Origin of the sequence: Flavobacterium cutihirudinis (assembly GCF_003385895.1) — a bacterium.
Lineage (GTDB): Bacteria > Bacteroidota > Bacteroidia > Flavobacteriales > Flavobacteriaceae > Flavobacterium > Flavobacterium cutihirudinis.
On sequence record NZ_QRDQ01000011.1, the window covers coordinates 115,343 to 346,028 of the forward strand.

195 protein-coding genes, 9 tRNA genes and 1 pseudogene (2 of these 205 cut by a window edge) are annotated in these 230,686 nt (G+C 33.6%); 108 read left to right on the forward strand and 97 right to left on the reverse strand.

Going from position 1 to position 230,686, the window contains the following annotated elements; all coding sequences use genetic code 11:
- The 4 genes from BD847_RS17020 to BD847_RS17035 all read right to left on the reverse strand — a co-directional run.
- On the reverse strand, positions 1-41 hold the start of the coding sequence (locus tag BD847_RS17020) for a hypothetical protein (RefSeq protein ID WP_115889477.1). The gene continues 553 nt to the left of window position 1, outside the view; 41 of the gene's 594 nt are visible here — the first part of the coding sequence; it begins with the start codon at positions 39-41; the stop codon falls past the left edge of the window.
- 131 nt (positions 42-172) lie between these two features.
- Positions 173-628 carry a ferritin-like domain-containing protein gene (locus BD847_RS17025; protein ID WP_115889478.1) on the reverse strand — a complete coding sequence of 152 codons (456 nt, stop codon included), beginning with the start codon at positions 626-628 and terminating at the stop codon, positions 173-175.
- 364 nt (positions 629-992) lie between these two features.
- Positions 993-2,183, reverse strand: a complete 1,191-nt coding sequence (locus BD847_RS17030; protein ID WP_115889479.1) for a pyridoxal phosphate-dependent aminotransferase — start codon at positions 2,181-2,183, stop codon at positions 993-995.
- 69 nt (positions 2,184-2,252) lie between these two features.
- Positions 2,253-3,350 (reverse strand): fatty acid desaturase family protein, encoded by a 1,098-nt coding sequence (locus BD847_RS17035; protein WP_115889480.1) that lies wholly within the window; start codon positions 3,348-3,350, stop codon positions 2,253-2,255.
- Positions 3,351-3,457: 107 nt separating this feature from the next.
- On the opposite strand from BD847_RS17035, the gene rsmG reads away from it, so the two are divergent.
- Positions 3,458-4,087 carry a 16S rRNA (guanine(527)-N(7))-methyltransferase RsmG gene (gene rsmG, locus BD847_RS17040; protein ID WP_115889481.1) on the forward strand — a complete coding sequence of 210 codons (630 nt, stop codon included), beginning with the start codon at positions 3,458-3,460 and terminating at the stop codon, positions 4,085-4,087.
- Between the two features lie 56 nt (positions 4,088-4,143).
- On the opposite strand, the gene BD847_RS17045 is transcribed toward rsmG, so the two are convergent.
- From BD847_RS17045 to map, 8 genes are all read right to left on the reverse strand, one after another.
- Complete coding sequence (locus tag BD847_RS17045; protein ID WP_115889482.1) at positions 4,144-4,875, reverse strand: hypothetical protein; 732 nt, start codon at positions 4,873-4,875, stop codon at positions 4,144-4,146.
- A 411-nt stretch (positions 4,876-5,286) separates the two neighbouring features.
- Positions 5,287-6,912, reverse strand: coding sequence for an L-glutamate gamma-semialdehyde dehydrogenase (gene pruA, locus BD847_RS17050; protein ID WP_115889483.1), 1,626 nt, complete (start codon positions 6,910-6,912; stop codon positions 5,287-5,289).
- Between the two features lie 155 nt (positions 6,913-7,067).
- Complete coding sequence (apaG, locus tag BD847_RS17055) at positions 7,068-7,454, reverse strand: Co2+/Mg2+ efflux protein ApaG (RefSeq protein ID WP_012023834.1); 387 nt, start codon at positions 7,452-7,454, stop codon at positions 7,068-7,070.
- A gap of 79 nt (positions 7,455-7,533) precedes the next feature.
- The gene (locus BD847_RS17060) at positions 7,534-8,790 is read right to left on the reverse strand and encodes a type IX secretion system plug protein (RefSeq protein ID WP_115889668.1); all 1,257 of its coding nucleotides are present in this window, start codon (positions 8,788-8,790) and stop codon (positions 7,534-7,536) included.
- Positions 8,791-8,864: 74 nt separating this feature from the next.
- A complete protein-coding gene (locus BD847_RS17065) occupies positions 8,865-11,771 on the reverse strand; it encodes a DEAD/DEAH box helicase (RefSeq protein ID WP_115889484.1) in 2,907 nt (968 codons plus the stop codon).
- Between the two features lie 123 nt (positions 11,772-11,894).
- Complete coding sequence (locus tag BD847_RS17070; protein WP_115889485.1) at positions 11,895-12,668, reverse strand: class I SAM-dependent methyltransferase; 774 nt, start codon at positions 12,666-12,668, stop codon at positions 11,895-11,897.
- Between the two features lie 80 nt (positions 12,669-12,748).
- Entirely contained in the window at positions 12,749-13,123 is a 375-nt protein-coding gene (locus BD847_RS17075) for a GxxExxY protein (protein ID WP_115889486.1), read from the reverse strand.
- A gap of 67 nt (positions 13,124-13,190) precedes the next feature.
- Positions 13,191-14,009 (reverse strand): type I methionyl aminopeptidase, encoded by an 819-nt coding sequence (gene map / locus BD847_RS17080; protein WP_115889487.1) that lies wholly within the window; start codon positions 14,007-14,009, stop codon positions 13,191-13,193.
- 198 nt (positions 14,010-14,207) lie between these two features.
- On the opposite strand from map, the gene BD847_RS17085 reads away from it, so the two are divergent.
- Positions 14,208-15,461: a DUF445 domain-containing protein gene (locus tag BD847_RS17085; protein WP_115889488.1), complete on the forward strand. Its 1,254-nt coding sequence runs from the start codon at positions 14,208-14,210 to the stop codon at positions 15,459-15,461.
- Positions 15,462-15,652: 191 nt separating this feature from the next.
- Here BD847_RS17085 and gpmI read toward each other — a convergent pair whose 3' ends face one another.
- Together gpmI and BD847_RS17095 are read right to left on the reverse strand one after the other, a co-directional pair.
- Entirely contained in the window at positions 15,653-17,170 is a 1,518-nt protein-coding gene (gene gpmI, locus BD847_RS17090; protein WP_115889489.1) for a 2,3-bisphosphoglycerate-independent phosphoglycerate mutase, read from the reverse strand.
- A 140-nt stretch (positions 17,171-17,310) separates the two neighbouring features.
- On the reverse strand, positions 17,311-19,740 hold the full coding sequence (locus BD847_RS17095; RefSeq protein ID WP_115889490.1) for a DUF5916 domain-containing protein: 2,430 nt from the start codon (positions 19,738-19,740) through the stop codon (positions 17,311-17,313).
- Positions 19,741-20,052: 312 nt separating this feature from the next.
- On the opposite strand from BD847_RS17095, the gene BD847_RS17100 reads away from it, so the two are divergent.
- Positions 20,053-20,775, forward strand: coding sequence for a murein L,D-transpeptidase catalytic domain family protein (locus BD847_RS17100; protein WP_115889491.1), 723 nt, complete (start codon positions 20,053-20,055; stop codon positions 20,773-20,775).
- On the opposite strand, the gene BD847_RS17105 is transcribed toward BD847_RS17100, so the two are convergent.
- Positions 20,764-22,356 carry a L,D-transpeptidase family protein gene (locus BD847_RS17105; protein ID WP_115889492.1) on the reverse strand — a complete coding sequence of 531 codons (1,593 nt, stop codon included), beginning with the start codon at positions 22,354-22,356 and terminating at the stop codon, positions 20,764-20,766. The genes BD847_RS17100 and BD847_RS17105 overlap by 12 nt on opposite strands.
- Before the next feature lies 1 nt (position 22,357).
- Positions 22,358-22,795 (reverse strand): GNAT family N-acetyltransferase, encoded by a 438-nt coding sequence (locus tag BD847_RS17110; protein ID WP_115889669.1) that lies wholly within the window; start codon positions 22,793-22,795, stop codon positions 22,358-22,360.
- A 134-nt stretch (positions 22,796-22,929) separates the two neighbouring features.
- Between BD847_RS17110 and BD847_RS17115 the strand changes: the two genes are divergently transcribed.
- Positions 22,930-23,002, forward strand: a tRNA-Gly gene (locus tag BD847_RS17115).
- 71 nt (positions 23,003-23,073) lie between these two features.
- Positions 23,074-23,146 (forward strand) — tRNA-Gly (locus BD847_RS17120).
- A 132-nt stretch (positions 23,147-23,278) separates the two neighbouring features.
- On the opposite strand, the gene pepE is transcribed toward BD847_RS17120, so the two are convergent.
- Positions 23,279-23,986, reverse strand: coding sequence for a dipeptidase PepE (gene pepE, locus BD847_RS17125; RefSeq protein ID WP_115889493.1), 708 nt, complete (start codon positions 23,984-23,986; stop codon positions 23,279-23,281).
- Positions 23,987-24,175: 189 nt separating this feature from the next.
- On the opposite strand from pepE, the gene BD847_RS17130 reads away from it, so the two are divergent.
- The 8 genes from BD847_RS17130 (at position 24,176) to BD847_RS17165 (ending at position 30,974) form a co-directional block, all read left to right on the forward strand.
- Positions 24,176-24,931, forward strand: coding sequence for a hypothetical protein (locus BD847_RS17130; protein WP_244201630.1), 756 nt, complete (start codon positions 24,176-24,178; stop codon positions 24,929-24,931).
- Complete coding sequence (locus tag BD847_RS17135) at positions 24,918-25,682, forward strand: carboxypeptidase-like regulatory domain-containing protein (RefSeq protein WP_167443879.1); 765 nt, start codon at positions 24,918-24,920, stop codon at positions 25,680-25,682. The genes BD847_RS17130 and BD847_RS17135 overlap by 14 nt, the downstream gene beginning before the upstream one ends.
- Positions 25,683-25,737: 55 nt before the next feature.
- Positions 25,738-26,397 carry a carboxypeptidase-like regulatory domain-containing protein gene (locus tag BD847_RS17140; protein ID WP_244201631.1) on the forward strand — a complete coding sequence of 220 codons (660 nt, stop codon included), beginning with the start codon at positions 25,738-25,740 and terminating at the stop codon, positions 26,395-26,397.
- On the forward strand, positions 26,387-27,142 hold the full coding sequence (locus BD847_RS17145; protein ID WP_115889497.1) for a hypothetical protein: 756 nt from the start codon (positions 26,387-26,389) through the stop codon (positions 27,140-27,142). Before BD847_RS17140 ends, BD847_RS17145 begins: the two co-directional genes overlap by 11 nt.
- Positions 27,139-27,645, forward strand: coding sequence for a DUF6702 family protein (locus BD847_RS17150; RefSeq protein ID WP_115889498.1), 507 nt, complete (start codon positions 27,139-27,141; stop codon positions 27,643-27,645). Before BD847_RS17145 ends, BD847_RS17150 begins: the two co-directional genes overlap by 4 nt.
- A gap of 66 nt (positions 27,646-27,711) precedes the next feature.
- Complete coding sequence (locus tag BD847_RS17155; protein WP_115889499.1) at positions 27,712-29,958, forward strand: M1 family metallopeptidase; 2,247 nt, start codon at positions 27,712-27,714, stop codon at positions 29,956-29,958.
- 103 nt (positions 29,959-30,061) lie between these two features.
- Positions 30,062-30,409 (forward strand): Sec-independent protein translocase subunit TatA/TatB, encoded by a 348-nt coding sequence (locus tag BD847_RS17160; RefSeq protein WP_115889500.1) that lies wholly within the window; start codon positions 30,062-30,064, stop codon positions 30,407-30,409.
- Between the two features lies 1 nt (position 30,410).
- Complete coding sequence (locus tag BD847_RS17165) at positions 30,411-30,974, forward strand: phosphatase PAP2 family protein (RefSeq protein ID WP_115889501.1); 564 nt, start codon at positions 30,411-30,413, stop codon at positions 30,972-30,974.
- 76 nt (positions 30,975-31,050) lie between these two features.
- On the opposite strand, the gene BD847_RS17170 is transcribed toward BD847_RS17165, so the two are convergent.
- From BD847_RS17170 to BD847_RS17200, 7 genes are all read right to left on the reverse strand, one after another.
- Positions 31,051-31,770 carry a phytanoyl-CoA dioxygenase family protein gene (locus tag BD847_RS17170; protein WP_115889502.1) on the reverse strand — a complete coding sequence of 240 codons (720 nt, stop codon included), beginning with the start codon at positions 31,768-31,770 and terminating at the stop codon, positions 31,051-31,053.
- 61 nt (positions 31,771-31,831) lie between these two features.
- Positions 31,832-32,473 carry an O-methyltransferase gene (locus BD847_RS17175; protein ID WP_115889503.1) on the reverse strand — a complete coding sequence of 214 codons (642 nt, stop codon included), beginning with the start codon at positions 32,471-32,473 and terminating at the stop codon, positions 31,832-31,834.
- Between the two features lie 116 nt (positions 32,474-32,589).
- Positions 32,590-32,955: a hypothetical protein gene (locus BD847_RS17180; protein WP_115889504.1), complete on the reverse strand. Its 366-nt coding sequence runs from the start codon at positions 32,953-32,955 to the stop codon at positions 32,590-32,592.
- 184 nt (positions 32,956-33,139) lie between these two features.
- Positions 33,140-33,733 (reverse strand): YceI family protein, encoded by a 594-nt coding sequence (locus BD847_RS17185; RefSeq protein WP_115889670.1) that lies wholly within the window; start codon positions 33,731-33,733, stop codon positions 33,140-33,142.
- 205 nt (positions 33,734-33,938) lie between these two features.
- Positions 33,939-34,490 carry a hypothetical protein gene (locus BD847_RS17190; protein WP_115889505.1) on the reverse strand — a complete coding sequence of 184 codons (552 nt, stop codon included), beginning with the start codon at positions 34,488-34,490 and terminating at the stop codon, positions 33,939-33,941.
- A gap of 10 nt (positions 34,491-34,500) precedes the next feature.
- On the reverse strand, positions 34,501-35,949 hold the full coding sequence (locus BD847_RS17195) for a hypothetical protein (protein ID WP_115889506.1): 1,449 nt from the start codon (positions 35,947-35,949) through the stop codon (positions 34,501-34,503).
- A 5-nt stretch (positions 35,950-35,954) separates the two neighbouring features.
- On the reverse strand, positions 35,955-36,524 hold the full coding sequence (locus tag BD847_RS17200) for a YceI family protein (RefSeq protein ID WP_115889507.1): 570 nt from the start codon (positions 36,522-36,524) through the stop codon (positions 35,955-35,957).
- Between the two features lie 314 nt (positions 36,525-36,838).
- On the opposite strand from BD847_RS17200, the gene rlmN reads away from it, so the two are divergent.
- Positions 36,839-37,888: a 23S rRNA (adenine(2503)-C(2))-methyltransferase RlmN gene (rlmN, locus tag BD847_RS17205; RefSeq protein WP_115889508.1), complete on the forward strand. Its 1,050-nt coding sequence runs from the start codon at positions 36,839-36,841 to the stop codon at positions 37,886-37,888.
- Positions 37,889-38,113: 225 nt separating this feature from the next.
- Here the strand turns inward: rlmN and BD847_RS17210 are convergent, their stop codons facing one another.
- Entirely contained in the window at positions 38,114-38,974 is an 861-nt protein-coding gene (locus tag BD847_RS17210) for a hypothetical protein (RefSeq protein WP_115889509.1), read from the reverse strand.
- Between the two features lie 160 nt (positions 38,975-39,134).
- On the opposite strand from BD847_RS17210, the gene BD847_RS17215 reads away from it, so the two are divergent.
- The 5 genes from BD847_RS17215 to dnaG all read left to right on the forward strand — a co-directional run bounded on the left by BD847_RS17215 (position 39,135) and on the right by dnaG (position 45,041).
- The gene (locus BD847_RS17215; protein WP_115889510.1) at positions 39,135-40,112 is read left to right on the forward strand and encodes a polyprenyl synthetase family protein; all 978 of its coding nucleotides are present in this window, start codon (positions 39,135-39,137) and stop codon (positions 40,110-40,112) included.
- Between the two features lie 197 nt (positions 40,113-40,309).
- Entirely contained in the window at positions 40,310-40,870 is a 561-nt protein-coding gene (locus tag BD847_RS17220; protein ID WP_115889511.1) for an RNA polymerase sigma factor, read from the forward strand.
- A complete protein-coding gene (locus BD847_RS17225) occupies positions 40,857-41,573 on the forward strand; it encodes a hypothetical protein (RefSeq protein WP_115889512.1) in 717 nt (238 codons plus the stop codon). The genes BD847_RS17220 and BD847_RS17225 overlap by 14 nt, the downstream gene beginning before the upstream one ends.
- A 218-nt stretch (positions 41,574-41,791) precedes the next feature.
- The gene (locus tag BD847_RS17235) at positions 41,792-42,841 is read left to right on the forward strand and encodes a hypothetical protein (RefSeq protein WP_115889513.1); all 1,050 of its coding nucleotides are present in this window, start codon (positions 41,792-41,794) and stop codon (positions 42,839-42,841) included.
- Between the two features lie 130 nt (positions 42,842-42,971).
- The gene (gene dnaG, locus BD847_RS17240) at positions 42,972-45,041 is read left to right on the forward strand and encodes a DNA primase (RefSeq protein WP_115889514.1); all 2,070 of its coding nucleotides are present in this window, start codon (positions 42,972-42,974) and stop codon (positions 45,039-45,041) included.
- Between the two features lie 101 nt (positions 45,042-45,142).
- Here the strand turns inward: dnaG and BD847_RS17245 are convergent, their stop codons facing one another.
- Positions 45,143-45,772, reverse strand: coding sequence for a response regulator transcription factor (locus BD847_RS17245; RefSeq protein WP_026730588.1), 630 nt, complete (start codon positions 45,770-45,772; stop codon positions 45,143-45,145).
- 94 nt (positions 45,773-45,866) lie between these two features.
- Positions 45,867-46,673: an NAD(+) synthase gene (gene nadE, locus BD847_RS17250; RefSeq protein WP_115889515.1), complete on the reverse strand. Its 807-nt coding sequence runs from the start codon at positions 46,671-46,673 to the stop codon at positions 45,867-45,869.
- A 99-nt stretch (positions 46,674-46,772) separates the two neighbouring features.
- On the opposite strand from nadE, the gene gldB reads away from it, so the two are divergent.
- The 3 genes from gldB to BD847_RS20905 all read left to right on the forward strand — a co-directional run bounded on the left by gldB (position 46,773) and on the right by BD847_RS20905 (position 48,824).
- A complete protein-coding gene (gene gldB, locus BD847_RS17255; RefSeq protein WP_115889516.1) occupies positions 46,773-47,729 on the forward strand; it encodes a gliding motility lipoprotein GldB in 957 nt (318 codons plus the stop codon).
- The gene (gene gldC, locus BD847_RS17260; protein ID WP_208641811.1) at positions 47,729-48,061 is read left to right on the forward strand and encodes a gliding motility protein GldC; all 333 of its coding nucleotides are present in this window, start codon (positions 47,729-47,731) and stop codon (positions 48,059-48,061) included. The genes gldB and gldC overlap by 1 nt, the downstream gene beginning before the upstream one ends.
- A gap of 376 nt (positions 48,062-48,437) precedes the next feature.
- Entirely contained in the window at positions 48,438-48,824 is a 387-nt protein-coding gene (locus BD847_RS20905) for a hypothetical protein (protein ID WP_208641812.1), read from the forward strand.
- Positions 48,825-48,832: 8 nt separating this feature from the next.
- On the opposite strand, the gene BD847_RS17270 is transcribed toward BD847_RS20905, so the two are convergent.
- From BD847_RS17270 to BD847_RS17280, 3 genes are all read right to left on the reverse strand, one after another.
- Positions 48,833-49,459: a hypothetical protein gene (locus BD847_RS17270; protein ID WP_115889518.1), complete on the reverse strand. Its 627-nt coding sequence runs from the start codon at positions 49,457-49,459 to the stop codon at positions 48,833-48,835.
- A 176-nt stretch (positions 49,460-49,635) separates the two neighbouring features.
- Entirely contained in the window at positions 49,636-50,256 is a 621-nt protein-coding gene (gene yihA / locus BD847_RS17275) for a ribosome biogenesis GTP-binding protein YihA/YsxC (RefSeq protein ID WP_115889519.1), read from the reverse strand.
- A 43-nt stretch (positions 50,257-50,299) separates the two neighbouring features.
- Positions 50,300-51,064: an alpha/beta fold hydrolase gene (locus BD847_RS17280; RefSeq protein WP_115889520.1), complete on the reverse strand. Its 765-nt coding sequence runs from the start codon at positions 51,062-51,064 to the stop codon at positions 50,300-50,302.
- A 378-nt stretch (positions 51,065-51,442) separates the two neighbouring features.
- On the opposite strand from BD847_RS17280, the gene BD847_RS17285 reads away from it, so the two are divergent.
- The 16 genes from BD847_RS17285 to BD847_RS17360 all read left to right on the forward strand — a co-directional run bounded on the left by BD847_RS17285 (position 51,443) and on the right by BD847_RS17360 (position 69,539).
- The gene (locus BD847_RS17285) at positions 51,443-51,916 is read left to right on the forward strand and encodes a division/cell wall cluster transcriptional repressor MraZ (protein ID WP_115889521.1); all 474 of its coding nucleotides are present in this window, start codon (positions 51,443-51,445) and stop codon (positions 51,914-51,916) included.
- Positions 51,891-52,799 carry a 16S rRNA (cytosine(1402)-N(4))-methyltransferase RsmH gene (gene rsmH, locus BD847_RS17290; RefSeq protein ID WP_208641813.1) on the forward strand — a complete coding sequence of 303 codons (909 nt, stop codon included), beginning with the start codon at positions 51,891-51,893 and terminating at the stop codon, positions 52,797-52,799. Before BD847_RS17285 ends, rsmH begins: the two co-directional genes overlap by 26 nt.
- Positions 52,800-52,815: 16 nt before the next feature.
- Positions 52,816-53,163 carry an FtsL-like putative cell division protein gene (locus BD847_RS17295; RefSeq protein WP_115889522.1) on the forward strand — a complete coding sequence of 116 codons (348 nt, stop codon included), beginning with the start codon at positions 52,816-52,818 and terminating at the stop codon, positions 53,161-53,163.
- Entirely contained in the window at positions 53,154-55,160 is a 2,007-nt protein-coding gene (locus tag BD847_RS17300) for a penicillin-binding protein (protein ID WP_115889523.1), read from the forward strand. The genes BD847_RS17295 and BD847_RS17300 overlap by 10 nt, the downstream gene beginning before the upstream one ends.
- A complete protein-coding gene (locus BD847_RS17305; protein ID WP_115889524.1) occupies positions 55,157-56,620 on the forward strand; it encodes a UDP-N-acetylmuramoyl-L-alanyl-D-glutamate--2,6-diaminopimelate ligase in 1,464 nt (487 codons plus the stop codon). Before BD847_RS17300 ends, BD847_RS17305 begins: the two co-directional genes overlap by 4 nt.
- An 80-nt stretch (positions 56,621-56,700) precedes the next feature.
- On the forward strand, positions 56,701-57,930 hold the full coding sequence (gene mraY, locus BD847_RS17310; protein ID WP_115889525.1) for a phospho-N-acetylmuramoyl-pentapeptide-transferase: 1,230 nt from the start codon (positions 56,701-56,703) through the stop codon (positions 57,928-57,930).
- Positions 57,931-59,262, forward strand: a complete 1,332-nt coding sequence (murD, locus tag BD847_RS17315) for a UDP-N-acetylmuramoyl-L-alanine--D-glutamate ligase (protein ID WP_115889526.1) — start codon at positions 57,931-57,933, stop codon at positions 59,260-59,262. It abuts the gene before it with no gap.
- A gap of 77 nt (positions 59,263-59,339) precedes the next feature.
- Positions 59,340-60,650, forward strand: a complete 1,311-nt coding sequence (locus tag BD847_RS17320) for an FtsW/RodA/SpoVE family cell cycle protein (protein ID WP_115889527.1) — start codon at positions 59,340-59,342, stop codon at positions 60,648-60,650.
- A gap of 45 nt (positions 60,651-60,695) precedes the next feature.
- Positions 60,696-61,784, forward strand: a complete 1,089-nt coding sequence (gene murG, locus BD847_RS17325) for an undecaprenyldiphospho-muramoylpentapeptide beta-N-acetylglucosaminyltransferase (protein ID WP_115889528.1) — start codon at positions 60,696-60,698, stop codon at positions 61,782-61,784.
- Positions 61,785-61,919: 135 nt separating this feature from the next.
- Positions 61,920-63,269, forward strand: coding sequence for a UDP-N-acetylmuramate--L-alanine ligase (gene murC / locus BD847_RS17330; RefSeq protein ID WP_115889529.1), 1,350 nt, complete (start codon positions 61,920-61,922; stop codon positions 63,267-63,269).
- Positions 63,256-63,978 (forward strand): cell division protein FtsQ/DivIB, encoded by a 723-nt coding sequence (locus BD847_RS17335; protein ID WP_115889530.1) that lies wholly within the window; start codon positions 63,256-63,258, stop codon positions 63,976-63,978. The genes murC and BD847_RS17335 overlap by 14 nt, the downstream gene beginning before the upstream one ends.
- A 6-nt stretch (positions 63,979-63,984) precedes the next feature.
- Positions 63,985-65,397, forward strand: a complete 1,413-nt coding sequence (gene ftsA / locus BD847_RS17340; protein WP_115889531.1) for a cell division protein FtsA — start codon at positions 63,985-63,987, stop codon at positions 65,395-65,397.
- 97 nt (positions 65,398-65,494) lie between these two features.
- Positions 65,495-67,480, forward strand: a complete 1,986-nt coding sequence (ftsZ, locus tag BD847_RS17345) for a cell division protein FtsZ (protein ID WP_115889532.1) — start codon at positions 65,495-65,497, stop codon at positions 67,478-67,480.
- A 227-nt stretch (positions 67,481-67,707) separates the two neighbouring features.
- Complete coding sequence (locus BD847_RS17350) at positions 67,708-68,157, forward strand: GatB/YqeY domain-containing protein (protein WP_008467137.1); 450 nt, start codon at positions 67,708-67,710, stop codon at positions 68,155-68,157.
- 92 nt (positions 68,158-68,249) lie between these two features.
- Positions 68,250-68,323, forward strand: a tRNA-Arg gene (locus BD847_RS17355).
- A 292-nt stretch (positions 68,324-68,615) separates the two neighbouring features.
- Positions 68,616-69,539 (forward strand): WD40 repeat domain-containing protein, encoded by a 924-nt coding sequence (locus BD847_RS17360; protein ID WP_167443880.1) that lies wholly within the window; start codon positions 68,616-68,618, stop codon positions 69,537-69,539.
- A gap of 26 nt (positions 69,540-69,565) precedes the next feature.
- On the opposite strand, the gene BD847_RS17365 is transcribed toward BD847_RS17360, so the two are convergent.
- Genes BD847_RS17365 through BD847_RS17375 form a run of 3 tightly spaced genes read right to left on the reverse strand, consistent with a single transcriptional unit; the run spans position 69,566 to position 72,535 of the window.
- Complete coding sequence (locus BD847_RS17365; RefSeq protein WP_115889534.1) at positions 69,566-70,270, reverse strand: LytR/AlgR family response regulator transcription factor; 705 nt, start codon at positions 70,268-70,270, stop codon at positions 69,566-69,568.
- Between the two features lie 35 nt (positions 70,271-70,305).
- Positions 70,306-71,478 carry an alpha/beta fold hydrolase gene (locus tag BD847_RS17370; protein ID WP_167443881.1) on the reverse strand — a complete coding sequence of 391 codons (1,173 nt, stop codon included), beginning with the start codon at positions 71,476-71,478 and terminating at the stop codon, positions 70,306-70,308.
- Between the two features lie 4 nt (positions 71,479-71,482).
- Positions 71,483-72,535 carry a sensor histidine kinase gene (locus tag BD847_RS17375; RefSeq protein WP_115889536.1) on the reverse strand — a complete coding sequence of 351 codons (1,053 nt, stop codon included), beginning with the start codon at positions 72,533-72,535 and terminating at the stop codon, positions 71,483-71,485.
- A 289-nt stretch (positions 72,536-72,824) separates the two neighbouring features.
- Here BD847_RS17375 and BD847_RS17380 point away from each other — a divergent pair, with 289 nt between their 5' ends.
- Complete coding sequence (locus BD847_RS17380) at positions 72,825-73,907, forward strand: SMP-30/gluconolactonase/LRE family protein (protein ID WP_147298519.1); 1,083 nt, start codon at positions 72,825-72,827, stop codon at positions 73,905-73,907.
- Between the two features lie 92 nt (positions 73,908-73,999).
- Here BD847_RS17380 and BD847_RS17385 read toward each other — a convergent pair whose 3' ends face one another.
- The 6 genes from BD847_RS17385 to BD847_RS17410 all read right to left on the reverse strand — a co-directional run bounded on the left by BD847_RS17385 (position 74,000) and on the right by BD847_RS17410 (position 78,829).
- The gene (locus tag BD847_RS17385) at positions 74,000-74,344 is read right to left on the reverse strand and encodes a hypothetical protein (RefSeq protein WP_115889538.1); all 345 of its coding nucleotides are present in this window, start codon (positions 74,342-74,344) and stop codon (positions 74,000-74,002) included.
- Positions 74,345-74,378: 34 nt separating this feature from the next.
- The gene (locus tag BD847_RS17390) at positions 74,379-75,116 is read right to left on the reverse strand and encodes a DUF998 domain-containing protein (RefSeq protein ID WP_115889539.1); all 738 of its coding nucleotides are present in this window, start codon (positions 75,114-75,116) and stop codon (positions 74,379-74,381) included.
- Positions 75,117-75,201: 85 nt separating this feature from the next.
- Positions 75,202-75,666: an Mpo1 family 2-hydroxy fatty acid dioxygenase gene (locus tag BD847_RS17395; RefSeq protein WP_115889540.1), complete on the reverse strand. Its 465-nt coding sequence runs from the start codon at positions 75,664-75,666 to the stop codon at positions 75,202-75,204.
- Positions 75,667-75,830: 164 nt separating this feature from the next.
- A complete protein-coding gene (locus BD847_RS17400; protein WP_115889541.1) occupies positions 75,831-77,069 on the reverse strand; it encodes a TMEM143 family protein in 1,239 nt (412 codons plus the stop codon).
- Between the two features lie 165 nt (positions 77,070-77,234).
- Positions 77,235-77,612 carry a nuclear transport factor 2 family protein gene (locus tag BD847_RS17405; protein WP_115889542.1) on the reverse strand — a complete coding sequence of 126 codons (378 nt, stop codon included), beginning with the start codon at positions 77,610-77,612 and terminating at the stop codon, positions 77,235-77,237.
- Between the two features lie 722 nt (positions 77,613-78,334).
- The gene (locus BD847_RS17410) at positions 78,335-78,829 is read right to left on the reverse strand and encodes a hypothetical protein (RefSeq protein ID WP_115889543.1); all 495 of its coding nucleotides are present in this window, start codon (positions 78,827-78,829) and stop codon (positions 78,335-78,337) included.
- Between the two features lie 531 nt (positions 78,830-79,360).
- Here BD847_RS17410 and BD847_RS17420 point away from each other — a divergent pair.
- Positions 79,361-80,890, forward strand: a complete 1,530-nt coding sequence (locus BD847_RS17420) for a SulP family inorganic anion transporter (protein ID WP_115889545.1) — start codon at positions 79,361-79,363, stop codon at positions 80,888-80,890.
- A 300-nt stretch (positions 80,891-81,190) separates the two neighbouring features.
- Here the strand turns inward: BD847_RS17420 and BD847_RS17425 are convergent, their stop codons facing one another.
- The 10 genes from BD847_RS17425 to miaB all read right to left on the reverse strand — a co-directional run bounded on the left by BD847_RS17425 (position 81,191) and on the right by miaB (position 91,100).
- Positions 81,191-82,390, reverse strand: a complete 1,200-nt coding sequence (locus BD847_RS17425) for an alkaline phosphatase family protein (protein WP_115889546.1) — start codon at positions 82,388-82,390, stop codon at positions 81,191-81,193.
- Between the two features lie 288 nt (positions 82,391-82,678).
- Positions 82,679-84,307 (reverse strand): chaperonin GroEL, encoded by a 1,629-nt coding sequence (groL, locus tag BD847_RS17430; protein ID WP_115889547.1) that lies wholly within the window; start codon positions 84,305-84,307, stop codon positions 82,679-82,681.
- Positions 84,308-84,434: 127 nt separating this feature from the next.
- Positions 84,435-84,791 carry a four helix bundle protein gene (locus BD847_RS17435; protein ID WP_115889548.1) on the reverse strand — a complete coding sequence of 119 codons (357 nt, stop codon included), beginning with the start codon at positions 84,789-84,791 and terminating at the stop codon, positions 84,435-84,437.
- Positions 84,792-84,875: 84 nt separating this feature from the next.
- Positions 84,876-85,151, reverse strand: coding sequence for a co-chaperone GroES (locus BD847_RS17440; protein ID WP_012023920.1), 276 nt, complete (start codon positions 85,149-85,151; stop codon positions 84,876-84,878).
- Between the two features lie 140 nt (positions 85,152-85,291).
- Entirely contained in the window at positions 85,292-85,633 is a 342-nt protein-coding gene (gene secG, locus BD847_RS17445; RefSeq protein ID WP_115889549.1) for a preprotein translocase subunit SecG, read from the reverse strand.
- 3 nt (positions 85,634-85,636) lie between these two features.
- Positions 85,637-87,109 carry a tetratricopeptide repeat protein gene (locus tag BD847_RS17450; protein ID WP_115889550.1) on the reverse strand — a complete coding sequence of 491 codons (1,473 nt, stop codon included), beginning with the start codon at positions 87,107-87,109 and terminating at the stop codon, positions 85,637-85,639.
- A gap of 94 nt (positions 87,110-87,203) precedes the next feature.
- Positions 87,204-87,722: an LptE family protein gene (locus BD847_RS17455; protein ID WP_115889674.1), complete on the reverse strand. Its 519-nt coding sequence runs from the start codon at positions 87,720-87,722 to the stop codon at positions 87,204-87,206.
- Positions 87,723-87,826: 104 nt separating this feature from the next.
- Positions 87,827-89,083, reverse strand: coding sequence for a sigma-54 interaction domain-containing protein (locus BD847_RS17460; RefSeq protein WP_115889551.1), 1,257 nt, complete (start codon positions 89,081-89,083; stop codon positions 87,827-87,829).
- 109 nt (positions 89,084-89,192) lie between these two features.
- Positions 89,193-89,564, reverse strand: coding sequence for a GxxExxY protein (locus tag BD847_RS17465; RefSeq protein WP_115889552.1), 372 nt, complete (start codon positions 89,562-89,564; stop codon positions 89,193-89,195).
- A gap of 90 nt (positions 89,565-89,654) precedes the next feature.
- The gene (gene miaB / locus BD847_RS17470; RefSeq protein ID WP_115889553.1) at positions 89,655-91,100 is read right to left on the reverse strand and encodes a tRNA (N6-isopentenyl adenosine(37)-C2)-methylthiotransferase MiaB; all 1,446 of its coding nucleotides are present in this window, start codon (positions 91,098-91,100) and stop codon (positions 89,655-89,657) included.
- Positions 91,101-91,613: 513 nt separating this feature from the next.
- On the opposite strand from miaB, the gene topA reads away from it, so the two are divergent.
- The 8 genes from topA to BD847_RS17515 all read left to right on the forward strand — a co-directional run bounded on the left by topA (position 91,614) and on the right by BD847_RS17515 (position 102,643).
- Complete coding sequence (topA, locus tag BD847_RS17480) at positions 91,614-94,130, forward strand: type I DNA topoisomerase (protein WP_115889555.1); 2,517 nt, start codon at positions 91,614-91,616, stop codon at positions 94,128-94,130.
- A gap of 14 nt (positions 94,131-94,144) precedes the next feature.
- Positions 94,145-95,296, forward strand: a complete 1,152-nt coding sequence (locus BD847_RS17485; RefSeq protein WP_115889556.1) for a formimidoylglutamase — start codon at positions 94,145-94,147, stop codon at positions 95,294-95,296.
- 261 nt (positions 95,297-95,557) lie between these two features.
- Positions 95,558-96,955: a T9SS ring complex lipoprotein PorK/GldK gene (gene porK / locus BD847_RS17490; RefSeq protein ID WP_115889557.1), complete on the forward strand. Its 1,398-nt coding sequence runs from the start codon at positions 95,558-95,560 to the stop codon at positions 96,953-96,955.
- Between the two features lie 71 nt (positions 96,956-97,026).
- A complete protein-coding gene (gene porL / locus BD847_RS17495) occupies positions 97,027-97,674 on the forward strand; it encodes a type IX secretion system motor protein PorL/GldL (RefSeq protein WP_115889558.1) in 648 nt (215 codons plus the stop codon).
- A gap of 52 nt (positions 97,675-97,726) precedes the next feature.
- Positions 97,727-99,265, forward strand: a complete 1,539-nt coding sequence (gene porM, locus BD847_RS17500; protein WP_115889559.1) for a type IX secretion system motor protein PorM/GldM — start codon at positions 97,727-97,729, stop codon at positions 99,263-99,265.
- Between the two features lie 45 nt (positions 99,266-99,310).
- Entirely contained in the window at positions 99,311-100,300 is a 990-nt protein-coding gene (gene porN, locus BD847_RS17505; protein WP_115889560.1) for a type IX secretion system ring subunit PorN/GldN, read from the forward strand.
- Between the two features lie 190 nt (positions 100,301-100,490).
- Positions 100,491-101,480, forward strand: coding sequence for a type IX secretion system ring subunit PorN/GldN (porN, locus tag BD847_RS17510; RefSeq protein ID WP_115889561.1), 990 nt, complete (start codon positions 100,491-100,493; stop codon positions 101,478-101,480).
- Positions 101,481-101,554: 74 nt separating this feature from the next.
- Positions 101,555-102,643, forward strand: coding sequence for an NAD(P)/FAD-dependent oxidoreductase (locus tag BD847_RS17515; protein ID WP_115889562.1), 1,089 nt, complete (start codon positions 101,555-101,557; stop codon positions 102,641-102,643).
- Here BD847_RS17515 and BD847_RS17520 read toward each other — a convergent pair.
- A complete protein-coding gene (locus BD847_RS17520) occupies positions 102,609-102,992 on the reverse strand; it encodes a DUF983 domain-containing protein (RefSeq protein ID WP_115889563.1) in 384 nt (127 codons plus the stop codon). The two genes, BD847_RS17515 and BD847_RS17520, sit on opposite strands and share 35 nt — an antisense overlap.
- Positions 102,993-103,305: 313 nt before the next feature.
- On the opposite strand from BD847_RS17520, the gene BD847_RS17525 reads away from it, so the two are divergent.
- A complete protein-coding gene (locus tag BD847_RS17525) occupies positions 103,306-105,219 on the forward strand; it encodes an ABC-F family ATP-binding cassette domain-containing protein (RefSeq protein WP_115889564.1) in 1,914 nt (637 codons plus the stop codon).
- Between the two features lie 467 nt (positions 105,220-105,686).
- Here BD847_RS17525 and BD847_RS17530 read toward each other — a convergent pair whose 3' ends face one another.
- Positions 105,687-106,649 (reverse strand): App1 family protein, encoded by a 963-nt coding sequence (locus tag BD847_RS17530; protein ID WP_115889565.1) that lies wholly within the window; start codon positions 106,647-106,649, stop codon positions 105,687-105,689.
- 61 nt (positions 106,650-106,710) lie between these two features.
- Here BD847_RS17530 and BD847_RS17535 point away from each other — a divergent pair, with 61 nt between their 5' ends.
- Positions 106,711-107,580 (forward strand): diacylglycerol/lipid kinase family protein, encoded by an 870-nt coding sequence (locus tag BD847_RS17535; protein WP_115889675.1) that lies wholly within the window; start codon positions 106,711-106,713, stop codon positions 107,578-107,580.
- Between the two features lie 14 nt (positions 107,581-107,594).
- Here BD847_RS17535 and BD847_RS17540 read toward each other — a convergent pair whose 3' ends face one another.
- Together BD847_RS17540 and BD847_RS17545 are read right to left on the reverse strand one after the other, a co-directional pair.
- The gene (locus BD847_RS17540) at positions 107,595-108,740 is read right to left on the reverse strand and encodes a peptidogalycan biosysnthesis protein (protein ID WP_115889566.1); all 1,146 of its coding nucleotides are present in this window, start codon (positions 108,738-108,740) and stop codon (positions 107,595-107,597) included.
- Between the two features lie 117 nt (positions 108,741-108,857).
- A complete protein-coding gene (locus BD847_RS17545; protein WP_115889567.1) occupies positions 108,858-109,346 on the reverse strand; it encodes a DUF1761 domain-containing protein in 489 nt (162 codons plus the stop codon).
- Between the two features lie 179 nt (positions 109,347-109,525).
- Between BD847_RS17545 and BD847_RS17550 the strand changes: the two genes are divergently transcribed.
- From BD847_RS17550 to BD847_RS17560, 3 genes are all read left to right on the forward strand, one after another.
- The gene (locus BD847_RS17550; protein WP_115889568.1) at positions 109,526-110,383 is read left to right on the forward strand and encodes a leucine-rich repeat domain-containing protein; all 858 of its coding nucleotides are present in this window, start codon (positions 109,526-109,528) and stop codon (positions 110,381-110,383) included.
- 241 nt (positions 110,384-110,624) lie between these two features.
- Positions 110,625-110,930 (forward strand): hypothetical protein, encoded by a 306-nt coding sequence (locus BD847_RS17555; RefSeq protein ID WP_115889569.1) that lies wholly within the window; start codon positions 110,625-110,627, stop codon positions 110,928-110,930.
- Between the two features lie 99 nt (positions 110,931-111,029).
- Positions 111,030-111,524 (forward strand): hypothetical protein, encoded by a 495-nt coding sequence (locus tag BD847_RS17560; RefSeq protein ID WP_244201632.1) that lies wholly within the window; start codon positions 111,030-111,032, stop codon positions 111,522-111,524.
- Positions 111,525-111,601: 77 nt separating this feature from the next.
- On the opposite strand, the gene BD847_RS17565 is transcribed toward BD847_RS17560, so the two are convergent.
- Positions 111,602-112,696 (reverse strand): Ppx/GppA phosphatase family protein, encoded by a 1,095-nt coding sequence (locus BD847_RS17565; protein WP_115889570.1) that lies wholly within the window; start codon positions 112,694-112,696, stop codon positions 111,602-111,604.
- Positions 112,697-112,983: 287 nt separating this feature from the next.
- Positions 112,984-113,055: transfer RNA gene (locus BD847_RS17570), tRNA-Glu, on the reverse strand.
- Positions 113,056-113,682: 627 nt separating this feature from the next.
- Here BD847_RS17570 and BD847_RS17575 point away from each other — a divergent pair.
- Both BD847_RS17575 and BD847_RS17580 read left to right on the forward strand, forming a co-directional pair.
- Entirely contained in the window at positions 113,683-114,054 is a 372-nt protein-coding gene (locus BD847_RS17575) for a hypothetical protein (RefSeq protein WP_115889571.1), read from the forward strand.
- Between the two features lie 154 nt (positions 114,055-114,208).
- Complete coding sequence (locus BD847_RS17580) at positions 114,209-114,856, forward strand: hypothetical protein (protein ID WP_208641814.1); 648 nt, start codon at positions 114,209-114,211, stop codon at positions 114,854-114,856.
- Between the two features lie 287 nt (positions 114,857-115,143).
- Here the strand turns inward: BD847_RS17580 and BD847_RS17585 are convergent, their stop codons facing one another.
- The 3 genes from BD847_RS17585 to BD847_RS17595 all read right to left on the reverse strand — a co-directional run bounded on the left by BD847_RS17585 (position 115,144) and on the right by BD847_RS17595 (position 118,374).
- Entirely contained in the window at positions 115,144-116,496 is a 1,353-nt protein-coding gene (locus BD847_RS17585; RefSeq protein WP_115889572.1) for a TlpA family protein disulfide reductase, read from the reverse strand.
- A 224-nt stretch (positions 116,497-116,720) separates the two neighbouring features.
- Positions 116,721-117,260 (reverse strand): DUF3575 domain-containing protein, encoded by a 540-nt coding sequence (locus BD847_RS17590; RefSeq protein WP_115889573.1) that lies wholly within the window; start codon positions 117,258-117,260, stop codon positions 116,721-116,723.
- An 88-nt stretch (positions 117,261-117,348) separates the two neighbouring features.
- The gene (locus tag BD847_RS17595; protein WP_244201633.1) at positions 117,349-118,374 is read right to left on the reverse strand and encodes a helix-turn-helix domain-containing protein; all 1,026 of its coding nucleotides are present in this window, start codon (positions 118,372-118,374) and stop codon (positions 117,349-117,351) included.
- 529 nt (positions 118,375-118,903) lie between these two features.
- Between BD847_RS17595 and BD847_RS17600 the strand changes: the two genes are divergently transcribed.
- From BD847_RS17600 to BD847_RS17610, 3 genes are all read left to right on the forward strand, one after another.
- Positions 118,904-120,916 (forward strand): M13 family metallopeptidase, encoded by a 2,013-nt coding sequence (locus BD847_RS17600; RefSeq protein ID WP_115889575.1) that lies wholly within the window; start codon positions 118,904-118,906, stop codon positions 120,914-120,916.
- An 86-nt stretch (positions 120,917-121,002) separates the two neighbouring features.
- Entirely contained in the window at positions 121,003-121,488 is a 486-nt protein-coding gene (locus BD847_RS17605; RefSeq protein WP_115889576.1) for a hypothetical protein, read from the forward strand.
- Positions 121,489-121,669: 181 nt separating this feature from the next.
- Positions 121,670-122,425 (forward strand): alpha/beta hydrolase family protein, encoded by a 756-nt coding sequence (locus tag BD847_RS17610; protein ID WP_115889577.1) that lies wholly within the window; start codon positions 121,670-121,672, stop codon positions 122,423-122,425.
- Positions 122,426-122,585: 160 nt separating this feature from the next.
- Here BD847_RS17610 and BD847_RS17615 read toward each other — a convergent pair.
- Positions 122,586-122,658: transfer RNA gene (locus tag BD847_RS17615), tRNA-Met, on the reverse strand.
- Positions 122,659-122,774: 116 nt separating this feature from the next.
- Between BD847_RS17615 and era the strand changes: the two genes are divergently transcribed.
- From era to BD847_RS17630, 3 genes are all read left to right on the forward strand, one after another.
- On the forward strand, positions 122,775-123,656 hold the full coding sequence (gene era / locus BD847_RS17620; RefSeq protein ID WP_115889578.1) for a GTPase Era: 882 nt from the start codon (positions 122,775-122,777) through the stop codon (positions 123,654-123,656).
- 345 nt (positions 123,657-124,001) lie between these two features.
- On the forward strand, positions 124,002-125,312 hold the full coding sequence (gene der, locus BD847_RS17625) for a ribosome biogenesis GTPase Der (RefSeq protein ID WP_115889579.1): 1,311 nt from the start codon (positions 124,002-124,004) through the stop codon (positions 125,310-125,312).
- Positions 125,313-125,426: 114 nt separating this feature from the next.
- Positions 125,427-128,183 (forward strand): outer membrane beta-barrel protein, encoded by a 2,757-nt coding sequence (locus tag BD847_RS17630; RefSeq protein WP_115889580.1) that lies wholly within the window; start codon positions 125,427-125,429, stop codon positions 128,181-128,183.
- A gap of 151 nt (positions 128,184-128,334) precedes the next feature.
- Here BD847_RS17630 and BD847_RS17635 read toward each other — a convergent pair whose 3' ends face one another.
- The 8 genes from BD847_RS17635 to BD847_RS17670 all read right to left on the reverse strand — a co-directional run bounded on the left by BD847_RS17635 (position 128,335) and on the right by BD847_RS17670 (position 135,873).
- On the reverse strand, positions 128,335-129,072 hold the full coding sequence (locus BD847_RS17635) for a DUF2490 domain-containing protein (RefSeq protein ID WP_115889581.1): 738 nt from the start codon (positions 129,070-129,072) through the stop codon (positions 128,335-128,337).
- A gap of 164 nt (positions 129,073-129,236) precedes the next feature.
- Positions 129,237-131,798 carry a TonB-dependent receptor gene (locus BD847_RS17640; protein WP_115889582.1) on the reverse strand — a complete coding sequence of 854 codons (2,562 nt, stop codon included), beginning with the start codon at positions 131,796-131,798 and terminating at the stop codon, positions 129,237-129,239.
- A 254-nt stretch (positions 131,799-132,052) separates the two neighbouring features.
- Entirely contained in the window at positions 132,053-132,466 is a 414-nt protein-coding gene (locus BD847_RS17645; protein WP_115889583.1) for an RrF2 family transcriptional regulator, read from the reverse strand.
- An 80-nt stretch (positions 132,467-132,546) separates the two neighbouring features.
- Complete coding sequence (locus tag BD847_RS17650) at positions 132,547-133,386, reverse strand: TPM domain-containing protein (protein ID WP_115889584.1); 840 nt, start codon at positions 133,384-133,386, stop codon at positions 132,547-132,549.
- Positions 133,387-133,389: 3 nt separating this feature from the next.
- On the reverse strand, positions 133,390-133,827 hold the full coding sequence (locus tag BD847_RS17655; RefSeq protein WP_115889585.1) for a TPM domain-containing protein: 438 nt from the start codon (positions 133,825-133,827) through the stop codon (positions 133,390-133,392).
- Between the two features lie 64 nt (positions 133,828-133,891).
- Positions 133,892-134,482, reverse strand: a complete 591-nt coding sequence (locus tag BD847_RS17660) for a LemA family protein (RefSeq protein ID WP_115889586.1) — start codon at positions 134,480-134,482, stop codon at positions 133,892-133,894.
- 34 nt (positions 134,483-134,516) lie between these two features.
- Positions 134,517-134,849 carry a MerR family transcriptional regulator gene (locus BD847_RS17665; protein WP_115889587.1) on the reverse strand — a complete coding sequence of 111 codons (333 nt, stop codon included), beginning with the start codon at positions 134,847-134,849 and terminating at the stop codon, positions 134,517-134,519.
- 46 nt (positions 134,850-134,895) lie between these two features.
- A complete protein-coding gene (locus BD847_RS17670; protein ID WP_115889588.1) occupies positions 134,896-135,873 on the reverse strand; it encodes a peptidoglycan DD-metalloendopeptidase family protein in 978 nt (325 codons plus the stop codon).
- Positions 135,874-136,130: 257 nt separating this feature from the next.
- Here BD847_RS17670 and alaS point away from each other — a divergent pair, with 257 nt between their 5' ends.
- Together alaS and BD847_RS17680 are read left to right on the forward strand one after the other, a co-directional pair.
- Entirely contained in the window at positions 136,131-138,761 is a 2,631-nt protein-coding gene (alaS, locus tag BD847_RS17675) for an alanine--tRNA ligase (protein ID WP_115889589.1), read from the forward strand.
- Between the two features lie 187 nt (positions 138,762-138,948).
- Entirely contained in the window at positions 138,949-139,326 is a 378-nt protein-coding gene (locus BD847_RS17680) for a GxxExxY protein (protein WP_115889590.1), read from the forward strand.
- 93 nt (positions 139,327-139,419) lie between these two features.
- On the opposite strand, the gene BD847_RS17685 is transcribed toward BD847_RS17680, so the two are convergent.
- Positions 139,420-141,165 carry an ABC transporter ATP-binding protein gene (locus BD847_RS17685; RefSeq protein ID WP_115889591.1) on the reverse strand — a complete coding sequence of 582 codons (1,746 nt, stop codon included), beginning with the start codon at positions 141,163-141,165 and terminating at the stop codon, positions 139,420-139,422.
- Between the two features lie 209 nt (positions 141,166-141,374).
- On the opposite strand from BD847_RS17685, the gene BD847_RS17690 reads away from it, so the two are divergent.
- From BD847_RS17690 to BD847_RS17705, 4 genes are all read left to right on the forward strand, one after another.
- A complete protein-coding gene (locus tag BD847_RS17690; protein WP_115889592.1) occupies positions 141,375-142,331 on the forward strand; it encodes a GSCFA domain-containing protein in 957 nt (318 codons plus the stop codon).
- 235 nt (positions 142,332-142,566) lie between these two features.
- On the forward strand, positions 142,567-147,669 hold the full coding sequence (locus BD847_RS17695; RefSeq protein WP_115889593.1) for a translocation/assembly module TamB domain-containing protein: 5,103 nt from the start codon (positions 142,567-142,569) through the stop codon (positions 147,667-147,669).
- A gap of 4 nt (positions 147,670-147,673) precedes the next feature.
- Positions 147,674-149,968, forward strand: coding sequence for a translocation and assembly module lipoprotein TamL (gene tamL, locus BD847_RS17700; RefSeq protein ID WP_115889594.1), 2,295 nt, complete (start codon positions 147,674-147,676; stop codon positions 149,966-149,968).
- Positions 149,969-150,151: 183 nt separating this feature from the next.
- The gene (locus BD847_RS17705) at positions 150,152-150,781 is read left to right on the forward strand and encodes a DUF4230 domain-containing protein (RefSeq protein ID WP_115889595.1); all 630 of its coding nucleotides are present in this window, start codon (positions 150,152-150,154) and stop codon (positions 150,779-150,781) included.
- Between the two features lie 107 nt (positions 150,782-150,888).
- Here the strand turns inward: BD847_RS17705 and BD847_RS17710 are convergent, their stop codons facing one another.
- From BD847_RS17710 to BD847_RS20865, 7 genes are all read right to left on the reverse strand, one after another.
- Positions 150,889-152,664 carry an aromatic amino acid hydroxylase gene (locus BD847_RS17710; protein ID WP_115889596.1) on the reverse strand — a complete coding sequence of 592 codons (1,776 nt, stop codon included), beginning with the start codon at positions 152,662-152,664 and terminating at the stop codon, positions 150,889-150,891.
- Between the two features lie 138 nt (positions 152,665-152,802).
- Positions 152,803-153,246 (reverse strand): hypothetical protein, encoded by a 444-nt coding sequence (locus tag BD847_RS17715; protein WP_115889597.1) that lies wholly within the window; start codon positions 153,244-153,246, stop codon positions 152,803-152,805.
- A 101-nt stretch (positions 153,247-153,347) separates the two neighbouring features.
- Positions 153,348-153,758, reverse strand: a complete 411-nt coding sequence (locus BD847_RS17720; protein WP_115889598.1) for a group III truncated hemoglobin — start codon at positions 153,756-153,758, stop codon at positions 153,348-153,350.
- 80 nt (positions 153,759-153,838) lie between these two features.
- The gene (gene ilvA / locus BD847_RS17725; RefSeq protein ID WP_115889599.1) at positions 153,839-155,083 is read right to left on the reverse strand and encodes a threonine ammonia-lyase IlvA; all 1,245 of its coding nucleotides are present in this window, start codon (positions 155,081-155,083) and stop codon (positions 153,839-153,841) included.
- A 276-nt stretch (positions 155,084-155,359) separates the two neighbouring features.
- Complete coding sequence (locus BD847_RS17730; RefSeq protein WP_115889678.1) at positions 155,360-155,899, reverse strand: DUF4136 domain-containing protein; 540 nt, start codon at positions 155,897-155,899, stop codon at positions 155,360-155,362.
- A gap of 45 nt (positions 155,900-155,944) precedes the next feature.
- A complete protein-coding gene (locus BD847_RS17735) occupies positions 155,945-157,921 on the reverse strand; it encodes a urocanate hydratase (protein ID WP_115889600.1) in 1,977 nt (658 codons plus the stop codon).
- A gap of 535 nt (positions 157,922-158,456) precedes the next feature.
- Positions 158,457-158,633 (reverse strand): DUF5522 domain-containing protein, encoded by a 177-nt coding sequence (locus BD847_RS20865; protein WP_165830187.1) that lies wholly within the window; start codon positions 158,631-158,633, stop codon positions 158,457-158,459.
- 116 nt (positions 158,634-158,749) lie between these two features.
- Between BD847_RS20865 and BD847_RS17740 the strand changes: the two genes are divergently transcribed.
- From BD847_RS17740 to BD847_RS17760, 5 genes are all read left to right on the forward strand, one after another.
- Entirely contained in the window at positions 158,750-159,085 is a 336-nt protein-coding gene (locus BD847_RS17740; protein WP_115889601.1) for a hypothetical protein, read from the forward strand.
- The gene (locus BD847_RS17745) at positions 159,082-159,990 is read left to right on the forward strand and encodes a 1-aminocyclopropane-1-carboxylate deaminase/D-cysteine desulfhydrase (protein WP_115889602.1); all 909 of its coding nucleotides are present in this window, start codon (positions 159,082-159,084) and stop codon (positions 159,988-159,990) included. Before BD847_RS17740 ends, BD847_RS17745 begins: the two co-directional genes overlap by 4 nt.
- The gene (locus BD847_RS17750; protein WP_115889603.1) at positions 159,983-160,882 is read left to right on the forward strand and encodes a glucosaminidase domain-containing protein; all 900 of its coding nucleotides are present in this window, start codon (positions 159,983-159,985) and stop codon (positions 160,880-160,882) included. Before BD847_RS17745 ends, BD847_RS17750 begins: the two co-directional genes overlap by 8 nt.
- A gap of 126 nt (positions 160,883-161,008) precedes the next feature.
- A complete protein-coding gene (gene hemL / locus BD847_RS17755; protein ID WP_115889604.1) occupies positions 161,009-162,295 on the forward strand; it encodes a glutamate-1-semialdehyde 2,1-aminomutase in 1,287 nt (428 codons plus the stop codon).
- Between the two features lie 156 nt (positions 162,296-162,451).
- The gene (locus BD847_RS17760; RefSeq protein ID WP_115889605.1) at positions 162,452-164,926 is read left to right on the forward strand and encodes a zinc-dependent metalloprotease; all 2,475 of its coding nucleotides are present in this window, start codon (positions 162,452-162,454) and stop codon (positions 164,924-164,926) included.
- Between the two features lie 53 nt (positions 164,927-164,979).
- Here the strand turns inward: BD847_RS17760 and BD847_RS17765 are convergent, their stop codons facing one another.
- Positions 164,980-165,420 (reverse strand): hypothetical protein, encoded by a 441-nt coding sequence (locus BD847_RS17765; protein ID WP_115889606.1) that lies wholly within the window; start codon positions 165,418-165,420, stop codon positions 164,980-164,982.
- Between the two features lie 187 nt (positions 165,421-165,607).
- Here BD847_RS17765 and BD847_RS17770 point away from each other — a divergent pair, with 187 nt between their 5' ends.
- Both BD847_RS17770 and BD847_RS17775 read left to right on the forward strand, forming a co-directional pair.
- Complete coding sequence (locus BD847_RS17770) at positions 165,608-166,633, forward strand: 2-hydroxyacid dehydrogenase (protein WP_115889607.1); 1,026 nt, start codon at positions 165,608-165,610, stop codon at positions 166,631-166,633.
- Between the two features lie 26 nt (positions 166,634-166,659).
- Entirely contained in the window at positions 166,660-167,256 is a 597-nt protein-coding gene (locus BD847_RS17775; protein ID WP_115889608.1) for a hypothetical protein, read from the forward strand.
- A 57-nt stretch (positions 167,257-167,313) separates the two neighbouring features.
- Here the strand turns inward: BD847_RS17775 and BD847_RS20870 are convergent, their stop codons facing one another.
- The 3 genes from BD847_RS20870 to lysS form a co-directional block, all read right to left on the reverse strand.
- Positions 167,314-167,454: a hypothetical protein gene (locus tag BD847_RS20870; protein ID WP_167443882.1), complete on the reverse strand. Its 141-nt coding sequence runs from the start codon at positions 167,452-167,454 to the stop codon at positions 167,314-167,316.
- A gap of 2 nt (positions 167,455-167,456) precedes the next feature.
- Positions 167,457-167,858: a hypothetical protein gene (locus tag BD847_RS17780; RefSeq protein WP_115889609.1), complete on the reverse strand. Its 402-nt coding sequence runs from the start codon at positions 167,856-167,858 to the stop codon at positions 167,457-167,459.
- A gap of 231 nt (positions 167,859-168,089) precedes the next feature.
- The gene (gene lysS / locus BD847_RS17785) at positions 168,090-169,790 is read right to left on the reverse strand and encodes a lysine--tRNA ligase (protein ID WP_115889610.1); all 1,701 of its coding nucleotides are present in this window, start codon (positions 169,788-169,790) and stop codon (positions 168,090-168,092) included.
- A 339-nt stretch (positions 169,791-170,129) separates the two neighbouring features.
- Between lysS and BD847_RS17790 the strand changes: the two genes are divergently transcribed.
- From BD847_RS17790 to BD847_RS17805, 4 genes are all read left to right on the forward strand, one after another.
- A complete protein-coding gene (locus BD847_RS17790; protein WP_115889611.1) occupies positions 170,130-170,843 on the forward strand; it encodes a hypothetical protein in 714 nt (237 codons plus the stop codon).
- A 121-nt stretch (positions 170,844-170,964) separates the two neighbouring features.
- On the forward strand, positions 170,965-171,717 hold the full coding sequence (locus BD847_RS17795) for a hypothetical protein (RefSeq protein ID WP_115889612.1): 753 nt from the start codon (positions 170,965-170,967) through the stop codon (positions 171,715-171,717).
- Between the two features lie 5 nt (positions 171,718-171,722).
- Positions 171,723-172,421: a lipoyl(octanoyl) transferase LipB gene (gene lipB / locus BD847_RS17800; protein ID WP_115889613.1), complete on the forward strand. Its 699-nt coding sequence runs from the start codon at positions 171,723-171,725 to the stop codon at positions 172,419-172,421.
- Positions 172,422-172,721: 300 nt separating this feature from the next.
- Positions 172,722-173,573 (forward strand): nuclear transport factor 2 family protein, encoded by an 852-nt coding sequence (locus BD847_RS17805; protein WP_167443883.1) that lies wholly within the window; start codon positions 172,722-172,724, stop codon positions 173,571-173,573.
- A gap of 56 nt (positions 173,574-173,629) precedes the next feature.
- Here the strand turns inward: BD847_RS17805 and BD847_RS17810 are convergent, their stop codons facing one another.
- Entirely contained in the window at positions 173,630-174,295 is a 666-nt protein-coding gene (locus BD847_RS17810) for a ribonuclease HII (protein WP_115889679.1), read from the reverse strand.
- A 169-nt stretch (positions 174,296-174,464) separates the two neighbouring features.
- Between BD847_RS17810 and BD847_RS17815 the strand changes: the two genes are divergently transcribed.
- The 5 genes and pseudogenes from BD847_RS17815 (at position 174,465) to BD847_RS17835 (ending at position 180,014) form a co-directional block, all read left to right on the forward strand.
- Positions 174,465-176,432, forward strand: a complete 1,968-nt coding sequence (locus tag BD847_RS17815) for a putative porin (protein ID WP_115889615.1) — start codon at positions 174,465-174,467, stop codon at positions 176,430-176,432.
- 46 nt (positions 176,433-176,478) lie between these two features.
- On the forward strand, positions 176,479-177,840 hold the full coding sequence (locus BD847_RS17820) for a pyridoxal-phosphate dependent enzyme (RefSeq protein WP_115889616.1): 1,362 nt from the start codon (positions 176,479-176,481) through the stop codon (positions 177,838-177,840).
- 77 nt (positions 177,841-177,917) lie between these two features.
- Complete coding sequence (locus BD847_RS17825) at positions 177,918-178,400, forward strand: 3'-5' exonuclease (RefSeq protein ID WP_115889617.1); 483 nt, start codon at positions 177,918-177,920, stop codon at positions 178,398-178,400.
- A gap of 79 nt (positions 178,401-178,479) precedes the next feature.
- Positions 178,480-179,753 (forward strand): annotated as a pseudogene (locus tag BD847_RS17830) (DUF2851 family protein).
- A gap of 33 nt (positions 179,754-179,786) precedes the next feature.
- On the forward strand, positions 179,787-180,014 hold the full coding sequence (locus BD847_RS17835; protein WP_115889618.1) for a PspC domain-containing protein: 228 nt from the start codon (positions 179,787-179,789) through the stop codon (positions 180,012-180,014).
- 74 nt (positions 180,015-180,088) lie between these two features.
- Here BD847_RS17835 and BD847_RS17840 read toward each other — a convergent pair whose 3' ends face one another.
- Positions 180,089-181,540, reverse strand: a complete 1,452-nt coding sequence (locus tag BD847_RS17840) for an amino acid permease (RefSeq protein WP_115889619.1) — start codon at positions 181,538-181,540, stop codon at positions 180,089-180,091.
- A gap of 277 nt (positions 181,541-181,817) precedes the next feature.
- Between BD847_RS17840 and BD847_RS17845 the strand changes: the two genes are divergently transcribed.
- The 19 genes from BD847_RS17845 (at position 181,818) to BD847_RS17935 (ending at position 199,277) form a co-directional block, all read left to right on the forward strand.
- Entirely contained in the window at positions 181,818-182,705 is an 888-nt protein-coding gene (locus BD847_RS17845; protein WP_115889680.1) for a ComEA family DNA-binding protein, read from the forward strand.
- Between the two features lie 11 nt (positions 182,706-182,716).
- Complete coding sequence (locus BD847_RS17850) at positions 182,717-183,859, forward strand: acyl-CoA dehydrogenase family protein (RefSeq protein ID WP_115889620.1); 1,143 nt, start codon at positions 182,717-182,719, stop codon at positions 183,857-183,859.
- A 149-nt stretch (positions 183,860-184,008) separates the two neighbouring features.
- Complete coding sequence (gene rpsU, locus BD847_RS17855; RefSeq protein ID WP_115889621.1) at positions 184,009-184,203, forward strand: 30S ribosomal protein S21; 195 nt, start codon at positions 184,009-184,011, stop codon at positions 184,201-184,203.
- A gap of 106 nt (positions 184,204-184,309) precedes the next feature.
- On the forward strand, positions 184,310-185,203 hold the full coding sequence (locus BD847_RS17860; RefSeq protein ID WP_115889622.1) for a tyrosine-type recombinase/integrase: 894 nt from the start codon (positions 184,310-184,312) through the stop codon (positions 185,201-185,203).
- 34 nt (positions 185,204-185,237) lie between these two features.
- On the forward strand, positions 185,238-185,540 hold the full coding sequence (gene hpf, locus BD847_RS17865) for a ribosome hibernation-promoting factor, HPF/YfiA family (protein WP_057117059.1): 303 nt from the start codon (positions 185,238-185,240) through the stop codon (positions 185,538-185,540).
- A 90-nt stretch (positions 185,541-185,630) separates the two neighbouring features.
- Positions 185,631-185,704 (forward strand) — tRNA-Thr (locus tag BD847_RS17870).
- Between the two features lie 63 nt (positions 185,705-185,767).
- Positions 185,768-185,848, forward strand: a tRNA-Tyr gene (locus BD847_RS17875).
- Between the two features lie 47 nt (positions 185,849-185,895).
- Positions 185,896-185,967 (forward strand) — tRNA-Thr (locus BD847_RS17880).
- Between the two features lie 55 nt (positions 185,968-186,022).
- Positions 186,023-187,210 carry an elongation factor Tu gene (tuf, locus tag BD847_RS17885; protein WP_115889623.1) on the forward strand — a complete coding sequence of 396 codons (1,188 nt, stop codon included), beginning with the start codon at positions 186,023-186,025 and terminating at the stop codon, positions 187,208-187,210.
- 56 nt (positions 187,211-187,266) lie between these two features.
- A tRNA-Trp gene (locus BD847_RS17890) sits at positions 187,267-187,337 on the forward strand.
- Positions 187,338-187,355: 18 nt separating this feature from the next.
- The gene (secE, locus tag BD847_RS17895) at positions 187,356-187,553 is read left to right on the forward strand and encodes a preprotein translocase subunit SecE (RefSeq protein ID WP_008466927.1); all 198 of its coding nucleotides are present in this window, start codon (positions 187,356-187,358) and stop codon (positions 187,551-187,553) included.
- 10 nt (positions 187,554-187,563) lie between these two features.
- On the forward strand, positions 187,564-188,115 hold the full coding sequence (nusG, locus tag BD847_RS17900) for a transcription termination/antitermination protein NusG (RefSeq protein WP_089053852.1): 552 nt from the start codon (positions 187,564-187,566) through the stop codon (positions 188,113-188,115).
- A gap of 67 nt (positions 188,116-188,182) precedes the next feature.
- On the forward strand, positions 188,183-188,620 hold the full coding sequence (gene rplK, locus BD847_RS17905; RefSeq protein WP_008466923.1) for a 50S ribosomal protein L11: 438 nt from the start codon (positions 188,183-188,185) through the stop codon (positions 188,618-188,620).
- A gap of 13 nt (positions 188,621-188,633) precedes the next feature.
- Complete coding sequence (rplA, locus tag BD847_RS17910; RefSeq protein ID WP_035619180.1) at positions 188,634-189,323, forward strand: 50S ribosomal protein L1; 690 nt, start codon at positions 188,634-188,636, stop codon at positions 189,321-189,323.
- Between the two features lie 22 nt (positions 189,324-189,345).
- Positions 189,346-189,849, forward strand: coding sequence for a 50S ribosomal protein L10 (gene rplJ, locus BD847_RS17915; RefSeq protein ID WP_115889624.1), 504 nt, complete (start codon positions 189,346-189,348; stop codon positions 189,847-189,849).
- A 93-nt stretch (positions 189,850-189,942) separates the two neighbouring features.
- Positions 189,943-190,314: a 50S ribosomal protein L7/L12 gene (rplL, locus tag BD847_RS17920; RefSeq protein ID WP_026730429.1), complete on the forward strand. Its 372-nt coding sequence runs from the start codon at positions 189,943-189,945 to the stop codon at positions 190,312-190,314.
- A 265-nt stretch (positions 190,315-190,579) separates the two neighbouring features.
- Complete coding sequence (gene rpoB / locus BD847_RS17925) at positions 190,580-194,392, forward strand: DNA-directed RNA polymerase subunit beta (RefSeq protein WP_115889625.1); 3,813 nt, start codon at positions 190,580-190,582, stop codon at positions 194,390-194,392.
- 255 nt (positions 194,393-194,647) lie between these two features.
- A complete protein-coding gene (gene rpoC / locus BD847_RS17930; RefSeq protein WP_115889626.1) occupies positions 194,648-198,955 on the forward strand; it encodes a DNA-directed RNA polymerase subunit beta' in 4,308 nt (1,435 codons plus the stop codon).
- 10 nt (positions 198,956-198,965) lie between these two features.
- Complete coding sequence (locus tag BD847_RS17935) at positions 198,966-199,277, forward strand: DUF3467 domain-containing protein (protein ID WP_012024017.1); 312 nt, start codon at positions 198,966-198,968, stop codon at positions 199,275-199,277.
- A gap of 247 nt (positions 199,278-199,524) precedes the next feature.
- Here the strand turns inward: BD847_RS17935 and BD847_RS17940 are convergent, their stop codons facing one another.
- Both BD847_RS17940 and BD847_RS17945 read right to left on the reverse strand, forming a co-directional pair.
- Positions 199,525-201,117, reverse strand: a complete 1,593-nt coding sequence (locus BD847_RS17940) for a peptide chain release factor 3 (RefSeq protein WP_115889627.1) — start codon at positions 201,115-201,117, stop codon at positions 199,525-199,527.
- 147 nt (positions 201,118-201,264) lie between these two features.
- The gene (locus BD847_RS17945; RefSeq protein ID WP_115889628.1) at positions 201,265-202,707 is read right to left on the reverse strand and encodes an alpha-amylase; all 1,443 of its coding nucleotides are present in this window, start codon (positions 202,705-202,707) and stop codon (positions 201,265-201,267) included.
- Between the two features lie 517 nt (positions 202,708-203,224).
- On the opposite strand from BD847_RS17945, the gene BD847_RS17950 reads away from it, so the two are divergent.
- Together BD847_RS17950 and BD847_RS17955 are read left to right on the forward strand one after the other, a co-directional pair.
- Positions 203,225-204,655 carry a peptidylprolyl isomerase gene (locus BD847_RS17950; protein WP_115889629.1) on the forward strand — a complete coding sequence of 477 codons (1,431 nt, stop codon included), beginning with the start codon at positions 203,225-203,227 and terminating at the stop codon, positions 204,653-204,655.
- Between the two features lie 78 nt (positions 204,656-204,733).
- Positions 204,734-205,687 carry an AAA family ATPase gene (locus BD847_RS17955; protein ID WP_115889630.1) on the forward strand — a complete coding sequence of 318 codons (954 nt, stop codon included), beginning with the start codon at positions 204,734-204,736 and terminating at the stop codon, positions 205,685-205,687.
- A gap of 59 nt (positions 205,688-205,746) precedes the next feature.
- Here the strand turns inward: BD847_RS17955 and xrtN are convergent, their stop codons facing one another.
- Positions 205,747-206,976, reverse strand: coding sequence for an exosortase N (gene xrtN, locus BD847_RS17960; RefSeq protein ID WP_115889631.1), 1,230 nt, complete (start codon positions 206,974-206,976; stop codon positions 205,747-205,749).
- The gene (locus BD847_RS17965) at positions 206,977-209,472 is read right to left on the reverse strand and encodes an XrtN system VIT domain-containing protein (RefSeq protein WP_115889632.1); all 2,496 of its coding nucleotides are present in this window, start codon (positions 209,470-209,472) and stop codon (positions 206,977-206,979) included.
- 425 nt (positions 209,473-209,897) lie between these two features.
- Between BD847_RS17965 and BD847_RS17970 the strand changes: the two genes are divergently transcribed.
- Together BD847_RS17970 and BD847_RS17975 are read left to right on the forward strand one after the other, a co-directional pair.
- On the forward strand, positions 209,898-212,669 hold the full coding sequence (locus BD847_RS17970; RefSeq protein ID WP_115889633.1) for a bifunctional aconitate hydratase 2/2-methylisocitrate dehydratase: 2,772 nt from the start codon (positions 209,898-209,900) through the stop codon (positions 212,667-212,669).
- A 128-nt stretch (positions 212,670-212,797) separates the two neighbouring features.
- Positions 212,798-215,062 carry an aconitate hydratase gene (locus BD847_RS17975; protein ID WP_115889634.1) on the forward strand — a complete coding sequence of 755 codons (2,265 nt, stop codon included), beginning with the start codon at positions 212,798-212,800 and terminating at the stop codon, positions 215,060-215,062.
- A gap of 96 nt (positions 215,063-215,158) precedes the next feature.
- Here the strand turns inward: BD847_RS17975 and BD847_RS17980 are convergent, their stop codons facing one another.
- Positions 215,159-216,547: a Kelch repeat-containing protein gene (locus BD847_RS17980; RefSeq protein WP_115889635.1), complete on the reverse strand. Its 1,389-nt coding sequence runs from the start codon at positions 216,545-216,547 to the stop codon at positions 215,159-215,161.
- Positions 216,548-216,782: 235 nt separating this feature from the next.
- Here BD847_RS17980 and BD847_RS17985 point away from each other — a divergent pair, with 235 nt between their 5' ends.
- Positions 216,783-217,952 carry a C40 family peptidase gene (locus BD847_RS17985; protein ID WP_115889636.1) on the forward strand — a complete coding sequence of 390 codons (1,170 nt, stop codon included), beginning with the start codon at positions 216,783-216,785 and terminating at the stop codon, positions 217,950-217,952.
- Here the strand turns inward: BD847_RS17985 and BD847_RS17990 are convergent.
- From BD847_RS17990 to BD847_RS18015, 6 genes are all read right to left on the reverse strand, one after another.
- Positions 217,939-218,349 (reverse strand): response regulator, encoded by a 411-nt coding sequence (locus BD847_RS17990; protein ID WP_115889637.1) that lies wholly within the window; start codon positions 218,347-218,349, stop codon positions 217,939-217,941. The genes BD847_RS17985 and BD847_RS17990 overlap by 14 nt on opposite strands.
- Complete coding sequence (locus BD847_RS17995) at positions 218,339-219,763, reverse strand: sensor histidine kinase (RefSeq protein WP_115889638.1); 1,425 nt, start codon at positions 219,761-219,763, stop codon at positions 218,339-218,341. Before BD847_RS17995 ends, BD847_RS17990 begins: the two co-directional genes overlap by 11 nt.
- A 551-nt stretch (positions 219,764-220,314) precedes the next feature.
- Positions 220,315-221,709 carry an alpha/beta hydrolase family protein gene (locus BD847_RS18000; RefSeq protein WP_115889639.1) on the reverse strand — a complete coding sequence of 465 codons (1,395 nt, stop codon included), beginning with the start codon at positions 221,707-221,709 and terminating at the stop codon, positions 220,315-220,317.
- Positions 221,710-221,727: 18 nt separating this feature from the next.
- Positions 221,728-222,330, reverse strand: coding sequence for a DUF4240 domain-containing protein (locus BD847_RS18005; protein WP_115889640.1), 603 nt, complete (start codon positions 222,328-222,330; stop codon positions 221,728-221,730).
- 67 nt (positions 222,331-222,397) lie between these two features.
- A complete protein-coding gene (locus tag BD847_RS18010; protein WP_115889641.1) occupies positions 222,398-222,736 on the reverse strand; it encodes a hypothetical protein in 339 nt (112 codons plus the stop codon).
- Positions 222,737-222,916: 180 nt separating this feature from the next.
- Positions 222,917-223,675 (reverse strand): methyltransferase domain-containing protein, encoded by a 759-nt coding sequence (locus tag BD847_RS18015; protein WP_115889642.1) that lies wholly within the window; start codon positions 223,673-223,675, stop codon positions 222,917-222,919.
- 196 nt (positions 223,676-223,871) lie between these two features.
- Here BD847_RS18015 and BD847_RS18020 point away from each other — a divergent pair, with 196 nt between their 5' ends.
- Complete coding sequence (locus BD847_RS18020; RefSeq protein WP_115889643.1) at positions 223,872-225,284, forward strand: APC family permease; 1,413 nt, start codon at positions 223,872-223,874, stop codon at positions 225,282-225,284.
- A gap of 141 nt (positions 225,285-225,425) precedes the next feature.
- Here the strand turns inward: BD847_RS18020 and BD847_RS18025 are convergent, their stop codons facing one another.
- The 5 genes from BD847_RS18025 to BD847_RS18045 form a co-directional block, all read right to left on the reverse strand.
- Positions 225,426-225,827: an MFS transporter gene (locus BD847_RS18025; protein WP_115889644.1), complete on the reverse strand. Its 402-nt coding sequence runs from the start codon at positions 225,825-225,827 to the stop codon at positions 225,426-225,428.
- A gap of 147 nt (positions 225,828-225,974) precedes the next feature.
- On the reverse strand, positions 225,975-226,436 hold the full coding sequence (locus BD847_RS18030) for a DUF1810 domain-containing protein (protein ID WP_115889645.1): 462 nt from the start codon (positions 226,434-226,436) through the stop codon (positions 225,975-225,977).
- 160 nt (positions 226,437-226,596) lie between these two features.
- Positions 226,597-227,223 (reverse strand): alpha-ketoglutarate-dependent dioxygenase AlkB family protein, encoded by a 627-nt coding sequence (locus BD847_RS18035; protein WP_115889646.1) that lies wholly within the window; start codon positions 227,221-227,223, stop codon positions 226,597-226,599.
- Positions 227,224-227,247: 24 nt separating this feature from the next.
- Positions 227,248-228,627, reverse strand: a complete 1,380-nt coding sequence (locus tag BD847_RS18040) for an exonuclease domain-containing protein (RefSeq protein ID WP_115889647.1) — start codon at positions 228,625-228,627, stop codon at positions 227,248-227,250.
- 107 nt (positions 228,628-228,734) lie between these two features.
- On the reverse strand, positions 228,735-230,686 hold the 3' portion of the coding sequence (locus BD847_RS18045; RefSeq protein ID WP_115889648.1) for a DNA polymerase III subunit alpha. The gene runs 1,102 nt beyond the window's last position; 1,952 of the gene's 3,054 nt are visible here — the last part of the coding sequence; its start codon lies beyond the right edge, outside the window — the gene reads right to left on this strand; it ends in the stop codon at positions 228,735-228,737.

Sequence of the window (230,686 nt, forward strand, 5' to 3'; positions counted from 1 at the left end):
AGAACGATAGAAATAAAAAAACTGCGTAAAGTTAATGACATAAAAAGTAAGTTTTGGTTTAGAAATTGGTTGCGACGAAAGTAAGATTTTTTTTGGTTTTTCCAAAAAGCAAAAAAACTACCTGATTATTTAAACCAGGTAGTTTTTCTTAAAATAAAAAGCTTCAATGATATTAATTCGCTCTCATTTTAATTTGTGATAAAGTGTTTTGAATACTGTTTAATTGTTTTGAAACAATGTAAACCTGACTGTGCTCAAGATGATTTTCTTCAAGTGCCATTTTGTATTTCTCAACTGCGGCTTCTTCACCAGTAATGCAGGCGTTGATGATTGCTTTAGTGTCACCGCCGGTGAATGATGATTTAATATCAATCCAAGTTCTATGTAAAGCGCCTAATGGACCTCCGCCTGAAGTGTCTGTTGATTTACCAAGTTTGTTGATTTCGTCTTGTAGTTCTACAATAAATAAAGCTCTTTCGCGTGCGTAATCAAGGAAATCGGCTTTCATAGCTAGATTTTCTACATGTTCTGCGGCGTTTGTATATCCTAGTTTTCCGTCTTCAAGAATTGAAATTAATCCGTTCAATGTTTTTACGGTTTCGTCTGTGTTTACATCTGTATGTGTCATGATGAATAGTTTTTTAATTAATACATTACAAAGTTGACGATTTATAAAACGTTATGTTTTACAGGATTACAGCTGAGGTTTTACAATATTGTGGAATGGGAATTTTGAAAGTGTTGATTTGAGTTTCACACACATCTAGTAGATTTAAGCAGATTTTTTTCTCTTGAAAATGAATTTTCTCGTTTACCATTTGCGTGAGGGATTGAGGCGGTATCCTTTTATGGAGCGGAGCGGAATAAAAGATATAGCCGAAAGCCCGACCCGGAGGGACACGCCCAAACTAACTTCATAAAAAAACAGCTTAAAGTATAAAAGTGATGAAACTTTTGAACCTTAAGCCGTTTTAATAAAACTTAGAATATTTTTATGCAGTCAAAGCTTCTTTGATTCTGCGTAATGCTTCTTTTAAAATATCGTTGCTTGTAGCGTAAGAGAAACGAATACAGTTTGGATTTCCGAAAGCGTCTCCTGTTACTGTTGCAACATTAGCTTCAGCTAAAAGATACATTGAAACGTCGTTTGCATCTTTAATTTCGTGTCCTTTTAATGTTTTTCCGAAGAAAGAAGAAACGTCTGGGAATACATAAAATGCACCTTCTGGAACGTTGATTTTTACTCCTGGAATTTCTTTTAATAATCCAACAACTAAATCTCTACGTCCGTGGAAAGCCTGAACCATGTGGTTTAATACACTTGGATCAGCATCTACAGCTGTAATCGTAGCGCGTTGCGCTACAGAATTTGCTCCAGATGTTACTTGTCCTTGAATTTTTGTACACGCTTTTGCGATAAATTCCGGAGCTCCAATGTATCCAATTCTGTATCCTGTCATTGCAAATGCTTTTGCAACTCCGTTTACAGTGATTGTTCTTTCTAACATTCCTGGGATTGAACCAATACTGCAGAAAGTTCCTGAGAAATTGATGTGTTCATAAATTTCGTCAGCAACTACATAAATATTTGGGTGTTTTTCTAACACTTTTGCAAGTGCTGTTAATTCTTCTCTACTGTAAACAGACCCAGATGGGTTACATGGAGAAGAAAACCACATCATTTTTGTTTTTGGAGTGATTGCAGCTTCTAATTGCTCTGGAGTGATTTTGAAATCTGTTTCCACAGAAGTTGGAACTTCAACAGGAACTCCGCCAGAAAGTTTTACGATTTCGAAGTAAGAAACCCAGTATGGAGCTGGTAAAATTACTTCGTCACCATCGTTTAACATTACTTGTGCAATGTTGTATAAAGATTGCTTTGCTCCAGTAGAAACTACAATTTGAGATGGTTTGTACTCTAAATCATTGTCTCTTTTAAATTTTCTGCAGATTGCTTCTCTCAGTTCAAGATAACCTTCTACTGGAGAATAAGTGCTATAATTTTCGTTTACTGCTTTTATTACTGCTTCTTTAATGAAGTCTGGTGTATTGAAATCAGGCTCACCTAAACTTAAACTGATAATGTCTTTTCCTTGTGCTTTTAATTCTCTTGCCAAAGCGGCCATTGCTAATGTTTGCGAAGTTGCAAGGTTGTTGATTCTGTCCGAAAGAATATGGTTCATTATAAAATTTTTGAATGTCCTTAATTTTCTACGCTTATTAAGGAGGGTTAATTATTAATAGATTTTTTTTTAAACTGATAATTCAGGTTTCATTCCTAAGTCACGTAAATGCTTGAAGTGTGCAACTATTGCACTTCTCATTGTTTTATATTCGTAATATGGCAAGTTACATTCTTTTGCAGTTTCCTTTACGATTTTTGCAATTTTACCATAATGAATGTGACTAATATTTGGAAAAATGTGATGTTCGATTTGGTGGTTTAATCCGCCTGTATACCAATTTACAATTGCATTTTTTGGTGCAAAGTTAGTTGTAGTATACAATTGGTGAACGGCCCAAGTATTATCCATTTCGCCTAATTCATTTGGTTGCGGATTAGTAGTATGATCAACCACGTGTGCTAATTGAAATACTATACTTAAGATTAAACCTGTTGTATAATGCATGACGAAAAATCCAAGAAGAACTTTCCACCATGTAATCCCAATAACGATTGGTAAAACAATCCAGATTGATGCATAGATAATTTTTGTGATAATAAGAGTTGTCCAAAGAATTTTAGGACTTTTTGGTTCGCCGTATGATAATTTTCTTTTCAAATAATTACGCATTTGCTTAAAATCGGTTGTGATTGCCCAATTGAAAGTCAGTAATCCGTATAAGAAAACAGAATAATAATGCTGAAAACGATGAAAGCTATGCCATTCTGCATGTTCTGTAAAACGGATAATTCTTCCTGCGTCAAGATCTTCATCATGTCCAGGAATATTGGTATACGTATGGTGCAATACATTGTGCTGTACTTGCCAGTTATAAACATTTCCGGCCAAAACATAAATTGTTCCGCCCATTAATTTATTGATCCAGCTTTTGTTCGAGTAAGAACCGTGGTTTCCATCGTGCATTACATTCATTCCAACGCCGGCCATTCCAATTCCCATTACGATTGATAACAGTAACATTACCCAAAAAGGCATATTAAGCGTAAGGATCAAAAAATAAGGTGTTAAAAATACTGCGAAAAGAATAACGGCTTTTAAATGCAGTTTCCAGTTCCCAGTTTTCTGGATATTATTTTCTTTGAAATAATTGTTTACCCGAGAGTTAAGTGTTCTGAAAAACTTCAGATTGTCTTGCCTTGCAAATGTAGGAGCAGTGTTATTCATAATTATTTTAAATAGGTTTCAAAGGTAATTATTATAAATTTTCAATTTGCAAAATTGAGTTAAATATTTCAATCGTAAAGTAGTACTTTTGTTAAAAATTTAGAGCAATGGATGAGATATTGAAATATTTTCCTGATTTGACCGAAGTTCAAATTGAACAATTTCAAAAATTAGACTTTTTATACCACGATTGGAATGAAAAAATCAATGTTATTTCGAGAAAAGACATTGATTCATTATATACTAAACACATTTTGCATTCTTTGGGAATTGCCAAAGTGATGAAGTTTGAACCTGGAACAACCGTTTTGGATGTTGGTACAGGCGGAGGTTTTCCGGGAATCCCGTTAGCGATTCTTTTTCCTGAAACTCGTTTTTATTTGATTGACGTGATTGCCAAGAAAATAAAAGTGGTGCAAGGTGTTGCCGATGCTTTAGAATTAAAAAATGTTAAAGCGGAACAAAAACGTGCCGAATTGGTCAAAGCAGACTTTGATTTTATTGTGAGCCGTGCAGTAACAAATATGCCTGATTTTGTTTCCTGGGTTAAAGATAAAATTAAGAAACAGCACAAACACACTTTGAAAAACGGAATTCTTTACCTAAAAGGCGGAGATTTGGCAGAGGAATTAAAAGATTTTCCAAGTGCAACTTTATATAATCTTTCGGATTATTTTGAAGATGAATTTTTTGAAACCAAAAAAGTAGTTCATCTTCCATTAAAATTTAAAGTTTAAAAAGAAGCCCGGTTAGAATTAATAAAATTCTGCCGGGTTCTTTTTTGAATTAAAAATTAAGATGCTTTTTTTGATAAATGCAAAAACGGATTTGCTTTATGATTTAAATTATTGATGAAATTACTCAATGCTATTTCGCAGGCCGCTGGCGTGTAATGAAATTTTGAATCAAAGAAAAATTCGCGGCAAATTACGGTTTCATTGGATGAATTATAGACATCTTCGTCACTTTGATCTGCATCTTTGTAGTTGTACGCACACGGATATGAGTTTAGCAAAGCTGCAATAGTATCATTAAACCATTTATCGAAAAACTTTTTCTTTGGAGTGATGTAACGTGCTAAAAGCACTAATCCAATAAGTTCACTTTGAAGAAAGTAAGAGCCTTTTCTATATCTTACATCGACCATTCGCACATTCATAAGCGCAACCCATAAAGGTCCGTTTACCGAACCAGAATCTGAAATGTTCAAATCGGTATCAAAAATTAAGGGATCTGTTTCATGCAAATCATGTATAGAACACCAAAGTGCTTCTATGCGTTTTTGAATATCATTTGTTGTTGTTGAATATCCGGTAAAACGCCATGAAACCCATTCTAATAAAGCTGCTGTTAATCCCATACAGGCTTTATGTCCAATTTGCAATAGTACATTTTCTAATTCTTCATTTCCTTCTAATGGATCTAAAAATAACTCCATTTTTTTATTATTCCATTTAAAATCGATTGGATGTCCAACACTTTTCGATTTCAGAATTATTTCTGGTACGTTGTTTAAGTTTCTCATATTTTGCTGATTATTTTGTATTAGAATGTTTTCAGGCAAATTTATTGGGAGATCATTTTTTTAGGTGGAATAAGAGGTTTAAAAAATGATAGAATAAGCTTTTTTAATTTTTTAACTAGTTGGCTTTTAGTTAAATAAGAAAATTATTACAAATTTTGCATTTGAAATATTATAGAAAATACAATTATTGCGGAATGTTTGAATTAATTTTTATTTATTAAGTAGTTGTTTTTGAGTTGTTTATTTGGCTTAGTGGTGTTGTTTCTAGCTGTATATTCTAATCTTTACCCTCAAGAAGTATTTTTCTATAATCTCTAAGCAGTAAAAACAAAAAGCCGAATCTGTTAAAAGATTCGGCTTTTTTATAGGAATAGGTCACAAAACTTGAAACCTGAAATTTGAAACAAAATATTAACCTAAGAAAGGATATCTGTAATCTTCTGGAGTTACAAAAGTTTCTTTGATAGTTCTTGGAGAAGCCCAACGCAATAAGTTCAATGCAGAACCTGCCTTATCGTTAGTTCCTGAAGCTCTTGCTCCACCAAATGGCTGCATTCCAACAACTGCTCCGGTTGGTTTGTCATTGATGTAGAAGTTACCAGCAGCATTTTGCAATTTCGTAGTAGCTACTTCAATAGCATAACGATCTTGGCTGAAAACTGCTCCGGTCAAAGCATACTCAGAAGTAGTATCAACTAATTCTAAAGTCTCTTCCCATTTAGCATCTTCGTAAACGTAGATTGTGATAACTGGTCCAAACAACTCAGTTTCCATTGTAGTGTATTTTGGGTTTGTAGTTACAATAACCGTTGGCTCAATAAAGTATCCAACAGATTTATCGTAGTTACCACCAACAATAATTTCAGCATCAGCATCTTTTTTAGCTTGATCAATATAACTAGCTAATTTATCAAAAGAACCTTCATGGATAACAGCAGTAATAAAGTTTCCGAAATCTTCCGGAGAACCCATTTTCATAGATTTTACATCAGCAATTAACTGTTCTTTTACAGCTGGCCATAAACTTTGTGGAATATAAGCTCTAGATGCAGCAGAACATTTTTGTCCTTGGAATTCAAAAGCTCCACGAGTAATACCTGTAACTACTTGTTTTACGTTTGCGCTCGGGTGTGCAATGATAAAATCTTTACCACCTGTTTCTCCAACGATTCTTGGATATGTTTTGTAATTGTGAATGTTTGCACCAATTTTAGCCCATATATCTTTAAATACATGAGTTGAACCTGTAAAGTGAACACCAGCAAAATCACGGCTAGCTAAAATAGTATCTGTAATCATTAAAGCATCTCCAAAAACTACGTTGATAACTCCGTCAGGAACTCCAGCTTCTTTGAAAACATCAAGAATAATTTTTGTAGAAAATACTTGACTATCGCTTGGTTTCCAAACTACAACGTTACCCATCATAGCAGCACTCGCAGGCAAGTTTGCAGCAATAGCAGTAAAGTTAAAAGGAGTAATAGCGTAAACAAAACCTTCAAGAGGTCTGTATTCTAAACGGTTCCAAACAGTAGAATCTGATTTTGGCTGATCGTTGTAGATTTGAGTCATAAACTCAACATTGTAACGTAAAAAGTCAATTAATTCACAAGAAGCATCAATTTCTGCCTGGTGAATATTTTTAGATTGACCAATCATAGTTGCAGCATTAATGCGTGCTCTGTACGGACCAGCGATTAATTCAGCAGCTTTTAAGAAAATAGCAGCACGTTGTTCCCATGCCATATTTGCCCACGCTTTTCTTGATTCAAGAGCATTTGCAATTGCTTTTTCAATATGTTGTTTTTCAGCTAAATGATATTTTCCAACAACGTGTTTGTGATCATGAGGAGCTGTAATGTTTCTTGTGTTTCCAGTTCTGATTTCTTCACTTCCAATGTGTAAAGGAACATCAATTTGAGAGTTCCACATTGTAGTGTAAGCTGCCTGAACAGCTGCTTTTTCTGGTGAATTTGGTGCGTAACCTTTTACAGGCTCGTTTACCGCTTTTGGTACATGAAAGAATCCTTTTAGCATGTTATTTAAAATTAGATAATTAGACAATTTATCGTGTTAGAAAATTTGATTTGTTACGAATAATCTAACGCTGCACAAAAGTACAAAGGATAAATTAAAAAATTTACAATTTTATGATTAAGATAACGATAAAAACGATAGTTGTAAGCTATGTCTTAATTTAATGCAAAAGGAGCACACATTCTAAAAGTAGGAACAATTACTTTGAATGTCTTAGTTGTAGTGAAATTAATCATATTAAAATGACCTTTCATAGCACCATAAGGAGATGATAGTAAACAGCCAGAGCTGTAAGTATGGTTTTCGCCTGGTTTTAAAACGGGTTTTTTGCCAATAACGCCTTCACCGTCTACAATGTCAAGATCATTTAGAGAATCAAAAATCTCCCAGTGACGTGAAGTTAATTGTACTGAATCTTTGCTATGATTTTCGATTGTAACTACATAACTAAAAGCAAAGTGAATCTTATAGTTTTTGAAGTAAGTGCCTTCAAAACTAGTTAAAACGGATATTTTTATGCCTCTTGTAATCTGAGAAACCATACTAAAGTAGTATATATGTGAGCGTTATAGTTGCAAATCTACGAAAAAAAATGATTGAAGTGAAAACCTTAACAATGTTTTAATTTACGATGTTTATTGAGTTTCCGTTTCCTTTTCCGATCACTCTTTGATAACGATCAGAACTTTCTTTGTAATAAACTAAAATGGTGTATTCATTTTCAGTTTGATAAAAATTTCCATCCACTGCATTTTCATAATCAATAACTCCTTTTTTATCCACAGTTCTGTATTGAAAATTGGTAAAACCCTGTTTGATCATTATAGCTTTTTCGAAGACGCCTTTGTCCGAGTTGTAATCCATTTTATATTCTGGCGAAAGACTGTAATTATTGAACATTCCGGCAATGTAAATATCTTTGTTTAATTGAAATGCTGGAGCCGAAAGGCTAAAATAAACCCAGGCATAATCCGCTTCAATATTTTGATTGAAACCATTAATGTTTTTTACCACAAAGTTTCCATTTACATCTTCATAAAGTGTATAAATTTGGTTGCCTCTTGCGTGATTGGTGTACAAATAAGAGCTATAAACATCATTGTTTGTACCAATTTTTGCAACATTATTACTTGCCGCGCGAATATCTTTATTTTCAAAATATAAAAATTCATTCCCGCCCCAAAACTGGGTTTCTTTATCGTATTTATATACCATTTGATTTCCAATTGTATATTGTGGCGGAACATTTTTAATACTGGTTTTAAAATCTCCATTTTGCAATAAAAGCACTTTTATACTTTGCAAAGGCGTTTGAAAAACAATATCATTTGATAATATTGTAAATTCAAGATTTTGCTTAAAATCAATATTGCTGAGGTTTCTTGTTCGTTTTACCAAACAGGCAACGGTTGAATGATTTTCATATAAAACAAATTTTCTGGAGAAAACCACTTCTCGGTCCTCATTGAGAATTTTTAGAATATAATTTCCTGAGATTCGAAGCTGAGTGGTAAATTGATTCGGAAAAGTTAATCTATAATGCGAGTAACCCTGAAGCGTATTGAATGAATTTGAATAATCGGTGATTCGTTGATTGTCAAAACCTCGAAGGTAATCTGTTTTCGGAATATCAGTAGGAATCCAGTTGTAATCACAATGTATTACTTCAAAATAGTAATTGGCTTCATTGCCAAATAAATCATCAAATTGGAATGAAAATACCGATCCTAATTCAAAGATTGGAACAACATTATTGTCGTTTTGAACAAATGAAACCGTTTTGATATTATATGGAGGATCTATTTCGTTTTGTACTTGGGCTTTCGCCGAAGTAAAAAGAAGAAACAGAAAAAGACTTTGAAATAAAAATTTTGGCATTTGATACATTGTAAGATTTGTAAATATAGCAATTTTATAGAACGAAAAATAAGCTCATCTATTGGATTTAAGGATTAAACGCCTAAAATATATTCCAGATTGCCTTGAATTTCATCATTGATATAACTTTCTTCTAAAAGCGAATCCGATAACAATTTTTTATTTTCCTGTAGTTTGATGATTTTTTCCTCAACTGTATTTTTCGAAATAAAACGAATCACGTTTACTTTATTCATTTGTCCAATTCGGTGCGCTCGTCCAACGCCTTGTTTTTCTGCAAAAGGATTCCACCAAGGATCTAAGAATAAAACATAAGAAGCTTTGGTAATATTTAAACCAACGCCGCCCGCTTTCAATGAAATGAAAAACAACAACGGATTTTCTTTCTCCTGAAAACGCTTTACTTCTTGTTCTCTTTTACTGGCCGGGGTTTCTCCGGTAATTTCGCAAAACTCGATTTTATTTTCTTTACACCAATCGGTATAGAAATTTAAATTGGTAACAAACGAACTGAAAATAATGACTTTCTGTTTTCCTTTCACTAAACTTTCCAGATAATTGGTAACCGCAATGTATTTTCCCGAATCAATTTCTGAATCTGCATCGACCATTTTTGGGTGATTACTCAATTGTCGCAACTTCATCAAAGTATTGATAATACTGATTTTATCCGGACTAGATCCATCGGTTTTGAGTAAGAAATTACGAGCTTTAGATTTTTCTTTCTCGTATAGTTTTTCCTGTTCAGGATCCATGTCACAGTAGTAGATTTGCTCTGTCAATTCAGGTAAATCTTTTAAAACCTGTTCTTTGGTTCGTCTTAAAATATAAGGCTGAATAAGGTTTTTTAATTCATTTAAAACCTCTTCATTTTGTTTTTTCTCAATCGGATTTTTGAAATTCTCCACAAAGAAATTATAGCTTCCCAAAATATCAGGATTTATAAACTGCATTTGTGACCATAAATCGTCAAGCGAATTTTCGATTGGCGTACCACTAAGTGCGATTTTATGTCCCGTGCTAATTTTATTGATGGCTTTAAAAATCTTGGAGTTTTTGTTTTTGATGTATTGACTTTCGTCCAAAATCAAATAACGGAAATCGTATTTTTCTAAAATGGAAATATCACGATGAACGATACTGTAACTCGTAAAAATCAAATCGGTCGAATCTAATCTTACTGCTAATTGTTTTCTGTCATTACCTACATATTGCATTCTTGAAAAATGTGGCGTGAATTTTCCAGCTTCGTTAAACCAGTTGAAAACCAGTGAAGAAGGTAAGACGATTAAGGCTTTAAGCGGTTCTCTTTCTACTGTCGTTTCGTTTGCAAACAAATCAAAATTGGTAGTTTTGGTTGTGAAACCTAATTGCTCTTGTACCGCAAGTAAAACGGCTAAAGTCTGCAAGGTTTTTCCAAGTCCCATATCATCGGCAAGACAAGCACCAAGATTCGAATTGAAATGTCCTAAAAGCCATTTTACACCATCAATCTGATACGGTCTTAAAGTTGCTTTTAGTAATTCTGATGCTGTAAATTCGGCTTTATGAATTTGATCCAGATCATTATCAATTTCTGAAATTCCGTCTAAAGCGGTGAAATTGCTTTTGCGCAAAAGCAACGCTCCGTTTTCTGTTTTAGCCAATTTTGCCAAAGAACCATATTTGCTAAACCATTCGAGCGGAATCAAAAAGTAATTTCCGTCAGGCAACATAAAAAGCCTTTCCTTGCTTTTTATATTGGGGATGATGTCGGTGAAATTAATTTTATAATTTCCAATTGTAATAACTATTTTAATATCAAACCAATCTGCTTTCGTTTCTTTTGCAATTGAAATCGTATTGCTTTCTGTGATGATTTCTTTACTTTCAAGTTTTAGGTTTTGAATGGAAAAACCTAAATTTTCCAGTTTTTCTTTATTGTCAATAATCAATTGAATATTGATATAAGGATCTGAATTTTCAGCATCATTGTTTAATCCAAATAATTCATTTTTGATTTTTTCGAAACTAATTTCGATTAATCGATCTGTATATAATTTTTCAGCAGCGCTTCTTTTAAATTGAATGATTTTCGGTTCGTTAACGACACTAAAATCAACATAAGAATGTGTTTTTTTAGCTTTACTGGCATCAAAAACATATCCATTATAATCAAAATTTAGATTGAGATAATAGCAGTTTTTAAAGAAATCAAAAACAGGCTGAATTGTACAGGAAACTATTTGATCACGAAGCTCCATTTCGAAACCAGTGGCTTCAATATCAATTTTTTTAGCTATTTCGGGAATAAAATTTTTAAAATAATCATCGACTAACTTTGAAGGAATTTCAATGGATTCCTTTTTTAAAAATGGAGTCAGTTTTTTAGCATTAAGTTCTTTTAATCGACCTAATTTTTTGTCGATTATCAACCAGCCCGGTTCATCCAGAAGAATGTCGACATTCTTATTCATTGGTTGAAAAGCAATATTGTTTTCTTTTAAAGAAAGGGTATAAGTAATTCCTTCAGCATGTTTGTCAAACTGAATTTGAGGTTCAAAATCAAGCGGATCGATACTCACTCTTGAACGATAAAAATCCTTTTCAGGTCCCAAATTGATCGACAAGGGAAATTGTTCCTTTGCAATTAAATCGTAAAAAGGAGTTAGATTAATTTTTAAATGTTGGCGAATGGCGAATTCAATTTTAGAATCTTTCTGTAGATCGGCAATTGTTTTGGCTGATTTAATTTTTGCACCGAATTTTTTGAATATAAATTCAGGTTTTAAAGCATCGCAAATGGTGAGTATTTTTTTTGAATTGACGTCTAAATTTTCAAAATCTATTCCGAAACTTTCAAGAACGTTTTTTGTTGCTTTTTTGTCCAGATATTTGATTTCGCTTGTATTTTCAACAATATATGCGGTTGGGATATAGGCATTCAGATTTTTTTCAAAACTGATGTCAAAACAGAACTGAAATGATTTTGTAGGCTGCAAAATTTAAGAATTTGGTTAGGCTTGTAATTTGAAATTGGGCTAAAAAAATAAAGAGTTTTCAAAATATTAATAATTTGAAAACTCTTTAAATGAACTTATATCACTTATATGGTGAGAAAAAAATTAGTTTTCAGGTTTAAAGCAAAGCGGAATAATTTCTCCTTTTGCTAAACAATATTTTTCAACTAATTCTGGTGCAATTTTATTGGTATAATCTTCTTCGATTACAATAAAGCCGATGCTTCTTAATTTATCGAAATAATCGCGTCCGTAGATACGAACGTGGTCGTATTGTCCGAAAATTTTAGCACGTTCTTTTTGATCTGTAATAGAATCATCTGCAAAAGTAACTTCACGATTTAAATCTTGCGGAATTTGAAGAATTGCCATTCCGCCCGGTTTTAAAACTCTGAATAATTCCTGCATAGCTTTTGTATCATCCGGAATATGCTCTAAAACGTGATTGCATAAAAGTACGTCGTATTCGTTGTCTTTGAAAGGAAGATTACAAATATCTGCTTTTACATCAGCCAAAGGCGAAAATAAATCGGTTGTTGTGTAATCTAAATTTTTCTGCTTGCGGAAAAGTTTGTAAAAAGCTTGTTCCGGCGCAAAGTGTAAAACCTTTTTTGGAGCTGTAAAAAAATCAGTTTGATCGTTTAAATACAACCAAAGTAAACGGTGTCTTTCTAAAGAAAGTGTACTTGGAGAAAGCACATTATTACGTTGTTTTCCGTATCCGTAAGGCAAGAATGATTTAAAACTTCTTCCGTCGATAGGATCAGTAAATTTATCTCCTCTTAAAGAGAAAGCTAAAATTGGACGCGCCACATAACTCAAACGAATTAATAATGGGCGCGGGATTGTATTAAGTACTAATTTAAATAGTTTTTTCACAGTTAAATAATTTGAACACGAATTTCACAAATTTACACGGATTAACGTTATGCTGAAATTTCACGAACTTTTGATTTGGGTTAAAGTATTATTCTTTTGTATTTAAGGCTGTCTTCTCCAAAGTTGACTAATAAACCAAGTTTATTTTTTGAGGCAGCTAAATAATTTAATGTCTGCTTAATTTCACTTGTTGTTAGTATTGCAATTGCTTTGAGTTCTAAGATGATTTCATCGAAAACAACAAAATCTGCAAAATAGTAACTCGGTAAAACAATTTCTTTGTAAACGATATTATATCTTAATTCTCGATTATAAGGAATTTCGTTTCGTTGAAATTCATATTCTAATGCATCGCCATAAACTTTTTCACTATGTCCTTTTCCTAATATTTTATGGACTTCCATACAAATCCCAATAATTTTATAGGATTCTTCTCTTAAATACAATTCACTCATTATTTTTATTTCGTTTTAGTGTAATTTATGCCATAACACTAATCCGTGATAATTCGTGAAATTAGTGTTATAAAATTAGTGGTACTTGTCTGAATTCATCTTCTTCATTGCTTTCGATTCCTAGAGCTTTGTAGATGTATTGGAAAGTTGATAATAATTCTGGTTTTCCATCAATTAAAGCCACATCGTGTTCGAAATGCGCACTAGGTTTTCCGTCAGCAGTTAAAATTGTCCAGCCGTCTTTTAGTTGTTTGATGTTTCTTGTTCCCATGTTAATCATCGGTTCAATAGCTACAACCATTCCTTCAACGAAAAGTTTTCCGCGTCCGCGTTTTCCGTAGTTTGGCATTTCTGGTTCTTCGTGCATTTTTTGTCCAACACCGTGTCCAACTAATTCACGAACAACTCCGTAACCGTGAGCTTCAGTATATTTTTGAATCGCATTTCCAACATCTTCCACGCGATTTCCAGCTTTAAATTCTCTGATTCCAACGTACAATGATTCTTTAGTAACTCTCAAAAGTTTTTTCACTTCCGGAGCAACTTCGCCAATTTCAAAACTGTAAGCGTGATCACCGTGATATCCATTTTTGAAAGCACCGCAATCTACCGAAATAACATCACCACTTTTTAAAGGCGTATTATTCGGAATTCCGTGTACAACCTGAGCATTTGGACTCATACAAAGTGAATTCGGGAAATCATACAATCCTAAAAAGCTTGGAACTGCGCCATGATCACGGATGAATTCCTCGGCTAATTTGTCAAGATATAATGTTGTAACTCCTTCTTTAATTTCAGAAGCAATCATTCCTAATGTTTTAGATACGATCAAAGCACTTTCGCGCATTAACTCGATTTCCTCTCTAGTTTTTTGGATAATCATATTTTTCAGATTTTCAGTCCGCAAAAGTACAATTTTATATTATTTTTTTAGCCACGAATTTCACGAATTATCACTAATTGAATTCTGTGAATAATTCCATTAAATTGTAATTCGTGATAATTCGTGAAATTCGTGGCAAACTTTTTTAATTTAATATCTCAGAAAAAAGCCATAAATTAGTAGTAAAATGTCATTATCATGGAAATTTCTACAGATCAGGATATAGCTAAATTGAAAGCTTTGAAGAAAATGAAAGCGAGTGCTTTATCACTTTTGGGTTTTGCGGTGCTTCTTTTTATAATTGCGATTTATTTTAAAATTCCGATGCTGCAGGCTTTCAGTGAAGCAGCAATGGTGGGTGGAATTGCTGATTGGTTTGCGGTTGTAGCTTTGTTTCGTCATCCGCTTGGAATTCCAATTTGGCACACTGCTATTATTCCGACCAAGAAAAATGAGATTGGAGAAAATTTGGGGAATTTTGTTTCCGAGGAATTTCTAGATAAGGAAAAATTAGAGATTAAATTAGATGAGTTGAACTTTGCCACAAAAGCTTCAGATTGGCTTTCAGAAGAAGAAAACGCCAATAAAATTGCAAATGTTGTTTCAGTAAATATTATTCCCGGAATTTTAAAAGCAATTAAAGATGAAGATATAAAGCGATTTATTCAGGTTCAGTTTAAGGAAAAACTCGAAGGAATAAATTTTGGAGATTGGGTTGCGTTGGCTTTAGAACCTTTGCAGAAAGGGAATATGAAAGATCAATTATTGACGAATCTTTTGGAAGTTATGAGTTCAGAATTGACAAATAATAAAGATTTGATTCGGAAAAAGGTTAAAGCTTCAACGCCACTTTTGAGTTTTGGCTTGGCCGATAAAAGTATTACTGAAGGTGTTTTTAATGGTTTGCAAGACTTTCTTAATGAAGCCAAAAATCCAGGCAGTGCCGTAAGAGTTAAAATAGATGAGTATGTTTATGATTTTCTGGAAAAAATAAAAAACTCCGAAGAAATGCGAGTTAAAATCAATAACATGATTTTAAGTTTTGTGGGAAGAAAAGAAGTTCAGGATTATATCAATGGAATTTGGGATGAAATAAAACTTTCTATTACAAACGATTTAGAAAAAGGAGATGATTCATCAATTAAAAACAGTATCTCGAGTTTAATTCAAACTTTCGGAAACGGAATTAAAGAAGACTCTGTTATGATTGACAAAATCAATAATTTCATTAAAAATGATATGCTTTCGGTTCTTTTAAACAATAAAAAAGTAATTGGAGATTTGATTTCTTCAACCGTAAAAAGTTGGGATGGGAAAGAGGTTTCTGAAAAATTAGAATTAGAAATAGGTAAGGATCTTCAATACATCAGAATCAACGGAACTTTGGTTGGTGGAATTATTGGCCTTGTGATTTATGGAGTTGAACAGCTATATCATTACTTTATAATTTAAGATTCCTTAGAATTGCACACAGTTTTGTCATTTCGACTGAAAGGAGAAATCACACTAGAAATTACGCAAAGTATATCCGCCAATCTTTGTCGAGCTACTTTTGTGATTTCTCCTTTCAGTCGAAATGACAAAAAACAAAAAAGAGGCTAATTTTTAAATTAGCCTCTTTTTATGTGTAAGAAAATGGTTTTCTATAATAACGAATGACAAGTCATTGCATTTGGCTGCTGCACACCCATCAATTCTAAAATCGTTGGAGCGATATCACCTAAAACACCATTTTGAATATTTTTCAATTCTTTGTCCACTAAAATAATCGGCACTGGGTTTGTTGTGTGTGCTGTATTTGGGCTTCCGTCAGGATTGATCATTGTTTCGCAGTTTCCGTGATCTGCAATTACAATTGTTGTGTAATCATTGGCAAGAGCAGCATCAATTACTTTTTTCGCGCAGGCATCAACCGCTTCACAAGCTTTAATCGCTGCTTCCATAATTCCGGTGTGACCAACCATGTCTCCGTTTGCGAAATTTAAACAAACGAAATCAACTTCGCCTTTATTCAATTCTGGAACAAGGGCGTCCGCAAGTTCGTAAGCGCTCATTTCTGGCTGCAAATCATACGTTGCTACTTTTGGAGAATTTCTTAGAATTCTTGACTCACCTTCAAAAGGAGTTTCTCTACCACCAGAGAAGAAAAATGTCACGTGCGGATATTTCTCAGTTTCAGCAATTCTGATTTGTTTTTTGCCTGCTTTTTCTAAAACCTCACCAAGAGTTTCGGTAATATTATCTTTATTGTAAACCACTTTTACGTTTTGGTACGTTTCGTCGTAGTTTGTCAATGTTACATAATATAAGTTTAGTTTGTGCATATTTTGCTCATGGAAATCCTGTTGCGAAAGCGCCTCAGTAAGTTCACGGCCTCTGTCTGTTCTAAAGTTAAAGAAGATAACAACATCGCCTTCAACAATAGTTGCAAGCGGTTTCGCATTTTCATCAACAATAACAACAGGCTCGATAAATTCGTCTGTAACGTCTTTTTCATAACTAGCAAGAACACTTGCAACAGCATTTGTTGATGGTGTTCCAACTCCGTTTACAACTAAATCGTAAGCCAGTTTTACACGTTCCCAACGTTTGTCACGATCCATTGCATAATAACGACCAACAATAGAAGCTATTTTTACGGGAGTATCTTTAATGTAATCCTCTAAATCGTGAATGTATTTTGCTCCTGATTTTGGGTCAACGTCACGTCCGTCTGTAAAAGCATGAACATAAACCTGATCTAAACCATATTCTTGAGAAGCATCGATTAATCCACGCAAGTGTGAAGTATGAGAATGCACACCTCCATCAGAAACTAATCCTAAAAAGTGTACTTTTTTATTGTTTTCTTTTGCGTAAGTAAAGGCGTCAATTAAAACTTGTTCTTTGGCTAAGGTTTTATGCGCTACAGCTAAATTAATTTTTGCCAAATCCTGATATACAATTCTTCCGGCACCAAGATTCATGTGACCAACTTCGCTATTTCCCATTTGTCCTTCAGGCAAACCAACGTTTAATCCGTCAGTTCTCAATTGTGCGCTTGGGTAATTTTTGTAAAGACTGTTTATAAAAGGAACATTTGCATTGTCTATTGCAGATACTTTAGGGTCAGGAGATTTTCCCCAACCGTCTAAAATCATAAGGATAACTTTTTTGTTCATTACTTTTTGTTTTCTACAAAGATAAGTCATTTCTAAAATAGGCAAGAAAAGCAATGTTACATTTATGTTTAATAAAATGAAGCGTATTAAAAAATAATAATTTAATTATAGAAGTCTTTATTTTTTAAAATTAATTCACGCTAAGCTCTTTTTCTGAACTTATTTTTGACAGCATTGTAGTCAATAAAGTATTTGACACTGATAGAAAAAACGTGTTTTAGTGCATCGTTGTTGAGTAATGCTTTTACGTTGTCTTTAAATTGTTTGTCAATAATACGCTCAAAATTATCAGCATTATTTCGATATAATATTGATACCTGACTTCCGGGAGCAAACCACCATGAATATGATAAATCGGCATTCCAGGAATAGAAACTTGAATTTTTGTTGTCTGTGTATTCCGGATATGGCGTTAGTGTTCCGTTTTGTTCCAGTTGCAAAATGTCTTTATTTTCGGCGTAAGACCAATATTGACGTACGGATAAATTTAAGGTCATTGTGCTGTTTAAAGCATATTTTCCGCCCAAAGTATTGGAGTAGGTAATTACGTTTCGGTTTGCAAAAACAATATTGTCCGGAGTACTTTCATTATTATCTCCGTCTACATTGTCAATATAACCTTTGTTGTTGTTTTTTCTAAAAAAAGTAAAATAATAGGTTAGCAAAAACTTATCACTAAAGCGATATCTTGGACCAACTTCAACTGCGTAAGACATTCTGCCGGGTTCATCTAAAATCGCAATGGACGGATTTAAATCTATAGCAAATTTCTTATTGTAATTGGTTGATATACTTGCCCATGATTCGAATTTTCTCGGAATAATGACATAACGATTGTCTGCTCTTGGCTCATAATAATCATTAATTTCTACAGGATAGAAGGTTATTCCCATGCCAAAATAATTATTTTTTACTGTGGTCAGATTTATATTTGCATTGAAACTGTTATCCTGTACTTTTCCTGATTCTTTATTGAATTCGGCATACATATTATAATTAACCCTTAAAGTATTGAAGAGCTTCGTTGGGTTTAGGATTCTATAATTGGCATTTCCATAAAAATTATAATAATTAGTATAAAAATTGATTCCAAGATCATTAGGATCGTAGTCTTTTGTTACAAAATCAGAACCAATACTGTAACGGTATTTTCCACTGGTTTCGGCAAAACCGATGGTTGTAAAAAGGCCATTTTTATCTTCTTCGCTATTGATATGACTGTATTTTGCATTTCCAAATAAGCTATAAGTATTTGCTTTTGTGTTTAAATCCCAGGCTAAACCGGTTACGTTAGCATCTCTGTAATTGCCATTTCTGGTAACATTTGTATTAATAAAGGTAACCGACGAATTTTTGCGAAAGCGCTGATCTAAAACCAATACGTTATAATTGGTTAAAGGTTCAACAACCACACGACGGGTTTCGTTTGAAATGGTATCCTTAATTGTGGCAAAGGTTTTCTCTGTAACGGCATTTAAAACGCCAATTCCGAGTCCGTTTTTGGTTCTTCCTGATATTTTTAATGCATTAATAAGACTTACATTTTGTACATTTTCAATGATTTCTTCATTGTCATTTAAATCAGGATCTATAGACGGACTTCCTCCAATTCGTCTTGAATAAAACATTTTTCCTTTGTTGAACAAATCGGTTCCTTCTGTAAAAAACGCTCTATTTTCATTAAACTGCTGTTCAAACGGACTAAGATTTAAAATTTGATCATCATATTTCGTTTGACCAAAATCCGGAATCAAGATGGCATCTAGCGTAAAAGCGTCATTAATTCCGTACTTTATATCCATTCCGCCTTTCATTGTGCCATATGTTTTTTGACCGTCGGCAGCATTTAAGTAATAAGAAGCGTATGGTAAAAAGAACAAACGGGTAGGAGGTTTTATGTTTTCAATTCCGGCCAATTCACCGTTTTGCTGCGTGAATGTTCCAATCTTGGTATCGATTAAAGTCCAAGTGTATTTTTTTCGCTCTCGTTTCACTTCACGGAAAAAATTGATTCCCCAAGTTTGTTTGTTTTCTGAAGAAAATCGCAAAGCAGCATAAGGAAGTTTGATTTCGACAACCCAGCCTTTGTCTATAATTTTTGCTTTACTTAGCCAGACTGCATCCCAAGAGTAATCCTCTCCAACGGCATCTGTCATAATGCAATCTCCCTGAACATCAGCGGCGGAAACAAAAAACTCAAAATTTTGCTGTCCATCATTAAAACCATTTACAAAAACACCAAAAATATCAGCAGTCCCAAAATTGTCCCGTTGCGATATTTCCTTTAAAATTTTGTTTGGTTCATCATCATACATCATTGCGCCTATATAAATAGCGTCATTATTATAAAGTACTTTTATTTCTGTTTTTTTGTTTTCAGTAATCGGTTTTCCGTTATCTGGTTCAAACATGACAAAATTAGTCGCAATCGGTGCGTTGTTCCAAGCTGCCTCATCCAGATTCCCATCAATAGTGATGGGCTCGGCAGTAGACTGTGCTTGCAGTATTTTTTTCTGACTAAAACTCCAAAAAGAGCTGAGAAGAATACTTAAGAAAACTAATTTTTTCATTGAAATTTTTAAAAATGAATAAGCTCAAAGATTAACTAATAAAAATAATAGACAGTCATTTATTATAAATGTTACACTTTTAAAAGCCAAAATTATATTTTCATTAAGAATATTTGCTAAAACGTTTAGATTTTTATCATAAGTAAATATCTTACAAAATAATCATTATTTCTGTCAAAATGCAGTTTTTTTACTATTATTCTGTTAAAATTTAGGCAAAAAAGCACTCATTCAGTGTGTTGAGTTTCAAACGCTACATAATTTTTATATTTTTGCCCTACCCAAATTTTATTATTAACCTAAAGAAATTCAATGATTTACAAAATTTATCCCCTGTTTGTGTTTTTGCTGTTGTCTTTTGGTAAAGATTCGAAAAGCACACCTAATGTTAAAAGTGAAACAACTAAAACTATTGCTAAAGTTGAGAAACTTACAGTTGAAGCTAAAATTGAAAGTGTTTACAGCGCTTTAAATCCAAACAATTATCAGCTTCCTGAACTTAAAACTTTTTCTGAAGCTTTAAAAGGGTTTTATATTTTAAAAGAAAAAGGAATTATCCATAAAGACATTTTAACGCTGATTGATTTTAGCTTGTCATCGAACTCTAAACGTTTGTGGGTTATTGATTTAGCAACAAATACTATTTTGTTTCAGTCGTTAGTTGCTCATGGAAGAAACACGGGAGAAGAATTTGCTTCGTCGTTTTCAAATAATAATTCATCTTTTAAAAGCAGTCTTGGTTTTTATACCACTGGCGAAATTTATCAAGGAAAACATGGACCTTCTTTGCGTCTTGACGGTTTAGAAAGAGGTTTTAATGACAATGCCCGCGAAAGAGGAGTAGTGATGCACGCAGCAGATTATGTGTCTGAATCTTTTATAAGAAATAATAAGAGATTAGGAAGAAGTCAAGGCTGCCCTGCAATCCCTTTTGAATTAAGAGATAAAATAATTGAAGCAATAAAAGGCAAATCGTGTTTGTATATCTATCATCCGTCAAGAGATTTTGCGATGGAAGAAAAGCTAATTTCTTAATTTAGCATACAAATCCGAATCCAGATTATAAATATCAGCTCTGAAAATGAGCTGATTTTTTTTGCTCCATGCGGTCCAATACCACTGATACAAAGCATATTTTTTTGTGATTCTAATACTTGTCGTTTTTTTTGATGCAATAATAGTGTCAATTTTTTCTCTTGAGAAGTTTATGGAATCAGCAAGAATATGCTCTGCCAATTCCAACGGATTTTCAACACGGACACAGCCTGAACTAAGCGAGCGGTTGTTTCTCCCAAAGTAATTGCGATGATTGGTATCATGCAGATAAACACTGTGGTGATTTGGAAATAAAATTTTCATTACGCCAAGTGAATTGTTTTGTCCAGGACTTTGTATGTAGCGGTATCTATTTGGTTTGTTTTCGTTCCATTTATTTGGTTCAACAACATTTCCTGAAGTATCATAAATAGTTATATTTTTATTTGCCAGGTAATTTCGATTTAGCTTCATTGCCGGCACGACATCTTCCTTTAGAATAGTTGGAGGAACGGTCCATGTCGGATTAAAAACAACGGTTTTAAGTGTTGAGGTTATAATAGGTGTTTTTCTTTTGTTTGTTCCAACGACAATATTTCGTGTAAGTGTAGTGTCTTGTTCTTCAACTACATTTAAGCAGTAATCCGGAATATTTATAATGAAATAATTTTCTGCAAAATCAGATGCAAACCATCTCCAGCGTTCCAAATTAGCTATGATTTGTTGCTTTCTTTTTTCTTTAGAGTAATTAAGAGCACTGATTGTCCCTTGACCAATAACTCCGTCAGCAGCTAAACCGTGTCGTTCCTGGAATTTCTTGATTGACTCAAATGTTTTTCTGTTGTAAATTGTAGTTAAACTGTCTTTTCCAGTCATGTCTCCCCAAAACAATAGTCTTTTTTTGATGTTGATTAGCGCAGCATTGCTCTCGTTTAAACTTATTTTTTTTGTCAAAGAATCAGTAGTTATTTTTTCGATATTGTCATCAGGAAAAGTATTAATGATTTCCAGTGCTTTGAGTAACTCTTTATAGGTTTCAGATTTTGGCTGAATATTGTCAACAATACTATCTAGTTTGTTTTTGTTGAAGCCTTTTATAAGAACATTATTTACGTCAAATGTTTTTTCGTCTAAATCCCAGTCCGTGTATATTTTTTTGGGATCTAATTTTCCTTTATAAAGATGGTTTAAGTATTTTTCAAAATTATATGTAAGCAGAATATCATAGGTTGCCAAATCAATATCAGTAAGCGAATTGATTTTGCTTTCAAATTTTTTCAGTTGTGAAATTTTATAATCAGTTGGATCTAAGCCAAGTTCTTCTGATTTTTCTAATTGAGACAAAACAAATGTTCTCTTTTTTAGATTTCCCCAAACAGTTTTATTTTCTGATGCTGCATAAAACTGTTTCAGGGTTTCGCTCTTAAAAGTGTTTATTGTTGCGGTGTCAATCTGAACTTTTCTCTCGTCAGAAAGAATAATTAAAGGAGCCTTTTTTTTGACAATAGGAATTATTTTGGGTGTGTCTTTTTTACAACCAATGAATAAACAAATTGCCAATAAAAAGTAGAGCTTCCTCATTTTATAATTTTTTAAACATCAAATAATGTTCGCCTACGTCTTTAATCTCAAATGCTTCTCCCAGAGTTTGGTAATTCATTTTTTTATAAAATCCAACGGCAGCTGTTCTGGCATTAAACCATATTAAATCGACATTATTATCTTTGCAATAATTTTCACATTCTTGAACCAAAGCTTCTCCAAATCCTTTTTTCTGATGCGTTTCTAAAACAGCCATTCCGCGAATTTGAGCCTGATTTTTTTCGGCAAATATAGAGTTCGTTTGCGAAAATAATGAAATAATTCCTGTTAAATTTTCATTATCGTAAAGACCAAAATGATGAGTTGTCTCTAAATCGTCTCCCTCAAAGATACAACTTTCGATAGGTTTTCCTTTTCTTAATACAGGTTGACGGACAATATAAGTTTCTTGCGATGCGATTTCTTTAATAGTAGTCATGATTTTTGAAAAATAATTGACTTTATAACTTTTTAATTTTAAATGTGTTATAAAATATTGTTGATTTTTATTGATTTTTTTTGCCAAAAAGCTTGTTTTGAACTTAACTTTCTTTTTATATTTGCACCACCAATGCGAAAGTAGCTCAGTTGGTAGAGCTCCAGCCTTCCAAGCTGGTTGTCGCGAGTTCGAGCCTCGTCTTTCGCTCTAAAAATAAATAATTTTTAGATTTTTATTTTTTTAGAAATTAAAATTGTTTATATTTGCACCCTGTTAATGCGAAAGTAGCTCAGTTGGTAGAGCTCCAGCCTTCCAAGCTGGTTGTCGCGAGTTCGAGCCTCGTCTTTCGCTCTTCAAAAGCCTCAAACATTGTTTGAGGCTTTTTTGTTTCTTTTCTAAACCATATAAGTTATATAAGTAAATTAAGTTTTTAGCTAAAGCTTTAATTAAATGAACTTATATAACTTCTATGGTTTTAAAATTTTAGTTCAGGTTGCTTAAATCACTTTCGGTTTCCAATTCTATCGGCGTTTCGTTTTGTTTAAATAAACGAGCTGTCAGATTTCCTTTTAAAGTGATTTTATCACCTTTTACTTCCAGCCAGCTTCCTTCTCTTAAACCTAAAACAGGAACCGAATTGAAAGCATGAAATTCTTTAATTCGTGTTTCTCGAGTTTCTCCCATATGTTTTGTTTGTAAGTCCGGATCTAAATAATGTGGATTTAAATTAAACGGAATTAATCCTAATGTTTGAAAACTTGGCGGATAAATAATAGGCATATCATTTGTCGTCTGCATAGAAAGACCGCAAATATTACTTCCGGCACTTGTCCCTAAATAAGGTGTACCATTTTTTACAGTTTCGGCAAGAAGCTGCATAATGTTTTGTTTGTATAATTGAGTTACAAGTAAAAACGTATTTCCTCCGCCTGTAAAAATGGCTTCCGCATTTTTAATAGCGTCCTGCGCATTTTCAAATTCGTGAATTCCTTTTACAGAAATGTTGATGGTAGCAAAAGCCTCTGAAACTTTTTGAGTATAGTCGTCATGCGAAATACCGCTCGGGCGCGCATATGGTATAAACAAAAGTTCTTTGCAATTTTTAAAATGCGATTGTAATGCAGGTAATAAATATTCTAAATAACTGCTTTCGTGGAGTGTAGAGGTACTGGCGATAATAACACTTTTCATAATTTCTTTAAGTCAGATTGATGGTGTTAAAGGTATTAAAAACTCCGTTTTTGACTGTATTAATCAAATTTTAATTAACATATTTTTACCAAGTCCTTAATACTAATTTTGGAACACATTAAGATATTTTTACCGTTTTAAGGATAATTTTAATTTTTTGTCATTTTGATTACTAAAATTGCTTGTTGTTTGCTTGTTGTATTAGGGCAAAGCGTGAAATCTCAAACTAAGGAACGAACTGTTATAAATGGAAAAATCAGTTCTGTTAATTCTGATTTGGAAGGAGTTTATGTGATAAATGCCGAGACTGAAGCTATTACGTCGACAGATGTTTCCGGTGGTTTTTCGATTTTGGCTGCGCCTGGAGACGTGCTTGTTTTTTCGTCTATACAATTCAAAGAAACACGGGTTTTGTTGAAGTGTGAGGATTTTACGGATCTTGCTTTTACGGTCAAGTTAAGTATGGTAATGAATCAGTTACAAGAAGTTATCGTTAAAAGATATGATAATATAAATGCAGAAGCTTTAGGAATTGTTCCGTACGGACAAAAAACATATACGCAAGCCGAACGTAAATTACGGACTGCTACTGCTTTAAATCCTGAAGGAACCTCGCCAACTGACGGGAGACTTGAGGCTGGAGGATCAGTATCTGCAGATCCTTTATTTAATTTTATATCTGGACGTACTGCAATGTTGAAAAAGGAATTGGCAGTCGAGAAAAAAGAAGCGTTTATGAAGCTTTTAGAAAAAATGTTTACTCTGGAGCACTTTGTTGATCGCTTAAAAATTCCACTTGAATATGTGAAGGGATTTGAGTATTATGCAGTCGAAAATGATAGATTTACTGTTATTTTGGGTTCGAAAAACAAGACTTCTACGGAATTTTTATTGGCGGAATTAGCGACTAAATATAAAGAGATGATTGCAAGTGAAATCAAATAGTACTTTTAATATAATTCTTTTTTTGGTTCTAACTGAGTTCGGTTATGGGCAAGATGTGGATAGAAAAGAAATCTTAGGCGAGATTTTTGAAGGTTCTATTTCTATTGAAGGCGTAAATATTATTAATACTACTTCTCAAATTGCTAAAGTTTCAGATGTAAACGGTGTGTTTTCTATTCCTGCCAAAAAAGGTGATGTTTTAGTTTTTTCTGCGGTTAGTCTCGATTCGATTAAGCGTGAAATTACAGCGGAAGATTTGAAAGTAGGGAAGCTATTTATTAAAATGGTAGCGAATAAAATTGAGTTGAAAGAAGTAGTTATAAATACACAAATTACAGCCGAAAACCTCGGAATTGTACCTCATGGCCAGAAAACATATACACCGGCGGAAAGAAAACTTAAAACAGCAGGTGATTTTAAACCGGTTATGTTGTTGGGTTTGTTGGGAGGATCAATGCCGGTAGATCCTTTAATTAATAAAATTAGCGGAAGAACAAAGCAATTAAAAGAGCTGGTTGCACTTGAAAGAAAAGAGTTAAATATAGAACAATTAGGTAATTTATTTGAAGATGCCTACTTTATTGATTATTTGAAAATACCTTCGGAATATGTTTCTGGTTTTAAATTCTATTTTGTCGAAACTCAGGATATAACAGTTCTTTTGACAGAGAAAAATAAATCAAAATTAACGCCTTTGCTGGCGGAATCAGCTTTAAAATACAATGAAATAATTTCAGGTGAAACTAAATAAGATATTACATATAATCCTTTTTTTGTTTTTTGCGCAGTTTGTCTCTGGGCAAAATTTGACAAGGAAAGAAATTTTAGGACAGATTTTTGAAAAATCAACTTCGGTTAATGGTGTTAGTATTGTTAATAATACTACGCAATTAACAACTATTTCAGATGAAAACGGTATGTTTTCTATTGTAGTAAGAGAAGGTGATGTTTTGGTTTTTTCGGCAGTAAATTTGGAGCCGCTCAAGCATAGGGTTACTATGGAGGATTTCGAAAGTGGAAAACTTCAGGTGAAAATGTCGGCCAAAGAAATCGAGCTAAAAGAAGTTGTTGTAAATGAAAATGCAAATATTACAACTGAAAATCTAGGTATTGTGCCTTACGGGCAAAAGACATATACGCCAGCCGAAAGAAAATTATTTACGGCTTCTTCGGGTCCTGTAGATAAATTGGTTAACGCGATTACAGGTCGGACGGCAATGCTGAAAAAGGAAGTGAATGTTGAGAAAAAAGAGATGCTTTTTAAGAAAATAGAGTATCTTTTTGATGAGAATTATTATACGGAACGATTAAAAATTCCGGTAGATGATATTAAAGGATTTCAATTATTTTGTGTGGATGATGCCCAATTTGCCGTATCTTTGAATACAAAGAACAAAACAATGAGTATGTTTTTAATCACAGATTTAGCCAGAAAGTATTTAATTATTCTCGAAAATGAAAAATAAACTAGGAGTATTCGTTGTTTGCTTGTTTTGTCAAATTGCATTAGGACAAAATGGTACAAGGAGATCACTGCACGGACAAGTGGTCAATTCATCACTTGCAATTGAAAGTGGTTATGTTATGAATATTAATGCAAAAAGCAGAACTTTTATTGGGGCTGGTGGTCTATTTGATATTTTGGCACAACCAAAAGATACTTTGCTTTTTACAGGAATGGCATTTCAATCAAAAAAAATAGTCTTGACTGAGAAAGATTGTAATGAAATTCTTCTTGTAGTGCCATTAGATTTGGTAAATAATCAATTGAAAGAGGTTGTTGTTCAGAAGGAATTAAAAGTAAAATCTCTTGGAGTTGGATCTCAGGCAATAGTTGATATGCAGTTTGAAGACGATCAGCAATCTACCGCAAAAAACATTGCAATGTATTCGGATCAGACCATCAAATACGGAACTGATTTTGTCCGAATCTTTAAAGATGTAAAGAAACTTTTGAAGAAAAAAGAAGACGTGAAAGAAGAGGAAATCTCAGATATTGCTTTTGTAGCTTATAGTAAGAGTAATTTTAAGCCGGATTTTTTTACTAAAACCTTGGGTTTAAAAGAAGATGAAATAGATTTGTTTTTGATGTATTGTTCAAACGATCCTGAATCGAAAAGGCACTTAAATCCAGATCAAAAATTTGAGCTTATCGATTTTTTAATCAATAAAAATAAAGAGTTCCAAAAAGCGAATGTTGTTGAAAAATGAAAAATAGATTAATTTACCCCTTCTTAGGGGTATTATTTTTGTTGTTATCGGCTTTTACCTTTCATAAATTTTATGTGGGAGTTTTTCAGGTCAATTATGCAGCAGAGAAAAAAATGATTCAGATTACTTCCCGTATATTTATCGATGATCTGAATAGTGGTTTAGAAAAGAAATTCCACAAAAAAACTTTTGTAGGCACTGACAAGGAGACTCCTGAAGATGTCGAGTTGTTAAAGAAATATCTTGCTGAAAATTTTGCAATCAAAGTAAATGGCCAATCAAAAACAATTACATTTTTGTCTAAAGAAGTAGAATCAAATGATGTTTTGGTTTGTTATTCCCGAATAAAAGACGTTGAGAAATTTAAAACACTAGAGATTTTAAATTCAATTTTAACTGACTGGAATTCAGAGCAGCAAAATATTACACATATTTCAGCATTCAATACTAAAAAGAGTGTGCTTTTTACGGAATCTTCAAGGAAAGAATTGTTAAAGTATTAATGAATTGGTAAAATTATTAATTTAATTGCTACTTTCACAGCCTGACAAAATTACCATCAAATTTTTATGAAAAAACTTTCATTATTATTACTTTTTCCTGCAATGCTAATGGCTCAGGAGAAAACATCCACTACCGTTGCCCCAAAACAACAAGGAAAGTATGATACCAACAAATTCAGTCAAATGTATGATTTGCTGGCGACTCCAAACATGTTTAGAACAGCATCAGGAGCACCGGGACCTGCTTACTATCAACAACAGGCAGATTATAAAATTGACATTGAATTAGATGATAAGAATTCAAAAATAACCGGTTCTGAGGTTATTACCTATTCAAACAATTCACCGGATAGCTTAGAATACTTATGGATTCAGTTGGACCAAAATCAGGCGCGCGCCAATACGCAAAGTACTTTAGCGGAAAGCGAAAAAATCAATCAGGTTTTACCTTTGGATGGTTTTTCAAGCAAGTATTTGAAAAAGGATTTGGAGCGTGGTTTCAATATTGAGCAGGTTAAAGATGCTAAAGGAAATCCAATGTCGTATACTATCAATGAAACGATGATGCGTATTAATTTAGCAACTCCTTTAAAGCCTGGCGAAAAAATTTCTTTGGCTATTAAATGGTGGTACAACATCAATAATTATAGAAAAGAAGGCGGTCGTTCGGGTTATGAATTATTCGAAAAAGATGGAAATAAATTATATGTAATTGCTCAATTCTATCCTAGAATGGCGGTTTACAATGATGTTGAAGGCTGGCAAAATATGCAGTTCTGGGGAAGCGGTGAGTTTGCTCTTCCTTTCGGAAATTTCGACGTAAATATTACAGTTCCTGCTGATCACGTAATTGATGCAACAGGTGAATTGATGAACAGAAGTGAAGTTTTTACAGCAGAACAGGTTAAGCGTTACGAACAGGCTCAAAAATCTTTTGACAAACCAGTTGTAATTGTAACTCAGGCTGAAGCCGAAGCTGCTGAAAAGGGGTTTTCTGAAAAGAAAAAAACGTGGAAATTCAGTGCAAAAAATGTACGTGATTTCGGTATCGCTTCTTCAAGAAAATTTATTTATGATGCAATGGCTGTAAAATTAGGAGGTAAAGTTGTTATGGCTGAATCTGTTTATCCTAAAGAAGCAAATCCGCTTTGGGGAGAAACTTCTACAATAACTGTTGCACATACATTAAAAAGCTATTCATCTCATACTTTTGATTATCCTTATCCAAAAGCAGTTTCTGTTTCGGCTGAAGATCAAGGTATGGAATATCCAATGATTTGCTGGAATTTTGGTCGTCCTGACGAAAATGGAGTAACCAGTAAAGAAGTTAAAAACGGAATGATTGGTGTAATTATACACGAAGTGGGACATACATTCTTCCCGATGATTGTAAACTCTGATGAACGTCAATGGACTTGGATGGATGAAGGTTTAAATTCATTTTTAGAATATTTGGCTGAACAAGAATTAGATCCAAATTTCCCGTCAAGACGCGGACCTGCAAAAAATATTGTGCCTTATATGAGTGGTGACCAAAAGTTCTTGGAACCAATTATGTCAAACTCTGAAACGATTCACCAATTTGGTAACAACGCTTACGGAAAGCCAGCTACAGGACTTAATATTTTAAGAGAAGTAGTTATGGGAAGAGAGTTGTTTGATTATGCATTTAAAACTTACGCAAACAGATGGAAATTCAAGCATCCAACTCCTGAAGATTTCTTTAGAACGATGGAAGATGCTTCTGCAGTAGATTTAGATTGGTTTTTCAGAGGTTGGTTTTATTCAACAGATTTCGTAGATATCGGAATAAAAGAAGTGAAACAATATTATGTTTCTGAAACCCCAACAACTGATATAAAAGATGTAAAAGTTAGAAAAGGACGTTTTGGTTTCGACAAAGGGCCATTTGTGTATTTGGTAGCTGGTGATAACGCAGAAGTTAGCCAATCAAGCAAAAAAGCGTTAAAAGTTGATGACGTAAAAACTTTAGCGGATTACGTAGAACAAACTTTTACTAGTGAAGAAAAAGCAAGTTTAAAATCTCCTAAATATTTCTATGAAGTTGAATTTAACAAGCCAGGCGGAATGATTATGCCAATTTTGGTTGAGATCACTTACGAAGACGGATCAAAAGATAATTATCAATATCCGGCGCAAATATGGAGAAAAAGTAATGATACTGCCAAAAAGGTTTATGCAACGACAAAAGCAATCAAAAGCATTCAGATCGATCCTAATTTGATGACTGCTGACATTGATGTAACAAATAATTCTTGGCCAAAAGTTGAACAAAAGTCAAAATTTGATTAAGGATAAAACTTAAAAGACCCTGAAAAGGGTCTTTTTTTTAAGTAAATTTTAAAACTGTAAGCATCAAAATTTAATATCTTTGCTGCACACAAAAATAAAAGATATGTTCGGTATAGGAGGAGGAGAATTAGTTTTCATACTGTTTATAGTACTAATGCTTTTTGGTTCAGATAAAGTGCCGGAAATCGCTCGTACAATGGGAAAGGCTATGGCGCAATTAAAAAATGCAACCAATGATATTAAAAGTGAAATTCAAAAAGGAGCTGAGGCAAATGGTCTTGATGCGAAATCTTTGACTGATATAACTGGTAATATCAATGCGCAGATTAATGATGCAAAATCAAACCTTTTAGGCGATTCGACTAATTTATTGGGAGATACAGCCACAGAAATTGATAAAGTAAAAGAAGATATAGATTCAATCTCAGGACCAGTAAAACGTCAAATGTAATATGCTTGAAAAAATACAAGAATTAGATACAGATCTATTAGTGTATCTAAATGGTTTAGGTTCTGAAACATATGACAAACTTTGGCTAATTATTACCAATCAGCTTTATTGGACACCTTTTTTCCTTTTATTGTTTTTTCTTATTTATAAAAAAATAGGAGGAAAACAAACCTTGTATTTATTACTTTTTATAGCAGTTCTGATTGCTTTTACAGATCAGACCTGTAATTTATTCAAACACACTTTTCAGCGCTTACGCCCTTGTAATAATCCAGATCTAGCTTCGATTATTCGTATCGTTCAGGTTAGAAAATCATTCAGTTTTTTCTCCGGACATGCTGCTAATACAATGGCTGTTGCGACTTTTTTATTTTTGGTGCTAAAACGTCACTTCAAGTATTTCGGATTCTTGTTTTTATGGCCTTTAATTTTTGCTTATAGCCGAATTTATTTAGGATTACATTATCCTGGCGATATTCTTGCTGGATATTTCTTTGGAGCTCTTTTCGGGTCTTTGATTTATTTGGTTTACAGAAAACTAAAGCCACAATATTTTCCGGGATAGTTTTTTTCTTAAGATTCTAAGTTGCTAAGAGACTAAGATTCTAAGTTTTTTTTATAGAAAAATTGAAACATAAACTTTAATTAAGAATTGTTTTCTCACTCCATTCTAATCCGTTTGGAAGTTGTTGTTTACTGAATTCAATATGAATAACTCTTCTTCTTTCGTTGTTGGTGGTTTTGTTTGAAGCATGAAATAATAAAGGTTTCATAATCATTATACCGCCTTTTTCGATTTCGCAAATAGTTTCTACTTCATTTTCGAAATCCAAATTTTCGATCCTCAAAATTCCTTTTGAATGAGAGTTATTGATAACTTTTAGAGCACCATTGTCTTTTGTAGTTTTGTCTATATGGATTCTGATAGTAAAATTGTTTTCTAAAATTTCTTTTGGAGGTTGAACAGCATATTGATTTTGTTTTACAGTCCAATTTTCAAAATTCTCAATATCGATTTTCTTGTCAACAGAAATCGTCAAATCCTGATGATAAGCCACAAACCAGTTTGATTTTTCAGGTTTATCAAAATAAATTGATTTGGTTATAAAAAATCCTTTTCCAAAATTAGAATCAATAATTTGCTTTAAATTTTCATTAAAAATAAAGTTTAAAGTTTCTGGTATTTCTTTATGAAATTGTCTGATAGCAAATAAATCCTGAGATTTTCTAAAAGTAGAGTTCTCAGAATTATTTTCGGTTTTATTTTCAATTAATGAAATCAATTTTTCGATTTCATTTTCAGTATAAAAATTGTTGATAATTGCAAAACCTTCAGAATTTATTTTGGTACTGTAATTCATGATTAAAATGCTTGTTTAATAGCCTCCAGCTTTAGCTAGCGGCTATTGATTTTTACTAATTTTACAATACTCTTGAAACCGTCAACCCATCACGAATAGGCAATAAAACAGTTTCAACACGAGGATCGTCTTTTAAAAGCTGATTATATTCTAAAAGCACTTTTGTACTGACATCGTTTGGATGAACTGGTTCTAAAATTTTTCCGCTCCACAAAACATTATCAGATAAAATAATTCCGCCTTTGTTCATCTTCGGAACAATCATTTCCCAGTAGTTTAGATAGTTTTCTTTATCAGCATCAATAAAAACCAAATCAAATTTCACATCCAAATTCGGAATAATATCCACAGCTTCACCCAAATGCTGAAAAATCTGATTTCCCCAAGGCGAGGCATCAAAATATTTTCTTTGAAAATCAATCAATTCTTCTTTAATGTCAATAGTGTGTAATTGACCCGTTTCCTGCATTCCTTCACATAAACATAAAGCAGCATAACCAGTATAAGTTCCTATTTCGAGAATATTTACCGGACGAATTAATTTAGACAGCATACTTAAAACACGGCCTTGAAAATGACCGCTCAACATTCTCGGTAAAAGAATTTTTTGATAGGTTTCTTTATTGAGTTTTGCTAATAAAGCTGGTTCGTTTTCAGAATGTTGTTCGATGTAATCTTCAAGTTCTTGTGAAATAAAATGCATTTGCAGAGTCTTATAAATTTGAAGCAAAAATACAAAAATATAAGCTCAATTTTTGGAGCATAAAAAAACCATTCGTTTTAAGCGAATGGTTTATAAATTGGATTTTGTAAATGAAATTATTTTTTCAAAGCTTCATTTACTTCTTTTGCTGTTTTTACAGTGCCATCTTTAGCTGCTTTAGCTGCGTTTTCTACTTTTTCAGCTCCTTTTTTGGTAGCGTCTTTTACGTCAGTAGCTGTTTTTTTAGCGGCAGCTTCAACATCATCTGCTGCTTTTTTAGTTGCATCTTTTACATCTTGTGCTGCTTTTTCTGTTTTACTTACAGCAGTGTCTTTAACCTCTTCCATATCTGTGGTAAGGGAATCAACTTTGTTTCCAAGGGTTAATTCTTCATCAGCAGGTTTAGTTTCTTTTTTATCGCATGATTGTACTGCGAATGCTAATAAAGCGATAACTGCTAAGCTTAAAATTTGTTTTTTCATAATGAATTGTCTTTTTAGGTTTATTAAAAAAATAAAGGTTTTATCGTTGAACAATAAAAATACAAATTTTAAAATTATTGCGCGCTTTGTAAGATTATTTTTCTTTTGAGAGCAAGACAATTCTCGTGCCAAATTTTTCTTTTCTGAACTGATTTGGAAAATATTTTTTGAAATAAATACGCTTCTATTTAATTACTAAATTACTATCACTTTTTGCAAAATCGACTAAAGTTATATTGAAAAGTACAGTTAGTTCTTTGCCTGCTTTAACAACCCCAAGAGCCGCGGAAGGTGGTGTCATTTCAAAATCTGAAAAAGTCATTCGGTTAGAACCCTGAAGTACAAAAGTACTGTTGTCGTATGTTGCTACTCTCACCTGAGTTTTGTACTCTTTGCTTACGCCGGCGATGGTGTAAGTCCCGGTTAGCACCCAAGTTGTTTCGTTTACTTTATCAGCGGATTTTAGAACGTATCTGATGTTTTTGTGTGATTTGGTTTCCAAAGTTTCATAGGCAACATCATCCATACTGGTTTTGCTGCTTTTAATACTTTCTGCAGGTAATGTTATTGATAAGTTTTTAATATCAGTCAGTTTTGAATCTGTAATGGTTAAAAAAGCACTTCCGGTTCCTTCTGAAGATTTCATAACCCAATCGTGTATATTAGATGTTCCTGCAACTTCAAAATTTGATTTTGCTAAACTGAATCTTTTTTGTGCGTTTACTTGTAGTGAAAATGTAATTACTGCGGCTAATAAAATTAATTTGATAGGTCTCATTTGTTTGTGGTATTTGGTTAAACCTGGATAGCTTTTAATTTCAGTATTCAAAAACTATCTTTTTCTTGAGTCAAATGTATTGTGAACAAATTGTATAGGAGCTGATAAAAATCATGGTTAAGATTTTATTAAAAACCTATACTAAGAGATGCAACATTTGTCTCCTGGTATAGGTTTTTTGAAAGGAATATAGTATTTGTGTTTTTTAATTTTTGTAAAGACTGAAATTTATTATGATATCATCTTTTACTTTTATTAATCCAGCCATTTTTACTGGCGGTTCTAATTCAATATCCGAAAACTTTAAACTAAGTGTGCCTTGGATTTTATCGTCTGTATTGTATAAAATAAAGTCTTTGTATTTTAATGTTTTATCGGTAATGTAAAAGTTTAATCTGCATTTAAAGTTTTTTCCGCATGGTTTTACATCAGAGATTGTAACAGTGCTGTTTGGAAATTGCTTTACTTTTACGGTTCCTTGCAGATCTTTAGTCATTATTTTATTACCACAATCAAAGTTTGACATTTTTATTTCGGTATTGAAAGCATTCTTTTTAAATGAATTTATGTAGACAGTATCCTTAATAGAAAAAGTGTTTGAGCAATTGTATTTGCCAACAGTTGATACTCCTGTAATTTCTATTTTTATTTTGTTTATTACTACGGTTGTATCTTCTGAAAAAAAAGTGGGTTTAGCACTTCCTAAGAAAAAGAAAACTGCTAAACCCGTAATTAAAATAAAAAATCTAGTTTTCATTTTTTTTATATTAGAATGCAATTACTGCTTCGAATACTAAACCATTAAATTTACCACCATAAAAGTTGTTTGGATTTCCAGTAGCAGGATCCCCTACAAATTGTGAATAATCTTTATAGGTTTGGTTAACGTAGTTTAATTTAGCTAAAATGTTTTTAGTCATAAACCAACCAGCACTTGCTTCAAATTTATCTACGGTAACCTTTTTAGCATCCGCATTAGATAATTTTCCAGATACAGTATTGTATTTTCCTCCAAGATAGAATTGTTCTGTTTTTCCAAATCTGTAAATAAGCTCTGAAGCATATTGATTAGCAGTACGTTTATCATCAGTACCAGCTTTATCTCCCCCTGAAGCTAATTCGATTGTACCGAAGAATTCAAGTCCTTTATATTTTACAAAAGGGTTAATCATGTATGTAGTAGCCCAATTTTTGAAATTAGGGTTGAACGTTGCCTCTGGAGTAGATGTTTTGCTAAAACTAGTAGGTACATCAACAGTATTTGTAGTAACATTACCATTAGCATCGGTCTTAGTAATAGTATTTTTATAAGTGTTATTGTTTAATATACCCCAATAACCAAATCCTGATCTATTAGCAGAATATATGTTTGCATTACCAAGATTTGCATTATGATAATAAGAACCTGTTAATCTTACTCTTAAATCTTTATCAAGCTGTTTGTCATAACCAAGTTTAGCTAATATTGAAGGACTATGTGTTGTATTTGCGTTTGGACCATTAGGATAAAAAACTTCTTCATTACTTTGATTTAAATTACCGTTTGTAACACCTAACATGCTTACTAATCCACTTCGGTTGTAGTAAACTTCCATACCCATTTCTGTAGTGAAAGAATACATAATATTGTTTCCAACAAATGCATTTTTGATTGTGTTACCATTATCAGAACCTCTAAAGTGAGCGTCACCAAAATTGTTCTCCATTTGCCCAATTTTAATCGTAGCATATTTCATTACGTCAGCCAAGAAGTCTTTTTTGATGAAGTCTAACTTGTCAATTTGTAAGTATCCACCTTTTACATAAGAATCATTGTGGTGTCTTGAAGCTAAGTAAACATCTAAATTCACTCTTACACCATCAAATAATTGAGCACCAATATACATATCAGCAGCAGGAAGAGTAAAGTTGTTTTCGGTATTCATTAAACGATATCCAGTAATTGATCTGGTAGTAGTACCGGTAGCTGTAGTTGTTGTCGTAGTAGAATTGGCAGGTTGATCGTTGAATGAATTTGTTGCTTGGAAATCCATGTTGAAAGCACCACCAAGATCAATACTAAGACCTTTAAATTCTCTAGTGTCTTTTTGTACATCGAAAACGTTGATACCGTCTTTTCCTCTAGAGATTTGGTTTTGCATGTTTCCAAAACTAACCTGTGCGTTCATAGCAAATGTACTTGCTAGTGTAATAAATAGAGCATAAATCTTCTTCATGGCGTTTATAAATTAAAGTTTAAATTAAATTTTACAGTTAAATCTTGTCCGGTTTTAATAGTTCCAAGCATTGCAGTTGGAGCTTTCATTCCAAATTCAGCAAAAGTGATTTTGTTTGACCCCTGAAGATTTAATCCTTCTTTTGTAACAGTTGTTTTTGCGGTGGTTTTATAGACTTTGCTGACTCCGGCTATAGTGTACGTTCCGGTTAGCTCCCAAGTCGTTTCGTTTACTTTTTCGGCAGATTTTAAAACATATTTGATGTTTTTGTTTTTATCTGTTTTTAAAGCTTCGTACGCAACTTTATCCATACTTTTTTTCTCGCTTTTAATGCTTTCAGCCAAAAGAGTAACAGACAAAGATTCAATATCAGTAAGTTTGGAATTGGCAATAGTTAAATTTGCAGATCCGGTTCCAGATGCTGATTTCATTTCCCAATCATGAAGTGTTGAAGTCCCCGCTACTGAAAAAGCAGATTTAGAATCTAAAGTGTATGATTTTTGCGCTGTAGCAAATGATGTAATTCCGAAAATGGTAATTACAGTTGCTATAAATTTGATTTTATTTATCTTCATTTTTATAAGATTTACAGTATTAAAAATAAGTTAATAACAGGCCGATTTAAATTTAGTACTAATGTTTGTTTTTTAACTTGAATCAAAGATCTCCTTATAAATCGGGCTTGTTCATGATAAAAATCATTGTTAAAATTTTATTAAATTGATATTTAGTAACTACAACGTTTTCATTTTTTGGAAAGCAGTTTGTTTGTCCAAAAAAGGTGCATTTGTTTAGTGAATTTTAGATTTTAATTTTTTTTGTTATTTGATTTTAAAGATTGAAGGGCGGTTTTTAACATTAGAAATGAACAAATACTTAACTTTGCACCATGCAAATGGAGAAAAAAGATATAAGAGCCTTATCAAAAGAGCAATTGCGAGATTTTTTTGTCGCAAATAATGACAAAGCTTTTCGTGGAAATCAAGTTTATGAATGGCTATGGAGCAAGGGAGCACACAGTTTTGACGATATGACCAATGTTGCCAAAACAACACGTTCAATGCTCGAAGAAAATTTTGTAATCAATCATATTAAGGTTGATACGATGCAGCGCAGTAGTGACGGTACAGTAAAAAATGCTGTTCGTCTGCACGATGGTTTAGTGGTAGAATCAGTTTTGATTCCGACCGAAACCAGAACCACTGCTTGTGTTTCAAGTCAGGTAGGCTGCAGTTTAGATTGTAATTTTTGTGCGACAGCAAGATTAAAGCGTATGCGTAATCTAGAACCTGGCGAAATTTACGACCAGATTTTGGCAATAGACAAAGAAAGCCGTTTGTATTACAATCATCCGCTTTCGAATATTGTTTTTATGGGAATGGGCGAGCCTTTAATGAATTATAACAATGTCATTAAAGCAATTGATATGGTTACGTCGCCAGAAGGTTTAGGAATGTCGCCAAAACGTATTATGGTTTCGACCTCGGGAATCCCGAAAATGATCAAAAAAATGGCCGATGACGATGTGAAATTCAAATTGGCAGTTTCACTGCATTCTGCAATTGACGAAACACGCGCGAAGATTATGCCTTTCAGTAAAAATTTCCCTTTGAAAGATTTGCGTGAAGCATTAGAATATTGGTACAGAAAAACAAAAAGTAAAATTTCTTACGAATATGTAGTTTGGAAAGGAATCAATGATGATAAAGCTTCTGTTGATGCCTTGGTTAAATTCTGCAAATACGTGCCTTGTAAGGTTAATTTAATTGAATATAACCCAATTGATGACGGAGAATTCCAACAAGCTTCAGAAGAGTCTATTTTGGCTTATATTAAAGCTCTAGAGAATATTGGAGTAGTAGTCAAAGTAAGACGCAGCCGTGGAAAAGATATTGATGCTGCTTGTGGGCAATTGGCAAATAAAGAAGCCGAAGCATAGTTCCTACGGAATAAAAGCAAGATGCGAGGTTATTTTTACCAATATACAATCTCTACGAGATATTTTAAAACTATTCTGAGATATTCCGGTAGGAATTAAATATCGGTAGATAAATATTCCAAAATCATAACAATAATGTCCCGTGGGGACTTGATGATAAAACAAAAAAGCATTAAGAATGAGGAATATACTCAAGCTTAATGCTTTTTTTGGGCAAAAAGGATATTAATTTTTCAAATCAACTTCTTCTGTTACGCCGTCTTTTGTAATTGTTGCAAGTGTATCGCAATCTCCGTTGCCATAATCGATAACGGCGGTAGCTCCATTTTTAGTTATAGATACAACTCCTTTTACAGCAACTGATTTTTTGCATGATGCTTTAAATTGTAAAGGTGTAGTAATTTCAGCAGAGAAAGTATCTCCGTTAGGGAAAGTTGTTGTGCCACTTCCTGTTACCAGATACGCATTATCTTCCCAGTTAAACCAAGTGTCAAAACCTTCAACCTGTTCTTTTACTAAATTACCTTTTCTTGTGTAAACACCTCCGTCATCAAAAGTAATCGTCAAGTCGATTGCCGCAGTAAAAACTGGATGTGCAGTTGCAAGCAAATCGGTAGTTTTTACAGTTCGTTCGATAGTTTTGCTTCCCTGAAGTTTTTTGCCATTGTGATAAAATCCGTCAAAAGTATAACTGATAGTTTGTGTAGAAGTTTCAAAATCATTAGAGAAAGAAATAACCATTTTTCCTTTTACAGTATTTCCATTTTCAAGTGTACAGCCTTCAACTCCAAAATCGACAGTTCTTGTCCAGGTGTTGTTCGTTAATACTGTAGTAACCGTAGCACAACTCGGAAGAAAATTTTTAACTACACCGCTTGGCTTTGCAGTTACATTTTGTTGTGCGCTAAATTGATCTTCAGCAATATTTGTTACATCATCAATTGAAGCATCAATTTTTGAATTTTTGATGACTTCATCTTTTGTAATTGCTGCAGATGATCCGTCGTTTGTTTTTTCATCAGAATTACAGCTGACAAAAAAAGATAAAGCGGCTAATGTTCCAATAAAGAAAATTTTTGTTTTCATAATAAATTAGTTTTTACGTGATTTTAATTAATGAACTCAAATTAGGCTTTAACTAGATTCTGTTTTTGGTGGTGAATTTTAAAAAAGTAATCAAATTGTTGATATACTAACATAAAATACACAACGTTTTTTTATTTAAAATAGTATATTTGAAATCGAAATGAATATTACTTCCCAAATAAAACAGCCCATTTTTAACGAAATGGAACTTTTTGAAAAAAAGTTTCATGAATCGATGACTTCAAAGGTCGCGTTGCTGAACCGAATTACATATTACATTGTAAATCGAAAAGGAAAGCAAATGCGTCCAATGTTCGTTTTTTTGACAGCAAAAATGGTTTCCGGAGGTATTGTAAACGAAAGAACCTATCGTGGCGCTTCGGTAATCGAACTAATTCATACCGCTACTTTGGTTCATGATGATGTGGTAGACGATAGTAATCGTCGTCGCGGATTTTTCTCTATCAATGCGCTTTGGAAAAATAAAATTGCCGTTTTGGTTGGAGATTATTTACTTTCAAAAGGATTGTTGTTGTCAATCGATAACGGTGATTTTGATTTACTCCGAATTATTTCTGTAGCCGTTCGCGAAATGAGCGAAGGTGAATTACTTCAAATAGAAAAAGCCCGTAGACTTGATATTACCGAAGATGTTTATTACGAAATCATCCGCAAGAAAACGGCAACGCTAATTGCTGCTTGTTGTGCGCTTGGCGCGAAAGCTGTAATCGAAGACGATGCTCAGGTAGAAAATATGCGTAAGTTTGGTGAACTTATCGGAATGGCATTTCAAATAAAAGATGACTTGTTCGATTATAGCGAAGAAGCCATCGGTAAGCCAACTGGAATCGATATTAAAGAGCAAAAAATGACTTTGCCTCTAATTCACGTTTTAAATACTTGTACTCCGCAAGAAAAAAAGTGGTTGATAAACTCCATCAAAAACCACAACAAAGACAAAAAACGTGTAAAAGAAGTTATTGCTTTTGTAAAAAATAATAATGGTTTGGCTTACGCCGAAAACAAAATGGTCGAATTCCAGCAAGAAGCACTTTCTCTACTTCAAAACTTCGAAGATTCTGAGTATAAAGACGCACTGACTTTGATGGTGAACTACGTTATTGAGAGAAAAAAATAATTTTTTAATTACATAATTAGAAAATTTATCAAATAGATAATTGGTTTACTTTGTTGTAAATCAGTTGTGTATTTCTGTGTATTGGAATTTGGAATTTTTTTTATTGAAATTTTTCATAGTTGATGCAACCATTTTAAATCGACAATCGTCTATGCTAATAGAAGTCTGTTTCTAAAACCAAAACCGAAAGCTTATTAATGAAAATTATTCCGTTACATCAAGAAGAAACCAAAATCATAAAGTTGGCTGTCGAAAACAATCGTCAGGCACAACAGCAGATTTACGGTAAATATTCTTCGAAAATGTTAAGCGTATGTCGTCAATATATAAAGGACATTCAATTGGCAGAAGATGTAATGATAACGGCATTCATGAAAGTATTCACCAATTTAAACAAATTTGAACACAAAGGAAGTTTTGAAGGCTGGATCCGCCGAATTATGGTTAACGAATGTATATCCTATTTAAGAGTTCAGAAAAAGGTAAAATTTGCCGAAGATGAATTTTTTGTTGAAGAAAGTTTCAATGAAATTGACAGTCAGTTTACCGTAGATCAGATTCAGTTTTTAATAGATGCTTTGCCCGATGGTTATAAAATGGTTTTCAATTTATACGCAATCGAAGGTTACAAACACAATGAAATTGCCAAGATGTTAGGAATTAATGAAGGAACATCGAAATCGCAATTATCGCACGCCAGAAAAATGCTGCAAACACAAATTACTATTTTAAAAAAACAAGATAATGGAACCGAATAATTTTGAAAAGGATTTCCGTGAAAAACTAAACAAACGTGAAATTGAACCAAGCAATAATGCTTGGGATCGATTAGACGCAATGTTAAGTGTTGCCGAAGAAAAAAAACAGCCTAAAACGAAAAGCAAAAAATGGTTGTATATCGCAGCAAGCGTTATAGGATTTTTATTGGTCGGAACTTTCTTTTTCAATCAAAAAGAAAAATCAATTGAAACTCCAATAAATAATGTTGTAGAAAAAGGAACTGAAAAAGATTCAGTTGAAAAACCGATTCTAAATAACACTAAAACAGTTGAAACTGAAATTGCAGTTTTAGAAAATCCTTCAAAAGAAACTATAAAAAAAGAAGAAAAAAATCATAATCAAGAACCAAATAAAATTGGTAAAAATGAGCCAAATCAAATAGCGGAGTCTTCAATCATCATCAAAAACAATCAAGAAAAGCAATCGGTAAATAATCAAACAACAATTGCTGAAACACCAAAAAAGGAAAACGTAGATCAATTACTTAATTCGGCCGAGAAAACGGTTGTGGCAGAAAATTCGGCTAAGCCAAAATCAAAAATTAAAGTCAATGCCAATGATTTGCTGAATCAGGTCGACGGCGAGTTAGAAGAATCGTTCAGAGAAAAAGTAATCACAAAAGTCAATAGAAACTATCAGACTGTAAAAGTGGCTTTGGCAAATAGGAATCAGCAGGAGTAAAGAGTAAAGAGTAAAGAGTAAAGAGTAAAGAGTAAAGAGTAAAGAGTAAAGAGTAAAGAGTAAAGAGTAAAGAAGCAAGAATTAAGAAACAAGAAAATAGGTTTTCAGTTCCGGAGGAACGATTTATGTTGTAGCGTCGGGTTTTAACCCGATGAGACAAAGAATTTACAATTCACAATTAAAAAATCATCAATCACAATCAATCTAAAAAATCAATCATGAAAAATTTTACCATTCATCTAGTAATTCTAATTTTCTTATTTGTCAGCAAGGTTTTCGGGCAGGAAACATTTGAATCAAAAGCGAAGGAAATCGCAAATAAAATTGAAAAAGTAACGAAAGAGGAAAAAGAAAAACTGAAAGAAGAAGTCGAAGCTGTAAATGTGCAATTGTCTGAAGGGAAAATAACACAAGAACAAGCCGATAAACGCAAAAAAGAATTGGCAGAAGCCAGAGCAGTTATAATTGAGGAAAAAGTGACTTTGGCGCAAAATGAACTCAATGACCTGGTTCAGCAAAAAGTAGACGGAAAACTGAAAGAACAAGATTCGACAAGGAAAAGCAAAATTGTTATTTACTGGGATAAAAACGACTGGAATCATAATAAATGCAAAGATTCAATTCGTGGCGAAAAAAGAACAACTTCGCAGTTTGTTTTTGCAATGGGTTTAAACAATATGATGGTTGACGGAAAATATCAAGATTCGAATTACAGTTTTATAGGTTCACATTTTTACGAATGGGGCTTCACATATAATTCAAGATTAATGAAAAATGACAATCTGCTTCACGCTAAATATGGACTTTCATTGATGTACAATAATATTCGCCCAACAGATAATCGCAGTTTCGTAGTAAATGGTAATCAGACTAATTTGGAGACAAATGCGGTACATTTAACCGAATCACGTTTTAGAAATGTCTATTTAGTTGCACCAGTACATTTGGAGTTTGACTTTTCCAAACCAACTGTGAAAGACGGTAAAACCTACTTCAAAACACATAAAAGTTTCCGTTTTGGCGTTGGAGGTTATGCCGGGATTAACGTAAAATCAAAGCAGATTTTAAAATTTGAAGAAGAAGATCTGAAATATAAAAGCACCATAAAAGGCGAGTATAATGTCAATAATTTCATTTACGGAGTAAGTTCGTATATTGGTTACAAAGAAATGAGTTTGTATGTGAAATATGATTTGAATCCGTTGTTTCAGGATAATTTAGTAAAGGAAAATAATATTTCAATGGGACTTCGATTTGATCTTAATTAATTATATAGTTTAAGTTTAGTTACGGAAAAAAGTACTTCGAGAGAGGTGCTTTTTTTTGCTTTAAAAAATAAATTTCAGGATGGATTTATGTACTTTTACAGGCTTTCAACTTTAAAAATAAATTTACGTTTTGATTTCACAAAATACAATTGATACTGTTTTTGAAACTGCTCGAGTAGAGGAGGTTATAGGCGATTTTGTCAATTTAAAACGTGCAGGGAGTAATTTCAAAGGATTAAGTCCGTTTTCGGATGAACGCTCTCCTTCGTTCATGGTTTCGCCTGCAAAAGGGATTTGGAAAGATTTCAGTACCGGAAAAGGCGGGAACTCTGTTAAATTTTTAATGGAGCATTCGCAATTTACTTATCCGGAAGCCATTCGATATTTAGCCAGAAAATATAACATTGAAATCGAAGAAACCGAACAGACAGATGCAGAAAAAGCTATGACTGATGTTCGCGAAAGTATGTATTTGGTTTCTGAATTTGCGGCTAAATATTTTCAGGATGTTTTAATAAATTCTGAAGAAGGAAAAGCAATTGGACTTTCGTATTTTAAAGAAAGAGGATTTACGAATGAAACCATTAAAAAATTCGATTTAGGATATTCTCCCGAAACTTGGGATGCCTTGACAAAAGAAGCATTAGGGAAAGGATACAAGTTGGAATTTCTTGAAAGCACAGGTTTGACCATTGCAAGAGAAGACCGTCCGTTTGACCGTTTTAAAGGTCGTGTGATGTTTCCGATTCAAAGTATGTCGGGACGTGTATTAGGTTTTGGTGGACGTATTTTGACGAATGATAAAAAAGCGGCGAAATATCTAAATTCACCGGAAAGTGATATCTACCATAAAAGTAAAGTGCTGTACGGAATTTATCACGCCAAACAATCTATAGCCAAGCAAAATAATTGTTATTTGGTAGAAGGTTACACCGATGTGATTCAGTTTAGCCAAGCTGGAATTGAAAATGTTGTGGCTTCATCCGGAACTGCTTTAACGCCAGATCAGATTCGTTTGATTAACCGTCTGACTCGAAATATTACCGTACTTTTTGATGGAGATGCAGCTGGTTTGCGAGCGTCTATTCGAGGAATCGATTTGATTCTGGAAGAAGGTATGAATGTGAGAGTTTGCTCTTTTCCTGACGGAGAAGATCCGGACAGTTTTGCCCGAAAAAATTCTCATGATGAGTTAGTTTCCTATTTAGAAAACAATAGTAAAGATTTCATACAGTTTAAGGCTTCGATATTAATGAACGAAGCTAAAAATGATCCAATAAAAAAAGCCGATCTGATTCGCGATATGGTTACCAGTATTTCAAAAATACCGGATCGTATTCAGCGTGAAGTTTATATTCAGGAATGTGCAAGAATAATGGATATTTCGGAGCAGGTTTTGGTGAGTACTTTGGCGCAGCTGATTCAAAAAGATATTGCTGAAGCTAATAAAAAGCAAAAGCAAGAACATAAACCTTTTGATGTTGTAAGAAATCAAAACCCAAAAAACACCGGTTATTCAGGTGGAGATCCGGAAGATCCAAGAACAGGTCCGCCGGAAGGTTATTATGATCCGGGAGACATGGGATATCCTGCTGAACAAGCAGAAAAAGTTGATATTTTATATGGTTTTGAAAGAAAAATTATTGAAATATTACTTCTTTACGGAAGTGTTTTAGAAGATTTTGAAGATGTATTTCTAAAAACAGATGAAGAAGGGAATGTAAAAGAGGTTTCAGAAAAAAGAAAATATAAGGTTTACGAAAAAGTTTATTTAAGTCTTCAGGAAGATGAGGTAGAGCTTTCAAATACTTTATTTCAAAATATTTTTAATGGCTTAATTGATTTTTACAATCAAAATGAAACTTTCAGTTTAGATAAATATTTAATGCATCTTCCGCCGGATTTTGCGCAAGAAGTGACCAATATTCTAATGGAAGATGAAAAATTGGTTATTCACAATTGGGAAGGACAAAATATTTTTCCAAAACATAAAAATGTAACCATTGAACAAAATGTTTCAGATACTATATTTTCACTGAGATGGTTTTTGGTTTCAAAAATCATTCATGATTTAAAAAACTCACTGATCTCTGATCCGCAAGATGATAATTCAGAATTACTTTCTATGGTTATTGACTATTCAAAACTGCTGAATAATTTTTCAAGAAAGTTAGGACGCGTTGTAGTTCCGTATCATTAAACATTTAGATAGCATTTATAAATCAAAAAGCTCTATATTAAAAAATATAGAGCTTTTTTTATGGGTTGACAATTTGCGTACAAATGTCAATATACCATGATTTAAATAATTTCTAACGTCTTCGCTTTGTTTACTAAATCAACTAAATTAGTAACGTTCAATTTCGTCAATAATCTTAATTTGTAAGTACTGATCGTTTTTTCGTTCAGGTTTAAGATTTTAGAGATTTCATTGTTTTTCTTACCATCGCTTAAATAACGTAAAACTTCAATCTCGCGATTAGAAAGTTTTCTGTACAAACGCTCGCTTTTGCTTTGTTTAGCAATTAAAGCCATGTTTTTACGTACTGTTTCATTGATGATAATTTTTCCTTCGTGTACTTTAATGATAGAAAGACCTAAAGTTTCAAGTTTTTCTGTTTTGTGTACATAGCCGGAAACTCCTGCTTTGATTGCATTTGGAGCATACATTTGCTCAGCGAGGTCACTAAAAATTACAATTTTTGTTTTAGGAAAGTTTTTCAGGATTGATTTCACTTCAAAAATACTTGAAAGACCTTCTAATTCTAAATCAAGAATTAGAATATCGATCTCCTTAGTTTGAAGGATATCTCTTACCATTGAAAAATTGCCTACGTTGGCAACAATTGAAATTTGATCGTGGTCTTTGAAATAAGACTTAACGCCAAAGTGAGTCACAGGATGATTGTCTGCAAGACATACTTTAATCATAATTTTTACCTTTTTAGAATTGTTATCATGTTTTTGGAACGGTAAAATTAATAAATAAATTCTGTAATTAATTGCAGACAAATGTTAAAATAATTTATTTTAACGTTTTGGGTATTAAACAAACAGGAATAGCCTCCATTTTGTGCTTGTTGCTGGTGTTTAATCTTTTATAAATTTCAAAGACAGATTTTTCTCGCCCCTCAAAGTCATCCGCCGATTTTCCTGACTCCGCTGCTAACATTGCCCATTCAAGCTCATCGTAACTTGCTCCCAATTGGTCTTCGTCGGTTCTGTTATCGCCAAATAATCCGTCTGTAGGAGCAGCTTTTAAAATTGATTCAGGAATAGACAAAAATGCGCCCAAAGCATAAACATCAGATTTCATTAAATCTGCAATCGGACTCAAATCGACACCTCCGTCACCATATTTTGTGTAAAATCCAACTCCAAAATCCTCTACTTTATTGCCTGTGCCTGCGACTAATAGACTATGAATTCCTGCCAAATAATACAATGACGTCATTCGGATTCGGGCGCGGGTGTTGGCCAATGATAAATTAACTTTTGTTTCATCTTTTGTGTCTGGAACTGCGCTCTTAAATGCTTCAAAAGTAGCAGTAAGATCGGTCTCAACACTTGACACATTTGGAAAACGTTTTTTTAATTGTTCAATATGTTCTCGACCTCTTGAAACTTGTGTTTCGGCTTGATGAATTGGCATTTCTACACATAAAACCTGTAAACCTGTCTGGGCACATAATGTAGAAGTTACGGCAGAATCTACTCCGCCTGAAATTCCAATCACAAAACCACTTACTTTAGCATTGGTAGCATAGTTTTTTAGCCAATCTACAATGTGAGTATTTACTTTTTCTGTTTGAATAGTGCTTTTTTTAGCCATAATAGTTCAAGTTTTAAGATGCAGGGATGTATATTTGCACAAATATTTTTAAGTATGTACATATTTAAATTTATGCAACACAAATCTAATTAAAATAAAATGAAAATATATCGCTTTGCAGTGGTTCTGTGCTTGTTTTTTTTGTCTTGTGATAAAAAAAGTAAGGTCGAAAAAGAAGTTGAGGAAATTCCGGTTGATATTAAAGTAGAACGCTTTGATAAGGTTTTTTTTGAAACAAAACCTGAAGATCTGGCCAAAGTAAAAAAACAATATCCTTTCTTTTTCCCTGCAGGTAACGATGATTCTGTATGGTTGCAAAAAATGCAGGAACCAATCTGGCGCGAGGTATATACAGAAGTGCAAAAAAAATATTCGAATTTTGAGCCTGTACGTCAGCAGTTTAATTCTCTTTTTCAGCATGTGAAATATTATTTTCCTAAAACCAAAACGCCGAAAGTAATAACGGTAATTGGAGAAATGGATTATAATGCGAAAGCTATTTATGCAGACAGTCTCGTAATTGTGGCGTTGGAATTATATTTAGGAAAAGAGCATAAATTCTATGAATTTCCAAATTACCTGAAACGTAATTTCGAGGAAAAACAAATAATGCCAGATGTGGTTTCGAGTTTTGTTTACAGAAATATTCCTGCTTTTCAGGAAAAAAATCTGGTTTCTCAGATGATTTTTGAAGGGAAACAATTGTATGCAAAAGATTTGCTTTTGCCAGAATACACAGATGCAGAAAAAATGGGATATACGCCTGAAGAAATAAAATGGTGCGAGGAAAATGAAGCCTACATGTGGCGTTATTTTATGGAAAAGGAAATGTTGTATAGTGTAGATCCAAAACTTACGACCCGATTTATAGCTCCGGCTCCATTTTCTAAATTTTATTTAGAAATCGATAACGATTCGCCGGGAAGAGTGGGTGCCTGGATAGGATGGCAGATTGTACGTTCGTATATGAAAAATAACAACGTAACTTTGCAGGAATTATTAAAAGTTAATGCGAAAGAAATTTTCGAAAAGTCAAAATATAAACCTAAGAAATAATGTCAACAATAAATTCAGAAATTAAATTCAATATAGAATTAGACGAAAACCGTGTACCTGAGAAATTAACATGGAGTGCACAGGACGGCGGAGTTCAAGCCGAAGAAGCAAAAGCAATCATGTTGTCAATTTGGGACAGTAAAGCTAAAGAAACGATGCGTATCGATCTTTGGACAAAAGATATGCCGGTTGATGAAATGAAAATTTTCTTTCACCAGACTTTGGTGGCAATGGCGGATACTTTTAAACGTGCAACTGATGACGAAAAAATGTCGGATACAATGAAAGATTTCTGCGATTATTTTGCTGAAAAACTAGAATTGACGAAATAATTAAATTTCAAATAATAAAAATTCCAAATTCCAATCTCAGATTGGGTTTGGGATTTTTTGTTTTTATTTTGTAAATTGTTATCTGCAAAAAACAAATAATATGCTGTTTCCTTTTATTGTAAGCCTTGTCGGATTATTTTTCTTACTTGCAAATGCAATTCGATTTTGTATTACCTGTAAAAGCAGAGATGTTTTGTACCGCATTTTGACACTTTATTTGGTTCTCTTATTTTGCGTAGAGTTACTTTGTAATATTATCGGATTTCTTTATCCTAATTCTAATTTTTTCCTTTCGCATTATTATTTTATTTTTCAGTTTATTGCCCTGAGCCTGTTCTTTTATAAAAGTTTTGCAGATAAAATATTAAAACGAATTGTGGTTATAGTTTTTGTTGCGGTTTCACTTTTTTTAAGTATTCAATATTATAGAACACCATCGCTTTATTGGGAGTTTAATTTGATTGAAATTGCAATAACTTCGATTCCGTTGCTATTTTATGGATTGTATTTTATTATATCCAATTTGAAAAGTGTTAAGCATGATTATTCTTATTTCTGTAACGGATTAGTTATTTATCTGGCAAGTAGTGCAAGTATTTTTTTATCCGGAAATAGTGATTCGGTAATTTTTACCGAACCCTTTATTCTTGATTTTTGGTTCTTTAATTCCCTTTTTTATATCCTTTATCAGTTTTTGATTTATAAGGAATGGAAGGTTTTAAATGCCAAAAGATCCATCAAGGCTCTTAAAGAAAATTACTAAATCTAGTTTTATTTAACTGATTTTTTGTCTATATCTTTTAAAATTTTCTTTAAAGCTCCGTTCATTAATTGATTGGAGTTTTTGTAAAACGTTACATTGTCAATCAGTTTATTTGATTTTTCGGTTTGCCAAACTGATTCTGAAGATTTTTTTCTGGCTACACCCACGACATTTTGTGAATAAATGATTTGTTGAAGGTTTAAGTCGTAAATTTCTACAATAACCGAAGCTTCGTTTTTTCCGCCTTCGCTTTCGCTCTGATAAAGTTCAATTGAAGAGAAATCACTTTGATTTTTTTTGGTCGAAATATTGATAAAAAAATCAAATCCGGTTCCGTCCTTAAGCTCTTTCAATTTTGTTTTACTTGGATTTAAAGGAATTTTTCTCGGAACGAGTAATCCGTTTACGTCGTGAATGTAAAAGAAACGGTCGTTGAGGTTTTTCTTAAAGAAATTTGACACGGTTTCGGTTAATTCATCTTTAGAGTTTTTTGGAGCGTCCAGCTCATTTAAAATCCACTTTCCTGAAGTAAAGTCAACGCCAGTTTGCTTAGGTGTTGTGAACAAATAGGTTGGTGCATTGCATGATGAAAGGATAGTGAAAAGGAAAATAGAACAAAGTAGTTTTGCTTTCATAGTGGTTTGTTGTTCGATTCAAAAGTAATTTAAAAACGACAATTTTCACACAGTTGTAAGTGAAAAATTAAGAATTTACTGTAAAGTTGATTTCAAATAAAAAAATCCCAAATTCCTCCTGAAGCCTCGGGATGAAATTGGGATTTGGGATCTGAGCTTTTATTTGGATTTTAAATTTAAAACCCTGAATTGTTTTTAAAAACCTCTTGATTTACTTCGTCTATATAAGTTAAAAGTTCTTCTTTTCCGATTGATTCTGTAGATGAGGTTACGAAATAATGTGGCATTTCGGCCCAGTTGTTTGCGTACATCTGTTTTTTGTAAGCCGCGATATGAGAATCAATTTTTACTTTACTGATTTTATCGGCTTTAGTAAAAATAATGCAAAACGGAATTTCGCTTTCGCCCATATAAGACATAAATTCAATGTCTATATTTTGTGCTTCGTGACGAATATCAATCAAAACAAAGGCGCAAACAAGTTGCTCTCTGTTCTCAAAATAGTCAGTTATAAATTGCTGAAAAACCGATTTTGTTTTTTTTGAAACTTTAGCATATCCATAACCTGGTAAATCGACTAAAAACCAATTATTATTGATTTTAAAGTGATTTATTAATTGTGTTTTTCCTGGTCTTCCAGATGTTTTTGCTAAATTTTTATGATTGGTAATCATGTTGATTAACGATGATTTTCCAACGTTTGATCTGCCTATAAAAGCGTATTCAGGCAAAAATTCAGCCGGGCATTTTGATGCGTCAGAATTACTGACAATGAATTCGGCAGAAGTAATTTTCATGTTTTTTTGTTTTTAAAACCTTCTTAAAATCGAAAGTTAGATGCTATAATTTCTGCTCTGTAAGCCATTTTTCAAGAATCTGGTTGAATTCATCCGGATGTTCCATCATAGCAGCGTGTCCACATTTGTCAATCCAATACAAAGTTGAATTTGGCAATAATTTATCAAACTCTTCAGCAACATTTGGAGGTGTTACTGAGTCGTTTTTACCCCAAATAATACAGGTTTCAACTGTCATTTTAGGTAAATCTTTGGCCATATTATGACGAATTGCACTTTTGGCAATTGTTAATGTTTTAATCAGTTTTATACGGTCATTTGCTGTTGCGTATACTTCATCAATAAGTTCCGGAGTGGCAATTTTTGGGTCATAAAATACATCTTCAGCTTTCTTTTTGATGTATTCGTAATCGCCTCTTCTTGGGTAACTATCGCCCATTGCGCTTTCATAAAGTCCAGAACTTCCTGTTATTACAAGTCCTGCAACTTTTTCAGGATACAGCTTTGTGTGATATAATGCAATATGGCCTCCTAATGAGTTTCCTAACAAAATTACCTTGTCAAAACCTTTAAAAGTGATAAAGTCTTTTACGTATTTGGCAAAGCTTTTCACATTCGTTTTTAAAATGCTTTGTGTGTAGATTGGCAAATCCGGGATAACTACTTTGTATCCTTTGTTTGGGAAATATTGCGCTACACCATCAAAGTTACTAAGGCCTCCCATTAAACCGTGTAAAATGACGATAGGAGTTCCTTCTCCAGCTTCATAATAGCTGTATTTGCCTTCTTTTTTGTAGTTTTTGTCCATCTAGTTTAATGCCAATTTCAATTTCGACAAATATAGGGTTTAATAAACAAAAATGAATTTTTGCTGTGATTTTTTAACTAGATAATTTGAGTAGAATTTATAAGTAATTAAAAATCAGGTTTTAGGGGTTGTAATGTGTTAATTTTAATATGTTAAAATCCTTGCGTAATAATTACTTTTTTAAGAGAAAGATTATTTATTATTTATAATTGTTAAAATAACTGATTTCTAAATTATCGAATGTCTAAACAATTGATTGTCTAAAGATTAAGTAGAGTGGTAGTAAAGTGGTTAAACTTATTAACAAAGTGGTATATAGTGGTAATATGTGGTAAAATTTTTTATATTTTTGCTGTATAACATGTTAATAGATTTTTCTTGAACACAATTGTAGGAACATACGAGTGTAAAGTTGATGCTAAAGGGAGGCTGATGTTGCCTGCGCCTTTAAAAAAGCAACTTGCTGCCTCTCTTCAGGACGGTTTCGTTTTGAAGCGTTCCGTTTTTCAGCAATGTCTGGAATTGTATCCGATGGAAGAATGGAATTTGATGATGAAGAAGATTAACAAGTTGAATCGTTTTGTAAAAAAGAATAATGATTTTATCCGAAGATTTACAGCTGGAGTAAAAGTGGTTGAAATTGATGCATTGGGAAGATTACTGGTGCCAAAAGATTTAGTGACTTTTTCTGGTATTGCTAAAGATGTTGTTTTCTCATCTGCGGTTAATATTGTGGAAATTTGGGATAAAGATTTATATGAAAAATCAATAAGCGGCGAAGATATGGATTTTGCTGATTTAGCCGAGGAAGTTATGGGAAATATTAATGACGACGACAATGGAATATCATAATCCGGTTTTGCTTCATCCGACAGTTGATGGCTTAGATATTAAGCCCGATGGAATATATGTAGATGTTACGTTTGGCGGCGGTGGACACTCAAAAGAGATTTTAAGACGATTAGGTCCAAACGGAAGATTGTTTGCTTTTGATCAAGATGAAGATGCGCTTGCAAATGCACTGCCAGACGAAAGGTTTACCTTAATTAATGAGAACTTCAGATTCATAAAAAGATTTCTTCGTTTTCATGGTGTAAAAGCAGTTGACGGAATTTTGGCAGATTTAGGTGTTTCATCGCATCAGTTTGATGTTCCTGAAAGAGGTTTTTCAACCAGATTTGATGCCGAATTGGATATGCGGATGAGTCAGAAAAATGATTTAAATGCTTATCGGGTGGTTAACGAATATGAAGAACAGGATTTACGTCGTGTTTTTTTTGATTATGGGGAGTTGAAAAACGCGCCAGCTTTAGCGAGAACAATTGTAGAAGCTAGAAGAGATTACCCAATCAGTACTACTGATGAACTGAAAGAAGTTTTGAAGAAGTATTTGCCTGAAAAGGTTCGAAATAAAATATTGGCTCAGATTTATCAGGCTATTCGAATTGAGGTAAATCAGGAAATGGATGTTTTAAAAGAGTTTATTGAGCAGTCTTTGGAGATTTTAAAACCAGGCGGGAGATTTTCAGTAATCTCATACCATTCTTTAGAAGATCGTTTGGTTAAGAGATTTATAAAAAACGGAATGTTTGAGGGAGAGCCTGAACGTGATTTTTATGGGAATTTTTCAGTTCCTTTTAAAACAATCGGAAAACTGATTGTTCCTGATGCAGAAGAAATCAAAATCAACAATAGAGCACGAAGCGCAAAATTGAGAATTGCTGAAAAGATATAATATATATAGGTAGAAGATGAAAAGTGGTGTATTTGGGATATTAAAAGCAAGATTTCTGATTAATGATGATGCAGTAAAAAACTGGAGATTCATTGTTTTTATAATTCTGCTGGCAATTTTGATGATTGCAAATACTCAAAGATATGAGCAAAAGGTTTTTGAAATTGCGAAATTAAATAATGAAGTAAAGGAGTTGAGATCGGAATTTGTAGATCGACGTTCAGAACTAATGAAGTTAAAAATGGAATCTACGATATCGGATAAAATGCTTGAAAAGCAAATTTTTCCATCGACAGTTCCTCCAATAAAAATAGAAGTTAAAAAAGAAGAAGAAAAAAGTTTCTTTAAAAGAATATGGCAGTAGACGATAAAAATATATCCTACAGAATTTACCTCGTAGCAGTTTTCATCTTCGTGATGGCAATTGCTATTGTCGTTAAATTAACCAATATTCAATGGGTTGAGGGAGATTATTACAGAAAACTGGCGAAACAGCGTACAGTTCGAAATTTTGTAATTCCGGCAAACAAAGGAAATATTTATTCTGCTGACGGAAGTTTACTGGCGACTTCAATTCCGAATTATGAAATTCGCTTTGATGCGAAAGCACCAAAAACAGAAACTTTCGAAAAATACGTAAAACAATTATCAGATTCATTAGCTACGGTTTTAGACAGACCATCAGGTTATTACGAACAGGAATTAAGAAAGGCGAGAGCAAATAAAAATCGTTATTATTTGATTGCCCGTGATTTAAGTTATACGGAATATGTGAAAATTAAAGGTTTTCCATTATTTAAGCTAGGAGCTTTCAAAGGTGGAATTATAATTGAGCAAGAAACGGTTAGAAAACACCCAATTGGAAAAATTGCTGAAAGAACGATTGGTTATGATAGAATAGATCCGGCGACAGGAATTGAAGTAGGAAAAGGAATTGAATGGGCTTTTAAAAGTTATCTTAATGGGAAAGATGGTAAAATCTTAAAACAAAAAATAGCAAAAGGGCAATGGAAACCAATTCGCGACGTAAACGAAGTAGATCCAATTGATGGTTACGATGTGATTTCGACTATCGATGTATTTATTCAGGATATTGCACATCACGCTTTATTGAAACAACTTCAAGATTACGAAGCTGACCATGGTTGTGTTGTTGTAATGGAAACAGAAACGGGTTATATAAAGGCCATTTCGAATTTAGGGAGAAGTGAAGATGGATCGTATACAGAAACTGTAAATTATGCAGTAGCAGAATCTCACGAGCCGGGATCGACTTTTAAGCTGGTTGATTTAATGGCGATATTAGAAGACAAAGTAGCAGACACTAGTACGGTTTTTGACAGTCACAATGGTGTTGTTAAATATTACGGAAGATCTGTACGTGATTCACATCATGGAGGTTATGGAAAGATTTCGTTGGCGCGTGGATTTGAGCTTTCGTCTAATACAGTAATGGTTCAGGCAGTTTATGATAATTATAAAAGTAATCCATCAAAATTTGTAAATCATATTAAAAGTTTTGGTTTAGATAAACCTCTAGGGTTGCATTTTAAAGGAGAAGGAAGACCAATTATTCCTCATCCTGGAGATAAGATCTGGTCGGGAATTTCACTTCCGTGGATGGCTTTCGGGTATTCGGTTTCGGTTACTCCAATGCAGACATTGGCATTTTATAATTCGGTTGCAAATAATGGTGTAATGGTAAGACCACAATTTGTTTCAGAAATTAAGGAATGGAATAAAACGATTAAAAAGTTCGATACAGAGGTAATTAATCCAAAGATTTGTTCAGACGAAACGCTTAAAAAAGTAAGAGCAGTTTTAGGAAACGTGGTAAAAAAAGGAACAGCTTCTAAGCTTTATTCCAAAGATTTTCCGATGGCAGGAAAAACGGGAACGGCCATGGTTAATTATAATAAAGCAGGAAGAGAAGGAATGTATTATGCATCGTCTTTCGTAGGGTATTTTCCGGCTGATCATCCAAAATATTCTTGTATTGTGGTAGTTCATAAGCCGAATACATCAAAAAATAATTATTATGGAGCAGATGTTGCTGGGCCAGTTTTTAAAAGAATTGCTCAAAAAATATTTACAGATGCACCTTCAACAAATAAAATAAAACAGTTGGATTCTAAAATTGCAAAACAGGAAATTAGTTACGCTAAGTTTGAAAAAGAATCCAATACAAAAACAAATGTGATTCCGAATTTAAAAGGAATGCCGGGAATGGACGCAATTGCTTTACTTGAAAATTTAGGTTTAAAAGTAAAAGTAAACGGAGTAGGAAAAGTTAAGAATCAATCGATTCAGGCTGGTCAGAATATTAGTAGAAACGCAATTATAGTATTAGAATTATCGTGAAAATACTGAAAGACATATTATATAAAGTAGCAATTGAGTCAGTAGCTGGTTCGACTGACGTGGACATTCAAAAAATTGAATTTGATTCTCGTAAAGTGGAAGCGGGTGATATTTTTGTTGCCATTCGCGGTTCACTTTCAGATGGACACGATTACATTCAAAAAGCAATTGAACTTGGTGCTATTGCTGTTATCTGTGACACTTTACCTTCAACTATTGAAAAAGGAATCACTTATATCCAAGTAAAAGATACGAATGCAGCTTTGGCTTTTATGGCTGCGAATTATTTTGAAAATCCATCTGAAAAATTAAAATTAGTTGGAGTAACGGGAACAAACGGGAAAACAACTATTGCGTCATTGTTGTTTCAATTGTTTAAAAAAGCAGGTTTTAAAGTAGGATTATTATCAACTGTAAAAATTATGGTTGATGATACAGAATATAAAGCAACTCATACAACTCCGGACTCTATTACAATCAATCATTATTTAAATGAAATGATTGAATCTGGCGTTACACATTGTTTTATGGAAGTAAGCTCGCATGGAATTCATCAAAAACGTACAGAAGCTTTGCATTTTGTTGGCGGAATTTTCACGAATCTTTCTCACGATCATTTAGATTATCATCCAACTTTTGCAGAATACAGAGATGTAAAAAAGTCATTTTTTGATTCATTGCCAAAAACAGCTTTTGCTTTATCAAACATTGATGATAAAAACGGAACTGTAATGTTGCAAAATACTGTAGCGAGAAAGTTTACTTATGCATTGAAATCGTATGCTGATTTTAAAGCAACAATTTTAGAAAGCCAATTATCAGGTTTATTGTTAAAAGTAAATGATAATGAAGTTTGGGTAAAGTTAATCGGAACTTTTAATGCTTATAACGTTCTGGCGATTTACGGAACTGCAATAGAACTCGGAATGGATAGTCTTGAAGCGTTGCGCTTACTGTCTGATTTAGAAAGTGTTTCAGGTCGTTTTCAATATATAGTGACCGATTCTAAAATCACTGCGATAGTAGATTATGCACATACGCCAGATGCTTTGGAGAATGTTTTGAAAACAATTGCCGACATCCGAACAAAAAACGAACAGTTGATTACAATTGTTGGTTGTGGTGGAAACAGAGATAAAACAAAAAGACCAATTATGGCTAAAATTGCTGCAGATCTAAGTGATAAAGCAATTTTGACGTCTGATAATCCAAGAAATGAAGATCCGGAAGTGATTTTGGATGAAATGGAAAAAGGTGTTGATGCTCATAATTATAAAAAAACACTAAGAATAACTGATCGTAAGCAAGCTATTAAAACAGCATGTCAGTTGGCTGAATCTAACGATATCATTTTAATTGCTGGAAAAGGTCATGAAACGTATCAGGAAATTAATGGTGTTCGTCATCATTTTGACGACATGGAAACGGTAAAAGAAATCTTAGAACAACTAAATAAATAATAATAAATTTTTAAGTTCAAATACCACAAGAAGATTGGAGTTTGAAATTTCAAAATTGGAATTTAAAAAAATAGAAAAACATGCTATACTATTTATTTGAATATTTAGACAAAACATTAGATGTTCCGGGAACAGGGGTTTTTCAGTACATCACTTTTAGATCGGCTTTAGCATTGATGCTTTCTTTGCTTTTGTCTACAATTTACGGAAAACGAATTATTAACTTTTTGCGCAATCAGCAAGTTGGTGAAACGGTTCGTGAACTTGGTCTTCAAGGGCAAAATGAAAAAGCAGGAACTCCAACTATGGGAGGTTTGATTATCATTTTTGCAACATTAGTTCCGGTTTTGTTATTTGCGCGTTTGCACAACATTTATATCGTATTACTTATTGTGACTACTTTATGGATGGGGACTATTGGTTTTGTTGACGATTATATTAAAATATTTAAAAAAGATAAAGCAGGATTAAAAGGAATTTTTAAAGTTATTGGTCAGGTTGGTTTAGGAATTATCGTTGGAGCAGTTCTTTATTTCAACCCTGCCGTAACGGTAAGAACAGATACTGGAAGAACAGATATTTATAAAAACGTAAGTTCAACGGTAGTTTTGCCAGCACCAATCGAAGAGAAATCTACAGCAACTACAATTCCTTTTGTAAAAAATAACGAATTTGATTATGCAGAATTATTAGCATGGACTGGAGAGGGATATGAAAAATGGGCTTGGTTGATTTTTATTCCGGTTGTTATTTTTATTATCACTGCGGTTTCTAACGGAGCTAATTTAACTGATGGAATTGATGGTTTAGCTGCAGGAACCTCCGCTGTTTCGGTTTTAGCGCTCGGGATATTTACATTCGTTTCGGGAAATATTATTTTCTCTAATTATCTGAATATTATGTACATCCCTAATTCGGGTGAAATGACAGTTTTTATATCAGCATTTGTTGGAGCGCTAATCGGATTTCTTTGGTACAATTCCTATCCCGCATCTGTTTTTATGGGAGATACAGGAAGTTTGACAATTGGAGGGATTATTGCTGTTTTGGCAATTGCGGTTCGTAAAGAGTTGTTGATTCCGTTATTGTGTGGAATCTTTTTAGTGGAAAATTTCTCAGTGGTTTTGCAAGTGAGTTATTTCAAGTTCACTAAAAAAAGATATGGTGAAGGACGCAGAATTTTCCTGATGTCGCCTTTGCATCACCACTATCAGAAAAAAGGATATCATGAGAGTAAAATTGTTACCCGTTTCTGGATTGTTGCGATTATGTTAGCCATTTTATCAATCGTTACTTTAAAATTAAGATAGATGAGGCTGGTAATTTTAGGAGGAGGAGAAAGTGGTGTTGGAACTGCTATCCTAGGGAAGAAAAAAGGATACGAGGTTTTTGTATCGGATTTTGGAAAAATAAAAGAAAGCTATAAAGAAGTTCTTATAATTAATAAAATTCCGTGGGAAGAAGAGCAGCACACGGAGGATCTTATTCTGAATGCCGATGTGGTGATGAAAAGTCCCGGTATTCCTGAAAAATCTCCAATCGTGAAAAAGCTGATTGCAGCCGGCGTAAAAGTGATTTCGGAAATCGAATTTGCAAAGCCTTTTACAGAAGCGCTGACCATTGGGATAACAGGAAGTAATGGTAAAACGACCACGACAATGTTAACCTATCATTTGCTAAAATCGGCAGGTTTGAATGTTGGATTGGGAGGTAATATCGGAAAAAGCTTTGCCTGGCAGGTAGCAGAAAATAAGTTTGATGCATACGTTCTTGAGTTAAGCAGTTTTCAATTGGACGGGATCATAGATTACAGGCCGGATATTGCGATTATTACAAACATAAGTCCGGATCACTTAGACAGGTATGAATATAAGTATCAAAATTATATAGATTCAAAGTTTAGAATAACAATGAATCAAACCGAAAGTGATTACCTGATTTATGATGCTGATGATGAAGCGAGTTCAGAATGGTTAAAAAATAATACGACAAAAGCAAAATTAATTCCTTTCTCACTAACGAAAAGTTTTGAAGAAGGAGCTTCTATAAATAACAACAAAATGGAAATAAAGATCAACCAAGAAGAGTTTACAATGGACACGGAACACATTGCGTTAGAAGGAAAACATAATATGAAAAACGCAATGGCAGCAAGCTCTGTAGCGAAATTGATGCAAATTAGAAATGCAACAATTCGCGAAAGTTTATCTAATTTTCAAGGTGTTGAACACCGTTTAGAGAAAGTATTAAAAATACAAAACGTTCAATATATCAACGATTCAAAAGCAACAAATGTAAATGCAACTTTCTTCGCTTTAGACAGCATGAATGTGCCAACTGTTTGGATTGTGGGTGGTGTTGATAAAGGAAATGATTATAATGAATTGATGTCCTTGGTTCGTGAGAAAGTAAAAGCAATTATCTGTTTAGGAATTGATAACCGTAAAATTATCGATGCTTTCGGAAACGTTGTTGACATTATGGTTGAAGTTAATAATATGAATGATGCAGTAAAAACTGCTCAAAGATTAACGGAAAAAGGTGATGCAGTTTTATTGTCTCCAGCTTGCGCAAGTTTCGATTTATTCGAAAACTACGAAGACAGAGGAAAGCAATTTAAACAAGCAGTACATAATCTGTAAAAATAGTTTCAGGTTTCAAGTTTCACGTTAGTAGGAACTTGAAACCTGAAACAGGAAAAACCTGAAACAAAATTAAAATGAAAGAACTGGTAAATAAACTTAAAGGAGATAGGGTAATATGGTCATTCGTGGCTTTATTAGCGCTGTTTTCGTTTATGCCTGTTTTTAGTGCGAGTAGTAATTTGGCATACATTGGCCATGGAACCGGAAACACATTAGGGTATTTGGTAAAACATTTGGCTCACATTTGTATCGGTTTCCTGATTATTTATTGGGTTCATAGAGTACCGTATCATTATTTTAGAGCGATTTCAAAAATTGCTTTGCCAATAGTTTGGTTCTTATTGCTTTATACATTGTTGAAAGGGACTGTTATTGCTGGGGCAAACGCGAGTCGCTGGATTCAGGTACCGTTTATCGGAATCACATTTCAGACTTCCACTTTGGCTTCTATCGTTCTCTTTATTTTTGTAGCGCGTTATTTGTCGAAAAAGAAAGAAGAAAATGAGCCTTTTCAGGTATCATTTGTACAGCTTTGGATTCCGGTTTTTATTACGTTGGCATTGATTTTGCCTGCGAACTTTTCTACCACTGCATTGATTTTTGCAATGGTTTTAATGCTTACGTTCATTGGAAAATATCCATTAAAACATATCGGAATTATTATAGGTTCAGGAATTGCCATGCTGATGTTCTTCCTTTTGGTAGCAAAGGCGTTTCCGGATTCACGATTCTTTAGCAGGGTTTCAACTTGGGAAAGCCGTATAATGAACTTTACCACTGACAAACCTGATGAAGATGATTATCAGATTGAGAAAGCAAAAATCGCAATTGCATCTGGAAGATTTGGAGGGCTTGGACCAGGAAAAAGTGTTCAGAAAAACTTTTTGCCACAATCTTCTTCGGATTTCATTTATGCGATAGTTGTCGAAGAATATGGTTTGGTGGGTGGTGTAGCGATCTTGGTTTTGTATTTATTGCTGCTATTTCGATTTGTTGTTGCTTCGCATAAAGCAAATACGTTATTCGGGAAATTACTAGTTGTTGGACTCGGATTTCCGATGATATTTCAAGCGATGATTAATATGGCAGTTGCCGTCGAATTATTGCCGGTAACGGGGCAGACGCTTCCGCTGATAAGTTCTGGAGGAAGTTCAATCTGGATGACTTGTTTAGGTCTTGGAATTATCATCAGTGTGACGAAAAAAGAAGAAGAAATCGCTGAAGAAAAAGAAGAAAAAGAGAGACGAAAAGAAGCGCTTCAAAGATTAATTGATAAAGAATTAGCTGAAGAAGATTTGCCAGCTGATGAAGTTTATGAAGAAGAGGCAATGTATTCAATCGAAGACAATTCAAAAAATCCGATGAATGCAGTTTTGAACAGATAAGATTAAAGTATAAAGATTTTTTAAAAAGTTGTAATTTTTAGAAAGATGACAAAGTATAAATTCATACTTAGCGGAGGAGGAACGGGAGGCCACATTTATCCTGCAATTGCGATTGCAAATGAATTAAAATTACAATTCCCTGATGCTGAATTTCTTTTTGTTGGTGCCAAAGATAAAATGGAAATGCAAAAAGTACCTCAGGCAGGTTACGAAATACAAGGTCTTTGGATTGCCGGTTTACAGCGAAAATTGACTTTGCAAAATATGATGTTTCCGCTTAAACTCGCAAGTAGTTTATTAGAGTCAAGAAGAATCATTAAAAAATTTAAACCAAATGTAGTAATTGGAACGGGAGGTTTTGCCAGCGGACCATTATTGCAGGCGGCAGGCGGAGCAGGAATTCCAACTGTTATTCAGGAGCAGAATTCTTTTCCTGGAATAACAAATAAATTATTGAGTAAAAAAGCAAATGCAATTTGTGTTGCTTATCAAAATTTAGAACGGTTTTTTCCTAAAGAGAAAATTGTGTTGACAGGAAATCCGGTTCGTCAGGATTTGATTGATATTGAAAGCAAGCGCGATGAAGCAATTGCGTTTTACGGTTTAGATCCGAATAAAAAAACATTGCTGGTTTTAGGAGGAAGTTTAGGCGCAAGAAGAATCAATCAATTAATTGAAAAAGAATTGCAAAATTTTCTTTCGCAAGATGTTCAGGTAATCTGGCAATGTGGAAAATTATATTTTGAAGATTACAAAAAACACAATCAGCAAAATGTACGCGTAGTTGATTTTATTGAAAGAATGGATTTTGTGTACGCTGCAGCTGATGTGATTATTTCGAGAGCTGGAGCATCTTCGGTTTCAGAATTATGTATTGTTGGGAAACCTGTAATTTTTATTCCGTCGCCAAATGTTGCTGAAGATCATCAAACTAAAAACGCACAGGCAATTGTTGATGCGAAAGGTGCTATTTTATTGAAAGAATCCGAATTGGAAAATGAATTTAGTATTGTTTTTGAAGCACTTCTGAAAGATGAAGGAAAACAGAAACAATTAAGTGAAAATATTAAAAAACTGGCAATGCCAAAAGCAACACAAGATATCGTTGCGCAGATTGTCAAGTTAATTCGTTAAGTTATAAGCAGTAAGCTATAGGCTGTAAGCTTTAAACTTGTTGCTTAAAGAAAAAGAATAAAATAATAAAGACAAAGGTAGAAAAGGCCTAAAGCTTAAAGCCTATTGCTTAAAGCGAAAAAAAGCAAAAAAGAAATGAATTTAAATCAAATACAAAACGTTTATTTTATTGGTATTGGAGGCATCGGAATGAGTGCTCTGGCCCGCTATTTCAAATATATAGGGAAACAGGTTTCAGGTTACGATAAAACGCCGTCAATGCTGACAAGTGAATTAATTGAAAGTGGTATTGATATTCATTTTGAAGATAATATCAGTTTGATTCCGGGTGATTATAATGTTGAGAATACACTAGTGATTTTTACGCCTGCGGTTCCAGCATCACATTCTGAGTGGAATTATTTTATTGAAAGAAATTACGAAATTAAAAAGCGCGCCGAGGTTTTGGGAATTATTACCAAAGACACTTTTAGTTTTGCAGTTGCGGGAACTCACGGTAAGACAACTACCTCAAGTATTTTAGGTCACATTTTATTTGAAAGTGGTGCAGATGTTACGGCTTTCGTTGGCGGAATTGTAGAAAACTATAATTCAAATTTAATTGGAACTGGAAAAACAGTAACAGTTGTAGAAGCTGATGAGTTTGATAGATCGTTCTTGCATTTACATCCAGATATTGCCTGTGTAACCTCTATGGACGCGGATCATTTGGATATTTATGGTACTAGTGATGCAATTGAAGATTCTTTTAGAGAATTTGCTTCAAAAGTAGAAGATAAAAACAATCTTTTTATAACGAAAGAATTGCCTTTAGAAGGCGTTCAATGCGCTATAAATGAAGATGCTGTATATAAGGCTTATAATGTTAGAATTGAAGACGGAAGTTATGTTTTTGATGTGCAGACACCATCAGAAATCATTAAAGATCTTCATTTTGGATTACCTGGAAAACACAATTTAATGAATGGATTAATGGCTATTGCGATGGCAAAAACTTACGGCACCCCGACCGAGTCAATTGCAAAAGCCATTGCTTCATTCAGAGGAATCAGAAGACGTTTTTCTTATCAGATAAAGTCAGATAAGTTAGTTTATATAGATGATTATGCACATCATCCGACAGAAATAAATGCTGTTCATCAGGCAGTTAGAGAATTGTATCCAGGAAAGAAAGTGTTGGCGATTTTTCAGCCACATTTATTCAGTAGAACAAAAGATTTTGTGGATGGATTTGCTGAAAGCTTGTCAAAATTTGATGAAGTGTTTTTAATGGATATTTATCCGGCCAGAGAACTTCCTATGGAAGGCGTTACATCAGAATGGCTTTTGGGTAAGATGACAAATTCGAACAAAAAAATTGTTGCAAAAAATGATTTATTAGCGCAAATCAAAGCCAATGATGCTCCAATAATTGTTACAATAGGAGCAGGTGATATTGGAGAAATGGTACCGTCAATTAAACAAATGCTAAATGAAAATATTTAATTGGACAAATATTAGATTAGTACTTATTTTCGGACTAGTTCTTTTTCTATATTCCTTCGCACAACATCGAAATGGAGATAGAAAATTGAAGAAATCTATGGTCGTTTTTGTAGGAGAAAATGCTCTTTTTGTGAAAGCAGAAACGGTTAATAAATTGTTGATAGAAAATAAAAGAGACGCTTCCAGTATTAGAAAAGATGAAGTAGATTTGAATAAGATAGAAAAATCCCTTGATACGCAAGACATGATTGAGAAGTCAGATGTTTTTGTAAGTATTGATGGAGTTCTAAAAGCGGTAGTAAAACAGAAGACACCAATAGCGCGAGTTTATGATGGTGATCAATCTTTTTATATTGACTATGAGGGTAATAAAATGCCTTTGTCAGACAATTTTACAGCGCGAGTTCCTCTTGTTTCAGGGGCAATAAATGAAAAAAATAACGAAGATTTAGCTGCTTTATTTCGCACAATTTATGACGATGCGTTTTTGAAAAAAAACATCATTGCAATACAAATTATGCCTAATGGCAGCCTAAAAATGTTTAATCGAAACTATGATTACTTCATAGATTTTGGAAGAACGATGAATGTTGATAAAAAATTTAGAAACTATAAAGCGTTTTTTCAAAAAGCAGTTTTAGATAGTTCGTTATACAAATACAATAAAATTGACCTTAGGTTTACGGAACAAGTAGTTTGCACAAAATAATAGAAAATGGAAAAAGATAACATTGCAGTAGGTCTAGATATTGGAACGACAAAGATAGTTGCCATGATAGGCAAGAAGAATGAGTATGGCAAATTGGAAATTTTGGGTATCGGAAAATCCAAAAGTCTGGGAGTTGCGAGAGGAGTTGTAAACAACATCACGCAAACAATTCAGTCAATCCAGCAAGCAATACTTGAAGCAGAAAACAATTCAGGTTATAAAATTAAAGATGTTGTTGTGGGTATCGCCGGACAACATATCAGAAGTATACAGCATACAGATTACATTAGCCGTAATAATCCAGAAGAAGTTATTGGCGAAAAAGATATTCAGCTTTTGATTGATCAGGTAAACAAATTGGCAATGTTGCCAGGTGAAGAAATTATTCACGTTTTACCACAGGAATTTAAAATTGATGGGCAATCTGAGATTAAAGAGCCAATCGGAATGTACGGTGGAAGATTAGAGTCTAGTTTTCACGTTGTAGTGGGGCAGGCTTCTTCAATCAGAAATGTTGGAAGATGTATTCAGAGTTCAGGAATCGAGCTTTCAGGATTGACATTAGAGCCATTAGCTTCGGCAGATGCAGTTTTGAGTCAGGAAGAAAAAGAAGCTGGAGTTGCGCTTATCGATATCGGAGGCGGAACAACAGATTTAGCCATTTTTAAAGATGGAATCATTCGTCATACTGCTGTAATTCCTTTTGGAGGAAATGTAATTACAGATGATATTAAAGAAGGCTGTTCAATTATTGAAAAACAAGCAGAGCTTTTAAAGATAAAATTTGGATCAGCTTGGCCGGGAGAAAATAAAGACAACGAAATTGTTTCTATCCCTGGTTTAAGAGGAAGAGAACCAAAAGAGATTTCGCTTAAAAATTTATCAAAAATCATCCATGCGCGTGTTGTGGAAATTATTGAACAGGTTTTTGCTGAAATTAAAGCTTACGGACATGAAGATCCTCGTAAAAAATTAATTGCCGGAATCGTTCTTACAGGTGGTGGAGCTCAACTAAAACATATTAAACAATTAGTTGAATATATTACTGGTATGGACACAAGAATTGGATATCCAAATGAGCATTTAGCTGGAAATTCAAGCGAAGAAATTTCGAGTCCATTGTTTGCAACTGCTGTAGGTTTAGTAATGAACAGTATCGAAAACAGTACACAGAGTGCTGTGAGAATGGAGATCGTAAATGAACAGCCGAAAATTGTATATAGAAATGCACCGCCGCCAGTTCAACAGCGATACGAAGTAGAAGAAAACTACGTTGAAAGAGTAGAAGCTATTGAAGAATATAGAGAGCAACCTAGAGTTAGTAAGGTGGAAGCAGAATCTACAGAAACAAAGATTAGAAGATCATTTTTTGATAGATATGTCGATAAAATCAAAGATTTTTTAGACAACGCAGAATAGATATAAGCCGAATAGAATAATAAAAGAAAAGGATTACTTTCTGGCCCCAAGTCAAGAAGTAAAAAATGTACTAAATAAGAATTAAAAAACCAAAAAGATGATGAGCAACTCAGAATTTGGAAGCATTTCATTTGATTTACCAAAAAACCAATCAAATGTAATCAAAGTAATAGGTGTAGGTGGAGGAGGTAGTAATGCTATCAACCATATGTTTAAACAAGGTATTAAAGGCGTTGATTTCATCGTTTGTAATACCGATTCGCAAGCGCTGCAAAATAGTTCAGTGCCTAACAAGATTCAGTTAGGTATGAATTTGACAGAAGGTCTTGGAGCAGGAGCAAATCCTGATGTAGGACAGCAGTCTGCGATTGAGAGTATTGCCGATATCGAAAAAATGTTGGACCGTGGTACTAAGATGGTATTTATTACCGCTGGTATGGGTGGTGGTACTGGTACAGGTGCTGCTCCGGTTATCGCGCAATTAGCAAAAGAAAGAGAAATCCTTACAGTGGGTATCGTGACTATTCCGTTTCAGTTTGAAGGGAAAGTACGTCAGGAGCAAGCGCTTTTAGGAATCGAAAAATTACGTAAACAAGTTGACTCGTTGATCGTAATTAATAATAATAAATTAAGAGAAGTATACGGAAATCTTGGTTTCAAAGCAGGATTCTCTAAAGCAGATGAAGTTTTGGCAACAGCCTCAAGAGGTATTGCTGAAGTAATTACGCACCACTATACTCAAAATATCGATTTACGTGATGCTAAAACAGTTTTAGCAAATAGTGGAACGGCTATAATGGGATCTTCGGTTTCAGAAGGAGAAAACAGAGCAAAAGATGCAATTGTATCGGCATTGGATTCTCCACTGTTAAATGACAATAAAATTACAGGTGCCAAAAACGTATTGTTGCTTATCGTTTCTGGATCTAATGAAATAACGCTTGACGAAATCGGAGAGATCAACGATCATATTCAGGCTGAGGCTGGTTACAATGCTAATATCATCATGGGAGTTGGTGAAGACGAAACTCTTGGTGAGGCTATTGCTGTAACTATTATTGCGACTGGTTTTGATGTTGAACAGCAAAACGAAATCGTAAATACAGAGCCAAAGAAAATTATTCACACCTTAGAAGATGAGCAAAGAAGTGTTCATAATCTAACTAATAGACCTTTGACTTCTTTTGATTTAAATGCTGAAACACCTACAACAAAATCTGAAGATAAAGTTGTTTTTGACTTAATGGAGGATACGGTTGCTCCCGTAGCTCAAACTCCGGTTGCTCCTGTAACAACGCCTACAATTAATCAGGAAGAATTGGTAGTAATGTCAGAGTTTATTAAAAACCTTGATGTGACATTTGAAATTGTTTCTCCAATTACCGATATCGATTTTAAAATTTCGACTCCGGCAGCAGAGACATTCCAACAAGAAGTTAAGCCAGTACAGCAAAGAACTTTTGAAAGAGAAGAACAAACTACTTTTTCATTTGATTTACCACTTTTCAGGTCAGAGCCTGAAGTGAAAAAAGAACCGGTTATTGAGCAGGAATCTAAAATTTTGTTTGAGTTAACAAACGAAACACGTAATATTAAAGTAAATGATCCGGTTTCATTTGTACCAGTAACAGAACTTTCTGATAAAGGAATTATCAAATATTCTTTAGAGGAATATATGGAAGTAGAGAATGATTTAATGGCTTCAAAACCAGTTGAAAAAGTGGTTGAGGATGTTGTTCCTGAAGAATTAAATATTCAGTTGAAACCAAGAGTTGATTTTGCAAGTCAGCCTGATTTTTCAACAACTGCGGAAGTTTCTCCAATGGAATTGACTATCGAAGAAACTTTACGTTTACGCGCTGAAGAAAGAAGAAAGAAACTAAAAGAATTTAATTATAAATTCCATAATAATGTTTCAAGAATTGATGAGTTGGAAAAAGAACCTGCTTACAAAAGATTAGGAATCGATTTGTCGAATTCTCAGTCAAATAATACCAATTCAAGAATTTCTGTTGGTACTGATAGTAATAATGATTTGCAATTGCGTTCAAATAATTCATTTTTGCACGACAACGTAGATTAATTTTATATTCATAATATTAGGATAGCCCGAAAATTGGATTTAATTTTCGGGTTATTTTTTTTATCTTCGCACAGAATTTAGAAATTTGACTTCCTAAATAGGTTTTTAAAGTGAATCTTATTGTCTGTTTAAACCCTTCGGCTTCGCTCAGGATAAACTAGTCGAGAACAGATTCCGAATTAATATATCAAATAATAGGCTTTGCTTATTTTAAATAAAACATAAACATGAGTTTACAAACACAAATCATGGACGAGATCAAAACGGCCATGAAAGCAAAAGACACGGTAGCATTAGAAGCATTAAGAGCAGTTAAATCTGAATTATTATTAGCTTCAACAGCTTCAGGATCTAAAGAAGATTTATCAGAAGACGAAGAAATTAAATTGCTTCAGAGATTAGTTAAAACTCGTAAAGAGAGTGCTAGAATTTTTACAGAACAAAACCGCCCAGACTTAGCTGAACCAGAATTGGCTCAGGTTGCTGTAATCGAGAAGTTCTTACCAGCACAATTAAGCGAAGAAGAAGTAGAAGCTGTAGTTGCAAAAATCATTGCAGAAACAGGAGCTTCAGGAATTGCTTCAATGGGTAAAGTAATGGGATTAGCATCTGCTCAATTAGGCGGAACTGCTGAAGGAAAAACTATTTCTACAATTGTGAAGAAATTACTTTCGTAAATAATTTTAGTCCCGAAGTTTCGGGATTAGACTGTAGATTTTAGATTGCCAATTGAAATCTAAAATCTACAATCTGAAATCATTAATAAACTGACCTCGTAGTTCAACTGGATAGAATATCAGATTTCGGCTCTGAGGGTTGGGGGTTCGAACCCCTCCGGGGTCACAATAATAAAACGCATTTCTTTGATATCAAGGATTTGCGTTTTTTTATTTTATAACTTCCTTGGTTATTCCTGATCCGAATGATTTAGTGGTTAAATGAAATATCCTCTTCTTTTTCAAATATTCAAAAAGCTGTCAATTAAATGATTTAGTGTTTCTTACTTAGTCGTTTACAAATTTTTACAATTCTTTTTACATTGTAAATGGGTGTTTATGCATAAAACGAAAGTAGGTTTGCAGGAATAAAATGCATATTTATGAAAATAAAAAGTAAGTTGTTTCGATGTATAATTTTGATAACAATATTTAGCAATCATTCTTTTGCACAAGATACTATTGAAAAACAAATTCTGTGGACTACTGATTGGAGTCCTGACGGAAAATTTATTGCTATCGGTGGGAACTTAGACACTCTGAAAATTTATGATGGAAAAAAATTAAAATTGCACCAATCAATACCAATAAAAAGTACAGTAACTCGTGTAAAATGGCATCCATCAAAAAATAGTATTGCAGTTGCAACACAACTCTCGGAAGATAAATCCAGCATTATTAATTTAGATACCAATGAAAAAATTGAGTTGAGCGGAATTTCACCCGATGGAGCAAGAGCACTAGATTGGAATTATACAGGCGAATATTTAGTTGTTGCTGACAATGACGGAAAAATTTTAATTTACGATATTAAAGGCAAGTTAATAAGGAGTTTTAAAAACGAAAATAGTATAAGTATTACAGCTGTAGATTGGCATCCGAAGAAAAATATATTAATAACGGTTGCTGACAAAATACGGTTATTTGATATTCAGGGTAATTTGATAAAATCAATTAAACATAGAGCAGAAGAAGTGATGTTGTTGAGTGTTGCGTGGCATAAATCGGGGACTTTTTTTGTTACGGGTGACTACGGTGACAGAAAGGATAGATCATTACTTCAATATTGGAATGAGCAAGGTGAACTTATAAAATCAAGTGATATAAGTGAAGCTGAATACAGAAATTTAGCTTGGAATTCTAGAGGAAACAGATTGGCAACCGCTAGTGACACATTACGAATTTTCGACACCAAAGGCAAACTTATTTCAGAAGGCAACTCTGAAGATTATTTATGGGGTGTTTCCTGGAGTAAAGAAGGTAACAGAATTATTACGTCAAGTATACAACAAAACATAATTCTTTGGAATAATAGAGCCGAAAAAATACTATCAGTAGAATAACAAACACAACGAACATATATACTTTTCTATTTCAAAATAGCACTATTCAAATAATTCAACCAATTTTCTTTATAACTATTTCCAATCGGAATTTCTACATTGTTTATTTCAATTTCATTTTTTGAGTAAGCGTTTAGCTTCTTGGTATTGATGATGAAAGAACGATGAATTCGAATAAAATCTGGGTTCAGCAGTTTTTCAAAAACGGAAATATTTTGTTTAATATGATGCGATTTTTCGTTTTCAAGATGAATTGTAATATAGTCTTTCAGACTTTCGATGTACAGAATTTCATCAAAGACAATTTTAATGTTTTTATTGCCGCTAGTAACAAAAATATGATTGTCGGTTACTGGATTAATCTCTTTTTTAGATGTCTGTAATTGCTTGAATTTTTCAATCGACACAAAAAAACGATCAAAGGTAATGGGCTTCAAAAGATAATCAATCACATTGAGTTCATATCCTTCAAGAGCATATTCTCTATATGCAGTTGTAAAGATAACTTTTGGAGGATTTTTGAGCTTTTTTAGAAAATCATTTCCTTTAAGCAAAGGCATTTCGATATCTAAAAAAATTAAATCGACGGAATTTGTCTCTAGATAAGAATAAGCTTTTAAAGCATTCTCAAAAGAATCGGCCAGTTCAAAACTTTCAAAATTGGCTAAATGTGAAGCAATTAATTCTCTCGCTAAAGGTTCGTCGTCAACAATGATGCATTTGTGTTTCATTCAAAAAAGAATAAATATTTACGAATTCTAAAAATCTAATTTAGCAGTTTTGGATTATCTTTTGTAATTCTTTCCAGAACTTCTTTTCCGTTATTATTTTCAGGATTCAATTCAATCGATTTTTTGTACATTTTTACAGCTTCTTCAGTCTGATTTATTTTCAATAAAGCTTCGCCATAACTATCGTAAGCATTTGCACTTCCTGCATTTAATGTCAAATTCAATTTAAAAACTTCTGCTGCTTTTTTGTTTTCATTTTTTGCCAATAATTGATATCCCCAAGTATTTAAATCTTCTTCAGAATTATTAAAAACCAAATCGGCGGCCTTTTCTTCGTTATTGGCTGTAATGGCATATGCTAAAGCACGTTCTTGAATTTCTGCCTTTTGTTTTGAGGCATTCGCATATATTTTTGCAATTGTGGTTATTACCAAAGATGGATTCCCGATCCAAATTCCGTGACCGCAATCATTTGCTGTAATCCCGGTTACATTCGGATTATTGGCTACATATTTTTTATGACATTCTTTCCAACGTTCGATATCTTCGGGTGCTTTTAAGAAAGGAATTCCGTTTACAAAATCCACAACAGGAATGTGTTGCGGAATCGAAATCGTACTCATTATCTTAACCGTTTCACGAATAGTAGCCGACATAAAGTAGGTTCCTCTATTGTTTTTCTTCCATTGCGGAATAAGCTTTTCCTGTTTTAATAATTCTTTTTCGATTACACCGTCTTCAAAATAATTGTGATTCACGTCAATTAAAACAATTCCTTTCACTAGTTTAGGATGTCTTGAAGCATAAAGCGCCGAAAGATAACCTCCATAAGAATGAGAAACTAAGATGATTTCTTTATTGTATCCTAACTTTTTTAGCCCAATTTCCAAATCTTCGATACTGCTTATAATACCATGTTTCGATTCGTCAGTTTGTAAAGTATCAATAGTACTTTGTCCAAAACCTGCACGGTCGTAAGTAATAAGCGGAGCATTTGTAATCTCAGAAGTTTTATCTAAAATAGAATTCCAAACCGATCCGTCATTTCCTCCGCCAGAATCAAAAAGAATAGGGGTACCTTTTCCTTTTACGATCTTAAAATGTAATTTATGATTTCCGACATCAACAAGAGTGTCTATAGTTTTAGATTGGCCGTTTGCCGCTATAAAAGTGCATAGTAAAGAGAGATTCAATAAAAATTTCTTCATAGAATTAAAGCGTAAGATAAAGTTTAACGGAATATTTAGTTTGAGTTTCTTCAATTTCCAGTTGATGTTTTTTCGGATACAATAAATCGAGTTGTTTTTTAACATTTATCAACCCAATTTTTGATTTGCCGGAAATTTTCGAAAACTCATTTTTAGGTTTTGTGTTTTCAATACTAAAAATGATTTGTTGTTTCTTGCTTTCCAGATTCAATCGAATTGTTGCTTTTTCAGTTTCATTGATCACGCCATGTTTAAAAGCATTTTCGATAAACGTCAGTACAATTAGAGGCGAAATTTTGTTGTTCTCCTGAATGTCTTTGGCAAATAAAATATCCAGTCTGTTTTCGCTATAGCGGAGTTTTTCCAGTGCAATATAATTTTCGATTAGAGTAATTTCCTTTTCAATCGAAACATAATCTTCATTACATCGATATAAAACAAAATCCAGAATTTCAGATAATTTAGCAATAACTTCGGGCGCTTTATTATCTTTTTTTAAGGTTAAAGTGTAAAGATTATTTAAAGTGTTAAATAGAAAATGAGGATTTAACTGATTTTTCAAAACCTTAAGTTCCATTGATTTTTTCTCTTCTTCTAATTTTAATAAACGTTGTTGCTTGCGGTTAAAACTTATAAAACCTAAAATAATAACCGGATAAGTAATAAAAGAAAACTCCCTCAAAATCAGTTTTCCTGATGTTAGTCTTTCGGGAACTGTCATTTTATGACCAAGCCAGTCCGCAAAAAAATCAGGAAACTTTGGTTCCAGATAATAAAATTTTATGAGCATCAAAAGAGCAAAAACAATATAAATCCAGCCAATTGCTGAGGCGATGAAAAGCAAATATCTTTTTTTATTTAATGTCTCAGGAATAATCCAATAAATCAGACCATAGCCAACAGACGCCTGCGCTATAATTTTAATAGAATAAACAAAAAGAAACGTATAAGTATCTTCGTTGTCAGACTTGTTTGAAAAATAAAAAAGTAAAAAGAAAACCCAGTAGAAAAAATGAAGCGCGATTCTTTTTAAATCTAGTTTTTTGAAAAAATTCATGGTGTATTTTAATTACGGGCAAGGTAATAAAATATAGAGGCAAGATTTAGTAATAGCTATAAATAATGGGTTTTTGGCATTAAAAACGAAGTCTTAGCATACGAATTCATTTTTTATTTGCTTTTTATTATTTGAATGCGAAAACGGCCTTTTTATCGGCGGTCGCGATTGCGAGGTTGTTATAAAATTAGATTTGCTTAAAAATAATTATGATCAAATTTATTCTTTTGTTAGTGACTTTACTCTGTAATGCACTAAAATGAAAACCTTTAAAATAAGCAAAAACCGAATGAAAAGTAGAATTAAAAACACCCTTGGAATACTGATTTTAATGAGCACAATAAATTTATTTTCGCAAGAAAGTAAACAAGAAATTAAATACGACTCAACTTCTAAATTAATCAAACCCACACTGTTTGCAGATTTGGGCGAATCTTGCCAAACGCCCGACGGAATGGCATTAGATAAAAAAGGAAATTTATTTCTCTCCATTACCAATCCAATTACATTTGACAAACACGGAAGTAAAATTCTAACTTTTGATAAAAACAACAAACCGATTACCTGGTTTGATAAATTGCCATTGCATCCTATTACAAAAAAGGTGCATCCGATGGGAATGGAATTTGGACCCGATGGGAATTTATACGTTATGGACAACCAAATGTTTGCCGGAAAAGAGAATTTCTCAAGATTAATCCGAATCAATGTAAAAGACGGAAAACCTGTAAATGCAGAAGTCTTAGTAGAAGGTTTTAATTTTGGTGAAGCCGTTAGATGGTCCAAAAATCGAGTTTACATCACAGACGCTTTATTTGAAAACCGTAGAGAAAGCGGAATTTATAGTTTCTCAATGGAAGAATTGAACCAAAAAAATATTGTTTTAGATCCGTCTAATAAAGAAAAATTTCTAATTGCTACTTTTTTACTTAAGCCATCCGTAACAAAAAGAACGATAGGAATTGACGGAATTGCTTTCGATAAAAAAGGCGATTTGTACGCAGGAAATTTTGGAGACGGCGTAATTACTAAAATTGAGTTTTTTAAAGATGGAAAAGTAAAATCCAAAAAAGTTGTTTTTGATTCGGAACTACTAAAATGTTGTGATGGCTTTTATTATGATCAAAAGCGTAACTCTATCTTTATCGCCAATTACGAAAATAATAGTGTGCACCAATTAAACTTAGACACCAATACGATTTCATTAATTTGGGAAAATGGAAACGAGAATGGAGCAGACGGACAATTGGATAATCCTTGTGAGACTATTATTTACAAAGGAAAATTGTTGGTTGTGAATTATGATACTTTTGAAGGAGAGAAGAATACTGAAATTGATAGTTTTCATACCATTTCAAGTTTTGAATTGTAAATTCGAGAAATAAATCGAGCATAAAAAAGCCAGCAAAATCATATAATTTTGCTGGCTTTTTTGATATAAGATTGAAGCAGAAAATTGTTTATTTACTCAATTTCAATGTATTCAGATTGTCCTTTTTCGTTTCCGTTTGTTAGCCATTCCCAGTTTAAAGACAATTTTATTTTCCCTTTTTCTGTCCTTGTAATTTGGGCTATTGCCTTACCGGCTTTTAATTGATTGTCTGTTGTTAAACATTGATAAAGCATATTTAATTGATCGCCTTTTAAGTCGGCAATAATTTTTCCGTACTTTATTGTACCTCCAAAATAGTCGGCCGTAATAAGGTTTTCTTCTTGTTTATAATTAAATGTTGTTTCTGAATTTACCTGACCATTTTCTGAGTTTTCAATCAGTGCAAATCGTTTATTATTAAAATCGAATGGATTCATTTCGTTTGTTTTTTTATTGATTTAAATTCTCAATTTATTCTTCCAGTATCTTTTCGGTGTCAACCGGATTATTTTCCTGATATATTTTTTCTCCTATTTTTCCTTGATCTCCGAGTGCGCGACCTTTTATGAGCCAGGCAATTCCAAAAGCAAAAAGAGCAATGGCTTCAAAAACCAAAGTAGAATAGGAAAAGAGTTTGAATTTTCCTGAAATGGGAACTAATACTAATGAAACCAAAATCGTATACCCGCAAAATCTATAAATGTTATTTTCGTTTAAAATGCTTTTAGGCGCTATTATCTCGTTTGCCTGACCAAGTGTAAAAACATTTAGAGCTAACAAAGCAAGAATGAGAAAAAATACACCTGCAAATCCATAATGAAGCCAACCTAGCCAATTGGCATCAGACGGAATGAAGGAATAAACCTTTTTTGAAAAATCGGCAGGATTTGTGGGAATGAGCGCAACGCCAATTGCCATAATTCCGGCAACGTTCGTTAGTAAGTTATCATTTTTCCAAATCGATGTATTTCCATGTCCTTTATAACGAATCAAAAACAAACCAACCGCACATAAAGTTCCGGTAAAGATTTCCCTTAAGTTAGTATAATAATAGTCACTAATCGAAGGTTGAATCTGTGTCTCGAAAAATGAAATCAGAGAAAGTCCAACCAAAAGAATAGGCAGGCTTAAACCCAGATACCCAATGGCGCGCCTAATGCGTCTATAGGTGAAAACATCATAACTTTCAATTTTGATTTCTTTTCCCATAACTTTTCTGTTTATCAACGGATAAAGTTAATAGATTTACTTTTAAGTAACTGATAATTAGTGTTTTTAAATGCTTCTGTAGCTTTTATTTTTTAGAAAATACATTCTCTACAACCCACGCCGGACCAATTAATAAAAACTGAAGATCTTTTAAGAAGGAAGGTTTTTTGCCCTCGATATTGTGTCCGTAGAATTGACCAATCCAAGCGATTACAAAAACACCGATAGAAAAAATCCATAACGGAAAAACCTGTCCGATATAATAATTTACCACCAGACAAATAGCAGAAAAAATGGCAATTTTAATAGCCATCGCAACCGATAATCTAATGTAGAAAATAAGAACAAAAAGCAAAACTACAAAAGCCCAGTTTTCGATAATTGGTGCGTGCAAATTCAAAGTATTGGCAATAATTCCGCTCGGAATACTCATTAATAATCCAACGATCGAAAAGTAAATTGCCGGCACACAAATGTAGTGTATGGCTTTGTTTTTTGGGTTCTGATGACTTACGGCATATTCGGCAAACCATTGATCTAATGTTCTCATTTTTTGTGGTTTTATAGGTTAGTTGTCGTAAATCTAATGAAAAATCTTTTTGCTATTGCAGAATAAAATTTCTCTCGCAGTCCCGATAGCTATCGGGAGCAGATCAAGCTGATTTTTTTTTAGATTAAAATCTGTTTAATCTGCCAAATCTGCGAGAGTCGAAATTAGATTTTTTGAGCAACATTATATTCAAAAACATTATCCCACAATTCATCAATAGTAACAAGTGCTTTGTCTAGATCAATAACGCTCCATTTACCATCGTTTTCTATGCCGAGGCCAATACTTTTCAGCTTAGATAATGCATTTTTTACGTTAAAATCTAAATCGGTATTTAGTTCTTCGTTAAACCAGGTTTCAATTTGAGAATCCAATTCTTCAGCAGTCAGTGGGCTTTCACTTTTATACAAAAAGCTATAGGCTAAAATGGTTTCTTTAAGCACTTCTTCTTCAGAAGAATTTAAAAGGGAATAAAAAGCGCCGCTGTTGTTTCCGATATTTTTAAAATACAAACTATCCGAAAGCAATTTAGAATAGCGGATTTTCTTGTTCACAAAATTATTGTATTGTCGAAAGCAATAGGCAGATAAGATTCCCAAAGCGATTAAACCTTGATTCAAAGAGGTTTTGCTGTTTAATAAATCTATTGCTTCGCCGGTTTCATACGCATCATACATATTGATTAGAGCCGGAATTACCTTAGCGCTCAGTAATGAAATTCCACCAAAAATTCCCGGAACCCAAAGTAGCATTTTATCTTTCAAAGACATTCTCGGAATGGCATTTGGGAAAATAGTTTCCAAGTCATTTTTTGGAACTCGCTTAAAGATTTTCAGAACAACAGATCCCGGTTCAAAAGGCATTTTCCCTACTTTCACTTTCTTTTCTTTAAGAAAATTAGTGTCATTATAATGAAGGTAAATCAGTACGCGATCGTAGTATTCGATTTCGATTTCTTTCTTCCAAAAGAAATATTTTTTGACTTTTTCTTTTGACTTATGATGTCCGCGCACATACAATTCGTAGTCTTTGAAAGCATTAAGATCAATAGAAAGATTTAGCCCAATTAGATCTGAATCTTTAAAAGCTTCGTTTAAAGTTTGCTGATCAATTTTTCTGTAATTTCCCTGTTCCAAAACAGTTAGTAAAGTTTCTTTAAAAAGAGAAAAATCACTTTTGCCAATAAAGCTTTTTCGTTCTTTTTTACTCAAATCAGGATCAAACAAAGCATAGTTTTGTTTTAGATTTTTGTTTAAGTTAAAAGCTTCGTAATGAAAATAATGTTCGATAATATCAAATAACTTTTTGAAATCATCTATCTCATTTTGATTTTTTGTGAAAGAGGCAATCTGGCGCTCGAGTAAAAATTCCTTGTTAAAGGGAATATAGTGTTCTCGTGTCATGTTTTGTAGGTTCTTAGGGTACTAAGCTTCAAAGATACATCATTTAAGGCTTATGGGCTTATAGTGGCAAAGGTGCAAAGAAAAAGATACACGAATGTATCTTAATCTTAAGCCCTTAGCGGATATATATTTGAGTAAAAATTACTGATTAAATTTGGTTGCAATTTAGTGCTGCGATAATTCTGTTTCGGTGTGCATGGCACAAACCCAATTATCATTTTCCTTAATCCAGGTCGAAGTACAGGCACATTTTACGGGGCTATTTTGTTTCTCGTCTGCAACTTTTATTTCTATTAGATAGGCAGTTATCGCAGTGCTTTCATTAAGTAGTTGTAATTCTACATCAGAGAAGCTTAAAAGTTTTATATGATTGCCGTCTACTGATTCAAACATACTTTTAAACGTGGCTTCATCTACACTTTGTAAGCCACTTTTGCCTGCTATAATACAAGGAAAATGAGTCAGATTTTTTACTGTTTCATAATCGTGATTTTCCATTCCCTGCCAATATCTTTTTTCAAGTTCAATAATTTGCATTTCCATAATAATCTTTGTTTGGGTTAAACAGTATTGCAAAGTTTGCAATAATATTAAAAAGGATGCCCACTTTTAACATAGATTTAATTGCCTTCAGAAATTATAAGCAATTCTAAAACAGAATTATCACGCTCTTGCAACAGTGCTTTTTTGTTTATATGGTATGAAGTATTTCGGGTTTATTTATAAATAAAAAAGTGAGATTCTAAATCGGTTCCAGCGATTCAAAATCCCACTTATAATTCCAAAAAAAAGTGACAAAATTTATCGTTTCTCTACAGAAACTGTATGCTAAAAATTAAACTATTAATCTGCAATATTACTATAAAAGAAAATTGTGGTTATACGTATTTATACCTGTTTTTTGCTTTGGCGGATAAAGATTTTGGGTCTTGTTTTTTTTTTGATGAAGGATATAAGGTTCAATTTGTAAATCAACACTATTGGTTTTACATCACACCCCATCGATGAATCAAAACCATCCATTTTTGACGTCATCAACCTCAAATTTGAAGCCTTCGACGCCAAAAATGACCCTACTAGCCGTCAAATTTGGGGTTCCCAACGTCAAAAATGACGTCAAGAACCCCAAATTTGACGTATGCCTACCTCATTTATGAAGCTCGGAACCGCATAGATGGATGATAGAACGTCAAACTTTGGTATATTCATAAAAAAACTCCCGAAAGTTTAATTTCGGGAGTTTTTTATTTTTAGAAATTTAAAAATTACTGATTAAGGTGGTCTTCAATTTTCTTCTCGGCAGTGGCACCGGTTCTATTAAAAAACTGCGCCAACTCCTTCACTTTAACCTCAAAACCTGCAGTCTTGCTACCTGCTTTGTATTTACTATAATCGTAATCCGTCAAGGCGACGTGATAACAATCGTAATCGTGAAGGGTTTTGTTGTTTTTTAGATTGTTTAGGATAGCTTCTAAACGCATAATCGTGTTTTGCAGAAACTCTCTCGAGTCGCAATCATTTTGAAACTCCAGCCAGTCAACATCAGGGCTGCTCATAGCAGGCTGACTGTTTCTAAAATCTCTGACTTTGTTAATTAAAAGTTTGTTTTGCTCGTTTACGCTTCCATACCTGCTGCGCTCCTCCGGGCTAAGGTTTTTAAATTTGGGAGTTAGAGAATTTTCCATGCTCGCCATCGAAGCATTTACATTTGTTTTTTCTGCTGCAGTGTAATGAAGTCCGTTTAGGTTTTCTAAAGGCATACTCTTTTTGATTTAAGTTAATAAATAAATTATATCCGTAAACTTAAAAGACGACAATAGTAAGTAATGTTCTTAATGCGGTTTAGTTGTGATAGTTTAGGTTAATCAATTTTGAATTATGAGTCATGAATTATGAGTTATGAATTATGAGATGGATAATATTGTTATATATTATCAAATTGCCGCATTTTCTCATTGCCGCATTTTCTCATTGTTTAAATGAAAGTTTTTTCTTAACTTTAAAATACTCAAATCTAAGAGGTTATGGTAGTGGAAGTTTTTAAAACGAATGTGCAGAAAGAGTCAGACAAAAATTATGTCATCGCTATTATTCAGAGCCAGTTTCCTAATTATAAGGTTAATTTCGATCTGGAAGACTGTGATAAAATATTGAGGGTTGAAGGAATTGACCTTGAATGTGATAATATAATTGACTATGTGCATTGTCTCGGATATACTTGTGTTCGATTAGAATAAGCGGTGAGTAAAGCTTAATTCTCATTTGGGGATTATTTTCTACATTTGCGGTCTATGAAAAAAGCGTTCCAACTCTTCGATTTTACCCAGAAAGTTAATTATAAAAACGAAATTTTAGCCGGTTTAACCGTTGCCATGACGATGATTCCGGAATCCTTATCGTTTGCTATTTTGGCCGGATTTCCACCTTTAGTTGGTTTGTATGCCGCTTTTATTGCCGGGTTGGTAACAGCTATTTTTGGCGGAAGACCAGGAATGATTTCAGGTGGGGCAGGAGCGACAGTAATTGTTTTGATTGCTCTGATGAAATCGCACGGAATAGAATATGTTTTTGCAGCCGTCGCACTTGGCGGTGTTGTTCAAATCTGTATCGGACTTTTTAAACTCGGAAAATTTATTCGCTTAGTTCCACAGCCTGTGATGTTTGGTTTTGTAAACGGTTTGGCAGTTGTGATTTTTATGTCGCAGTTGGAGCAGTTTAAAACTGTTATTAATGGTCAGGTTTCCTGGCTTCAGGGAACTCCTCTGTATATTATGCTTGGTTTGGTAGCTTTGACTATTGCGATTGTTTTGGTTTTTCCGAAGATTACAAAAGCAGTTCCGGCATCTTTAGTAGCTATTATGGTCGTTTTTGCTTTGGTAATTGTTTTTAATATAGAAACCAAAACAGTAGAAGATATTGCCTCAGTTCAAGGCGGATTTCCTCCTTTTCATATCCCGAATATTCCGCTTTCTTTCGAGACTTTTAAAATCATATTTCCGTACTCGGTAATTGTTGCTGCAGTTGGTCTTACTGAAGGTTTGCTTACGCTGAATCTGGTCGATGAAATTACAGGAACAAGAGGAAACAGTAACAGAGAGTGTATCGCACAAGGAAGTTCGAACATCTTAAACGGCTTTTTTTACGGAATGGGCGGTTGTCCTATGATTGCGCAGACTTTAGTGAATCTTGGAGCCGGTTCGAGAGCCAGACTTTCAGGAATTATTGCGGCACTGACGATTTTAATAATAATACTTTTTGGAGCACCAGTTATTGGGAAATTGCCAATGGCAGCTTTGGTCGGGGTAATGATGATGGTAGCCATCACGACTTTTGAATGGGCAAGTTTCAGGATTATAAATAAAATGCCGAAGCATGATATTTTCGTCGGAATTTTAGTTGCTGTAATTACAATTGTATTGCATAATTTGGCTTTAGCGGTTTTAATTGGTGTAATTATTTCAGCTTTGGTTTTTGCTTGGGAAAGTGCCAAAAGAATCCGTGCAAGGCATTTTATTGATGAAAATGGAGTGAAACATTACGAGATTTATGGACCATTATTCTTTGGGTCGGTAGCTGCTTTCATGGAGAAATTTGACATTCAAAATGATCCAAATCACGTGATAATTGATTTTAAAGAAAGCCGCGTTTCTGATATGTCGGCAATTGAAGCACTAAACAATCTGACCAAAAAATACAATCAGCTAAATAAAACAATAGAGCTACAGCATTTAAGCGAAGACTGCAGGCAATTACTAAAAAATGCCGATGCGGTTATTAAGGTAAATGTCATCGACGATCCAACATACAAGGTAGTGAGTTAATTAGGTAATTATATCAACACAACGTATATGTAGAGACGCATTTTAATGCATCTTATGCGCAATGTAACCACAATTTATACACGTGATATAAATCCACGACCTAAACGCAACAAACCCGACAGTTTTTTTAAAAACCTGTCGGGTTTGTTTTTTGTCAGGCTGAGCGGAGTCGAAGCCCACGTGCCAATTGGAGTGCCCTTCGACTCCGCTCAGGGTGACATTCAGTTCGTTATCAAATTATCAAATTATCAAATTATCAAATTATCAAATTGACACATTATCAAATTGCCCATTATCTAATTAGCGAAGCATCGCCTCAACATCGCTCAATTTCCCGTCAATTTCGCCAATTTGCAAACCTAAAATATGCGCTATTAAAGGATAAACCGAAACATTCTGGAATGTTTTAACTGTTTTATCGACTTTAAAATTTGGGCCTTTAGCATAAAAAATAGCATGCATATCTTTTTCATTGTTATCATAACCATGAGTTCCGCCTTTAATATGCGTGCTTTCTTTGCTAACCAAACTCCATCCTTTATCAGCTTCAATCACAAAATCATGCACACGTGGATTAGTTCCGAAATGCAGTCTTTTTGGAACTTCGGTCGATTTCCAAAAATGAATGTGAGGTACTTTTTTCAAAGCATTAGCAATAGAATCGTGATACCCTGCTTTTGCCTGAAGGCTCATAATTGGGTTAATTACATCTTTATAACCTAGCCATTCTGGTTTTAAATAATCTAAAACGGCTACTTTTTTATCATTGCTGATAGCGGCCATTCCGTGATCAGAAACAATAATCAAATTGATTTGTTTTCCAATAGAAAGCTCATCTAATCTTCTGGATAATTCACCCATAATAGAATCCATTTTGATGACCATTTTTTTATTTTCTGGCGAAAGCGGACCAAAATTATGACCCGTATGATCTGGTTCGTCAAAATATAAAGTAACAAAATGCGGACGCTGTTTTTCTGGAAGCTGCAACCATTTTAAAACCGTATCAATTCGAGCGCCATACGGAATTTTGCTATCATATTTTTTGTAAATACTTGGATTTCTGTTGTCAATATCAGAACCCGGCCAGAAGAAAGAAGCTGTTTTTACACCTTGCTGTTCGGCTAAATTCCAAATCGGATTTCCACCATAAAATCTCGAATCATTTTTTGCTTTGCTTGATAATGAGAAAGATTCATTTAAAGCCGAATCATAAAAAACGTTATTAATAATTCCGTGATGATCCGGATAAAGTCCCGTAACGATTGAATAATGATTTGGAAAAGTTTTGCTTGGATAAGACGGTTTCATTGACTTTGCATGAACGCCTTTTTTCTCAATCTGTTTCAAATTTGGAAGATTGAATTGTTTCTGATAATCCCAGCGAAATCCATCCATAGAAACTAAAACGACATAAGCATCTTTATTGGTTTGGGCTTGTAAAAAAGTAGTAAGAAGTAAGAGTGTAAAAGATAAAAGGTGAGTTGTAAATTTTCTCATTTTGCAATTTTAAATAGAAACGCAAAGGTAGAGATAAGAGATTTTTTAAAGAAAAAGAGAATGTTAAATAAAAGGGTTGCCACTAATTGCACGAATTATTTTTTCTAATCTTTACGAATATTTTTTTGCCACAGATTAAAGGATTAAAAAGATTATAATCTGTGGGAATCTTTTAATCTGTGGCAAACCTTTTTTTACACAAAACAATTCGTTCAAATTCGTGTAATTAGTGGCAAAAAAAAACGCCAGATAAATATCTGGCGTTTTAAATTTTAAGAAGAGAATGAATTACATCATTCCTGGCATTCCGCCACCCATTGGCATTCCGCCAGCGCTTTCTTCTTTAATATCAATTAATGCACATTCTGTAGTAAGGATCATTCCAGAAACAGATGCAGCGTTTTCAAGAGCCACACGAGTTACTTTTTTAGGATCGATAATTCCAGCTTTAAGCATGTCTACGTATTCGTCAGTTTTAGCATTGTATCCAAAATCGCCAGAACCTTCAGCAACTTTAGCCACAACAACAGAACCTTCAAGACCAGCATTTTCAACGATAGTTCTTAATGGAGATTCAACTGCGCGAGAAACAATTTGGATTCCAGTTGCTTCGTCAGCGTTGTCTGCTTTTAAGTCAGCTAAAGCAAGTTTAGCTCTTAATAAAGCAACACCACCACCAGCAACGATTCCTTCTTCAACAGCAGCACGAGTTGCGTGTAAAGCGTCATCAACTCTGTCTTTTTTCTCTTTCATTTCAACTTCAGAAGCAGCACCAACGTAAAGAACAGCAACACCACCAGCTAATTTAGCCAAACGCTCTTGCAACTTTTCTTTATCGTAATCAGATGTAGTAGTTTCCATCTGACCTTTAATTTGGTTTACACGGTTTTTAATGATATCCGCTTCACCAGCACCACTTACGATAGTTGTATTGTCTTTATCGATAGAAACTCTTTTTGCGTTTCCTAACATTTCGATAGTTGTATTTTCTAATGTATAACCTCTTTCTTCAGAAATTACAGTTCCACCAGTTAAGATTGCGATATCTTCTAACATTGCTTTTCTTCTGTCACCAAAACCTGGCGCTTTTACAGCAGCAATTTTAAGAGCACCTCTTAATTTGTTTACTACTAATGTAGAAAGAGCTTCTCCGTCAACATCTTCAGCAATAATCAATAATGGTTTTCCTGATTGAGCAACTGGCTCTAAAACTGGAAGTAATTCTTTTAAAGAAGATACTTTTTTGTCGTATAATAAGATGTATGGAGAGTCTAATTCAACTTCCATTTTCTCTGGATTTGTAACGAAGTAAGGAGAAAGATATCCTCTGTCAAACTGCATTCCTTCAACCACGTCAACGAAAGTATCAGTTCCTTTAGCTTCTTCAACAGTGATAACACCTTCTTTTCCAACTTTAGCGAAAGCAGTAGCGATTAATTCACCAATAACTTCGTCATTGTTAGCCGAGATAGAAGCAATTTGTTTGATTTTGTCTGAATCGCTTCCAACCACTTTAGCTTGTTTTGCTAAGTCAGCAACGATAGTTTCAACCGCTTTGTCGATACCACGTTTCAAGTCCATTGGATTTGCACCTGCAGCAACGTTTTTAAGACCTTCTTTTACGATAGCCTGAGCTAAAACTGTAGCAGTTGTAGTTCCGTCACCCGCTAAATCATTGGTTTTAGAAGCAACTTCTTTCACCATTTGTGCGCCCATATTTTCTAATGGGTCTTTTAATTCGATTTCTTTTGCAACAGAAACACCATCTTTAGTAACAGTTGGTCCACCAAATGATTTTCCGATAATTACGTTACGACCTTTTGGTCCAAGAGTTACTTTTACAGCATTTGCCAATGCATCAACACCACGCTTTAATCCGTCACGTGCTTCAATATCAAATTTTATATCTTTTGCCATTTTTTATTTGCTTTAGGCAGTAGGCTTTAGGCTTTAAGCCTTTCTACTGCTGGGTTAATATTTTTTGTTTGCTTTAGGCTTTAGGCTTTAGGCTTTTTGGGAAAGCTTACGGCTTATAGCATATGGCTTAAAGCTTAATTAATACTTGTTTTAGTTTGTAAATTTTGCTTTTTATGCTGTTGATTTTTTCTATTTGATTTTCTGCAATTTCATTATTTAGATATTGCAAATCTTTAGCTAAAATCAATAGATATTCTGTTTCATTGGCAGAACCTAAAGCTATGTTGAGAAATTGATTGAACTCTTTGTCGCTATTTCTTCCGCATCCTTCACTGATATTAGTTGGGATTGATGAAGATGCTCTTCTAATCTGACTTGTTAATCCGTATAATTCTTCTTTAGGAAAAAGAGAAGTTATTTTATAGATTTCTAAAGTGAAAGAATGACTTAGCTGCCAAATATCGTATTTTTTAAAATCTCTCATTTTTTGTTTGCTTTAGGCTTTAGACAGTAGGCTTTACGCTTTTTTGGAAGCTTATAGCCTATAGCTTACAGCTTATAGCAATCTTTAGATAATTGCTAGGATATCATCCTCACGCATAATTAAATAATCAGTACCTTCTAGTTTTAGTTCAGTACCTGCGTATTTTCCGTAAAGAACAGTATCTCCAACTTTTACAGTCATTGTATGATCTTTAGATCCGTTTCCTACTGCAACTACAGTTCCTTTTTGTGGTTTTTCTTTGGCAGTATCTGGAATAAAAATACCTGAGGCAGTTTTAGTTTCAGCTGCAACAGGCTCAATAAGTACGCGGTCTGAAAGTGGTTTAATGTTTAATGCCATGATTTTATATTATTATTAGTTATACGTTTTTTAATGTTCTGTAAACTTTCAGAAATTATGCCATGCTGCTAAAACTGACATTATTTCCTAAAAAAAATGCCAGCTTTGACAGGCTGGCATTTTAATTTATATCAAAATTATTATTTTGCTGCAGGTGCTGCTGGAGCAGGAGTTTGTTGTGCTGGTGCAGCTGGTGTAGTTGCAGCTGGTGCATCAGTTTTCTCAATGATTTTAGATCCTGTATCGTTTAATGATCCTGTAAAGCTTAAGCTAGAAAGTAAAACTAAAACGATCAAAATAGTAGCTAGTGTCCAAGTACTTTTATCTAAAAAGTCAGTTGTTTTTTGTACACCACCTAACATTTGAGTTCCGCTGATAGTAGAAGATAATCCTCCTCCTTTTGGGTTCTGTACCATAATTACTACGATCAATAGAAAACAAACTATTGTGATTAAAACTAAAAAAATTGAAAATGTGCTCATTACTTAATTATTGTTATTGTTATTTTGTTGTAAAATCTTTATATCCGATATGCGGTCTGCAAAGAAAGTAATTTTTTCTGGATATTTCAAAATTAATATTTCATATGCCTGAATTGCTTTTGTATATTTTTTTTGTTCTAAATATACTCGTGCTAAAGTCTCTGTCATTAAATAAGAACTCTCGTCTTTATTGATGTCAAGCTGAATTGACGCTGTTATCGCCGTTTGCTTTATAGGAGAAATTTTTGGATTTGCTTCAATAAATCGATCAATTATTTCAGCTTTTTTCTTTTTTTCTTCTTCTGTTTTTTCTTCTTCAGCGACCGTTCCTAATGTTTGTTCTGCTTTTTCAATTGTATTTTCTGGCAGATTTTGTTCTATCGGGGCCTCTTTAGTTCTGTCAATTGGTTCTGTTCTGGCTAATTGCAGCCATTCTTGGAACGAATGCTTCTCTTTCGCAGAAAAATCTAATGGTTTTCCAATTTCCAGATTTTCTTCAGCAATTTTTATTGCCTTCGAAATTTCAATTTTTTCAGGCTCCGGAAGTGTTTCAGTTTCTGGAAGCGTGATTATAGCTTCAGGAATTTCAATTTCCTCAGGTTTTGAAATAGTTATAGTTTCTTCAACAGTTTCTGTTTTCGGAATTTCGATCTCTACAAATTCTTCCAGTGTTGGAATTTTTTCAGAAGTATTTACTGTTTCTTGAGCTTCAACAACGATTGGTTCTTCAAGAGTTTTAGATTCTTCAAAAACTACAGTTTCTGCTTCTTTAATAGCATCGAATACTGATTTTTCAATTGGATCTATTCTGATATCCGGAATTTCATCGTCTAATCTGTCTTCTAGAAAAGTACGGCTTGGTTCCTTAATAATTGGTGTTTCTTCTGTAATAGAAAGTACAGTAGGTTCTTCAATTATTGGTTCAATTTGTTCATCTTTTACAACGGAAAGTATAACTGGTTCTTCAATCGCAGATTCAATTGGTGTTTCTTCTAGAACAGAAAGAGTAATTGGTTCTTCGATTACTTCTTCAATCGGATTTTCTTCAATTTTTGCGGGCTCTTCAAAAGTTGCAGATGTTGCTTCTTTTATAGAATCTAAAATAGATTTTTCGATAGGATCAATTCGAATTTCTTCAAGTTTCTTTTTCTCTTCAGCTAATACAATTTCGCTATCAAAAACGGTAATATTTAAAAGATCTCTCAGTTTTCGCTCATAGAACTGGCTTTGAATAGCCGTGAAAGATTCTGCAGTAATAAAATCAAATAAAACCGATCTATCAGTAGTGTGCGCCGCGGTAACTTTTAAAGCATAATTATACTTAAAACTGTTTTGATTGTATAGCCCTTTTAGTCGCAATGCACGTGCACTTTGAAAATACGGAAATTCATTCAAAACACCTCCTAACGCTTCTGCCTGTTTTTCTGTAACAGTATCAGGCTTATTTATTAGGTATGTATAATCGGTTACGTTCATTATTTATTTTTTTGTTTAATCGGTTAACTGTTTACTCGTTGATTTTTTTTAGTTGTTTAATCGATTTAACGGTTTTACGATTAAACAAAGGAAACTACCATTTAGCCAGTGACTCATTAAAGATATCCTGAGTAATTCGTTCAAAAATAGTTTGAATTGCAGTATTCAAAACGGCTCCTGTTGGTAAATCTGCTCCTGGGAAGTCATAATAAAATTCGAACGGTTTCTCGAAATCATCTTTTTCTTTTTTCCTGTTTGAGAATCGTACATTTACACGAATTGTCAGACGGTTTTGAGATGCTCCCAAATTACCATTTGCGTCCGCAGCTGTTGCTGTCATTGGAGTAATTCTGTAATCTACAATTTCTCCCTCGTAAACTAAATCACCACTATTTGAAACTAAATTCAAATTGGTCTGGTTCATTATCAAATCCTGTAACGCTAACGTAAATTGTCTGTCAATTCCAGGTTCAACCAAATCAGCATTATTCTGGAAAAAGTTTACCTGAAATGTTTTGGCATCAATTGCTCCTGTTCCTGTAAAGTTATAAACGCTACAACCACTGAAGGTTGTTGCAATTACCAGAATTAAAATATATTTTAAGTTTTTCATTTCTAATTTTAAGAGTTGCGTTGCCAGTTTGTTCACGCTTGGTTCAAAGATATTCATTTTCGTTTAAAAAACATTTTGCGCCTTTGTGTCTTTTTGGCAAAAAATTACAAATCGAATTGTTTGATTTTTCGATATAAAGTTCTTTCCGATATCCCTAGTTCGTCTGCTGCCGCTTTACGTTTTCCTTTGTTTTTTTCTAATGATTTTTTGATCATTTCGATTTCTTTCTGTTCTAAACGTAAAATTTCTTCTTCTTCGATGGTTTCGGCAAACAAATAATTATCATCCTGAATTTGGTAATTATCCTCGCGTGTTGCAGGCGTCATTACAGCGGTTCTTGGTTCTTCTTCAAAATCAATTTCGCTGTCGTTTTGTTGATTTCCGTAGATTTTCTGAATTAAATTAGGATTGATGTCCTGTACTTTTGAAGAACCATTTTTCATCAGTTCCAAAGTCAGTTTTTTCAAATCGTTCAAATCGCTTTTCATATCAAAAAGCACCTTATATAATATGTCTCTTTCCGTACTAAAATCGCTTTCCTTTTTCTTATCGCTAATTACTGAAGGTAAATTACTTCCTTCAGCAGGCAAATAAGATTGAAGTGTTGCCAATGTAATATCTCGGTTTGTTTCTAAAACAGAAATCTGCTCCGCCACATTTCGAAGCTGACGAATATTTCCGCTCCATCTAAACTTTTGTAAAAGTTGTACAGCATCATCGTCCAGTCTTAAAGGCGGCATTTTGTATTTATGAGCAAAATCGGCTACAAACTTTCTAAATAATAAATGAATGTCTTCATTTCTTTCGCGCAAAGGCGGTAGAGTGATTTCGACAGTGCTTAAACGATAGTATAAATCCTCGCGGAATTTTCCTTTTTCGATGGCATTGAATAGATTCACATTGGTTGCCGCTACAATTCTCACATTCGTTTTTTGAACCTGAGACGAACCTACTTTTATGAATTCGCCATTTTCTAAAACACGAAGCAAACGAACTTGAGTTGTTAAAGGCAGTTCTCCAACTTCATCAAGGAAAATTGTTCCGCCGTCTGCAACTTCAAAATATCCTTCACGCGTACTTGTAGCTCCTGTAAAAGCGCCTTTCTCGTGACCGAAAAGTTCACTGTCAATTGTCCCTTCTGGAATCGCTCCGCAGTTTACGGCAATATATTTTCCGTGCTTTCTATGTGAAAGTGAATGTATAATTCTAGGAATATTTTCTTTACCGACACCACTTTCCCCAGTCACCATAACCGAAATATCAGTTGGAGCAACCTGAATGGCTTTTTCGATGGCGCGATTTAATTTTGGATCATTTCCAATAATCTCAAATCGCTGTTTTATTGCTTGAACTGTTTCCATATGTTTTGTTTCAAGTTTTTTGTTTCAGGTTTCAGCTTTTCTCTAAAACTTAAAACTTTGGCTTATGTTTTTTGCCACAGATTAAAATGATTAACACAGATTACCTAAATTATAAAATATATCTTTTATATTGAAGGGATTTTGTTTGAAAATTTACAAGTAATCCTACTTCAGAATCTGATAGTTTAATGTAATTTAAGATCTGAGCAATATGTTCATTTGAAAATTCTTTTATTGCTTTTACCTCTAAAACAATATCTTCATTGATTATAAAATCTGCATAAAATTTATGAGGTAAAATAGTTCCTTTATACTCAATTGAATATTCTTTTTCTCTTTCGAAAGGAATTTGATTTTCTTTAAATTCTAGTTCTAAAGCGTCTTTGTAAACTATTTCTAATAGACCTGGCCCAAGATTTCGGTGTACTTCCATACAAATTCCAATAATCTTATAAGTGTCTTTTTCTCTATAATGTTGCATAAAAATTTATTTTACCACAAATCTAAAATAAAGAAAGAAAAATAATACAAAAAAATCATTTTAATCCTTTTAATCTGTGGCAAAAAAAACTTAATTCATGCTACTAAGCCCAACAGCTTCACCTTTTAAAGTTCCACTAGTACAGCTTGTGATTTTTACATTTACGAAATCTCCAATTTTATAATTTTCTTTTGGGAAAACAACTGTTATACTCTGAGAATTTCTTCCGGAGAATTCGTCTTTTGATTTTTTAGAAACTTTTTCGACTAAAACTTCAACGGTTTTTCCAACAAATTCCTCACTTCTAAACCAAGCATGTTTTTGTTGTAAATCGACAATTTCTTGAAGTCTTCGGGCTTTTGTTTCTTCCTCAACATCGTCTTTCATTTTTCTTCCGGCCAAAGTTCCAGGACGTTCCGAATACGAATACATATAACCGAAATTATATTTTACATATTCCATCAAGCTCATAGTGTCTTGGTGATCTTCTTCAGTTTCAGTTGGGAAACCGGCAATCATATCTTGCGAAATCGAAGCATCTGGAACAATTGCTCTAATTTTGTCAATCAAAGCCATATATTCTTCACGAGAATGCAGACGATTCATTTCTTTTAAAATTCTGTTACTTCCAGACTGAACCGGCAAGTGAATGTGTTTGCAAATATTTGGATATTTTGCTATAACATGTAGAATGCTTTCATGCATATCCTGTGGATTCGAAGTCGAAAATCGAATACGCATTTTAGGAAAACCAACCGCAACCATTTCAAGCAATTGATCAAAATCTACCGCAGTTGCTTTTTGCATTTCAGAAGCGTTTACGAAATCTTTCTTCAAACCGCCACCGTACCAAAGGTAACTGTCAACATTTTGTCCTAGAAGCGTAATTTCCTTAAAACCTTTATTCCATAAATCCTGAATTTCGGTCATAATACTTTGTGGTTCACGACTGCGCTCACGCCCGCGTGTAAAAGGTACAACGCAGAAGGTACACATATTATCGCAACCACGAGTTATAGAAACCAAAGCTGTGATTCCGTTGCTCATCAAACGAACTGGCGAAATATCTCCGTAAGTTTCTTCTTTTGATAAAATTACATTGATCGCGTCACGTCCTTCTTCAACTTCTGCCAATAAATTTGGAAGATCTTTATAAGCATCAGGCCCAACAACAAGGTCGACTATTTTTTCTTCTTCAAGAAACTGACTTTTCAAACGTTCTGCCATACAGCCTAAAACGCCTACTTTCATTTTCGGATTAGTGCGTTTTACTGCGTTGTATTTTTCAAGACGTTTACGAATAGTTTGTTCGGCTTTATCTCTAATTGAGCAAGTGTTCACCAAAACCAAATCGGCTTCTTCTAGAACAGAAGTAGTGTTGTATCCTCCGTCAGACAAAATCGAAGCAACAACTTCACTGTCTGAAAAATTCATCGCACAGCCGTAACTTTCTATGAATAGTTTTTTAGTATTCTCGGGTTTATTTTCTAAAACAAGACTTTCACCTTGTTTGCTTTCTTCAATAATCTTTTCCATTGTAAAATTTCAAAGTGCAAAGATAGCGTAAAAGGTGTAAAGATGACAAGATGTCAGATAAAGAATTAACAATGTTTTGAGAATTATTGACAGATCCTTCAATTGCAGACTTTAATCTAGAAAATAGTTAAGTGAAAATTTACAACTCACAATTTACAATTAATAATTATAAGAAGCTATTCCAGCTTTCCGCTACATCCCGATAGCTATCGGGACATAAAAAAAGCAAAGTTTCTAATGTTTTAAAAAGAGCTTCCGTTGGTCGCTTTTTTAAAACAAGAAACTTTGCTTTTTTTACTCCGGGCTTTTCGCTGCAATCTGGGCTAGGGCAATCGGTTTCAAAAGAACAATTCTCTGTCATAATCAACTAAAAATTACACCTATATATATAATGGATAGGATTACAGATAAATCTTCAATTTTGAGAAACATAATATTAAAATAACTCAAAAATTCGCCGACAAGGTTAATATTTAAAAAAAATAGATACTTTTGTTGCAGAAAATAAGAGCAATGGCAAAGAATTTAGTAATAGTGGAGTCACCTGCAAAGGCGAAAACGATCGAGAAATTTCTTGGAAACGATTTTCAGGTGGAGTCAAGTTATGGTCACATAGCCGACTTACCATCAAAGGAAATAGGAGTAGATGTAGAAAATGGTTTTAAACCGAAATATGAAGTTTCTCCGGATAAAAAAGCCTTGGTAAGCAAACTGAAAACACTATCTAAAAATGCCGAAACGGTTTGGTTAGCATCCGATGAGGACCGCGAGGGAGAGGCTATTTCTTGGCACTTGGCGGAAGAATTAAAACTGGATACAAAAAAAACCAAACGAATTGTTTTTCATGAGATTACAAAATCTGCGATTCTTAAAGCGATCGATAATCCAAGAGAAATTGATTATAATTTAGTAAACGCACAACAGGCACGTCGTGTTCTGGATCGTTTAGTGGGTTATGAATTATCTCCGGTTTTATGGAGAAAAATCAAAGGTGGACTTTCAGCTGGTCGTGTACAATCAGTTTCGGTACGTTTGATTGTTGAAAGAGAACGCGAAATTCAGAATTTTAATGCAGTTGCAACGTACTCAATAGTTGCTGAATTTGTAAACGAAGCCGGAAAAGCTTTCAAAGCTAAACTTCCAAAAAATTTCAATACGAAAAAAGAAGCCGAAGATTTTTTAAACAAAAATATCGGTTCTAAATATAAGGTAGCAGATTTAGAAACTAAACCTACCAAAAAATCACCAACAGCACCTTTTACAACTTCGACGCTTCAACAGGAAGCAGCTAGAAAATTGTACTTGCCGGTTGGAATCACAATGCAGTTAGCACAGCGTTTATACGAGGCCGGACTTATTACTTATATGAGAACAGATTCGGTAAATCTTTCAAAAGAAGCAATGGCTGCTGCTGAAGCTGAAATCATAAAATCATACGGAAAAGAATTCTCGAAACCGAGAACTTTTGCAAATAAAAGCAAAGGAGCACAAGAGGCACACGAAGCAATTCGTCCAACTGATATGTCACTTCATACAGTTAATATTGATCGTGATCAGGCTCGTTTATATGATTTGATCTGGAAAAGAACTTTAGCATCTCAAATGAGTGATGCACAGTTAGAGCGAACAAACGTAAAAATTGAAGCAGATAATCACGATGAAATTTTTACAGCTTCAGGTGAGGTATTGCTTTTCGAAGGTTTTCTTAAAGTTTATTTAGAAGGTCACGATGATGATGAAGAAGAGCAGGAAGGAATGCTTCCGGCTTTAAAAGTAAACGAAAAACTAGCAAATAACTATATTACAGCCACAGAACGATATTCAAGACCACCGGCACGTTACACGGAAGCATCTTTGGTTAAAAAACTGGAAGAACTTGGAATTGGGCGTCCATCTACTTATGCGCCGACTATTTCAACAATTATCAATAGAAATTATGTTGAAAAAGGGACTCTCGAAGGTGTAGAACGTAATTATACGCAGCTTACTTTGCAAAATAGTAAAGTTGGTGAAAAAGTGTTAAAGGAAAATACAGGTTCTGATAAAGGAAAATTGGTTCCTACAGATATCGGAACTATTGTTACTGATTTCTTAGTAAAGAATTTTGGAAATATATTAGATTATAATTTTACTGCTAAAGTCGAACAAGATTTTGACGAAATTGCCGAAGGAAATATCGATTGGGCAAAAATGATGCAGGATTTCTATAATAAATTTCACCCTAATGTAAAAGAAGTTGAGGCAAATGCTGAACGTGAAAGTGGTGAAAGAATTCTTGGTAAAGATGCTGAAGGAAGACAAGTTTCTGTTCGTTTAGGGAAATTTGGGCCAATGGCTCAAATAGGAGAAGCAGACGATGAAGATAAAAAGTTTGCCAGCTTAATGGCTGATCAAAATATTGGAAATATTACACTTGAAGAAGCTTTGAATTTATTCTTGCTTCCTAAAAGTTTAGGTGAATATAAAGGAGAAGAAGTGGAAGTGAATAATGGACGTTATGGTCCTTATGTACGTCATGGAAGCGTCTTTATTTCATTGCCGAGAGGAGAAGATCCTTTAGGTGTTTCAAAAGAAAGAGCTCAGGAATTAATTGACGAAAAAGCACTTGCCGATGCGCCAATTGCTATTTATAAAGGAGAAGCTGTTCAAAAAGGTGTGGGGCGTTTTGGTCCTTTTATCAAGTGGAATGGTCTTTTTGTTAATGTAAGCAAAAAATACAATTTTGATAATTTATCTCAGGCTGATGTTGAGGAATTAATTGAAGATAAATTACAGAAGAATATTGATAAAGTGCTTCATAATTGGGAAGAAGAAGGAATTTTGGTTGAAAAAGCACGCTGGGGACGATCAGTAATTACAAAGGGCAAAATCAAAATTGAATTAAGTAAAGATGTTGATGCAACTAAATTAACATTAGCTCAGGTTCAGGAAATGATTGCGGCTAAAACACCAGCTAAAAAAACTCCGGCTAAAAAGACAACAACAGCAAAAAAAGCTCCAGCAAAAAAAGCAGCAGCAAAAAAGAAATAATTTAAGTACAATAAATGGAATTTGATTTTCTAGAACCAGTTAACGACGGAATTGTAAATTTTATTAATTCGTTGTCTTCTCAAGAATTGGGCAGTAAAATTGTCTTGCATACCCAAGATCAATTTCCTGATATAAGTAAAATAAATATTGCCATTATTGGTGTTTTAGAGGACAGGCGAAACATCAATATGGTCAATGAAGTTAATCTGACTTCTATTCGTAAGAAGTTATATAATATGTTTCCTGGTAACTGGGATGCATCAATTGCAGACCTTGGAGATATTTTGGCGGGAGACTCTGTAGATGATACCTACTTTGCACTTAAAAAAGTAGTAGCCTCTTTAATTAAGAATAAAGTCATTCCTATAGTCCTGGGAGGTTCTCAGGATTTGACTTATGCTTTGTATCGTGCTTACGACGATTTGGAGCAAATGGTAAACTTGGTTTCTGTCGATAACCGATTTGATTTCGGTAAAGAAAATGAATCAGTTTCGGCCAACTCTTATCTGACCAAAATCATTATCGATGAGCCAAATAACCTTTTTAACTACTGTAATATAGGTTATCAGACGTATTATAATTCACAAGAAGAAATCGATTTAATCGAAAAATTGTTTTTTGATGCTTATAGATTAGGCGAAATTTCGAACAATATTGCATTGGCTGAACCTGTATTTAGAGATGCTGATTTAGTTAGTATTGATTTGAATTCTGTAAAATCTTCTGCTTCAGGAAATTTGGTTTCTTTTGAGCCGAATGGGTTTAATGGAAAAGAAATATGTTCACTGGCTAGATATTCTGGAATAAGTGATAAGGTTTCAGCATTTGGTATCTTTAATCATAATAGTTCAATACATGAAGCGGTATTGATTGCGCAGATTGTTTGGTATTTCATAGAAGGATATCACTACCGTTCAAAAGAATATCCTTTTGGAAGCAGAGCCAACTATTTAAAGTACATTGTTCCTTTGGAAGATGAAGAGCTGATTTTTTACAAAAGTGACAAAACAGATCGCTGGTGGATTGAAATTCCATTCGTTTCCAATGGTCACAATAAATTGAAAAGAAATACGTTATTACCGTGTTCTTACGACGAATATTTGAGTGCTTGCAATCAGGAATTGCCTGAAAGATGGTGGAAAGCGCAAAGAAAAAATGCTTTGTAAATCAATTTTTTAATTAAAATCTTAAATTTTTAAAATTTGAGAAAATTAATTAATAAAATTTAGTAAGAAATAAGTTATGTATTATAAAAAACAATGCTTTACGTCGATTTTTTACGCTAGTTTGTCGATAAAATATTTTTTTTTTATTTTATTTAACATTATTTTTGAACGGTAAAATAAAATTCGCAACTAGTATTGTTTTTTATTAAAATAATAAATACGTTTACGAACTATAATAATGAATAGATAATCCAAATTTATATGAAGAAGTTTATTGCATTTGCGGCAATGTTAACACTGGTAATTGGCTGTGGTAAATCAGGTGACAAAGGTGAGTTAGTTGGTGTTACAGGAGGGAAATGGCATCCTGAAAAGCCATATGGAATGACTCTGGTTCCAGGTGGTTCATTTATTATGGGTAAATCAGACGCTGACTTAGCTAATGTTGAAGATGCTCCTACTAAAACTGTGACAGTTCGTTCGTTTTATATGGATGAAACTGAGATTACAAATAGTGAGTATCGTCAGTTTGTAGAGTGGGTAAAAGACTCTACAATGAGAGTTCGTCTTGCTATTTTAGCTGATGAAACTGGACAAAAAGCTACTGGTGATGGTAAAGGTAAAAAAGGCGGTAGTATTGCTGATTATGCATTTAACGACTCAGAACCGGATAAAATGACGGCTTATGATAAATATATGTATGATAACTACTATAGTGTTGGTACTAAAGATGATCCATATGCAGGTAGAAAACTAAACAAAAAAGTTAAGCTTATTAAAGATACAAAAGCGTATCCGGATGAGTATTATGCTGAGGTAATGGACTCTATGTATTTGCCAATTGAAGAATCATACAATGGTTTAAGAACAATTGACGTGAATAAATTGAAATTCCGTTATTCTTGGATGGATATCCAAGCTGCTGCAAAAGCTAAAGTTGGAAAAAGAAAAGACTTCGTTAAAACGGAACAAGTAAGCGTTTATCCTGATACTACAGTTTGGATTAAAGATTTCGCTTATTCATATAATGAGCCAATGCACAATGATTATTTCTGGCATAAAGCTTATGGTGATTATCCAGTAGTTGGTGTTACCTGGAAACAAGCAAAAGCATTCTGTGCTTGGAGAACGTTAAATAAAAACAGCTATATTAAATCTAAGAAAAAAGGACGTGACTTAGTAAATGCTTTCAGATTGCCAACAGAGGCGGAATGGGAGTATGCTGCAAGAGGAGGTCTGGAGTCTGCAACTTATCCTTGGGGAGGTCCTTACACAAAAAGCGACAGAGGATGTTTCTTAGCTAACTTTAAACCAAGTAGAGGTGATTATGCTGCTGACGAAGCTTTGTATACAGTTGAAGCAAAGTCGTATGAAGTAAACGGTTATGGTTTATACAATATGGCAGGAAACGTTTCAGAGTGGACAGACTCAGCTTACAATCCAAATGCATATGAATATGTTTCAACAATGAACCCTAACGTAATTGATGGAAACAACCAAAGAAAAGTGGTTCGTGGTGGATCTTGGAAAGACGTTGCTTACTTCCTACAGGTAAGTACTCGTGACCACGAATATGCTGACTCTGCTAGAAGTTATATTGGTTTCAGAACTGTACAAGATTACATGGGAACTCAAGTGACTGGCGGAAAAAAGAAATAAGAATATTAAATTGAAGTTAATATAAAAACCAAATCGAATCTATTTAAAATTAAAACCTAAAAAAAAGTATTATGGCATTATTAAGTAAAAAAGCAATGAATTTCGCTTATGGTATGGGAGCGGCAGTAGTAATTATTGGAGCTTTATTCAAAATTACTCACTTTGAAATTGGACCATTAACAGGAACATTGATGCTTTCAATTGGATTGGTAACTGAGGCATTAATTTTCGCACTTTCTGCTTTTGAACCAGTTGAAGATGAATTGGATTGGACTCTTGTTTACCCAGAATTAGCAAACGGACAGGCTAGAAAAAAAGCGGATAAAGTTGAAACTCCATCTGATGCTCAAGGATTATTGTCTCAAAAATTAGACGCAATGTTGAAAGAGGCTAAAATTGATGGTGAATTAATGTCAAGCTTAGGAAACTCAATCAAAAACTTCGAAGGAGCTGCAAAAGCAATTTCTCCAACAGTAGATTCTATCGCTGGACAAAAGAAATATGCTGAAGAAATGTCTATGGCAGCTGCACAAATGGAATCATTAAACAGTTTATATAAAGTTCAATTAGAAAGTGCTTCAAGAAATGCACAAGCTAATAGCGAAATCGCTGACAATGCTGCTAAATTAAAAGAGCAAATGCAATCTATGACTGCTAATATTGCATCTTTAAACAGCGTTTACGGTGGTATGCTTTCTGCAATGAGTAACAAAGGATAATTAGTTTTTAACTATTATATTAAAATTATTAATAAGAACTAATTAGAAAAAAATGGCAGGAGGAAAATTAACCCCTAGACAGAAGATGATTAACCTGATGTATCTGGTTTTCATCGCAATGTTAGCAATGAATATGTCCAAAGAAGTTTTATCTGCTTTTGGATTAATGAATGAAAAATTTGAAAGCGCTAACACGTCTTCAGAACAATCAAATGCAGGATTGTTAACATCTTTAGATCAAAAAGCTTCTGAAGCAAAAGGAGAATTCGCTACTGCAGCAGTTACTGCTCATAAAGTTGAATCAGCTTCAAAAGAATTCTACGCATATATTGGTTCTTTGAAAGGCGATGTTTTAAAAGGTTTCGAAACAGATAAAGAAACTGGAAAATTGCCATATGAGGCAATGGATAAAGGAGATAATATTGACAACTGGTTTACAGGAGAAGGATATACTGCTAAAGGAAAAGAGATCATAGCTAACATTGAAAAGTATAAAGCAGCTATGAAATCGGCTTTGTCTGATAAAAAATACGCTGCAATCTTAGCTGAGATCGAAAAGAAATTTGATGTTTCTGATGTAGCTAATAAAGAGGGTTTAAAAGATAAATATTTAGCTTACCACTTTAAAGGTTTTCCTGCGGTAGCATCATTAGCTAAACTTTCAGCTTGGCAAAATGACGTTCAAAAAGCAGAATCTGATGTTTACAGTGCTGCTTTAGGAAAAGCTGCTGTTGCTGCTGCTTCATACAGCAATTACCAAGCAATTGTGGTTTTAGATAAAAATGCTTATTTCCAAGGAGAAAAAGTTACTGGTAAGGTAGTTTTAGGTCGTTATGACGAAAATACTAAACCAACTTCTTTCCAAGGTCCTGGACAAATTGTAAATGGACAAGCTGTTATCTCATTAACTGCTGGTGGTGTTGGAGAGCAAAGTATTAATGGACAATTTTCTTTCTTAGAAGACGGAAAAAATATTCCTTTAAAATTCGCTGGAAAATATGTTGTAGTTCCAAGACCAAACTCTGCTACAATTTCTGCAGACAAAATGAATGTAGTATATAGAGGAGTTGTTAACCCAATTTCTGTATCATTCGCTGGTGTTGCTGATAATAAAGTAGTAGCTAGTGCTCCTGGATTAAGTTCAGCTGGTAAACCTGGTAAATATAACATGAGCCCAGGTTCTGGTACTGAGACAACAATTTCAGTTACTGGTACATTACCAAATGGAGATAAAGTTTCTGATAAGAAAACATTTAGAATTAAAGGTATTCCTGGACCAAATGGTACAATTAGAGGAGAGCAAGGAGTTGTAAAAGGTCCTAAATCTAACTTAGAAATTGCTACTATTGGTGCTAAATTAAATGACTTTGATTTCGAAGTTGGTTTAGATGTTGTTGGATTTAACTTTAAAATTGCTGGACAGCCTACAGTTGTTGTTACTGGTAACAAATTAAATGCACAATGTAAATCAGTTCTTTCAAGAGCAGGTAGAGGAGATCAGGTTACTATTTCTGAAATTAAAACTAAACTTGTTGGAGCAGGAAGCTATTTATTACCTAGAACTGCTGCGGTAATTTACGAAATACAATAATAAATGTAGATAAAACTACGTTCAATATCTTATAATGATATCATGATGAAAGTAAGAAATTTTTTAATAGCTATTGTTTCTATCGCTGGAGGTTTTTCTTCTAATGCGCAATCTAATTTGCTTAATGCGAAAACACCTGCTCAAATTGGACTTAAAACACCTGCACAACTTATCTCAGACAATGATAAGCCTCTAGCTTATGGTTATGTAGATGATAGAGATGTTTTGATGGGGAAAACAACTTGGGAGATTATTGATTTGAATGAAAAAATCAATTTTCCTTTGTACTTTCCTGTAGATACAGCTAATATTGGTGCTGATAGACGTTCACTTTATGACGTTTTAACAAAAGCTATCAAAAAGGGTAAAATAACTGAAGTGTATACTGATAGTTATTTTAATACTAAAAAATCTATGAAAGACATCGAAGGATCATTATCTCGTATTGATACTACTGATGCTGGTAGAGAACTTTTTAATCAAAATCCGGACGATTATAGAACTCGTGTTGTGAAGAAAAAAGTGGTAACTGGTACTGGTAAAAAGAAATCTGTTTCTTATGTTGACGAGACTGTTGGTCCAACAAGAACTATTCCTTCAGAATATATCTTAAAGCAGGATTTAACAGCTCAGGATGTTACTCAGTATAAATTAAAAGGATACTGGTATTTTGACAAACGTCAAAGTGAATTGAAATATCGTTTACTTGGAATTTGTCCTGTAACTCCGGATGTTTATACTATGAACAGTGATGAAAAGGATTATATCGAGTTGTTTTGGGTTTTCTTCCCAAATGCCAGAGAAGCATTGCATGAAGCAAAAGCATTTAATGACAGCAATTCGGCTTTGCCAATTTCATTTGATCAGATTTTAAATTCAAGAAGATTTAATGCAGTAGTCTATAAAGAAGAAAACTTGTACGGAGATCGTGAGATTAAAGAATACATGAAAGATAATGCACAGAATCAATTATTGGAGTCTGAAAGAGTGAAAGAGAAGATCCGTAATTTCGAACAAGATATGTGGAACTATTAAATAGTACTATATAATATTATAATAAAAACTCTTACTACCTTTGTAGTAAGAGTTTTTTTATTTTACAAGATTTCTAAATGGATGATACTTGAGGTTTTATATTCCAAATTTTATTGCATTTAGTTAATTGTAAGAAAAATAACAATAAATAATTTGATATTGCGTTTGATTTATTATAATATTTATCAAGATGAAAGTGAGAAATTTTTTAATCGTTATTTTTTCTATTGCCGGAAGTATTTCTTCTATTGCACAATCTAATTTGCTTAATGCTAAAACAGTAAGTGAAATTGGGAAAAAAACTGCAGCGCAGAAGATTTCTGATAATGATAAGCCTTTAGCTTATGGTTATATTGATGATAGAGATGTTTTGATGGGAAAAACTACTTGGGAAATTATTGATTTGAATGAAAAAATTAATTTTCCGTTTTATTTCCCTGTTGATACTGCTAATATTGGAGCAGAACGACGTTCGCTTTATGATGTTTTAACAAAAGCAATACGAAATGGTAGAATAACTGAGGTCTATACAGATAGTTATTTTAATACTAAAAAAACAATCAAAGATATTGAAGGTTCTTTATCTCGTGTGGATACTACTGATGCTGGACGAGAGCTTATAAATCAATATCCAGATGATTTTAGAACTCGTGTTGTCAAGAAAAAAGTAGTAACTGGATCTGGAAAAAAGAAAGCGGTTACTTATGTAGATGAAACTATTGGCCCTAAAAGAACAGTCCCGGCAGAATATATTTTGAAGCAAGATCTTACAGCCGCTGATGTGACTCAATATAAAATTAAAGGGTATTGGTACTTCGATAAACGTCAGGGTGAGTTGAAATATAGACTCCTTGGGATCTGTCCGGTAACTCCGGATGTTTACACGATGAATAGTGATGAGAAAGATTATATTGAATTGTTTTGGGTATTTTTTCCTGATGCCCGTACAGTTCTCCATGAGGCAAAAGCCTTTAATGATGTAAATTCTGCTGCCTCAATTTCGTTTGATCAACTTTTGAATTCCAGAAGGTTTAATTCGGTTATTTATAAAGAAGAGAATGTATATGGTGATCGTGAGATCAAAGATTACATTACAAAGGATGCGCAATATCAATTATTCGAATCAGAACGAATAAAAGAGAAGATTCGTAATTTTGAAGAGAATATGTGGAATTACTAAGTTTCCAAATTAAGTTATAAGATAAACTCTTACTATCTTTGTAAGAGTTTTTTATTTTACCTATACACTGCACAATGCTTGACTATTTAATTGTCGGATCTGGATTGGCCGGAATTTCTTTCGCCGAAGTTGCCCTTAAGAATAATAAATCTATTTTGTTAATCGATAATAAATCGCAGCATTCGTCCAGGGTGGCTGGTGGGTTGTATAATCCTGTGATTTTAAAGCGCTTCAGCGAAGTTTGGAATGCTAAGGAGCAATTGGTATTGATGAATGAATTTTATAATCTGGTAGAAGAAAAACTGCAGGCGAAATTCAATTTTAAAATGCCAATTTTGAGAAAGTTTTTTTCAATTGAAGAGCAGAATAATTGGTTTGCGGCTTCGGATAAGATAAACCTAGCTCCATTTTTGTCGACTAAATTAATAACGAAGAAATATTCAAGTATTGATTCACCACATGATTATGGAGAAGTATTGCATACCGGATATGTTAATACAGCATTATTATTAGAAAAATATCAGCAATATTTGCTTGAGAATAATTTACTTCTTGAAGAATCGTTTAACAGCGATGACATTGAGTTTTTAGATTCGGGTGTTCGATATAAAAATATTCAGGCCCGTCATATCATTTTTGCCGAAGGTTTTGGAATGCATAAAAATCCCTTTTTTAATTATTTGCCTTTAGATGGAACGAAGGGTGAATTGTTTATAATAAAAGCTCCCAATTTAAATCTTGATTTGATTGTAAATACGAGCGTTTTCATTTTACCAATGGGTGATAATCTATTCAAAGTTGGAGCCACCTATAATTGGTATGACAAGACCGACGCACCAACTGAAGAGGGGAAACAAGAGCTTTTAGATCGTATAAAAGAAATTATTACCTGCGATTTTGATATTGTAAAGCATTTTGGCGGAGTCCGACCAACTGTTGCGGACAGAAGGCCATTGCTGGGAACTCATGAAGTTCATAAATCACTACATATTCTTAATGGACTTGGGACACGCGGGGTTATGTTGGGACCAGCTTTAGCAAAGGCTTTGTATGATCATATAGAAAATCAAATTCCGATACCTGAGGAAGCTGACATTAAGCGATTCCATAAAAGATATCTGAAGAGTCTTATTTCTGACCGGCCTTCGGATCGTAAGAAATAAACATATTGATATACAAATTTCTCGAAAGCCTTAAAACAAAAGGGAATAAAACAATTAGTGTAATTACAATTGCAATAAATGATTGCTCAATACTGGCTCCAAAAAAGACAAAGGAAACGATAAAAGCAGCAATTCCGACAGCTACATTTAATCCGTAACTAACATACATTGCGCCATAAAAAAAAGATGGTTCAATTTGGTATTTTAAACCGCAATGACTACAGTTTTCATTCATTTTTAAAACTTTTGTCAAATGAAGTGGGTTCTTGTCCTCGTACATACTTTCATTTTGACATCTTGGACAGCTTCCAGTAAAAATACTATTTATTTTAGATCCTTTTTTAAACATTTTAATGTGTAGTTTTTTGATTCCGAAATCAAAGAAATTGATTGATATGAACTGTCGGAGATGCGAAGTTCTTTTGCAAATATAAGATTTTACTGTTGAAAAGACAGCGGTTAAAGGTTTATATAACCTCTTTTTTTAAATCTGTTTTTTCAGCAAGAGAAGCGAAAATAGCTCAAATTCAGAAATATTGATTAAGCAAACCTTTTCAGTTCCAAAACTTTCAATTAAAAGTTATACTTTTGCACTTTCAAAATTGTAAGCGGTAATAGTCTGTTTGCAGTGTTTTTAATTTCTAGATTTTCAGCAATACATTATGCTTAATATACACAATCTTTCGGTTTCTTTTGGAGGAACATATTTATTTGAAGAAGTTACTTTTCGTTTAGGTGCAGGCGACCGCGTAGGGCTTGTTGGTAAAAACGGAGCCGGTAAATCGACAATGCTTAAAATGTTAGCCAGAGATTTTGCTCCGGATTCGGGAGTTATTTCTCAGGAGAAAGATATCAAAATGGGATTTTTACGTCAGGATATTGATTTTGAACGAGGAAGAACTGTTTTGGAAGAGGCATATGAAGCTTTTACAGAAATTAAGATTGTAGAAAAAAAGCTGGAAGAAATCAATCATCAATTGGTTACCAGAACTGATTACGAAAGTGAAGAATACGGTCAGATCATTGAAGACTTATCAGATTACACGCATCGTTTTGATCTTCTTGGAGGTTACAATTATGTTGGAGATACTGAGAAAATTCTTTTAGGTCTTGGTTTCAAAAGAGAAGTTTTTAATAATCAGACCGAGACATTTTCAGGAGGTTGGAGAATGCGTATTGAATTAGCAAAATTATTATTGCAGTCAAATGATGTATTGCTTCTGGATGAGCCAACGAATCACTTAGATATCGAAAGTATCATTTGGTTAGAAAGTTTTCTACGAAATTATCCAGGCGTTGTGGTAATCGTATCGCACGATAAAATGTTTTTGGATAATGTTACAAACCGTACCATCGAGATTTCATTAGGAAAAGCATACGATTTCAATAAACCTTATTCTCAATATTTAGAATTGCGTCATGAAATTCGCGAAAAGCAATTGGCAACGCAAAAGAATCAGGCAAAGAAAATTGAAGAAACTGAAAAATTAATCGAGAAATTCCGTGCGAAAGCTTCAAAAGCTTCAATGGCGCAATCGTTGATTAAAAAATTAGATAAAGTAGAAAGAATTGAAGTTGATGAAGATGATAATTCTGTGATGAATATTTCTTTTCCTGTTTCAAAAGAACCTGGAAAAGTTGTTATTGAAGCAGAAAATGTAACAAAAGCGTATGGCGATAAAACGATTCTGAAAGATATAAGTTTATTAGTAGAGCGCGGAAGTAAAATTGCTTTTGTTGGACAAAACGGACAAGGTAAATCAACTTTCATTAAAGCACTTGTAAATGAGTTTGAATATCAGGGAAATATCAAATTAGGACATAATGTTCAATTAGGGTATTTTGCACAAAATCAGGCTGAATATCTTGATGGTGAAATCACGTTGCTTCAAACTATGGAAGACGCAGCAACAGACACCAATCGTATGAAAGTACGTGATATGTTAGGTTCGTTTTTATTTCGTGGCGATGATGTAGAGAAAAAAGTGAAAGTACTTTCAGGTGGTGAACGTAACCGTTTGGCGCTTTGTAAGTTATTGTTGCAACCAATCAACGTTTTATTAATGGATGAGCCTACGAACCACTTGGATATTAAATCTAAAAACGTATTAAAAGCGGCACTTCAAAAATTTGGCGGAACTTTATTACTGGTTTCTCACGACAGGGATTTCCTTCAGGGAATGTCGAATATTGTTTACGAATTTAAAGATCAAAAAATAAAGGAATATTTAGGAGACATCAACTACTTCTTAGAACAACGCAATCTTGAAAATATGCGTGAAGTTGAGAAAAAAGATGTTGCAAAAGCAGTTGCTCCAAAAGAAAATAACAAAACGTCATACGAAGATCAGAAGAAAGGAAAGGCGCTTCAAAACCGATTGAGTAAAGTCGAAAGTCAGATTAAACAATTAGAAAAAGATATTCAGCACGATGATAAAATGTTGGCTTCTAATTATGATAAACATATCGAAGATGCTTCTTTTTTCACCGCATATAACAAAAAGAAAGAAGATCTGGAACAGCTTTTATTAGATTGGGAAATTGTTCAAGAAGAGATTGACAATTTTAATGCTTAAGATTTTTTTTAGGAGCTAATCCAGCTTTCCGTTTCATCCCGATAGCTATCGGGACACTAAAAAAAACCTTATTTTCTAAACCATAAAACGAGCTTCCGTTGGTCGCTGTTTTCCGGCAAGAAAATAAGGTTTTTTAGTTCCGGGCTTTTCACTTCAATCTGGGCTAAAAGAGTTTCATGTTTTATTTTGTTTCAGGTTTTTGAAGTTTTCCATAAAGTTTGTTATTCCTCGTTCCTCGGAATGTCATATAGCACAATTATATCTCTATGGTTAATTTATAATCTTAAATTTTCTTTTGAAAACAATTCCCCGCGAGAGGGATGGGAGCAAGCTACCGAAGTAGCGCGGACAGCCCGACAGCATTAGAGAAAGTGGGCAAATAAAGAAAAAGTAAGATCGCCCACTTTTTCTAGTGCTGTCTCGCCCAAATAATTTAGATTTTCACAACTTACATTTCACAAGAAAAACTATTTAATAATTCCAATAGACTTAGAATGCTGAATCGCTTCGCTGCTTTCTTTAAAATAACAGACAGCAACATCCAGACTTTCTAAGTTTTTCATAATTGTAGTTACTTCCGATTTTTTAGTTTTACCGGTTTGTCTGATGTAAACCGCACTTACCGTTACCGGAAATATTTTGCAGATTCGTTCATACAAAATCGGATCTTGTTGAGAGTCATCTCCCAACAAAACATATTTCAAATTGGGATAAAACTCAAGAACATGTTTTACTTTATCAAATTTATGATCGTGATTTCCGCGTCCGCTCATGAAAAAATCGGTGACGCCTCTTTTAATATCTTTCAGTAAAATTACGGCTCTTGGTAAATGATGAATCTTGGTGAATTTTACAATAAATCGATACAAATTCCATTCACTGCTTGAAACATAAAAAAAAGCATTTTCTTCTTCTCTGTTGCTTCTTCCGGCGGCACTCAATGCCTGATAATGTGATACAACATCCTTAAAGACCTTTCGATCATTTACATTTTTGAAAAGCAGAATATAGATTTTCTTGAAAATATTAGGCGTATGTGAAATCAGAAAAGTGTCGTCGATATCAGAAATAATGCCCAGTTTTCCTTTGTGTGGTCTGATAAAGCTTCCTTTTGATGTAATGATTTTACTTTCGTACTTAATGAAAACCTCATACTCAATCCAGCCAAAATGGGTTTCTTCGTCAAGCGGAATGCAGAATTTGAAATATCCATCGTCAAGTGTTTTTGTGTGGATTTCTTTATCCCGGAATTTCAAATAAACATCAAAATTTTCAAGGGTTTTTATTCTGAACTGATTGATTATTGAGCTTGCATTTTTGAAGTTTTTTTTCTGAAAATCATAATCGTAAGTTCTTTTAAAGACGTGACCCATTACAATTAATTCCTCTTCATTGGCATAACCGCGATATAATTGTAAAATAGGGTTCATTATTTACGTATATTTATGGAACTGTAAATTACTTATTTTAATTGGTATTAAAAATAAAATGTTGAAAAAGAATATCCTATTTGTTGTAAATCCGATCTCCGGAGATTTGGATAAAAGTGATTTAATCGATGCTGTAGAAGAGTTTGCGATGACGAATCATTTTGATTTGCAGGTTTTTGAAACGACTGGAAATGGCGATTTATCTAAAATACAATCATTATATAATCAATATTTGCCGGAACGTATTGTTGTAGCCGGAGGAGACGGAACTATTAAAATGGTTGCCGAAGCAATGGAACAATATGATGTAATTATTGGAATTTTGCCTGCCGGATCTGCAAATGGATTATCAGTCGATCTGAATTTACCCGATGGAATAGAGGAAAACCTGAAAATTGCTTTTTTGCATCATTATATAGAAATGGATATGATTTGTATCAATGGAAAAAAAAGTATTCATTTAAGCGATCTTGGCTTGAATGCAAATCTGGTTAAAAATTATGAGCAAAGTGATGTGAGAGGTTTTTGGGGTTATGCTTTGCAAGCTTTTACGACTTTAAAAGAATCTGAAGATCCATTTGTTGCGACAATTTCGGCGAACAATAAAACAGTTGAACATACGGCAAGAATGATTGTGATTGCAAATTCCCAAAAATACGGGACAGGAGTAATTATTAATCCGAATGGCACAATGAACGACGGAAAGTTTGAGCTTGTGATTTTAAAAAGCTTGGATTTGTTATTAATTGGGAAAATAATTACCGGAAATATGCCAATTGACTCTGATGATATTGTAATTATTTCGACGGACAAAGCCACAATAAAAACAGATTATCCTGTCAATTTTCAAATAGACGGTGAATACTGTGGGGCACAAACGACTTTGGATATTTATATTCTACACAAACAAATGAGGATAGCGGTTCCTTAATTGTCGGTTGAAATTTATTTAAACGGATTTCTTTCCTGCCATTCTGTTTTTGGTTCCAAATAATTGAATAGTTTGGCTATATTGTGATTAATAAGCGTATTGCTGTGGGTGATTAATCCATACATTTTTAGAGGCTTTGCACCAACAGAACTTTTAATTTCGAGTGCCGTTCTGGCAAAAACAACTTCTTTAAAAGAATGCTTTATCGAGTAAGCGATCATATCGTATAACATATTTAAATACAGCATTTTTTCACGTTGAATAGTTTCATCATAACCCAAAAAATAAGTATCCATAATACTTCCGTTTTTTATCAGGGTGTTGAAGCCTATTAGTTTTCCGTCTAAAAAATAACCATAAAACAAAAATTTGTCTTTCATGGTTTCTTTAAAAGTGCTAAAGTGATTTCGCGCAAGGAAAAACGTGTTGAAGGGAGCATTTTTGGCAACATGAAAATACAAGTCATAAATAACATCTTCATATTTCAAAATGTCAGATAAAGACATTTTTTGTTTTTCGATTCCATCAGCTTTTTTGCGGGCACGTTTGTATTGATCGCGATATTTTTTGGAAAGCGCATCAATATAATCTTGTTCGTTTTTCCAGCTTTCATCGATTTTAAAAATCATATTTGGCTGTGTCGAAAAAGTATAATTGTTTTTAAATTCGGTTTGTAAAGGCTTAATTTCAGAAGCTGTGAAATCTTTAATACTGGTAATATGCACTTTTTTTCCACTTGCATTCAAATTCTTTTTGAGCTGAGTTATCGCTTTGTGAAGTGTTTTAATTGCTTTGGACTGATCAGCGTTTTTATCAATAATAAAAGCATTTTGACCGGTAAGCATATTATTTCCCACAAATAATACGTGAGAAGCAAAATTTTTAAAAGCAAAATTGCGTACAGAAGTTTTTAAGCATTTATCGCGCTCGCCAAAAGATTCCAGTTTTTCAGCAAATAAAAATTGGGTTACAACAATACCTATCAGTTTTTCAGTTTCATATAAACCTATAAAATGGCAAACCATATTTACGGGACAGGAATTTTCTAGGATTTGAAGGTATTCTTTAGTTAAAAAAATATTTTCTGAACTAAGTAAATCCCAGTCGGAAGGAAGTGAAGCTGCGCGATTGTATATTTCGAAAGAAAATGTTGTATTCAAGTGTCTGAGCTAATTTTTTCAAAATTAGATAATATTTATAACAACTGAGTTTCTTTAAGTTATTATTAGTAAAAACCCGTTTGATTTTTAGTTTTCAAACGGGTTTTGTTTTGTTAATTATGCAAAAGCGCAAATAATTCCGCCCATTAACATAAGCGTCAGCATCCAGTAGCCTGCGTGTATAAAGATGTATTTCCAGGATTTTCTTTCAAATAAACCATTTATTCCAACAATTGGAAAAGCAAAAAACAATCCCGACATGAAACCATGCAAAGCGCCATGTTTGAAAGTGCGATAAGCTGTGCCATAATCGGCCATAAATGCGGCAAATGAAGGTTTAGCGTTTGCCAACATTGGAGGGCCGCCAACCATTCCGACAGCTCCAGATTGGTGTATAGTGAGCGCCATTAAGATCATTGTAATCATTAAGGAGAAAATATAAGTAAATCCAAATATTTTGAGCATGTTGCCTTTTCGGAGTTCTTCTTGTGTAAAATTATTTTCTCGCATCCAAATTGTTCCAAACACTTTTGGATGATACCAGATAAAACCAGTCGCCAATGTGACAGCGGCAGCTAAAAGTAGCGCAACGAAGTTAATTTCCATGTTATGAGGTTTTTATAATTAGTTAATCAAATTTAGTTAAAATACTCTCAACTTAAATATTTATTTTAAGTAAGTAAAATAATGTTAAATAATTATTTATCAACACTTTGTCGACAATATATGCATTATAACCATGAATTGATTACTTTTGATAGTAACAGCAAATCCCCCAATCTGCTATGAAAAACTTCGCCACATTTTTTATATTAATTGCATTTTCGTGCAATTGTTTTGCCGATGTAGTTTCAGACAAAGAGAAAGATGCTCTTCTGAAGATTTATTACGCTACAAACGGTGCAAAATGGAAAATAAAATGGGATATATCCCAGTCTGTATCGAGTTGGTACGGTGTACTTACTGAGAATGGAAGAGTGATAGGTTTAAATTTGGCAGAAAATAATCTTGAAGGTGAATTGCCAACTGCGTTTTGCGATCTTATTTATTTGATGACAGTTGATTTACATCAAAATAAACTACAAGGATCGTTGCCCGAAACGATTCAAAATTTGAAGGATCTTGAAATTTTGGACATTTCGGACAATAAATTATCCGGAACACTTCCAACAGGAATTTGCGAGTTGCAAAAATTGAAAAACCTCGAACTTTTTAGAAATAAAATTGCTGGTACATTACCATTAGGAATTGGGAATTTAAAGCAATTGGAAGTTCTGACGTTATTTAATAATGAATTTGAAGGCGCATTGCCAGTTTCATTTTATCAAATTTCAACATTAAAAGTAGTGCTTTTAAACAGCAATAAATTCAGTGGAAATTTGAGCAGTGAAATTGGGAATTTTCAAGCTTTGAAAAACTTCAGTTTGTTTGATAATAGTTTTGAAGGAGAAATCCCTTTGGGAATTGAAAAACTGCCTAATTTGTCTGAAATGAATTTGTCATATAATAAGTTCAAAGGTGCTGCTTCGAAAGAGCTTATACTTATGGATTCACTAAACCTGACAATGTTTGATGAAAACGGAAATCCTTTTTTATTGGAAATGAATGAGAATAAACAACCTGAGAATATTACCGTAAATTAATCGTGCTTATGAATGAATTGTACTCGTTGAAAAAAGTTGATTAAATATATTTAGTTAATTGTAAAAACCGTAATTCGTTACGGTTTTTTTATTGCCATTTTTTAAGGCAAGGTTTAACTTTATAAAATATTTTAACCTAACTTTTTAGGATTTTAGTTTTTTTTCATAACTTTAATTTACCTTTCAATTTGGCAATTGAAGTGACAAAAAATAATTTAACCTTTTTAATAAAAATAAGATCATGATAATACAATATCAAGGTGAACAATACGGAAAAGCTACAACATTTACAATTAGAATAATAGGTAATAATTTATCAAAAAGTAGTTCTAACTATCAAATCGATCTTTTGGTTGGAGATAAAAAAGTTCCAACTTTCACAAGTGAAATACACCAAAGTCTTTCTAATTGTTTAAAAGAAATTTATTTATTCAGAAAGTATAACGGAATAAAATTTGAAGAATCTTCAGAGAAAATAACCTCTCTTTATGTTCCTTATGACAGGGTTTTATTTAATCATAATAAATATGCTTTATTTAGAGCTTAATCTGAATTCAACTAAATATAAGACCGTCTTTTCAGGCGGTTTTTTTATATAGTTTGAAGAAAGAAGAAAGGTAAGTTTTAAAAAATAAAAAGAAACGAAATGAATATAATATTTACAGAAAAACAAAGATTTGCACAATGGTGGTTGTGGGTTCTGTTATTGGGAATAGCTTCTATTTTTGTCTGCGGAATTTACACACAACTTATTATGGGAATTACTTTTGGTGATAAGCCAATGTCAGATTCGGGACTTCTTGTGGTATCAATCGCCTATTTTATTTTTGTGTATTGCTTTTTGTCGCTAAGTCTGGAAACTACAATTACTAATGAAGGTATTAGATATCAATATTTTCCATTTGTAAACGAACAACTAAAATGGACTGAAATTAAAAGATTAGAACTTTTGAATTATGGTTTTGTTGGCTGGGGAATTAGATATAAGCCTGAATACGGAACAATTTATAACGTTTCGGGCAATAAAGGTTTGGCAATTGAATTGAATAACGGTAAAAAAGTTCTTATTGGAACACAAAAAGAAGAAGAGTTAAGTCTTCTTTTAAATTCCGAAGTTTTAAAGCAAACTTTTTTGAAGTAATTTTTTATGGAATTTTTAAAAACTAAAAAAGCTCCAGATTTCGCTGAAGCTTTTTTAAGTTGATAAAAGATCGACTATTAAAAATTAGTATTTACTTTCTTAGATCGATCAGCGATATAAGAGATTAGCCAGATTACTTGTCCTTCTTTTACAAAAAGTACTTTTTTCGATTGTAAATTAGGAATACTTTCCAGGCAAGTTTGTAATATATTATTCGCTGAAATAAGATATTGCTGGTCATAAGTGCTTAAAACTCTCGCAACTTCCTTGTTAGTTTTGGCAAGGTTGGTAAATTTCCCAAAATTATTTTTCAAAATAGCATCATAATTGATGACATCTTCCAAGGTTAAAGAAACATAATGATCTTTTACGTTTTCGTTGTAGTATAACGTTGAAAAAGCCCACACAGCGCCACCTGACAAATAGATTTTATCTTTTTTAGCCAAAGGAGGATTTGCATCCAGCATTGCTTTTACTTTTTTTCGTAAAACTGGATTAAAGTCAAATGATTTTTCCTGATAAGTCGACATATCATTGGCTTGACTTTGATTTACAACGGTCTTTTTTACTGCGTCAGTAAGTGTCATTGTTCCGAAATCAAGCTCCAAAGGAACGAACTCTAATTTGTCATCTTCAAGCTCATCAATATAACCTCCTTTAGTCGTTTGAGCACCAATATCAAGTAAAAAAGCATTAGCGAAATCAACTGGAGGCATTGCGCCTTTAACTAGTGTTTTGGCTTCTTCATTAACATTTAATACATCAAGATTTTTGTTTGTCAGTGTATTGATTTTTGCTTTTAAAACTTCAATATTGCGGGCCTGAGCAAAAACAGGTGCAGCAACTATAAATATGTTTTCTTCAAGAAGTTTGAATTCTGTTTTTATTTTTTTTAATTGATCAATAACTGTAACGCTGATTTTGTTGATGTCTTCTTGAGGAAGTTCACCTTTTTGATCAATGTGTTCAGCAAAATTAAGTCGGTCAGTAGAAAAGTAAAGGATTTTATAGTCAGCTTTTCTGATGTTGTTTACATCGACAACAGAAACTTTTATTGCTCTTCGTCCGATTTCAATTCCAGCGTAAACGCTTTTTTGAGAAAATGAATTGACAGAAAAAAATAGAGTTAAAAGGATAAAAATTAGAATTTGGGGTTTGTTTTTTGTAAGCATTGTGGATTTTAATTGTGTTGTACAGTAGTTTTAATAAAGGCTTTTACGATTTAATGCAAAAGTCGCAATTTTGGCTTAAAAATAACGGCTTTCGCTATAAGATTGCAAATTTATAAAAACATTTAGTAAAATAAACTCAGTTAAAGAGAAAACATCCTACAAAATTATTAAGGCCTAGTTCTTAGGTTAATACCAATATTCAGACGTTGTGGATGTATTGAAAAAGAGATTTAGTAATATGCGAAAACAAAAAAAGCTCCAGATCTCTCTGAAGCTTTTTTATTAAGTAGTCCGTGGGGGAATCGAACCCCCCTTACCAGGATGAAAACCTGGCGTCCTAACCGATAGACGAACGGACCTGCTTTTCTAATGCGGTGCAAAATAATGCAATTAATTTTAGAATAACAAAAAAATAAAAAACTTTTTTGCTCTAAGTTATACTGTGAAATATCATACTTGCAAATATTTTACAAGAGAGGGATTTTGTAGCGGTTTTGTACTTGTTTGATTAATAATTGGTTGTTTTTACTGTAGCAAAATGATGTGAAGATTTTTTTTACTTTTTAACTAAATAAAAAATTTTGAAAAAAAATCAAGTCGATTTCATTTTAAAGGAATTTTCTTGCGTGGTTGTAGCTGTTTTTTGATGTGCATGGTTGGATTTGATCCTAAAATATTGATTGAAAATGACGAAATAATTCTGAAATGAATCTATGATCTAAAAATTTTTGAACAAAATGAATTTTAAGTAACCAATACTTTTTAGTAAGATTTTTGATAGAAATTTAAGGCGGTTTTTTTCAGTACTAATTTGTTTTAGTAATGCCATTTTTGTTTAAATGAGGCTTTGAGTATATCTCTATTTAAATGTATTATTTGTTTGTTTTTGTTTGTTTTTTATGTTTTTTATTGCGAAAAAAATATCTTTTAGTTTTTTATGTCTAAATTTTCTTATATTTGAGAAACTTAATTTAACAAAATAACAAATGAAAAAAACAGCTTTAATTATCGCATTATTTGCTTTTGGAATTTCTTTTGGTAAAACATCTAATTTTGAGTCTTTACCAAAAAAATCGTTATTTTCCTTTTCGGAGGGTTTTTATTTTACAACTTATCCTTTTGCGTTGTATGATAAAGGAGGGAGCGATACTTGTAATCTAGGTGTGAACCTTGGAAGAACTTTATACGCAGATACCTCTACTATTACAGAAGGTACACAATTGTATACGGATTCATCTGGAACTTCAAAATGGACAGGAGGTCCTTCAACTTACTATAAGCTAGTTTCCGGGACTTCAATAGCGGTTTTTATGGTTAATTCTTCAGGAGTTGTTACCTATATGGCTTGTTGGAACTAAAAAGTCAAGTCATATTTCAAGATTAGTTTTGTTATGTAATTATAAAGCAACTGTTTGAAATATAGCTTTTAAAAATAATTTAAATAGAGGCGGGCAATGGGTCGTCTCTATTTTTGTTTTGGGTGAAATGGTGAACACATCAATTAATTAGTAAATGGAAAGTGTAACAATAAAGCAAATAATTCGGAAGTATTCGGTTTTGATATGTTTGGTCATTTCTGTGATTTTGATAATAATTGCTGCATTACTTTATCCGGGTGGCTCATTGCTTGATAAAGATTCTGTAGGGTTCGATTGGTCAAAAAATTTCATAAGCAATTTGTTTGCAGCAAAAGCGATAAACGGTTCAGAAAACCCTGGCCGTATTTGGGCAATAATTGGAATGGCATTTCAATCGGTTGGTTATGGAGTTTTTTTTATCAATATGTCAAAAAAAATAGCTTTAAGACATTGGACTACTATTTTAAAATTTATTGGTGTTGCCAACATATTATTCATTTTCTTAATTGCAACACCCTTACACGATTTAGGAACAATATCGATTGTTTTAACGTTGTTTGGTTTGTTTGTTATTACTGTATTTGTCATAAAGTCAAAACTTCATTTGTTTAAGTTTTTCTGTATTATTTGCTTATTGACTTTTTACAGTTTCTTTATCCTGTTTGGTTTTGGATATTTAGGTTTAGCAGTTATAATGCAGAAAGTCTATAACGCTAGTTCAATACTATTAATTTTAGGACTAGAGTATTTTACCAAATATGAAGACTTTATACAGATTAAATCGGGAGAACAAAAACTGTAAGTAACGAACTTGCTAAGATGTAATACAACTGATTTGAGCAATAAGCAAAATGGAAATTAGTTTCATATTTGAGATCTTATGAAAGTCCAAATAATGAGCTTAATTTTGTTGTAAGCGTATAGGTTGGTACAATTGTTCTGCTCTTGAATAAAAAAAGTTGTTTAAAATGGTATAAACAAAAAAGCCTCAGATTTCTCTGGAGCTTTTCGTAGATAGCGGGAAGTATTCAAATAGCTGACAGCCTATAAGTCATTTTGATGTAGTTACTTGTGTATCTAAATGCAGGATTATATTTTTAAGCTATTCAATAGATCAATAAGTTTAGCATCAGATGGTTTTGGCGCGCGTGCATTAACAATATTCCCATTAGGATCAAGAAGAATAAATGTTGGAACTCCCCAAACACCATAATCTTTTACGAATTTTGATTCCCATTCATTTTCTGCCAATAATTGAATCCCGCCCAATTGTTTTTCGATAACAAATTTGCTCCATTTCGGCTGATCTTTTAATGCATCAATCGAAATACTGACAAACTCAATATTTTTGCCTTTATATTGCTCTTCCACTTTTTGCAGAAATGGAATTTCTTCACGGCAAGGGCCGCACCATGTTGCCCAAAGATCAATGTAAATATATTTTCCTTTTAGGTTTTCTAAACTAGTTTTTCCTCCTTTTTGATTTTCATAATCAAATTTTGGAGACGGATTTCCGGGTTGTAATGCGTTTGTTGCATTGTAATTGTCAGTAAGTGTTTGTTTTACAACTGGATTGTTTATAATCGATAAAAATTCCCAATAGGTTTTATCATAATTCGGATTTCCTATGTTAATATCGTTTGTTGAATTTTCAATTAAACGATTTTTTATGCTTTGACTTTTTAGAGCTTTAATTTTTGGAATTGCATCTTTAGCTGAAATCATACCGGTAATACCATCTCCTTTGACACCCTCATAAAACTTGTTTAACACAATTTCTTGATATTCATTCGAAAACAAAAAATATGAATTGTTATCTAAATCTATTGTTTCGTCAATCTTTGGGTAATTTTCAGAAACTTTAAAATTATTTACTCCTCCAAATACATAATGATATTTTTTATAAAAAAGTAAATGTTTTTGCTCCAGATAATTGATGTTTATAGCTTCTTTTGTTTTGAAATTAGCATCAGTAAATTTTGTTTTGAGGTACAAATTATTAACGGAATTTTTTATTTCCTGGAGTTTTTTCAGGAATTCATTTTCGTTAAGTGTATAAAGTTCCTCATCTGGAATTACCGAAGTTATAAGCTGTTTTTTAGCAAGATATTGATTTTCTACACTTCCTTTTCCTGTAAATTTTAAAGTTGTAATTAAGTTTGTATCGTCAGCAGATAGTGTCAATTTAGAATCTTTAGATAAATATATAGAGAAACTATTTTTAGTAGTTTCAATTTTATAAATGCCATCAGATTCCAATGTTAGATTTTCAGAAAAACTGCCATCAGGTTTTAGCTTGATTTCTTTGTCTAGTAATTCTCCTTTGATTCTAATTATTCCATTTTCCGTATTCGTGATTTTACCTGAAATAGTTGTTTTCTCTTCAGAAGTTGTGAAAGAGTACAAAACTACAATAAGTAATAAAAAGAAGATTTTTTTCATTTTTTACAGCTTAAAAGGTTTAATGATAAACAAAATCTTGTTAAAAATAAGAATTATTTTCCAGCAATTAATTTCTAATATCGCATTTATTTCCTCTTCAAAAATTTTCTATTAAAAACTATTCTTTCTTTATATTTCCAGACTTAGAATAATAAACCTAATTAGTTTTTTAGAAGATTTAAAACAATAAAGCTCCAGATTTCTCTGAAGCTTTATCCTGTTTATTAAAATCTATACCCGGCACTAAGTCCAAATTTTGCAACAATAGTGTGATCTATTTTATCTGCATTGATTAATATACCGCCATAACCAACATTTGCTTCAAAAAGAAAGCCGCTTTTACTTACCCATTTCCACCCTCCTCCGGCACCGAGAGCAAAATTAATAACGTCGGGATTTTCGGTATATATGGAATGATCTTCTGAAGTGTATATTTTTTTTCCATCTGTTGAAGCTAACATTCCAAATCCTTCAACAAACCAGCCGGATGAATATTTTTTGCCAAAATATCTTCTGTAATACGGAGAGAAATAATAATTTAAATCTTTTTCATTTTTTGTGTTGTCAAAAACATTATAAAAAGAAAGTCCTAATGATGAATTATGATTTAAATGTCTTTCGTAACTCACCTGAAAAGATTGCCATAAAGGAGCAAGAGCATTCAATTTAATTTCGTTGTTTTTCTGATAAGAATCAGTTTCATTTTGAGCATTTACGGAATAAGAGGCGAACAAAATAATAAGCAATAAATAGTTTTTTTTCATAAAAAGGGATTTGAATTATTTAAGGGCAAAATTCACTCAAGAAAAATTAAAAAAGGTTTCAAAAGCTTAAAAATGTACAAATCCGTACTTATTTGTTGGTGTTTTTATATTCATTTGGTGTCTGGCCGGTCACTTTTTTAAAGGCTTTATAAAAAGTTGTTTTTGAAGTAAATCCAGATTCTAATCCCATCGTTAGTAAATTGTAGTTTTCATATTCAGAATTTGAAATCATTTCTTTGACAGCTTCAACCCGATAGTTATTAATATAATTGGCAAAGTTGTCTCCCGTTATTGTGTTTACAATTTGTGAAACATATCCAGGACTTATGCCTAGCTTTTCAGCGACTTTTTCTCGGTCTAATGTGCTATCCGTATAAATGTGCTGCTCTTTGCAAAGAAGTTCTAATTTCTGAAAATAAATATTATCTGCCGTGATGGATTCCTTAATTTCTTCGGATTTGTTATTTTCTAAAATAGGCAAATTGCTATACGAAAAAGCTAAATCTTTATTTAGAAAATCGTCAATAGCATCTTTGTGTTTGGACAATTTGTATTTGTAAATGCCAATATAAGCTGTCCAATGTGTTATAATTGTTGTAGACAAAGCCAGAATATTCATAGTAGGAGAAGTCTCGTATTGAAAAAATAAGCCAGCTAGAGCAGTAATAAGAAAAGCGAACAGCAATGTGGTAATGATGGTTAAAAAAATAATAATCCATTTTCTTTCTTCTGAATTTTTTAAATGTCTTATCATGAAATAACAGTAAATCGACAGAAACGGGATGAATGTAACAGCTAAAACAAGATGTATTAGACCCAATACATTAATTAAGCCGATGGCTGAATCAGGAATAGTATAAAATCCTGCAATACGATCAAGATCTTGTGCAATAGTAAGCGCAGCGGAATAGAAAAACGGAATGAAACACAAATAGGATCTTTGTTTCCTTTTTACATTTTCATCAATACGATTTATAATAAACAGAAATAAGAAAGCAGGTAGGAGAAAGGTCCATTCGATATGGCTGATAATGCGCAGAAAAGGATAAGCTGTAAAGGCATCTTCAACCTCAAAAACATGATTAAGTAAAATAATTGAAAGTGTAAATAGCAAATAAGCTAAAAATTTATTCGAGTTGCTATTGAAAAAGGAAGACTTTAAAAAAATGAAGCCTAAAACTATGCCCTGAAAAACAGCAATATTTAAAAGTGTTGTATAAATCAATTTTTTAGTATAAAAGTTGTTTTTAAAGTTTGTTTGTGGAATTGTGGTAATTTCTCTTTAAAACATAGTCTATTTCATACGAATTAACAGGACGAATTTATAGTAATGCAAATGATTTTCTTAGGAGATTATGAAATGATTAACTAAAAAGATTAAGAATTGTAAGGTATTCGTATTAAGAAAAAGAATAAGTCTAAAGTTATTGCAATAAGAGCAGAAGTAGATAAAGGGGGATTTTTTTGAAGATTATTATAGTAGTGATTATGCATCTTATAAGTGGTAATTCTCACAAAAACTTTAGAATTAAAAACGGAATTCTTATATTGTTCTGCTAAAATTAACGATACCAAGTGTATAAGTTTAAAAATAGCTACTTTCAAACGTTTTTCAGTTCATTTTAATAGAAATCATCTAGATTATGAAAAAACCATTAATGCTCTTTATTGTATTCTTAGCTTTTGCAGCGTGTTCAAAACATCAAGACAAAAAAAATGTTGCTATCACTGGGATAGATTCTACATTGGTTGCTGGTAATGACTTTTTTAAATATGTAAATGGCAAATGGTACGATTCTGTATCAATACCACCATCTCAAGCCGGAGTGGGTGCCTACATGTTTATGAATTTTCCGCAACGAATGCGCCTGCAAGGAATATTAGACAGTATTTCGAAAAGTGAGAATCCAGCAGGAAGTATAGCGCAAAAGGTTGGAGATTTTTATGCGTCAGGTATGGATACTGTAACTATTGATAAACGCGGTTTTACGCCTATTAAACCTTTATTGGCCAAAATTGAAGCAATTAATGATTTACCTTCCTTAATGAACTTTGTAGTTAATGAAGAAAAAGTAGGCAATTCTTCTATTATCGCTTTTGGAGTGTCACCGGATCAAAAAAACAGCAGTATGAATATTGCCGAAATCTATCAAACGGGTATTGGTTTGCCTGACAGAGACTATTATTTCAAATCAGATTCATCAACTGTTGCGATACAAAAAGCATACAAAAAATATCTTGCTGCGTTATTTCAACAAACAGGAAGTAATGCTGAAGAAGCAAAAAAGAATGCTGATTTGGTTTATGATATTGACAAACAAATGGCTGTGTCGCATAAAACAAAAGTTGAACTTCGAGATGTACAGGCAAATTACAATAAAATAGCAGTTGCGGATCTTGTAAAAAGACATCCTAATATAGACTGGACTACTTTTTTAAATAATTTAGGTGCTAAAACTGATTTTATCAATGTTGGTCAACTGGCTTATTACGATGCCCTTAATAAGCTTTTAAAAACCATTCCTATTAACAATTGGAAAATTTACCTGAAAGCAAATTCTATAGAAAGATATGCAGATGATTTAAGTAAACCTTTTGTGGACGCTTCCTTTGAATATACTAAAGTGCTTTCTGGTCAGGCTGTTCAAAAAACACGTGGCGAAAAAATGGCAAATGCCGTTGATACTTACTTAGGCGAAGCATTGGGTGAGTTGTATGTAAAGAAATATTTTTCGGAAGATGCCAAAAAACGAATGTTGGTTCTGGTGAATAATCTGCAAAAAGCATATGGCAAAAGAATTGATAATTTAGAATGGATGAGTCCTATTACGAAACAAAAAGCTAAAGAAAAATTGTTCGCCATTACTAAGAAAATAGGATATCCGGATAAATGGAGAGATTATAGCAATGTACATGTAGAAAGAAATACTTATTTTGAGAACATGGTTTCGGCTTCTGCAGCTGCATATCAATTTCAATTGGCAAAATTGGGCAAACCCGTCGATAAATCAGAATGGTATACCACGCCTCCAACCGTTACGGCATATAATAATCCTACGGCAAATGAAATTGTTTTTCCGGCTGGTATTTTGCAACCTCCATATTTTGATAATAATGCAGATGATGCGCTTAACTATGGAGGTATCGGAATGGTTATTGGTCACGAAATAACCCATACGTTTGATGATCAAGGCGCGCAATATGACAAAGATGGAAACCTGAAAAACTGGTGGACAAAAGAAGATTATGCACAGTTTAAATCAAGAATTCAACAGGTTATCAATTTGTACAGTACCTATACTGTTTTAGGTGATTTACACATTAATGGCGCAATGACAGTTGGCGAAAATACGGCAGATATTGCTGGAATAGCTGTTGCTTATGATGCTTTTAAAATGACCGAACAAGGAAAAGCAAACACAAAAATCGACGGCTTTACTCCAGACCAACGCTTCTTTATTTCTATAGCTAAAATATGGAGAGTAAAAATGAAAGACGAGTTCCTGCGTTTGTGGATTAACAATAATCCGCATTCTCCACCAAATTGGCGTGTTAATGGTCCTTTAATGAATACGACGCCTTTTTATAATGCATTTAATGTAAAACCGGGCGATAAAATGTTTTTACAGGAGAAAGATAGAATAACGATTTGGTAAACCCTAATAATGGCTTGATTTAATCCCAAACCTTTTGTAGCGACAGAACATTAGCCGTCAGTTTACAGTATTTCAATATTAAAAACATGAGAGTCAAATATTTGCCAAATTTAGGAATCGAAATTCATTCTGAAAAAATTCTTTGGAACGAATCTCGTCAAAATGTAAGAGTTAAACTTAAACAAATTCATAAAGATGATGACAAAGAATTTGATAACTCTGAATTTTTTGACGGAGATAAATCTTTCAATATAATTCAAAAGAGAGATATTTATAAAGACTTTGAAAATGAGAAAAATTTGTTTTTTTTCAATTATAATGTCGAAAACGAGCTTAGCGAAATAGAATTTCACACGGGAATTGAATTAACTATTGAAAATACAAAAATTGAGATAGGAGAAGATATAAATAGAGCAATTGAAAAATTAGAATATCTATACTTTGAAAATGATGAGGGAAATTATTTTTTCAATGAACTAAAGTTAAATATTGCGAATGATGAATATATGGGTGGCGATGGAAACAGCTTGTCTTACATCTATATAACAAAGGATGAATTAGAAAGTGAATAAATAAAAACCTAAGAGCTAACAGCTAATACAACGGATTTGGGCAATCGGCTTAATGGAAAGTTGGTTTTGTATTTGGGATGATTTAGCAAATCCGAAAATAAGGCTTAATTTAACCCCAAACCCGCTGTAGTATCAGAACGTTAGCGAGCATGCTAAAAGACACACCCCAAAAGACAATAAAATGAATAGAATAATTTACGTTTTGGCATTCGCATTTCTGATAAGTTGCTCAACACGAACAAAATCAGTTGAAAATAAATTGGTGTCCAGCGTTGCTTTGGACACGTTGACTTTATTAGACCAATCACGAAACAGGGAAATTCCAATTGCGATTTATAAGTCAAAAACTAAGCATCCGCAAATTGTACTCATTAGTCATGGCTATGGTCAAAACGAAGGCAAACCCTATTTAGCCTATTCAGACCTCGCCAACTTTATGGCATCAAAAGGGTACTTTGTTGTAAGTATTCAGCACGAACGTCCTACAGATAGTTTAATTCCTGAAAAAGGAATTCCGCAAATTGTAAGGCGACCATTTTGGGAACGAGGAGCAGACAATATTATGTTCGTAATAAACGAATTAAAAAAATCAAATCCTGAAATAGACTTTAAACATATCACACTCTTAGGACACTCAATTGGTGGAGATATGACCGCATTATTCCCTCAAAAATATCCAGGCATTGTTTGGAAAATTATTACGTTTGATAATAGGCGTATGGCTTTGCCGAGAACAACTAACCCAAAAGTATATTCATTGCGTTCAAGCGACCAACCTGCCGACCCAGGTGTTTTACCTACAGAAGCAGAACAGAAAAAATATGGAATAATGATTATAAAGCTGCCTAACACTGTTCACAGTGACATGTGTGATAATGCAACTGATAAGCAGCGTGAAGAAATAAGAGATTATGTATTGACGTTTCTGAATGACTGAAAATAAGAATAAAAAACTGAAAATTTAAGCAATGCTTAAACCTCGCTCCTTGAAGAGTTCCAGACTATGCGAATGTCTCCTGACTTCGACCGACAATCTAAATAAAATTTTAGTATATAAACAAAAAAAAGCTCCAGATTTCTCTGAAGCTTTTTTTTAGTAGCGGGAACAGGACTCGAACCTGTGACCTTCGGGTTATGAGCCCGACGAGCTGCCTACTGCTCTATCCCGCGATGTTTCGGGTGCAAAGATACGCCGATTTTTTAGAAATCCAACGAAAACTTAAAAAAATGTTTTATTTTCTGTATTGACTTGATATGACTACCTTTGCAAAATAAATAAAACAAAAATGTCACATAAAGCAGGTTTCGTAAACATTATCGGAAATCCAAATGTTGGAAAATCAACATTGATGAACGCTTTCGTTGGAGAACGATTATCGATCATTACATCAAAAGCACAAACTACACGTCATAGAATTCTTGGAATTGTAAATGGTGAAGACTTTCAGGTAGTTTTATCAGATACTCCGGGAATTATAAAACCGGCTTATGAAATGCAGGAGTCGATGATGAACTTCGTAAAATCGGCTTTTGAAGATGCTGATATTTTGGTTTATATGGTCGAAATTGGAGAGCAGGACTTAAAAGACGAAGATTTCTTTAAAAAAATCATTCATGCTAAGATTCCGGTTTTATTACTTTTAAATAAAATTGACAACTCTAATCAGGAACAGTTAGAAGCGCAAGTCGCTTTTTGGAAAGAAAAAGTGCCAAACGCAGAAATTTTCCCAATTTCGGCTCTACAGAATTTCAATGTACCCGAAGTTTTCGGAAGGATTATCGAATTACTTCCAGAAGCTCCAGCTTATTATCCTAAAGATCAGTTAACAGACAAGCCGGAACGTTTCTTTGTGAACGAAACGATTCGTGAAAAAATCTTATTGAATTACGCTAAGGAAATTCCATACGCAGTAGAAATTGTAACAGAAGAATTTCATGAAACAGATACTATTATCAGAATTCGTTCTGTAATTATGGTAGAACGCGATACGCAAAAAGGGATTATTATTGGTCATAAAGGAGCAGCTCTTAAAAAAGTAGGAACCGATGCCCGAGCCGATTTGGAGAAATTCTTCGGAAAACAAATTCACATTGAACTGTATGTAAAAGTGAACAAAAACTGGAGAAGCAATGCCAATATGCTGAAACGATTTGGGTATAATCAGTAGTTTTTGTTTAATCGGTTAATTGTTTATTTGTTTAATCGTTAAACGAAAAATTGTTGAAACCGAGATGCCTAGCCCCGATGGGAGGGAAAATCCTTTTGTGCCGGTCCCGAGGCATAAAAGATTGGAAGGAACAGCGGGAAATAGCTCCATAAAAAAGTAGTCAGTATTCAGTTTATAGTCACAGTTTTATCAGTTTTTTTACTGAATACTTAAAACTGATAACTGCAAACTAAAAAAGACTACCTTTGCAAAAAAATTAAATAAAGCATTTTTGGTTTATAATTTATTGTGATTTAGTCAAAAACGAATCTAAAATTGTAAATCTGAAATCTAAAATTCAAAAAAATGAGTAATAACATTGTTGCGATAGTAGGAAGACCTAATGTGGGGAAATCGACCCTTTTTAATAGGCTGATACAAAGAAGAGAAGCTATTGTAGATTCAGTATCTGGGGTTACCCGTGATAGAAACTATGGTAAAAGCGAGTGGAACGGAAAAGAGTTTTCTGTCATTGATACCGGTGGATACGTACGCGGAAGCGATGATGTATTTGAAGGCGAAATCCGTAAACAAGTAGAACTTGCTATCGACGAAGCCGATGTTATTATTTTTGTTGTTGATGTAGAAGAAGGAATTACACCAATGGACGAAACGGTTGCTAAATTGTTGCGTAAGGTAACAAAACCGGTTTTATTGGCTGTAAATAAGGTAGATAACGCAATGCGTGAAAAAGATGCGATTGAGTTTTATAATCTTGGATTAGGAGATTATTTTACTTTCGCAAGTATTTCAGGAAGTGGAACTGGAGATTTATTAGATGCTTTAATCGATGCATTTCCGGAGAAACCAGAAGTTGAGGTTAAAGAAGATTTACCTCGTTTTGCAGTTGTTGGACGTCCAAATGCAGGAAAATCTAGTTTTATCAATGCTTTAATTGGTAAAGATCGTTATATCGTAACGGATATTGCAGGTACAACACGTGATGCAATTGATACGAAGTTTGATCGTTTTGGTTTTGAATTTAACTTAGTGGATACTGCCGGAATTCGTCGTAAGGCTAAAGTAAAAGAAGATCTAGAATTTTATTCTGTAATGCGTTCTGTAAGAGCAATTGAGCATGCAGATATTTGCATATTGGTTATCGATGCAACTCGCGGATTTGAAGGTCAGGATCAGAGTATTTTCTGGTTGGCTGAGAAAAACCGTAAAGGTGTTGTAATCTTGGTGAACAAATGGGATTTGGTTGAAAAAGATACCATGTCTACGCGTGATTACGAAGAGAAAATCAAAAAAGAATTAATGCCTTTTACAGATGTGCCAATTTTGTTCGTTTCGGCGTTAACGAAACAACGTTTGTTAAAAGCGCTTGAAGCGACAGTTCAGGTTTTTGAAAACAGAAAACAAAGAATTTCGACTTCAAAATTCAACGAATATATGTTGAAAGTAATCGAAGCTTATCCGCCGCCAGCGACAAAAGGTAAATATGTGAAAATTAAATATTGTATGCAGTTGCCAACACCAACACCTCAGTTTGTATTTTTTGCAAATATGCCACAATACGTTAAGGAACCATATAAGAGATATCTTGAAAATAAGATTAGAGAAAATTGGGACTTCGCCGGAGTGCCGATTGATATTTATATCAGAGAAAAATAAAATTCAAATCCCCTGTAAAAAGGGGATTTTTTTTTGGTTTAAGTGAAAACATTCATAAGCTATTAAACCATTATGGTATTTTGTAGTCTTATTAGTTCTAAACTGACCCTTTTCATGACCAAATATTTTTCTTTTTTGCTGTTTTTTCTTTTTTGTTTTGCTGCCAACGCGCAAAATGATATTGTACTAAAAGGAACTGTTGTTGATCTTAACACGCAGGTTCCGCTTGAAATGGCAACCGTATATTTTACAACCGTAAAAGATTCTGCCGTTATCGAATATGCTACAACCGATAAAAATGGCGTTTTTAGAATCAACACTAAAAAAATCAATAAGCCTGTTTTTTTGAAAGTCAATTATATGGGTTACCAAACTTTTGTTGAGGAACAGAAAGAACTTATTGAAAGCAAAGATTTCGGGAAATTGTATTTAGCCGAAAATATAAATGCTCTAGAAAATGTTATTATTAAAACGGAAGCTCCGCCAGTTGCGGTTAAAAAAGATACGTTAGAATTTAATGCTTCCGCCTTTAAAGTGAGACCAGATGCCAACGTCGAAAATTTATTAAAGCAATTGCCCGGCGTTGATGTTGATAATGATGGAAAAGTGACCGTAAACGGGAGGGAAGTCACTCAGTTTTTAGTCAACGGAAAAGCTTTTTTTGACAAAGATGGAGCTCTTCTTCTAAAAAATATGCCTGCCGATATTATCAAGAAAGTTCAGGTTTCAGATTTTAAAACCAAGAAAGAAGAATTGGCGAAACAAGAATCGAGCTCTGATAATTCATCTATAAATTTCACTATTGACGAGAAGAAAAACAAAGGTTTCTTTGGGAAAGTTTTGGGTGGTTATGGCTCTGATGATCGATATGAAAGCAGTCTGATTATGAATTTCTTCAATAATAATCAGAAAATTAGTGTTTTGGCTTCTTCCAATAATATCAATTCGACCGGTTTTTCGATGGATGATGTTTTTGATAATATGGGAGGCGGGAGAAATAATAATGTTAATCGTGATAATACTACTAGTGGAAAGGGAATTACGCAGTCTAATTTGGCCGGAATCAATTATTCGGATGACTGGTTTAAAGATTTTGCGGCTTCCGGAAGCTATAATTTTTCGAACACCATTACGAACAATGACAGCAAAGCCAATCAGTTAAGTTTCTTACCTACAGGAAATATATTGACAGCTTCAGATTCTAAAACTAGAAATGAAAACACAGGAAATAAGGCTAATTTCGAATTCGAATACAAATTGGATCCTAAAACACGAATTGTTTTTACGCCAAAATTCAATCAAACGCGAGTTGACAGTAATTCGGCTTCATCTAGTTTTTCTGAAGATGAAAATGGTCAGTCTTTAAACGAAAGTACAGCCGCTTCACGTCGCGAAAACACAAGTACAAATTTTGCGAATACGCTTAATTTTAATAAGGTTTTTGAAAAGAAGAATCGTAACCTGAGTTTTGTTTTTGACAATAATAACACAAATGCAATTACAGATGCTTTAAATGTTTCTGAAACTATTTTTTATCAGGACAATCAGCCAAACGATGAGCGAAATCAAAAAAGCAGAAACGATAATGTTAATGATACTTATTCTTTAGATATTGAATATACGGAGCCTATTACAGATTCACTGCGTATTCGATTTGGCTCTGATTTCGACTGGAAAAACGAGATAAAAGATCAAAAAACCTTCGATTTTGATGCGACTACACAATCGTATTCGTCTATTAATGAATCTTTGACTACTTATACAACTTCCAAACAAAATTCAGTAACTCCAAAAGTAGGGATTACGTTGCAGAAGAATAAATTTACGGTGAATCTGGATACTAAAACATCAATTGTCGATTATTATAATCATGCCTTCTATTTGGGCAAAGCGACAGATTTGAATCAGAAATATGTATTGCCTTTCGCCGCAGCGCAGTTTCGATATAAGTTTAGTCGTTCGAAGAATTTGACTTTTAAATATGATTATTCGAATGCGCTTCCTGCTTCAAGTTTTTTACTTCCGGTTGCTAATTTGAGTAATCCTTTGAATACCATTATTGGAAATCCAAACTTGACTCCAATCGAGAAAAATACGGCTAATTTTAGTTTCAGAAATTTCGATTTCCGTACGCGCTCCGGTTATAGTGTTTATGCACGAGGCGATTATTATACGAGTGATATTTATTCGACTTCATTTTATGATGACAACGGAAAAAGAACGACAACCTATATAAATTTATCAGATACTTATACGTTTACTGTTGGTGGAAACTGGAATCAGTCGATTAAAAAAGATGCAAATACATTCCGATATGGTTTACAGTTAAACGGAACATATAATTTTGATAAAGGATATACAAATGCGGTTTTGTACAATGCAAAAGGTACTTCAGTAACACCAAAAGTCTATTTGTCGTATGAATATGGAGAACTGTTGGTTGTTGCACCATCGTACAGTTTAACATACAATGAAACAAAATATGAAAACTATACTCGTGATGCAACTTCAAACGTCGTGCACCGAATTAATTTGCAAACTACAAGTTACTGGCCGGATAAATTAATTTTCGGAAATGATTTTGGTTATACCTACAATTCAAACATTTCAGGTGATTTCAAAAAGGATTTTTTCTTATGGAATACCAGTTTGTCGTATGGATTTTTGGATAAAAAGCTATACGCAAAAGTGAAAGTCTATGATGTTCTAAATCAGAACCAAAGTGCCACCAGAACCATTTCGGCAACATCAATCCGTGATGAAGAAAATACAGTTTTAAAGCGTTACATAATGTTTTCGTTAGCCTATAAAATTGGAAATTTTGCAGGAAATGAAAAAGGGAAAAAAAGAGGTCGGGAGAGAGAAGAATAGTTTTTTTGCAGGTTCAAAGAGACATAGGTTCAAAGACTCTGAGATTCTGAGATTAAAAAAGGGTATAAATCAAATTTTTAATTTGATTTATATCCTTTTAAACTTTAAACCTTTGTCACTTTGTAACTCTGTCTCTTTGAACCTCTTTTTTTCAAAACTTCCTATCTATTCTGTGATAAACAGTAAAACGAATAATATCCCGATCATAAAAATCTACACCGCTGGCACGTCTTTGAAAGTTTTTTATATAACCGAGTTCTAAGCCTAAGTTGGGATTAAAATGATATCGGAGCGCTATGTAAAAGCGGTTTTGATCAAAAGTATTTCGTTTGTTGTCATTTCCGAAATTGAACATTACTTCATCTGAAATAGTGCCTTTTAAACTCCTGCTTTCTTTTTTCCAAAGATCAAAAGTGGACTGTAATCTATAGCGGAACCGAAGTGCAAATGAAAATGTATCAAGTAATTCAGTTCTTGACGCTTTTTCAATAAAGCGTTCTTCGAGTTGAAAACGATTGTGGAAAGTGATTTTTGCAATGTCATTTATTAAAGTAACATCTTGCTGTATTCGATATTCAGGAATAGAGAAATCCGGATCAATATCCGGGTTTTGCGTATTGACATTAAAAAAGGCAAAACCAGCTCCTAAATCAACCAATTTGGAAGCGCGATATCTTCCTTGTGCCCGTATTACAAATAAATTTTCATGAATTGGATTTAAAAAACTCCTATTATCAAATTCAGAATGAAGTGCCCATTTTTCTGTCAAAGGAAAAATGTTATAATAACGAATCCAGGCTAATGTTTGATTGTCTGTTTTCTTTATGTTTTGTGCCGATAAATAGGGACTTAGCAAGCCTAATAAAAGTAGTAATTTGAGAAATTTCATTTAATCTCTATAAATTCAGGCTGCGAATATATAGAAATCAGAATTGATTTAAAGCAGATTAAAATTTGCTTTAGCTATTATTTTGTGATTTCAGAAAATAGAAAAACGAGACAGGTTTAAAACTTGCCTCGTTTTATTTTATTCAAACTAACTAACTTAACCGCTTATAGAGAATACTTCAAGGTAACTCCATAAGTTCTTTGATCACCAATAACTCCTGCATATTGTCCTGCGTTACCACCTGCAGGCAATAATTGCTCATAATAATCTTTATTTAATAAGTTTCTTCCCCAGAAGTGAACTGATAATCCTTGTGATGCACGGAAACCTAAACGAGCATTAAAAATTGCATATCCCGGAACAACTAAATATTTTGAAGCCGATGGACTTGAAGAGAATTCTGAACGAGCATAAGAATCAATCGCTAAGAAAATTTTTCCTCTATTTCCAAAGAACGTTGCATTATCAGAAAGTTCACCTCCTAATGATCCAGCCCATCTTGATACACCAGGTAAATCTGTACCAGAAACATCTTTATAAGCCACCTGAACTCCTCCAGAAGTAGCTCCGGTTTCTTCTAACGGAAGTGGTGCATTTGTAAATTTAACATATGTACCTTCTGTGTAAGTTGCAGCAGCATTTACAGTTAAATGTTGGCTAAAAACAAAACTTGCATCTAATTCTGCACCTCTTACTCGTACTTTATCTGCATTAGCAAGATAACCACGGTTTACACCTAATTCAGCTGCCTGAACGTTTGTTTGGTAATCTTTAATTTCTGTATTAAAGAAAGCCAGATTAAATATTGAATTTTTGAAAGGAGAGGTTTTTACTCCAAATTCATAATGATTTACTTTTTCAGGTTTGATAACCGCAAGATCAAGCATAGGCTGCCCTTTTGAATCGGTTGGAAGCCCGGCAACGTTTACACCAACTGGCTTATAGCTTTTTGCATAAGTTGCATACGCATTTATTTTATCTGAAGCTTTATAAGTTAAAGTTAAGTTTCCAGAAAAATCGGTATTGTCTGTACTTGAGTCAAATGCCTGATCAGAATATACCAGTTTTTTCAAAGCCAATAAAGCTGGATCATTTGTTTGAAGACCTCCGTAAGTTGTACGGGCATAATGAGCATCTTTCTTATCAAAGTTATATCTTAAACCTGGTAAAATATGGAAACGTTCTGTAATAGCCCAATCTAATTGTCCAAATACTGCAGCACTTGAAGCGCGTATTCTGGCATCTGTTTTAATTCCGTATCCTTCAAAAAGACCTGGAGTTTTCCATAATGGGCTTGTAGTACTTTGTGAAAATCTCCATTGTGCATTTCCAGATTCTTCTGTACCATCTGTTTGTGAGGTTTGATCAATAAAGAATACACCTGCAACTCCGCTTAATTTTGATGTTAACTGACCAGCATAACGAACCTCTTGTGTAAGCTGAGTTTGTCTCGTTGGATTTTGAGATTTAGCTAAAACCTGCAATCCTGTAAAATCTCTGTCATTTGACGGATCCCAGTTCCAAAAACGCCACGCAGTTGTAGAAGTTAAGGTACCGCCTCCAATTTTGGTATCAATATTAAGAGAAACACCTCCCATATCCTGACCTGAACGCCAAGGCGTATCATGATCAATTTTACGGTCAAAAGCATTTAAGCTTGGTAATTGATAATTTAGATCTTTGATAATAGCATCAAACTGACGGTAAGCAGCTCTTTGAGTAGGAGCAACACCAGCAACAACTTGTGCGTATCCGTCAGGACGCTGTGTTGTGATATCTGCAGCCAAAATAATATTTGTGTTTACGGATGGAGTCCACAATAATTGTCCTCTAATACCTTGATTGTTCAAAGTATTTGTTGGTCTTCCTGTAACAATATTGTCAATCAAACCGTCTCTTTGTGTTCCTGAAAAAGAGATTCTTCCGGCTACTTTTTTGCCTAAAGCTCCTGTAACCGATGCTTTTGCTTGTAAAAAAGCATAGTTTCCATAGCTCACTTCAAAATCGGCTCCTGTAGAAAAACTTGGTTTTCTTGTAGTAATATTAAAAGCACCTGAAGTAGTGTTTTTTCCAAATAAAGAACCTTGTGGTCCACGTAAAACCTCAATTTGTTCTACGTCGATAAAGTCTAAAGTTGTAGCAGCAGGACGCGCATAGTAAACTCCGTCTACATAAAAACCAACACCTGGATCGATTCCGTCATTTGTTAATCCGAATGGTGATCCCAAACTACGAATATTGATTCCTGTATTTCTTGGATTTGATGAGTAAAGCTGAACAGAAGGAACCAATTCTTTAATACGGTTTACGTTGAAAGCTCCCGTTTGTTCTGCTTGTTTTCCTGTAATTACAGAAATTGCAATAGGCACATCCTGTACTTTTTCGATTCTGCGTCGTGAAGAAACAACAACTTCTACAAGTTCATTTTCTTCTTTAAGCACAACTTGTAATGGTGTAGCTGGCAAATCATCAATTTCGATTTCGGTTGTTTTATAGCCAACGTACTGAACCAGTATTGTAAACGGAAGTTTTCCTTTAGTATCTATTACAAATTTTCCTGAAGAATCTGTAATAGTATTTGATGTTGTTCCTTTGATTACAACATTTGCTGCTTCTAATGGAGTATTTTCAGTTGTTTTAACTACACCTTCGATGTTTTGTCCAAACGAGATTGAAAAAGTTAAAACTGATAGTATTGTAAGTATATTTTTAATCGAATTTTTCATTTTTATATTAAGTATATATGATTAGTAGAGTTTTAAAATAAATTTTTTTTATCAACACATACACATCATACAGGAAATGCTTTTTGCAGTTTTGAACTGACTATTAGAATTTGTTTGCAAAAGACTTTTGGTTACGCCTAATAAACTGAAATGTTCTTTCATGAGTTAAAAATTTGTAATTGGTTTGTTAATTATTTTTTGGCAAATATATATAATTAATTCTATCGATTTACTAGACTTTAAAAAATATTTTTTTATTTTTTTACTAATGAGGCGATTGTGATGCCTTCCATGGCCTTCAAAGTTTTGTCTCTGATAAGCATTAAACCGTGACGCAGACTGCATTCAGACTCGGTTTTACAATCAGAGCAAGGCTCATAAAAATTTAAGGAAGCGCATGGCAAAAGTGCAATTGCACCGTCAAATAATCGGTGAACTTCTGCTAAAGTGATGTCGTTTTTTGATTTTATCAGATAATAACCGCCAAATTTTCCTTGTTTACTGCTCACAAAACGTCCTCGTTTTAGATCTAATAAGATTTGCTCTAAAAACTTTTTAGGAATGTTAGCTCCATCAGCAATTTCTATAGTTCTAGAAATGTGATTTTCGTCTTGTTCTGCTAAATAAAGTAAGGCTTTGAGGGCGTATTTTGCTTTATGTGATAACATCTATATAATTAATTGTAAAATGTAAATGTATGAATTTAAACTTGAAACTGAAAACTGCCACTAAAAACTGTTTTTCTTTTCTACCAGCCTCCGCTAGAACCTCCACCAGAGAAACCTCCTCCGCCAAATCCTCCACCGAAGCCACCGCCTCCGCCGCCAAAACCACCTCCCGATGATCCGCCGCCGAAACCTCCAAAACCGCCTCCGCTGCTTCTTCCAAGACTGCTTAAAAGAATTATATCCATAAGGCTAGGACCGCCACCTCCATTATTGCCTGAATTTCCTCCGCCGCCTCCTTTATTTCGAGAAAGCAGAATTAATACAATAACAACAATTACTATAAAGGGTAAAATAGGAAAATCTTTTCCTTTTGTTTGTTTTCTTTCGCCTTTAAATTTCCCTTTAAAAACATCAATTATAGCATCAGTTCCTTTATCAAGACCATTATAAAAACTTCCTGCTTTAAATTCCGGAATAATAATGTTTCTAATAATCGTTCCACCAATTCCTGCTGTTAAACGATCTTCAAGCCCGTAACCAGGATTAATAGCAATCTTCTTTTCGGCTTTCGCCAATAAAATTATTACACCGTTATCATCTTTAGCAGTTCCGCCAATTCCCCAGGTTTGGCCCCATTTTGTTGCTAACTGACTAACATCTTCACCTTTTAAACTTTCAATTGTAATAATCACAATTTGTGTTGTAGTTGAATCTGAATAACGAATTAGTTTTTCTTCTAATTGTGCTTTCTCAGTTGAGCTTAAAATATTTGCATAATCATAAACCGAAGTTTGAAAACTTGGTTTTTCCGGAATAGTAAATTGTGCAAAAAGGCAATTGGTAGTAAAAAAGGCAATTAATAGAAAGGATAATTGAAAGATTCCTTTTGAATTTGAGGTTTTGTTTTTGGAAATTTTCATTATTTATCCTTTTGAGATTTCGTTAGATAATTCGTTGGTGTCTCCTTCAGACCATGGAAAGTATTTTTTTAATTGTTCACCGGCATTCAAAATACCATCAACAATACCTTTTTTAAAATTTCCTGTCTTAAATTGTTCTACCATTTTGTCTTTGGTACAATCCCAAAAATCATCAGCTACAAGATCATTTATACCTTTATCTCCGCAGATTGCAAAGCTTTTATCTGCTACAGCAAAATAAAATAAAACACCATTTTTTTGTTGGGTTTCATTCATTTTTAAATCATGAAAAACTTCTAAAGCCCTGTCAAAAGGAACTTTAGAAGTTGTCTGTTCTATATGAACTCTAATTTCGCCAGAAGTGTTTTTTTCAGCCACGCGAATAGCTTCAACAATTTCTTGTTCATCTTCTCTGGATAAAAAATCTTCTACTTGTGACATTGAAATGATTTTAGAGTTAAGTCCCGAAGCCTCGGGATAGATTTTAGATTGAAATAGTTCTTCCTTAGAATTTTACTTCAACTGGTTTGTCAGCTCCGGTAGAAGCCTCAAAGTATGGTTTTTCTTTAAGCCCATACATTCCTGCTAATATATTCCTTGGAAAAGTGTTGATATTATTGTTGTAAGGCTTAACTGCTTCATTAAAACGAGTTCTTGCTGTTAAGATTTGGTTTTCCGTACTAGCCAATTCGTCTTGTAACTTCATGAAACTTGCATCAGCTTTAAGATTTGGATACTGTTCAACACTTACCAATAGTTTTGATAGAGATGATGAAACTCCTGATTGTGCCGAATTGAATGCCGCTAATTGTTCTGGAGTTACATTTGAAGGATCAATTGTAATTCCTGTTGCTTTTGCACGAGCTTCGATTACAGCTGTTAAAGTACTTTGTTCATGTTGAGCATATCCCTTTACGGTACTTACTAAATTAGGAATAAGATCATTTCTTCTTTGATATGCAGTATTAACATTTCCCCAACTTTCTTTAACGTCTTGGTCAAGTGTTACTGCTGTGTTATAAATGCCACTTGCCCAGCTATATAATCCAATAACTATTACAGCTACAACTCCAAGAATTATTAAACCTTTTTTCATATTTGTTTTAATTTAAGTTTATTTATATTTTTAATTACAATTCGTTTTTTATATCTATTAATTGTGTTTTTATGGACTCTAATTTACGTATTATTTCGAATTTATCTAATGTTTTCTTCTGTCCTTCTTTTAAATGCGTTTTAGCGCCCTCAAGGGTAAAACCTCTTTCTTTTACCAAATGATAGATCAACTGAAGATTAGTAACATCTTCCGGTGTAAACATTCGATTGCCTTTGGCGTTCTTTTTTGGTTTCAGGATATCAAATTCACTGTCCCAAAATCGTATCAAGGATGCATTGACATTAAAAGCTTTGGCAACTTCGCCAATGCTGTAATATCTTTTATCTTTTGAAAGCTCGATATGCATGTTTTTGTATTTCTAATTTATTTCAAAAATAACACTTTTTATAGTATTAATCTAACGATTGGTTTTCTTGATTTGCCATATGTGAAATTGCGACATATTCGGCAGCAGAAATATTTCCGTAATAAAAATTCAGCGGATTTACGACTTTTCCGTCTTTATGTACTTCATAATGGCAATGCGGCCCTTCAGATCTTCCTGTACTTCCAACATAACCAATAACATCACCTCTTTTAACACGTTGCCCGGGCCTGCAATTGTATTTACTTAAATGAGCGTACAAACTTTCATATCCAAAACCGTGTCGGATTACCACATGGTTTCCAAATCCTGAAGCCGAATTATCTGCACGATCGACAACACCATCTCCAGTGGCAAAAACAGGAGCACCAGTGTTTGCCGTAAAATCCATTCCGTTGTGCATTTTGCGTACTTTCGTGAAAGGATCAAGACGATAACCAAAACCAGAAGCAACACGTTTTAAATTTTCATTTTGAACTGGCTGTATTGCCGGAATTGCCAATAGTAAATTTCCTTTTGCACTGGCTAACTTCAATATTTCATCTAAAGATTTGGATTGAATGGCCAATTCTTTTGAAAGTTTGTCAATTCGTTTGGTTGTGTTCATAACCAATTGCGAATTATTATATCCTTCTAATTTTTTATATCTTTTTGGATCTCTGAAGCCTTCTTTACGAATAGAATCCGGGATTTCGGTTTTATTAAAATAAACGCGATAAATATTATTGTCTCTCTCTTCTAATGCTTCGGTAACATCATCAATTTCGTCCATTTTTTTATTCAAAATAGCATATTGCAGTTTCAAATTTTCAATCTCTCGGGCCTGCAAACGATCTTTTGGTGTTTCAAAATAGGAAGTGTTAATTAAAAGAACAAAAATTAAAAAACCAAACAATGCTGAAGCCACTAAAAACAACAATGCATAGCCAAATTTTGCCCTTTTTCTGGTTTTAATTTTTGTATAAGCCAGATTTTCTGAGTCGTAATAATATTTTACTTTCGCCATATTTTAAAATACGCTATTTTTGCAGCTTGTAAAATAAGTTAGTCGAACAAAATTAGTAAATGTTTCAGTTGTCCGACGCTTTTTTTCAAGAATTAAACTAATTAGATAATGTGTCAATTTGATAATTAGATAATGTATTAAAAACGAAATTTATTGTTTTGAATTTTAAGTTTTTAATTAAAATTTTCTAATAATCACATTTTCAGATTGATGAATTATCTAATTGACACATTATCAAATTATCGCATTAACAAAATATGAAATCACAAGACGTACGTAAACAATTTTTAGATTTTTTTGAGAGCAAAGGACATACAATCGTTCCTTCAGCTCCTATTGTACTTAAAGACGATCCAACCTTAATGTTCAACAACTCGGGAATGGCCCAGTTTAAAGAATTTTTCTTAGGGAACGGAACGCCAAAAAGTCCAAGAATCGCCGATACGCAAAAATGTCTTCGTGTTTCAGGAAAACATAATGATCTTGAAGAAGTGGGTATCGATACGTATCACCACACGATGTTTGAGATGTTAGGGAACTGGTCTTTTGGAGACTATTTCAAAAAAGAAGCAATCAACTGGGCTTGGGAACTATTGACAGAAGTTTATAAAATACCGAAAGAGAACCTTTATGTTTCTGTTTTTGAAGGAAGCAAAGAAGATAATGTTCCTTTTGACCAAGAGGCTTGGGATATTTGGAAAACATTAATTGACGAAGACCGAATTATTCTTGGAAATAAAAAAGATAATTTCTGGGAAATGGGAGACCAAGGACCATGCGGACCTTGTTCTGAAATTCACGTTGATTTACGTACACCAGAAGAGAAAGCTGAAGTTTCTGGAAAAAGTTTGGTAAACAACGATCACCCGCAAGTAGTTGAAATCTGGAATAATGTATTCATGGAATTCAACCGTAAAGCGGATGGTTCTCTTGAAAAACTTCCTGCACAACACGTTGACACCGGAATGGGATTTGAGCGTTTGTGTATGGCTTTACAAGGAAAAACATCAAACTATGACACTGATGTTTTCATGCCTTTAATTAGAGAAATCGAGACTATTACAGGAGCAAAATATACTGTTAAAGCTTCAAACGAAGCAGAAGATAAAGTAAATATCGCAATTCGTGTTGTAGCAGATCACGTTCGTGCAGTAGCTTTCGCTATTGCTGACGGACAATTGCCATCTAATACAGGAGCTGGATATGTAATTCGTAGAATTTTGCGTCGTGCAATTCGTTACGGATTTACGTTCTTAAATACTAAAGAGCCTTTTATTTATAAATTGGTTGAAACTTTAAGCGAGCAAATGGGAGATTCTTTCCCAGAAATCAGAACGCAAAAAGCACTTTGTTCAAATGTTATACGTGAAGAAGAAAACTCTTTTTTACGTACGCTAGATCAAGGTTTGATTCTTTTAGATGCTGTAATTTTAAATAATACTGGTGATACAATCGATGGTAAAAAAGCATTTGAATTGTATGATACTTACGGTTTCCCAATCGATTTAACGGCTTTGATTCTTTCTGAAAAAGGATTGAAATTAGATGAAGCTGGATTCCAGGAACAATTACAATTGCAAAAAGAAAGATCTCGTGCGGCATCAAAAGTAACAGCTGGAGATTGGAATGTAATTGTTGAAGATGATATTCAGGAATTTGTTGGATATGACAGATTATCACAACAAGTAAAAATCACTAAATACCGTAGAGTTGATAGTGTAAAAGATGGTGAAATCTACCAATTAGTTTTCAATGCAACTCCGTTTTACGGAGAAAGCGGAGGACAAACTGGTGATAAAGGTTATTTAGAATCTCAAAACGGAGATATCATTTACATTATTGATACGAAGAAAGAAAACAACCAAACGATCCATTTAACACAATCGTTGCCAGAAAATATTACAGCAACTTTTAATGCGGTTGTTGATGCAAATCAAAGAGCTAAAACTTCGTCAAATCATTCGGCTACGCATTTATTGCACCAAGGTTTACGTAAGATTTTAGGAACGCACATCGAGCAAAAAGGTTCGATGGTAAGAAATGCTTCTTTACGTTTTGACTTTTCTCACTTCTCTAAAGTTTCTGATGAAGAATTAGTAGAAGTAGAAAACTTTGTAAATGCAAGGATTCGCGAGAGTTTACCATTAATCGAGAAAAGAGCAATTCCAAAAGAACAAGCTCTTGAAGATGGAGCAATTGCTTTATTTGGAGAGAAATACGGTGATTTAGTTCGTACCATTAAATTTGGTGATTCTGTTGAGTTATGCGGAGGAACACACGTTGCAAATACATCTGATATCTGGCATTTCAAAATTGTTTCTGAAGGAGCTGTTGCGGCAGGAATTAGAAGAATTGAAGCGATTACAAGCGAAGCTGCTAAAGAATATTTTGAGTCTCAGGCAGTTTCTTTAACTGAAATTAAAGAAGCGCTTAAAAATGCTCAAGATCCTGTAAAATCGATTTTGGCTTTACAAGACGAAAATGCTCAGTTGAAAAAACAATTAGAAGCTTTATTGAAAGATAAAGCTAAAAATATGAAAGCTGATTTGGCTAAAGAATTACAAGAAATCAATGGCGTTCAGTTCTTAGCAAAACAAGTAGATTTAAATCCGGAAGGAGCAAAAGATTTGGCATACGAATTAGGAAATTCTTATAATAACTTATTTGTTGTTTTCGCAACTGCTCATGAAGGAAAACCAATGTTGACTTGCTATATCTCTAAAGAAATTGTAGCTGAGAAAAGCCTAAACGCAGGACAAGTTGTTCGCGAATTAGGAAAATATATCCAAGGTGGAGGGGGCGGTCAGCCTTTCTTCGCAACTGCTGGTGGTAAAAATGTTGACGGAATTGCTGAGGCTTTGGCTAAAGCGGTAGATTTCGTGAAGTAAAGATTTTAATCTCGCAAAGACGCAGAGTCGCAAAGTTTATTTTTAAGCTTTGCGACTTTTTTTTGCTTTAATTTAATTGTTAAGGTTTTGTTTGTGATGTCGATCATATTTTTAATCTCGCAAAGTCGCAGAGTCGCCAAGTTTTTTAAATTTTATTTTTGTAAGTTTATACTTTAAATTTTAAAAAATGACTGAGAATGAAATTTCAGCTGTTGTGGTTGATGTTTGTTATAAAATACATGTAAAATTAGGGCCGGGATTATTGGAATCAGTTTATGAAGCAATTTTACATCATGAATTAACTAAGAGAGGATTAAGTATAGAAAGACAAAAAACTTTGCCCGTTATTTGGGATCAAATAAATCTGGATATCGGTTTTCGAGCTGATTTAATAGTTGAAAACAAAGTAATTCTAGAGATTAAATCAATTGAGCAATTGACAGATATCCATGCAAAACAACTTCTTACGTATCTCAAAATTACAAAAATGAAATTAGGTTTGCTTATAAACTTTAATGTACCAATTATCAAATTCGGGATAAAAAGAGTAGTTTCAAATCTTTAGTAAAACACTTAAAAGCTTAAATAAAAAACAGAGTCGCAAAGCTTAAAAATAAACTTTGCGACTCTGCGACTTTGCGAGATTCTTTACGCGCAATTATTTTCTTTCGCCAATCTGCTGGCGCCACATCGCATAATAAAGTCCTTTTTCAACAATCAAATCATCATGTTTACCTTGCTCGATGATTTTACCTTGTTCAAGAACGAAAATCCTATCAGCATGCATAACAGTTGACAAACGGTGCGCAATTAAAACTGTAATTCTATTTTTATCAGATATATTTCTAATTGTAGCGTTGATCTCTTCTTCCGTAATAGAATCCAGCGCCGAAGTTGCTTCATCAAAAATCAATAAATTCGGGTTTCTAAGGATCGCTCTTGCAATAGATAAACGTTGTTTTTCTCCACCCGAAACTTTTATTCCGCCTTCGCCGATTGTGGTGTTTAAACCATCTTCTGCGCGTCTCAAAAGTTTATCACAGCTTGCACGTTTTAAAGCGTCATATAAATCTTCGTCGGTTGCATTTGGTTTTACAAACAAAAGATTTTCACGGATTGTTCCAGAGAATAATTGTGCATCTTGCGTAACAAAACCCAATTGTTTTCTTAAATCCAATAAATCAATTTCTGTTGAGTCAATGTCGTTATAAAAAACCTGACCTTCAGCCGGTGTATATAATCCAACCAATAATTTTACTAAAGTCGTTTTCCCGGAACCTGACGGCCCAACAAAAGCTACAGTTTGACCTTGCTTGATTTCGAAATTAATATTTTCGACCGCTTTAAATTTAGCAGTTTTATGTTTGAAACTTACGTTAGAAAAAAGTAAAGATTGAATTGCACCAACATGTTTTGGGTTTTTTGGACGAAATTCTTTAGGAGCACTCAATAAGGTTTTGAAGTTTTCCATTGAAACTTTTGTTTCATTTACAGTAATTATAAAGTTTCCAAGTTCCTGTAACGGACCAAAAATGAAAAAAGTAAAGAAAACCATTGTCAATAAATCACCCACAATAATTTTTCCTCCAAATAAGAAATAATACAAAGTAAACACAACGCAGGTTCTTAAAAAGTGGACTGTTGTTCCTTGAATAAAACTTAAACTTCTGATATAGCGTACTTTCTCTAATTCAAGATGCAAAATTTTGAAAGTATTCAAGTTCAAACGCTTTTCTTCCTGATACGTCAAACCAAGACTTTTTACTAATTCAATATTTCGTAAACTCTCAGTTGTTGAACCCGCTAAAGCATTTGTTTGATTCACGATTTTTTTCGAAACAACTTTGATTTTTTTACCCAAATAAGAGCTTACCAAAGCAATAATTGGTGCCGTTATTAAAAAGATAAGTGAAATACGAAAATCAATTCGGGCAACGTACACAATTACAAAAATGAATCCGATGATGGTTTGAAAAATTAAAGAAATCGAAAGTGTAATCAATTTCTCCGAATCAGAACGTACTTTGGTTAATTTGCTTAAAGTTTCCCCGCTTCGTTGATCTTCAAATTCGGCATAAGGCAAGTCTAGCGATTTTTTAATTCCGTCAGTATACATCTGAGCTCCGGTTCTCTGAATCACGATATTGGTAAAGTAATCTTGAAAATTTTTGGTAATTCTGGAAATCATCGCAGCGCCAAGAGAAAGCCCAAGCCAAAAAGAAAGCGATCTAATAAAACCAGTTGCATTACCATCGTATTTGTGAAGCCCAACCCCACAATCCTGCATTAATTTACCGGTAATGATAGAGTCTGATAGACTGAAACAAATGTTTATTGAGGCCATAATCAAAGCAAAAAGCAAAAGCATTTTGTGTTTGATTATATAAGAATATAATAATTTCATAGGATTTTTTAGAAAAGTGGAAGATGCAAAAGTAAGGAATTGTTTTAGTTTGTGAAGTTGGTTTTTGTTATTAAAAATGTAATTTTTTATATAGTTGCTTTGGTTTTAGAAAATTCACGCAAAGTTGCAGTCCCGAGGCTTCGGGAGCAAAGTTTTTATTTTTTTAATTAAGTTCAGGATTTCTTTAACTTTGTTTCAAATTTTAAGCAATGCAATTCAGAACCCAAATTCCAATCTCAAAAAGTAAATCTCCAATCGATTATAATTCGAAAGTACTTTCTGTTGGTTCTTGCTTTGCAGAAAATATAGCAGAGAAATTTGATTATTTTAAGTTTCAAAATGAAACCAATCCGTTTGGGATTATTTTCAATCCGGTTTCAATCGAGAAAATATTTCGAAGAGTTTGTGCTTTGGATTTTTATCAGGAAAAAGACGTTTTTTTTTACAACGAGCGTTGGCATTCGTATGAAGTGCATTCCGATTTAAGTAATTCTGGCCGACAAGAATTGCTTGAAACTTTAAATAAAGCAATTACAGAAACTAATAAACAATTAAAGGAAGCTACGCATATTATCATTACATACGGAACTTCCTGGATTTACAGAAATCTCGAAAGCGAAGAAATTGTAGCGAATTGCCATAAAGTGCCTCAAAAACAATTCTCAAAAGAATTATTGTCGACAGATATTATTCAAAAAAGCATTCAAAACACAATCGATTTAATTCAGACATTAAATCCAAACATAAATTTCATTTTCACCGTTTCCCCAGTTCGTCACATAAAAGACGGATTTGTCGAAAATCAATTAAGTAAATCACATTTGTTTTCTGCTCTTCATTCTGTGTTGAATACTGAACACTTAAAACTGAACACTGAATACTTTCCGTCGTACGAAATCATGATGGATGAACTTCGCGATTATCGTTTTTATTCCGAAGATATGTTACATCCCAACCAAATAGCAATCGATTATATCTGGAAGCTTTTCAGCGAAAATTACATTGCTCAGGAAAGCATTTCTATAATGCAAGAAGTTGATGAAATTCAAAAAAGCTTGCGTCACAGAAGCTTCAATCCAGAATCAGAACAACATCAAAAATTCTTAGCAAATCTTCAAAAGAAAATAAATCTTTTAGGAGAAAAACTGCCACAAATCAAATTCTAAACATGCATTTGGTTTCAATTAATGAGGTTTAATTGCATTAATTTATTGCTTCAATTTTTAGAGACTAATAAGAAAAACTTAGCGCCTTTGTGCCTTCGTGGCAAAACAACAGTGAAATTTTAGAATAATTGCAGATAATTGTGTAAATTGTTAAGATTTAAAATTTACATTTTTGTAGACTGTATAATTATAGCCTTATAAAATCGCAATTAATCTAATCGTGTTTTGTTGACGTATGAATAAGAAATCAATTCATTTTCTAAAAAAAACACTTCGTGTACTTCTTTGGTGCGTGGGTTCTGTAGTTGCGCTTTTATTACTTCTTATTATTTTAATTCAGGTTCCGTCAGTCCAGAATTTTGTTAAGGACAAAGCGATTTCTTACCTTCATAAAAAGATTAAAACCAAAGTTTCTTTAGATCATATTTCGATTAAATTTCCAAAAGATGTAGTGCTGGAAGGTTTCTATTTTGAAGATCAAAAAAAAGACACTTTGTTGGCCGGTAAACGTTTGGAACTTGATGTTGATCTTTTTAAATTAGTCAGCAGTGAACTCGAAATCAATTCGGTTTCTTTAGAAAATACTACAGCTAACATTTCCCGAAATAAGGATGGCGTTTTCAATTTTGATTACATTATAAAGGCATTTGAATCAAAAGAACCAAAAGTCGAAGATCCAAATGCAGAACCTTTTAAAATATCTGTTGTAAAAGTCAATTTAGATAATATCAAATTCAATTTTAAAGATGATTTTTCTAAAAATGATATTCGCGTAAAACTGACGCATTTTGACACGAAATTCAAAGAATTTGATTTGGATAAAATGAATTTCGATATTCCAAACATCGATCTTGACGGATTGAAATTGGTTTTGAATCAAGATGTTGTAGAGAAAATTGCTGAAGTTTCGGTAAAAACAGTTGATACGATTTCTAAGCGACCAGATTTCAAATTAAAACTCGGAAAAATCAGTTTGTCAAAAATTGATATTGCTTATGATAATAAAGATTCAAAATTAGATTCGGGAATAAAACTCGGAAATTTAAATTTGTCTTTCAACGAAATTGATTTAAACAAACAGCTTTTAGATTTCGATACTTTCGAACTAAAAAATCTTAGCGGAAATTTAAGATTAGGCGCACAAGACAAACAAATTCAAACTCCAAGTTTAGATACAACAGCCATAAAACAAGCAGGCTGGAAAGCAAAACTTAATAAAGTTGACATTGAAAATGTTGCATTCAAATTTGATGATATGCAGTCAAAACCTATTGCAAAAGGATTAGATTACAGCCATTTGGATTTGAATAAATTCAACTTTCAAGCCGAAAAACTGTATTATGCCAATGATACGATTTCAGGAAATATCAAATCTCTGGCCGTTATTGAAAAAAGCGGTTTAAATATTCAGGCTTTAAAAACCGACTTTTTCTACGGTCCAAAAAATGCATATCTGAATAATTTATATTTAAAAACACCGCAAACCCTTCTTCAGGATAAAATTAAAGTGGAATATAAATCGCTCAAAGCACTTCAAAAAGATCTTGCAAATCTTTCGATTGAAGCCAATGTAAAGAATTCAAAAATTGGTTTCAAAGATATTTTACTTTTTGCGCCCGATTTACGAAATACAAATCCGTTTAAAAGTAATCCAAATGCTGTTTTGGCAATTAACACACGTTTGAGTGGAAAAGTAAAAGATTTAGATATTCCGTTATTTGAAATGAGCGGAATCGGAACTACAAAAGTTTCCCTTTCGGGGAAGATAAAAGGACTACCTGACGCTCAAAAAGCGTATTACGATTTGAATATCAAAAAACTTTCGAGCACTTCAAAAGACATTTATGGTTTTGTGCCGAAAGGAACAATTCCGACGAATATTCAAATTCCGCAACAACTGAGTTTACAAGGAAAATTCAAAGGTTCAGTACAAAATTTCAAAACAAATCTAGCTTTGAACAGTAGTTTCGGAAATGCAAAAGTCGATGCATTATTTGATCAGCGTGTCAAAAAAAGAGAAAGATACGATGCGACAGTTTATTTAGTGGATTTCAATTTGGGAAGATTAATCAAAAATGATTCAATCGGAAAAATTACGCTTAAAGCGAAAGTCAAAGGAACTGGTTTAGATCCAAAAACGGCAAATGCAGTTGTTGACGGATTGGTTCAAAAAGCAGTTTTCAATAAATATACGTACAAAGATTTGGCATTAAAAGGAAATATCGAAAATGGATCTTTTGCCGTAAAATCAGGAATGAAAGACCCAAATTTGAATTTTGATTTGGTTGCCAGCGGAAATACAAAAGAGAAATATCCGGCCATAAAATTGAAATTAAACCTTGATATAGCCGATTTAGAAAAACTGAATCTTCACGCCGGACCAATGAAACTTCGCGGAAATATTGATGCAGATATTGCCAACAGTAATCCTGATTTTCTAAACGGGAAAGTGTTTCTGTCAAACATTCAGATTTTGCAGGATAAGGAACCGATTGTTTTAGATTCGGTTCGCGTAATTGCTTTTTCAGATAATACGAGAAATAATATCAAAATTTCATCGCAGTTTTTAAAAGCCGAAGTTGACGGAAAATACAAATTGACGACTTTAACATCAGCAATAAAAAAATCATTATCGAAATATATTGATTTAAAAAATCCGAAAGTAAACGGAGAATCGGATGAACAACGATTGGCTTTTACTTTAACAGTTGATAACGACCCGATTTTGTTTCAATTAATTCCGAAACTGACAGGTTTAGAGCCTATTAAAATTACCGGAAAATATAATAATGTTGCTGATTCTTTAGAGATAAAAGGTTCAATTCCGAGAATTGTTTACGCAGATAATACGATTTCTGACGGAAAAATAAATATCGAGGCCAAAGAAAACGCTTTAGAATATTCGGTTTCAGTTGCTACAATTGAAAGCGGTTCATTGAAAATTCCGTATACCAATTTATCAGGAAAAGTGGAGAATAATATTCTGGATTATGCACTCGAAATAAAAGATGCAAAAGACAAACAGCAATATTTTGTTGGAGGAGAATTCAAAGCAGAAGATTCTAAAAACATCTTCAAAATTGATGCTGAAAATTTCGTTTTAAATTATGACAAATGGAAAATCGATCCGGAAAATGCAATTGAATTTGGGAAAAATCAACTTTATATCAATAAGTTTTTCCTTGGAAATGACGGAAATGAATTAAAGATTCAATCACAAGGAACAGGAAATAACGCACCAATTCAGGTTGATTTTGTGAACTTTAAAATTGAAACCATCATGAACATTGTCAAAAAAGACAAATTGCTCATGCAAGGTTTGATTAACGGAAATGCGGTTGTCGAAAACGTAATGACAAAACCCACTTTCACGTCAGATTTAAAAATTGATGATTTTACTTTTAAAGGTGATAAAGTGGGCGATTTAGAAGTAAAAGTAGATAATAAAACGGCGAATATTTTGGCTGCAAATGTACAGTTGAGCGATGAAGGAAACGACGTAAATCTTACAGGAGATTATCTGATTGACGCAGGAACTTTTGATTTTGATGTAGCAATAAACAAACTGAACATCAAAAGCATTCAGGGTTTCAGTATGGATAATATCTCTGAAGGAACAGGTTATTTATCAGGAAATTTTAAAATTCAGGGCACAACTGATGCACCTAAAATTAATGGAGAACTTAATTTTAATGACTCGGCATTTAGAGTTACACAGTTGAATTCCTATTTCAAAATAGATCAGGAAAAAATCACTTTTAATGATGGCATTATCACCTTTGATAAGTTTACGCTTCATGACGAAAACGAAAACGAATTATCGGTTGATGGTACTATTCAGTCACCAGATTTCAGGAAATATAACTTTGGATTAATCATTACAGCCGATGATTTTAGAGCCATACATTCTAAAGCTACTGATAATGATTTGTTTTACGGAGATTTGTTTTTGGATACCAAATTAAACGTAAAAGGAACGCTTGAAAACCCAGTTATTGGCGGAAATATTAAAGTCAACAAAGAAACTAAGTTTACGGTTGTTTTACCACAGTCAGATCCTTCGATTGCTGACAGAGAAGGAATTGTAGAATTTGTTGACGAGGACAATCAATACCTGAGACAAACTGTTGCAATGGAGAAAAAACTAAATCAGTCCGAATTAATCGGTATGGACGTAAGCGTTGATATTTCGATTGATAAAGAAGCAGAACTGACTTTGATTATTGATAAAGGAAACGGCGATTATCTAAACTTGAAAGGTGAAGCGCAGTTAACAGGCGGAATTGATCCTTCGGGAAAAACGACTTTAACCGGTAAATATGAATTTACAGATGGAGCATATGAAATGAATTTCAACATGATCCGAAGAAAATTCAATATTCAAAAAGGAAGTTCAATCACCTGGAATGGAGAACCAACAATGGCAAGTTTGAATATTACGGCGATTTATAAAGTAGAAACTGCGCCAATTGATTTGCTTGGAAATCAATTAGGTGATAGAACTCAAGCCGAAAAAAACACGTTTAAACAAAAACTACCGTTTGAGACACATTTAAAAATGAATGGTGAATTGTTAAAGCCGGAAATTACTTTTGATATTGTGCTTCCAGAAGGTAATTATGGGGTTTCATCAAATGTTGTAGATATGTCGCGAACAAAATTGGAGCAATTGCGCCAAGAACCGGCAGAGATGAACAAACAGGTTTTTGCACTTTTATTGTTGAATAGATTTATTGGAGAAAATCCGTTTGCGAGCGAAAGCGGAGGAACAAGTGCCGAATCTTTGGCAAGACAAAGTGTAAGTAAGATTCTGTCACAACAATTAAATGATTTTGCCGGAGAATTGATAAGTGGTGTTCAATTGGAATTTGATTTAGAATCAACTGAAGATTATACGACTGGAACGATGGAAAACAGAACCGATTTGAATGTTGGTGTTTCTAAAAAACTTTTAGACGATCGATTGAAAGTTACAGTTGGAAGCAGTTTTGCAGTCGAAGGACAAGAGCGCGCCAACGAGCAAAGTACCAATATTGCGGGTGACGTTGCGTTAGATTATCAGTTGACGAAAGACGGCCGTTATATGCTTCGTGCGTATCGTAAAAACGAGTATCAGGTGGCAGTTGAAGGACAAGTAATTGAAACCGGAATTGCTTTTATTATTACGATGAGCTACAATAAATTCCGCGAACTTTTTCATCGCAGTGAAGCAGAAAAGGAAATGATTAGAGAAGAAAAACTGCGTAAAGAACGACAAAAACAAAAGGATAAAGAAGCGAAAGAAAAAGAGAATAAAGAAGAAGAAGATGAAATTAAAGGCACAGATATAAAAACATAATAAGATGAAAAACAGATATATAAAATATTTTATTACGCTGTCCTTATTTTTTGTTTTTGGATGCAGTAATACTAAATATTTGCCCGAAGGCGATTTGCTTTATACTGGCGCTTCAGTAAAAGTGAAAGATTCAATTATTAAAAAGAAAGACCGAAAAGTATTAGAAAATCAGCTTGAAGACTTGCTTCGCCCAAAACCGAATAAACAATTTTTGGGTCTTCGCCCGAAATTATGGATTTATAATATTGCCGGACAACCCAAAAAAGACAAGGGATTTCGATATTGGCTTCGAACAAAAGTAGGTGAAGAACCTGTACTTTTTAGTAAAGTAGATTTAGATTATAATGCATCGGTTTTAAGAAATTTTACAGAAAATAAGGGCTATTTCAAAACCCGTGTAAGTGCCGATTCGACGGTTCGAAACAAAAGAGTTACAGCTGAATATATTGTGATTCCAAAAAAACAATACATCATTAAAAGCGTCACTTTTCCTGATGATTCATTGGCAATGTCAAGAATTATAGGAAGATCAAGCCGAAGAAGTTTATTGAAAGTTGGAAATCCGTATGATTTAGATGTTATAAAAGCCGAAAGAGAAAGAATCGACGCAAGACTGAAAGAGAAAGGGTATTATTATTTTAACCCCGATTATATTTTAGCTAAAATTGACAGTAGTAAAGGCGATCATGAAGTAAAAATTAGATTAGTCATAAAAGATGAGGCTCCTCCAAAAGCACTGACAGCTTATAAAATTGATAAAATCGTTGTTTATCCAAATTTCTCGATTTCAAAAGACAGTGTAAAATACAAACCTGAAGACGTTGTTCAATACAAGGATTTTACAATTATTGATACGGCCGATACTTTTAAACCGAGAGTTTTTGACCGAACAATTTATTTCAAAAAAGGAGATTTATACAATAGGAAAGATCATAATTTGACTTTAAACCGATTTGTGAATTTAGGCACTTTCAGTTTTGTGAAAAATGAATTCAGAACCTCAGACAGCATAAAAAATGCACTGGATTCATATTATTATCTAACGCTTTTACCAAAGAAATTTATTCGTGTTGAGGTTTTAGGAAAAACAAATTCGGCGAGTTATACTGGTACAGAACTTAATGTAAACTGGAACAACCGAAATTTATTTAAAGGAGCAGAATTGCTGACGGTTTCAGTTTTTGGCGGTGCCGATTTTCAGCTTGGAGGAGTAAATAAAGGCAAAAATATATATAAAATAGGAACAGAAACGAGTTTGACCTGGCCAAGATTTATAACGCCATTTCATATTGATGGATCAAGCGAATATGTTCCAAGGACAAAAGCAACGCTTCGTTATGAATATCAAAACAGAACACAGTTGTACGCTTTGAATTCGTTTAAAACTTCTTTTGGTTACTTGTGGAAAGAAAATGCTCGAAAAGAACATCAATTGAATGTCATGGATATCACGTATGTGAGTCCAAATCATGTAACGCAAGAATATCTTGACGATATTAAGGACGATCCGTCATTAGGAAAAGTAATAGAGAAACAATTGATTTTTGGGCCAACCTATACCTACACGTACACAAATACGATGCAGAAGCGTAAGAAGAATACGTTTTATTTTAGCGGAGAATTGGATTTAGCCGGAAATATTACAGGTTTGGTTACCGGCGCAAATGTCAAAAAGAACGATACGATTAAAATTTTTGATGTTCCGTTTAGCCAATATGCAAAAATTCGCGGCGATTTCAGGCACTATTTAAAATTAGGGAAAGAAAGTGAATTAGCCAGTCGAATTATTGTTGGAGCTGGTATTCCTTATGGAAATTCGAGTGTTTTACCTACGTCAAAGCAGTTTGTCGTTGGTGGAACAAATAGTATAAGGGCTTTTAGAGCTAGATCAATTGGGCCAGGAAGTTACATAAACACAGCCACAACAAATGATTATCTGCCAGATCAATCGGGAGATTTGAAATTGGAATTTAGTACCGAATATCGAGCGAAACTTTTTAGTATTGTAAAAGGAGCAGCCTTTATTGATGCAGGAAATATTTGGCTTATGAATGCTGACCCAAATAAACCAGGAGCAGAAATTTCTAAAGATTTTATGAAAGAAATCGCAGTAGGCGCTGGTGTAGGTTTACGATTTGATGTGTCTTTCTTTATTTTAAGAACCGATTTGGCATTTCCGCTAAGGAAACCGTATTTGCCTGATGGTGAAAGATGGGTAATTAAAGACATCGATTTTGGAAGCGGACCTTGGAGAAAAGAAAATCTGATTTTGAATATTGCTATTGGATATCCGTTTTAAAGGTTTTTTTGCCACTAATTTCACGAATTAGCACAAATTTCTCTTCTGTATTTTTCAATTTTACGAATTAAAAATTCGAAAAAATTAAAATGTAAACGTTCCAAAAAATTAGTGTAATTAGTGAAATTAGTGGCAAAAAAAACTAAAAAAAAGCAGTAAATTGGTCTAAAATATTTTAGAGGAATGCAAAACTTAGTCAAAAGAATTATAGGGATCAGTGTTATTGTTTTAGTCATTATTCTGGCTTTCAAATTCTGCCAATTCAAAAAAGATGATGATAAAGATATTGAGTATAATACCAATTTAATTCAGCAACAGATTCTTAATGTTGGAAAATTGGTTGTCACCGAAGGGCATTTCTCAGAAGTTATTACCTATAAAAATCAGCAGAAATACTTAATGGACATGATTTCTTTTGAGAAGAAAGCACTTGTTGTTGTAAATGCGAATGTGACCGTTGCTTACGATTTGCATAAAATGAAATATGATATCGACGAAAAAAACAAAACCATCACAATTTTAAATATCCCAAAAGAAGAAATCACTATCAATCCGGATATTAAGTTTTATGATATTGAACAAAGTCAGATGAATCAATTTACAGGAGATGATTATAATAAAATAAACAAATCAGTAAAAGCGAATCTGGCTAAGAAAATCGAAACATCTTCATTAAAAACAAACGCCGAAAATCGCTTAATCAGTGAGTTATCAAAGATTTTGATTTTGACCAATTCAATGGGCTGGAAGTTGCAATACAACGGAAAAACAATTGAATCTGAGACTGAGTTAAATCAGGATTTGAAATTGTGATTTGCCACAAAGTCGCAAAGTTTTTTTGCCAAGGATTAAAAGATTAGAATGATTTTTTGAATCGCCTCCAGCTAAAGCGCGAGGCAATTCAAAAAAAACTTTGTGTCTTAGTGCCTTTGTGGCAAATTTGGCAAAGAACTATCAAAAATCAAATCCAATCCGCCAGAAATTAAATGTGCTACTTCAGGGCGTTTTTCTTTCAGTTGATCCAAATAAACCAATACTTCCTGAAGAAGTTGTTTTTCATCAGAATCCTTTAAAAGCTCTGCAATTTCAACAGTTAAAAGCCAATCGTTGGAATGATTGTTTTTAACTTTGTCAAAAATGGATTTTAATTCGGTTTTAGCATCTTTATTATTTCTGATGTTTCGAACTGTTGCGTATAAAACTTCCAATTCATCACGCTCATTAGTATGTTTCGCTTTAATAGTTTTCGTTGTCGGAACAATATTGATCAAGTCAAAACTATTTACATCGGCTGGACCTGAAAAAGCAGAAACCACTTTTTTACCAATTGCCATATCATAATTTCCCCATTCTGGTTGAAACAAAATAGTTTCGCCGTGTGTTACCGTACAATTTCTAAAACTAATTAAAATGATTTCTCCGTGAAGATTTCTAGAACCTGTGATGATTTCACCTTCAACAATAATATTGCCTTCAAATTCCAGTTTTACGGTTTCGTTTTCAACAATACTGTAAGCTTGTAAATCCTTCGGACTCATATCTTCAATTGCTAAATTGAAGCCTTTCAGTTTTCCAATCGGACTTCCAAATCCGTGAGGATGCGTTAAAGTTCCGTGACCAACTAATTCCTTTTCGCGATAAGCTAAAGCTGTTTTTCCAGTTGTCTGGATATAAACCGGTTTTCCTTCTTCTTCAATTACATTGGTGAAAACTCCCGAAATCTGCAAACCTGTACTTAATTCAATTGTTCCTAAAGCATTTGACTGAATTAGCTTCTGAATTCCAGAAAGTCCTCCGGTGCGTAAAGCCATTTTGTTGGCAAATTCTTCTAGAATCAAACTCAAATAAGAGAAATTTGGTGTTACATACAATTGAGGTTGTAACTGCGTAATATCAAAATTCTGATTCGCCGCAGAAATATCATAAGGGATTTTCTTTACATTATCCGTCATACAGTGAGCGCTTTCGCCAATAGAAGATAGCAATCCTGCACCATATATTTTTGGATTGTCGACAGTTCCAATTAATCCGTATTCCACTGTCCACCAATGTAAATTACGAATTTGAGCCATTTCAGACAATTCGCCCATATTGTTTTGTAAATCGGCAACAGCTTTTTCGGCTTCGTCAATTTTTTCTTGTGGAGTATCTTCGGCTTCTTTCAAAATTGAAAGCAGACGAATCGCTTCATACATTTGATAATCTTTATGAGACGAAATCGCTTTGCATCCAATTTCACCAAAACGTCTTAAATATTCTGCATATTCAGGATTAGCAATAATAGGAGCGTGGCCGGCACCTTCGTGAATAATATCTGGAGCTGGCGTGTATTCGATATGTTCTAATTGTCGGATATCTGATGCAATAACCAAAACATTATAAGCCTGAAATTCCATAAAGGCATTTGGCGGAATAAATCCGTCAACAGCAACTGCAGCCCAGCCAATTTCAGTCAGAATTCGGTTCATTCCATACATACTCGGAATAGAATCAATTTCGATTCCTGTTTTCTTCAACCCATCTAAATAGGAGTGATGTGCCACTTTAGAAAGATAATCTACATTTTTACGCATTACATATCGCCAAACCGCTTGATTGATAGGAGTGTAATCGCTATAATCTTGAGGTTTAATAAATTGCTTTAAATGTTTAGGCAATCTCTCTAAAAGCGGATTGGTTTCAATATTTGGATTCATTTCGAAAACGTTCTAGGTTAAAATGTAAAATTACGAATTTAAGCTACCTTTTTTGTGATAATAATCACAAAAGTTTTGTTCGGAATGATATTTTTTGCGTTTTTCTAGGTTTTGAAAGTATAAAAAGGAATATGGTTTTTAGCAGTCATTATTTTCATAATTCACTTTTTCCATTGTCTTTTCAAAGTTTTCAAGTTCTTTTTTTGTCATTGAAGCTTCTTTCAAATCGACTTTTAATTGTTTTTTTGTATCAGGGCTGATCCATAATCCTGAAAATGTATTTCCAGTTTTTTTCAAAATAAGTACGCCACTAAAATCATGTTCTACCATGATAAATTCATTTTCAGCTTTTCTATTTTGAGTAATATTTAGCTGAATCCAGTTTTTGGATTTGTTGTAGCGATACATTGAGGTAAACATTAAGTCTGCAGTACAAGGATTTTCTTCAGTTTTCATGTAAACAGTTATTGGTGTTTTTCCGTCGACAGTTCCTTTGTATAGATTTGAAGTTGGAGCCGTTTGAGCTTTAATCGTATTTAAAAAAGAGAAACAAAGTATAAAAAGCAGCATTATTTTTTTCATACGAAAAACATTTAGTAGGTTTTGATTTGGGTTAAAAGGAGATTTTTCTGAATCAAATTTATTTAAAAAAGAAAAAACAGATAGTGTTTTGAAGTTTACTTTTATGGTTTTTTAATCGAATTTCTCAATTCATTTTCGGCATTTCTGAAATATTCAATTTTATGATTGAACATAAAAGCCATATTAGTGGCGCGCATTTTAGCTTCTTCCGTAAGCGGGCCTTCAAATTGTTTGTCAATCGTGGTGTTGAAGATTTCAATCCAGCGATCAAAATGAGTTTTATCGACCGGTAATTGTTTGTGCGGAGGAAACGGAGTTCCGGAATAAGCACGCACATCAAATAAAATAGTCTGCCAGAAACCATACATTTTTTGTAAATGCTCTGGCCATCTATCCTGAAGTTTTTCATTAAAAATAGGGCCAAGAAGATCATCTTTACGAACATTGTCGTAAAAATTGTTGACCATTTGTTTAATGTCTTCTAACGTTGAAATATCTTTAAGTGTTGCCATGTTTTTTCTTTCTGAAATGAATTGCAAAAATACAATTTCGGTAGCTGTTTATTCCATGATATTTATCATTCGGACATTTATTAGCCGATTAACTGCGTAAACAAATCCTGATTATCATTCAGATATTGAAATTCAAAACCATTTTTTGTCATATTCAGTTTGATGTTCATAATGTCTTTTTTGTTTTTTAATTCTAAACCAACAACAACCGAACCTACTTCGCGATTGTTTTTCTTGTGAAACTGAAAATAGATAATATCATCGTCAGGTCCTAAAATGTTGTTTACGAATTCTTTCAATGCTCCCGGACGCTGCGGAAACTGAATCATAAAATAATGCATTAAACCTTCATAAAGTAGAGAACGCTCTTTTATTTCGGCAGTTCTTTCAATGTCATTATTGCTTCCGCTAACGATGCAAACAACGGTTTTACCTTTTATTTTGTCTTTATAAAAGTCCAAAGCAGCAATTGTCAAAGCGCCGGCAGGTTCGACGACCATTGCTTCTTCATTGTATAAACGCAAGATTGTAGTGCATACTTTTCCTTCGGGAACCAAGATAATGTCTTCTAAATTATAGCGACAAATTTCAAATGTTTTATCGCCAACTTGTTTCACAGCGGCACCGTCAACAAATTTGTCAATAGTTTTTAATGCCGTATTTTTATTTTCTTCTATCGAAGTTTTCATCGAAGGAGCACCTTTTGGCTCAACGCCAATTATTTTAGTATGCGGACTCAAATGTTTAAAAACTTCTGACAAACCAGAAGCCAGTCCTCCACCTCCAATCGGTACAAAAACATAATCGATTGGTTCTTTATAACTTTCCAGGATTTCCAACCCAACAGTTCCTTGTCCGGCAATTACTTTTTCATCATCAAAAGGATGAATAAAAGTTTTGTGATTTTGAATAGCATCTGCAGTTGCCGAAGCGTACGCATCATCAAAAGTATCTCCAGTTAAAACAATTTCAACAAACGATTTTCCAAATAATTGAACTTGTTTTACTTTTTGTTTTGGAGTTGTTTTTGGCATGTAGATTTTACCGTGTATTTTCAATAAATTACATGAATAAGCCACGCCCTGAGCGTGATTTCCGGCGCTGGCACATACAATTCCGTTTGCTTTTTCTTTTTCATTTAATGACGAAATCTTATTGTAAGCACCTCTAATTTTATACGAACGAACAATTTGCAAATCTTCTCTTTTTAATAAAATAGTCGATTTGAATTCGTCTGAAAGATTTAAATTTTGTGTCAGTGGTGTTGCAGCAACTACTTCAGCGAGTTGCTTTTTTGCATTAAGTACTTCGTTAAATAAACTCATGATGGTTGTTTTTTTGCCACGAATTACACTAATTCTCACTAATTTTCACTTAGAAGTTGCACTAAAATAATTCGTGCTGATTTGTGAAATTCGTGGCTTCTTTTAATTATTTTCTAAAAAAAAAACCTCCCATTTTGGGAGGTTCTGTATAAATTATATTTTACATATTTATATAACACCTCGCCACTATTGCTGAATTGCAATAATGCTAATAAAAGCGATAATAATGTTATTAAAGTTTGTCATTTTAACTATTTGAATAGCAAAAGTAAATAATTATTTTTTTACTGGAGGGTATTGAGCTAAAATTTTGCCTACAAATTCTGTAATTTTTTGGTCTTTCTTATCAATATTGCGGGTCAAAGTTCCTTGTCCTTCACCTTGCCAGATCATTTCTTTCTTTTTTGCATCGATTAAATCAATGTACAAAGTTCCTTGAGTTGAAGTCGTAACAGTAGTTTGTCCGCCGTACATCATGTAAGGATTCCAACCCCAGCCCCAACCGTAACCCCAGCCGGCACTAAACTGATTTACATCTACTTGTTCTCTTGATTTAGTGAAAATATTGACCAATAAATCAGGATTGTCGCTTTTTGTAAAGCCTTTGGCCTGCATTTGCTCATCAATCGCTCTAAGAATACGTCTTTTATCCAAATCAGAAATTTCTACCTTATCGATTCCGGGCTTAAAGTAAGCGTAAGTTTTATAAGGCGCAAAATCTACATTTTTATCATAGTCAGAGTATACACTTACCGTGTCGCACGCTGCAACAAGTAATAAAAGCAGAAAAACCGGTACTAATTTGAATGTTTTCATATGTTTAAGATTTAAAATTCTCATTAAAAAAAGAGAACTTTTAAACTAAAATAGTTTTTCGTCTACTAGATTAGGTAAAGTCACTTTTAGTAAAGGCTCCACTTGCATCGCTCTTTTTATTGCAAAAATTGCTTCATCATTTCGGGCCCAGCTTCTTCTTGAAATTCCGTTGTTAACATCCCAAAAAAGCATTGATGCTAAACGTTTTGAAGCCTCTTTAGAGCCATCAAGAACCATACCAAATCCACCGTTTATAACCTCACCCCAGCCAACGCCGCCACCGTTATGAATTGATACCCAGGTTGCTCCTCTAAAGCTGTCGCCAATCACATTATGAATTGCCATATCAGCAGTAAAACGAGAACCGTCGTAGATGTTTGAAGTTTCTCTGTAAGGAGAATCAGTTCCTGAAACGTCGTGGTGATCACGTCCTAAAACAACTGCGCCAATTTCGCCTTTTGCGATCGCTTGATTAAAAGCTTCTGCAATTTTAATTCTTCCTTCAGCATCTGCGTATAAAATTCGGGCTTGAGAACCTACAACCAGTTTGTTTTCCTGAGCGCCTTTTATCCATTTAATGTTGTCCTGCATTTGTTGCTGAATTTCATTCGGAGCTGTTTTTGCCATTTCTTCTAAAATTTGCGAAGCAATTGCATCCGTTTTTTGAAGATCTTCCGGTTTCCCTGAAACACAAACCCAACGGAAAGGACCAAATCCATAATCAAAACACATTGGTCCCATAATGTCCTGAACATAGCTTGGATATTTAAAATCGATATTATTTTCGGCCATAACATCTGCACCTGCACGAGAAGCTTCTAATAAAAAGGCATTTCCGTAATCGAAAAAGTAAGTTCCTTTTGCGGTATGTTTGTTGATTGCCAAAGCTTGTCTGCGTAATGATTCCTGAACTTTTTCTTTAAATAAATCAGGATTATTTGCCATCATTTCATTCGCTTCCTCAAAAGAAATTCCGACAGGATAATAACCACCAGCCCAAGGATTGTGAAGTGAAGTCTGATCTGAACCTAAATCAATTTTGATGTTTTCTTTATCAAAACATTCCCAAACGTCAACCACATTTCCTAAATAAGCGATAGAAACCGTTTCTTTTTTGGCTTTCGCCGAAGCAACTCTCTGAACCAATTCTTCAGTTGAAGTTACAATTTCATTAATCCATCCTTGTTCGTGACGAATTTTTGTAATTTTCGGATTCACTTCGGCGCAGACCGTAATGCAGCCCGCGATATTTCCTGCTTTTGGCTGTGCGCCTGACATTCCTCCAAGTCCGGAAGTAACGAATAAACTTCCTTCAGGATTTTGTTTTATTTTTCTGAAACCATTCAAAACCGTGATTGTAGTTCCATGTACAATTCCTTGTGGACCAATATACATATAACTTCCCGCTGTCATTTGCCCGTATTGCGAAACGCCTAAAGCATTCATTTTTTCCCAATCGTCCGGTTTGGAATAATTAGGGATTACCATTCCGTTTGTCACTACAACTCTCGGAGCTTCAGAATGCGAAGGAAATAATCCCATTGGATGTCCTGAATACATTGTTAAAGTTTGTTCGTCTGTCATTTCAGACAAATATTGCATGGTCAATAAATATTGTGCCCAGTTTTGAAAAACCGCTCCGTTTCCACCATAGGTGATCAATTCGTGCGGATGCTGCGCTACAGCATAATCCAGATTGTTCTGAATCATGTGCATAATTGCTTTTGCCTGCAATGATTTCCCTGGATATTCGTCAATTGGACGCGCGTACATTCTGTAATCCGGACGAAGACGGTACATGTAAATACGACCGTAAGTTTCTAATTCTTCCGAAAATTCCTGAATTAATTCAGCATGATGTTGAGGTTCGAAATAACGCAATGCATTTTTTAGAGCCAGTTTTTTTTCTTCTGCCGAAAGAATTTCTTTTCTTTTTGGAGCGTGATTAATTGCTGGATCGTATTCTTTTTTTTGAGGTAATATTGAAGGAATTCCTTGCTGTATTTGTTCTTTGAAAGTCATTTTCTTTTAAGGTGCTGAGTTGCTAAGGTTCTAAGACGCTAAGGTACTTTTGTTAGATTAACAACAGATTAATTTTTTGTTTTTTAGATTATGTCGCCCTGCTGGGGCTAAATTCTGACCGATAAATTTTATTTCTATAAATATTGCAATCCTAACGGATTTACTTTTTCAGCCTTGGAAAGGCGTAATATTTGTAGAAAAGAATACGGCCAGTTGATAAAACCTCCATTGGAGCGAAATACCTGTCAATGTAAATTTGATCTGAATAATTCTCATTTTCAAATCGGCTCATCGGTACATTTTCTAATTAAAAAAAAACTAAGGATAACGGATATCCGACCTATGATAGGATTTGTGGATCTTAATCCTGAATTTTCTTGAATGGATATCCATATAATATTTTAGATTATTAGACTTCTTAGATTGTTAGATTTTTTGAAAAATGGAACAATCACTTTTTGTTTGATTCAAGGATTGCTAGTTTTTTAGACAATAAAAAGATCTAAGGATCTAAGAAGTCTAATAATCTAACAATCTATTTTCTTATTTCTCCTGTTCGTTTATCAAATCCGTATGGGCAATGACGACAGCCGCTTTTGCAGCAATAACCTCTTTTTAAATGATGTTTTTCAGTAAAGCATTTATAACCTTCGGGCGTATAATAAAAATCTTCGCCTTCGATTAATTTATTTTCATTACTTTGCTCTTTCATAAATCTGCTTCGCGTTCGTTTTCGATAACTTTAAAAATCAAAAATAAAAATATTTGATTATGATTTTAATGAAATCGAATAATTTTATAGCTACAAATTTATAAATTTTACAGCCAATGTTTCTGATTGTTGCCAAATATTTAATTCCGAAAGGATATCGAGGAATGGCTGTATTTCCGTTTGTTGTAATGAAATATGATTTTGATAAAACAAACAGCACTTTTGTTAATCATGAAAAAATACATTTAAGACAACAATTAGAGCTTTTAATACTTCCGTTTTTTGTGTGGTATTTTTTAGAATATCTCATTCGTTTTATTCAATACAAAAACGGCGCTTTGGCCTATCGGAATATAAGTTTTGAAAGAGAAGCTTACGCGAAAGAAACCGACTTAAATTATTTGAAAAACCGATCATTTTTTCAGTTTTTACATTACATTAAATTAAAATGAACCCAGTTTTCAATCAACATATAAATATTAATTTTCCGAATGCTATCTCTCTGGCAATAAAACGGGAAGATTTAATTCATCCTTTTGTTTCGGGAAATAAATTCAGAAAATTAAAATACAATTTGCTTCAGGCTAAAGCCGAAAAAAAAGAAACTTTGCTGACTTTTGGAGGAGCATTTTCTAACCATATTGCAGCGGTTGCTTTTGCCGGAAAAGAACAAGGTATTAAAACCATTGGGATTATTCGCGGCGATGAGCTTTTCGATAAAATTGAAGAAAATCCGACTTTAAAATTCGCTCAGGAAAACGGAATGAAGTTTGAATTTGTTTCGAGAGAAGATTATCGGCTAAAAAGCGAAACTTCATTTTTAGAAAACTTAAAAGACAAGTTTGGCGATTTTTATTTAGTGCCAGAAGGAGGCACAAATGAACTCGCTGTAAAAGGCTGCGAAGAGATTTTGACTGATGAAGATTCGGTTTTTGATTACGTTTGCTGCGCTGTAGGAACGGGCGGAACAATTTCAGGTTTAATAAATTGTGCGTTGCCAAATCAGAAAATTTTAGGATTTCCGGCACTAAAAGGTGACTTTTTAAAGGATGAAATTCGTATTTTTGCAAAAAAAGATAACTGGAATTTAATTTCTGACTATCATTTTGGAGGTTATGGCAAGGTAAATTTAGAATTAATTGAATTTATTAATGCTTTTTTTGAAGAAAATAAAGTGCCTTTAGATCCAATTTATACAGGAAAAATGGTTTTTGGCGTTATAGATTTAATTAGCAAAAATTATTTTCCTGCACATTCAAAAATTTTACTCATTCACACCGGCGGATTACAAGGAATTGAAGGAATGAATATAAAATTGAAGCAGAAAAAATTACCAATACTCAAGACTAATGATTAAAAAATTTGTATTACTTGTCGTAATATTAGCCTTAGCAAGCTGCTCATCTAGTAAGCCTGCCATAGCAACGACTAAAAAAGCGGCAGCAATTCAAACAAGGACGGCTTCAACAAAAAGAAGTGCACCGGCTAAACCAATTGGAAAAAATTATCCTTCTACAAATAATACAACCGAAGTTATTCAATCGACTTCAAAAACAGTTGTAACCAGCGATTTAATTAATAATTATGTTTTGCAATTTAAAGATATTGCGATAGGAAACATGCAGAAATATGGTATTCCGGCAAGTATTATTTTAGCGCAAGGCATTTTAGAATCGGGTGCCGGAAGAGGCGATTTGGCGGTTGAAGCGAATAATCATTTCGGAATCAAATGTCATAAAGATTGGTTGGGAGAAAGTGTTCGTCATGATGATGATTCGGCGCAGGAATGTTTTAGAAAATATCCTGAAGCTGCAGAATCTTATCGGGATCATGCTTTGTTTTTGGTTGGAAAAAAAAGATATGAGACGTTATTTACTTACGAAAAAGACGATTACAAAGCCTGGGCAAAAGGCTTGAGAGCGGCAGGTTACGCAACAGATCCTAATTATCCGGATAAATTAATAAGTTATATTGAACGTTATAATCTGCATCAATATGATTGTCAGGTTACAGGAAAAAATTATGTTGCGATCAATAAAACAGTTCCGGCAAAAAAATCAGCGTATGATGTGAATTCCGATCCAAAGATAATTATGAACTCAAACGATCCGAATTTATATGAAGTTCAAAAAGGAGATACGCTGTATTCGATTTCAAAAAAATTCAATGTATTGGTTGATGATTTAAAGAGAAAAAATAATCTAACGGATAATGCGATTTCAATTGGACAGCGATTGAAGGTTAAGTAAAAGTTTTCAGTCTCAGTGACAGTTTTCAGTCTCGCTTTGATGTTGATTTAAAAATTCAAAATAAGTTTTCAGTTTAAATCTATCCCGATAGCTATCGGGACTGAACTCTAAAATCTAAAATAAAAAATGTTATACAAAAGAAGTAGTCAGCTTTTTGCTGAAGCAGAAAAAGTAATTCCGGGGGGAGTAAATTCACCAGTTAGAGCATTTAAAGCCGTTGGCGGAACTCCAATTTTTGTAAAAAGCGCTAAAGGTGCTTATTTATACGATGAAGACGGAAATAAATTAATCGACTATATCAACTCTTGGGGACCAATGGTTTTAGGTCATGCATATCAGCCCGTTGTTGATGCTGTGATCGAAAAAGCAAAATTGGGAACTTCGTTTGGAATGCCAACAGAACTGGAAACAGAAATTGCAGCTTTGGCTGTTTCAATGGTTCCTAATATTGATAAAATACGTTTTGTAAATTCTGGGACAGAAGCTTGTATGAGTGCAATTCGTCTGGCTCGTGGTTTTACAAAAAGAGATAAAATTGTAAAATTTGCAGGTTGTTACCACGGACATTCTGATTCATTTTTGATTCAGGCAGGAAGTGGTGCCGTAACTTTTGGATCTCCAAATAGTCCAGGAGTTACTGAAGGAACTGCAAAAGATACTTTATTAGCAAAATACAATGATTTAGAAAACGTAAAAACACTTGTAGAAGCTAATAAAGGAGAAATTGCTGCGATTATCATCGAAGCAGTTGCAGGAAATATGGGTTGTATTCCGCCTGCAAAAGGTTTTCTTGAAGGTTTAAGAGAATTGTGTACAGCAAACGGAATCTTATTGATTTTTGATGAGGTAATGACAGGTTTCCGTTTGGCACGCGGAGGAGTTCAGGAATTATATGGAATTGATGCTGATATCGTGACTTTCGGAAAAGTAATTGGTGGTGGACTTCCAGTTGGGGCTTTTGCCGCACGCGAAGAAATCATGAATTATTTAGCGCCTCTTGGACCAGTTTATCAGGCAGGAACATTATCTGGAAATCCGTTAGCAATGGCGGCAGGTTTGGCAATGCTAAAAGCGCTTGATTCAGATAGAGAAATATTTACTCGTTTAGAAGAAAAAACAACTTATTTAGAAGCAGGAATTGATAGGGTTTTGAAAGCAAATAATGTTGTTTTCACCATCAATAGAGTAGGTTCTATGATTTCTGTTCACTTTGATGCAAATCCGGTTACCGATTTTCAAACCGCAGCAAAAGGTGATAATGAAACGTTTAAAAAATTCTTCCACGGATTGCTTCAGGAAGGTGTTTATATCGCACCATCTGCTTATGAAACGTGGTTTATTACAGATGCATTAACGTATGAAGATTTAGATTTTACAATTAATGCGATTGATAAAGTTTCGAAAACATTCTAAGTTATAAATTCAAATATAAAAGTCCGGTTCTTAAAAAAACCGGATTTTTTTGTGCCCATTTTGTAGTTAATAAAAAGTTAATAAGCGCTCATTGTGTTGTGTTATTGTAATCAAAAATTATTTTTGTTTGTCAAATAACCATTAAACCTACAATAAATGAAGAAATTTTTCATTTTATTTACGATAGTTGCCTTTGCGCTATTTCCTACCAATCACTTTGCACAGTCGAAAAAGAAAAAAGGAGAAACTCCAGCTCCAACTTCTTCGTCAGAAAAAAAATCAGAACCAACTATTAAAGAATACAGCAAAGTAATTACAAAAGAAGCTGTATCTGATGAAGGACTTTTTACAGTTCATAAAGTAGACAAAAAATATTACTTCGAAATCCCAAATAAATATTTAAATAAAGACATGCTTTTGGTGAGCAGGTTAGCAAAATTGCCTTCTAATTTAGGCGGTGGTTATGTAAATGCTGGATCCGAAACTAATGAACAATTGGTGGTTTGGCAGCGTTTTCAGGATAAGATTCTGATCAAATCAAAATCATATAATTCGGTTGCAAATGACACTTTGCCGATTAGTATTTCAGTTAAATCAAACAATTACGAACCTACATTATTTGCTTTTGATATTGTGGCATTCAGTAAAGATTCGGCCAATACGGTAATCGATGTAACCAAATTTTACAGTACAGATGTTAAGGCAATAAGCGGAATTTCAGCAGAAATGCGTGAGACTTATAAAGTAAAAGGTTTAGATGATTCTAGAAGTTTTATCAATACAATCAAAAGTTTTCCGATGAATATTGAAGTCATTCAGGATATGACTTACAATGCATCAAAGCCGTCAATGTTGGAAGATACGGAATCGATTAGCATTCAGATGAATCAGTCGATGATTCTATTGCCTGAAATTCCAATGCAACCAAGATTAGCAGATCCGCGTGTGGGTTGGTTTACTGTAAGTCAGTACGATTATGGAAGTAACGAATTAAAATCGGATCTTAAAACCTATATTCGTCGTTGGAGATTAGAACCAAAAGATCCTGAAGCGTATGCAAGAGGAGAACTGGTTGAACCAATAAAACCAATTGTGTATTATTTAGATCCTGCAACTCCGGAAAAGTTGAGGAAATATATTAAACTCGGAATTGAAGAATGGCAGAAACCTTTTGAAACTGCCGGATTTAAGAACGCCATTATTGCAAAAGATGCGCCAACAAAAGAAGAAGATCCAGATTTTAGTCCGGAAGATATTCGCTATTCTGTAATTCGTTATGTGGCAAGCACGACCAGAAATGCAGTTGGACCAAGCGTTTCAGATCCAAGAACAGGAGAAATTATCGAAAGTGATGTAATCTGGTACCACAATCATTTGCGTTCGTATAGAAATCGATATTTATTAGAAACCGGAGCAGCAAATCCTTCCGCGAGAACTTTACAGACCAGCGATGAAGAAATGGGAGAAATGATGCGAATGGTAATTGCACATGAAGTGGGACATGCGTTAGGTTTTCCGCACAATATGGGAGCGAGCTGCTCTTATGATGTTGAAAGTTACAGAAATGGGTCTTTTACTCAGGAAAACGGGATTTCTGCCAGTATTATGGATTATGCCCGATTTAATTACATCGCACAACCAGGTGATCAAAATATTCGCTTTGTTCGCAAAATGGGACCATACGATCATTATGCGTTAAACTGGGGATATAGAGTAATTCCGAATGCAAAATCAGCTGAAGCTGAAAAAACAACTTTGGATAAATGGATTCTGGATAAAGCCGGAAATCCAATTTATAAATTTGGAAAACAGAGCAGTACCTTTGATCCTTCTTCACAGACAGAAGACATTGGAAATGATGCCATGAAAGCCAGTACGTACGGACTTAAAAATTTGGAATTTGTAGCAAAAAATTTAAGCGACTGGACGAGTAAGGTAACAAATGATTATAGCGACTTAGCTGAATTATACAAAGAGTTGTTAGATGTTTGGGGAAGATATGTCGGACATGTTGTAACTAATGTTGGTGGGGTTTATGAAAACACAAAAAATCCTAATCAGCAAGGAAATGTTTATGAAGTAGTTCCAAAAGCAAAACAAGTTGAAGCAATGAACTGGCTTCAAACCAATGCTTTTGTTTCTCCAACCTGGATTGTTAATACGAATACATTGAAAAATACTGATTATGCAGGTTATACCGAAATGTTTCGAAATATTCAGGTAAGACATTTGAATAATTTGCTGAGTTTAGGACGCATCGGAAGATTGATGGATAATGAAATTCTTGGATCAGATACCTATAAAGCGCTGGATTTCTTTAAAGATTTGCGAAAAGGAATCTGGAAAGAAACTGCAACAGTATCAAACGTAACGATTTACAGAAGAAACTTGCAAAGAGCTTATATTGATCGAATGGGTTATTTAATGACCGAAGAAATTAAACCTACAGATAAATCGGCAACGTATTATAATGTTGCACAGTCTGACTTGAGAGCTTTGGTTCGCGGTGAATTAAATACATTGAAAAAATCACTTGCAATAGCAAAAATAACAGCAGTAAATACAGAAACAAAATACCATTATGAAGATTGTATCAAACGAATTGATTTGATTTTAAATCCTATTAAATAAGAGTAATGAAAAGAAAAAGAGGCCTGTAAAGCCTCTTTTTTTATGAAAACAAATTAGTTGCTTTCTTTGCGGTATTCTCTCATTTTTTCTTTTGCTTTGTCTTTGTTCTCTTCCTGTATTTTTTTCCATTTAGTGTACTGGTCAGCATTCAGGATCGATTTCATTTTAGCATCGTTTGCATCTTTTTCGGCTAACATTTCTTTTTTAAAGGCTTCTCTTTCTGCAGCTGTTGGTTTTGTACCGCTTTCTTTTTTGGCATTGCGGGCTTCTCTCAATTTTTCTGCTTTAGCATTTCTGTCGGCCAAAAGTTGTTTTACTTGCGTTTGTTGATTGGCATCCAGATTTAATTCGGATGTTAGTTTTTTTAGTTGTTTTTCGCTACGTTGTTCCGGAGTCAATCTTTCTCGTTGATCACGTGGCGTTTTTTGATCTGTTTCTTGTGCAAAAGATGCTATTCCAACAAATAACAAAGCTGCGATAAATAATTTTTTCATGATTAAGTTTTTTAATTGTTATATCGATTAGACTTTATCAAATTCATTAGGTTTAATTTAATTCGCAGAATTATATTTTATTTAACAAATTGATTCATAATTCATTAAAACGTTTCTGATAAGACTAATAGTATAAAATTAAATGCGTATTTTTAAACTATTAATCGTTTAAGCACTTAGAAAATTTATGAGCACCAATATCACATTAAATACAAGCAAAATAGCTTTTTTCTCGACACAACCTTACGACAAAGCTTTTTTTAATAAATACAACAGCGACTTTGGTTTCGAATTGGATTATTTTGAAACGCAGCTAAACTTACAAACTTCAATTTTAATCGAAAATGCCTCAATAGTATGTGTGTTTGTGAATGATATTGTAAATGAAGCAGTGATTAAACAGTTGGCTGAAAAGAATGTAAAAATAATTGCTTTGCGTTGTGCCGGCTTTAACAATGTCGATTTAGAAGCGGCTAAAAAATATAATATTAGAGTTTGTCGTGTTCCGGCTTATTCTCCGCAAGCAGTTGCCGAACATGCAATGGCAATGATTTTGACTTTAAACAGAAAAACACATAAAGCATATAACAGAGTTAGAGAACAAAATTTCTCATTAAATGGTTTATTAGGTTTTGATTTATTCGGAAAAACAATCGGAATTATTGGAACCGGAAATATTGGAAAAGCCTTTGCTAAAATTGCCTTAGGTTTTGGATGTAAAGTTTTGGCTTATGATATTGTCGAAAACGCTGAAATGATAAAAGACGGTGTCTCTTTTGTTGGTTTAGAAGAGATATTTAAATCGAGTGATATTATTTCGCTTCATTGTCCGTTAAATCAGCAAACCAAGCATATAATCAACAATGATTCGATTGCTTTGATGAAAGAACATATTATGATAATCAATACAAGTCGTGGCGGTTTAATTGAAACTTCAAGTGTTATTGAAGGCTTAAAAGAAGGTAAAATTGGTTACTTAGGAATTGATGTTTACGAACAGGAAGAAAAGTTGTTTTTCAGAGATTTATCTGCCGATATTATTCAGGACGACGCGATTCAGCGTTTAATGAGTTTTCCGAATGTTTTGGTAACCGCGCATCAGGCTTTTTTCACCAACGAAGCTTTAACGCAGATTGCATTGGTGACTTTTAATAATATCAAATCATTATTGGAGCAAAATGATATTGAAAATAAAGCTGCATTATTAGTTTAGAAAATATTAATCTAAAAAATCAAATTATGAAAGGTAAAATTTTAATACTGATTGGAATTTTGGCAATATCGTCATGTCAAAATAAAACGGAGAAAAAAAATATTATCAAAACGATTGTTCAGGATACATTATCTAAAACAATGGGAGGAACAGCAGATTTAAGTAAAGTTTCTGAAAAAGATGATAAAGCAGTAGAATTAATCCGAAAACAATTGCTGGTTTTATTGGAGAAGGATTTACCCGCGTTGACAAAAGAAGATCGCTATTTTTATTATGAAGCTTTTGATTTGAACAATGATCAAAAAGACGAATATTTGGTAGGATTTTCTAATTCCTATTTCTGCGGAAGCGGAGGCTGTTCGGGTTATATTTTAAATAACGATGGAAGCGTAATCAATCGTTTTTCCGTAACCGATTATCCAATTTATGTAACAACTTCATCTACTGAAAAATTCTATGATCTTATATTTGAAAGTGGAGGTAAATTTCACTTATTGAAAATGAAAAACGGAAAATATCCTTCTAATCCTTCTGTTCAGGAAGTTTTAAAAGGTGATGTCCCAAAAGAAAGTACAAAGGTTTTGGATGTTAATGGGAAGACATTGGAGAAGTATTCTTTTTAATCAAGTTGTTTATAAAATAAAACCCGACAGGTTTTTAAAAACCTGTCGGGTTTGAAATTAAATTTCAGAAAGCCATTCTAGGTCTTCTTTATCTAAATCTTCCTGAGAAATAACTCTTCCGTATTTTATATCTTCTTCGCTTTTCTTGATGATATCTATTTCGTATTCACTTACTGAATAAATTTCTGAATTTTTCATCTTTATTTTTTATTTCGTTCTGCTCTTTTCTCGGAAATATAAATATCAGTTTCGTAAATTATCTTGGAAACAGTTTTATTAGAATATTTTACCAAATTATTTAATGTATCAAAAAATACATCTACTTCCATTTCTACCCAATCTCTATTATCAATATTTGCGCAGTTAAAATGAATTTTGCAAAGTTTTTTAATGTCTTCTTCTACAATTGAAATGTCAAGATAGACCTTTAAAATATTTGTAACAGTTTTGTATCTATAAGTTTTGTATTCAAACAAGATATTTTTATTGTTTACAGAATATTCAAAGAAACCTAGATTGTTTTCATAAAGTCCTTCAAACTTAATTTTTAATAAGTTAAATATTTTCTGTTTTCTTTCTTCTGCATTATTTATATCAAACATTTGTAGAAGATAAAAAATATAACAAACAAAAAATGCTACGGAAGCAATTAGAAAAAGGGTGTTTTGAAACATTTTAAACAGAGAATTATATTTTGTAAAACTAATAAAGGAATTCTTTTTAAGAATTCCTTTATTAGTTTTTTTGCTAAACAGATTTTAAGGCCTGTCAGATTTGAATATTTTAGAATCAAATTGGAATTTGGAATTTCCAAAATTGGAATTTCTAAAAAACTACCCCACCAATTCCACAAATTTGAATTCACCTTCAACAGCAACCTTAGTCAAACCGTGTTTAGATAGGTTTTTCATAGACGCGTCCCATTTTTTACCGCTTAAGTTAGCAGTAATTTTTAATTGCTGAAGATCCATTTTATTATCATTTCCTTTCAATAAATCGATAATAAATTTCTCTTCATCAGTTAATTCGATTAATTGTTTTTTCTCCGGACGCATTTGCGGGAACAATAAAACTTCCTGAATAGAAGCATTATTTGTTAGATACATAATCAAACGATCCATTCCAATTCCCATTCCAGAAGTAGGAGGCATACCGTATTCAAGCGCTCTTAAGAAATCTTCGTCGATAATTCCGTTTGCTTCATCATCACCTTTTGCAGCCAAACGCATTTGATCTTCAAAACGCTCTCTTTGGTCAATTGGATCATTTAATTCAGAATATGCATTTGCGATTTCTTTACCACAAACCATTAATTCAAAACGCTCTGTTAAGTCTGGATTGTCGCGGTGCTCTTTACAAAGCGGAGACATTTCTTTAGGATAATCAGTAATAAAAGTTGGCTGAATATAATTTCCTTCGCATTTCGCTCCAAAAATCTCATCAATCAATTTTCCTTTACCCATTGTTTTATCAACCTCGATTCCCATTCCTCTTGCAGCTTCAAACAATTCTTCTTCCGTTTTTCCAGAAATGTCAAAACCAGTAAAATGTTTGATAGAATCTGTCATTGTAACACGAGCGTAAGGCGCTTTAAAGTTGATTTTGTGCTCGCCAAAAGTAACTTCGCTAGTTCCGTTAACAGCAATTGCACAATGCTCAAGCAAGCCTTCAGCAAATTCCATCATCCAGTTGTAGTCTTTATAAGCTACATATATTTCCATTGCAGTAAATTCAGGATTATGCGTTCTGTCCATACCTTCGTTACGGAAGTTTCTTGAGAACTCATAAACACCTTCAAATCCGCCAACAATTAATCTTTTTAAGTATAATTCATTCGCAATACGCATGTAAAGCGGAATATCAAGCGAGTTATGGTGCGTAATAAATGGTCGTGCCGAAGCACCACCAGGAATTGACTGTAAAACCGGAGTATCAACTTCAAGATATCCAGCGTCGTTAAAATAACCACGCATTGCAGTAAACAATTTAGTACGTTTGATGAAAGTTTCTTTAACTTGTGGATTTACAGTTAAATCTACATAACGCATTCTGTAACGCAATTCAGCATCATTAAACGCATCGTGTACATTTCCTTCTTCATCCACTTTTGGCAACGGAAGCGGGCGTAATGTTTTACTCAAGAAAGTAAAACCGCTCACACGAATACATTTTGCACCAACTTGTGTAGTAAACAATTCACCTTCAATACCAATAAAATCTCCTAAATCAGTTAGTTTTTTGAATACTTGATTATATAAAGTTTTATCGTCACCTTCACACAAAACATCACGATTTACGTATAATTGAATACGTCCTTCGCTGTCTTGTAATTCAGCAAAACAAGCTTTACCCTGATCACGAACACTCATCAAACGACCCGCAACGATAACCTTCTTGCCTTCTTCGAAAGTTTCCTTTATCTGCTTCGAAGTATGATTTACAGGAAAAAGATTAGCCGGATAAGGATTGATTCCTAAGTTGCGTAAGTTTTGAAGTTTTTCTCTTCTGATGATTTCTTGTTCTGATAATGCCATTTTGTGCTCTTTTTTTAAGTGTGCAAAGATAAAGAAAAGAATGCAGATTTTAGAATGCAGATTTTAGATTTTTTGTAGCACCAATTTATTGGGTTTCAAGGAAGTTTTGTCCCGCTATCCGCTTGTATCTTTTCCTCCCTAAAGAAGGGAGAAAAAGGATACCACTTCTATCGGGGCTAGATTAGAGTTTTTTGTTTTCAGAAGAAGTTTGAGTTGGGGCGCATCTAAGTTTTAAAGTAATCTTTCTTCATTAGAAACAGATGGATAAAATATTTTCCTGTAAGAAATTATTTCAAGAACTTAGTATCTTAGCAACTCAGAACCTCAGAACTTTAAAAAATGTCAAAACTATCAGCCTTTCTTTTTTTAATTCTCCTTGTAAGTTGTCAAACAACAGAAACCATTACCATAAACCCAGATGGAAGCGGAAATATTGAAGTGTACAGCCTTCGGGATGAAAATAGTTTAAGCCAGTTAGGAAGACAAAATTTTGATGAAAAATTTAGAGATACAACTTTTACTTTTCAGGATTACATTAAACAGTATCAGGAAACTTTTGTAAAGTTTAGTAAAGCAGATCAGGCTTTATTTACAAGCCATGCAAATGTGAAAATGCAAATTAAACTCGATCCTGTTCAAATGGAAAATTTTAATAAAACCTCTCTTGATTTTAAAAAAATTGAGGAAATACCTAATGTTTATGAAAGCCTAATGTTGGCAAATTCATTGAAAGAAAATTATCCAATTTGGAGAAAAAGCTATCAGGTAAAATACACTTTTGACGGTATTGTTTTTAAACGATATTTTGTAATAACAGACCAGGAAAAATTTGCCAAGGATGTAAAAGAAATGGAAGAAACAGAAAAAATATATTCTAAATATAAAATGGTGCAATCCTACACGTTGAAATATAATTTTCCAAAAAAGATAAAATCAGTTTCCAATTCAAAAGCAATAATAAGTTCTGATAGAAAATCTTTAACCTTAGAGTTTCAACTTTCAGATTGCTTACACAATCCTGAAGGAACAAATCTGGAAATAATTCTGGAATAAAAGCATTTACTGTCATTTGAGAGAAACTTAGTATCTCGGTCCCGATAGTTATCGGGATAGGATCTCAGCATCTTAAAAAATAAAAATAGACTTCGTATCTTTGATGAAAAATTGTACTCTTATGAAATTATATAAACTACTTAGTTTCTCTTTTTTAATTGCAACTTTAACGAGCTGTACTTTTACCGAAAATATTACTATCAATGAAAACGGAACAGGGAAATTCTCTGTAGACATGGATGGTTCAGCATTAATGGAAATGGCGGGCGACCAAATAGGAAGCCAAATGGGAGCTGACGCAAAAAAAGACATTGATTCTACTTTTACTTTCAAACAACTATTTGAAGAGAAAAAGGACAGTATTGCTAAAATGAGTCCAGAAGCTCAAAAAGAATTGAAAAAACTAGAGAATTTTGTGGTCACCACTAAAATGAGCGCAGAGAAAAAACAATTTTTGATGACAATGGCAACCGATTTTAAAAATGTAAACGAGCTTCAGGATATTCTGCAAACAGCAAGTGCACTTCAAAAATTAGAAGGCAGTGCCAATGTTGGGCCAATGGGAAGTGGTTTTGGAAACAACAATAGCAAATTAAGTTATACTTATGACGGAAAGAAATTTACAAGAAAAGCAGTAATTGATAAAGAAAAACTAGCTGAGGTCAAAAAAGATTCTGCTGCAGATATGTCTAAAATGATGTTTGCTTCATCAAATTATGTTATAAAATATCATTTTCCTAAAAAAATAAAAAAGGTATCAAATCCGAATGCTTTATTCAGTGACGATCGAAAATCAATTACAATTCAGTACACTTTTACGGATTATATGGAGAATCCGGACAAACTTAACTTCGATGTTGAGTTTGAAAAATAATTAAAATGAATAAAAAAATTCAACTTCAGGATCTGGGAAACAGAGATTACAAATCGACTTGGGAATATCAGGAAGAACTTTTTAAGGATATTGTAGATCTAAAAATCAAAAACAGAAGAGAAGAACTAGATTTGCCAACTCCAAATTATTTATTATTTGTTGAGCATCCGCATGTATATACGCTGGGGAAAAGCGGAGATCTGGAAAACTTATTATTGAACGAAAAACAGCTCGAAGCAAAAGGAGCTACTTTTTATAAAATCAATCGTGGTGGTGATATTACTTATCATGGCCCGGGACAAATTGTAGGTTATCCTATTCTGGATTTAGAAAATTTCTTTACGGATATTCATAAATACCTGCGTTTTTTAGAAGAATCTATCATCCTGACTTTAGCAGAATACGGATTAGAATCGGGCAGAAGTGAAGGCGAAACTGGTGTTTGGCTTGGTGTCGGAACTCCGTTTGCGCGCAAAATATGTGCGATGGGTGTTCGTGCTTCCCGTTGGGTTACGATGCATGGTTTTGCGTTAAATGTCAATGTAGATTTAGGGTATTTTGATAATATTATTCCGTGTGGAATTCGCGGTAAAGGCGTTACTTCTTTAAACGTTGAACTTGGCGTTGAAAAAGTAGATGAAGAAGAAGTAAAAGCAAAAATACTTAAACATTTGACTCAGCTGTTTGAAGCTGAATTTGTTTAAATAATCGTTTAATATATAAACCGTTTCAAAGAAATTTGAAGCGGTTTTTTTAATTTCTTTACATAAAATTTCAATCATTTAAAAGCAAGACATTCTCTTGTGAATCTCTAAATGATCTTTGAATGTTTAAATAAAAAGCAGTTTTTTTTCTAAAAAGTGATTCAAAAAAAAGAAAAGCATTTTGTAAAAGTTAAGATTTTGAAAGGATAGTAAATTATAGAACTTATGTAATTTGGTAAAGTATTTATGCTAAATTTGAAAGCATCGCAAGTAAAGTTTAATCAAATCTCCAAATTCCTTATGAGAAAAATCTACTTCATCTACTTTCTCTTTATGCTTAACGGTCTTTTTGCACAAAAGAAAGATAAATTATATCCAATTACAGCTTACGAAAAAGTATGGCAGGAAAAAAACAGCGACGTCCGATTAAAATTGATTAAATCAATTTGGTTGGAAGATAGCACTTTTGAAGATCCTTCGGCTTCAATTAAAGGTTCGGTGGCGCTTAACAATGTAATCAACGAGTTTTACAAAAAATACCCGGATGCCGTATTGACATCGGGAGCGAAAGTTGTAAAAGATAATTATGTAACCTGGGATTGGAAAATTCTTGATGGTACTAGTAAATTGGTAATGTCTGGTCGCGATTTTGCCCGTTTAAACGGAAAGGGACAAGTAAGTAAGATTATTGGTTTTTGGGATAGAGAAGTTACGCCATCTGATTCTGATATTTTAAAAAACATCGAGACGGAGAATTATAAAGTCGTGGCAAAATATTATGAATGTCTGTTTAAAACCAGAGATTTTGATAGCATGGCAAAATTGATAGAAGAAGGTGCAGTTTATAATCAAGCGACAGGACTGCCTTATGGCGGTACTTACGTAGGTTTTGCAGAGTGGACAAAAATGTTTGCAAAATCGACTGAATTTTTTGATCTTCAAATCGAAAAAGAACCAACTTATTTTAGCGACGCTTCTAAAAATGAGGTGATTATTTATTTTACAATAAATTGTAAAGCCAAAAAATCAGGCAAAAACCTTTCAGTGCCAATCTCAGAACATTTCGATCTTAAGAACGGAAAAATTACTGCGATCAGAGCTTTTTATTTCGATACAAAACAATTCGCTGAATTTTTAAAAAGCAAAAAATAAACGCTATTTAACTCTTTAAATAATCAAAAAACGACCTGCAATACAGGTCGTTTTTGTTATTCGAAAAAATCTAATGTCAATTGTTCCGGTAAAAGCCTGAAACTCATACGGTGATATTTTGTGGTTCCGTATTTTTTTATCGCTTCCCGATGTTCTTTAGTCGGATAACCTTTGTTTTTTTTCCAATTGTACATTGGAAATTCTTCATGAATCTGATCCATGTATTCGTCACGATATGTTTTTGCTAAAACAGAAGCCGCGGCAATACTCAGGTATTTTCCGTCACCTTTTATAATGCTTTGATTTGGAATTGATTTTAGCAATGAAATTTCATCAGAAGTAAACTGTTTTCCAAAAGTATTTTTAAGACCTAGCTTTGCATTTAAGGCGCGATTTCCGTCGACGATAATAAATTCAGGAGTATGTTTTAATTTTAAAATACATTCCTGCATCCCTTTCATAGAAGCATTTAAGATGTTTATTTCGTCTATTTCATCTGGAAATAAATGAGTGACAGCAAAACATAAAGCTTCTTTTTCGATAATTGGCCTTAAAAGTGCTCTGGTTTTTTCAGACAATTGTTTACTGTCATTCAGCGTTTGGTTTTCAAAATGATCGGGCAAAATTATAGCTGCGGCTGTTACCGGACCAGCCAGACATCCGCGGCCAGCTTCGTCGGTTCCGGTTTCCAATATAAATCCTGAGAAATTTTTTTCGAGCATTTTTTTATTTTTAAAAGACCAATCAATTGAAATTTTCAACAAAAATATTCGTTTTGATACTGTCAGCCAAGGCAATTGTATAAATTGAAGTGTTTTTTTATTTATTTGTTTTTATAATTTACCTTTGCTTAGCAAATTTTGTCAAAATAATTTTATACAAAGCCATCAAATGAGAATATTCATTTTTCTATATCTTTTAGTCGTACCAACCTTATTGTTTTCGCAGGAAAAAACCGCTTCTAAAAATAATTTAGACATGAATACCAAATATTCAAGTATAAACGATACACTGAAAAAGAAAAAAGCTAAAATTGCTAAGATTGATCAGTATCAGATTATCACCTTAGAACATGATACCATATATGCAGACACCTCATTAACGATAAAAAGTGCTTACAAACAAAACTATCTTAGAAAAGATAATTTTGGGCTTTTGGAGTTCTCAAATATTGGGCAAACTTATAATACATTGCACTACGGTTTGACCAGTTTTTCGCCTTATCCTGAAATTGGTTTTGCTGGAAAGCATTTTGATTATATGCAACCTGAAGATATCAGATATTATTCGGTAGCGACTCCGTTAACAGAGCTGTTTTTTAATACGACGATTAACAAAGGTCAGAACGTAGATTCTTTTATTACTTTAAACACATCCAAGAATCTTAATTTCTCGATTGCATATAGAGGATTGCGTTCAGAAGGTGATTATATAAATCAACTCGTGAGTGCAGGAAATTTTAGATTTACAACGAGTTATGCTACAACAAATAAAAGATATATTTTAAATGCCCACGTAACGTATCAGGACATTATGAATGAAGAAAATGGTGGTATCACCACTCCTTCTGATTTTGAAAGCAATAATGCTGATTACAAAAACCGCCAGCGTTTGCAGGTGTTCCTTACAGATGCAGAATCGATGTTGAAAGGAAGACGATTCTTTATCGATCATGCTTTTAGAATAAATCCAAAAGGAGGAAGCAATAATTTGTATTTAACGCATCAGTTTAATTATGAAGGAAAGTTTTATGAGTACAAACAGCCAACTTTACTTTCGGTTGTAGGAACAACTTCTGTTGAACGTTTTGGTGATGCTTATGTAACCAGCAATATTAATGATAAGACTCGTTTTGAAAAATTATACAACAAAGTTGGTCTTGCTTATGAAAATATATTACTCGGAAAGTTTAATTTTTTTATTGATGATTACCGATCAAATTATAAATACGACAGAGTTATCATAAAAAAAGATGGCACAATTATTCCTGACAATTTGTATCAGGAAATCAATAATGTTGGTGGTCAGTACGAATATCAGAAGAACAAATGGAATGGTCGCTTTTTATATACCAGATCAATTACAAATCAGTCACTTTCAGATTTAGATGCGAAGTTGAGGTATAATTTGAATGAGAAAATTCAGTTTGATTTCAGATACAGAAATATAAACAAGCTTCCGAATAATAATTATAATTTATATCAGAGTAGTTACATTTCGTACAATTGGTCACATAATTTTAAAAACGAAAAAATAAATCAACTTAGTGCTAATATTTTTACACCATGGTTGAATGCAGAAGCACAATATTCGGTGTTAAATGACCATTTGTATTTTGCAGATGTTTCGAGTCCTGAGCAAGCAGCTGTAAATACACAAATCATAAATCCGGCGCAATACGAAAATGCAATAAATTATTTTTCTATTAAAGCTAGCAGAGAGTTTAAATTTGGAAGATTTGCTTTGGATAATACACTTTTATATCAAAAAGTAGATCAATCTGAATTTGTTTTAAATGTGCCTGATTTTGTAACACGAAACACACTTTATTACTCTAGTTACTTTTTTAAGAAAGCATTGTTTATGCAAACTGGTATTACTTTTAATTATTTTACTAAGTATTACGGTAACGCCTATAATCCGGTTATTGGAGAGTTTTTTGTACAGAGCACAAAAGAAATTGGTAATTATGCTAATTTTGATTTTTTTGTGAATGCAAGAATTCGTCAAACAAGATTTTATTTAAAAGCAGAGCATTTTAATGCCTCTTTTTCGCAAAATAATTACTACTCAGCGCCTAATAATCCATATCGTGATTTTATTATCCGATTTGGTTTGGTTTGGAATTTCTTCCAATAAGATTAGGTTCTGATTTCACTTCAAACCAAATAAATAATTTAATAAAATGGACTTTTCAAAAAATATTTTAGAAACAATAGGGAATACGCCACTAGTAAAGCTCAATAAAATTGTTGCTGAAATTGATGCGTTAGTATTAGCAAAAGTCGAAACTTTTAATCCTGGAAATTCTGTAAAAGACAGAATGGCCGTAAAGATGATTGAAGACGCAGAAGCTGACGGTCGATTAAAACCTGGTGGAACTATTATTGAAGGAACTTCCGGAAACACCGGAATGGGATTGGCGCTTGTAGCTATCGTAAAAGGATACAAATTGATTTGCGTAATCTCAGATAAACAATCAAAAGAGAAAATGGATATTTTGCGTGCTGTGGGTGCCAAAGTAGTAGTTTGTCCAACAGATGTTGAGCCTACAGATCCACGTTCTTATTATTCAGTTTCCAAAAGACTGGCACAAGAAACACCAAATTCATGGTATGTAAATCAATATGATAATTTGTCAAACTCATTGGCTCATTACGAACAAACGGGACCGGAAATCTGGAAACAGACAGAAGGAAAAATTACGCATTTTGTTGTTGGAGTAGGAACCGGAGGAACAATTTCAGGTGTCGGGAAGTATTTGAAAGAAAAAAATCCGAACATTAAAATCTGGGGTATTGATACTTATGGTTCTGTTTTTAAGAAATACCACGAAACTGGCATTTTTGATGAAAATGAAATCTATTCTTATATCACTGAAGGAATTGGAGAAGATATTTTGCCAAAAAATGTTGACTTCTCTTTAATTGATGGTTTTACAAAAGTAACCGATAAAGATGCTGCAGTATATACGAGAAAGATTGCTCTTGAAGAAGGAATTTTTGTTGGAAACTCAGCAGGAGCTTGTATTAAAGGTTTGCTTCAGTTAAAAGAGCATTTTAAACCAGACGATGTTGTAGTGGTTTTATTTCATGATTCTGGAAGTAGATACGTTGGAAAAATGTTTAATGATGATTGGATGCGTGAACGCGGATTTCTTGAAGAAAACGTTACAAAAGCAGAAGATGTTATTAAAGATCATATTGATAAAGAACTAATTGTAGTTCGCACAGAAGAATTAGTATCGCACGCAATTGAGCGCATGCGTAAGTATAAAATTTCTCAGATTCCTGTTGTCGACATAAATGGATTTGTTGGTTCTGTGGATGAAACAGACCTTTTTAGAAGTTATGTTGCCGATAAAAATGTTGCCGAAAAACCAATTAAGGAAGTGATGAGTAAACCATTTCCAATTGTTAAATTGGGAACTCCAATAGAAGAGGTTTCTAGACTTTTCAGTAAAGAAAATGACGCTGTCTTAATAGATTTAGGAAACGGTAGCCATCATATTATTACGAAATACGATATTATTGGCTCTATAAAATAAAAATTAAAAGAATAGTATTATCCAGAAGTCTGATTCGAATTTGGGCTTCTGGATTTTATTTGTAAAGAAGCTTCTACATGAATTTTACAGCAATCGATTTTGAAACGGCAACGAGTTATCACCCATGTTCTGTTGGGATTGTTACTGTCGAAAACGGAATTATAACAGATGAATTTGTTACTTTAATTAAACCGCCAAATAATATTTATAATCCCTTTACGATTCAGGTACACGGAATTTATCCGCGTGATACTGTAAATGCGAAATCCTTTGCTCAAGTTTTTCCTGAAATAGAAAAAAGGTTAAAAAATAGGGTTGTAGTAGCGCATAACGAAAGTTTTGATCGTAATGTTTTAGTTAAATCAATGTTGTTGTACGGTTTAAATTACGATGATTTAAATATTGCACCAAAATGGGAATGTACGGTTAAGATATATAAAGCAAAAGGAATAAAGCCTACAAAATTAAGCGATTGCTGTCGCGAAATGAATATAAAATTAAACCATCATGAAGCCTTGTCGGATGCTCGGGCTTGTGCTAAATTATATATGCTTCGCTAAAGTAATAATTTTTCAAATTGTAAGAAAAATATTAAATTTTTATATTATTTTAGATTTGTAATTTTTTATAAAATCTAAAATGAAAGAAGACTTTCTTCATTACCTCTGGCAATTCAGAAAATTTGATAATTTGAATTTGCGAACAACTCAGAAAGAGGTAATAACTATTCTTAAAACGGGTGATTATCTTGGGTTTTCAGGACCGGATTTCTTTAACGCCCATATCAAAATTGGAAGTCAAAAATGGGCTGGAAATGTTGAAATTCATTTAAAATCATCAGATTGGTATTTGCATAACCACGAAACAGATGTTGCATACGATAATGTTATATTGCATGTTGTGTGGGAGCATGACACAGAAATATTCAGAGAAAACAATACTGAAATTCCTGTTTTAGTTTTGAAAGATTATGTTACTTCTGAAGTTGTCTCTAATTATCAATCTCTGATGACTTCGAAATCGTGGATATTTTGCGAAAAGCAAATTCTTGAAATTGATGATTTTACTTTCAAAAACTGGCAGGAGCGACTTTTTTTGAGCGTTTAGAGCGTAAATCAAAATTTATATATGATTTGCTTGAAGAAACAAACAATGATTGGGAAGCCGTTTTGTTTTGTCTCTTAGCCAAAAACTTCGGATTGAATACAAATGGTGAGACCTTTTTGCAAATCGCTAAAGCGCTTCCATTTACCATCATCAGAAAAGAAAGTTTTGAGATCGAAAATCTTGAAGCTTTGTTTTTTGGAGTATCCGGTTTACTTGACAACGAAAAAGAAGATGTCTATTTTGAGGATTTAAAATTCAGGTTTTTTTATCTTTTACATAAATATCAAATTGAGAAGCCTATCGTTAGTCCAGTTCAGTTTTTTAAGCATCGGCCTGATAATTTTCCCACTATTAGGCTTTCGCAGTTGGCGGCAGTATACTACAAACATCAAAATTTATTCTCAAAAATTATTCGTTTAAAATCAGTTGAAAGTGTTTATAATGTACTTTCTGTTTCATCCAGTTTGTATTGGCAGAATCATTATCAGTTTGATAAGGAAAGTTTAAAAAAGCCAAAATTGTTATCTAAAACTTTCATAGATCTAATAATTGTAAATACTATAATTCCACTTCAGTTTGCGTATTCTAATATAAACGGAGAAATAATCGCTGAAGATTTAATAGATTTTATGAAAGAAGTTGCTTCTGAGAAAAATGCTATAGTAGATAAATTTATTTCCTTCGGCTTAAAGCCAAAAAATGCTTTTGAGAGTCAAACTTTACTTGAATTAAAAAATGAGTATTGTAATCAAAAAAAGTGTTTGCAATGCGCTATTGGTGTCGAATTGCTTAAAAATAATAGATAATTTGTATTTTTGTCTTAATCTAAAAAATATAAGATGTCTGCTATTTTAAAATTGAAGTTCTTTTTCGAAAAATATGGTTTTCATGTTTCGTCAAGATTGGCTGATAAATTGGGAATGCGTGTAACCAGCGTCAGGTTGTTTTTTATCTATATATCTTTCGTAACAGTTGGTTTAGGATTTGGAGTATATCTTACTTTAGCTTTTTGGATTCGACTAAAGGATTTAGTTCGTGCGAAACGTAGTTCGGTATTTGATTTATAAATAAACAAAAGGCATAAAAAAAGGATCAGTAGTTTTGAACTGCTGATCCTTTTTTATTTTATGTTTTCACGAAATTATTTTTCCGGATTGTTTAATTTACTGTTTTTCTTACCGTAAATAAAATAGATAAGAATACCCAAAGCCATCCAAATTACTAGTCTCGCCCAGCTTTCGTTTGGTAAAGAATACATCAAAGCCAAACAAATAACTATTCCTGCAACTGGAACAAAAGGAACCCACGGAGTTCTGAAAGCTCTTGGAGCATCCGGCATTTTCTTACGCATAACCATAACTCCAATACAAACTAATACGAAAGCTAATAATGTACCGATACTTACCATATGTCCTAAATCACTTACCGGTACAAGACCTGCAAATAAACTTACGAATACAAGGAAGAAAAAGTTAGTTTTATAAGGAGTACGGAATTTTGCATGAATGTCACTAAAGAATGGAGGTAGTAAACCGTCTTTACTCATTGTGTAGAATACTCGGCTTTGTCCCATAAGCATTACTAATATTACAGAAGTATATCCAGCTAAAATAGCTATAATCAATCCTGTTTGTAAAAAGTCATATCCAGTAACTGCAAAAGCTGTAGCAGCCGGTTTTGCATCTCCTGCAAATTTGTAGTAAGGTACAAGTCCTGTCATAACGTGAGAGAACAATACATATAATAAGGTACAGATAACTAACGAACCTAAAATTCCAATTGGCATTCCTTTTTGTGGATTTTTTGCCTCTTGAGCAGCAGTCGAAACAGCATCAAAACCAATAAAGGCAAAAAATACTGTACCAGCACCCGCAGCAATTCCAGACCATCCAAATTTTCCAAATACACCAGTGTTTTCAGGAATATATGGTGTATAATTAGTAGGATCAATGAATTTCCAACCAAGTACGATGAAGATAAGTACAACTGCAACTTTTACTACAACTAAGAAATTGTTTAAGGATGCAGATTCTTTAGTACCTTTTATCAATAACAGAGATAATAATGAAACGATGAATATTGCAGGAAGGTTTACAATTCCTCCTTCGATCACCGTACCATTGCTTAAGGTTAAGGTTTCCCAAGGCGAACAAATTAAGTCCGGCGGAAGGTGTATATTAAATTTTGCAAGCAGTTCAAGAAGATATCGAGACCAACTTACTCCAACAGTCGCAGCTCCTAAAGCGTATTCTAAAACTAAATCCCAACCTATAATCCAGGCCATAAACTCTCCCATTGTAGCATAAGAATAAGTATAGGCACTACCGGCAACCGGAATCATTGAAGCAAATTCAGCATAACATAGACCTGCAAATGCGCAACCTACAGCGGCTAAAATAAAAGAAATTGTTACGGCTGGGCCTGCGTGATCAGCTGCTGCAATTCCTGTTAGCGAAAATAGTCCCGCTCCAATAATTGCTCCAACTCCAAGTGCAACAAGCGAACGTGAAGATAAGGTTCTTTTTAATCCTTTTTCAGATTCGGATGCTTCACCAAGCAATACCGAAAGAGGTTTAGTTTTCCAAATTGACATACTATAATATTGGTTTATTTGTTATTAAGCTCCAAATGTATTGTTTTTTGTAAAAAATAAAAACAATTATCATATTTTAAGTTACAAAATATTTAAATTTTTGAATAAATCTGAAAATGAGATTCTTTATAGGCTGAAATTCATCAAATTAATTGTATCGTGATTATATAGCTCAGAATTGATATATTTCTTATTTTTATAGTATTTTTACTGTTAATTTATATTTAGTTTTATCGTGTCTAACTAGAGATATGAAATCTAATAATCTATGTATCTAATGAATTGGAAAAATATTAAAGCTTATTTGAAGTTTACAAGATTACAGCGAGCGGGGATTTTGATACTATTTTTGATTATTATAATGCTGCAGTTGATTTATTTTTTTGTGGATTTTACTCAGAAGGAAACTTTCTTTTCTAATAAGGAACAATGGCTTTCATTGCAGAATGAAATTAATGAGGCCAAACTAATTCATAAGAATGAATCTCATACAGTAAAAAGTTTTAACCCTAATTTTATTTCTGATTATAAAGGGTATAAATTAGGCTTGTCAGTAAAAGAAATGGACAGGCTGCTGGAATTTCGAAAAGAGAACAAATTTGTTAATTCTGCAGAAGAATTTCAGGAGGTTACAAAAGTGTCAGATTCTTTACTAGCTACCATTTCTCCTTTTTTTAAATTTCCGGATTGGATTAAAAATAAATCGAATTTTAAAAGCGAGAAAAAAGAATACGCACAAAAAGCTGATTTTAAAAAGGAAGTGATTAAAGTTTTGGATATCAATCAGGCTTCTCCTGAAGATTTAATTAAAATCTACGGAATCGGAGAAGCGTTATCAGCAAGGATAATTAAACAAAGAGAAATCGTGGGTTATTTTGTTTCAATGGAACAGATGAATGAAATTTGGGGGCTTTCGGCAGATGTTGTTGCAGAGCTCAATTCTCATTTTAAAGTTGTTTTGCCTTCGGATTCAAAAAAAATAGCAATAAATGATGCTTCTCTAAAGGAATTATCGCAGTTTTCATATTTTAGATATGCACTTGCAAAGCAAATTGTGACGTATCGAAGTATGAATGGAAATTTTAATAATATTGAGGATTTATCAAAAATTAAAGGTTTTCCTGTTGAAAAAGCAAAAATAATTGCGTTATATTTGGAGTTCTAAAAAACAGCCAAATGAATTTTGATTATAACGAAACGCAATTAATGATAGCACAATCAATCAAAGATTTTGCAGAAAAGAATATCAGACCAAATATAATGGAGTGGGATGAAGCTCAAATTTTTCCGATTTCACTTTTTAAGAAATTAGGCGAAATGGGGTTTATGGGAGTCTTAGTGCCTGAAGAATTTGGCGGGTCTGGTTTAGGATATCATGAATATATTACAGTTATAGAAGAAATCTCAAAAGTTGATCCTTCAATTGGATTATCGGTGGCCGCTCATAATTCATTATGTACTAATCATATTTTGACCTTTGGTAATGAAGAGCAAAAAAAGAAGTGGCTACCTAAGCTCGCTACTGCAGAATATATTGGAGCGTGGGGATTAACAGAGCATAATACAGGTTCTGATGCTGGTGGTATGAATACGACTGCAGTTAAAGATGGTGACCATTGGATTGTTAACGGAGCAAAGAATTTTATAACGCATGGTATCTCAGGTGATGTTGCGGTTGTGATAGTTCGTACGGGAGAAAAAGGAGATTCAAAAGGAATGACTGCTTTTGTTTTTGAAAAAGGAATGTCTGGATTTTCATCTGGAAAGAAAGAAAATAAATTAGGAATGCGCGCGAGTGAAACTGCTGAATTAGTGTTTGATAATTGCAGAGTGCCCGATGCAAATCGATTAGGAGAAGTTGGTCAGGGGTTCGTGCAAGCTATGAAAATTCTTGACGGAGGCAGAATTTCAATTGGAGCGCTATCATTAGGAATTGCAAAAGGAGCTTATGAAGCGGCATTGAAATATTCAAAGGAAAGATATCAGTTTGGTCAGCCTATTAGTAATTTTCAAGGGATTTCGTTTAAGTTAGCGGATATGGCAACAGAGATTGAAGCTTCCGAACTGTTGTTGCATAAAGCTGCATTTTTGAAACAGCAACATAAGGCTGTAACAACGTCTGGCGCTATGGCGAAAATGTACGCTTCAGAGGTTTGTGTAAAAGTAGCAAATGATGCTGTTCAAATTCATGGAGGTTATGGCTATACTAAAGATTTTCCTGTAGAAAAGTTTTATAGAGACTCTAAACTTTGTACTATAGGTGAAGGAACTACTGAGATTCAAAAACTAGTTATTTCAAGAAATTTGTTGAAAGAATAATGAGTGTAAGATTTAAGAGCAGTTAGGTATAGGGTTTGGTAATGCTTTTGGCTTGCTAAATTTAATTCTTTAAAAAAAAGCAATTTATATTTTGTAGTTTATTATTAATTTTTACCTTTGCAGCCTTAACGAGAGGAGGTGTCAATATTATGTTAATTATACCAATTAAAGACGGAGAAAATATCGATAGAGCATTAAAGCGCTATAAAAGAAAATTTGATAAAACAGGAACTGTTCGTCAATTAAGAGCACGTACTGCTTTTATTAAGCCTTCTGTAATCAAAAGAGCACAGATTCAAAAAGCGGCTTACATCCAAGGCTTGAGAGATAGTTTGGAAAGTTAGTATTAGCTTTTTTAAAAATAAATTACCGTTAGTTGTCAATATTTTGATGCTAACGGTTTTTTTATGTTTAATTTTGAGATAAGGTTTGCTTTTTAAAAGAAATGTAATGAAGTCGAATAAAGATGCTTTTCGGGATTATCTTCAGTTGGAAAAAAAATATTCTGCTCACACGGTTACGGCTTATTTGAATGATATTTGTTTTTTTGAAAGCTTTAATGAGGCTTCGTTTGATCAGGTGAATATTGATCAGGTGAATTATGGGCAAATAAGAAGTTGGATAGTTTTCTTGGTGGATCAAGGAGTTTCTAATGTGTCTGTAAATAGAAAAATGGCTTCTTTGAAGGCTTTTTACAGGTTTCTTTTAAAAACGAAGCAAATTGATGTGAGTCCTATGTTGAAGCATAAAGCTTTGAAAACGCCAAAAATAGTTCAGGTTCCTTTTTCTGAAAAAGAATTGAAAGATTTGCTAAATGTGATTTCTGATCCGGTTGGTTTTGAGGAGATTCGTGATAAGCTTATTGTTGAGATGTTTTATATGACGGGAATGCGTCGTGCGGAATTGATTGGTTTGATGATTAAAAATGTAGATCTTTCTAATAGAACAATAAAGGTTTTGGGAAAAAGAAATAAAGAGCGAATTATTCCTGTTTTGCCTATTATAGTGGATCAGATAAGTGTTTATATAAAGGAGAGGGGTGGTTTAGATGTTGTGGTTGATTTGGATTATTTTTTTGTTTCGAAAAAAGGATTAAAATTGAGTGAATCTTTTGTTTATCGTTTAATAAATTCATACTTTAGTAGAGTCTCTGAAAAGGTGAAGAAAAGTCCGCATGTGCTTCGTCATACTTTTGCAACTCACTTATTAAATAACGGGGCAGATTTGAATTCAGTTAAAGAGTTATTAGGGCATTCTAGTTTGGCATCTACTCAGGTTTATACTCATAATAGTTTGGCGGAACTTAAAAAGGTTTATATAGATGCGCATCCAAGAAGCAAATAATGGTTCTAAAATGTTAAATCCTAAAATTTGTATTATGAAGGTAGATGTTCATGCAGTTAACTTTACTGTTGACAGAAAATTGGTCGATTTTATTCAGGAGAGAATGGATAAGCTAGAAAAATACTACGACCGTGTGGTTTCGTCTGATGTTTTTTTAAAAGTTGAAAGAACTAGTGATAAAGAGAACAAGGTGGTGGAGATTAAGATTAATGTTCCTGGTGATGATTTTTTGGTAAAAAAACAGTGTAAGACATTTGAAGAGGCGGTTGAGCTTTCGGCAGAATCTTTAGAACGTTTGCTTGTAAAAAGGAAAGAAAAAATAAGAGCGCATATTTAATTGAAAATTTTTTTAAAAAATGTTTTGATTAAAAGATAAAATAGCTACATTTGCAGTCCGTTAGAAATAGCGGACTTTTTTAATGTATTCGCCGATGTAGCTCAGCTGGCTAGAGCAGCTGATTTGTAATCAGCAGGTCGTGGGTTCGAGTCCCTCTATCGGCTCAAAAAAAAACATTCCTAATGTGTTTGGGATAGGTTCTTTAAGGTAATGGAATTTTAAAATTAGGGGAGATACTCAAGCGGCCAACGAGGGCAGACTGTAAATCTGCTGTGTGAACTTCGCAGGTTCGAATCCTGCTCTCCCCACAAAAAAAGAAGTTTAGATTCTAAGAGGTCTAAAATCAGAACTCTCTGCCGGTGTAGCTCAGGGGTAGAGTGCTTCCTTGGTAAGGAAGAGGTCTCGGGTTCAAATCCCGACATTGGCTCAAGTAAGTAGGAAATTGAAAATTAATATATAACTAAGATTAAAAATTAAGTAAAATGGCAAAGGAGAATTTTAATCGTTCCAAACCGCACTTAAACATAGGTACAATTGGACACGTAGATCACGGAAAAACTACATTAACTGCTGCAATTACTAAAGTATTGTCAGATGCTGGTTACTGTCAAGCAAAATCGTTTGATCAAATCGATAACGCTCCAGAGGAGAAAGAAAGAGGTATTACTATTAATACATCACACGTAGAGTATGAAACAGCTAACCGTCACTACGCTCACGTTGACTGTCCAGGTCACGCGGATTACGTAAAGAACATGGTTACTGGTGCTGCTCAAATGGACGGAGCTATCTTAGTAGTTGCTGCTACAGATGGTCCAATGCCACAAACTCGTGAGCACATCCTTTTAGGACGTCAGGTTGGTATTCCAAGAATCGTTGTTTTCATGAACAAAGTGGATATGGTTGATGATGCTGAGTTGTTAGAGCTTGTTGAAATGGAAATTAGAGATTTATTATCTTTCTACGAATATGATGGAGATAATGGTCCTGTAGTTCAAGGTTCTGCTTTAGGAGGATTAAACAATGATCCAAACTGGGTACCTAAAATTATCGAATTAATGGAAGCTGTTGATGCTTGGATCGAAGAGCCAGTACGTGACGTAGCTAAACCATTCTTGATGCCAGTTGAGGACGTATTTACAATTACAGGTCGTGGAACTGTTGCTACAGGTCGTATCGAAACTGGAGTTGCTAATACTGGAGATCCTGTTGAAATCATTGGTATGGGAGCTGAAAAATTAACTTCTACTATTACAGGAGTTGAGATGTTCCGTAAAATCCTTGACAGAGGTGAAGCTGGAGATAACGTAGGTTTATTGTTAAGAGGTATTGATAAAGCTGATATCAAAAGAGGTATGGTTATTATTAAGCCAGGTTCAGTAAAACCACACGCTAAATTCAAAGCTGAGGTTTATATCTTGAAAAAAGAAGAAGGTGGACGTCACACTCCATTCCACAATAACTACCGTCCACAGTTCTACGTACGTACAACTGACGTAACTGGAGTTATTACTTTACCAGCAGGTGTAGAGATGGTAATGCCAGGTGATAACTTAACTATTGAAGTTGCTTTATTAAGCCCAATCGCTATGAACGTAGGTTTACGTTTTGCTATCCGTGAAGGTGGTAGAACAGTTGGTGCTGGTCAGGTTACTGAAATCGTAGAGTAATTCTATAAATAAATAAAAGCCAGTGATTTTCTTAATTGAAATCACTGGCTTTAATTACGGGCGTAGTTCAAGGGTAGAATAGCGGTCTCCAAAACCGTTGATGGGGGTTCGAATCCCTCCGCCCGTGCAATAAAAAATATATCAAATGACAAAAGTTACTAATTATTTATCAGAGGCTTTCGAGGAGTTAAAGTCAAATGTTACTTGGCCAGCTTGGGCTGAGGTTCAAAAATTGACAATTGTTGTGGCTGTATTTTCGATTCTATTTGCTTTGGCAACTTGGGGAGTAGACGAATTTTTTGCAAAAGCTTTGGCTGGATTTTTTAACTGGTTAAAAGGGTAATTTTTTTGTGATGGCAGATAATAATGTGAAAAAATGGTACGTAGTTAGAGCGGTTAGTGGTCAAGAGAATAAAGTGAAAGCTTATATCGAGACTGAGATTGCGAGATTAGGTATGGAGGATTATGTTTCTCAGGTTTTGGTTCCTACTGAAAAAGTAGTAACTGTAAAAGATGGGAAAAAATCATCTAAGGATAAAGTGTATTTTCCTGGATATGTTATGATCGAAGCTAACCTAGTTGGTGAGATACCTCATATTATTAAGTCTATTACAAGTGTAATTGGTTTTTTAGGTGAAATTAAAGGTGGGGAACCTGTTCCTTTGAGATTATCTGAAGTAAATCGTATGTTAGGAAAAGTTGATGAGTTAGCTGTAAATACAGATACTCGTGCTATTCCTTTCAACTTAGGTGAAACTGTAAAAGTGATCGATGGTCCTTTTAATGGTTTTAACGGTACGGTTGAAAAGATCAATGAAGAGAAGCGTAAACTTGAGGTTATGGTTAAGATTTTCGGAAGAAAAACACCGTTGGAGTTGAGTTTTATGCAAGTTGAAAAAGTATAATTTTTTGTTACATATATAATATCCATCACAATCGCTTCCATTGATTGTGGTGTTAAATTTTTTAAAAATGGCTAAAGAAATTAGTAAGGTAGTTAAACTACAAGTTAAGGGAGGTGCTGCGAACCCGTCGCCACCGGTTGGACCTGCTTTAGGAGCTGCTGGGGTAAACATCATGGAGTTCTGTAAGCAATTTAATGCTAGAACTCAGGATAAACCTGGCAAAATTTGTCCAGTGCAAATCACTGTGTACAAAGACAAATCATTTGATTTTGTTGTTAAGACTCCTCCAGCAGCAGTTCAGTTAATGGAAGCTGCAAAGCTAAAATCTGGTTCTGGTGAGCCTAATCGTAAAAAAGTAGCTAGTGTTACTTGGGAACAAATTAGAACTATTGCTGAAGACAAAATGCCAGACTTAAATGCTTTCACTATTGAGAAAGCGATGAGTATGGTTGCTGGAACAGCTAGATCTATGGGTATAACTGTATCAGGAGATGCTCCTTTTTAATTAAGAGAAAGACATGGCAAAATTAACAAAAAAGCAAAAAGAGGCTGCTTCAAAAATTGAAAAGAACAAATTATACTCTCTAAAAGATGCTGCGGCATTATTGAAAGTTGTTGCTTCTGCAAAATTTGATGAGTCTGTTGATATCGCAGTTCGTTTGGGTGTTGATCCAAGAAAAGCGAATCAAATGGTAAGAGGTGTGGTTACATTGCCTCACGGAACTGGTAAAGATGTAAAAGTATTAGCATTGGTTACTCCAGATAAAGAAGCGGAAGCTAAAGAAGCTGGGGCTGACTACGTTGGTCTTGATGATTATTTACAGAAAATTAAAGATGGTTGGACAGATGTTGATGTTATTATCACTATGCCTGCTGTTATGGGTAAATTAGGTCCATTAGGTCGTATTTTAGGACCTAGAGGTTTAATGCCAAACCCTAAAACAGGTACTGTAACTATGGATGTTGCAAAAGCTGTTCAAGAGGTTAAAGCTGGTAAAATTGACTTTAAAGTTGATAAAACTGGTATCGTTCACGCAGGAATTGGTAAAGTTTCTTTTGGAGCTGAGCAAATTGTTGACAACGCACACGAAATTATTCAAACATTAATAAAACTTAAACCAACTGCTGCTAAAGGTACATACATTAAAGGTATTCACCTTACAAGCACTATGAGTCCTGCTATTGCATTAGACCCAAAAGCAGTATAATTGGTAGTTAAAAATTTTTAGTATGACTAGAGAAGAAAAATCAATCGCGATTGAAAATTTAACTGCGCAGTTAGCTGGTACAAATATCATTTATGTATCTGATATTTCTGGTTTAAACGCAGAGACAACTTCAAACTTACGTAGAGCTTGTTTTAAAGCTGGAATCAAATTAGAAGTAGTAAAGAATACTTTGCTTGCAAAAGCAATGGAAGCTTCTGCTAATGATTATGGTGATTTACCTACAGTTTTAACTGGTAACAGTGCAATCTTTATTTCTGATGTTGCTAACGCACCTGGAAAAATTATCAAAGATTTCCGTAAGAAATCTGACAAACCAGTTTTAAAAGGAGCTTATATCAATTCTGAAGTATATATTGGGGATAACCAATTAGATGCATTAGCTACGATTAAATCTAAAGAAGAGCTTATTGGAGAAATCATTGGATTATTACAATCTCCAGCTCAAAGAATTATTTCTGCTTTACAAAACAAATTCGCAGGAAGCGAAGAAGAAACTGAAGCATAATAATAAAGACAGGGAAGCTTGCTTTCTTGTTGCTTAATTAGCGCACAATAATTAAATTATATTTTTACAAAATCATTTTAAACGATAGAAAAAATGGCAGATTTGAAACAATTCGCAGAACAATTAGTTAACTTAACAGTTAAAGAAGTTAACGAATTAGCAACAATATTAAAAGACGAGTATGGTATCGAGCCTGCTGCTGCAGCTGTAGTAGTTGCTGCTGGTGGTGGAGAAGGTGCTGCTGAAGAAGCACAAACTGAATTTACAGTTGTATTAAAAGAAGCTGGTGCTTCTAAATTAGCAGTTGTGAAATTAGTAAAAGAACTTACAGGTTTAGGTCTTAAAGAAGCTAAAGATGTAGTTGACGGTGCTCCAAGCAACGTTAAAGAAGGTGTTTCTAAAGAAGAGGCTGAAGGTCTTAAGAAAGCATTAGAAGAAGCTGGAGCTGTAGTTGAATTAAAATAATTCAACTCGGTTTTAAGAACTAGGTTTAGGTCCTGAGTTAACACTCAAAGGCCTAAACCATTTTTCGTATAATAAAATACATTAAATTTTATTATCAAATAGTTTAATATACGAAAGAGTTTTTGATCAATACGAAGAAAAAAAATTGAACTGAATTAATCGTTTTATTTTTAAAGATGTATTGATTTTAAAAAGAAAGTATAAACTACGCAGTGTGTTTTTACACAAAAAAATTACTTTTTTTTAATCAAAATTTTGTCCATTGATGATAACAAATCAGACTGAAAGATTGAATTTTGCCTCTACTAAAAACATTCCTGACTATCCGGATTTCTTGGATGTTCAGGTTAAATCTTTTAAAGATTTCTTCCAATTAGAAACGAAATCTGACGAAAGAGGCAACGAAGGGTTATACAATACCTTCATGGAAAACTTCCCAATTACAGATACAAGAAACAACTTTGTATTGGAATTCCTAGATTATTTTGTTGATCCGCCACGTTATACAATTCAAGAATGTATAGAGAGAGGTCTTACTTATAGTGTGCCATTAAAAGCTAGGTTAAAACTATACTGTACAGATCCAGAACATGAAGATTTTGAAACAATTGTACAAGATGTTTATCTTGGAACAATACCTTACATGACTCCAAGTGGTACTTTTGTAATCAATGGTGCCGAGCGTGTTGTAGTATCACAATTACACCGTTCTCCTGGGGTTTTCTTTGGACAGTCATTCCACGCAAATGGAACTAAACTTTATTCTGCAAGAGTAATTCCTTTTAAAGGATCTTGGATAGAATTCTCTACTGATATCAACAGCGTAATGTATGCTTATATCGATAGAAAGAAAAAATTACCTGTAACAACTTTATTCCGTGCTATCGGTTTCGAAAGAGATAAGGATATTCTTGAGATTTTCGACTTAGCTGAAGAAATTAAAGTTTCTAAAACTGGTATTAAGAAATATATTGGAAGAAGACTTGCTGCGCGTGTATTGAACACATGGCACGAGGATTTCGTAGATGAGGATACTGGAGAGGTAGTTTCTATCGAACGTAACGAAATCATCCTTGATCGTGATACAATTATCGATAAAGATAATGTTGAAGAGATCATCGATTCTAACGTAAAATCTATTTTGTTACACAAAGAGGATAACAACCAAGCAGATTATGCTATTATCCACAACACGTTACAAAAAGATCCAACAAACTCTGAAAAAGAAGCTGTAGAGCACATTTACCGTCAGTTGCGTAACGCTGAACCGCCTGATGAGGAAACTGCTCGTGGTATTATAGATAAATTGTTCTTCTCTGATCAACGTTATAACTTAGGTGAAGTTGGTCGTTACAGAATGAATAAAAAATTAGATTTAGATATCCCTATGGATAAGCAAGTGCTTACTAAAGAGGATATTATTACAATCGTAAAATATTTGATCGAATTGATCAACTCTAAAGCAGAGATTGATGATATTGATCACTTATCAAACCGTCGTGTTAGAACAGTTGGTGAACAATTGTCTCAACAATTCGGTGTTGGTTTAGCACGTATGGCTAGAACTATTCGTGAGAGAATGAACGTTAGAGATAACGAGGTGTTTACACCAATTGATTTGATTAATGCTAAAACATTATCATCAGTTATCAACTCTTTCTTTGGTACTAACCAGTTATCTCAATTTATGGATCAAACGAATCCATTAGCTGAGATTACTCACAAAAGAAGACTTTCTGCACTTGGGCCAGGTGGACTTTCGAGAGAGAGAGCTGGTTTCGAGGTTCGTGACGTTCACTATACACACTATGGTCGTTTATGTCCGATTGAAACTCCTGAGGGACCAAACATTGGTTTGATTTCATCTCTTGGTGTTTATGCAAAAGTTAACGGAATGGGATTCATCGAAACTCCATACCGTAAAGTAATAAATGGTGTAGTTGATTTAGAAAGTACTCCAGTTTACTTAAGTGCTGAAGAAGAAGAAGGTAAAATGATTGCTCAGGCAAACATTGAAATGGATGCTACAGGTAAAATTACAGCAAGCAATGTTATTGCTCGTGAGGAAGGTGACTTCCCGGTTGTTGAGCCATCAGTTGTTCATTATACAGACGTTGCTCCTAACCAGATCGCTTCGATTTCTGCATCTTTGATTCCTTTCTTGGAGCATGATGATGCGAACCGTGCGTTGATGGGATCAAACATGATGCGTCAGGCAGTTCCTTTGATCCGTCCTGAAGCACCAATTGTAGGTACAGGTTTAGAGCGTCAGGTAGCTTCAGATTCAAGAGTATTAATCAATGCTGAAGGGCATGGTACTGTTGAATATGTTGATGCTAATATCATTACTATTAAATACGATCGTACAGAAGACGAAAGAATGGTTAGTTTTGATGCAGATGAGAAAACATACAACCTAATTAAATTTAGAAAAACCAATCAAGGTACAAGTATTAACTTGAAACCAATCGTAAGAAAAGGTGACAGAGTTATTCCTGGACAAGTATTATCAGAAGGATATGCTACTCAAAATGGAGAATTAGCTTTAGGTAGAAACTTAAAAGTTGCGTTCATGCCATGGAAAGGGTACAACTTCGAGGATGCGATTGTAATTTCTGAGAAAGTAGTTCGTGATGATATTTTTACTTCTATCCACGTTGATGATTATTCATTAGAGGTTAGAGATACTAAGTTAGGAAATGAAGAGTTAACAAACGATATTCCTAACGTTTCTGAAGAAGCTACTAAAGATTTAGATGAAAACGGTATGATCAGAATTGGAGCAGAGGTTAAACCTGGCGACATTCTTATCGGAAAAATTACACCAAAAGGAGAATCAGATCCTACTCCAGAGGAGAAATTGCTTCGTGCAATCTTCGGAGATAAAGCGGGTGATGTAAAAGATGCTTCATTAAAAGCTTCTCCATCTTTACATGGTGTAGTTCTTGACAAAAAATTATTTGCAAGAGCCGTAAAAGATAAACGTAAACGTACTCAGGATAAAGATGCTTTAGGCGCTTTAGAAATGGAATTCGAAACTAAATTTGTTGAATTAAAAGACAGATTAGTTGAGAAATTATTCTTGATCGTTAACGGAAAAACATCTCAAGGTGTAATGAATGATTTGGGTGAAGAAGTTTTACCAAAAGGTAAAAAATATACTCAAAAAATGCTTTATGCAGTAGAAGATTTCGCTCACTTAAGTAAAGGACAGTGGGTTGCTGATGATGCTACAAATAAAATGGTTAATGATTTAATTCATAACTATAAAATTAAGCTGAACGACTTACAAGGAGCTTTAAGAAGAGAGAAATTCACTATTACAGTTGGAGATGAATTACCATCTGGAATCTTGAAATTGGCTAAAATCTATATCGCTAAAAAACGTAAGTTAAAAGTTGGTGATAAAATGGCGGGTCGTCACGGTAACAAAGGTATTGTTGCAAGAATCGTTCGTCACGAAGATATGCCATTCTTAGAAGATGGAACACCAGTAGATATCGTATTGAATCCACTTGGGGTACCTTCACGTATGAACATTGGTCAGATTTATGAGACTGTTCTTGGATGGGCTGGTATGAACTTGGGTAGAAAATTTGCTACTCCAATCTTCGACGGTGCTTCTCTAGACGAAATCAATGCTTTGACTGATGAGGCTAATGTACCACGTTTCGGACATACCTATCTTTATGATGGTGGAACTGGAGAGCGTTTTGCACAAAAAGCAACTGTGGGTGTAATTTACATGCTTAAATTAGGACACATGGTTGATGATAAGATGCACGCACGTTCTATCGGACCATACTCATTAATTACGCAACAGCCACTTGGAGGTAAAGCTCAATTTGGAGGTCAGCGTTTTGGAGAGATGGAGGTTTGGGCACTTGAGGCTTATGGAGCTTCTAGTACACTACGTGAAATCTTAACTGTTAAGTCTGATGACGTTATTGGTAGAGCTAAAACTTACGAAGCTATCGTTAAGGGAGAAACTATGCCAGAACCAGGTTTACCAGAATCATTCAATGTATTAATGCACGAATTGAAAGGTCTAGGTTTAGATCTTCGTTTGGAAGAATAATAAAAAATGTAGAGACGTGATTAATCACGTCTCTACATTCATATTTATAAAAGTTTTTAAAGATTTATACCCGTAAACCGTTCCGATTTTTTATAACAATGCAAGGCATTTTATAACTAGCACTTCAAATAAGAATTTGAGGTTTAGAGAAGTAACCCGAGGTAGTAGCTGAATGATTAACTCTTTATTTTTTTAAGAGTAGATTATAAATCTAAATTCAATTTTTTAATTGCAAATAAATCAATAGTAAAAACTATGATGAATAACAGAAACAATAAAGATAAGAATCCAGTAAAAAGATTTAACAAAATTTCTATTGGATTGGCTTCACCAGAATCTATCTTGAAAGAATCAAGAGGAGAGGTTTTAAAGCCAGAAACAATCAATTATAGAACTCACAAACCAGAGCGTGACGGACTTTTCTGCGAAAGAATCTTTGGACCAGTAAAAGATTTCGAATGTGCTTGTGGTAAGTATAAAAGAATTCGTTACAAAGGTATCATCTGTGACCGTTGTGGTGTTGAAGTTACTGAGAAAAAAGTACGTCGTGATAGAGTAGGACACATCAACCTTGTTGTGCCAATTGCTCATATCTGGTATTTCCGTTCTCTTCCAAACAAAATTGGTTATATCCTTGGTCTTCCATCTAAGAAATTAGATATGATCATTTACTACGAAAGATACGTAGTAATCCAAGCTGGTATTGCTAAAAATGCAGATGGAGAATCTTTACAAAGACTTGATTTCTTAACTGAAGAAGAATATTTGAATATTTTAGATACTCTTCCACAAGAAAACCAATATTTAGATGATTTAGATCCAAATAAATTTGTTGCCAAAATGGGAGCAGAGTGTATTATGGATTTATTAGCTCGTATTGACTTAGATGCTTTATCTTATGAATTAAGACACAGTGCTAACAATGAGACTTCTAAACAAAGAAAAACTGAAGCTTTAAAAAGATTACAAGTTGTTGAATCTTTCCGTGAGTCTAACGAAAACCGCGAAAACCGTCCTGAATGGATGATCATGAAAGTGGTTCCAGTTATCCCGCCAGAATTACGTCCGCTTGTACCACTTGATGGAGGTCGTTTTGCAACTTCAGATTTGAACGATTTATATCGTCGTGTAATCATCCGTAACAACCGTTTGAAAAGATTAATGGAGATTAAAGCTCCGGAAGTTATCTTAAGAAACGAAAAACGTATGTTACAAGAATCTGTAGATTCATTATTTGATAACACTCGTAAAGCTTCTGCTGTTAAAACAGAATCAAACAGACCATTAAAATCATTATCTGACTCATTAAAAGGTAAACAAGGACGTTTCCGTCAAAACCTTTTAGGAAAACGTGTGGATTATTCTGCTCGTTCGGTAATTGTCGTTGGTCCAGAGTTAAAATTATATGAGTGCGGATTGCCAAAAGATATGGCTTCTGAATTATACAAACCTTTCGTTATCCGTAAATTGATTGAAAGAGGTATTGTAAAAACAGTAAAATCTGCTAAGAAAATCATTGACAAAAAAGAGCCGGTAGTTTGGGACATTTTAGAAAATGTAATTAAAGGACACCCAGTATTACTGAACCGTGCTCCTACTTTGCACAGACTAGGTATTCAGGCTTTCCAGCCAAAATTAATTGAAGGAAAAGCGATCCAGTTACACCCATTAGTATGTACGGCTTTCAACGCCGATTTCGATGGTGACCAGATGGCGGTTCACTTACCATTAGGACCAGAGGCTATTTTAGAGGCTCAATTATTAATGTTGGCTTCTCACAATATCTTGAACCCTGCAAATGGTGCTCCAATTACTGTACCTTCTCAGGACATGGTCTTGGGTCTATATTATATGACCAAAGAGCGTATTTCTACAGAAGATCACATTATTTTAGGTCAGGATTTGACTTTCTATTCTGCTGAAGAAGTAAACATTGCATTAAACGAAGGAAGATTAGAATTGAATGCTCGTGTGAAAATTAGAGCAAAAGATTTTAATGATGCTGGAGAATTAGTGTACAAAATTATTCAAACAACTGCAGGACGTGTATTATTTAATGAAGTAGTACCTGAAGCAGCTGGATATATCAATGACGTATTAACTAAGAAAAACCTTAGAGATATTATCGGACACATTTTAAGTGTGACTGATGTACCTACAACGGCTGCTTTCTTGGATAATATGAAAGATATGGGTTATAAATTCGCATTTAGAGGAGGTTTATCATTCTCTTTAGGTGATATTAGAATCCCAGAACAAAAAACGAAGTTAATTGCAGATGCTAGAGAGCAAGTTGAAGGTATCTCAACTAACTATAACATGGGTCTTATCACAAATAACGAGCGTTACAACCAAGTTATTGACGTATGGACTTCAGCAAATGCTCAGTTAACAGAGTTAGCAATGAAAAATATTAGAGAAGACCAACAAGGTTTCAACTCTGTATATATGATGCTTGACTCTGGGGCGAGGGGTTCTAAGGAGCAGATTCGTCAGTTAACTGGTATGCGTGGTTTGATGGCTAAGCCTAAAAAATCTACTGCTGGTGGTGGTGAGATTATTGAAAACCCGATTCTTTCTAACTTTAAGGAAGGTCTTTCGATCCTTGAGTACTTCATTTCTACTCACGGTGCTCGTAAAGGTCTTGCGGATACGGCTCTTAAAACGGCCGATGCGGGTTACTTAACAAGAAGGCTTCATGACGTTTCTCAAGATGTTATTGTTAACATCGAAGATTGTGGAACTTTAAGAGGTGTTGAAGTTGCTGCATTGAAGAAAAATGAGGAAATCGTTGAATCTTTAGGAGAGAGAATTTTAGGACGTGTTGCATTACAAGACGTTATTAATCCTCTTACTAACGAAGTAATGGTTAAATCTGGAGAGCAAATTACTGAAGCAATTATGAGAACTATCGAAGCTTCTCCAATTGAGAAAGTAGAAGTTAGATCTCCATTAACTTGTGAAGCTTTAAAAGGTATTTGTGCTAAATGTTACGGTAGAAACTTAGCTACTGGAAAAATGACACAAAGAGGTGAAGCAGTCGGAGTTATTGCAGCTCAGTCTATTGGAGAGCCAGGTACACAGTTGACACTTCGTACGTTCCACGTTGGAGGGGTTGCTGGAGGTATCTCTGAAGAATCTAGTATTGTTACAAGATTCGCAGGTAGACTTGAAATTGAAGATTTAAAAACAGTTAAAGGAGAAGACGGAGAAGGAAACTCTGTTGATATCGTAGTTTCACGTTCAACTGAGTTGAAATTAGTTGATGAGAAAACTGGAATTGTTTTAAATACACATAACATTCCTTACGGATCTAGTATTTTTGTTAACGATGGAGATACTGTTGCTAAAGGAACTGTAATCTGTAAATGGGATCCATATAACGGTGTAATTGTTTCTGAATTTACTGGTAAGATTGCTTACGAAGATTTAGAGCAAGGACAATCGTTCATGGTTGAGATCGATGAGCAGACTGGTTTCCAGGAAAAAGTAATTTCTGAGGCTAGAAACAAAAAATTAATCCCAACTTTATTAGTTTATGGTAAAGAAGGTGAATTGATTCGTTCTTACAACTTACCAGTAGGTGCACACTTAATGGTTGAAAATGGTGAGAAAATTAAAGCAGGTAAAGTATTAGTAAAAATCCCACGTCGTTCTTCTAAAGCGGGCGATATCACGGGAGGTTTACCAAGAATTACTGAGCTTTTAGAGGCTCGTAACCCTTCAAACCCAGCAGTTGTATCTGAAATTGATGGTGTTGTATCTTTTGGAAAAATTAAGAGAGGTAACCGTGAGATCGTTATCGAATCTAAATTTGGTGAAATTAAAAAGTATTTAGTTAAACTTTCTAGCCAAATCTTAGTACAAGAAAATGACTTCGTAAGAGCGGGAGTTCCATTGTCTGACGGTGCAATTACACCAGATGATATCTTAAGAATTCAAGGTCCAGCTGCTGTTCAACAGTACTTGGTAAATGAAATTCAAGAGGTTTACCGTTTACAAGGGGTAAAAATTAATGACAAGCACTTTGAGGTAGTTATTCGTCAAATGATGCGTAAAGTAAGAGTTCAGGATCCGGGAGATACATTATTCCTAGAAGATCAATTAATTCACACTAAAGATTTCATCGTTCAAAACGATAAATTGTACGGTATGAAAGTAGTTGAAGATGCTGGAGATTCTGCTGTATTGAAACCAGGTCAGATCATTACACCTCGTGAATTACGTGATGAAAATTCATTATTGAAACGAAATGATAAAAATCTTGTTGTAGCAAGAGACGTAATTACTGCAACTGCAACGCCAGTTCTTCAAGGTATTACAAGAGCTTCGTTACAAACTAAATCATTCATTTCTGCGGCTTCATTCCAGGAGACAACGAAAGTACTTAACGAAGCTGCTGTAGCTGGTAAAGTAGATGATTTAGAAGGATTGAAAGAAAATGTAATTGTTGGACACAGAATTCCTGCGGGAACTGGTATGAGAGAATATGATAATACTATCGTAGGATCTAAAGATGATTACAACGAAATGATGGCTAATAAAGAAGAATATATTTATTAATTAGGAAGCTATGAGTAATCCGAAACAACAACAGGAGCAAATTAATATTGAGTTAGACGAGACAATTGCAGAAGGAATTTATTCTAATCTTGCAATTATTAATCACTCATCATCAGAGTTTGTTTTAGATTTTGTAAGCATTATGCCAGGTATTCCTAAAGCCAAGGTAAAGTCAAGAATTGTTTTGACACCACAACATGCTAAAAGATTATTGAGAGCAATAGGTGAAAATATCCACAGATTTGAGGCAGCCCACGGCGAAATCAAAGAAACGGAACAAGCACCAATTCCGCTTAATTTTGGTCCTGCGGGACAAGCATAAAATTTTAAAGCCCCAGTAAAATGGGGCTTTTTTTTGGTGGTAATTATTGGTTATGCAGTTTGTCCGATATAATCAGTATTTCGTCGACTAAATTTCTCTTTTCCTTTAGATTAAAGTATATTAGTAGAACCTAATTAGAAAAAATTTATTTGGGAATAATAACTTAGTAAGGTTGTGTTAATTCAAATAAAAAAAAAGCGCTATAGATTATATAGCGCTTTTTTTATATGTTACTTTGTGAAGTAAATTAATCGAATTCTGAAGTGAAAAATAATTTCACACTTGGGTATTTACTTTGAGTCATTTGAATTGTAAAGTCAGAATCGGCTAAAAATACTAATTGGCCGTACTTATCATGAGCAAGGAATTTTTGCTTTATACGCTTAAATTCTTTAAATTCCTCATTTTTAGCATCATCAGGTTTCACCCAACATGCTTTATGAACTGGGAAGTTTTCATAAGTACATTTCGCACCATATTCGTGCTCCAAACGATATTGAATAACTTCATATTGAAGTGCTCCAACAGTTCCAATTACTTTACGATTATTCATTTCTAAAGTAAACAACTGGGCCACACCTTCATCCATCAACTGATCAACTCCTTTTTCTAATTGCTTAGCTTTCATTGGATCGGCGTTGTTGATGTATCTAAAATGTTCTGGAGAGAAACTCGGGATTCCTTTGAAACTCATTATTTCACCTTCAGTCAAAGTGTCTCCAATTTTAAAGTTTCCTGTATCGTGCAAACCAACAATATCTCCTGGATAAGAAATATCGACGATTTCTTTTTTCTCAGCAAAAAAAGCATTTGGACTAGAGAATTTTAAATTTTTCTTCTGACGAACGTGATAATATGGCTTGTTTCTTTCGAAAGTTCCAGAAACAATTTTAATAAAAGCTAAACGGTCACGATGTTTCGGATCCATATTAGCGTGAATTTTAAATACAAAACCAGACATTTTTTCCTCAGCCGGATCAACCAAACGAGTTTCAGAATCTTTTGGTCTTGGAGATGGAGCGATTGTGACGAAACAATCTAACAATTCGCGAACTCCGAAGTTATTTAAAGCTGAACCAAAAAATACAGGCTGAATTTTTCCGTCTAAATAATCCTGACGGTCAAATTTTGGATAAACTTCATCGATTAATTCTAATTCTTCACGAAGTTTTTCAGCTGCTTTTTGACCAACAATTTTATCTAATTCCGGATTATTCTGAACATCAGAAAAAGCAATTGTTTCTTCAATATTTTTACGGCTGTCTCCACTGAAAAGATTGATATTTTCTTCCCATAAGTTATAAATTCCCTGGAAATCATAACCCATTCCGATAGGAAAACTTAAAGGAGTAACTTTTAATCCTAGTTTTTGCTCCACTTCATCCATTAGATCAAAAGCATCTTTACCTTCACGATCTAATTTATTAATGAAAACAATCATAGGAATGTTACGCATTCTACAAACTGCAACTAATTTTTCAGTTTGTTCCTCAACCCCTTTTGCAACGTCAATAACAACAATTACACTGTCTACAGCGGTTAAAGTTCTAAAAGTATCTTCAGCAAAATCCTTGTGTCCAGGTGTGTCCAGGATGTTGATTTTTTTATCTTTATAATTAAAAGCAAGCACAGATGTTGAAACCGAAATACCTCTTTGGCGTTCGATTTCCATAAAGTCACTTGTTGCTCCTTTTTTAATTTTATTGTTTTTTACCGCTCCGGCTTCCTGAATTGCACCTCCAAATAATAGTAATTTTTCAGTCAAAGTTGTTTTACCGGCATCGGGATGCGATATAATTCCGAATGTTCTTCTGCGTTGTATTTCTTTTAAAAAGCTCATAATTCGTATAAATAGGTTGCAAAAGTACTATTAAATACGGCTTTATAAAAATATTCACTTCTTAAATTTGGTAGTCTTTATTTATTAAGAGGTTTTTTAGAAAAAAATAAGGCTGTTTTGCAACAGCCTTAAATAGTCATTTTAAAATTACTGATTAATTGACCAAATTGAATATCCTTTTGGAGGACATTGTATTTTTACCCATTTGTCTGCCTGAGTTGTCGGGTACCAAGTTGAATTTCCTGTAAAATCCTTTATCTGTGTGTTCGCCCAGTTGGTTTGAATCCATCTTTCCTGCCAAACATCAGAATTGTTGATGTAAACTACTAATCCAGGATTCCCGTTGTATCCATTTCTTCTTGCCAGATATTCGTCATTATCAGAATATAATATTGAAGTAGTTCCTGTTGCTTTATTATTATGAATCCAAATCAAATTGTTTAATTTGTTTTTATCCAGCCATTCTTCATAATCTCGATAAAATATAGTAGGATATCCTTCGTGTGTTAATATATAGGAGTAGGCCAATAGTTTACTGTAAATTTCGTCTGTATCATGATTGGTTACAAATGTCACTGCTTTGTACGGATTACGTTTCCACATCATATCATCATTTAAAAGAGCAAGATTATTTCCGTCGAAAGCGTCATTCATTTTGTAATAACAAGCAAAATCAAAAACAGAACTATTTGCATTATTCGCCCAGTCGTTTAATACATTTACATTCGAATCCCATAATTCTCCAACAGAAAATCCTCCGACATTCGCATTCCAGGCATTTACAACCCAAGCTCCAAAGCCTTTTACATAATCGAATCTCCATCCATCAAATTTCATGGTGTTTTTATAATATTTACCAACTCCGTCTGCACGTATCCAAAGCCAATCTTTTACATAAGGATCTGCATGGCATAAATCAGGAAATCCTCCAAACGAACCTTCATCATTATTGCCAAAACTGTTTTTATAGAAATTAACATAAGTACGTTTAAATTTTCCGGAAGCGACTCCATTAAAATTTGTCCAGGTATTTGTTCCAGTAAAAGGATTTGCTTCAGATTGTCCGCCACTGTTATGATTAATTACGATGTCTGCATACACTTTTATATTCTGTGCATGTGCATTGGTGATTAAATTTACCAATTCGGTTTTGGAACCGAATCTTGTTTCGGTAGTTCCGTTTTGATTAAAATCTCCAAAATCAAAATAATCAGTAGGGTCGTAGCCCATTGAAAATGCACCATTTTGAGCTTTTGAAGCTGGGGGAAGCCAGATCGAGCCAATTCCTGCATTACCCCATGCAGTGACTTTACTACTGATAGTATTCCACCAGGTTCCTCCTGCGGGGACGTCCCAATAAAATGCTTGCATCATAACACCTCCGCCCGGATTATCAACGTATTTTCCGGTAGAAGATGATCTGGAAGCTCCTGTACTAAAAGGTTTTCCATCGTGATTTGTAACATTGATGATTTCAAATTGCTGACTTTCTGATTTTGAATCGGTTTCTAATGTTTCAGTTTGCGAGCATGAACATAGAAATGCTGAAATCAAGCTGATAAATAAAACTTTTGTTTGTGGTTTTTTCATAATAGATTTGGTTAGAAAAAGGGTTAGTGAATTTGTAATTACATAATATTAGTGGGTTAATGTGTAGATATTCTTATTTTTTAGCATTTAAAATTGTTAATTAGTCACGAATGTAGGTTTTTTTTGATTCGATTTGTTTTTTAATAAAATACTTACGTAGCGAAAACGTTATAGTGTTAAAAACTTTTTTTATTTCCTTTATAATTAATGAGTTGTATGTTTTCGAAATAACGTTTTTTAAAGTTGATTAATATCCAAATTTGTATTCGCGAAATGCACGAAAAATCACTTCAAACATTTAATTTTAAAGCCAATCTGTATAATTTTTTGTTAATAGTATAACCGATAGTTGTATTATGTAATTGAATTGTTATTTTTGTTCGTTATAAGTAAAAAAACTAGAATTTAATTGTTTGCTATTTTGAAGTTACCTTTAAAATAAAAGCAATTGAGGGCTAGGTTTTTAAAAAGGATAATTCTAAGACAAGATCTTTACATTTAAATTAAATCTTAAATAATGTTATTAAAAAAATTACAGCTAAAAACAATTGATTACAAGCTTGTATTGACAACATGTTTTTTACTTTTTTTCGGCACAATTGTTTCAGCTCAGGAAATTATTCCAGATGCTGTGGCTCTTAAACCAGCAGAAGCACCAACGGGCGGTAAGCTTAAAATTGACGGTATCATTGCTACTGTTGGAGATTACATTGTTTTAGATTCTGATATTGATAAAGGATTTTTAGAAATTACTGCGTCAGGAGGTAGTACAAAAGATATTACAAGATGCCAAATGCTTGGTAAACTTTTAGAAGATAAATTATATGCTCACCAAGCAATTCAGGATAGTATTATTGTGAGTGATGCCGAAGTAAGAAGTATGATGGAAGATCGTCTGAATTACATGGTGAAACAGGTTGGTGATATTAATAAAGTTGTAGAATATTATAAAAAAAGTTCTGTAGAGGAATTTAAAACTTATTTTGCAGATATCTTAAAAGAGCAAAAATTAGCGAGCGATATGACAAAAAAAATCGTTGATGCCGTTGAAATTACACCTGAAGAGGTTCGTAACTTTTTTAAGAAAATACCAAAAGACGAATTACCAACTTTTGGAGCTGAAATGGAAGTTGCGCAGATCGTCGTAGAGCCTAAAGTTTCGAAAGAAGATAAACAAAAGGTAATTGACCGATTGAATGCAATTAGACAAGATGTTCTGGATGGCTCGAGCTTTGCTACAAAAGCAGTTTTATATTCTCAGGACCCTGGATCTTCTTCAGCGGGTGGTTATTATAAAATGACAAGAAAAACTCCTTTTGTAAAAGAGTTTAAAGATGTTGCTTTTAGTTTGCAGGAAGGCGAAATTTCGGCTCCTTTTGAAACAAATTTTGGGTTCCATATTATTATGGTTGATAAGATTAAAGGGCAAGAAGTTGAATTGCGTCATATCTTAATTTCTCCAACAGTTTCTGAAGCGGCGCTGAAAGAAGCTAAAGAAAGAATTACAAACATTCGTAACAAGATTATCAATAAAGAAATTTCTTTTGCGGACGCTGCAAGAACTGAGTCTGACGAAAAAGAAACTAGAGCAAATGGAGGAACATTGGTAAATCCTAACACTCAGGATACACGTTTCGAATTGACTAAAATGGATCCGACTTTGTATAGTCAGGTTTCTAATTTAAAAGATAATGAGATTTCTCAGCCACTTTTAAATACAGATGAAAAAGGGAAAAAAACGTATAAGTTAATCACGGTAACAAACAGAATTAACGAACATACTGCTGATTATGCGCAGGATTATACGAAAATTAAAGAATTAGCATTGAAAGAAAAACAAATTGAAGCAATTGCAAAATGGTTTGATGCTAAAATTAAAGATACTTATATTAAAATTATTGGAGAATACAGAGATTGTACATTTGCAAACAATTGGTTGAAAAAATAATTTTTATTAAATAAAGAAAAAGAGTTAGTTTTATGAATCCATAGAGCTGACTCTTTTTTAATTTAAAAACATACTTAAATGTCTGACGTAACAGCAATTCATAATTTAGTTCAAAAACGAAACGAGTTAAAATCAGAAATAGCAAAGATAATTGTAGGGCAAGATGCAGTAGTTGATCAAATTTTACTGTGTATATTTTCTGGAGGCCATGCTTTGTTAATTGGAGTTCCGGGTTTGGCAAAAACTTTAATGATAAACACTTTGTCTCAAGCATTAGGTTTGGATTTTAAAAGAATTCAGTTTACACCAGATTTAATGCCTTCGGATATTTTAGGAAGTGAAATTTTAGATGAAAACAGACAATTTAAATTTATTAAAGGTCCAATTTTCTCTAATATAATTCTTGCTGATGAGATCAACAGAACGCCACCAAAAACACAGGCAGCTTTGCTTGAAGCAATGCAGGAACGTTCAGTTACAATTGCTGGACAGAATTACAAATTAGATTTGCCGTATTTTGTTTTGGCGACTCAAAATCCAATTGAGCAGGAGGGAACTTATCCTTTACCAGAAGCGCAGTTGGACCGTTTTATGTTTGCTATTAAATTAGAATATCCTACTTTTGAAGAGGAAGTTCAGGTGGTAAAACGTACAACGTCAGATGCGAAAACAACAATTAATGCGTTGTTCACTGCGCAGGAAATTATTGATTTCCAGCATTTGATCCGCAGAATTCCTGTAGCAGATAATGTTATAGAATATGCTGTAACACTAGTAAGCAAAACACGTCCTGATAATAAATTGTCGAATGATTTTGTGAAAAATTATTTAGATTGGGGTGCTGGGCCAAGAGCTTCTCAGAATTTAATTTTGGCAGCTAAAGCGCACGCCGCTTTTAATGGTAAATTTTCTCCAGACATTGAAGATGTAAAAGCCGTTGCAACTGGAATTTTACGTCACAGAATTATTAAAAACTACAAAGCAGATGCTGAAGGAATAACAGAAGAAGTTATTATTCAGAAACTGTTGTAAATATTATATTTTATGAGAAAGCCTGACAAAGTTAAGATTTTGTCAGGCTTTTTTCATTACTAGATTTTTGTTGTTTCATTAATCAGTCGCACCGATTTATTGGTGAATAGTTTGATTAAAAGAACTTCAGGAAGAGAAGTGTATTTTTTTCTATTACATTCGTACCACCAATAGGAGTTGTATTGAATGTTGTTTTTCTCCATTTTTACCTGCCATATTTTTTTATTTCCTCTGAGGACTTCTTTCTTTTCTATGATTTTATAGCCATTTCCGGTCCAGCAGACTAACGGATTATGAGCTGGAGTTTTAATATAAATCAATTTGTTTGGAGTTGAAATTTTAAAAACTTCACTGTTTACCCAAGTTCCATTTTGAATGGAATATTCTGAACTTAAGTTTTCAAGTAAATTATTCGGCTGTGTTTTCTTTATTTCAAAACTGGTTGCGAACATAATTGCAGTTACTATAATAACAATGATGAATTTATACTGTTGTTTCTTTATTTGGATTTCTTCTGTTTTCGGTTTAAAAAATCGGATTATAAACAGCATTGGAACAATTTGATAAAATAGAAAGCACAAGATTCCAATTGTATGATGCAGTACATTTTCCTGTGTACATTGAAACAAAATAAGCGTAATGATTCTAAAATAGTTCGATATTATATTGAGAATGATTATAAGAACACAAAAAAGAAGAATCTGAAGAATATTGAAATATTTTGACTGTTTCTTTTCTTCTAAAGTTAATATAAAAGCACCCGACAATAATCCTGTTTTAAACATTGATAAACCCATACAAGCTGTATCGACCGTAATTTTTGCATTATTGATGTAAAAATTGACGCCTTCTATTTTATCAATTGCAATGAAATTCTTTAAAACGATATAAACATAATAACAGAGAATTTGTTTTATTTCGGTTGTCATGTAATCGAAAAAAGTACTGAATACGGAAGAGAACAGCAAAATACAAATGAAAGCAATAAATGAAAATTTTTGTGTAAAACTGTAATACAATAAACAGACAAATAAAGCTAAAGCTAAAAGATGCAATGATTTAGTATGCAGACGCCAGCTTATAAACTCCAATATAAAAATTAGAGCAAAAAGTGGATAGTTTACATTAAAAGCCGTTTTTCGACTCCCGATAAAAAACAGCCCAATTGATGCTAAAATTCCAAACAAATTAGTAGTAAGTCCTGCTGAAATTATGCTGTAGTTTAAAATCAAAATACAGCAAGAAATCAGCAGGATAGAAGTTTTTTTATAATCCAGTAATAAATTCATTTATACTGTTTGTTTTTTTGTTTTTCGGTAATAGAAATATAGTGTTGCAGTTCCAATAATAATCAAAAGCCATTCGTGAGGTTCAGGTACCGCACCGTCATTATTTATTGAGGCATTTCCTAATGTGTTTACGTTTTTATCAATTCCATTGTTTTTGTAATCTTCATCAGTTTCAAGAACAATTAATGACGAAATTGGCGTTACAATATTGGCATCTTTTGCTAGTTCAACATATTGATTATTGGCTACACTATCGTTTTGAATTTTAACCTGTTCTTCAAGAACTTTTCCAAAAGCGTACATTCTGTAAATATGATTCGTACCATTATTTTTTGAATTTTGACTTGATATATTTTCACTAATTGAGACTTGAGAAGGTTCAATATTAATACTATTTGGGTCTGTTTTGTAAACTGGAAATTGATGTTTGTTGATCATTTCTAAACAAGTAGCCAAACTGCTTTGAAAATAGTCAACGTATTTTTGTTCTTTAGCTGTCTGCCAAAACGGATTAATGTCAGAACTGATATTGAAGACTTTTATATTTTTTTGTTTAGTTCCTGATTTGATTTTCTTCAGATAATTCGATTCTTCAAGCTCTTCAAAATTAGCAGAGAAAGTTCCTGATTTTGTAATGACTAAACTATTTTTAGCCAATTTATAAAGAGGCAATAATGTGTACTGAGAATCTTCAAAATCCAACTGAATGGCTTTGAAATTATCTTTGTCAATTTTCTTTTTTTGTCCATTTACAAAAACGTAAAGATTTTGCTGGTCCAGATTGACAAATGATTCTATTTGTTTTGTCGTCCAATTGTTATTTAAATCCAAAATAATTTCAGAAGGAGTAAAGGAAATTACTGCTTTTTGAATGGCATCGACTTCATAAATCTTACCGTTCCAGGCAAATGAACTATGATTGATTTTACTTAATGGCATTGTTGCTTGCCAATCATCCAGTCCTTTTGATTGATTCATATAAAATCCCTTTTCAAATTCAAAATCTTTACTAGTTTCTACAGCCGAATTCCCTGTTATTTGTATTCTTGAAATGGTTCCAGCATTCGAAATGTTTGGTCCTTTAATAGAAAGACTTTGGTATTTCATTTGACTGTCTTCAATTTTTAGTGGAGTTGTAAAACCGCATTTAAATTTTCTTGGAGTTTGTCTATTGACTGGGAAAACTCTCACTACAACTTTATTTCCTTCTTTCCATTGTATTAAAGAAGGATCACGATATTCTACGCCAACAATTTGATTGTATGCTTTTTTTGCTTTTTCTTTAGTAGTTAAAACACCTTTGCGTTCCACTCCGTTTACCCATAAAGAAAGTGAAGTTGCAACAGAACCTTCAGGTAATTGAAAAGAGTAGATTGCTTCTTCGTTTCCCCTTGAATCTTCGCCACATGCAATATCCATTGTAATCTCCGTGTACGCTAAACGAGCTTCGGGATATACTTTTACGTCTTCTTTAATTTTTTTTGTAAACAAATCATCTCCATTCCAAAGCTGTTCTTCTGTTTCTAATCTTTTATCAAAATTCGATTTCAGAATATTTATTTTGTCATCATTGTCCAAGCCAAGATCATCACAAACTAAATAAGCAATGCTAATAAACGGGTTATTAATTTTGGTTCCGTTGAATTGCTGTTTGCTGAAGGAACCAAAACGGTCAAACGAAAAGAACTCATCTATATTGATATACACAAGATTTTTCTTAAGTAGAATTTCATTGAAAAAATTAGGTTTTATATTTTGGGAAACTGAAATGTATGCAGGTAAATCTGCATTGCTTTCGAAGGAATTGATTTTTACAATTTGAGCTATTTTTTTGCTTTCAATAACTAAACCAGTTGTGAAAATTAGAAAGCTAACAAGCACAATTGAAAATCCAGCGCTAAAAGAAAGGTAGTAAGATCTGTTTTTAGGCAAGTGTAAAATTATAGTTAGTAAATGAATGACTAAAATTATGGCAGGAACCAATCCGTAGAAACCCATTCCTAAAGCCAATATTCCAATAAATGAATAAGGTGTTACAGGAATAAGAAATAAGGCGAAGTAAAATATAATCCAAAATGTGGCGCCATTAATAAAATAGACAATGTAAGTATGAGGGGTTTTTATTTCGTTTTGATAAAGGAAAAAATTAGAAATGCAAAACACAAAAGTTGTAATGTAAACCCATACCGGCAAATTCTGGAAAATAGAAATAAAGACATTTAAGCTAAAACAGCCAATAAGCCAGTTGAGCATCAAAAATGGAACTAAATGAAGGTATTCTTCTCTTTTTCTTAGTATAAGAAATGATACTACGGTTCCATAAATAAATTCAATAATCAAACTTATCGATCCGACAGATTCGTATTCACGATAAGAGAATTCTTTTGAAGTCAGCGCACAAATCATAAATATTGTACTGAATAATGTCACAAAGAGGCTAATTTGCACGCCCGTTTTTTGCGAATAATAATCTAAAATCCCTAGTTTGTATCTCATAGTTATATTTTTTAAAAAGTACTTTGAAATACAAAGTTAATAGAATATTCGAAAAACAGCATTTTTTTTATTTTATTTTTTGAAGAAAATTTTGAGGGAATTTTTCAGTTCGGAAAATCCTTTTTAAAGACGAAAAAAAGGCAACTATAACGTTATAATTTCTTATTTAGAACTGTTCTTTGTGAAAATAGAGGTAAAATCCCACTTAGTTTATAACAACAAATTTCGACTTTGTTAATGAAAAGATTTTAAAATATCAATAATTCATTTTTTTAATGCAAAATTGATATTTTGGTAAAAACAAGCAGTGAAAATCGTTTTTTAGCAATAATAATTTTTGAAAAGGCGACTTTCATTATATTCTTTTTAATTCTCACCTTTAATCTCTAAATTTGCGTACAAAAAAAAAACACTTCTAATATATTATGAATACTTACAAAGATTACATTAACGAAATCGAAGAAAGAAAAGGCCAGGGACTTCATCCAAAGCCAATTGATGGTGCAGAATTATTAAGCGAAATTATTTCGCAAATTAAAGATGTTGATAATGAATATAGAGAAGATTCTCTAAAGTTTTTTATCTACAATACTTTGCCAGGTACGACAAGTGCAGCTGGTGAAAAAGCAGAATTTTTAAAAGAGATTATTCTTGGTGAGTCTGTAGTAAAAGAAATTACGCCAGCTTTTGCTTTTGAATTATTATCTCACATGAAAGGCGGACCTTCTATTAAAGTGTTGCTTGATTTAGCTTTAGGTAATGACGCTGCGATTGCAAAAGAAGCTGCAAAAGTGCTAAAAACACAAGTTTTCCTTTATGAGGCTGATACAGATCGTTTAGTAGAGGCATTCAAAAATAATAATGAAACGGCTAAAGAAATCCTTGAAAGTTATGCTCAAGCTGAGTTCTTTACAAAACTTCCAGAAGTAGCTGACAAAATTAAGGTAGTAACTTTTATTGCTGGTGAAGGTGATATTTCAACAGATTTACTTTCTCCAGGTAATCAAGCGCACTCTCGTTCAGACCGTGAACTTCACGGGCAGTGTATGATTACGCCTCAAGCACAGCAAGAAATTAAAGCTTTACAAGCACAACATCCTGATGCAAGTGTGATGTTAATTGCTGAAAAAGGAACTATGGGAGTTGGTTCTTCAAGAATGTCAGGTGTAAACAACGTGGCGCTTTGGACAGGAAAACAAGCAAGTCCATATATTCCATTCGTTAACATCGCTCCAATTGTTGGTGGAACAAACGGAATTTCTCCAATTTTCCTAACAACTGTTGATGTTACTGGTGGTATTGGTTTAGACCTTAAAAACTGGGTTAAGAAAGTTGATGCAGAAGGAAATGTTATTCGTAACGAAAACGACGAACCAATTCTAGAACAAACATATTCTGTTGCTACAGGAACTGTTTTGACAATTAATATTAAAGAGAAAAAATTATATAACGGCGATCAGGAATTAATGGATATTTCTAAGGCATTTACACCTCAGAAAATGGAATTTATTAAAGCTGGTGGTTCATATGCTATTGTTTTTGGTAAAAAACTTCAAACATTAGCGGCAAAAATTTTAAATGTTGAAGCTCCGTTAGTATATGCACCATCAAAAGAGGTTTCGTATGAAGGACAAGGTTTAACTGCGGTTGAAAAAATCTTCAACAAAAATGCAGTTGGTATTGCTCCAGGTAAAGTATTGCACGCTGGTTCTGATGTTCGTGTAGAAGTTAATATTGTAGGTTCTCAAGATACTACAGGTCTTATGACTGCTCAGGAATTAGAGTCTATGGCTGCAACGGTAATTTCACCAATCGTTGACGGTGCTTACCAATCAGGTTGTCATACTGCTTCGGTTTGGGATAAAAAAGCGCAGGCTAATATTCCTAAATTGATGAAATTCATGAACGATTTTGGTTTGATCACAGCTCGTGACCCAAAAGGTGTTTATCATGCAATGACTGACGTAATCCACAAAGTACTTAACGATATCACTATTGATGAGTGGGCTATCATTATTGGTGGTGACTCTCATACAAGAATGTCAAAAGGTGTTGCTTTTGGTGCTGACTCAGGAACTGTTGCTCTTGCATTGGCTACTGGTGAGGCTTCTATGCCAATTCCGGAATCTGTAAAAGTTACTTTCAAAGGAGATATGAAAGGCTACATGGACTTCCGTGATGTGGTTCATGCTACTCAAGCACAAATGCTTCACCAATTTGGAGGAGAAAATGTTTTCCAAGGAAGAATTATTGAGGTTCACATCGGAACATTAACTGCGGATCAGGCATTTACATTTACTGACTGGACTGCAGAAATGAAAGCAAAAGCTTCTATCTGTATTTCTGAAGATGATACTTTAATCGAATCATTGGAAATTGCTAAAGGCAGAATCCAAATTATGATCGACAAAGGAATGGATAACGAGAAACACGTTCTTCAAGGATTGATCAACAAAGCAGATAAGAGAATTACTGAAATTAAATCAGCTGAAAAACCTGCTTTAACACCAGATGCAAATGCTAAATATTATGCTGAAGTTGTAGTTGATTTGGATCAGATTTCTGAGCCAATGATTGCTGATCCAGACGTAAATAATGCTGACGTTTCAAAAAGATATACGCACGATACTATTAGACCTTTATCTTTCTATGGTGGAGTGAAAAAAGTAGATCTTGGATTCATCGGATCTTGTATGGTTCACAAAGGAGATATGAAAATCCTTGCTCAAATGTTGAAAAACGTAGAAGCACAAAACGGAAAAGTGGAATTTAACGCTCCGCTTGTTGTTGCTCCTCCAACTTACAATATTGTAGATGAATTAAAAGCTGAAGGTGATTGGGAAGTTTTACAAAAATACTCTGGTTTCGAATTTGACGATAATGCTCCAAAAGGTGCGGCGCGTACAGAATACGAAAACATGTTATACTTAGAGCGTCCAGGTTGTAACCTTTGTATGGGTAACCAAGAAAAAGCAGCAAAAGGTGATACTGTTATGGCAACTTCAACACGTCTTTTCCAAGGAAGAGTTGTAGAAGACACTGAAGGCAAAAAAGGAGAGTCATTACTTTCTTCTACACCGGTTGTAGTTTTATCTACAATTTTGGGTAGAACTCCAACATTGGCAGAATATACAACTGCGGTTGAAGGTATTAACTTGACTAAGTTTGCACCTTCTAATAAATCTTTAGTAATGTAATTTTACGATTATTAATATATCAAAAGCCCGAGTGATAAACTCGGGCTTTTTCTTTTTTAGCTCTCCTATTTTTTGTAACTTGTCATGTTCAAAATAAAATAAAAAAACAAAAAATAATTATAGGACTTATGGCTTTTGATATCGAAATGATTAAAAAAGTGTACGAAAACATGCCAAATCGTGTTGATAAAGCACGTGAGATTGTTGGACATCCACTTACGTTAACAGAGAAAATTTTATACAATCACCTTTGGGATGGAAATCCAACTCAGGCGTTTGGAAGAGGAGTTGATTATGTTGATTTTGCACCAGACCGTGTTGCGTGTCAAGATGCAACAGCTCAAATGGCATTATTGCAGTTTATGCATGCCGGAAAATCTAAAGTAGCAGTTCCAACAACGGTACACTGCGATCACTTGATTCAGGCGAAAGTAGACGCTGCAACCGATTTGGCCAGAGCAAAAACGCAAAGTAATGAGGTTTTCGATTTCTTATCGTCAGTTTCTAACAAATATGGAATTGGTTTCTGGAAACCAGGAGCCGGAATTATTCACCAAGTAGTACTTGAAAACTATGCTTTCCCTGGCGGAATGATGATTGGTACCGATTCTCATACTGTAAATGCAGGTGGTTTAGGAATGGTAGCAATTGGTGTTGGTGGTGCCGATGCTGTAGACGTAATGTCTGGAATGGCTTGGGAACTTAAATTTCCGAAATTAATTGGAGTTAAATTGACTGGTAAATTATCAGGCTGGACTGCTCCAAAAGATGTTATTCTTAAAGTTGCCGGTATTTTGACTGTAAAAGGAGGAACTGGTGCTATTGTTGAATATTTTGGTGAAGGTGCAACTTCTATGTCTTGTACAGGAAAAGGTACTATTTGTAATATGGGTGCAGAAATTGGAGCGACAACTTCAACTTTTGGTTATGATGCTTCAATGGGGCGTTACCTGCGTTCGACAAACAGAGCCGATGTTGCTGATGCTGCAGATAAAGTAGCTTCGTACTTAACAGGGGATCCAGAAGTTTATGCAAATCCAGAAAAATATTTTGACCAAGTAATCGAAATCAATTTATCTACATTAGAACCGCACTTAAACGGTCCTTTTACACCAGATTTAGCAACTCCAATTTCTAAAATGAAAGAAGAAGCAATCAAAAATAACTGGCCATTACAGATTCAGGTTGGTTTAATTGGTTCTTGTACAAACTCTTCTTACGAAGATATTTCTCGTGCAGCTTCTTTAGCAAGACAAGTTGCAGATAAAAACTTAAAAACAAAAGCGGAATTTACTATTACTCCGGGTTCTGAAGTTGTTCGTTCAACGATCGAAAGAGATGGATTTATTGATACATTCCATAAAATTGGCGCAACCGTTTTTGCCAACGCCTGTGGGCCATGTATTGGTATGTGGGATAGAGATGGGGCAGAAAAAGAAGAAAGAAATACAATTGTTCACTCTTTTAACCGTAATTTCTCAAAACGCGCCGATGGTAATCCTAATACTTTAGCATTTGTAGGTTCTCCAGAATTGGTAACTGCAATGGCAATCGCTGGTGATTTAGGCTTTAATCCATTAACTGATACGTTGATTAATGAAGATGGAGAAGAGGTAATGCTGGACGCTCCAACAGGAGACGAACTTCCTGCTAAAGGATTCTATGCCGAAGATCCAGGATTTCAGGCTCCTGCTGCTGATGGTTCAGGAGTTCAGGTTGTTGTAAGTCCTACATCAGAACGTTTGCAGTTATTAGCTCCGTTTGATGCTTGGGATGGTAAAAATATTACTGGTGCAAAACTGTTGATCAAAGCTTTCGGAAAATGTACAACGGATCATATTTCTATGGCTGGACCTTGGCTGCGTTTCCGCGGACATTTAGATAATATTTCGAATAATATGTTGATTGGTGCTGTGAATGCTTTTAATCAAAAAACAAATTCGGTTAAAAATCAATTGACCGGAGAATATGATGCTGTTCCTGCTGTTGCTCGTGCCTACAAAGCAGCTGGAGTTCCGTCTATCGTTGTGGGAGATCACAATTATGGTGAAGGTTCTTCTCGTGAGCACGCTGCAATGGAACCTCGTTTCTTAGGTGTGAAAGCGGTTTTAGTAAAATCATTTGCTCGTATTCACGAAACGAATCTTAAAAAACAAGGTCTTTTAGGATTGACTTTTGCCAACGAAGCTGATTATGATAAAATTCAGGAGAACGACACAATTAATTTCTTGGATTTAACTGAGTTCGCTCCAGGAAAACCATTGACATTAGAGTTTGTTCATGCAAATGGTACAAAAGATATCATTTTAGCAAATCACACGTATAATGCAGGTCAAATTGGCTGGTTTGTTGCAGGTTCTGCCTTGAATTTAATTGCGGCTGGAAAAGCTTAATTTTGAAACTTTAATTATATAAAAACGCTCTGTTATACAGAGCGTTTTTTATTGTCAATAGAAACTGAAAATAGCTACAGTCATATTTTGTCTAATTTATTCATTTGCTTTCGCTAAAGTAGTTTGTGGTATCAAAGTTTTAACTCTCATTGGTTTTGTGTTTTTGAATTCTTCCAGATCAATACAAAATAACCTTGAAGAGGGAATTTTAGAATAACTATTTTCAAAACGTCCTCCCAAAATATATAATTTATTATTTTGATAAAATAGGGCTGTGTGTTTCAATTCAATCTCAACATCGTATTCTTTAAGTTGGGTCGTTTTGATGTCATAAGTGTACATTTTTCGATTTTCAAAGAAATAAATTGTACGATCATTGTAGGTTATGGCAGGTCTTTCTAGTCCAGAAAATAACTCACCTTCGGTTTGCCATTTTTCTGTTGCTAAATCAAATGTTTCAATTTGCGATGTGGGTTTTCCGTCATTGCCGCCAATTAAAAAGATCTTGTCGTCAACTAAAACTCCTGAGCTTTCTTTTGCTGTGGGCATGCCGGGAAGTTCGTACCAATAACCAGAAGTGATATTGTATAAATGTACTTTATTGGTGAAGTCTTTTTTACCGTCTTCGGTTGTTTTTACAGAGCCACCCATTACAATTATATTGTCCTTATAGCTAAATGAAGCAAAATCTGCTGCCTGATGTGGATTTGTATAATCTACCTGAATATTTCTAATGTTGAGACTGTCAATATTGACAACTTCGATATTATCTTGCAGATATTCCCAACTACTTATTGTGTTTACCAAAATTTTTTTTCCGCCCAAAATATAAATGGAATTTTTATAAAAGTGCATGTTATGATAAGCTCGGGGCTTTAGTTTTAATTTTGCCGTTTCCCAAGTATTTGTTTTTATATCATAAATCAAAAGATATTTTTTATAATGTGGCTTAGCTAAAGTGTATTCGGCTTGAGCCAAATAATCTGTTAAGGTGTAATCTGCTCTTTCTGATCTGCCTTTTTCCAAGTAATCTATTTCAGGAAAAGGATCTCCGCCGCTGACATAAATTTTGTCATCTTTTAGAAATGATCCGAAAGAGTAAATAGGGTATCTTAATGGTTTTAATACGCTAAACTCTAGTTTGGGTTTTAATTTTAAGTTGGAGATTATTGTTAGTCCTGATAAATTTTCAATATTTTCCTGAAGCTGAATTTTAAAATTTTGACTGGTTAAATAACTAATAGAATATCGGGCTGTGATATAACCAAGATGTGAAAACTCTAAAATTTCATCTCCTTTAAATTTTGACAGAATGCTTAATGAAAATTCTCCATTTTTATTCGTGATGGTTCCTGTTTTGCTTGATAATGCTGATATATTCACATTTTCAAGTACTTCGTTTTTCATGGAGAAAACCACGCCTTTTACGTTTTGTGCTATAGAAAGGAAAGGGAATAAAATTAAAATAGAGAGTAATTTTTTCACAAGTGGTTTGAAGTTAAGTTGATGTAAAATCCTTAAATATATTTATTTATGTAAAAAACTGCATTTCAAAAAGTTGGCTCAACTTCTATGCCGAATTTGTTAATTTGAACCAAATTAGTTGTTAAAAATTGCACTTTTTTTACTTTAAAAAGTTAAATTCGCCTTTTAGGTAATAGAATTGCTTTTTTTGAGTTAGAATATAGGGAATGTATAATTAAAGATAAAAAATATAGGAATGGTTTGTAGGTTAATAATAGTATTATTTTTTTTCAGTGTTGGTGTTTTTTCTCAGGAAAAGTATACCAAACATAAAATTTCGAAAGGAGAAAATATTACTGTAATTGCCAAAAGATATGGTGTTAAACCAAAAGATATTATCAATGCAAATCCAAATGCTCCTAAAGTTCTAAAATTAAATTCGATACTATTAATTCCAAACAATGATAAAGCTGTAGCTGTAAAATCTACAGAAAAAGCTGAGGATCAAAATCCGGGATTCCATGAAGTACAGGTAAAGGAAACGCTTTGGGCAATTTCAAAAAAACACAATATTACTGTCGAAGAATTAAAAAAAGCAAACCCTTCATTGGAAACTGACGATCTTAAAATCGGACAACAGTTGACAATTCCGTTAAAAAATGAAATCTCGATTTCTGATAATACAATCAAAAAAGAGGAAACTTCAAAGCCTGAAATTGTACCTTCAACAGATGTTGAAGTTATTGTCGAAGTACAACCAAAAGAAACCAAATATGCAATTGCGAAGAAATATGGAATAACAGTTGCCCAGTTAGAAAAACAAAATCCTTTTATTAAAGGAAAGCTTCCAGTGGGCTATGTTTTAAAAATAAAGACATCTAAAGAAAAGGCAGATGCTGCTACCTCATTAAATTCGACTCAGAATACAAATGAAATTAAGCCGTTAAATGAGGAAAATATCCAAGTAGCTGATAATACAAATGTAAAAACAGATTCAACTTTAGTTCGTATCAGTAATCAGTCGGAATTGATTAATCAATTGATTTTAAATGCAACGGGTAATATTGGAACACGCTATCGCTCTGGAGGAACTACAAAATCTGGTTTTGATTGTTCTGGTTTGATGTTTTGTACTTTTGGAAATTTTGATATTAAATTGCCAAGAAGTTCAATAGAACAATCGCGTATCGGGGTAAAAGTAGATTCAGACGCAGCACAAAAAGGTGATTTGATATTTTTTAAGACTAATGGCAGGCGTCATATCAATCATGTGGGAATGATTGTAGAAGTTACCGAAGGCGAAATTAAATTCGTTCATTCTTCTACTCATGGAGGCGTTATGATTTCTTCAACGAAAGAGCCTTATTATGAAAGAGCCTTTTCTCAGGTCAATCGTATTTTAGAACAAGAAATTAAGAAATTATAGTATTGCCATAAAGTATTTTTTTGAACTCTTCTATTGGAAATGGCTTGTTTAATAACTTGGTAACATATTTATTATCCTCAATCTTAAGAATTTCATCAGGATCTAATGTAGATGAAACTACATATATTTGAGTATCTTCCTTTAGAATATTGTCAAGTTCGTCAAAGGCATTTAAAAAAGCAAATCCATTCATGTACGGCATCTGAATATCCAGAATGATTACTAAAGATTTGCAAGTTTCTTTGTTTTTATTAAGCCATTGTAGGCCCTCCAGTCCGTTATTGGCAATATTTACCATGGCTTCATCTATAGAAAGCACCTTTTTTAATAATTGCTTAATTACAAGCTGGTCAATTAAATTGTCTTCGATCAGTAAAAATGTAGGTTTAAACGACATAAGAGCTTGGTATTGTTACGGTGAATTTGCTTCCTATTGTGCTTTGCGAGCATACAGAGATATTTCCTTTTATATTTTCAACAGCTTCTTTAACGATGTAAAGTCCTAATCCGGAACCTTTATTTTTATTAGTGCCAAAATACATTTCAAAGATATTTTCTTTGTATTCTTCTTTAATTCCGATTCCGTTATCGGCTACTTCGATTTTATGCGCATTTTCATCAAAGTAAGTTCTAATTGAAATGTACATTTCTTGTTTGTTGTTGTCGGCATATTTGATAGCATTTGACAGCAAATTTGAAATAATAATTTTTAAGCGTAAACTATCACTCTCTATATGATCGACTAATAATTCTTTTGTAAAAGTAATTTTAGTTGCATTTTCGATATGCATTAATTGTGAAATGGCTTCGTCAAATAATTCATTTAGACTAACGGGTTCTAGAATGATTTGTTTTCGTTTGTTTTTGGAATAATCAATTATGTCACTTATGAACTGATCTTGTTTGGTAAGACTTTGGTGCATAAGTTTTAAATAATCTTTAATCTGAACAATATTGTCTTCCATCTGAGTGATTTCGATAAGGCCTTGTAATGAAGTAATAGGAGATCTTAAATCATGAGAAGCACTGTATACAAAGCGATCGAGTTCGTGGTTGACTAAAACAAGATTTTCGTTTTTAACTTCGGTTTCTTTTTTTGAAATCAGTAAACGTTTCACCATTATAGAATAATAAAGACAGACACTGCAAACAATTATAAGGATGAAAAGTATATTGGTTTTAATTAAAAGGTCTTTTATTTTTCGTGTTCCTTCTCCTAATGTATTTGAGAAGTTGCGTTCATTAATTGTGAGTTTTTCGCTGATAAAGCCAATTTGTTCTAAAAAAAGACGCTGTTCCTGAGGTGTTAAAGATTTATAAGTGATTTTAGCATGAATTTTTGTTCCTATTATAAACAGTTCATTTATAAGTTTGTCGCCTTGTTCCCATTCATGAATTGCCTTTGCCAAGAATGAAACTTGCTTAAAGTTGTCAAAAAGCCAAATCAGATCATCTAAATCTGCTTCATGGTTACGGCCAACAAGTAATGCGTGACGTGCGATTTTATTGTCTCCGGCTTTCATCATTGTTATTCGGGCCAATCCGTCGCCTTGCGGAACCTTTAGTTCTTCGAGATACAATTTCCATTGCTGTGGATCTTGAGTATAAAGATAAGTGATAAGATGTCTGGAAGCATCTTTTTGCCCTTTTGAATAATGTGATTCGCCATTAACATATGCGCGATTGGCAGAAAGGGTTTTAATCGTGAAAAAATTGATACAGATTAATAAAGCACAAGAAATAAACACAATTAGCAGCAGAACAAACACATTTGGGAAGCGAATATTTCTTAAAAATTGGATTTTATTCATACTGTTATTTTGTAGGTTAATAATTTGATCGATTTATGGGCTAAAGGATTTGTCGATTGTCTATGTCATTCTTGAAAAAAACTTCTACGTTTTACGATTTGTCAAGTTAAAAGTTTAAACAATTGTTAATGTATGATAAAGATTTTATGATTTTTACCCTTTATCCCAAATTTAATAAAAAAAGATTTTAGTTTGACGTGAAGGCTTTTAATTTTCTTTTATTTAAAATGTTTTTTGTATAACTATCTGATTTATAGTATTTTATTTTTGTATTTTTTTGTAAAAGATAAAATCAATAATAATTTTTAGTAAGATCTTTTTGCGATTTAATAAAGTTAGGAAATTCAAAAACTGTGATTTTTGTTTAATTTTTGTTCAGGAAAAAAAGTTGGTAAAAAAGTATTTGATTGTGCTGAAGATAAAAGTAAAGAGTAATATTTTTTTTGGGTATTTTGTAAGAATAAAAAAAGTTTTGGTTCTCTTTTTCAGTTAGTTGTAAAAAAAAACTGCAAGATTTATTCTTGCAGCTCTTTATTCACTATTTATCTTTTTTATTTAACCTGAAACTGTATCCATTGCAAAATTTCATTCAATGCAATTGGAGAAATAGTTTGTGTAATTTCCGAATATTCTCTCGGAGCTCCAGTGGTACATTCCTGAAATAAATGATTCAGGTTAGGAATTTCTTTTACCGTAACATTTTTGTTTCCGTTACCGCCAACATACTTTTGAATTGCCTCTAAATTTTCTTTTGGTGGGACTTGCAGATCTTTGGATCCATTAAGTGCTAAAACGGGGCATTTTACCTTTTCCAATGTTGGTTTTGGGTCATAACGTAAAAAATTAATCATCCATGGATTTAGGATATTATTAATTTGAAGTTGAATAAATTCTTCCATTGTCATATTCTGAGGTTTGTCAGGTGCATTTTTAGAAACTTCAGTAATATAATTCGTAATCTCAGTTTTTAACTCTTCGGGATTTTTATATTTATTGATTATTGCAAAGGCTTTTTTATTTTGTTCTTCGCCATTTTGAATTTCACTATCGCTCTTTCCATTTGCTTTAGCAATAAGCCTTTGTTGGAGTAATAAAATTTGATCACCTTGTAATCCTGGTCCTGCTAGAAGAACAATAAAAGCAATATCTTTTGATTTGCTTGCAACCATTGGGGCGATTAAACCACCTTCGCTGTGACCTATTAAACCAATTTTTTTAGGATTGATTTCTTTTCTAGAAAGTAAAAAAGCTAAACCAGCTTCAACATCTGAAGCAAAATCCGGAGTAATTGCACTTTTGAAATCACCAGTAGATAAAGCTGTTCCTCGGTCATCAAAGCGAAGAACGGCAATTCCGTTTTTGGTTAAATAATCAGATAAAACTAAAAAAGGTTTATGGTTTAGAATTTCTTCATCTCTGTTTTGAGGTCCGCTTCCGCTAATTAAAATCACGGCCGGGAAAACGCCATCTTTTTTTGGTAAAGTTAAAGTTCCGGCAAGCGTAATTCCTGCTTTTTTATTCTCAAAAGAAATATCTTCGGAGTAATACGGATATGGTTTAACTGGCTCTTGCGGACGTTGAGGTTTTTCGGACTCAATTTTTTCTTTTGATAAATTAATCGGAAATGTTTGTCCGGCCTGCTTTAAAGTGCCAACAATATTATTGTCTTTTTCTAAAACACCTTCGTATTCCAGACCTGCATTTGCAACAGCAATTTTGAGTAAAGAATTCTCAAAACTTGTTGAACTGGCAGGAATCCCGAAAGCTTTTTGATCCGGACTGTCCATAGTAGAACTAAAACCATTGTTAGTCTTGGAAATATTGAAAACCAAACTCAGCTGAATTCCCTGTACTTTCAAAACACCATACCATTTTCCGGTGATATCCTGAGCTGAAACTTTTGTAAACGCAAACAACAAAGTGGTTAAGAGAAGTAATTTTTTCATCAATAGATTTTAAGATATTTAAATTGTATTAGAATATTTGGCAAAAAGCTTTGGCAGCAAATGTTTTAAATCATCGCCGTCTTCTTCCCATTTATTACCTGTGGTTTCGAGTTTTTCCTGAAACGCTCGAGGCATTTTTTGGTTTGTCAGTTCCTCAAATACAAGTCTTGGAAGATAGCCGAAACCTTCCCAGTCAAATTCTTCGATTTCATCGGCATTCATTTCAGCGAGAGAATCGGGATCAGAAACAATTTTATTATAAAAGCTTTTGCCCTGAGCAATCACCCATTCTCTAAAATCAGTAAAGCTATCATCACTGCATCCGCCATGAATGATATAAATAGCTCCCCAAAGTTCCCAGGTATTTGCTTGACCTCTTAGATTTCTAAAACTATTGTCAAATAGTATAAGTTGTTCAGGAGCTAATTTACGAAGTTCATTTGCTAATTCTTCCTGCTGGAGTTCAAAATTGCCATTTGAGCTATCTTTTGTTGTTTGAATTATTTTCCAAAACAAATCTTCTTCCATTAATTTTTCTGAAGCTTCATAATGTTTGTTTTTGAGAGATTCGGAAGCGTTGCTTTTTGGTGTTTTTCCAAAGAAAGAATCAAATAGTCCCATAATTTTAATTTGTTTAATTCAGAAAAGAAAAAGTTTGTGTTAGTTCATTCGTTAGAAAGAACTTTGTCTAAGAGTAAACATTTATTAAACCTTTAAAAAATTGGATTCCACCAAATAAAATAGCACCCCAAAAGATAAAACCAATATCGGCAAAAGTTAGAATGGTGCCTCCGCATAACCATAATGCACCATAGAGCATGTCTTTTCTGGCTCGTTCGTATTTTGCTTCCTGAATCTGAATTTCAATGTTTTCTATAATCAGTCCTGAAATTTCGCTACTCAATCCTTGTTCAATAAGAAGTGTTTTCGTTTCATACGATGATTTATTCTCATTCAATAGTAAATTAGCTGCATAATTGTAATAATGATTGGCAACATCATGAGATTCTGTGTTGTTAGTTTCCATACAAATAGTTTTTGGTTGGTAGTTTTAGTTACTCAAATATAAACACTAGAACCTGTATAAGTTTACGGGAAGACGTAAAATGAGAGATTTTTATGTATAAAAAAAATACAAATTAGCTTAACAAAATCTTTTTTGCCAATAATTGACTTAAGTTTTACAATCGGAAACTAATTTTAGTAGTTAAAAACTAGCATACATAATCAATCGTTTAAAAGCATAAATAGAAGGTACGGCAGGAAAATGTTTAATAATCCTTTTTTTAAATTCAGTTGATAATTCCTGAAATTCATTATCGCCTAGACGTTCCTGATAAACAGTTAGAGCAGAACCTGAAATGAAATCAAAAAAAGAATTTTCATGAGTAGAAATAAGAGGATATACTTTTTGATATAAAACCAGATCTTTTCCGCCACATTCAAAAAGGATTTTAGCATATTCATCTAAGGTTAGAACCGGCGAAGGGCGTGTCCAGTTGTTTAGATAAGTTGCAAAAGGCTCTTCCTGAACTAAATCTATTAATAGGAGGTTTAAAACATTTTCAGTTTGCTGTGGCATTTGTACAGCCAATTGCCCGCCCGGATTAATTCGGGATATTATTTTTGGAAACAGCTTATGATGATCATCTATCCATTGCAATGCAGCATTGGAGAAAACCAAGTCCCATTTTATTTCTTGATCAAGTTGCTCTGTAATAGATAATTGTTTAAAATCAATATTTTCCTGACTTGGTATTTTTGCCAGCATTTCTGCTGAAGAATCTATACCTATTATTTTGGGATTTGTAAGCATGTCCGACAATTTTTTGGTAAGCTCACCAGTGCCACAACCTAAGTCAATTACATTGAGATTTGGTTTATCAATGATGTGGTCTGTAATGTCTGCGAATGGTTTGTATCTGTCTTCTTTAAATTCGTTGTATTTTTTAGGATCCCAGGTCATAAATATTTTACTTATTTTTTTAAAGGAATTATAATTCGTCACATTCAAACTGACTTTAATTTAAAGACAGAAATCATCCCAATTAGCTTTGTCTTATAAAATTAAAGTGGATTTCTTAAATTTCCAAGAATATAACAATCTAATGATGAAATTTTAAAAAAAAGTATATCTTTAGCCCACCCAAAAACCAAAAAAAATGCAAGAAAACGACCAAGAACATTTTAAAAGAGAACTCGGATTATTAGACGGAACTATGCTTGTAGTTGGTTCTATGATTGGATCCGGGATATTTATCGTAAGTGCGGATATCGCAAGACAAGTTGGATCTGCCGGTTGGCTGACCCTTATTTGGCTCATTTCAGGATTAATTACAGTTATTGCAGCTGTAAGTTATGGTGAATTGAGCGCTATGTTTCCTAAAGCAGGAGGACAATATGTTTACCTTAAAGAAGCCTACAATAAACTGATTGCCTTTTTGTATGGCTGGAGTTTTTTTGCTGTAATTCAGACCGGAACAATTGCCGCTGTTGGTGTGGCCTTTTCTAAATTTGCAGCTTATCTTTATGAACCATTGAGCGACGAAAATATCTTATACGAATTGGGAGCATTTAAATTGAATGCGGCGCAATTAGTATCGATTTTTACAATTGTTGTACTGACTTATATTAATAGCCGTGGCGTAAAAAACAGTAAAATCCTGCAAACCGTTTTAACCATTATCAAAATTTTGTCTTTACTTGGATTAGTCGTTTTCGGATTAACACTTGGAGCAAAAGCTTCTATCTGGGATGCGAACTGGGCTGATGGATGGAGCACACGCGCATTTGATAAAGAAAGCGGTTCTTGGTTGCCAATTGGAGGTTCGGCATTAATTACCGGAATTTCAGCTGCAATGGTTGGATCTCTTTTTTCAAGCGACGCCTGGAATGGTGTTACTTTTATCGCAGGAGAAATTAAAAATCCTAAGCGTAATGTTGGTTTCAGTTTGTTTCTTGGAACTTTCATTGTAACGATTATTTATGTTTTAACCAATCTCATGTATCTTGCCGTAGTACCTTTTGATGAAATTGCAACAGCAAAATCGGATCGTGTAGCGGTTGTCGCGGCGCAATATATTTTTGGAAATATTGGAACTCTTATCATTGCAATCATGATTATGATTTCGACTTTTGCCTGTAACAACGGACTTATTATGGCCGGAGCAAGAGTATATTATACGATGGCAAAAGATGGTTTATTCTTCAAAAAAGCAGCAGTATTAAACAAATCGAGCGTTCCGGCTTGGGCGCTTTGGGCACAATGTTTCTGGGCTTCGGCTTTATGTTTGACAGGGAAATATGGTGATTTATTAGATTTTGTAATTATAATCGTTTTAATTTTCTATATCCTGACAATCTACGGAATTTTCATTTTGCGTAAAAAAATGCCGGAGGCTGAAAGACCATACAAGGCTTTTGGATATCCGTTTTTGCCAATGTTGTATATTATTACTGCCTCTGCAATTTGTATTTCTTTGTTAATTACAAAATTCTCAACTTGTGGTTGGGGTGTATTAATTATGCTGACAGGAATTCCGGTTTATTATTTGACAAAACCAAAAGAAGAATAAAAATTGTTTCAGGTTATCTGAAATCGATATTATAAAAAAAGCGCCTTGTTATTGCAAGGCGCTTTTTATTTATCGTAAGATGAAAGAATAATTATTTGCTAAATCTGTAAAATCTGCGTGAAAGATAGATGCAACATTATATTATTCAGATAAATCATTGTCAATTCTTTCTGCGGTTGGTCTTAGAAAAATCAGGTAGATTAATATCAGAATTCCAAATAAGATATAATCGGGTTTTAATATTAAAATCAAAAATGCCGCACCTTCCAGAACAGCCCAACGCATAATAGATGCAGTTTGATAAATTGGAAATTTATCTTCAAGTTTTAGTTTTGGATCAATTTGTTTTAATTGAGATTTGAATAAAAAACTGCTGAGTGCAAATGCTAAAAAAGGAATTAAAACATAAACAATAGAAGAAGAATCGATAACAGGAATACGCAATTTTTCGATAGAAAGATCACCCAAAATGTAATAAGCAACAATGGTTCCTGCACAAATGGCAAGATGAATAATTTGTAAGGTTTTAATTTTTTCGGTCATGATTGGCTTGATTTGAGGTTAGTTTTATAAATGCAAGTTAAATTAATTCCGTCAAAAATAAATGTTCGCTTCACTAGAATTTAAGCATAAAAAAAAGACACTACAATGAAGCAGTGTCTCTTTGATGCAAATAATCTGGAAACTGTTTTATATCTCAACAGCTTCAGCAGATGATTTTATTGTTGAATTAATAATAGACAAAGTAAGCGGATCAGATTCTCCTGAAAAGAAAGCTTCCAGAATCTCCTGAAAGATAGGATTTGTGTTTTCAACCATTGAAAAAAGTGTCATAGACGAACGTAATTTTCGCGCATCTAAATCGCCAAAAATTCCATCAGCCGATTTCATTTTAAAACTTAATAAAAGTTCTGAAATTTCGATTAAGTGTTTTCCAAGAATTGGATGTTCCAGATAATCTGTAGCTTCTTGTAAGTCAGTAATGGCATAAAGATTTGCTGTATCGCTTTTGCCCAAACCTTTTATTTGTGGAAAAATAAACCACATCCAGTGTGTTTCTTTTTTTCCTTTGCTGATTTCTGAAAGAGCAGTAAGATAAAGTTTGTTTTGCGCATCTAAGAAACGCGATAAATCATTGTTTGAATAAGCCATTATGGTATTGTATTTTGAAAAAGGTTGCAAAAGTAGTAAAAAAGATAGGGTTTGCCTAATAAAAGGTTCATACAGTGTGGGTTTTAACTTTTTAAAGAAGGAATATCTTACGGTTTTTTCGGGTAAAAAAACTTTTTCAGACCATTCAATTCTATAAAAATCAAATATTTCGATTGGTTCTTCTAAAGGTAAGATTGATCCTAGGCAAAACATCCCGCGCTGTTTTCGGAACCTGATGTTGCCAAAAACTATTAGTCGTTCCAGCCATTAATAAAAAGGAACCGTGATGCAGCGGAATTTCAACTTGCGGAATTTCCTTGCTGTATTTATGCCGAAGCCTGAACATTCTGGTTTCGCCAAAAGTCACTGAAGCAATAATAGGGTTTGGTCCCGTATTATGTTCTTTATCACTGTGCCAGCCTACGCCATCATTTCCATTTCTATATAAATTTAAAAGAAGACTATTAAAATCAAGTTGTGTTTCTTTTTCAACACGGCCTCGAATAGTTAATAAATCATAAGTCCAGTCAGGCCCTTTTGGATCTGCTCCAGGATTATCTTTATCTTCATACCAGGAAATCATTCGGGGAACAGTGTAGGTTTTATCATAAATTTCCATTTCATATTCTCTCCATTTGGTTTTGCGAAGTATCCTTTCATAAAAGCGATCAGATTCTTCTTTTGTAAAGAAATTATCGATCAATATCAATTCGGAATCAGGAATGTCAAATACTTTTTTTCCTGCCAAACCTGCGGTAAATAATTCGGTGTCGTTAAATAGTGTCATGACTAAATTTTTCTAGATTTTAGCTTAATTCTGAAACTGCCTGTTAAAGAATACCTTTCGGGGATATTTTTCTGCGAAAGCAAAAATTAAATGCACCATATATTGGTTGCTTTTGTATTGTGTGACATAATTTTTTACTTCTAACGGATCATGAATGGAAACATCTGACGGAATATAACCCATTCCATAAAAATGCCCATTTTCGATCCAGATACAACTGCGTTCGTCTTTTGATCTTCCTTTGTCTATTATGGCAAAAGAAGGTCTGTTGTTTAATAGAAAATCAATAGCATTGTCGACTTTCTCGTTATGAAGCAATACATTTGGCATTGTTTTGACTTCATTATTTTGCAGAAATTCTCCTTCTTCCGGCCTTGAATATTTGCAAAATCTTTGATCAATTGCGAACTGCTCGGCCAGATTTCCGAGTAGATTTATTGCGTTATACAAACTATTAAATTCATGAATACAAGTTTGAAATTTGCTTAGTTTCCCAACAGCCAAATATTTATATCCGTTTCTTGCTTCATATTGATAAATGCCAAATCTTTCTTCAAAACGTTTTAATGCTCTATTATAGGTTGGCCAAAGCTGTTTTATTTCGGTACATTCTAGCAACAACGCCATTAATTCTGTAGCGCAGACTTCAAAGGAAATACCATGTATATCCCTTAAAAAATGCTGTCTCTGCGGATTGATTTTATGACCGCTAAAATGAGAAGCGACACGTTTTTTCAAGTTGATTGCTTTTCCGACGTAAATCACTTTTTTCACCTCATTATAAAAATAATAGACACCGGGTTTTTCAGGTAAATTATTAAAATCTTCAGGAGGAAGGTTAGGAGGCAAACGCTGATCTTGAGAAGTCATCTTGATCATTTTTGCGATCTCGCCTTCATCGTCGCATTCCAGCAATTGAGAAAATAAGATTGCGGTAGCATCTGCATCTCCGCCAGCACGGTGTTGATTTTCTAAAGGTATATTTAGCGAATGACAAAGTTTTCCCAAGCTGTACGATGCCAGTCCCGGTTTAATTTTTCTTGCGGCGCGAACGGTGCACAGTTTTCTTGCGGTCCATTTAAATCCGGCTTGTTCCAGTTGATGGCGCACAAAAGAATAATCGAAGTTGACATTATGAGCAACGAAAATACGATCCGTGAGCATTTCGAGAACTTTCTCCGAAATGTCATCGAAAATAGGGGCATTGGCGACCATTTCGTTATTAATGCCTGTTAATCCAAAAATAGAAAGTGGTATATCTTTCTCTGGATTTACAAGCGTTTCATAACGATCAATTACATTTTTGCCGTCATGAATGATGATGGCAATTTCTGTAATGCGGCTGCCACTGGCGTTTCCACCGGTGGTTTCGATATCGACTATAGCATATTCCGTATTTTTCATCTTTATATAACGTAAGTTTCTCTTTAGTTATTTTTTAAGTGTTCAGTGTTCAGTCGCAGTCGCAGTTTTCAGTCACAGTCCTGAATGCTGAATACTGCGACTGAATACTAAAACTTCATTCTATGTCTCGGCAAATTAATTTCATGTTCCGATGGATAAGGTTTTCTGTGCGTAAGGCTTATATCTTCTTTAATTTGGTTTTGTGTTTTATATTGATCTTTTGAATCCATATAACGCGGATCTGGAATAAAAGGCATTTTTGCCATTTTGATTATTGTAATGGTCGGAAAATGATAATCGACTTCGACATTTCCTAACAATAAATAACAGCCTCCGCCCTGAAAAGGATGCTGTGCGAGACTATCCGGAAAATGAGCGGTGTCAAAATAAGTGCCTTCATGGTCGATCCATGTTCCAAAATACATGGTTCCTTTTTTGGTGGGGACGTGTTTTCTGGAAATTAAATAGGCCAACATTCGGACTTGTTTTTTGTGATACTGAACCAAATCTTTGGCCATAATATCGCCACGATGTTTGGTTTGTAAAAGATCAAAAACAGTGCATGAAACAGGAAAACTTAAAAGCTCAATTTCATCAAAAGCATCTTCAAAAATAGAACGCTCCAATGTTGGCAATTTGTATTCTTTAACAGGTTCCTGTAAAAGCTTTAAATTTCTATTTTCGGGTTTAAAATTATTTAGAAGCAAACTTGCGATAACTAAAAGCTGATTTTTAGTTTTTCCTGTAAAACGGAAAGCACCAATAAAAATCAGAACCTTAATACCTTCAATTCCAATTGGAATTCGGTTGATAAAATCTTCCAGAGAATTAAAATTGCCTTTTTTATTTCGGTCTTCTTCAATTAAATGAGCAATTTTTGATTCCAGACTTTGAATGTGCATAAAACCTAAATAAATATCGGTACCATATAAAGTCGTTTGATATTCGCTTTTATTCACACACGGATTATGAATTGTTCCGCCAGACATTTTTGCTTCGTGTACATAAACTTCAGTTCTGTAAAATCCGCCTTGATTGTTGATTACCGCTGTCATAAATTCAACAGGATAATTGACTTTCAGATACAGACTCTGATAACTTTCAACCGCATAAGAAGCCGAGTGCGCTTTACAAAAAGAGTATCCCGCAAAAGATTCAATTTGACGATAAATTTCCTGACTTAAAGTTTCGGGATGTCCTTTTTGAGCACAACTCGCAAAGAAATTATCTTTTACTTTCTGTAGCGCTTCTAGAGATCGTCCTTTTCCAGACATGGCTCGACGCAGAATATCGCCGTCTGCAGCAGGAAGTCCGCCGTAATGTTGGGCAATTTTAATCACATCTTCCTGATATACCATAATGCCGTAAGTTTCTCCAAGTTGTTCTTTGAAAACCTCATGAAAATATTCAAACTGGTTTGGATTATTATGACGGAAAATATACTCTTTCATCATTCCCGATTGTGCAACGCCGGGACGAATAATAGACGACGCGGCGACAAGAATTTTATAATTATCACAATTTAAACGGCGCAGTAAACCACGCATAGCAGGGCTTTCGATATAAAAGCAGCCAATCGTATGTCCTTTTGCTAAATAAGAATTGCAAACCGCTTCGTCTTTAGAAATTGAAGTATCACGAATATTAACTTTTATACCGCGGTTCTTTTGAATAAGTTTTACGCTGTCGTCAATATGACCGATACCGCGCTGACTTAGAATATCGAATTTCTCGAAACCAATTTCTTCGGCAATATGCATGTCAAACAATACGATTGGGAAACCTTTTGGAGGCATTTCCAAAGGTGTATAATTCGTGATAGGTTCTTCAGAAATAATAATTCCACAGGCGTGCATACTGCGTTGATTGGGATATTTTTCCATCATTTTCCCGTACTGCTGAACCATTCTCACTACTTTATTTGTAGGATGAAGTTCTTGTGGGTTTTTTGCCAGAATATCTAATTCTTCTTTTGGAAGACCAAAAACTTTTCCAACTTCCCTAAAAATAGAACGGTATTTAAACTCGACGTTTGTACCGCAAAATGCAACGTGATCTT

Excerpts from the sequence above, each read along its gene's own strand:
- BD847_RS17025 (WP_115889478.1), bottom strand. The coding sequence starts at position 628 with ATGACACATACAGATGTAAACACAGACGAAACCGTAAAAACATTGAAC.
- BD847_RS17030 (WP_115889479.1), bottom strand. The coding sequence starts at position 2,183 with ATGAACCATATTCTTTCGGACAGAATCAACAACCTTGCAACTTCGCAA.
- BD847_RS17035 (WP_115889480.1), bottom strand. The coding sequence starts at position 3,350 with ATGAATAACACTGCTCCTACATTTGCAAGGCAAGACAATCTGAAGTTT.
- rsmG (WP_115889481.1), top strand. The coding sequence starts at position 3,458 with ATGGATGAGATATTGAAATATTTTCCTGATTTGACCGAAGTTCAAATT.
- BD847_RS17045 (WP_115889482.1), bottom strand. The coding sequence starts at position 4,875 with ATGAGAAACTTAAACAACGTACCAGAAATAATTCTGAAATCGAAAAGT.
- pruA (WP_115889483.1), bottom strand. The coding sequence starts at position 6,912 with ATGCTAAAAGGATTCTTTCATGTACCAAAAGCGGTAAACGAGCCTGTA.
- apaG (WP_012023834.1), bottom strand. The coding sequence starts at position 7,454 with ATGGTTTCTCAGATTACAAGAGGCATAAAAATATCCGTTTTAACTAGT.
- BD847_RS17060 (WP_115889668.1), bottom strand. The coding sequence starts at position 8,790 with ATGCCAAAATTTTTATTTCAAAGTCTTTTTCTGTTTCTTCTTTTTACT.
- BD847_RS17075 (WP_115889486.1), bottom strand. The coding sequence starts at position 13,123 with ATGAGTGAATTGTATTTAAGAGAAGAATCCTATAAAATTATTGGGATT.
- map (WP_115889487.1), bottom strand. The coding sequence starts at position 14,009 with ATGATTATCCAAAAAACTAGAGAGGAAATCGAGTTAATGCGCGAAAGT.
- BD847_RS17085 (WP_115889488.1), top strand. The coding sequence starts at position 14,208 with ATGGAAATTTCTACAGATCAGGATATAGCTAAATTGAAAGCTTTGAAG.
- gpmI (WP_115889489.1), bottom strand. The coding sequence starts at position 17,170 with ATGAACAAAAAAGTTATCCTTATGATTTTAGACGGTTGGGGAAAATCT.
- BD847_RS17095 (WP_115889490.1), bottom strand. The coding sequence starts at position 19,740 with ATGAAAAAATTAGTTTTCTTAAGTATTCTTCTCAGCTCTTTTTGGAGT.
- BD847_RS17100 (WP_115889491.1), top strand. The coding sequence starts at position 20,053 with ATGATTTACAAAATTTATCCCCTGTTTGTGTTTTTGCTGTTGTCTTTT.
- BD847_RS17105 (WP_115889492.1), bottom strand. The coding sequence starts at position 22,356 with ATGAGGAAGCTCTACTTTTTATTGGCAATTTGTTTATTCATTGGTTGT.
- BD847_RS17110 (WP_115889669.1), bottom strand. The coding sequence starts at position 22,795 with ATGACTACTATTAAAGAAATCGCATCGCAAGAAACTTATATTGTCCGT.
- pepE (WP_115889493.1), bottom strand. The coding sequence starts at position 23,986 with ATGAAAAGTGTTATTATCGCCAGTACCTCTACACTCCACGAAAGCAGT.
- BD847_RS17145 (WP_115889497.1), top strand. The coding sequence starts at position 26,387 with ATGAAAAATAAACTAGGAGTATTCGTTGTTTGCTTGTTTTGTCAAATT.
- BD847_RS17150 (WP_115889498.1), top strand. The coding sequence starts at position 27,139 with ATGAAAAATAGATTAATTTACCCCTTCTTAGGGGTATTATTTTTGTTG.
- BD847_RS17155 (WP_115889499.1), top strand. The coding sequence starts at position 27,712 with ATGAAAAAACTTTCATTATTATTACTTTTTCCTGCAATGCTAATGGCT.
- BD847_RS17160 (WP_115889500.1), top strand. The coding sequence starts at position 30,062 with ATGTTCGGTATAGGAGGAGGAGAATTAGTTTTCATACTGTTTATAGTA.
- BD847_RS17165 (WP_115889501.1), top strand. The coding sequence starts at position 30,411 with ATGCTTGAAAAAATACAAGAATTAGATACAGATCTATTAGTGTATCTA.
- BD847_RS17170 (WP_115889502.1), bottom strand. The coding sequence starts at position 31,770 with ATGAATTACAGTACCAAAATAAATTCTGAAGGTTTTGCAATTATCAAC.
- BD847_RS17175 (WP_115889503.1), bottom strand. The coding sequence starts at position 32,473 with ATGCATTTTATTTCACAAGAACTTGAAGATTACATCGAACAACATTCT.
- BD847_RS17180 (WP_115889504.1), bottom strand. The coding sequence starts at position 32,955 with ATGAAAAAACAAATTTTAAGCTTAGCAGTTATCGCTTTATTAGCATTC.
- BD847_RS17185 (WP_115889670.1), bottom strand. The coding sequence starts at position 33,733 with ATGAGACCTATCAAATTAATTTTATTAGCCGCAGTAATTACATTTTCA.
- BD847_RS17190 (WP_115889505.1), bottom strand. The coding sequence starts at position 34,490 with ATGAAAACTAGATTTTTTATTTTAATTACGGGTTTAGCAGTTTTCTTT.
- BD847_RS17195 (WP_115889506.1), bottom strand. The coding sequence starts at position 35,949 with ATGAAGAAGATTTATGCTCTATTTATTACACTAGCAAGTACATTTGCT.
- BD847_RS17200 (WP_115889507.1), bottom strand. The coding sequence starts at position 36,524 with ATGAAGATAAATAAAATCAAATTTATAGCAACTGTAATTACCATTTTC.
- rlmN (WP_115889508.1), top strand. The coding sequence starts at position 36,839 with ATGCAAATGGAGAAAAAAGATATAAGAGCCTTATCAAAAGAGCAATTG.
- BD847_RS17210 (WP_115889509.1), bottom strand. The coding sequence starts at position 38,974 with ATGAAAACAAAAATTTTCTTTATTGGAACATTAGCCGCTTTATCTTTT.
- BD847_RS17215 (WP_115889510.1), top strand. The coding sequence starts at position 39,135 with ATGAATATTACTTCCCAAATAAAACAGCCCATTTTTAACGAAATGGAA.
- BD847_RS17220 (WP_115889511.1), top strand. The coding sequence starts at position 40,310 with ATGAAAATTATTCCGTTACATCAAGAAGAAACCAAAATCATAAAGTTG.
- BD847_RS17225 (WP_115889512.1), top strand. The coding sequence starts at position 40,857 with ATGGAACCGAATAATTTTGAAAAGGATTTCCGTGAAAAACTAAACAAA.
- BD847_RS17235 (WP_115889513.1), top strand. The coding sequence starts at position 41,792 with ATGAAAAATTTTACCATTCATCTAGTAATTCTAATTTTCTTATTTGTC.
- BD847_RS17245 (WP_026730588.1), bottom strand. The coding sequence starts at position 45,772 with ATGATTAAAGTATGTCTTGCAGACAATCATCCTGTGACTCACTTTGGC.
- nadE (WP_115889515.1), bottom strand. The coding sequence starts at position 46,673 with ATGGCTAAAAAAAGCACTATTCAAACAGAAAAAGTAAATACTCACATT.
- gldB (WP_115889516.1), top strand. The coding sequence starts at position 46,773 with ATGAAAATATATCGCTTTGCAGTGGTTCTGTGCTTGTTTTTTTTGTCT.
- gldC (WP_208641811.1), top strand. The coding sequence starts at position 47,729 with ATGTCAACAATAAATTCAGAAATTAAATTCAATATAGAATTAGACGAA.
- BD847_RS17270 (WP_115889518.1), bottom strand. The coding sequence starts at position 49,459 with ATGAAAGCAAAACTACTTTGTTCTATTTTCCTTTTCACTATCCTTTCA.
- yihA (WP_115889519.1), bottom strand. The coding sequence starts at position 50,256 with ATGAAAATTACTTCTGCCGAATTCATTGTCAGTAATTCTGACGCATCA.
- BD847_RS17280 (WP_115889520.1), bottom strand. The coding sequence starts at position 51,064 with ATGGACAAAAACTACAAAAAAGAAGGCAAATACAGCTATTATGAAGCT.
- rsmH (WP_208641813.1), top strand. The coding sequence starts at position 51,891 with ATGACGACGACAATGGAATATCATAATCCGGTTTTGCTTCATCCGACA.
- BD847_RS17295 (WP_115889522.1), top strand. The coding sequence starts at position 52,816 with ATGAAAAGTGGTGTATTTGGGATATTAAAAGCAAGATTTCTGATTAAT.
- BD847_RS17300 (WP_115889523.1), top strand. The coding sequence starts at position 53,154 with ATGGCAGTAGACGATAAAAATATATCCTACAGAATTTACCTCGTAGCA.
- mraY (WP_115889525.1), top strand. The coding sequence starts at position 56,701 with ATGCTATACTATTTATTTGAATATTTAGACAAAACATTAGATGTTCCG.
- murD (WP_115889526.1), top strand. The coding sequence starts at position 57,931 with ATGAGGCTGGTAATTTTAGGAGGAGGAGAAAGTGGTGTTGGAACTGCT.
- BD847_RS17320 (WP_115889527.1), top strand. The coding sequence starts at position 59,340 with ATGAAAGAACTGGTAAATAAACTTAAAGGAGATAGGGTAATATGGTCA.
- murG (WP_115889528.1), top strand. The coding sequence starts at position 60,696 with ATGACAAAGTATAAATTCATACTTAGCGGAGGAGGAACGGGAGGCCAC.
- murC (WP_115889529.1), top strand. The coding sequence starts at position 61,920 with ATGAATTTAAATCAAATACAAAACGTTTATTTTATTGGTATTGGAGGC.
- BD847_RS17335 (WP_115889530.1), top strand. The coding sequence starts at position 63,256 with ATGAAAATATTTAATTGGACAAATATTAGATTAGTACTTATTTTCGGA.
- ftsA (WP_115889531.1), top strand. The coding sequence starts at position 63,985 with ATGGAAAAAGATAACATTGCAGTAGGTCTAGATATTGGAACGACAAAG.
- ftsZ (WP_115889532.1), top strand. The coding sequence starts at position 65,495 with ATGATGAGCAACTCAGAATTTGGAAGCATTTCATTTGATTTACCAAAA.
- BD847_RS17350 (WP_008467137.1), top strand. The coding sequence starts at position 67,708 with ATGAGTTTACAAACACAAATCATGGACGAGATCAAAACGGCCATGAAA.
- BD847_RS17365 (WP_115889534.1), bottom strand. The coding sequence starts at position 70,270 with ATGAAACACAAATGCATCATTGTTGACGACGAACCTTTAGCGAGAGAA.
- BD847_RS17370 (WP_167443881.1), bottom strand. The coding sequence starts at position 71,478 with ATGAAGAAATTTTTATTGAATCTCTCTTTACTATGCACTTTTATAGCG.
- BD847_RS17375 (WP_115889536.1), bottom strand. The coding sequence starts at position 72,535 with ATGAATTTTTTCAAAAAACTAGATTTAAAAAGAATCGCGCTTCATTTT.
- BD847_RS17380 (WP_147298519.1), top strand. The coding sequence starts at position 72,825 with ATGAAAAGTAGAATTAAAAACACCCTTGGAATACTGATTTTAATGAGC.
- BD847_RS17385 (WP_115889538.1), bottom strand. The coding sequence starts at position 74,344 with ATGAATCCATTCGATTTTAATAATAAACGATTTGCACTGATTGAAAAC.
- BD847_RS17390 (WP_115889539.1), bottom strand. The coding sequence starts at position 75,116 with ATGGGAAAAGAAATCAAAATTGAAAGTTATGATGTTTTCACCTATAGA.
- BD847_RS17395 (WP_115889540.1), bottom strand. The coding sequence starts at position 75,666 with ATGAGAACATTAGATCAATGGTTTGCCGAATATGCCGTAAGTCATCAG.
- BD847_RS17400 (WP_115889541.1), bottom strand. The coding sequence starts at position 77,069 with ATGACACGAGAACACTATATTCCCTTTAACAAGGAATTTTTACTCGAG.
- BD847_RS17405 (WP_115889542.1), bottom strand. The coding sequence starts at position 77,612 with ATGGAAATGCAAATTATTGAACTTGAAAAAAGATATTGGCAGGGAATG.
- BD847_RS17410 (WP_115889543.1), bottom strand. The coding sequence starts at position 78,829 with ATGCCTTTAGAAAACCTAAACGGACTTCATTACACTGCAGCAGAAAAA.
- BD847_RS17420 (WP_115889545.1), top strand. The coding sequence starts at position 79,361 with ATGAAAAAAGCGTTCCAACTCTTCGATTTTACCCAGAAAGTTAATTAT.
- BD847_RS17425 (WP_115889546.1), bottom strand. The coding sequence starts at position 82,390 with ATGAGAAAATTTACAACTCACCTTTTATCTTTTACACTCTTACTTCTT.
- groL (WP_115889547.1), bottom strand. The coding sequence starts at position 84,307 with ATGGCAAAAGATATAAAATTTGATATTGAAGCACGTGACGGATTAAAG.
- BD847_RS17435 (WP_115889548.1), bottom strand. The coding sequence starts at position 84,791 with ATGAGAGATTTTAAAAAATACGATATTTGGCAGCTAAGTCATTCTTTC.
- BD847_RS17440 (WP_012023920.1), bottom strand. The coding sequence starts at position 85,151 with ATGGCATTAAACATTAAACCACTTTCAGACCGCGTACTTATTGAGCCT.
- secG (WP_115889549.1), bottom strand. The coding sequence starts at position 85,633 with ATGAGCACATTTTCAATTTTTTTAGTTTTAATCACAATAGTTTGTTTT.
- BD847_RS17450 (WP_115889550.1), bottom strand. The coding sequence starts at position 87,109 with ATGAACGTAACCGATTATACATACCTAATAAATAAGCCTGATACTGTT.
- BD847_RS17455 (WP_115889674.1), bottom strand. The coding sequence starts at position 87,722 with ATGAAAAACTTAAAATATATTTTAATTCTGGTAATTGCAACAACCTTC.
- BD847_RS17460 (WP_115889551.1), bottom strand. The coding sequence starts at position 89,083 with ATGGAAACAGTTCAAGCAATAAAACAGCGATTTGAGATTATTGGAAAT.
- BD847_RS17465 (WP_115889552.1), bottom strand. The coding sequence starts at position 89,564 with ATGCAACATTATAGAGAAAAAGACACTTATAAGATTATTGGAATTTGT.
- miaB (WP_115889553.1), bottom strand. The coding sequence starts at position 91,100 with ATGGAAAAGATTATTGAAGAAAGCAAACAAGGTGAAAGTCTTGTTTTA.
- topA (WP_115889555.1), top strand. The coding sequence starts at position 91,614 with ATGGCAAAGAATTTAGTAATAGTGGAGTCACCTGCAAAGGCGAAAACG.
- BD847_RS17485 (WP_115889556.1), top strand. The coding sequence starts at position 94,145 with ATGGAATTTGATTTTCTAGAACCAGTTAACGACGGAATTGTAAATTTT.
- porK (WP_115889557.1), top strand. The coding sequence starts at position 95,558 with ATGAAGAAGTTTATTGCATTTGCGGCAATGTTAACACTGGTAATTGGC.
- porL (WP_115889558.1), top strand. The coding sequence starts at position 97,027 with ATGGCATTATTAAGTAAAAAAGCAATGAATTTCGCTTATGGTATGGGA.
- porM (WP_115889559.1), top strand. The coding sequence starts at position 97,727 with ATGGCAGGAGGAAAATTAACCCCTAGACAGAAGATGATTAACCTGATG.
- porN (WP_115889560.1), top strand. The coding sequence starts at position 99,311 with ATGAAAGTAAGAAATTTTTTAATAGCTATTGTTTCTATCGCTGGAGGT.
- porN (WP_115889561.1), top strand. The coding sequence starts at position 100,491 with ATGAAAGTGAGAAATTTTTTAATCGTTATTTTTTCTATTGCCGGAAGT.
- BD847_RS17515 (WP_115889562.1), top strand. The coding sequence starts at position 101,555 with ATGCTTGACTATTTAATTGTCGGATCTGGATTGGCCGGAATTTCTTTC.
- BD847_RS17520 (WP_115889563.1), bottom strand. The coding sequence starts at position 102,992 with ATGTTTAAAAAAGGATCTAAAATAAATAGTATTTTTACTGGAAGCTGT.
- BD847_RS17525 (WP_115889564.1), top strand. The coding sequence starts at position 103,306 with ATGCTTAATATACACAATCTTTCGGTTTCTTTTGGAGGAACATATTTA.
- BD847_RS17530 (WP_115889565.1), bottom strand. The coding sequence starts at position 106,649 with ATGAACCCTATTTTACAATTATATCGCGGTTATGCCAATGAAGAGGAA.
- BD847_RS17545 (WP_115889567.1), bottom strand. The coding sequence starts at position 109,346 with ATGGAAATTAACTTCGTTGCGCTACTTTTAGCTGCCGCTGTCACATTG.
- BD847_RS17550 (WP_115889568.1), top strand. The coding sequence starts at position 109,526 with ATGAAAAACTTCGCCACATTTTTTATATTAATTGCATTTTCGTGCAAT.
- BD847_RS17555 (WP_115889569.1), top strand. The coding sequence starts at position 110,625 with ATGATAATACAATATCAAGGTGAACAATACGGAAAAGCTACAACATTT.
- BD847_RS17560 (WP_244201632.1), top strand. The coding sequence starts at position 111,030 with ATGAATATAATATTTACAGAAAAACAAAGATTTGCACAATGGTGGTTG.
- BD847_RS17565 (WP_115889570.1), bottom strand. The coding sequence starts at position 112,696 with ATGCTTACAAAAAACAAACCCCAAATTCTAATTTTTATCCTTTTAACT.
- BD847_RS17575 (WP_115889571.1), top strand. The coding sequence starts at position 113,683 with ATGAAAAAAACAGCTTTAATTATCGCATTATTTGCTTTTGGAATTTCT.
- BD847_RS17580 (WP_208641814.1), top strand. The coding sequence starts at position 114,209 with ATGGAAAGTGTAACAATAAAGCAAATAATTCGGAAGTATTCGGTTTTG.
- BD847_RS17585 (WP_115889572.1), bottom strand. The coding sequence starts at position 116,496 with ATGAAAAAAATCTTCTTTTTATTACTTATTGTAGTTTTGTACTCTTTC.
- BD847_RS17590 (WP_115889573.1), bottom strand. The coding sequence starts at position 117,260 with ATGAAAAAAAACTATTTATTGCTTATTATTTTGTTCGCCTCTTATTCC.
- BD847_RS17600 (WP_115889575.1), top strand. The coding sequence starts at position 118,904 with ATGAAAAAACCATTAATGCTCTTTATTGTATTCTTAGCTTTTGCAGCG.
- BD847_RS17605 (WP_115889576.1), top strand. The coding sequence starts at position 121,003 with ATGAGAGTCAAATATTTGCCAAATTTAGGAATCGAAATTCATTCTGAA.
- BD847_RS17610 (WP_115889577.1), top strand. The coding sequence starts at position 121,670 with ATGAATAGAATAATTTACGTTTTGGCATTCGCATTTCTGATAAGTTGC.
- era (WP_115889578.1), top strand. The coding sequence starts at position 122,775 with ATGTCACATAAAGCAGGTTTCGTAAACATTATCGGAAATCCAAATGTT.
- der (WP_115889579.1), top strand. The coding sequence starts at position 124,002 with ATGAGTAATAACATTGTTGCGATAGTAGGAAGACCTAATGTGGGGAAA.
- BD847_RS17630 (WP_115889580.1), top strand. The coding sequence starts at position 125,427 with ATGACCAAATATTTTTCTTTTTTGCTGTTTTTTCTTTTTTGTTTTGCT.
- BD847_RS17635 (WP_115889581.1), bottom strand. The coding sequence starts at position 129,072 with ATGAAATTTCTCAAATTACTACTTTTATTAGGCTTGCTAAGTCCCTAT.
- BD847_RS17640 (WP_115889582.1), bottom strand. The coding sequence starts at position 131,798 with ATGAAAAATTCGATTAAAAATATACTTACAATACTATCAGTTTTAACT.
- BD847_RS17645 (WP_115889583.1), bottom strand. The coding sequence starts at position 132,466 with ATGTTATCACATAAAGCAAAATACGCCCTCAAAGCCTTACTTTATTTA.
- BD847_RS17650 (WP_115889584.1), bottom strand. The coding sequence starts at position 133,386 with ATGAAAATTTCCAAAAACAAAACCTCAAATTCAAAAGGAATCTTTCAA.
- BD847_RS17655 (WP_115889585.1), bottom strand. The coding sequence starts at position 133,827 with ATGTCACAAGTAGAAGATTTTTTATCCAGAGAAGATGAACAAGAAATT.
- BD847_RS17660 (WP_115889586.1), bottom strand. The coding sequence starts at position 134,482 with ATGAAAAAAGGTTTAATAATTCTTGGAGTTGTAGCTGTAATAGTTATT.
- BD847_RS17665 (WP_115889587.1), bottom strand. The coding sequence starts at position 134,849 with ATGCATATCGAGCTTTCAAAAGATAAAAGATATTACAGCATTGGCGAA.
- BD847_RS17670 (WP_115889588.1), bottom strand. The coding sequence starts at position 135,873 with ATGGCGAAAGTAAAATATTATTACGACTCAGAAAATCTGGCTTATACA.
- alaS (WP_115889589.1), top strand. The coding sequence starts at position 136,131 with ATGAAATCACAAGACGTACGTAAACAATTTTTAGATTTTTTTGAGAGC.
- BD847_RS17680 (WP_115889590.1), top strand. The coding sequence starts at position 138,949 with ATGACTGAGAATGAAATTTCAGCTGTTGTGGTTGATGTTTGTTATAAA.
- BD847_RS17685 (WP_115889591.1), bottom strand. The coding sequence starts at position 141,165 with ATGAAATTATTATATTCTTATATAATCAAACACAAAATGCTTTTGCTT.
- BD847_RS17690 (WP_115889592.1), top strand. The coding sequence starts at position 141,375 with ATGCAATTCAGAACCCAAATTCCAATCTCAAAAAGTAAATCTCCAATC.
- BD847_RS17695 (WP_115889593.1), top strand. The coding sequence starts at position 142,567 with ATGAATAAGAAATCAATTCATTTTCTAAAAAAAACACTTCGTGTACTT.
- tamL (WP_115889594.1), top strand. The coding sequence starts at position 147,674 with ATGAAAAACAGATATATAAAATATTTTATTACGCTGTCCTTATTTTTT.
- BD847_RS17705 (WP_115889595.1), top strand. The coding sequence starts at position 150,152 with ATGCAAAACTTAGTCAAAAGAATTATAGGGATCAGTGTTATTGTTTTA.
- BD847_RS17710 (WP_115889596.1), bottom strand. The coding sequence starts at position 152,664 with ATGAATCCAAATATTGAAACCAATCCGCTTTTAGAGAGATTGCCTAAA.
- BD847_RS17715 (WP_115889597.1), bottom strand. The coding sequence starts at position 153,246 with ATGAAAAAAATAATGCTGCTTTTTATACTTTGTTTCTCTTTTTTAAAT.
- BD847_RS17720 (WP_115889598.1), bottom strand. The coding sequence starts at position 153,758 with ATGGCAACACTTAAAGATATTTCAACGTTAGAAGACATTAAACAAATG.
- ilvA (WP_115889599.1), bottom strand. The coding sequence starts at position 155,083 with ATGAGTTTATTTAACGAAGTACTTAATGCAAAAAAGCAACTCGCTGAA.
- BD847_RS17730 (WP_115889678.1), bottom strand. The coding sequence starts at position 155,899 with ATGAAAACATTCAAATTAGTACCGGTTTTTCTGCTTTTATTACTTGTT.
- BD847_RS17735 (WP_115889600.1), bottom strand. The coding sequence starts at position 157,921 with ATGACTTTCAAAGAACAAATACAGCAAGGAATTCCTTCAATATTACCT.
- BD847_RS20865 (WP_165830187.1), bottom strand. The coding sequence starts at position 158,633 with ATGAAAGAGCAAAGTAATGAAAATAAATTAATCGAAGGCGAAGATTTT.
- BD847_RS17740 (WP_115889601.1), top strand. The coding sequence starts at position 158,750 with ATGTTTCTGATTGTTGCCAAATATTTAATTCCGAAAGGATATCGAGGA.
- BD847_RS17745 (WP_115889602.1), top strand. The coding sequence starts at position 159,082 with ATGAACCCAGTTTTCAATCAACATATAAATATTAATTTTCCGAATGCT.
- BD847_RS17750 (WP_115889603.1), top strand. The coding sequence starts at position 159,983 with ATGATTAAAAAATTTGTATTACTTGTCGTAATATTAGCCTTAGCAAGC.
- hemL (WP_115889604.1), top strand. The coding sequence starts at position 161,009 with ATGTTATACAAAAGAAGTAGTCAGCTTTTTGCTGAAGCAGAAAAAGTA.
- BD847_RS17760 (WP_115889605.1), top strand. The coding sequence starts at position 162,452 with ATGAAGAAATTTTTCATTTTATTTACGATAGTTGCCTTTGCGCTATTT.
- BD847_RS17765 (WP_115889606.1), bottom strand. The coding sequence starts at position 165,420 with ATGAAAAAATTATTTATCGCAGCTTTGTTATTTGTTGGAATAGCATCT.
- BD847_RS17770 (WP_115889607.1), top strand. The coding sequence starts at position 165,608 with ATGAGCACCAATATCACATTAAATACAAGCAAAATAGCTTTTTTCTCG.
- BD847_RS17775 (WP_115889608.1), top strand. The coding sequence starts at position 166,660 with ATGAAAGGTAAAATTTTAATACTGATTGGAATTTTGGCAATATCGTCA.
- BD847_RS20870 (WP_167443882.1), bottom strand. The coding sequence starts at position 167,454 with ATGAAAAATTCAGAAATTTATTCAGTAAGTGAATACGAAATAGATATC.
- BD847_RS17780 (WP_115889609.1), bottom strand. The coding sequence starts at position 167,858 with ATGTTTGATATAAATAATGCAGAAGAAAGAAAACAGAAAATATTTAAC.
- lysS (WP_115889610.1), bottom strand. The coding sequence starts at position 169,790 with ATGGCATTATCAGAACAAGAAATCATCAGAAGAGAAAAACTTCAAAAC.
- BD847_RS17790 (WP_115889611.1), top strand. The coding sequence starts at position 170,130 with ATGTCAAAACTATCAGCCTTTCTTTTTTTAATTCTCCTTGTAAGTTGT.
- BD847_RS17795 (WP_115889612.1), top strand. The coding sequence starts at position 170,965 with ATGAAATTATATAAACTACTTAGTTTCTCTTTTTTAATTGCAACTTTA.
- lipB (WP_115889613.1), top strand. The coding sequence starts at position 171,723 with ATGAATAAAAAAATTCAACTTCAGGATCTGGGAAACAGAGATTACAAA.
- BD847_RS17805 (WP_167443883.1), top strand. The coding sequence starts at position 172,722 with ATGAGAAAAATCTACTTCATCTACTTTCTCTTTATGCTTAACGGTCTT.
- BD847_RS17810 (WP_115889679.1), bottom strand. The coding sequence starts at position 174,295 with ATGCTCGAAAAAAATTTCTCAGGATTTATATTGGAAACCGGAACCGAC.
- BD847_RS17815 (WP_115889615.1), top strand. The coding sequence starts at position 174,465 with ATGAGAATATTCATTTTTCTATATCTTTTAGTCGTACCAACCTTATTG.
- BD847_RS17820 (WP_115889616.1), top strand. The coding sequence starts at position 176,479 with ATGGACTTTTCAAAAAATATTTTAGAAACAATAGGGAATACGCCACTA.
- BD847_RS17825 (WP_115889617.1), top strand. The coding sequence starts at position 177,918 with ATGAATTTTACAGCAATCGATTTTGAAACGGCAACGAGTTATCACCCA.
- BD847_RS17835 (WP_115889618.1), top strand. The coding sequence starts at position 179,787 with ATGTCTGCTATTTTAAAATTGAAGTTCTTTTTCGAAAAATATGGTTTT.
- BD847_RS17840 (WP_115889619.1), bottom strand. The coding sequence starts at position 181,540 with ATGTCAATTTGGAAAACTAAACCTCTTTCGGTATTGCTTGGTGAAGCA.
- BD847_RS17845 (WP_115889680.1), top strand. The coding sequence starts at position 181,818 with ATGAATTGGAAAAATATTAAAGCTTATTTGAAGTTTACAAGATTACAG.
- BD847_RS17850 (WP_115889620.1), top strand. The coding sequence starts at position 182,717 with ATGAATTTTGATTATAACGAAACGCAATTAATGATAGCACAATCAATC.
- rpsU (WP_115889621.1), top strand. The coding sequence starts at position 184,009 with ATGTTAATTATACCAATTAAAGACGGAGAAAATATCGATAGAGCATTA.
- BD847_RS17860 (WP_115889622.1), top strand. The coding sequence starts at position 184,310 with ATGAAGTCGAATAAAGATGCTTTTCGGGATTATCTTCAGTTGGAAAAA.
- hpf (WP_057117059.1), top strand. The coding sequence starts at position 185,238 with ATGAAGGTAGATGTTCATGCAGTTAACTTTACTGTTGACAGAAAATTG.
- tuf (WP_115889623.1), top strand. The coding sequence starts at position 186,023 with ATGGCAAAGGAGAATTTTAATCGTTCCAAACCGCACTTAAACATAGGT.
- secE (WP_008466927.1), top strand. The coding sequence starts at position 187,356 with ATGACAAAAGTTACTAATTATTTATCAGAGGCTTTCGAGGAGTTAAAG.
- nusG (WP_089053852.1), top strand. The coding sequence starts at position 187,564 with ATGGCAGATAATAATGTGAAAAAATGGTACGTAGTTAGAGCGGTTAGT.
- rplK (WP_008466923.1), top strand. The coding sequence starts at position 188,183 with ATGGCTAAAGAAATTAGTAAGGTAGTTAAACTACAAGTTAAGGGAGGT.
- rplA (WP_035619180.1), top strand. The coding sequence starts at position 188,634 with ATGGCAAAATTAACAAAAAAGCAAAAAGAGGCTGCTTCAAAAATTGAA.
- rplJ (WP_115889624.1), top strand. The coding sequence starts at position 189,346 with ATGACTAGAGAAGAAAAATCAATCGCGATTGAAAATTTAACTGCGCAG.
- rplL (WP_026730429.1), top strand. The coding sequence starts at position 189,943 with ATGGCAGATTTGAAACAATTCGCAGAACAATTAGTTAACTTAACAGTT.
- rpoB (WP_115889625.1), top strand. The coding sequence starts at position 190,580 with ATGATAACAAATCAGACTGAAAGATTGAATTTTGCCTCTACTAAAAAC.
- rpoC (WP_115889626.1), top strand. The coding sequence starts at position 194,648 with ATGATGAATAACAGAAACAATAAAGATAAGAATCCAGTAAAAAGATTT.
- BD847_RS17935 (WP_012024017.1), top strand. The coding sequence starts at position 198,966 with ATGAGTAATCCGAAACAACAACAGGAGCAAATTAATATTGAGTTAGAC.
- BD847_RS17940 (WP_115889627.1), bottom strand. The coding sequence starts at position 201,117 with ATGAGCTTTTTAAAAGAAATACAACGCAGAAGAACATTCGGAATTATA.
- BD847_RS17945 (WP_115889628.1), bottom strand. The coding sequence starts at position 202,707 with ATGAAAAAACCACAAACAAAAGTTTTATTTATCAGCTTGATTTCAGCA.
- BD847_RS17950 (WP_115889629.1), top strand. The coding sequence starts at position 203,225 with ATGTTATTAAAAAAATTACAGCTAAAAACAATTGATTACAAGCTTGTA.
- BD847_RS17955 (WP_115889630.1), top strand. The coding sequence starts at position 204,734 with ATGTCTGACGTAACAGCAATTCATAATTTAGTTCAAAAACGAAACGAG.
- xrtN (WP_115889631.1), bottom strand. The coding sequence starts at position 206,976 with ATGAATTTATTACTGGATTATAAAAAAACTTCTATCCTGCTGATTTCT.
- BD847_RS17965 (WP_115889632.1), bottom strand. The coding sequence starts at position 209,472 with ATGAGATACAAACTAGGGATTTTAGATTATTATTCGCAAAAAACGGGC.
- BD847_RS17970 (WP_115889633.1), top strand. The coding sequence starts at position 209,898 with ATGAATACTTACAAAGATTACATTAACGAAATCGAAGAAAGAAAAGGC.
- BD847_RS17975 (WP_115889634.1), top strand. The coding sequence starts at position 212,798 with ATGGCTTTTGATATCGAAATGATTAAAAAAGTGTACGAAAACATGCCA.
- BD847_RS17985 (WP_115889636.1), top strand. The coding sequence starts at position 216,783 with ATGGTTTGTAGGTTAATAATAGTATTATTTTTTTTCAGTGTTGGTGTT.
- BD847_RS17990 (WP_115889637.1), bottom strand. The coding sequence starts at position 218,349 with ATGTCGTTTAAACCTACATTTTTACTGATCGAAGACAATTTAATTGAC.
- BD847_RS17995 (WP_115889638.1), bottom strand. The coding sequence starts at position 219,763 with ATGAATAAAATCCAATTTTTAAGAAATATTCGCTTCCCAAATGTGTTT.
- BD847_RS18000 (WP_115889639.1), bottom strand. The coding sequence starts at position 221,709 with ATGAAAAAATTACTTCTCTTAACCACTTTGTTGTTTGCGTTTACAAAA.
- BD847_RS18005 (WP_115889640.1), bottom strand. The coding sequence starts at position 222,330 with ATGGGACTATTTGATTCTTTCTTTGGAAAAACACCAAAAAGCAACGCT.
- BD847_RS18010 (WP_115889641.1), bottom strand. The coding sequence starts at position 222,736 with ATGGAAACTAACAACACAGAATCTCATGATGTTGCCAATCATTATTAC.
- BD847_RS18015 (WP_115889642.1), bottom strand. The coding sequence starts at position 223,675 with ATGACCTGGGATCCTAAAAAATACAACGAATTTAAAGAAGACAGATAC.
- BD847_RS18020 (WP_115889643.1), top strand. The coding sequence starts at position 223,872 with ATGCAAGAAAACGACCAAGAACATTTTAAAAGAGAACTCGGATTATTA.
- BD847_RS18025 (WP_115889644.1), bottom strand. The coding sequence starts at position 225,827 with ATGACCGAAAAAATTAAAACCTTACAAATTATTCATCTTGCCATTTGT.
- BD847_RS18030 (WP_115889645.1), bottom strand. The coding sequence starts at position 226,436 with ATGGCTTATTCAAACAATGATTTATCGCGTTTCTTAGATGCGCAAAAC.
- BD847_RS18035 (WP_115889646.1), bottom strand. The coding sequence starts at position 227,223 with ATGACACTATTTAACGACACCGAATTATTTACCGCAGGTTTGGCAGGA.
- BD847_RS18040 (WP_115889647.1), bottom strand. The coding sequence starts at position 228,627 with ATGAAAAATACGGAATATGCTATAGTCGATATCGAAACCACCGGTGGA.